Consider the following 230,686-nt stretch of genomic DNA (forward strand, 5'->3'; position numbering starts at 1 on the left):
TTGGAACATTTAGAAGAATTATGGAATAATGTCCTGGCTCAAGTTGAACAAAAAATTTCTAAACCAAGCTTCGAAACGTGGCTAAAGTCTACCAAATTACTGTCCTACAATGGCAGTGGTTCAACTGTGACAATTGCTGCGCCAAATTCGTTTGCTCGAGATTGGCTTGAGAATCATTATATTCATTTGATTACAGGTATATTAACGGAGCTTACAGGCGAAGACTTGCTTATTAAATTTGTTGTTCAAAAAAACCAGGATTCGGACGATTTTGATTTGCCGGCGCCGATTATCCAAGCAAAAAATAACGATCACCATGATATTTCACCGGGGATGCTAAACCCGAAGTATACTTTTGATACGTTTGTTATTGGCTCTGGTAACCGCTTTGCACATGCTGCCTCTCTAGCAGTTGCTGAAGCACCTGCAAAGGCTTATAACCCTTTCTTCATTTATGGGGGAGTTGGGCTTGGTAAGACGCACTTAATGCATGCCATTGGTCATTATGTTTTAGAGCATAATCCGAATGCAAAAGTAGTCTATTTATCATCTGAGAAATTTACAAATGAATTTATTAACTCTATTCGTGATAACAAAGCACTTGATTTTCGCAATAAGTACCGCAATGTGGATGTACTGCTAATTGATGATATTCAATTCCTTGCTGGAAAAGAATCAACTCAAGAAGAATTTTTCCACACGTTTAATACTTTACATGAAGAATCCAAGCAAATTGTTATATCAAGTGACCGACCTCCAAAGGAAATTCCAACATTAGAGGATCGGCTACGTTCACGTTTTGAATGGGGATTAATAACGGATATTGCACCTCCTGATTTGGAAACACGTATTGCTATTCTGCGTAAAAAAGCAAAAGCAGATGGTTTAGAGGTACCCAATGAGGTGATGCTCTATATTGCGAACCAGATTGACTCCAATATTAGGGAGCTTGAAGGTGCGCTTATTCGCGTCGTTGCCTATTCATCACTCGTAAACAAAGATATTAATGCCACACTTGCTGCAGAGGCACTAAAGGATATCATTCCTAATTCAAAGCCACGAACTGTGACAATATTAGACATTCAAAATGCTGTTGGTGAGCATTTTAGTATACGTTTAGAAGATTTTGTGGCGAAAAAGCGTACAAAGCTAATTGCTTTTCCTCGCCAAATTGCCATGTATTTATCACGCGAATTAACAGATTTTTCGCTGCCGAAAATTGGCGAAGAATTTGGAGGACGTGATCATACAACTGTGATTCATGCTCACGAAAAAATATCTTCTTTGTTGAAAAATGACGTCCAGCTTCAACAAGATGTTAAACAAATTCGTAGCATGCTAGGGAAGTAATTACTGTGGACAATCCTACTATTTAAACACAAACTTATACACAGTCTATCTACATGTGGATAGACTGATTTTATTCATAAAAAGGCACTTATCCACAAATCCACAGAGCCTATTACTATATCTTTTTTATTTTATATAAATAAATAATATAAATATGTGAGGGAAAACGAATGAAATTTGATATTTTACGTGACCGTTTATTAGAGGGTTTAAATGATGTCATGAAAGCAGTAAGTTCTAAAACAACTATCCCGATTTTAACAGGGATTAAAATTGATGTAACAGAAGAAGGTATTCGCTTAACAGGTAGTGATGCAGATATTACAATCCAAACATTTATCCCTGTTGAGGAAGATGGACAACAGATTATTCACATTGCAGAAACAGGATCAATAGTTGTACAAGCTCGTATGTTTAATGAAATTGTACGTAAATTACCAACAAATGATGTTGAAATCCATGTAACACCTGGTTTCCAAACTCATATTCGCTCTGGTAAATCTGAGTTCCATTTAATTGGCTCTGATGCAGCTGAATACCCATTATTACCAGAATTAACGGAAGATCAAAAATTTACTATTCCTGCTGATCTTCTAAAAACAATTATTCGTGAAACAGTGTTTGCAGTTGCCACTTCAGAAAGTAGACCGGTGTTGACAGGTGTAAACTGGCAGATTAAAAACGAAACATTAATCTGTGTTGCAACAGATAGTCACCGTTTAGCTAGACGTAAGGTACAACTGGAAAATTTACCAGCAGTTGAGCATAGTGTTGTTATCCCAGGAAAAAGTTTAAATGAGTTAAATAAAGTACTAGAGGATTCTACAAATCTTGTCCAAATTGTTATTACAAGTCAGCAAGTATTATTTAAAACAGGAGATGTTTTATTCTTCTCTCGTTTGTTAGAAGGAAATTACCCAGACACTACTCGCTTAATTCCGGAAGAATATCAAACTAATGTAACGATTAACGGCAAATCTTTATTGCAAGCTATTGACCGTGCCTCACTAGTAGCAAGAGGAGACCGTAATAATGTTGTCCGTTTTGAAATATTAGGCCACCAAGCAGTTGAAGTTTCTTCTAATTCACCTGAAATCGGTAAAGTACAAGAGGAAATTCCTGTTGAGTCATTAGAAGGGGAAGGTCTGAAAATTTCTTTTAGTGCCAAATATATGATGGAGGCATTGAAGGCAATCGACGGCCAAGATGTAGTTATTCAATTTACAGGCGCAATGAGACCGTTTATTTTACGCTCGGTTCATGACGATGCAATTTTACAATTAATTTTACCTGTACGTACTTACTAAAAATTTAAGATCTGTTAGGATAGTCGCAATTTGCGGCTATCTTTTTTACTTATGGGGAAATTTTAGGTATGATAGAGAGATAGTCAGTCTGTATTTGGAGGGGAACACACTATGCAGGACATTAAAATCGATGAGGAGTTCATCACGTTAGGGCAGCTATTAAAAATATCTGATGCCATTAGTTCAGGTGGAATGGCGAAGTGGTTTTTACAGGAAAATGCTGTATATGTCAATGGAGAAGTAGACGATCGTCGAGGTCGAAAATTACGTAACGGAGATGTTATAAATATACCAGGATGTGGTCGTTTTCAGATCGTAGGACCAACTGGGCAATAAACTATGCATATTGAACAAATAAAACTTACAAATTACCGTAATTATGATGCTTTAGCTTTAAACTTCTCTCCAAAAATTAATGTTTTCATTGGTGAAAATGCTCAAGGAAAAACAAATGTTATGGAGTCTATTTACGTATTAGCAATGGCTAAATCCCATCGAACAACGAACGATAAAGAATTGATACGTTGGGATTCAGACTATGGTAAAATAGAAGGGGCCGTTCAAAAAAGACATGGTATTTTACCGATTGAGCTTACGATTACAAAGAAGGGTAAAAAGGGCAAGATAAATCATATAGAGCAAAGTCGCCTTAGTCATTATATTGGCCAAATGAACGTCGTAATGTTTGCACCAGAGGATTTAAACGTTGTAAAGGGTAGTCCGCAAATACGCCGACGTTTTATTGATATGGAGATTGGGCAAATTTCGCCTGTCTATTTACATGATTTATTAACCTTTCAAAAAGTTTTAAAACAACGTAACCATTTCTTAAAGATGAACCAGGGCAAGTCCATGTCAAATGATGTGATGTATGAGGTTTATAATGAACAATATATTCATGCAGCTACCCAAATTATTCGTAAAAGATTTCAATTTATGGATTTATTGCAGGAGTGGGCTGAACCTATACATGCAGGTATATCACAAGGGAAGGAAACGCTCGTTATAAAATATCGTACGGTAGCTGGAATAGAAAAAGAACATTCTTCTAGCGAAATTGAAAATACTTTACATCAAAAATTGATGGAAGCAAGAGAACGCGAATTTGACAGAGGTGTGACGTTAGTAGGTCCACATCGTGATGATTTGCAGTTTTTAGTAAATGGCTATGATGTGCAAACATATGGCTCGCAAGGACAGCAGCGTACAACCGCATTGTCTTTAAAACTTGCTGAAATTGAATTAATTAAACAAGAAACAAATGAAACACCCATACTACTTTTAGATGATGTCTTGTCGGAACTTGATGATTATCGTCAATCGCATTTATTAAATACCATTCAAGGTGAAGTGCAAACCTTTGTCACAACTACAAGTGTTGAAGGAATTCATCATGAAACAATGGAGCAGGCTCAACTGTTCCACGTGAAACAAGGTGCGATTGAAAAAAGTTAGCCAGGGTAGTTTTTTAGATTACAAAAGAATGGTAATAGTCAGCTCGGTTGACTGTTCATTCATTTACACACAATGATGTTATGAAGGAGTAGATGAAAGCCGTGGCTATAGAGAACGAAGGTTTACAAAACCAAGCTTATGAGGCCGATCAGATACAGGTATTAGAAGGTTTAGAGGCAGTACGTAAAAGACCAGGGATGTATATCGGTTCAACAAGCTCAAAAGGGTTACACCACTTAGTATGGGAAATCGTTGATAATAGTATCGATGAAGCTCTGGCAGGATTTTGTACAGATATACAAGTAACAATAGAAAAAGAAAACTGGATTCGCGTAGAAGATAACGGTCGTGGTATTCCGGTCAGCATTCAAGAAAAGATGGGTAAGCCTGCTGTTGAAGTTATCATGACAGTTTTACATGCTGGTGGTAAATTTGGCGGTGGAGGCTACAAAGTTTCAGGTGGTCTACATGGAGTAGGGGCATCCGTTGTTAATGCTCTTTCTGTTGAAACAATTGTGCAAGTTCACCGTGAAGGTCATATTCATGAAATCAAATTCCAACGTGGAAAAACGATACAAGAACTAAAGATTATTGGTGATACAGACCGTAATGGAACAACAACACGTTTTAAAGCGGACCCAGAAATTTTTAAAGAAACTACTGTTTATGAGTATGATATTTTAGCTCATCGTATTCGTGAATTGGCTTATTTAAATCGTGGAATCAAGATTACCATTGCCGATGAACGTGAAGGTGAGGAGCGTTCAACTACATATCACTATGAAGGTGGTATTCGTTCATATGTTGAGCACCTAAATCAATCTAAAGAGCCTATTCATGATCCGATTGATGTACTTGGAGAAAAAGATGGTATCTCGGTTGAGATTGCTATGCAATATAATGCCGGATTCTCTTCTAATATATTTTCATTTGCTAATAACATTAATACGTATGAAGGTGGTACACATGAGTCTGGTTTTAAAACAGCTCTTACACGCGTCATTAATGATTACGCACGAAAAGGTGGATTATTGAAAGAAGCTGATGCCAATTTGACAGGTGAGGATGTGCGCGAAGGCTTAACAGCTATTGTTTCTATTAAACATCCAGATCCTCAATTTGAGGGGCAAACAAAAACAAAGCTAGGGAACTCGGAAGTAAGTCAAATTACTAACGCTTTATTCTCGGATGGCTTTGAACGTTTTATGTTGGAAAATCCAACTGTTGCTCGCAAAGTTGTGGAAAAAGGTTTAATGGCAGCTCGTGCTCGTGTCGCAGCCAAAAAGGCCCGTGAATTTACTCGTCGTAAAAATGCACTTGAAGTGTCAAGCTTGCCTGGTAAATTGGCTGACTGTTCTTCAACGAATCCAGCTGATTGTGAAATCTATATTGTTGAGGGTGATTCTGCGGGAGGATCAGCTAAATCAGGACGTGATCGTCACTTCCAAGCAATATTGCCTTTACGTGGGAAAATTCTCAATGTTGAAAAGGCACGCTTAGATAAGATTTTATCGAACGCAGAAATCCGTGCCATGATTACAGCATTCGGTACCGGTATTGGAGAAGAGTTCAATTTAGAAAAGGCCCGTTATCATAAAATTATTATTATGACAGATGCCGATGTTGATGGTGCACATATTCGTACATTGCTTTTAACATTCTTCTTCCGTTTCCTTCGTCCACTTATAGAGGCAGGCTATATTTACATTGCGCAGCCACCACTTTATCAAGTGAAACAAGGTAAGCATGTTGAATATTGCTATGATGATGAAACATTAAAAGAAATTTTAGAACGACTACCAAAAATGCCAAAACCGAATGTACAACGTTATAAAGGTCTTGGTGAAATGAATGCTGAACAACTTTGGGATACTACAATGGATCCAGAGCACCGTACATTATTACAAGTAGAATTAGATGATGCAATTAAGGCTAACCAAGCATTTGAGCGTTTAATGGGCGATGAAGTTGAACCTCGTCGTCAATTTATTGAGGAAAATGCCGTTTACGCTAATTTAGATATCTAATTTTTCTTGAGAGGAGGTCTACACTTTGTCAGAACAAGAACGCTCCGGTGTTAAAGGAATTAATATTACAGAAGAAATTGAAACATCCTTTCTTGATTATGCAATGAGTGTAATTGTTTCACGTGCATTACCTGATGTACGTGATGGATTAAAACCAGTACATCGTCGTATTTTATATGGGATGCAGGAGTTAGGAAATACAGCAGATAAACCTTACAAAAAATCAGCACGTATTGTTGGTGATGTTATGGGTAAGTACCATCCACATGGTGACTCTTCCATTTATGATGCTATGGTACGTATGGCACAAGATTTTAGCTATCGTTATATGCTTGTTGACGGTCATGGGAACTTTGGTTCTGTTGATGGTGATGGAGCGGCAGCTATGCGTTATACAGAATCACGTATGTCTAAAATTGCGATGGAAATGCTACGTGATATCAATAAAGACACAATTGATTATACAGATAACTATGATGGCTCTGAAAAAGAACCGATTGTTTTACCAAGTCGTTATCCAAACTTATTAGTAAACGGTGCTGCAGGGATTGCCGTTGGTATGGCCACAAATATTCCTCCTCACCATTTGGGAGAAACGATTGATGCGGTTATAGCACTTTCTGAAAACCCAGCCATTACTACAGAAGAATTGATGGAAATCATCCCTGGCCCAGATTTCCCTACTGGCGGATTAATTTTAGGCCGTAGTGGGATTCGTAGAGCTTATGAATCTGGCCGTGGTTCTATTATTATTCGTGCGAAGGTGGAAATTGAGCAAAAGGCAAATGGTAAGGAAACTATCCTTGTCCATGAATTACCATACCAAGTAAATAAGGCTAAGCTGATTGAAAAAATCGCAGAGCTTGTCCGTGATAAAAAAATCGATGGTATTACGAATTTACGTGATGAGTCAGACCGTCGTGGTATGCGGGTAGTTATCGAGGTACGAAAAGATGCAAATGCAAATGTAGTGTTAAATAATCTATACAAACAAACAGCTATGCAATCAAGCTTTGGTATCAATATGCTGTCATTAGTAAATGGTCAGCCAAAGGTATTAGGCTTAAAAGAAATGCTATACCATTATTTAGAGCACCAAAAAGTTATTATTCGTCGTCGTACTGAATTCGATCTTCGAAAAGCAGAAGACCGTGCACATATTTTAGAAGGCTTACGAATTGCATTAGACCATATTGATGAAATAATTGCGATTATTCGTGGTTCTCGTAGTGGTGAAGAAGCGAAGCCTCAATTAATGGAGCGTTTTAATTTATCAGAACGACAAGCTCAAGCAATTTTAGATATGCGTTTAGTTCGTTTAAGTGGCTTAGAGCGTGAAAAAATAGAAGCTGAATATCAAGAGCTTCAGGTTCTAATAGCTGAATTAAAGGCAATTTTAGCGGACGAAGCTAAAATTGTTGATATCATTCGTACTGAAATTTTAGAGCTGAAAGACCGCTATAGTGATATACGCCGTACTGAAATTACTTCTGGCGGTATTGAAATGATTGAAGATGAGGATCTAATTCCTGTTGAAAATTCAGTCGTTACTTTAACGCATAACGGCTATATTAAACGTTTAGCTGCGAATACATATCGTAGTCAGAAACGCGGTGGTCGTGGAGTTCAGGGAATGGGTACAAACGAAGATGACTTTGTAGAACATCTTATGAATACCTCTACGCATGATACAATTCTATTCTTTACTTCCAAAGGTAAAGTATTTAGAGCGAAAGGTTACGAAATTCCAGAGTATGGTCGTACAGCTAAAGGGCTACCGATTGTTAACTTGCTCAATATCGATAAAGGTGAGAAAGTAACAGCGATGATTCGTGTTGGATCATTTGATGAAGATGCGTACTTTATCTTTACAACAAAAACGGGTATTACGAAACGTACACCTGTATCACAATTTGCCAACATTCGTACGAATGGTTTAATAGCTATCAGTTTACGAGAAGATGATGATCTTATTTCTGTTCGTTTAACAGATGGGGATAAGCAAATTATCATTGGTACACGTGATGGTATGCTTGTTCGTTTCCAAGAAGATGATATTCGTTCTATGGGACGTACAGCTGGTGGTGTACGAGGTATTAAACTTCGTGATGGTGACGAAGTAGTAGGTATGGAGATTGTTGAACCAGGACAAGAAATTTTAGTAGTTACTGAAAAAGGTTATGGTAAACGTACTTCTGAAGATGATTATCGTTTACAAAGCCGTGGTGGCGTTGGATTAAAAACAATGCAAATTACTGATAAAAATGGTCCGATGGTGGCTGTGAAAACAGTTGATGGTTCAGAGGATCTTATGCTTATAACTATTAACGGTATGCTTATTCGTATGGATGTTAATGATATTTCATTAATTGGGCGCAGCACACAGGGTGTTCGTTTAATTCGCTTAGGTGATGAAGAATTGGTTGCAACTGTGGCTAAGGTTGAAAAAGCAGAAGAATTGCCTGAAGACGAAGAGGAAATAGAGGAATAATTTAAACCGATGACGACAGCGTTCATGTCGATCATCGGTTTTTTATTATAAATAATGAAAAATAAGTAATTATTTTGAATTACATGATAAAATAAAAGTACCCTTATTTGAAGCAAGTTAAAGTGGAGAGGTGTTCATTTCATGGAAACAATACATGTTCCAATTTCAGAGTTAGGCGTTGGTAGAGTAATTTCTGAAGATATTTTTGCTAATACACAGTATCCTATCATCTTTAAAGATACAATGATTTCCCATGTACATTTACAAGTTTTCCAGGCATTTAATATTTTTAACGTCCCTGTTTATAAAAATCAAAACGATATTCGGTCGGAAAAGAAAGAAATTGATGTAGAAGTAGTAGTAGAGGACATTCCGACTTTTAGGAAGTCTTATAATCATTCTATTGAACAATTTAAAAAGGAATTTAAAAATTGGGAAGCGGGTGCTAAAGTAGATATCGCCAAAGCAAGAACCATTATATTGCCTTTGGTAGAAATGGTCTTGGAAGATCGAACAATTATTTTTGATTTAAATGAGTTTTCTAACCCTAAAGACTATTTATATCACCATAGTGTAGCAACAGCTTTGATTTCCTCTGTCGTTGCTCAAAAGTTAGGCTATGATAGAGGGACAACAATTCAAATTGCCATAGGTGGCCTATTAGCTGATTGTGGAATGGCTAAAGTACACCCCCGTATTCGAGATAAAAAGACACCTCTTACTGAGCAGGAGTTTGATGAAATTTATAAACATCCAATTTATAGCTATAACATGGTGAAGGATTTAACCATTTTAAAAGAAACTATGAAAGAGGCAATATTTCAACACCATGAACGTTTAAATGGAAGCGGGTATCCGAAAGGCGAAAAGATCGCTAATATTTCTATCTTTGCGCAAATCATTGCCGTGGCAGATGTATTCCATGCCATGACTTGTGAACGTGTATATAGGTCAAAGCAATCGTCGTTTAAAGTAATAGAAATGATTAATGAATCTGAGTTCGGTAAGTTTGATATTAAAGTGGTACGTGCATTAATCGATATTGTTGCGGATCTCCCTATAGGTACGATTGTTGAACTTTCTAACCTAGAGCGTGGAGAAGTCATGTTTGTAAATAAGTTTGCACCCACACGTCCTCTCATTAAATTAGTTCATACAGGCGAAATTTTTGATTTAGGAAAAAACCGCAGTTTTTATATTTCTCGAATCATTACTAATTTGTAGAAAGGCAAGCCATAATTATGGCTGCCTTTTTTCATTTATAGTAAGGATCATAATGTGGAGAGGTATACGGTTATATAAAGTATAGTACCTTCAATTTCCAACTTTCTCTTCTACTAGGCAATATACTATTTTTGCTTAGTATCAAGTGTTTGAATTGATAAATTTAATCTATTGAAATATTTTTAGATAATATGTTGACATAGTTGTCGAATCTTGATATTATTAGTGAGTCGCCAAGAGGTGACGCTGAAATAAACAACATGAACCTTGAAAACTGAACAAGCAAAACGTAATCAATAAAGTTTTTAGTAGCTAGCCTAGCTAGTGAACAAAACAAAATTTTGGACATCAAAATTGATGCCAGCAAAACAATTTGAGCTAATCAAATTTCTTTTATGGAGAGTTTGATCCTGGCTCAGGACGAACGCTGGCGGCGTGCCTAATACATGCAAGTCGAGCGAACAGAGAAGGAGCTTGCTCCTTCGACGTTAGCGGCGGACGGGTGAGTAACACGTGGGCAACCTACCTTATAGTTTGGGATAACTCCGGGAAACCGGGGCTAATACCGAATAATCTGTTTCACCTCATGGTGAAACACTGAAAGACGGTTTCGGCTGTCGCTATAGGATGGGCCCGCGGCGCATTAGCTAGTTGGTGAGGTAACGGCTCACCAAGGCGACGATGCGTAGCCGACCTGAGAGGGTGATCGGCCACACTGGGACTGAGACACGGCCCAGACTCCTACGGGAGGCAGCAGTAGGGAATCTTCCACAATGGGCGAAAGCCTGATGGAGCAACGCCGCGTGAGTGAAGAAGGATTTCGGTTCGTAAAACTCTGTTGTAAGGGAAGAACAAGTACAGTAGTAACTGGCTGTACCTTGACGGTACCTTATTAGAAAGCCACGGCTAACTACGTGCCAGCAGCCGCGGTAATACGTAGGTGGCAAGCGTTGTCCGGAATTATTGGGCGTAAAGCGCGCGCAGGTGGTTTCTTAAGTCTGATGTGAAAGCCCACGGCTCAACCGTGGAGGGTCATTGGAAACTGGGAGACTTGAGTGCAGAAGAGGATAGTGGAATTCCAAGTGTAGCGGTGAAATGCGTAGAGATTTGGAGGAACACCAGTGGCGAAGGCGACTATCTGGTCTGTAACTGACACTGAGGCGCGAAAGCGTGGGGAGCAAACAGGATTAGATACCCTGGTAGTCCACGCCGTAAACGATGAGTGCTAAGTGTTAGGGGGTTTCCGCCCCTTAGTGCTGCAGCTAACGCATTAAGCACTCCGCCTGGGGAGTACGGTCGCAAGACTGAAACTCAAAGGAATTGACGGGGGCCCGCACAAGCGGTGGAGCATGTGGTTTAATTCGAAGCAACGCGAAGAACCTTACCAGGTCTTGACATCCCGTTGACCACTGTAGAGATATAGTTTCCCCTTCGGGGGCAACGGTGACAGGTGGTGCATGGTTGTCGTCAGCTCGTGTCGTGAGATGTTGGGTTAAGTCCCGCAACGAGCGCAACCCTTGATCTTAGTTGCCATCATTTAGTTGGGCACTCTAAGGTGACTGCCGGTGACAAACCGGAGGAAGGTGGGGATGACGTCAAATCATCATGCCCCTTATGACCTGGGCTACACACGTGCTACAATGGACGATACAAACGGTTGCCAACTCGCGAGAGGGAGCTAATCCGATAAAGTCGTTCTCAGTTCGGATTGTAGGCTGCAACTCGCCTACATGAAGCCGGAATCGCTAGTAATCGCGGATCAGCATGCCGCGGTGAATACGTTCCCGGGCCTTGTACACACCGCCCGTCACACCACGAGAGTTTGTAACACCCGAAGTCGGTGAGGTAACCTTTTGGAGCCAGCCGCCGAAGGTGGGATAGATGATTGGGGTGAAGTCGTAACAAGGTAGCCGTATCGGAAGGTGCGGCTGGATCACCTCCTTTCTAAGGATATTTTCGGAATACAAACCTTGGGTTTGTAAGATTACGTTTTGCGTTCAGTTTTGAAGGTTTATTAATAATATAAAACTTCCAAGAGGGCCTATAGCTCAGCTGGTTAGAGCGCACGCCTGATAAGCGTGAGGTCGATGGTTCGAGTCCATTTAGGCCCACCATATATACCTCTTGGGGCCTTAGCTCAGCTGGGAGAGCGCCTGCCTTGCACGCAGGAGGTCAGCGGTTCGATCCCGCTAGGCTCCACCAAACTTGTTCTTTGAAAACTGGATAAAACGACATTGAAATTGTAACAAACACATTTATTTTTTAAGTTTTTTTATAGGCTTAATAACTTGGTTAAGTTATTAAGGGCGCACGGCGAATGCCTTGGCACTAGGAGCCGAAGAAGGACGGCACTAACACCGATATGCTTCGGGGAGCTGTAAGTGAGCTTTGATCCGGAGATTTCCGAATGGGGGAACCCACTACGTTTAATCGCGTAGTATCTTGACGTGAATACATAGCGTCTTGAAGGCAGACCCAGGGAACTGAAACATCTAAGTACCTGGAGGAAGAGAAAGAAAAATCGATTCCCTGAGTAGCGGCGAGCGAAACGGGAAGAGCCCAAACCAAGAGGCTTGCCTCTTGGGGTTGTAGGACACTCAATACGGAGTTACAAAAGAGCGAGTTAGATGAAGCGACTTGGAAAGGTCCGCCAGAGCAGGTAAAAGCCCTGTAGTCGAAAGTTCGTTCCCTCCTGAGTGGATCCTGAGTACGGCGGAACACGTGAAATTCCGTCGGAATCCGGGAGGACCATCTCCCAAGGCTAAATACTACCTAGTGACCGATAGTGAACCAGTACCGTGAGGGAAAGGTGAAAAGCACCCCGGAAGGGGAGTGAAAGAGATCCTGAAACCGTGTGCCTACAAGTAGTTAGAGCCCGTTAATGGGTGATAGCGTGCCTTTTGTAGAATGAACCGGCGAGTTACGATTACGTGCGAGGTTAAGCTTTAGAAGGCGGAGCCGCAGCGAAAGCGAGTCTGAATAGGGCGAAATAGTACGTGGTCGTAGACCCGAAACCAGGTGATCTACCCATGTCCAGGGTGAAGGTAAGGTAACACTTACTGGAGGCCCGAACCCACGCACGTTGAAAAGTGCGGGGATGAGGTGTGGGTAGCGGAGAAATTCCAATCGAACTTGGAGATAGCTGGTTCTCTCCGAAATAGCTTTAGGGCTAGCCTCGTGATGAGAATACTGGAGGTAGAGCACTGTTTGGACTAGGGGGCCATCCCGGTTTACCGAATTCAGACAAACTCCGAATGCCAGATATTTATACACGGGAGTCAGACTGCGAGTGATAAGATCCGTAGTCAAAAGGGAAACAGCCCAGACCACCAGCTAAGGTCCCAAAGTAATCGTTAAGTGGAAAAGGATGTGGCGTTGCACAGACAACCAGGATGTTGGCTTAGAAGCAGCCATCATTTAAAGAGTGCGTAATAGCTCACTGGTCGAGTGACGCTGCGCCGAAAATGTATCGGGGCTAAACGATTCACCGAAGCTGTGGATTGACATCTACGATGTCAGTGGTAGGAGAGCGTTCTAAGTGCGTTGAAGTCAGACCGGAAGGACTGGTGGAGCGCTTAGAAGTGAGAATGCCGGTATGAGTAGCGAAAGACGGGTGAGAATCCCGTCCACCGTATGACTAAGGTTTCCTGAGGAAGGCTCGTCCGCTCAGGGTTAGTCGGGACCTAAGCCGAGGCCGATAGGCGTAGGCGATGGACAACAGGTTGATATTCCTGTACCACCTCCTCACCGTTTGAGAAATGGGGGGACGCAGTAGGATAGGGTAAGCGCGCTGTTGGTTATGCGCGTCCAAGCAGTAAGGCGTGTGTGTAGGCAAATCCGCACACTGTAACGTTGAGCTGTGATGGCGAGTCCGTATGGACGAAGTTCCTGATTTCACACTGCCAAGAAAAGCCTCTATCGAGGTGAGAGGTGCCCGTACCGCAAACCGACACAGGTAGTCGAGGAGAGAATCCTAAGGTGTGCGAGAGAACTCTCGTTAAGGAACTCGGCAAAATGACCCCGTAACTTCGGGAGAAGGGGTGCTCTTGAGCGTGCAAGCGCATGAGAGCCGCAGTGAATAGGCCCAGGCGACTGTTTAGCAAAAACACAGGTCTCTGCAAAACCGTAAGGTGACGTATAGGGGCTGACGCCTGCCCGGTGCTGGAAGGTTAAGAGGAGTGGTTAGCGCAAGCGAAGCTGCGAATTGAAGCCCCAGTAAACGGCGGCCGTAACTATAACGGTCCTAAGGTAGCGAAATTCCTTGTCGGGTAAGTTCCGACCCGCACGAAAGGCGTAACGATCTGGGCACTGTCTCAACGAGAGACTCGGTGAAATTATAGTACCTGTGAAGATGCAGGTTACCCGCGACAGGACGGAAAGACCCCGTGGAGCTTTACTGTAGCCTGATATTGAATTTTGGTACAACTTGTACAGGATAGGTAGGAGCCAGAGATCTCGGAGCGCCAGCTTCGAAGGAGGCGTCGGTGGGATACTACCCTGGTTGTATTGAAATTCTAACCCATGCCCCTTAGCGGGGCAGGAGACAGTGTCAGGCGGACAGTTTGACTGGGGCGGTCGCCTCCTAAAAGGTAACGGAGGCGCCCAAAGGTTCCCTCAGAATGGTTGGAAATCATTCGTAGAGTGTAAAGGCACAAGGGAGCTTGACTGCGAGACCTACAAGTCGAGCAGGGTCGAAAGACGGGCTTAGTGATCCGGTGGTTCCGCATGGAAGGGCCATCGCTCAACGGATAAAAGCTACCCCGGGGATAACAGGCTTATCTCCCCCAAGAGTCCACATCGACGGGGAGGTTTGGCACCTCGATGTCGGCTCATCGCATCCTGGGGCTGTAGTCGGTCCCAAGGGTTGGGCTGTTCGCCCATTAAAGCGGTACGCGAGCTGGGTTCAGAACGTCGTGAGACAGTTCGGTCCCTATCCGTCGTGGGCGTAGGAAATTTGAGAGGAGCTGTCCTTAGTACGAGAGGACCGGGATGGACACACCGCTGGTGTACCAGTTGTCTTGCCAAAGGCATCGCTGGGTAGCTATGTGTGGACGGGATAAGTGCTGAAAGCATCTAAGCATGAAGCCCCCCTCAAGATGAGATTTCCCATTACGCAAGTAAGTAAGATCCCTCAAAGACGATGAGGTAGATAGGTTCGAGGTGGAAGTGTGGTGACACATGGAGCTGACGAATACTAATCGATCGAGGACTTAACCAAAAAGTTTGAAACCTTCAATGAACCGTTTATCCAGTTTTGAAAGAATAATTTCTTTTATGAAGGGTTTCAAGATACGAGTAGTTCGAGGAAGCAATGGAGAGAGGGAAGGAGCGTACTCAAGTACGTGACTGAATGAACGACAGCAGCTGACGAAGAAATGCGATGTATATTGAAAGCCGAAAATAGTCTAGTGATGATGGCAAAGAGGTCACACCCGTTCCCATACCGAACACGGAAGTTAAGCTCTTTAGCGCCGATGGTAGTTGGGGGCTTCCCCCTGTGAGAGTAGGACGTCGCTAGGCAATAAAAACAGTCAGCTGTGTGCTGACTGTTTTTTTATTTCATATAAAATGTTTTTAAATTTTTAATTTGAAGTAAAGTTTTTTATATAGATCTCCATAAATTTTATAGAGTAAATCTATTATGGGTACGTAGAAACTTTATGAAACGAATGACTAAATTAATAAGTTGGAAGTGTTAATTGAAATGATATAAACAATTCATGTTATATAATATTTTCTCATTTGTAAAAGAGGACACCAATCTATGAAATTGTTCCAATATCCTAAATACTAAAGTAATTCCTTTTTCAGTAATAGTTTGATTTCGACACTAAAATACAAATTTTAGTTCTAATCGTCAATTTCGATTCTTATAATGTAAAGATTACGAAAAAAGGAGAGGGAATATGTGGATTGATGGTGTGTTTTCTGGGGGAGGTTTGAAGGGCTTTGCACTCGTGGGAGCTTATCAAGTACTAGAAGCTGAAAATTTCCGTTTTAAACGTGTGGCTGGTACAAGTGCTGGAGCAATCTTAGCTGCGTTCATTGCTGCAGGATATAGCGGTAGAGAAATTGAAACTATGCTAGAAGAGTTAGATGTACCTTCATTACTCGATTCTAGAAGAACAATATTACCTTTCCCTTTTATGAAATGGATAAATGTTTATAACCATTTAGGTCTGTATAAAGGAAAGGCATTAGAAAAGTGGTTCTTCAAAAAATTGGCCGAAAAAGGCGTTTATACTTTTGGAGATCTACCCAAAGATTCACTAAAGCTAGTCGCTTCAGATATAACTAATGGTAGAATAATTGTATTGCCAGACGATTTATACAAATACCAAATAGATGCCAATAATTTTTCAGTTGCTTGTGCTTTACGTATGAGCTGTGGTATACCATTTTTCTTTGAACCGGTTACGTTAAAGACAGGCAAAGGTGAGTCGGTAATTGTAGATGGAGGTGTTTTAAGTAATTTCCCTTTATGGATTTTTGACGATAGGGAGGGGAGAAAAGTACGACCCATTTTAGGACTTAAATTAAGTAGACGGAGAGAGGAACAGTGTCCTCATGAAATTAAAAATGGATTAAATTTATTTGAAGCATTATTTTCAACTATGAAAGATGCACATGATGAAAGATATATATCAAGAAGACATGAAAGAGATATTATTTTTATTCCTGTAGAAGATTACAGTGCTACGCAATTTGATTTAAATGAAGAAACAAAAGAAACACTCTTAGAAATAGGAAGGAATCGTACCATTCAATTTTTAAGAAACTGGCCACGACTAAGATTATAAAAAAAGATTTATAAAAACTATTGACCATTGAAAATAAGCATGTTATTATATAAAAGTTGCTGTTGAGATATGCAGCTACTAAAATATAAAAAATAAAATAACTGTTTGACAAACATTATAAAACATGTTATTATATAAAAGTTAGCTCTTAGCAAAGTAGCGAACATCAAATGAACCTTGAAAACTGAACATGCAAAACGTAATCAATAAAGTTTTTAGTAGCTAGCCTAGCTAGTGAAAGAAACAAAATTTTGGACATCAAAATTGATGCCAGCAAAACAATTTGAGCTAATCAAATTTCTTTTATGGAGAGTTTGATCCTGGCTCAGGACGAACGCTGGCGGCGTGCCTAATACATGCAAGTCGAGCGAACAGAGAAGGAGCTTGCTCCTTCGACGTTAGCGGCGGACGGGTGAGTAACACGTGGGCAACCTACCTTATAGTTTGGGATAACTCCGGGAAACCGGGGCTAATACCGAATAATCTGTTTCACCTCATGGTGAAACACTGAAAGACGGTTTCGGCTGTCGCTATAGGATGGGCCCGCGGCGCATTAGCTAGTTGGTGAGGTAACGGCTCACCAAGGCGACGATGCGTAGCCGACCTGAGAGGGTGATCGGCCACACTGGGACTGAGACACGGCCCAGACTCCTACGGGAGGCAGCAGTAGGGAATCTTCCACAATGGGCGAAAGCCTGATGGAGCAACGCCGCGTGAGTGAAGAAGGATTTCGGTTCGTAAAACTCTGTTGTAAGGGAAGAACAAGTACAGTAGTAACTGGCTGTACCTTGACGGTACCTTATTAGAAAGCCACGGCTAACTACGTGCCAGCAGCCGCGGTAATACGTAGGTGGCAAGCGTTGTCCGGAATTATTGGGCGTAAAGCGCGCGCAGGTGGTTTCTTAAGTCTGATGTGAAAGCCCACGGCTCAACCGTGGAGGGTCATTGGAAACTGGGAGACTTGAGTGCAGAAGAGGATAGTGGAATTCCAAGTGTAGCGGTGAAATGCGTAGAGATTTGGAGGAACACCAGTGGCGAAGGCGACTATCTGGTCTGTAACTGACACTGAGGCGCGAAAGCGTGGGGAGCAAACAGGATTAGATACCCTGGTAGTCCACGCCGTAAACGATGAGTGCTAAGTGTTAGGGGGTTTCCGCCCCTTAGTGCTGCAGCTAACGCATTAAGCACTCCGCCTGGGGAGTACGGTCGCAAGACTGAAACTCAAAGGAATTGACGGGGGCCCGCACAAGCGGTGGAGCATGTGGTTTAATTCGAAGCAACGCGAAGAACCTTACCAGGTCTTGACATCCCGTTGACCACTGTAGAGATATAGTTTCCCCTTCGGGGGCAACGGTGACAGGTGGTGCATGGTTGTCGTCAGCTCGTGTCGTGAGATGTTGGGTTAAGTCCCGCAACGAGCGCAACCCTTGATCTTAGTTGCCATCATTTAGTTGGGCACTCTAAGGTGACTGCCGGTGACAAACCGGAGGAAGGTGGGGATGACGTCAAATCATCATGCCCCTTATGACCTGGGCTACACACGTGCTACAATGGACGATACAAACGGTTGCCAACTCGCGAGAGGGAGCTAATCCGATAAAGTCGTTCTCAGTTCGGATTGTAGGCTGCAACTCGCCTACATGAAGCCGGAATCGCTAGTAATCGCGGATCAGCATGCCGCGGTGAATACGTTCCCGGGCCTTGTACACACCGCCCGTCACACCACGAGAGTTTGTAACACCCGAAGTCGGTGAGGTAACCTTTTGGAGCCAGCCGCCGAAGGTGGGATAGATGATTGGGGTGAAGTCGTAACAAGGTAGCCGTATCGGAAGGTGCGGCTGGATCACCTCCTTTCTAAGGATATTTTCGGAATACAAACCTTGGGTTTGTAAGATTACGTTTTGCGTTCAGTTTTGAAGGTTCATTCTTCTGAATGAAATACTTCAAAACTTGTTCTTTGAAAACTGGATAAAACGACATTGAAATAGTAACAAACACATTTATTTTTTAAGTTTTTTATAGGCTTAATAACATTAAAAGGTTTCAAGACACGAGCAGTTAAATGCGATGTGTATTGAAAGCTGATAGGTTAAGTTATTAAGGGCGCACGGCGAATGCCTTGGCACTAGGAGCCGAAGAAGGACGGCACTAACACCGATATGCTTCGGGGAGCTGTAAGTGAGCTTTGATCCGGAGATTTCCGAATGGGGGAACCCACTACGTTTAATCGCGTAGTATCTTGACGTGAATACATAGCGTCTTGAAGGCAGACCCAGGGAACTGAAACATCTAAGTACCTGGAGGAAGAGAAAGAAAAATCGATTCCCTGAGTAGCGGCGAGCGAAACGGGAAGAGCCCAAACCAAGAGGCTTGCCTCTTGGGGTTGTAGGACACTCAATACGGAGTTACAAAAGAGCGAGTTAGATGAAGCGACTTGGAAAGGTCCGCCAGAGCAGGTAAAAGCCCTGTAGTCGAAAGTTCGTTCCCTCCTGAGTGGATCCTGAGTACGGCGGAACACGTGAAATTCCGTCGGAATCCGGGAGGACCATCTCCCAAGGCTAAATACTACCTAGTGACCGATAGTGAACCAGTACCGTGAGGGAAAGGTGAAAAGCACCCCGGAAGGGGAGTGAAAGAGATCCTGAAACCGTGTGCCTACAAGTAGTTAGAGCCCGTTAATGGGTGATAGCGTGCCTTTTGTAGAATGAACCGGCGAGTTACGATTACGTGCGAGGTTAAGCTTTAGAAGGCGGAGCCGCAGCGAAAGCGAGTCTGAATAGGGCGAAATAGTACGTGGTCGTAGACCCGAAACCAGGTGATCTACCCATGTCCAGGGTGAAGGTAAGGTAACACTTACTGGAGGCCCGAACCCACGCACGTTGAAAAGTGCGGGGATGAGGTGTGGGTAGCGGAGAAATTCCAATCGAACTTGGAGATAGCTGGTTCTCTCCGAAATAGCTTTAGGGCTAGCCTCGTGATGAGAATACTGGAGGTAGAGCACTGTTTGGACTAGGGGGCCATCCCGGTTTACCGAATTCAGACAAACTCCGAATGCCAGATATTTATACACGGGAGTCAGACTGCGAGTGATAAGATCCGTAGTCAAAAGGGAAACAGCCCAGACCACCAGCTAAGGTCCCAAAGTAATCGTTAAGTGGAAAAGGATGTGGCGTTGCACAGACAACCAGGATGTTGGCTTAGAAGCAGCCATCATTTAAAGAGTGCGTAATAGCTCACTGGTCGAGTGACGCTGCGCCGAAAATGTATCGGGGCTAAACGATTCACCGAAGCTGTGGATTGACATCTACGATGTCAGTGGTAGGAGAGCGTTCTAAGTGCGTTGAAGTCAGACCGGAAGGACTGGTGGAGCGCTTAGAAGTGAGAATGCCGGTATGAGTAGCGAAAGACGGGTGAGAATCCCGTCCACCGTATGACTAAGGTTTCCTGAGGAAGGCTCGTCCGCTCAGGGTTAGTCGGGACCTAAGCCGAGGCCGATAGGCGTAGGCGATGGACAACAGGTTGATATTCCTGTACCACCTCCTCACCGTTTGAGAAATGGGGGGACGCAGTAGGATAGGGTAAGCGCGCTGTTGGTTATGCGCGTCCAAGCAGTAAGGCGTGTGTGTAGGCAAATCCGCACACTGTAACGTTGAGCTGTGATGGCGAGTCCGTATGGACGAAGTTCCTGATTTCACACTGCCAAGAAAAGCCTCTATCGAGGTGAGAGGTGCCCGTACCGCAAACCGACACAGGTAGTCGAGGAGAGAATCCTAAGGTGTGCGAGAGAACTCTCGTTAAGGAACTCGGCAAAATGACCCCGTAACTTCGGGAGAAGGGGTGCTCTTGAGCGTGCAAGCGCATGAGAGCCGCAGTGAATAGGCCCAGGCGACTGTTTAGCAAAAACACAGGTCTCTGCAAAACCGTAAGGTGACGTATAGGGGCTGACGCCTGCCCGGTGCTGGAAGGTTAAGAGGAGTGGTTAGCGCAAGCGAAGCTGCGAATTGAAGCCCCAGTAAACGGCGGCCGTAACTATAACGGTCCTAAGGTAGCGAAATTCCTTGTCGGGTAAGTTCCGACCCGCACGAAAGGCGTAACGATCTGGGCACTGTCTCAACGAGAGACTCGGTGAAATTATAGTACCTGTGAAGATGCAGGTTACCCGCGACAGGACGGAAAGACCCCGTGGAGCTTTACTGTAGCCTGATATTGAATTTTGGTACAACTTGTACAGGATAGGTAGGAGCCAGAGATCTCGGAGCGCCAGCTTCGAAGGAGGCGTCGGTGGGATACTACCCTGGTTGTATTGAAATTCTAACCCATGCCCCTTAGCGGGGCAGGAGACAGTGTCAGGCGGACAGTTTGACTGGGGCGGTCGCCTCCTAAAAGGTAACGGAGGCGCCCAAAGGTTCCCTCAGAATGGTTGGAAATCATTCGTAGAGTGTAAAGGCACAAGGGAGCTTGACTGCGAGACCTACAAGTCGAGCAGGGTCGAAAGACGGGCTTAGTGATCCGGTGGTTCCGCATGGAAGGGCCATCGCTCAACGGATAAAAGCTACCCCGGGGATAACAGGCTTATCTCCCCCAAGAGTCCACATCGACGGGGAGGTTTGGCACCTCGATGTCGGCTCATCGCATCCTGGGGCTGTAGTCGGTCCCAAGGGTTGGGCTGTTCGCCCATTAAAGCGGTACGCGAGCTGGGTTCAGAACGTCGTGAGACAGTTCGGTCCCTATCCGTCGTGGGCGTAGGAAATTTGAGAGGAGCTGTCCTTAGTACGAGAGGACCGGGATGGACACACCGCTGGTGTACCAGTTGTCTTGCCAAAGGCATCGCTGGGTAGCTATGTGTGGACGGGATAAGTGCTGAAAGCATCTAAGCATGAAGCCCCCCTCAAGATGAGATTTCCCATTACGCAAGTAAGTAAGATCCCTCAAAGACGATGAGGTAGATAGGTTCGAGGTGGAAGTGTGGTGACACATGGAGCTGACGAATACTAATCGATCGAGGACTTAACCAAAATGTTTGAACCATTCAATGAACCGTTTATCCAGTTTTGAAAGAATAATTTCTTTTATGAAGGGTTTCAAGATACGAGTAGTTCGAGGAAGCAATGGAGAGAGGGAAGGAGCGTACTCAAGTACGTGACTGACTGAACGACAGAAGCTGACGAAGAAATGCGATGTATATTGAAAGCCGAAAATAGTCTAGTGATGATGGCAAAGAGGTCACACCCGTTCCCATACCGAACACGGAAGTTAAGCTCTTTAGCGCCGATGGTAGTTGGGGGCTTCCCCCTGTGAGAGTAGGACGTCGCTAGGCAATAAAGGCAGTCAGCTGTGTGCTGGCTGTTTTTTTTATTTTATTATTTTAAGGAAATTCTTCATAAATTACAGGATTTTATACAAAAATCAATCATTATCAAAAGATTTAATTGTAAGATCTTATATAACTATATGATGGTCGCTAGTAGTTTTTTATATAGCTATTTATTTGGATTTTCAATTAAAATTTGCTATGATTAAAAGTCTGAATTGTCTTTCTTTTATAAGTTTCTTGACAGTAGCAGTCCACGTTGTTAATCTTACAATTAATATTCTTTTAACTATAGGAGGACGTTACGAAAATGTGGGAGACTAAATTTGCCAAAGAAGGTTTAACTTTTGATGATGTATTATTAGTACCAGCTCATTCCGAAGTATTACCGAAAGATGTTGATTTATCTGTTCAATTAACACCAAAGATTAAATTAAACATTCCAATGATCAGCGCAGGTATGGATACAGTTACAGAGTCTAAAATGGCTATTGCTATGGCACGACAAGGCGGAATCGGTATTATCCATAAAAACATGGGTATCGACGAACAGGCTGAACAAGTAGAAAAAGTAAAACGTTCTGAAAATGGTGTTATTACAAACCCATTCTTCTTAACTCCAACTCATCAAGTTTTCGATGCTGAGCATTTAATGGGTAAATACCGAATCTCTGGTGTACCTATTGTTGACAGTATGGAAAACCAAAAACTAGTAGGAATCATTACAAACCGTGATTTACGTTTTATCTCAGATTACTCTTTAAAAATTGAAGATGTTATGACGAAAGAAGATTTAATTACAGCTCCTGTTGGAACGACTCTAGAGGATGCAGAAAAAATTCTTCAACAATATAAAATCGAAAAACTTCCGATTGTTGATGAAGAAGGTCGTTTAACTGGTCTTATCACAATCAAAGATATCGAGAAAGTTATTGAATTCCCTAATGCTGCTAAAGATACACATGGTCGCTTACTTGTAGGTGCAGCAGTAGGTGTATCCAAGGATACAATGGTACGTATCGAGAAGCTTGTAGAAGCACAAGTTGATATTGTAGTAATCGATACAGCACACGGACATTCAGAAGGTGTATTACAGACAATACGTTCAATCCGTGAAACTTACCCAGAACTAGAAATCATTGCTGGTAACGTAGCTACTGCAGAAGGTTCACGTGCATTATTCGAGGCTGGAGCAGATGTTGTTAAAGTAGGAATTGGCCCAGGTTCAATTTGTACTACACGTGTTGTGGCTGGTGTAGGTGTACCGCAAATTACAGCAGTATATGATTGTGCTACAGTAGCTCGTGAACTTGGTAAAACAATTATTGCTGATGGTGGTATTAAATACTCTGGCGATATTGTGAAAGCTTTAGCAGCTGGTGGAAATGTTGTAATGCTAGGTTCACTTCTTGCAGGTACTTCTGAATCTCCAGGAGAGACAGAAATCTTCCAAGGTCGTCGCTTTAAAGTATACCGTGGTATGGGATCTATCGGAGCAATGGAAAAAGGCTCAAAAGATCGTTACTTCCAAGAGGATGCGAAAAAGTTAGTGCCTGAGGGTATTGAAGGTCGCCTTCCTTATAAAGGACCATTAGCTGATACAATCTATCAACTGATTGGTGGTATCCGAGCTGGTATGGGTTATTGTGGAGCACCACATCTTGAGTATTTACGAGAAAATGCACAATTTGTTAAAATGACTGGTGCAGGTCTTCGTGAATCACATCCACATGATGTGCAGATTACAAAAGAGTCACCAAACTATTCCATGTAATATATTACTTGCAACTTTTATGCTTTCGCATCGTCTACAAAGATGGCGCGAGAGCATTTTTTTATGGCAGAGAGTCAACACGTATGTTGATATCTATGATAAAATGTCGAGGACAAGATTATTTTTTGGAGGGCTTTCAAGGTGAAAAAGAAAATGAACACCGTATTACGCTTACTCCTAATTCCCGTTTTATTAATTGGTATTTTTGCAGGTATTCCTGCAAAGGCAAATGCAGAGACGGATTTAGGACTAACAGTGGATGCTGCAATTTTAATTGACGCAGATTCAGGAAAAATTTTATATGAACAAAATGCAGATACTTCACTAGGTATTGCAAGTATGACAAAAATGATGACTGAATACCTGTTATTGGACGCTATTGATGCAGGGACAGTTAAATGGGATCAAGAATACCACGTAACCGATTATACGTATCGTATGTCTCAAAATCGTGCATTAAGTAATGTACCTTTACGTCGTGATGGTTCTTACACGATTCGAGAATTGTACGAGGCAATGGCTATTTATTCAGCGAATGCTGCAACTGTTGCTATAGCTGAAACAATTGCTGGAACAGAGACTGAATTTTTGAAATTAATGAACAAAAAAGCAGAAGAACTTGGCCTTGAGGGTTATAAGTTTGTCAATTCCACAGGTCTAAATAACGCTGATCTTTTTGGGATGCAACCAGCTGGGACAGGACCAGAAGATGAGAACGTGATGCCTGCAAAATATGTGGCAAAACTAGCCTACCATCTATTAAAGGATCACCCAAAGGTATTAGAAACTTCTCAAATTACTAAAAAGACATTCCGTGAAGGTACAGAGGATGCCATTGAAATGTCTAACTGGAACTTTATGTTACCAGGGTTAGTTTTTGAATATCAAGGTGTAGATGGATTAAAAACAGGTACTACAAACTTTGCAGGCCATTGCTTCACTGGTACTGCAGAACGCAATGGTACTCGATTAATTGCAGTGGTCATGAAGGCTGTTGATGCAAGTGGACAAGGGTCATATAAAGCTCGTTTTGATGCAACAGCAAAATTATTTAACTATGGTTTTTCACAATTCTCAAAACAAGAAATTTTACCAGCAAACTATACGTTTAAAGATCAAAAAACAGTAAAAGTGACAAAAGGTAAAGAAGACAAAGTAGAGATTGCTGTAAAAGAACCTATTTCATTTATGATCAAGTCTTCTGATAAAGATCTCTATAAACCTAAATTGGTTTTAGATAAAAAGAGTCTTGAAGCAGGAGTTAAGAAAGATACTGTTGTAGGGAAGGTCGTTATTGAGCGCACAGAGGGCACAGATTACGGCTTTATCGATGGTAAGGATATTTCATCCGATATTGTTACTACAGGGGCTGTAGAGCGTGCTAGTGGTATCTCATTGTTCTTCCAAGGTGTTGGGAACTTCTTCGGCAATTTATGGAGTGGGATTTCTGACTTCGTTGGAGGTCTATTCTAATCATTAATTAAAAAGCACATGAATGATAACAAACATTCATGTGCTTTTTCACATTTTTGACCCGAATAGCATAGGCTAATAGGCGAAAGGATGTGGCTAAATGTGTGGCATTACTGGATGGGCTAGCTTTCAACAGGATTTAAAGGCAAGTGAAAAAGTTTTGCAAGCAATGACACGAACATTAAACAAGAGAGGGCCAGATGATGAAAATATTTGGTGTAGTGAGCATATTGCATTTGGCCATCGACGGTTAGCGGTTATCGATTTAATAGGTGGCAAGCAGCCGATGAAAAAAATACAAGATGGGGTAAACTATGTCATTACATATAATGGCGAACTTTATAATACGGAAGAGCTACGTAAAGAGCTGCAGAAAAGAGGCCATACTTTCACAACACATTCAGATACCGAAGTGCTATTGACTGCTTATATTGAATGGAAAGAGCAATGTGTAGACTTTCTAAATGGTATTTTTGCCTTTGGTATCTGGGATGAACAGGTGCAATCTCTTTTTTTATGCAGGGATCGATTAGGTGTGAAGCCCCTTTATTTTACAGAGCAACAGGGGGGAATTCTTTTTGCATCGGAAGTAAAGGCTTTACTGGCACATCCAATGGTTGAAGCTACTATTAATACGGAGGGATTAGCAAGTATGATGGCTGTTGGCCCCTCTAGAGCTCCAGGTAAGACTCTTTTTCAAAACATTGAGGAGTTACGACCAGGATATGCAATGCGCTTCTCTAGAGAAGGTTTAAGAAAGTGGCAATATTGGCAGCTACAAAGCCGCAAGCATGAAGAATCATTGCAAGAGACGATTGAGCATGTTCGTTTGCTGTTAACGGATGCTATTGAACGACAGCTTGTTTCGGATGTACCGATTTGTACATTTCTATCAGGAGGTCTTGATTCTAGTATTATTACAGGTATTGCTGCAGATAGATTCCAACAACAAAACAATAAATTGCATACGTATTCAATCGATTATGAGGATAATGAACGTTTTTTCAATCCTCATGCATTTCAAACTTCAACAGATACGTATTGGATTCAAAAAATGACCGATACTTTTAAGACGACACATCACGCAGAGGAAATAACCCAGCAACAGCTGATTGATTTACTAGTAGAATCGGTTATAGTTAGAGATTCACCAGGTATGGCAGATGTAGATTCTTCGTTACTATGGTTTTGTCGAGAAATTAAAAGAGACTTTACTGTAGCACTATCTGGCGAATGTGCAGATGAAATTTTTGGTGGATACCCATGGTTTAAAGAAAAAACTACTGGTTTTCCTTGGATTCGATCATTGGCTGAAAGAAATGCATTACTCCAAGAGAAGTGGGATAAAAAATTAAAAATTGAATCCTACGCACAGCAACTATATACACAAACGATTGCAGAAGTCCCGTTGCTAGATGGCGAAAGCCCGGCAGAAGTAAAACATCGTGAAATGTTTTATTTAAATATGCAATGGTTTATGCAGACGTTGCTAGAGCGGAAAGATCGTATGAGTATGGGAGCTAGCTTAGAGGTACGGGTACCTTTTGCGGATCATCGCCTTGTAGAATATGCATGGAATATTCCTTGGGAAATGAAGGATTTAGAAGGCATAGAAAAAGGGTTACTTCGAAAGTCCATGGCACATTTATTGCCTGATGAAGTATTGTATCGTAAAAAAAATCCATATCCTAAAACATATCATCCAGTTTATACAGCAGGTGTGCAAACATGGTTAAGAGAAATTCTTAAAGATAAGAACTCTATCTTACATGAATTATTTGAGCACAAAAAAATTATGGAACTAATAGAATCTGGAGGCAGCTCTTTTAAAATTCCATGGTATGGACAATTAATGGCGGGACCTCAACTTTTAGCATATCTAGGGCAAATTCATACTTGGTTTGAGCATTATCATATTCAACTCATTGAATCCTAATGGGGTCACCCATCTACTATTTGGTTGTAGTAGATGGGTGATTTTTTTGTATTCCCCAACAATCCATTAATTGTTCGATCGATTGTTCAATTACTTGAACAGGTATACCCCCAAAGCCAAGTAAAAATTGTGCTTGCGAGGATTCAACGTAATCTAGTCGATAATCAGATAACGGATAAATACCTATCCCTGCTTGGAAGGCAAGTTGTTGTAATTGTTTTTCTGGCAACTTGTGCTTAACGTCTAATAATATATGCATTCCTGCTTGCTCACCTGTAATTTTAATGGATGATGAATATTTTTCTAAAATAGAAGTAAGCTGTTCATGTTTTTTACGATAAACTTTACGCATCCGATTAAGATGTTTTGCAAAATGACCATCATGCATAAAATTTGCAACAATATGTTGATCAAACCGAGGAACGGTTGATGAATAGTAATTAAAGACATCTTTATATGTAGCAAGTAATTGAGGTGGAAGTACAAAATAGGCTACGCGCAAAGAAGGCATTAACGATTTTGTAAAAGTGCTCATATAAATGACCTTATCGTTTCTATCGAGAGCATGTAGAGCAGGAATTGGTTTTCCAGTATAACGAAATTCCGAATCATAATCATCTTCAATGATATAACGAGATGAGCTTTGTGTCGCCCAATTTAAAGCCTGTGCACGTCTAGTAGCGGATAATACTGCACCAGTAGGAAATTGATGTGATGGTGTAATATAAACAACATTAGCTTGTGTTTGCTCTAGCTGTTGAATGATGATTCCTTCCTCGTCGACGGCAATAGGATAAACTTTTCGTTTATGCTGAGAGAACATACGATGCACAGCCGGATACCCTGGGTTTTCCAATGCAAAGCATGTATCATCACTAAAAAGACGTAAAATCATAGGCAGAAGCTGTTCCGTACCAGAGCCAACGACAATTTGCTCGGGGTTACAGACAACTCCACGTGATTGATATAAATAATTTGCAATTTCAGTTCGCAAAGAAAGCTCCCCCTGAGGCTCACCTGTTAATAATAATTTCTTTGAGCCTTCATCAAACAGCTCCTTGGCATATTTTCTCCAGATCTGAAATGGGAAAGCATCGATATCAATAGAACCAGGATTAAAATCTATTTTGTATGATTTTTTTTTAGGCTGTTCATTGAATGGGATGACCGTGTCCTGCTGGATATAGGGTAGTTCATCTATTTCTTCTACAAAATAACCTACACGAGATTTGGACATAATATAGCCTTCTGCAAGAAGCTGTGCATAGGCAATTTCAATCGTTGTTTGAGAAATATTCAAAAAATCGGCTAATTTTCTTTTTGATGGTAATTTTTCGCCTACTGCAATTTTTTTGGAAATGATAGCTTCTTTAATGCCGTTGTAAAGCTGATCATATAGCGGTTTATCGCCATTCCGTTCAAGCTGAAATAAAAGCATATCCATATGCTAAAAACCCCCTGACCCTATGATTTTTTTGAAAACTGGATATTTTTATATGGTCAATTTCTATTATACTAAATTTCATCATAAAGGTGGAGGTTAGACAATGAAACAGACAGGTACAGATTTGGTGAAGCGCGGTATGGCTGAGATGCAAAAGGGCGGCGTCATTATGGACGTGATTAATGCTGAGCAAGCAAAAATTGCAGAGGCGGCAGGAGCAGTAGCAGTAATGGCATTAGAAAGAGTACCTTCAGATATCCGCAAAGCAGGAGGTGTTGCTCGTATGGCAGATCCTCGTATTGTAGAGGAAGTACTGGGAGCAGTTTCCATCCCTGTGATGGCAAAAGCTCGTATTGGTCATATTGTAGAAGCTCGTGTTTTAGAAGCAATGGGCGTTGATTATATTGATGAAAGTGAAGTGCTCACACCAGCAGATGAAGAGTATCACTTATTAAAAAGTGATTATACCGTACCATTTGTGTGTGGCTGTCGTGATCTAGGTGAAGCAGCCCGTCGTATTGGTGAAGGAGCAGCAATGCTACGAACAAAAGGTGAACCAGGAACAGGGAATATTGTGGAGGCAGTTCGACATATTCGTAAAGTAAATGCCCAAGTTCGTAAAGTAGTAGGCATGACAGAAGATGAATTAATGACAGAGGCAAAATTACTAGGAGCACCTTTTGAATTATTAAGAGAGATCAAACGTCTTGGTCGTTTACCAGTTGTTAACTTTGCTGCAGGTGGTGTAGCTACACCCGCTGATGCGGCATTAATGATGGAACTTGGGGCTGATGGTGTTTTTGTCGGTTCAGGTATCTTCAAATCTGATAATCCTGAAAAATTTGCACATGCGATTGTGGAAGCAACGACGCATTACAAGGATTATAAGCTTATTGCTGAAATATCAAAGGAACTAGGCGTACCGATGAAGGGTATTGATATTGCACAGCTTGGGCAACATGAGCGCATGCAAGAGCGAGGCTGGTAGGATGAAACGAATTGGCGTTTTAGCCTTACAAGGGGCGGTACGAGAGCATATTCACATGCTAGAAAACCTTGGCTGTGAAGCTGTTGAAGTAAAACAGAAGCCGGACTTAATAAAACTAGATGGGCTTGTATTACCTGGTGGTGAAAGCACGACTATGAGAAAGCTGTTGGATCGTTTTGAACTACTAGAGCCTATACGAGAACTAGCGCAACGAGGCTTGCCCATGTTTGGGACATGTGCAGGATTAATATTAATGGCCAATACTTTAGTTAATGATGAACCGCATTTAGCAGTTATGGATGTGACAGTTGCGAGAAATTCATATGGACGCCAGGTTGACAGCTTTGAAGTAAAGCTCGATATCCCTAAAATAGGTAAGGCAATTCCAGCAGTTTTTATTCGGGCACCTCATATGGAGACAGTCGGAAAAGATGTTGAAGTTCTCGCAGAGCATGAAGGTAAAATTATTTTAGCACGGGATGGACATTTACTAGGTTGTTCATTTCATCCCGAATTAACATCAGACACACGTATTCTTGAATATTTTGTAGCATCTATGGTATGACTTGCAAAATTTGTTTTCATATAGTACAGTATGGTTAAAATTTAATTAACTGAACACGATGATGGGAAGTAGTAGCAAGCACGTTTTTTTTAGAGAGTCAGCGGTTGGTGGAAGCTGATAAAGGCACTTGTGAATCCGTCCTGGAGTTGCACAGTCGAAGTCAATGAAGTAGGCTGCTGCCGGCTGGAATGCCGTTATAAAATAAGTGGATTAGACATTGTGTCTAGTCAATTAGGGTGGCAACGCGGGTAGCTCTCGTCCCTTTATGGGATGGGGGCTTTTTTGTGTTTATCTTGATTCAGCCAAATGCAGCCCCTCTACAGGGCTATCTATTTTGATGTTCAATTGACCACTGAATCAAGCTAAAGAAACAAGATGCAACAATTCCCCATCATTAAGAAACTACTGGAGGTATGATCGATGTTAGATATTAAACGCGTGCGCGATAATTTCGCCGAAATTAAAGAGATGCTATTAACACGTAATGAAGATTTAGGGAATTTAGATGACTTTGAAAATTTAGATGCAAAGCGTCGTGAGCTAATTGCTAAAACGGAAGAACTGAAGGCAGAACGAAATAAAGTATCTGAGCAAATTTCTGTTATGAAGCGCAACAAAGAAAACGCAGATGAAGTGATTGCTCGTATGCGTCAAGTGGGCGATGAAATTAAAGAACTTGATATTCAATTAAATGATGTGGAAGATCGCTTTAAAGATATGATGATGCGCCTGCCGAACGTTCCTCATGAATCTGTACCAGTGGGTACGACAGAAGATGACAATGTTGAGGAATATACATGGGGTGACATTCCGGCATTTGATTTTGATATTAAAGCACACTGGGATTTAGCTACAGATCTAAAAATTGTGGACTTCGAACGTGGTGCCAAAGTAACTGGTAGCCGATTCTTATTCTACCGTGGTCTTGGGGCCCGCTTAGAACGTGCGTTGATGACATTTATGATGGATTTACATGCAGAAGAGCATGGCTATGAGGAAATGCTGCCACCTGTGATTGTAAATCGCGATAGCTTAACAGGTACTGGACAGTTACCTAAGTTTGAGGAAGATGTATTTAAATTAGAGGAAACAGATTATTTCATGATTCCAACAGCGGAAGTACCAGTAACAAACTTCTACCGTGATGAAATTTTAACTGCTGAAGCTTTACCACAAGGTTTTGCTGCATACAGTGCATGTTTCCGTTCAGAAGCGGGCTCTGCAGGTCGTGATACACGTGGTTTAATCCGTCAGCACCAATTTAACAAAGTGGAATTAGTTCGTTTTGTAAAACCTGAGGAGTCATATGAGCAGTTAGAGCTATTAACGGGTCATGCTGAAAAGGTACTACAATTACTAGGCTTACCATATCGTAAATTAAAAATGTGTACAGCCGATTTAGGCTTTACTGCTGCGAAAAAATATGATTTAGAAGTTTGGATTCCAGCACAAAATATGTACCGTGAAATTTCTTCTTGTTCGAACTTTGAGGACTTCCAAGCACGACGCGCAAACATTCGCTTCCGTCGTGACCCAAATGCAAAACCAGAATATGTCCACACATTAAACGGTTCAGGACTTGCGATTGGTCGTACAGTTGCCGCTCTATTAGAAAACTATCAACAAGCTGATGGAAGCGTAGTAATTCCTGAGGTTTTAAGACCATATATGGGTGGCAAAGAAGTAATTGCTCCAAAATAAACAACTGATCCAGGCTATTTTAGACGAACCTTTACACGGGAATCTAAAATAGCCTTTTTTCAATTCCAAAATTGATAGCTCTCATAATTTTTGAAGATTCGTTATAATGGGTAATATTCATGGGGACAAGGGGGAGAAATTCATGGATTTACAGCAATTTGCTCAGGCTTTAAATGAATTTGACAATGTCTTAATTACTGACGATAAAGGCTGTGCAATATTTTATGATTTACCAGATTTAAATATATTAATGGAAATCGGCTTAACACCAGATGAATTTTTTCACAGTACTGTAACTGATAATTATCAAAATTTATCACCTGAAACAAGCTCCGTTTTTAAAGTATTGCAAACGGGACAACCAATTTTATATTACGAACAACAATTAACAACCTTGAATGGTTTTAGTTACTTATCATTAAGTTCAACCTATCCAATAATGGAACAGGGCAAATCCGTTGGTGCGATTGAATTTTTAAAGCATTTTTATGAAAGTAAGCAAATAAAATACTTAGATAATTTCCTGGGACATAAACTATATCGAGATAATTACACGGCGTATCGCCTAGAGGATTTTATTACGACAAACGCGGACATGAAGGAGCAGCTCGATAAGGCACGCCGCATGTAAAGCCATTCGCTACATATATCGAGGGCGAATGCGTTTTTGGACAATCAACGATTCAAGCTAAACATTAAGTATCTATATAGATGCTGTCGCTGCTATGACACATTTTATATATATCGCCATTCCCTTAAATATAATAAAGAAGGTGTCTCACTAGGAGGTACCTTCTTTTCTTTTAGTTAGAAACTACTGTTATAAAATGTTAGCGAGTGCGAACTTTATGTTTCACAGAGAAATTATGTTCACTAGAGAGTAAGTAAATAATACCTTCAATAAAAGATATAATGACAGGTATATAAGTCCAGCAGAAAACTAAATAAAGAATCCCTTGGAAAACCTTCCCTAAATAAAATTTATGAATACCGATACCGCCAAAAAATATAGCGAGGAAACCAGCTAAACCTTTACTTTTTATAGGCCATGAAGGATCAATACCATCATACATAGGAGCTTGTTGTGGCTGCGCTTGATAGGCAGGCTGTACCGCTTGTTGAAAAACAGGCTGTACTGGTTGTTGAAAAGCAGGTTGTTGCACTCTTGGTTGTTCGTTTTGGAAACTGAATTTTTCCCCGCAATATTTACATTGAGATAATGTGATATCAGCAGGTGCACCACATTGTGGACATTCGATATTGCTCATGTTAATACCTCCAATTATTTTCTAAGTACAGAGTCGAAAAATTAGTGTGATTAAAACTGTTAAACGGGATGAACCCGAGCACCACAGTTATTACAAAACTTAGAATTAACATCTATTTCTTGTCCACATGAACAAACAGGTTTCAGTAAACTAGTTCCACAAGTACTGCAGAATTTTGAAGATTCTTCGTTTTCATTGTGACAGGAATGACAAGTAATAACTTTTCGCACTAAATTTTCCCCACATAAATTGCAAAACTTACTGCTAGAAGAAATACTGCCATGACAAGAAGGACAAATCTTATGCGTAGGCTGATGACCAGGTTGCTGTACTTGTTGGTTCATCATGGATGCCATGCCTTGTCCTACACTCAAGCCAACTCCACCAGTTGCAAATATACCAGCTACTCCATTTTCATTTGATGCGGCTGACTCATAAACATCAAAGCTACGTTGGGTAACATAACGATTGTCCCCCATAATTTCAAACTTAGCTTTATCCTGTAAAATTTCATTAATTTCTTCAAAATCTTCTTCAGGGAAATTAATAGATTGAATATGGAAATGCGCTGTTATAAAGCCATACTTAATAAATTCTTCTGATACTTTTTCTTTTAAGCTATTTGAAATGTTTTGAAGCTCTGGAGTTATCTCCAATGCAGAAATTTTCTCATTAATAATCTTATTTGCAAGTTCGGTTTTTACAGATGTAATAAGAGAACCTTTAAAATAATCCTGTACTTTTTCGAAGCTAACAATATCATCTTTATTCATAGAGCCTATCACTTCTGAAAAGAATACTAAGTAATCATCAAGTCGTAGAGCTAATTGCCCAAATGCTCTTATACGCAATTTTACAAAGTATTTTGGATCAATTAACTGAATAGGATCAGTGGTTCCCCAATATAAATCCATTTTCACAGTTAGATTTATAAAGTAAATCTCTGCTGAGAAGGGAGTTTCCCCTCCATATGCTAAATTTACAATGTTATGAAGTATGGGTAGGTTATTCGTAGATAAAACGTGCGTTCCTGCATTAAAAACATCACACATTTGACCACCTTTTACAAAAATGGCTACTTGTCCTTCATGGACGATAAGTGTGGTACCAAGTACTAGCTTGTCAGTTGGATGCTTGTAAATTAACCAATCACGTGAGCGTAATCCGTCAAATTTCACTCTATCAAAAATAGGCATTAACATTAAACCCCCTATTTATTTACTAATAAATCAAAATTATAACTAGTTATATTCTCCCTTTTGAGTTTATGTATGTCAATGTTTTATCGTGCAGAAATTTGGTGCTGCCATATAAAAAAAGGTGTCTTCATAATGAAAGACACCTACTTTTTATAATCACATTTTTTATTCATTCGGCAATTCCTTTTCAGCGATTGCTGCTTGTCTTGCCTTTTTCTCTGCCTTCTTTCGTTCACGTAAAGCTCGGAAAAAATCGGTTAGGATTTGTCCACATTCAGCAGCTAAAATTCCTTCAGATACTTCGCATTCATGGTTAAAGCGAGCATCATTTAATAAACAATAGAGTGAATCTACACAGCCTGCTTTCATATCCCTTGCACCATAAACGACACGTGGTACACGGGATTGTAGGATTGCACCTGCGCACATGGGGCAAGGCTCAAGCGTAACGTAAAGTGTTGTTTTTTCGAGACGCCAACTGCCGATTTTTTGACAAGCCTCTTGAATAACCATTAATTCAGCATGTGTTGTTGCATTTTGTGTTGTTTCTCGTAGGTTATGAGCTCTTGCAATAATTTCCCCATCATAAACAAGGACAGCCCCTATAGGTACTTCCCCAAGTATAGCTGCTTTTTTTGCTTCCTCTAATGCTTGTTTCATAAATAGACGATCTGTTTCAAAAATATCCACTAAATATCTCTCCTTAAAAGTAGTTTATCCTGCTTAATTGGTAATTGCTACTTTTAACTTCATGCAGAATTCTAAAGTATGATGTATTGACATTCCTAAAATAACCATTTATATTTATATATGAACACATGCTCATATATAAATATAAATTATTGGGGGTAAACTAATATGGATGAACAAATAAAAATAACGTCTGTGGAAAATAGTCAGCATTTAGACGATGAGACATTATTTGTTGTGTCACAAACTTTTAAGGCATTAAGTGACCCGACACGAATTCGAATTTTAAATTTACTATGCGCAGATGAGCATTCCGTCAACGACATTGCTGAAATTTTAGATTTAGGACAATCGACTGTTTCTCATCAATTACGGTTTCTAAAAAATTTGCGATTAGTAAAATTTAGACGAGAAGGTACCACTTTATATTACTCCAAAGATGACGATCACATTATGAATTTATTGAAGCAGGCAATTGAGCATGCTGCACATAACTAAAGAACGGAGGGATTAGTGATGGGACATAATCATGATCATGGCCATGATCATACACATGGCGCTAATAAAAAGGTGTTAATCGTATCATTTATTATTATTACTAGTTATATGGTTGTTGAAGCAATTGGTGGTTTTTTAACGAATAGTTTGGCTCTTTTATCGGATGCCGGTCATATGTTAAGTGATTCCATCTCATTAGCTATCGCCTTACTTGCGTTTGTTTTTGGAGAAAAAGCAGCAAGCTATAGTAAAACATATGGATATAAACGATTTGAAATATTAGCGGCAGTATTAAATGGCGTTACATTAATTGGGATTGCATTATTTATTTTCTATGAAGCGATCGAACGTTTTGCAAATCCTCCTGAAGTGGCTACTACAGGTATGCTTATTATTAGTACAATTGGTCTTTTGGTTAACATCTTAGTTGCATGGATTATGATGCGTGGTAGTGATACAAAGGACAATTTAAATATGCGTGGGGCTTTTTTACATGTTCTGAGTGATATGCTAGGTTCCGTAGGGGCTATTGTGGCTGCCTTACTAATTATGTTTTTTGGTTGGGGATGGGCTGATCCTCTAGCGAGTGTTATTGTTGCCTTATTAGTAGTAAGAAGTGGCTACTATGTTACAAAATCCGCTATTCATGTCTTAATGGAAGGAACACCTTCAAATGTCGATGTTCAGGAGATAATTGGATTAATTGAACAAACCGATGGGATAGAAAGCATCCATGATTTACACATCTGGACAATTACTAGTGGAACCAATGCTTTGTCTTGTCATGCAGTTGTAAATGAGCACTTAAAAATTGCAGATGGTGAGCATATTCTACGAAAAATTGAACATAATCTTGAGCATAAGGGTATTAAACATGTAACCATTCAATTAGAAACGGCTTCCCATCCACATGAAAGCTCGATTTTATGTCAATTGAAAAATGTTCATGAACATCACCATGAATAAAAAAAATTTTACGACTTGCATACCCTTCGTGGGTATAGTATGATAAAACTGAAATAGGAGGTGTAGTGAATGGAGGACATAGTAAAAGAGGATGCTTGTCATACAGAGGGAGCTACGTCTTGTCGAAAAAGCCATCACCCTGAGCGTGTAAAAAAGGATTTAACAACTCGTTTAAACCGTATAGAAGGTCAAATCCGAGGCATTAAGGGAATGATCGAAAAAGACGTTTATTGTGATGATGTTATTACGCAACTGTCTGCGACACAGTCAGCTTTGAATAGTGTAGCGAAAATTTTATTAGAAGGTCATTTAAAGGGTTGTGTTGTGGATCGTCTATCGGAGGGCGATGATGCAGTTTTAGATGAATTAGTAGTAACGATTCAAAAGTTAATGAAAAAATAGATGTTTATAAAAAAATAAAAGGAGAGATTTATTATGCAAAATGTAACATTAAATGTACAAGGAATGTCATGTGGTCATTGTGTAAACGCGGTTGAAAAAAACGTTGGTGCTTTAGCTGGTGTTGAACAAGTAAAAGTAAATTTAGCAGAAGGTTTAGTTGTTGTTGTATTTGACGATGCACAAGTATCACTTAATCAAATTAAAGAGACAATTGATGATCAAGGCTATGAAGTAAAATAAAATTTTTAGAGTGCTTCTGTGGCACTCTCTTATTTTCGAAAATATATACCCCCTGTCGGTATAAGGAGAGGTGAAAGGTAAATGAGTTCTGATCATAAGGAAGCTAATTTGCAAATTACAGGGATGACATGTGCGGCCTGTGCCACTCGAATAGAAAAAGGGTTAAATAAAATGGATGGAGTAGAACAAGCAACCGTTAATTTAGCGCTTGAAAAATCATCTATTAAGTACGATCCAGAAAAGCTAAGTGAAGCAGATTTTGAAAAAAAGATAGAAGCGCTTGGCTATGGAATAGTTAAACAAAAAACTGAACTTGATATTACAGGAATGACATGTGCGGCCTGTGCTACTCGAATAGAAAAAGGATTAAATAAAATGAGCGGCGTATCATCTGCCAATGTCAACTTAGCTCTTGAAAAAGCAATGATTGAGTTTAACCCATCAGAGGTGAACATTGCAGATATTATTGCTAAGGTTGAGAAGTTAGGATATGGCGCCCATCAAAAAGCAGATGAGCAGGAAACAGAGGATCATCGAGAAAAGGCTATTAAGCAGCAACAACAAAAATTTATTTTATCAGCTATTTTATCCCTACCACTGCTCTGGACGATGGTTGGACATTTTTCATTTACATCGTTTTTATATGTGCCAGAATTCCTTATGAATCCTTGGGTTCAAATGGTGTTGGCTACACCTGTACAATTTATGATTGGTAAGCAGTTTTATGTAGGGGCATATAAAGCATTACGAAATGGCAGTGCAAATATGGATGTACTTGTTGTGATGGGGACATCAGCGGCTTATTTCTATAGTGTTTATCAAGCAATCGTGACGATAGGATCACATCATGGCCCGCATCTCTATTTTGAAACAAGCGCTGTATTAATTACATTAATTTTGTTAGGTAAATTATTTGAGGCAAAAGCAAAAGGGCGTTCATCTGAGGCGATAAAAAAACTGATGGGCCTTCAAGCCAAAACAGCCATTGTTGTACGTGACGGTCTAGAGATGGAAGTGCCTTTAGAAGAAGTGATGATTGGTGATATCATTCTAGTTAAACCAGGTGAAAAGATCCCCGTTGACGGAGAAGTTTTAGAGGGAACAACGGCTGTTGATGAATCCATGTTGACAGGAGAAAGTTTACCAGTCGATAAAAAGCAGGGCGATTCATTATTTGGATCGACTATTAATAAAAATGGTTTTATAAAAATGACAGCGACAAAGGTTGGCCGTGATACGGCACTAGCACAAATTATTAAGGTGGTAGAAGATGCTCAAGGATCAAAAGCACCGATTCAACGTTTAGCAGATCAGATCTCAGGGGTTTTTGTACCAATTGTTGTGGGCATTGCGATTGTGACATTTATCGTGTGGATTATTTGGGTACGTCCAGGAGAATTTACGCCTGCTTTAGAGGTCTTAATTGCAGTACTGGTGATTGCTTGTCCATGTGCACTTGGTTTAGCCACACCGACCTCTATAATGGCCGGTTCTGGTCGCGCCGCTGAATTTGGCATTTTATTCAAAGGTGGCGAACACTTAGAACAAACACAAAGTATTGATACGGTCGTTGTAGATAAAACAGGGACAGTGACACATGGTAAGCCAGTGCTAACGGATGTTCTTTTAGCGCCAGACCAAGAGGAAACACACTTTTTATCATTAATTGGTGCGGCTGAGAAACAGTCGGAGCATCCACTTGCTGAGGCGATTGTTCATGGTATAGAAGAACGTGGGATTGCTTTAGGGGAAGTTCAATTTTTTGAGGCTATTCCAGGTTACGGTGTGCAGGCAACAGTCTCAGGTCAAGGTGTTGTCATTGGTACACGAAAATTAATGCAACAGTACGGCATTCAGCTAGATGATATTTTACCAACAATGGAGCAATTAGAGCGAAACGGCAAAACAGCGATGTTGGCCGCAATAAATGGCCAATATGCGGGGGTAGTAGCTGTTGCTGATACTGTAAAAGATACGTCTAAGGAGGCCATTCATCGTTTACAGAATATGGGCATTACAGTCATCATGATGACGGGAGATAATGAACGTACAGCCCAGGCAATAGGCACAGAGGTAGGCGTGAACCAAGTTATTGCGGAAGTTTTACCTGAAGGAAAAGCAGATGAGGTGAAAAAACTTCAAGCTCAGGGTAAAAATGTAGCAATGGTTGGCGACGGTATTAATGATGCACCTGCGCTGGCAACGGCCAATATTGGTATGGCCATTGGTACAGGGACAGATGTGGCGATGGAAGCGGCAGATATTACGTTAATCCGTGGTGATTTAAATAGTATTGCGGATGCCATTCTTATGAGTAGAAAAACAATGCGTAATATTAAACAAAATCTGTTTTGGGCATTTGCTTACAATACATTAGGTATTCCGATTGCTGCAATTGGTCTGCTTGCTCCGTGGGTGGCAGGTGCGGCAATGGCTTTTAGTTCTGTATCGGTTGTATTAAATGCTCTACGTTTACAGCGAGTGAAATTGTAAAGATGAAAAGGCATTGGGATGCATATTCTCAATGTCTTTTTTCTATTTATACGGAGGGAAATTTCCTGCTTAATTTTCTAGAATAATAGGTTGATTCTGTTTTTCATTTTCTCACTATGATAAAATGAAAGGTACTGACTCATTTATGTAGAACACAATGATCGAATCCATAGAACAAAAGGAGGAGCTTCTGGTGACGGTTCCATTTGTTACGGTAGAAGGTCCGATTGGTGTTGGTAAAACCTCTTTATCGAAAGAGATAGCGGCGACATTTAATTACCATCTATTAAAAGAAATTGTAGACGAAAACCCTTTTTTAAATAAGTTTTATGAAAACATTGAGGAGTGGAGTTTCCAAACGGAAATGTTCTTCCTTTGTAATCGCTATAAGCAATTAACGGACATTAAAAAATTCCGATTTGCTCATGCCAAGCCAGTTGTAGCAGATTATCATATTTTTAAAAATTTAATATTTGCGAAGCGTACACTGGCATCTACCGAATACGAAAAGTATGAGGAAATATATCAAATATTAACAAAAGACATGCCTGTTCCTAATGTAGTTGTTTATTTACATGCAAGCGTTGAAACATTGATGAAACGCATTGCCATGCGTGGACGAGATTTTGAAAAAATGATATCACGCGATTATATGGAGCAGCTCGTAACCGATTATCATTCTTTTATCGAACATTTTGAGAAAATGCATCCTGAAATACCAGTTATTAGATTTAATGGAGATCAGCTCGATTTTGTTAAAAATCCAGACGATTTAAATTATGTTTTAAAAATTATTAAGGATACGTTACAAAAAAGGAGTTTGCAATAATGAATTTAAGAGAGAAATACGATATTCCTCCACAAACGGTCATCACGATTGCCGGTACTGTAGGCGTAGGAAAGTCTACGATGACAAAAGCGTTAGCAGAAGCATTAAATTTCCGTACATCATTCGAAAAAGTAGATACAAATCCGTATCTTGATAAATTTTATGAGGACTTTGAAAAATGGAGCTTCCATTTACAAGTCTACTTTTTGGCAGAGCGTTTTAAGGAACAGAAACGTATTTTTGAGTATGGTGGAGGATTTATACAAGACCGTTCTATTTATGAAGATACTGGGATATTCGCTAAAATGCATTACGATAAGGGAACAATGAGCCCAACAGATTATGAAACATACACAAATTTATTTGATGCTATGGTCATGACACCGTATTTCCCACATCCAGATTTACTTGTTTATCTAGAGGGACCGATTGATGCTGTTATTGGGCGTATACAAGAACGAGGGCGCGCAATGGAGCAACAAACGCCAAATGATTATTGGATAGAAATGCATGAACGTTATGAAAACTGGGTTAATAATTTTAATTCCTGTCCAGTTCTACGTTTAGATATTAATGATTATGATTTATTAAAAAATCCGGATGCAATTGAATCAATTGTGAGCCGTATCAGTCATATGCTAAAACAAACAAGCCATTTAAGAAAATAGAAGAGCAACAAACTACCAAAGAACGTGAAACAATACATAGCCGATTGTTTCACGTTTTTTGAATAGGAGGGATTACTATAAGAATTGCAGTGTATTGCGGATCTGGTATAGGTAAAAGTCCAGTGTATGGGGAGAAAGCTACAGAGCTAGGTACAGTATTAGCTAAGCACGGACATAGTGTTGTTTACGGCGGTTCCAAAATGGGGTTAATGGGAAAGGTAGCAGATGCTGTTTTAGCCGCAGGTGGAGAGGTTATTGGTGTTATGCCAACCCATTTACAAAAGCGGGAACTGGCTCATTCTTCATTAACAGAAATTCATTTTGTTGAGTCTATGCATATTCGGAAAGCTAAAATGGCGGAGCTGGCTGATGCATTTATTGCTCTTCCAGGAGGTGCAGGAACGTTAGATGAATATTTCGAAGTTTTTACTTGGGCACAAATTGGCCTTCATGAAAAACCTGTCATTTTATATAATGTGAATGGTTTTTATGATGCACTCTTACAGCATTTTAAAATAATGCTAGAGGAAGGATTTATACGACCTGAACAAAAGTCCTTTTTCCGTATAGCAACTACTCCAGAGGAAATAGTACGTTTACTAAAAAAACATGGGTGAACATTGCCCATGTTTTTTATAATATAAAATAAACGGTAAAAAATAGAAATAGATGAGGTGGATTATGCAAGGTGCAGATACTCAAGTAACCGATGATTTAGTAGTACAAGCCATTGAACGCAATATAGCAATTATACGTTTTGATATGAATCGAAGGGTAGCCTATGTGAATGAACCGTTTGCTAGAACATTAGGCTATACAGTACAAGAAATGTTAGGAAAGAATCATAAAGATTTTTGTTTACCACATTTCGTTCACAGTCCAGCATATGAACAATTTTGGCGCAATTTAGTAGCAGGAAATAGTTATCAGGGCAAAATTGAGAGAATTGATGGAAATGGCCAAAGGATTTGGCTTGAGGCTACGTATATGCCTGTTTTCGCCAACCATACAAATAAAGTAATCGGTGTTTCAAAAATTGCTACAAATATTACTGAACGCCAAAATGAAATAACAAATGTAGCCGATCAATTGAAGGAAATGTCTAATGAGCTTCATCAACGTTCAGAGGCTGGTATTCAAAATAGTCAAGAATTACTGAGCACCATTCAAGTGGTTTCTCAGGAGTCAAAAGAAAATGTTAGCAATCTGGCACAGCTAAAAAATCAAGCTGATTCCATTAAAGGGATTGTGAAAACCATTCAAGAGATTGCTTCCCAAACAAATTTATTAGCTTTAAATGCAGCTATTGAAGCTGCGCGAGCTGGGGAGTATGGCCGAGGCTTTGATGTAGTGGCAAAAGAGGTGCGGAAGCTTTCTGTCAGGGTAGAGCAATCCATTTCAGAGGTGAAGGATCATATAGAAGGGATAGAGCGGGAAATTAGTCAAGTGACAGACAGTATTACAAAGATAGCTGAAAAAGTAGAAAAAACAAATGAACAAATTACTATTACAACTAAAGATTTTAATGAAATTGCATCTGCGGCTGAAGCTTTAGACGAGCAGTCCAAGCAATTTATTGAAATTATTTAACGTTCCATATTGCCCCATCCACAGACTAGGTGGTGGACTAATTTACAATATTTTAGTAGATATATTGAAATAGTATAAGTATTTTCTTTACAATATTTGTGTAAGACGTTCATTAATCATAATAGGGGTGTTATGGATGACAAAAGTGGAAGTAAGTTTTCAGCATCTACCAACAACAGCTATTTCAGATGCGACAGGTGGACATACGAATTTGTGTAGTACGATTAAACCGCTAGCCAATCATTTTAAAATTGCTGGGCGTGCGGTAACTGTACGATTACCAGATGGTGAAAATGGTGCAGTGTTGGAGGCTATTCGAGCGGCCAATGAAGGTGATATTTTGGTTATTGATGCAAAAGGAAACACCAATCGAGCGGTAGCAGGAGATTTTGTGGTGTCCTTAGCAAAAGGTATTGGTGTACAAGGCTTTGTAGTTGACGGTGTAATTCGTGATATTGCCGCTATTCGTGAGTTAGATTTCCCTGTATTCGCTTTAGGTACTACAGTAGCTGCTGGTAATAAAAATGGTGGTGGTAAAGTAAATGTTCCCATTGCCCTTGGAGGAGTAACAGTTCACCCAGGCGACTATATAATTGGAGATGTGGATGGTGTCATTGTTGTACCACAGCAAGATGCTGAAAAAGTGATTGAAGCTGCAGAGGAAAAGATACTTAAAGATGAAAAGCGTGCGCAAGAAGCACATGTAAATGGCAAAGAATCTGTTGTTGCGTATTTAAATAAAGTGCTTGGAAAATAAAAAAACGCTCACGATGCCATCCAACATCGTGAGCGTTTTATATTTTATGCTAAATTCTCATTTTCATTAAAGTAATTCTTCATTTTTTCACGATCGAAACGGCCTTCCCATTTCGCCATTACTAATGACGCTAATGAGTTACCAATTACGTTAACAACTGTACGTCCCATATCAAGAATACGGTCAATACCAGCGATAAATGCTAGACCTTCTAACGGAATGCCGACAGTACCTAAAGTGGCTAGAAGCACTACGAAAGATACCCCTGGAACCCCTGCAATCCCTTTTGATGTAACCATCAATACAAGCATTAACGTAATTTGTTCACCAATGCTTAGGTGAATACCGTACATTTGCGCAATAAATAATGCTGCAATCGCTTGGTATAGCGTTGATCCGTCTAAGTTAAAGGAGTAACCGGTTGGGATAACAAAGGATACAATATCCTTCGGAGCCCCTAATTTCTCCATTTTTAACATAATACGCGGTAATACAGCTTCAGAACTTGCTGTTGAGAATGCTAAGATTAGCTCATCTTTCAACACTTTAATTAAATAGAAGATGCTGATTCCTGCGAATTTTGCCACAAGGCCAAGAACAACAAAGATAAAGAATAACATAGTTGCATAAACAAGAATGGCTAATTTGGCAAGTGGTACCAGTGAAGCAAACCCATATTTGGAAACGGTTACACCAATTAAACCAAATACCCCGATTGGAGCAAACTTCATTACGAGATTAGTTACCCAGAACATCGCATCTGCTACCCCTTGGAAGAAGTCTAAGACTGGCTTTCCTCGATCGCCAACTGCTGCAACTCCTAAACCAAAAATAACTGAGAAGAAAATAATCGCAAGCATATTACCCTCAGCCATAGACTGAATAATATTTGTTGGGACAATACCTACAATTATATCGAAGGGCCCCTCATGCTGTACTTCCTCAGTCGTTGTAACATACTTCGAAATATCCCCTTGAGATAATTCGTTCATGTTTATGCCTGCACCTGGTTGGAAAATGTTAGCGGAAAGTAATCCGACTAAAATAGCTACAGTCGTAATAATTTCAAAGTAAATAATAGATTTCCCGCCTAATCGCCCAAGCTGCTTCATGTCTCCAGTACCAGCAACACCTACGATTAATGTAGAAATAATAATAGGTACAACAATCATCTTAATAAGATGTAAAAAGATATCCCCTAATGGTTGTAAATATGTCTCAATCTTGGGGTTTCCATAAAAAATACCACCAACAATGATCCCTAAAATCAAGCCGATTAAAATTTGAGCGGCTAGACTGATTTTAAATTTCTTCTTCAAACCCTTTGTACCCCCTGATATTAAATTTTTAGGACACGCCTTACTTTAATAATACGGAGGACTTATGGAATCCGACAAAATCCGAGAAAATTAATTTAATTTTGTTAAAATGTCTGAATATAGCACTTGTATAAATTTCTTAATATTTACCTTTGCTTTACGATTGTCATGATCTTCAATCTGAGTCATGAGTTGACGAATTTCTTTAAAATCGAAGTAGCGAGGGGCATAGTATTCAAACTCAGAGTTGGTGTAATCGACAACACCTAAGTTTGCGAGATTAATCATGGCAGCTAATATCGTTCTGCGCACACGCTGTTCTATGGCTTTACTTTCCTTTAAAATGTCATCAGGTGTAGCCTTTGTTACAGCAGCGATTTCTTCATAAAGCTCCTTTAATGGAGGGAGGGGGGCAATCTTATGCTGATGAGCAAGTAAAGTTTCTATAATAGCTATAATATCCTCGCTTCCAATCTCACCGACAATACCCATATCATTTAATATAGACTGAATATGGTCTCGTGAAGTTGCTTTATTTGCCTTTTGCTCACTTAATTCAATATTTGTAAGTGATTGACGAATAACTAACAGTGAATTTTTTAGCCGAAATTGTTCTGTAGTTTTTTTCAAAACATTTTCAACCTCAATGCGGTTAATCGGTTTATGAATGAAGAAATCTATTCCTTGCTCATAAGCTTCACCAACCATTTCTTTATTTACAACCTGAGAAATCATTATAAATTGACCCTCAAAGCGATTTTGAATAAGATGTTCGACTGTGGCTATACCATCAAGCTTTGGCATCAGTAAATCGATTAGTACAATCTCTGGCTGGGTCATTAAAATTTGTGGTATGGCATCCTCTCCATTACGAGCTTCGCCAATCACTGTACCTAAGCCACTATCTTCAATAATTTGTTTTAACATGACACGACTTGCGCGATCGTCGTCTACAATAAAATACCTCATTTAAGTCTCTCCCGTTTGAATAGTTTGCGTAGGAATTATGATTTTAAACGTTGTGTATTGATTGTTTGATTCAACGGTTATGGAGCCTTTTAATTTTTCTATTAGTTCAGCAACATGTGAAAGGCCAATGCCAGTAGCTGCGACACCTTCTACATTATATTTTGTGGTAAACCCAGGTTCAAAAATAATAGAAAAATCATTCTGTGAAATTCCCTTTCCATTATCACATATTGTTACTACAGTATTATCCTCTTGTCGTTGAATAGCAATAGAAATGATACCTTGTTCTTCGATAGCCTCCACTGCATTGGCAGTTAAATTATTTAAAAGCGCAAGCAGTGCAATATGTTCCTTTGTTTGAAAATCGAAGTCTATACTTGTTTCAAACTGTATATTCTTCCCAAGTAATTCAGCGTACTTACTATTGCCGTCTTCGATATAATGTAATAATTCTGATAATATAAAAGGCCCGAAGCTTCTCTCACCAACAATCTTTGAAATGCCCGCATAGATGCGTTGTGAATCCTTTTTCACTTCATGAATTTCCTGGGCAATATGAAGAGCTTGCAAGCTTTCCGCTCGATATCCTTGAGCTTTTAATTGCCGATATAATTCAAAACCGCTAGCTGTTATGGTTTCAATATGGTTCATGGATTTTTTTAAATACAGAGTCTCAACATAGAGGTCAGATCCAATATTTAGCATCTCTTGTACACGTTTTTTTTGTTCGGCGATCAATATAGAGCTATAAATACCAACTACAAAAAAGCTTCGTAATAAGGCCACTGCTAATAGGATCAAAAGGTCGTGAAGAAATAAAAATGTATAAGTTTGTACAAAAAATCGGAAAATCTGTTCGGCTAAGTTACTAATGACCTCACTAAAAGCGACGAGTAAACCAAGCTTTAGTGGCTTTTCTCTATATGTTTGAACATCTAAAATTTGTAGGCATATAGCAAACAATACATAAAATAGACCTGCTGGTAAATGGTTAAATATGCTCTCTAATACGGATATATCGTGTAAATAGGAATTAAAAACACGAAAAATGATTGTCACTATACTTGTAGCAAACCCAGCTAAAATAATGGGAGTGGGTTTAATTAATGTGCATAAGAAAAAGATAATGGTGCCTAAACCAAAGCGAAATGTCGTATTGGCAAACGGCATAATTTTAATTTCACTACCAATTGCGGTCAAAACAGCAATCAAAATAACCCAAGTGAGGGAAGTGCGAGCTATATTTCTTTTCGATGGCAATATGACAACCTCCCATAAGCGATATAATAAAAAAATACCACAACCGAGACGGAAGTGGTATTTAACAAGTCATACATACAATTTTGGCAAAAAAAAACGGCTACATTCGTAGTCGGAAATTAAAAACTGGAGGAGGTAGAGGGATTCGAACCCCCGCGCGGTGTTACCCGCCTGTCGGTTTTCAAGACCGATCCCTTCAGCCAGACTTGGGTATACCTCCATGTTATATTACTTTGCTGTCTTTCGACAAAAATAAATTTATCATAACTTAAAACTCAAGTCAATATTTTTTTCGAAAAAATATCATGATGGGAAAAATACATGGGTAATAAATAATTTGTGCATTAAGTTGCAATTTATACAAACAATCAGTATACTAGTTATTGCCGTGCTAGGTGGGAAGGTAGCGGTGTCCTGTAACTCGCAATCCGCTCTAGCGAGACTGAATTCCTTTTTCGAGGCTGTCCGTATTGTTTGGTCTGCCTTCTGCACGTAGTGTTGACGATTGGGTCCTGCGCAATGGATACCCATGAACCATGTCAGGTCCGGAAGGAAGCAGCATTAAGTGGTCATATCCATGTGCCGCGGGGTTGCCTAATCTGAGCTAACGACAGGAGTAACGCTTATGTGCGGCTGTCAAGGAAAGGTGCACGGCATTAAATTGCCAACTCAAAGCATCCGCCTACTATAAGGCGGATGCTTTTTTTATTTTAATTAGTTACTTCATTTTATATATAAGGCAGCAAATGCTATAATAAGACTATTCTATTTAATGGAGAAGGAGAGAGAAAAATAGTGACGTATCAAGCATTTTACCGTGTGTATCGTCCGCAATCTTTTCGAGAGATGTCCGGTCAAGCGCATGTCAAAAGAACGCTACAAAATGCTCTCCTAGCGAATAAAACGACGCATGCTTACCTTTTTTCTGGGCCACGTGGTACAGGGAAGACAAGTACAGCTAAAATTTTTGCAAAAGCTTTAAATTGTGAACATGCGCCTGCAAAAGAGCCTTGTAACGAATGTGCTACATGTATAAGTATTACGGACGGTTCGCATCCTGATGTCATTGAATTTGACGCAGCTTCAAATTCACGTGTTGAAGAGATTAGAGATATTATAGAAAAAGTTCGTTTTGCTCCTGCAAGCAGCAGATACAAGGTGTACATTATTGATGAAGTGCATATGCTCTCTACAAGTGCTTTTAACGCTCTTTTGAAAACTTTAGAAGAGCCGCCTCCTCATGCAGTATTTATTTTAGCAACAACAGAGCCTCATAAATTGCCTGCAACAATTATTTCTCGTTGTCAGCGCTTTGATTTCAAACGACTTTCTACCAGTGATATTATTGAACGTATGAAAGTTGTCTTAGAAGATATTGAGCTGCCATATGAGGAGCAAGGCTTAAAGGTAATAGCGCAATCTGCTGCTGGGGGAATGCGTGATGCTTTAAGTTTATTGGACCAAGTAGTATCTTTCAGCGGAGAGAAACTAAAGCTTGAGGATACATTACTAGTTACAGGTTCAATAAGTCAGGATGTTTTTTATGATTTAGCCGAGGCACTCAAAGCGAAAGATGTTGCACAAATGCTTGCGCTATTAGAACAACTAATTGTTGATGGTAAAGATCCACTGCGTCTTTCAGAAGATTTAATTACATTTTTCCGTGATTTATTATTACTTCAAACAAGTGATGATTTAGCTGAATTATTAGAGCTCGTGTCTCCTGAAGAACGTGTATTATCCTTGGCGCATGAATTTGCACCGAATATGCTTTATGGCTATATCGATATACTTGCGAAAACTCAGCAAGAAATGCGCTTTTCTCACCATACGAAAATCTATTTAGAAACGGCATTACTTAAAATGGTACAGTTTTCGGGAGGGAGCACTAATCAAGCGGTAACTACAACGAGCGATACGGCTATTAACCCTGAATTCGCTCAAAAAATTGTAGCGCTTGAACAGATGGTTCAACAATTATCTGTACAATTACAATCAGGGGCTCCTGTGCAAGCATCGCAAACACCAAAAGAGCAAAGACCACGTGCTAAAAATCCAAACGGCTATAAGGCTCCGACCGGTCGTATCCAAGAGGTACTAAAAGACGCTACAAAGCAAGATGTTCAACGTATAAAATCGGTTTGGGCACAAGCACTAAATCAATTGCAAAAATCTCAATCTGCGCTTTTAGCTGAAGCTGAACCAGTTGCGGCATCTTCAAGTGCTTTTGTGTTAAAATTCAAGTATGATATTCATTGTCAGATGGTTGCAGATAATCAGTCTTTAAAGGGCCACTTTACACAGTTAATTGCCGGACAAACTGGTACAATGTACGAAATGCTTTGTATACCAGAGGAATCTTGGTTAAAAATGCGTGAAGAGTTTATCCGTGATCATAGTATGCAGCACAAAAAAACTTCAGCTGCATCAGAGAATGGTGAGGAATTATTAGAACCACCACCGGCAGAAATGTCGGATGAGCCATTTATCGATGATGCTCAGCCACTTGCTTCACAGGACCCACTTGTGACAGAGGCTGAAAATCTCTTTGGTAAAGATTTTGTTGAAATTATGGAAGATTAAATTTTAGGAGGAAAACATGTATGCGCGGAATGGGAAATATGCAAGGTATGATGAAAAAAATGCAAAAAATGCAAAAGGAAATGATGGAGGCTCAAGAGGCTCTAAATGCAGAGCAATTTGAAGGTGTTGCAGGTGGCGGCATGGTAAAAGTAACTGTGTCTGGTCAACGTGAAGTTGTGTCAGTAAATCTTGATGAATCTGTAGTAGATCCAGAGGATATTGAAATGCTACAAGACTTAATCGTTATTGCTACTAATGAGGCATTAAAAAAGGTAGAAGAAAAAACGAACTCAACGATGGGTAAATTTACTCAAGGCTTAAACCTTCCATTCTAGGAGGTATTCATATGTACTACCCAGAACCAATATCAAAATTGATCGATAGTTTTATGAAATTGCCAGGTATCGGGCCAAAAACTGCGGCTCGTCTGGCGTTTTTTGTGTTATCAATGAAGGAAGAAGATGTCTTATCTTTTTCTAAAGCATTAGTTGATGCTAAACGAAATTTAAGCTACTGTTCCGTTTGTGGCAATATTACGGATGTAGACCCATGTCACATATGTACAGACAAACAACGAGATCATTCGATTATTTGTGTTGTTCAAGATACAAAAGATGTGATTGCGATGGAAAAAATGCGTGACTATAATGGCATGTACCATGTGCTACAAGGTGCGATATCACCGATGGATGGTATTGGTCCAGAGGATATTAATGTCGCTTCCTTGTTGGTCCGGTTGCACGATGAAAGTGTCCAAGAGCTTATTCTAGCTACGAATTCAACTATTGAAGGCGAGGCAACAGCTATGTATATATCTCGCCTTGTCAAACCATCAGGTATTCGTGCGACCCGCATTGCGCACGGATTACCAGTAGGTGGGGATTTAGAATATGCTGATGAGGTAACGTTATCTAAGGCGATGGAAGGTCGACGTGAGCTGTGAGTGAGGGATTAATATGTTCTTCCGTAGTAAAGGAAAGCTAAAAAAAGAGTTCGATGATAGGCTTGTAAATCTTATAAAAGAAACAAAAGAGGATTTACAACAGGCTAAGATAATAGAAGAATTAATGGACGACTATGATCTAGGGGCGATCGCTCAACGAAAAGCGGCAGAAAGCATTCATTTTTATTTATTTAAAGAAGCTAGAATTCGCAGAGTGTTAATTAAATAGTTCTATTGGCCATTCATAGAAGCAATACAGGAAACATAAACTTTCATAATTATTTTTTTGAGGGGGTAACCATATGTCTTGGTTAGTAATTATGAGTATTTGTGTTCCTGTAGGGCTTCTTTTTCTTTATGTCATAATAAGACATGCTAAGCTTGGCAAAATCTTAGAAGGATTATCTGTTTTTTGGTTTCGATTTGCATTTGCCTTCCTATTATTATTTATGATTCATTTAGGTATCGGTTATATAGGATATAATGTGCCGATTAATCTTTTCTCTGTCTTAACAATTGCCGTTTTAGGTATTCCAGGGGTTCTAGGAATAACAGCTTTAATATTTATTTTATAAAATGCTTGCAATATAATAATATTATGGTATAGTTATAGAAGTCGCCAATACAACTGGTTGAAACGAAAATAAATTAAAAAATTTATGTTGACACAGTGTATGAGACATGATATTATATAAGAGTTGCTGTTGAAAAACAACATGAACCTTGAAAACTGAACAAGCAAAACGTAATCAATAAAGTTTTAAGTAACTAGCCTAGCTAGTGAACGAAACAAAATTTCGGACATCAAAATTGATGCCAGCAAAACAATTTGAGCTAATCAAATTTCTTTTATGGAGAGTTTGATCCTGGCTCAGGACGAACGCTGGCGGCGTGCCTAATACATGCAAGTCGAGCGAACAGAGAAGGAGCTTGCTCCTTCGACGTTAGCGGCGGACGGGTGAGTAACACGTGGGCAACCTACCTTATAGTTTGGGATAACTCCGGGAAACCGGGGCTAATACCGAATAATCTGTTTCACCTCATGGTGAAACACTGAAAGACGGTTTCGGCTGTCGCTATAGGATGGGCCCGCGGCGCATTAGCTAGTTGGTGAGGTAACGGCTCACCAAGGCGACGATGCGTAGCCGACCTGAGAGGGTGATCGGCCACACTGGGACTGAGACACGGCCCAGACTCCTACGGGAGGCAGCAGTAGGGAATCTTCCACAATGGGCGAAAGCCTGATGGAGCAACGCCGCGTGAGTGAAGAAGGATTTCGGTTCGTAAAACTCTGTTGTAAGGGAAGAACAAGTACAGTAGTAACTGGCTGTACCTTGACGGTACCTTATTAGAAAGCCACGGCTAACTACGTGCCAGCAGCCGCGGTAATACGTAGGTGGCAAGCGTTGTCCGGAATTATTGGGCGTAAAGCGCGCGCAGGTGGTTTCTTAAGTCTGATGTGAAAGCCCACGGCTCAACCGTGGAGGGTCATTGGAAACTGGGAGACTTGAGTGCAGAAGAGGATAGTGGAATTCCAAGTGTAGCGGTGAAATGCGTAGAGATTTGGAGGAACACCAGTGGCGAAGGCGACTATCTGGTCTGTAACTGACACTGAGGCGCGAAAGCGTGGGGAGCAAACAGGATTAGATACCCTGGTAGTCCACGCCGTAAACGATGAGTGCTAAGTGTTAGGGGGTTTCCGCCCCTTAGTGCTGCAGCTAACGCATTAAGCACTCCGCCTGGGGAGTACGGTCGCAAGACTGAAACTCAAAGGAATTGACGGGGGCCCGCACAAGCGGTGGAGCATGTGGTTTAATTCGAAGCAACGCGAAGAACCTTACCAGGTCTTGACATCCCGTTGACCACTGTAGAGATATAGTTTCCCCTTCGGGGGCAACGGTGACAGGTGGTGCATGGTTGTCGTCAGCTCGTGTCGTGAGATGTTGGGTTAAGTCCCGCAACGAGCGCAACCCTTGATCTTAGTTGCCATCATTTAGTTGGGCACTCTAAGGTGACTGCCGGTGACAAACCGGAGGAAGGTGGGGATGACGTCAAATCATCATGCCCCTTATGACCTGGGCTACACACGTGCTACAATGGACGATACAAACGGTTGCCAACTCGCGAGAGGGAGCTAATCCGATAAAGTCGTTCTCAGTTCGGATTGTAGGCTGCAACTCGCCTACATGAAGCCGGAATCGCTAGTAATCGCGGATCAGCATGCCGCGGTGAATACGTTCCCGGGCCTTGTACACACCGCCCGTCACACCACGAGAGTTTGTAACACCCGAAGTCGGTGAGGTAACCTTTTGGAGCCAGCCGCCGAAGGTGGGATAGATGATTGGGGTGAAGTCGTAACAAGGTAGCCGTATCGGAAGGTGCGGCTGGATCACCTCCTTTCTAAGGATATTTTCGGAATACAAACCTTGGGTTTGTAAGATTACGTTTTGCGTTCAGTTTTGAAGGTTCATTCTTCTGAATGAAATACTTCAAAACTTGTTCTTTGAAAACTGGATAAAACGACATTGAAATAGTAACAAACACATTTATTTTTTTAAGTTTTTTATAGGCTTAATAACATTAAAAGGTTTCAAGACACGAGCAGTTAAATGCGATGTGTATTGGAAGCTGATAGGTTAAGTTATTAAGGGCGCACGGCGAATGCCTTGGCACTAGGAGCCGAAGAAGGACGGCACTAACACCGATATGCTTCGGGGAGCTGTAAGTGAGCTTTGATCCGGAGATTTCCGAATGGGGGAACCCACTACGTTTAATCGCGTAGTATCTTGACGTGAATACATAGCGTCTTGAAGGCAGACCCAGGGAACTGAAACATCTAAGTACCTGGAGGAAGAGAAAGAAAAATCGATTCCCTGAGTAGCGGCGAGCGAAACGGGAAGAGCCCAAACCAAGAGGCTTGCCTCTTGGGGTTGTAGGACACTCAATACGGAGTTACAAAAGAGCGAGTTAGATGAAGCGACTTGGAAAGGTCCGCCAGAGCAGGTAAAAGCCCTGTAGTCGAAAGTTCGTTCCCTCCTGAGTGGATCCTGAGTACGGCGGAACACGTGAAATTCCGTCGGAATCCGGGAGGACCATCTCCCAAGGCTAAATACTACCTAGTGACCGATAGTGAACCAGTACCGTGAGGGAAAGGTGAAAAGCACCCCGGAAGGGGAGTGAAAGAGATCCTGAAACCGTGTGCCTACAAGTAGTTAGAGCCCGTTAATGGGTGATAGCGTGCCTTTTGTAGAATGAACCGGCGAGTTACGATTACGTGCGAGGTTAAGCTTTAGAAGGCGGAGCCGCAGCGAAAGCGAGTCTGAATAGGGCGAAATAGTACGTGGTCGTAGACCCGAAACCAGGTGATCTACCCATGTCCAGGGTGAAGGTAAGGTAACACTTACTGGAGGCCCGAACCCACGCACGTTGAAAAGTGCGGGGATGAGGTGTGGGTAGCGGAGAAATTCCAATCGAACTTGGAGATAGCTGGTTCTCTCCGAAATAGCTTTAGGGCTAGCCTCGTGATGAGAATACTGGAGGTAGAGCACTGTTTGGACTAGGGGGCCATCCCGGTTTACCGAATTCAGACAAACTCCGAATGCCAGATATTTATACACGGGAGTCAGACTGCGAGTGATAAGATCCGTAGTCAAAAGGGAAACAGCCCAGACCACCAGCTAAGGTCCCAAAGTAATCGTTAAGTGGAAAAGGATGTGGCGTTGCACAGACAACCAGGATGTTGGCTTAGAAGCAGCCATCATTTAAAGAGTGCGTAATAGCTCACTGGTCGAGTGACGCTGCGCCGAAAATGTATCGGGGCTAAACGATTCACCGAAGCTGTGGATTGACATCTACGATGTCAGTGGTAGGAGAGCGTTCTAAGTGCGTTGAAGTCAGACCGGAAGGACTGGTGGAGCGCTTAGAAGTGAGAATGCCGGTATGAGTAGCGAAAGACGGGTGAGAATCCCGTCCACCGTATGACTAAGGTTTCCTGAGGAAGGCTCGTCCGCTCAGGGTTAGTCGGGACCTAAGCCGAGGCCGATAGGCGTAGGCGATGGACAACAGGTTGATATTCCTGTACCACCTCCTCACCGTTTGAGAAATGGGGGGACGCAGTAGGATAGGGTAAGCGCGCTGTTGGTTATGCGCGTCCAAGCAGTAAGGCGTGTGTGTAGGCAAATCCGCACACTGTAACGTTGAGCTGTGATGGCGAGTCCGTATGGACGAAGTTCCTGATTTCACACTGCCAAGAAAAGCCTCTATCGAGGTGAGAGGTGCCCGTACCGCAAACCGACACAGGTAGTCGAGGAGAGAATCCTAAGGTGTGCGAGAGAACTCTCGTTAAGGAACTCGGCAAAATGACCCCGTAACTTCGGGAGAAGGGGTGCTCTTGAGCGTGCAAGCGCATGAGAGCCGCAGTGAATAGGCCCAGGCGACTGTTTAGCAAAAACACAGGTCTCTGCAAAACCGTAAGGTGACGTATAGGGGCTGACGCCTGCCCGGTGCTGGAAGGTTAAGAGGAGTGGTTAGCGCAAGCGAAGCTGCGAATTGAAGCCCCAGTAAACGGCGGCCGTAACTATAACGGTCCTAAGGTAGCGAAATTCCTTGTCGGGTAAGTTCCGACCCGCACGAAAGGCGTAACGATCTGGGCACTGTCTCAACGAGAGACTCGGTGAAATTATAGTACCTGTGAAGATGCAGGTTACCCGCGACAGGACGGAAAGACCCCGTGGAGCTTTACTGTAGCCTGATATTGAATTTTGGTACAACTTGTACAGGATAGGTAGGAGCCAGAGATCTCGGAGCGCCAGCTTCGAAGGAGGCGTCGGTGGGATACTACCCTGGTTGTATTGAAATTCTAACCCATGCCCCTTAGCGGGGCAGGAGACAGTGTCAGGCGGACAGTTTGACTGGGGCGGTCGCCTCCTAAAAGGTAACGGAGGCGCCCAAAGGTTCCCTCAGAATGGTTGGAAATCATTCGTAGAGTGTAAAGGCACAAGGGAGCTTGACTGCGAGACCTACAAGTCGAGCAGGGTCGAAAGACGGGCTTAGTGATCCGGTGGTTCCGCATGGAAGGGCCATCGCTCAACGGATAAAAGCTACCCCGGGGATAACAGGCTTATCTCCCCCAAGAGTCCACATCGACGGGGAGGTTTGGCACCTCGATGTCGGCTCATCGCATCCTGGGGCTGTAGTCGGTCCCAAGGGTTGGGCTGTTCGCCCATTAAAGCGGTACGCGAGCTGGGTTCAGAACGTCGTGAGACAGTTCGGTCCCTATCCGTCGTGGGCGTAGGAAATTTGAGAGGAGCTGTCCTTAGTACGAGAGGACCGGGATGGACACACCGCTGGTGTACCAGTTGTCTTGCCAAAGGCATCGCTGGGTAGCTATGTGTGGACGGGATAAGTGCTGAAAGCATCTAAGCATGAAGCCCCCCTCAAGATGAGATTTCCCATTACGCAAGTAAGTAAGATCCCTCAAAGACGATGAGGTAGATAGGTTCGAGGTGGAAGTGTGGTGACACATGGAGCTGACGAATACTAATCGATCGAGGACTTAACCAAAAAAGTTTGAAACCTTCAATGAACCGTTTATCCAGTTTTGAAAGAATAATTTCTTTTATGAAGGGTTTCAAGATACGAGTAGTTCGAGGAAGCAATAGAGAGAGGGAAGGAGCGTACTCAAGTACGTGACTGACTGAACGACAGCAGCTGACGAAGAAATGCGATGTATATTGAAAGCCGAAAATAGTCTAGTGATGATGGCAAAGAGGTCACACCCGTTCCCATACCGAACACGGAAGTTAAGCTCTTTAGCGCCGATGGTAGTTGGGGGCTTCCCCCTGTGAGAGTAGGACGTCGCTAGGCAATTGTAACCGCTGAGATATATCTCGGCGGTTTTTATTTTTGTCTGTCTTTGTAAGCATCAAAAATGGTAAAATCTAATGGTAAAGATTGGACAAAGGGGATGAAATACAGTGGCTACAGGACTATATACGAGTGACGCAATTTATATACAGAGAGAAAAGGTAGAGAGCTTTATTCAAAATAGAGAAAAGTGGGCTGTTTTAATACCAGGTTATTTGCATCATGAGTTGCTAAATGCAAATAATATGATTTGGGTTTTTCAAGGTGACTTCGGCATCATTCAAAAGGCTGTGAAGGTGGAGCTTCAATTGAAATCTTCAGAACCACATCAAGTCTTATTTGATTTAGTTGGCCTATCGGATCCGATAAATGGTGATGGGTCATTTGAAATTAAGCATCAAGATGAATCACTCCTACTTACTGGTAGCTTAACTATGAAGGCTAGTGGCTTTTTAGCAGGAATGATGAATCCCGTATTAGAAAAATTTGTTCCACAATTGGTGGAGCAACTTGTTAGTCAAATGGCTTTGACGGTAGCAAAAGATTAATAGTTTCATTTATAAAGGGTGGAGAACCGACTATTGCAGAAGGAGGCAATGGTCGGTTTTTATAATAGTAAGGCATTTTATTGAAAAATTATAACTTTTCCTATAAATATAGAGCAGCTTGCTGAGGGATGACTTTTTTATCGCGTTATAATCTCGTATAATTAGGTGAGAATATAACGAAAATAGGTGTTTGTTTTGCAAAAGAAAAAGCCGATTATCGAGGGATTAGAACGTTTTCGACAACAACAAAATATTTCTTTTCATGTCCCTGGCCATAAGCATGGCGAACTGTCTCACCTTCCGCAAGCATTTAAGGATGTTATGCGTTATGATGTAACTGAATTATCAGGACTGGATGATTTGCATTATCCTGAGGAAATGATCTTAGAAGCAGAACATTTATTAGCGGATACATATGGAGCGATGAAAAGTTTCTTTTTGGTAGGTGGCTCTACCGTTGGAAATTTAGCAATGATTTACGCTACTTGTCAAAAAGGCGATACCATTATTGTTCAAAGGAATGCGCATAAGTCTATATTTCATGCCATTGAACTTGTTGGAGCCAAGCCTATTTTCGTGTCACCGATATGGGATGAACGAACATTAACGGCAACACATGTTACGTTTCAGGATTTAAAGGAAGCTGTAGAAAATTATTCAGAGGCGAAAGCGGTTGTTTTAACATATCCTACTTATTATGGGGTAACCTCTAGTGAAATACAGCAACAAATTGCTTATTGCCATGAAAAGGGGATCCCTGTATTGGTGGATGAAGCACATGGCGCTCACTTTCATGCATGTTCATTATTTCAACCATCAGCTTTGTCTCTTGGGGCAGATGTTGTCGTACAATCAGCGCATAAAACTCTACCTGCGATGACGATGGCATCCTTTATGCATGTGAGATCGGAGTTAATAGAAGCTGACAAAATCCATCACTATTTACGTATGCTACAATCTAGTAGCCCATCTTATGTGCTATTAGCTTCATTAGATGATGCTCGTTATTATGTACAGACATATATGGAGAGTGATGGGGCATATATAATAGAAAAAAGGAATCAATGGGTTGAAGCATTACGAACAATTGGCTCTTTGGAAGTTATTGAAGTAGATGACCCTCTCAAATTACTTTTACGTGTCAAAGGTTATAGTGGCTTTCAATTACAGAAGGCGCTAGAGGCAGAGCATATCTATGGGGAGTTAGCTGATAGGAATCAAGTTTTATTCATATTACCATTACTCAAGCAAGGACATACCTATCCGTTTGCTGAAATAAGAGTCCGAATAAAGGAAGCTGTGACATTGCTATTAGAAACAGCAAAAACTGATAGCAGCCAGGCTTCTCAAGCAGCTTATAAGTTTGTTCAGATAACTGAGCCTATTTATACTTTCAATGAGATTGCATCTTTAAATAAAGAATGGTTACCATATATGCGAACAATGGGACGAATATCAGCAAGTATGATTATTCCTTATCCACCCGGCATTCCATTACTAGTGCCAGGAGAAAGAATAACAGTAGCAAAACTAAGTCAATTAGAAGAATTACTAGCAGCAGGTGCAACATTTCAAGGAAATCATCGTTTAACAGAAAAATTGATTCAGGTCATTAAATAGTTGGAGGCAATTAACAGCATGAAGAGCAATTTATTTATAACATTTGAAGGTCCAGAAGGAGCAGGGAAAACAACAGTCATTCAAAAGATTGCAGAGCGGTTAGCAGAAATAAATATTGATGTTCTAGCAACAAGAGAACCTGGTGGAATTGAAATTGCAGAAAAAATAAGAACGATTATTTTAAATCCTGCACATACAGCAATGGATGAACGAACTGAAGCATTGTTATATGCCGCAGCAAGAAGCCAGCATTATTTTGAAAAGGTTCAACCTGCTTTAGATGCTGGGAAGTTGGTAATATGTGATCGTTTTATCGATTCATCTTTAGCCTATCAAGGTTATGCAAGAGGTATAGGTATTGATGAGGTGCTTTCCATTAATGAATTCGCTATCGGAAAGAAATTACCTGATATGACGATATTATTTGATATTGCACCAGAAGTAGGGTTAGCACGTATTTATGCAACGGGAAATCGCGAAGTAAATCGTTTAGATGTTGAAAGTTTACCGTTTCATCAAAAGGTGCATGAAGGGTATTTACTACTAGTTGAGCGTTATCCAGAACGTATACGTATTGTGAATGCTGACCAAGATATTGATAGCGTTGTTGAAGATGTATGGTCATTATTATTGGACGCAATACAGTAAATACATGAAGTTGTCTATAACAATGTGATATAATGATACTATCCATTATTTTATCTTCAATTAGATTATTAATAGTGGGAGTATTAAAAGTTTAGGAATAATATTGAAACCTATTTAGGTTAATTTTATAAAAGGGGTGAGTGCGAATGAAGTTAGTCGTAGCTGTAGTGCAGGATCAGGATAGCAGCCGCTTATCAAATGCTTTAACGAAAAATCAGTTTCGCGCAACTAAATTAGCGAGCACAGGAGGATTTTTACGTTCAGGAAATACGACGTTTCTTATAGGAACTGAAGACTCTCTCATACCCAAACTTTTAGATATTATTCGGGATAATTGTCGTGCTCGGGAGCAGATGGTTGCGCCAGTTTCTCCACTAGGGGGAAATGCTGATTCCTATATTCCTTATCCTGTAGAGGTTGAGGTAGGAGGAGCCACTGTCTTTGTTTTACCAATTGAACAATTCCATCATTTTTAAAAAAGAGCCTCCTCATAAACATTAGGGTTCACTGTTTGAAAGGCAGAATCATGACTAGGATTTAGCCTATTGTTATCCTAAAGCAATCATGCTGAGGAGAAATAGATAAAGATCGTGGGGGCGAAACAAGCTTGAAAATTAATCAAGATATACGCGTCGGGTTAAATACAAATCGTAAAGAGCCACTACAAAATAATAATCAAAATAACCGATTTGGGGATATGGTCGTCAAGCAAGGAACAAAGTTGCAAACTGAGCAATTGACAAGGTTGTTAGGGGATATATCTACTGCAGGTGACCGAGTTGCGAGATCGCGTAATTTACGAGAACTTGCTAGGTTTAAAATGCTAGTTAAACGATTTCTACAAGAGACAGTAGAACATGGTATGGAATTAAAGCAATCTCATACTTGGAATCGTTTTGGTGAAGGAAGACGTTTAAAAATCATTGATACTATTGATACACGTCTGGTTGAACTTGCGCAAGATCTTTTAGACGAAGAGAAAGAAGCGATTGACCTCCTTGATAAAATCGGTGAGATTAAAGGCTTACTAATTAACTTATATATGTAAAACCCGTGTCTCATTCTCCTATAGGCGCGGGCTTTTTTCGAATATTTACCTTCATTCAATAGTAGACCCATGATCAATTGAAAACCAATAGCGTTTAAATACTTATCATTTCATTTTTGAATTCAAGAATATCTGTTAATAAAGAACGCTGTGATTATCTTCCCAAATGTGTGAGGTGACAGTGGCAATTTTACGCAAAACGCAATCGCCAATAAAGAACTACTGCAATGTTTCTATGGAAAGTTAAGAGTGGAACAGTCCCATCTTTACAATAGAAACAGGAAGGAATTTTAAATATATGGCCAAGAATGTTGAAGAGCTATTCGCGCTACAACCAGTTGTAATGAAGCAACTTCAAACGATTTTTGACAAAAATAGATTAGCACATGCGTACATTTTTGACGGTGAAAAAGGGACAGGCAAAGCAGATATTATGCATTTTTTTGTCAAACTAATGCTATGTGAGCACCCAAATGAAAATGTTCCATGTGAAACATGTCGAAATTGCAGACGTGTGGATTCGGGAAATCATCCAAATATTCATCAAATTTATCCAGAGGGTCAATTTATTAAGATTGATCAAATGCGTGAATTAATTGGTGAAATGAAAATGATGGGCGTAGAAGAGGGACGCAAAATCTATGTTCTTCATCATGCAGATCGTCTCAACACTGCTTCTGCCAATATGATACTTAAATTTTTAGAGGAGCCGGATGGTGAGGTTACTGCTATTTTATTAACAGAGCAAATGCAATCGATACTACCAACGATCCGCTCGCGTTGCCAACACATAAAATTCCAAAAAATGCCCCGTCATGTTTTATTACAGCATTTACAGGAAAATAATATTTCGCATTCGATGGCTTCAACCGTAAGTATGATGACGAACGAGCTCGAAATGGCGATATTTTTAGCAAGTGATGAGCAGTTTGCACTTGCTCGAAAAACAGTGTTAAAATTAGTAGAAGCTATTCGGCAAAATGTACATGAGGCCATGCTTATTGTGCACGAGGAGTGGCTACCACACTTTAAAGAAAAAAGCGAAATAGAGCAAGCAATGGATTTACTACTATTTGCTTACCGTGATATAGTGTCAATAAAAGCTAATCCCGAGGCAGCTTGTACTTATCCAGACATGTTACCACTATTCAAAGAAGTCGCGTTATATTCCACTTATGAGCAATTGTCTAAGCAAATGGAATCTATTTTACAGGCGCGTGCATCTTTACAGCGTAACATGAATAGGACGTTATTGATGGAGCAGTTAATGCTAAATCTGCAGGAGGGATATACATTTGTATAATGTAGTAGGAGTCCGCTTTAAAAAAGCGGGTAAAATATATTATTTTGATCCAGCATCATTTCTATTAGAAGATAGTCAATATGTTATTGTTGAGACAGCGCGCGGCGTCGAATATGGTAAAGTGGTTGTCCCTCAAAAAGTAGTAGGTGATAATGATGTTGTATTACCACTTAAACAAGTACTTCGACCGGCGGATGATCGTGATCGTATACAAGTAGAAGAAAACGCTGCTGAGTCAAAACGAGCATTTGAACTTGCGAGTACTAAAATTATAGAACATAATCTAGAAATGAAGCTTGTAGATGTTGAGTATACATTTGATCGTAATAAAATCATTTTTTATTTTACAGCTGAAGGACGAGTTGACTTCAGGGATCTTGTAAAAGATTTAGCTTCGGTATTTAGAACACGTATCGAACTTCGCCAAATCGGTGTTCGTGATGAAGCAAAATTATTAGGAGGCATTGGGCCTTGTGGTCGTATGCTATGTTGCTCTACATTTTTAGGAGATTTTGAGCCAGTTTCTATAAAAATGGCTAAAGATCAAAACTTATCTTTAAATCCTTCAAAAATATCAGGACTTTGCGGACGTTTAATGTGTTGCTTAAAGTATGAGAATGATGAGTATGAAGAGGCAAAAGAAGGTATGCCAGATTTAGGTGAAGTAGCTATGACACCAGATGGCCGCGGTAAAGTTGTAGGTTTAAATGTGCTGGAAAGACTTATTCAAGTATATTTACAAGAGCAGGAGCGCACAGTTGAGTATACACTAGAAGAACTGCTAGCATGCGAAAAAAATCTTATATAAGATAGAGAATTTAACGAGGTGGCTTGGGTGAAGGACCGTAATTTCTTAGATACCGTTATGGAGTTCGAACAACAGCTCGAAGCAATGCAGGAGCAATTTAGTGCATTGAAACAATTTGTAGCGTTAATGATGGAAGAGCATAAGGCACTCGAAACAGAAAATCATCATCTTCGCACACGTCTAGAAGAACTACTTTCAAATACACACTCCGTACAAGCTGCTGAAGTAAAGAAAGAGAGTCCGCTAGATATAGGTGAAGGCTATGATAACCTAGCTCGTCTATACCAGGAAGGTTTCCATGTTTGTCATGTTCATTTTGGAAGCTCTCGAAAAGGTGAAGATTGTCTGTTTTGTCTATCATTTTTAAATAAACAAAATGTATAATAGAAGGCTGATTCCCACCACGGTGGTATCAGTCTTTTCTTTTGTAGCATAGGAGGAATTAGCATGGAAAAATGGCTAAAAGGTGATGAACGTCTAGACTATTTATTGGCTGAGAATTTACGTATTATTCAAAGTCCATCTGTCTTTTCATTCTCATTGGATGCGGTATTGCTTTCAAAGTTTGTCAGTATTCCCTCTCATAAAGGAAGTATTGTAGATTTATGCTCGGGAAATGGTGTAATCCCTCTCTTTTTAAGTGCACGAACGAAGGGGCAAATAACAGGAGTTGAGCTTCAGCCACGCCTGCTAGATATGGCAGAGAGAAGTGTCCGCTATAACCAATTAGAAAATCAAATTCAAATGATTCTTGGAGATGTAAAAGAAATACCGAAACAACTGGGCATTGAAAAATACGATGTTGTTACGTGCAATCCCCCTTATTTTTTAGCGCATGAAGCTAGTGATAAAAATCTTAGTGAGCATCATGCTATTGCACGACATGAACTCTATTTAACATTAGAAGAGGCCATTCAATCAGCAAGCAAATTATTAAAGCAAGGTGGGAAAGCAGCATTTGTACATCGACCAGGTCGATTATTAGATATAGTTACGGCAATGCGTGCAAATCGTTTAGAGCCAAAACGAATGCAGCTTATTTATCCGAAAGAAGGAAAAGAGGCCAATACATTATTAATAGAAGGAATAAAGGATGGGAAGCCTGATTTAAAAATATTACCACCATTGTATGTCTATAATGAGAATAATGAATACACAGCAGAAGTGAGAGAGATTCTTTATGGAAAAGAGCAATAGTCACTATTTTTACGTGCTAGAGTGTGTGGATCAATCACTTTACGCAGGCTATACAAATAATTTAGAAAAGCGTGTAGCTGTACATAATGCTGGCAAAGGGGCAAAATATACAAGAGCTAGAGGGCCAGTAAAGTGTATTTATAAGGAAGAATTTGAAACAAAGGAAGAGGCAATGCGCGCAGAATATGCTTTTAAGCAACTAACAAGAACTCAAAAAATAATGTATATAAGGAGGGGTGAATCGTGAAATCACAAAAAAGTACAATACACGATCAGACAGGCTGTTTATATCTTGTAGGGACACCTATCGGAAATCTAGAGGATATTAGTGTACGGGCGCTCCGTATTTTAAAAGAAGCTGATATTATTGCAGCAGAGGATACTAGAAATACAAAGAAATTATGTAACTACTTTGAAATTGACACACCTTTAATGAGTTACCATGAACATAATCTAGCTGTAGGTGGAGAAAAATTATTAACTTTTCTACAGGAAGGGAAGACCATCGCATTAGTGAGTGATGCAGGTTTACCTTGTATTTCTGATCCTGGTGCAGATATAGTTGAAAAAGCAATTGCTCAAAACTTTCCGGTTGTGCCTATACCAGGTCCAAATGCAGCAATAACTGCATTAATCGCTTCAGGATTAACACCTCAGCCATTTTTCTTTTATGGTTTTTTAAATCGTGGAAAAAAAGATCGTCGCCAACAATTAGAACAATTAAAAAAACGACAAGAAACGATTTTATTATATGAAGCACCTCATCGCTTAAAGGAAACATTAAAAGATATGGAAGCTATTCTCGGAAATCGTCGTATTGTTTTAGCACGAGAGCTGACTAAAAAATTTGAGGAATTTTTGCGTGGCACCCTAGCAGAAGCTATAGAATGGTCACAAACAGAAGAAATACGTGGTGAATTTTGTATAGTCCTTGAGGGGAATCAGGAAGTTGAAGTGGAAGATTCTGAAAAGGCTTATTGGCATACACTGTCTATTATCGAGCACGTGGATTATATCCTTCAACAAAACGATGTAAGTTCTAAAGAAGCCATTAAAGAAGTAGCCAAGGAACGACAACTAGCGAAGAGAGATGTCTATAACGAATATCATAATCAATGACGATTAAGAGTTACCTTAGGGTAGCTCTTAATTTTTTGGATTGAATACAAATGTAAATAATAGTAACCTTACATATAAAGGTCTGACATGGACATTTTAAGGGGTTCACAATTTGGGTATAGTAGATAGTATACGTTTATATTAAAAACACCTAAATCACTGTCTTGATTTAGGTGTGTAAGCATTATTTTTTTAAGTTTGATTGAATTTCTTTTACTAACATTTCAGCGCCTTCTGGACTTAAAATTAATTTGCCTCCAACTAGACGGAAGTTATCATCTGAAACTTCGCCAGTAACAGCACATGTCATATTAGGCATATATTTTTTTAAGATGATTTTATCATCATCCACATAGATTTCTAAAGCATCCTTTTCAGCGATACCTAGTGTACGGCGTAATTCGATAGGTATTACTACACGACCTAACTCATCGACTTTACGAACAATTCCTGTTGATTTCATAATAGTTTTCCTCCTAATTTATAAAAGTTATATTGGCATTTCGTCAAATTTCGACATCATTTCTTTGTCTGATAGTTATCATACCAAGTAATGCCATAAACGTCAATTAATTAATGCACTAATATTATGGTTTTTTAAAAATTTTTTTGAGAAGAATGCTGTTTTTTCTGTTTTTTTAAAAGGTTTTTAATAAATATTTTTGATTATAGTATAAAAGGTTCTTATTTAAGTCAGTAAATGGATTAAATATATTATTCGACAATTTTCGCAAATAATAAACTTTCATTGAAACGAATTTCGGACTTCGTTAGAATAGAAAGTATATTGTAAAACAATGGAGGCAGTTCTTGTGAGTGAACAAAAGAAAACATTCTATATAACAACACCCATTTACTATCCAAGTGGGAAGTTTCATATTGGTACGGCATATACAACAGTTGCATCAGATGCGATAGCACGTTATAAACGTTTACGTGGTTATGATGTTCGTTTTTTGACAGGTATGGACGAGCATGGACAAAAAATTCAAGAGAAGGCAGCAGAAGCGGGCAAACATCCTCAGGATTATGTCAATGAAATTGCAGAGGCTGCGAAAAAGCTTTGGGCGTTAATGGATATTTCTTACGATGATTTTATTCAAACAACGCAAGAACGACATACAAAAGCTGTCGAAAAGATTTTCCAAAAGTTTTTAGATAATGGAGATATATATAAAGGTGAGTATGAAGGCTGGTATTGTACGCCTTGTGAATCATTCTTTACAGAGACTCAACTAGTTGATGGCAATTGTCCAGACTGTGGTCGCCCCGTCCATAAAGTAAAAGAGGAATCGTACTTCTTTAATATGAAGAAATACGCGGATCGTTTATTATCTTATTATGAGGAAAACCTTGGGTTTATTGAACCGGAGTCTCGAAAAAATGAAATGATTAATAACTTTATTAAACCGGGGTTAGAAGATTTATCAGTATCGAGAACTTCCTTTGACTGGGGTATTAAAGTACCTGGGGATCCCAAACATGTTATCTATGTATGGGTAGATGCATTAACGAATTATATTACATCATTAGGATATCTTTCAGATGATGAAACATTATTCAACAAATATTGGCCAGCAGATGTGCATGTAGTAGGGAAAGATATCGTTCGCTTCCATACAATATATTGGCCAATTTTCTTAATGGCTTTAGATTTACCATTACCGAAAAAGGTTTTTGCACACGGCTTTATTATGATGAAAGACGGGAAAATGTCTAAATCAAAAGGTAATGTCATTTATCCAGAAATGTTAATCGAACGTTATGGCCTTGATGCGACTCGTTATTTCCTTTTACGCGAATTACCTTTTGGTTCAGATGGAGTATTCTCTCCAGAATCATTTATTGAACGCACAAACTTTGATCTTGCAAATGATTTAGGTAATTTATTAAACCGTACTATTTCCATGATTAACAAATATTACGATGGCATAATTCCTTCAGAGAATCTTCAATCGACAGAATTTGATGCAGCATTAAAAGAGCAGGCTGAGTCGGTACGTATTAAATATGAAGAAAGTATGGAAAAAATGCAATTCAGTGTGGTATTGGCAGACTTATGGACATTAGTATCACGCACGAATAAGTATATAGATGAAACACAACCATGGGTATTAGCAAAAGAAGAAGCGGATAAACCAAAATTAGGTTCAGTAATGCGAAATTTGGCAGAAAGCTTACATCAAATTGCTGTCATGTTACAACCATTTATGACAACAATACCTAAACGTATGATGGAACAGCTTGGTTTGGATGACAAATTCTTAGCATGGGATACAATTGAAACATTCGGCAATACTATTCCAGCAAACATTAAAGTGGTAGAAAAAGGGATACCTATTTTCCCTCGTTTGGAAAATGAAGTTGAAATTGCTTATATCCGTGAAGAAATGCGTGGTTCAGTAAAAACTTCACAAGAAGAAGAAGTTAAAAGTGAGACAAAGAGTGATGGGAACCCAGAAATTCCTGAAATTACTATTGATGATTTCATGAAAATTGATTTGCGTGTTGCGACTGTAACCGCATGTGAAACGGTGCCTAAAGCTGATAAATTATTAAAGCTTCAAGTCGACCTAGGATACGAGCAACGCCAAGTAGTTTCAGGCATTGCAAAATTCTATTCTCCAGATGAATTAGTTGGTCAAAAAGTGATTGTCGTAGCAAACTTAAAACCAGTTAAATTACGTGGTGAATTATCACAAGGTATGATCCTAGCTGGGGAAAAAGATGGGATTTTAAAATTAGCATCTGTAGATTCAAAACTTGAAAATGGTGCAAAAGTAAAGTAACAAACGAAGAATGGCCTGCTGAATAGATATTATTCAGCAGGCTTTTCAAATCTGCTAGTAGAATTAGTCTTATTGTTATTTTGAAATAATTTATATACTGTAAAATTAATGGATTTTTAGGTATATAGGACCAACTCGAGCTTTGTCGATTAAGTGGATTGTCACAAACTCGAATCGTTTGTAACAAATTTGTAATGCTTACGAAAAATATGAAATAATAAATTTTAATAAAATCTATGTTAGGAGAATGAAGATGTTTATTGATACACATGTACATTTAAACGCAGATCAATACGAGGAAGACCTTCAAGATGTAATCAATAGAGCTTTAGAAGCTAAAGTAGAAAAAATGGTGGTTATAGGTTTTGATCGTAAAACCATTGAAAGAACTATGGAGCTAATAGAGCAATATGATTTTGTTTACGGTGTTATTGGATGGCATCCGGTCGACGCCATTGATTGCACGCAGGAAGATTTAGAGTGGATTGAGGAATTAGCAGCACATCCAAAAATAGTCGGTATTGGTGAAACTGGGTTGGACTACTATTGGGATAAATCACCAAAGGATGTTCAGCAGGCACTTTTCCGCAAACAAATACAGTTAGCGCAAAAGATTGATTTACCAATTATCATTCATAATAGGGATGCAACAGGGGATGTTGTAAATATTTTACGTGAAGAAAATGCAGCATCTGTAGGGGGTGTTATGCACTGCTTTAGTGGGAGTGTAGAGACAGCACGTGAATGTATTGCTATGAATTTTATGATTAGTCTTGGGGGACCTGTGACATTCAAAAATGCACGTTTGCCAAAAGAAGTGGCTACGGATATCCCTCTTGAGCACTTAATGATTGAAACTGATGCCCCTTATTTAGCGCCACATCCTTACCGTGGAAAGCGCAATGAACCCGCTTTTGTGCCATTAGTGGCGGAAGAAATTGCACGTTTGAAAGGGTTGACAATCGAGGAAATTGCACAAGCAACTACCGACAATGCGAAAAAATTTTTTGGGATTGACAGTTAACTAGCTAAGATGCCTCCAATACAGGGTTTACGGTTGGCAAAAACAAAGAAGTCAATTTTCAAAGAAATACTTTCGGGTTGACAGTGTCAAAACTAGTCCGTATAATCCAACCTTGTATTAAGGAGGCGTTTTTTCATGTCAAATAATTCCATGAAAAACTTGTTCTTAGGATCATTGAGGAGTAAGCAAACAGTGATAAGAATTATTTCACTTGTCCTGTTTGTATCTGTAATCTCTTTCGTGCTTTATCAAGGTACGAAAAAAGCCGTAAAGCTTGAAGCAAATGGAGAAACAATCGAAGTATCCACACATGCCAAAACTGTAGAACAATTATTACAAGATCAAAATATAGATGTAGCAGCGCATGATAAAATATCACCCTCTCTGAACACCAAAATTGTTAATGGCTTAGCAATTCAATGGGAACAGGCAAAAGAAGTAACAATTTCAGTTGATGGAAATCAGTCAAAAGTATGGACAACTGAAACACTAGTGAAAGACATTTTGAAGGAAGCGAATATTAAAGTATCTGAACATGACTCTTTAGCACAAGGTCTAGATACTGAGCTAGGCGCAGAAAACAAAATCGATATTCAAAGAGCGTTTCAATTAACGCTTGTCGATGGCGTAAACAAAAGACAAGTATGGTCCACTTCGACTACGGTCGCTAACTTTTTAAAACAACAAGGAATTCAGTTAAATGAATTCGATCGTGTCGAAAATAACCTGGAGGACGTTCTTACTCCGGCGAGTAAAATCACAGTAGTTCGCGTAGAAAAGGTTATCGATGTAGTGGAAGACTCTTTAGATTTCGCAGTTGAAAAGAAGCAAGATGCTTCATTGCAAAAGGGGAAAGAAAAGGTAGTAGCAACAGGACAGAAGGGTTCTGTTTCTCGTACGTATGAAGTTGTCAAAGAAAATGGGAAGGTTGTAGCAAAGAATCTACAATCTGAGGCAGTTTTAAAAGAGCCGAAAAAGCAAGTAGTTGCAGTCGGAACTAAAACTGTAGTTGCAAGTGCAGCGACTGTATCGCGTGGTTCAGCAGAGCCATCAAGCGGTAAAGAGTTCTATGTAACAGCAACAGCCTATACGCCATATTGCAACGGTTGCTCAGGTACATCGGCAACTGGTATAAACTTGCGTTCAAATTCCAACTTGAAGGTTGTAGCAGTAGACCCTTCTGTTATTAAGCTAGGCTCAAAAGTTTGGGTTGAAGGGTATGGTACAGCTATTGCTGGAGATACTGGTGGCGCAATTAAGGGTAATAAGATCGATATACTTGTACAAACAGATACCCAAGCACGCAACTGGGGACGTAAGAAAGTGCGTATTAAAGTATTAAATTAAAAAAATTGTAAAATAAATCAAAATGTTTTTCACTAAGGGCTTTCCTGTTTTGACTGGCAGGAAAGCTTCTTTTTTTATTTTTAGCGGCCAAGCAATAGTATATGTATAGGTACGTATAAGTCTTGTATTCCTGTACAAACAGTATCATGCAGTTGTAAAATGGTCAGAAGATAAGGTAGAAAAGAGGAGCCTTTTTGCAAATAAAAGAAATTATCGTGGTTGAAGGAAAAGATGATACGACAGCTATTAAGCGTGCCGTACAAGCAGATACTATAGAAACAAATGGATCTGCTATATCTGAAGAGACGTTGAAACGAATTCAGCATGCGCAGGAGAAGCGTGGAGTTATTGTATTTACCGATCCTGATTATCCAGGACGCCGCATACGTGCCATTATTGAGGAGCGCGTTCAAGGGGTCAAGCACGCTTTTTTACCGAAAGCAAAGACAATTGCGAAGAATGGCAAGGGATTAGGGATTGAGCATGCAGCAGACGACGATATTCGTGAAGCGCTACGACTTGTCTATACCCCCAATTTTGATGTACCAAAAGAAGATGATATAACACTAGAGGATTTAATGACAGCTCGTTTAATTGGTCATCCGCAGGCAAAGCATCGTCGTGATCGTCTTGGTGAATTATTAAATATAGGTGCTACAAATGGTAAGCAGCTCCATAAAAGATTGAAAATGTTTCAAATTACAGAAAAACAATTTGGTGCCGCAGTTGCACAGCTAGATCAGGAGGAAAATGATGCATAAGGATATTGCAACACCAATTCGAACGCAGGAAATTTTAAAAAAATACGGATTCTCATTTAAAAAAAGCTTAGGACAGAACTTTTTGATTGATCCAAATATATTAAGAAATATAGTTAGTCATGCCGACTTAACAGAAAATAGTGGGGCGATTGAAGTTGGCCCAGGCATTGGGGCATTAACCGAACATTTAGCGAGAAGTGCTAAAAAGGTCGTTTCCTTTGAAATTGACCAACGACTATTACCTGTATTAGAGGATACACTTAGCCCCTACAATAATGTGTCTATTGTCCACTCTGACATTCTAAAGGCTGATGTTGCTAAAGTGATTGCAGAGGAAATGCCAGGAATTGAAGATATAATGGTTGTGGCCAATTTACCGTATTACGTAACTACACCAATTTTAATGAAATTATTGAATGATCGATTACCAATTCGTGGCTTTGTTGTCATGATGCAAAAAGAAGTGGCAGATCGTATAACAGCTAAACCAGGGACAAAGGAATATGGTTCATTGTCGATTGCCATCCAGTATTACGTAAAGGCAGAAATTGCTATGACAGTCCCTAAGACGGTTTTCATGCCACAGCCTAACGTCGACTCAGCAGTCATTCGCCTTATTAAGTACGATGAGCCTCCAGTAAAGGTTATTAATGAGGATTTCCTTTTTGTCGTGACGCGTGCCTCTTTCGTACAGCGTAGAAAAACGATATATAATAACCTACAATCTGGTTTGCCGAATGGTAAAGCACAAAAGGACTTCATTCTAGAGGCTTTAACTGCTGCTAGTATCGAACCAACCCGTCGTGGTGAAACTTTAACGATTCAAGAGTTTGGAAAATTAGCCGATGCGCTATATCCTGTATTTGCAAAGTAAAAAATTTTGTTAACATTTTTTCTTAGATGTAAAAAAATATATGTTTTTTATAAAAAATAAGTTGACAAGATTTATGAGGTGCTGATAAAATATTATATTTTGTTGACATTTTTGGGCGATTCGCTTATACTAGTTATTAGTGAGGTGTAAGCGAAAATGCCAAAAACTTTAGCGGACATTAAAAAGTCGTTGGATTGTCATTTGGGTAAACGTTTGCAATTAAAAGCAAACGGTGGTCGCAAGAAAACGGTTGAGTGTGCAGGGATATTACGCGAGACATATCGCGCCATCTTTGTAGTTGAACTTGACCAAGAAGACAATACGTGTAAGCGCGTATCGTATAGTTACACAGATATTTTAACTGAAGCAGTAGAGATTACATTTTTAGACGAAGCAAAGGCTGCTGTCGCAAAATAGTTTCTAGTACTTATTTCTATATTTTTGAAACACTCATGTATGTTAAAAACTACATGAGTGTTTTGCGTTTTCCCGGGGCATACTAATGTGGTCAGTTGTTAAAGGAGGAGTTTATATGCCTAGAAAGGGTATCATGTCACCTCGATTAAAAGAAGAGATCGCAAAAGAACTTGGATTTTATGATGTTGTGCAAAAGGAAGGCTGGGGCGGCATAAAAGCTCGAGATGCTGGTAATATGGTCAAACGTGCCATTGAAATGGCTGAACGAGCAAGTAATGAGCAAGAGCGTAAGTAGACTATTTCTAATAAAATAGACGACTTATTAAGTTTCATTCAGTAAGGATGAAAATCCTTACTGACACAACAAATACAGCTGACGAGAGAGAACCGTTACTCCGAACAGGGTATACGGTTCTTTTTTTCCATTTTCGTAATCTCAGTATGGTAAAATAAAATGAATAATCTTGTGCGAAAAAGGAATTGTTTATATGTGTTGCTATAAGGGAGGAAGAAAAATGCTTTATGTAAAGGCGCCTGCAAAAATTAATTTAACTTTAGATGTACTTTATAAAAGACCTGATAATTTTCACGAAGTAGAGATGGTTATGACAACCGTCGATTTAGCTGATCGTATCAGTCTTGAATCTCGAGAAGATGGTGTGATCCAAATAATTTCAACGGATAATTTTGTACCGAACGATCATCGTAATTTTGCTTATCAGGCAGCGCGTCTCATTAAAGATACATATGGCATTAAACAAGGTGTATCCATTACTATTGAAAAAGAAATCCCTATTGCTGCCGGCCTTGCTGGAGGTAGTAGTGATGCAGCTGCTACACTTAAGGGCCTTAATGAACTTTGGAATTTAGGGTTATCGATAGATGAATTGGCTGAACTAGGTGCTAAAATAGGTTCAGATGTATCATTTTGTGTCTATGGTGGCACAGCACTTGCCACAGGACGCGGAGAAATAATAAAGGAAATCCCTGCCCCGCCTAACTGCTGGGTAGTATTAGCAAAACCTAAAATCGGCGTATCCACTGCTGAAGTATATGGTGGTCTCAAAGTTAAAGGACTGGAGCATCCCAATACGAAGCAGATGATAAAGGCTATTGAAACGAAGGATTATGAGCTATTATGTTCTTCATTAGGAAATGTTTTGGAAACTGTAACATTTAAGCTACATCCAGAGGTCGTCATGTTAAAGGAACAAATGAAACGCTTTGGAGCAGATGCTACGTTAATGAGCGGAAGCGGTCCGACTGTTTTTGGGCTAGTGGATAGTGAAGCTCGTGTCAGTCGTATTTATAATGGTTTACGTGGGTTTTGTGAGGAAGTTTATGCAGTAAGAATATTAGGTGAGCGAAATACGCTTGCTTAGAAACGCAAATTTGTGTTAATTTTACCTATAAATATTCGTGTATAGGAGAGGGTCGCATGAAATGGAAACGTAGTGAACGACTAGTTGATATGACGTACTATTTACTAGAACATCCACATCAGCTGATCCCGCTAACTTATTTTTCAGAACTATATCAATCTGCGAAGTCATCCATTAGTGAGGATTTAACGATTGTAAAAGAAACTTTCGAAGAAAAAGGAATCGGGTTATTGATGACAGTGCCGGGTGCTGCAGGAGGAGTGAAATATATTCCTAAAATGTCCGAGCCAGAGGTGCGTTCAGTTATTCAGGATTTAAAGGCAGAGCTGGAGCATTCAGATCGCTTATTGCCTGGTGGTTACTTGTTTATGACAGATTTACTAGGGAACCCAGATTTAATTAACCGCGTAGGGAAGGTTTTTGCTTCTGCTTTTGCAGATCAACAGATCGATGTCATAATGACAGTAGCAACGAAGGGTATATCTATAGCACATGCTATTGCTAGACATTTAAATGTGCCAGTAGTTGTTGTGCGAAGAGATAGTAAGGTAACAGAAGGTTCTACAGTAAGTATTAATTATGTGTCTGGTTCTTCCAGAAGAATTCAGACAATGGTATTATCAAAAAGAAGCATGAAGAGCGGACAACGTGTCTTGATTACCGATGATTTTATGAAAGTTGGCGGTACTATGAATGGCATGAAAAATTTATTAGAAGAATTTGATTGTAAATTAGCTGGCATTGCAGTTCTTGTTGAGGCTGAACATGCGGACGAAACGTTAGTAGACGATTACTATTCACTTGTAAAGCTTCATGAAGTGAATGAAAAAGATCGAACAATTGCATTAAGTGAAGGTAACTATTTTTCTAAAAGGGGACATGACAAATGAAAGTAGTAGCAACATCAAATGCACCAGCAGCAATTGGACCATATTCACAAGGGATTATTGTGAATGGTATATTTTATAGCTCAGGACAAATTCCATTAACAGCTACAGGTGAATTAGTGGAAGGCGATATTACTGTGCAAACAAATCAGGTATTCGCCAATGTAAAAGCAGTATTAGAGGCAGCGGGATCATCTTTAGAAAATGTTGTAAAGACTACAGTGTTTATGAAGGATATGAACGACTTTGTCGCAATGAATGAAGTCTATGCAAGCCACTTTGGGGAGCATAAGCCTGCACGTTCTGCTGTAGAGGTAGCTCGACTTCCTAAAGACGTAAAAGTAGAAATCGAAGTTATTGCTATTGTTAAATAAAGAATCGATTAATGAAGCCCACTATTAAGAGCATTCGTTCTGTTTAGGGGGCTTTTTTTATTGTTGACAAACAATTGTCAAAAATTCCGTAAATAAGAAAAAATATTATTCTCGAAAGTATTCAAATTTTTTAGAAAATTTGATAGACTATAAAAAGGAAAATATTCGGTAATTAAGAATATGATAATTTTATTTAGGCATCTAAGAGAGAGGTGGTGAGAAAATGGAAGTTACTGATGTGAGATTACGTCGGGTACAGACGGATGGTCGCATGCGTGCGATTGCTTCCATTACACTTGACAATGAGTTTGTTGTTCACGATATTCGTGTAATTGATGGAAATACTGGATTGTTCGTAGCAATGCCAAGTAAACGAACACCAGATGGCGAATTTAGGGATATCGCTCATCCAATCAATTCGGACACTCGTAATAAAATTCAAGAGATTATTTTAAACGCCTATCACAACTCTAGTGAATTAGAAGAAACGGGCGAAGAAGTAGAATTAGAGGGCATTGGTGTATAGTTAAAAGGTAATAACTAACTATTCAAGAAGTAGTTACAATTTAAAGTTGATTTTATTAGTCAAAAATTTTAAGAACTCTTCAAATTTGAAGAGTTCTTTTTATTTTGATAAAAAGAGAAAACCAGCAGTTTTAGGATATACTTTATGACATTCGAGCAGAAGGTGCAGTGGTTTTTGGAATTCATCTTTTTGTCAACTCTACATGCCTTGAAAATAGATGAATTATGCTATATAGTCATAAGAGAAAATGAGCGTATTGGAGGACTTACAGATGAGCAATATTTTTGCTGTCATTTTGGCTGCAGGTCAAGGTACACGTATGAAGTCCAAATTATATAAAGTGCTCCATCCAGTTTGTGGGAAACCGATGGTACAACATGTGGTGGATCATATTCAAACGTTAGATGTGAATCGCATTGTAACGGTTGTTGGACACGGTGCAGAAAAAGTGCAACATCAGCTGGGAGATAAAAGTGAGTATGTTCTTCAAGCCGAACAGTTAGGGACAGCACATGCTGTTCAACAAGCTGAGGGAATTCTAGGGAATGAAGAAGGAACAACTTTAGTTGTTTGTGGTGACACACCGCTAATTCGTCCCGAAACTATGCAGGCTCTATTTGAGCATCATCAGGCAAAGAATGCTAAAGCAACAATTTTAACTGCCATTGCGGAAAATCCAACTGGCTATGGTCGTATTTTACGTAGCGAGAACGGGCAAGTAGAGCAAATTGTTGAACAAAAGGATGCTTCAGCAGCACAGCAATTAGTAAAAGAAATAAACACGGGCACATATTGCTTTGATAACAAGTTGTTATTTGAAACATTAAAATTAGTGAAAAATGACAACGCTCAAGGTGAATACTATTTACCAGATGTTATTGAAATTCTACAAAAGCAAGGTGATATTGTAGAAGCATATGTGACAGATGATTTTGAAGAAACGCTTGGTGTCAATGACCGTGTTGCTTTATCACAGGCAGAGACATTAATGCGTGCGAGAATTAATGAAAAGCATATGCGTAACGGTGTGACAATTATTCACCCTGAAACGACATATATTAGCGCGGAATCTGTTATTGGAAGTGATACTGTCATTCAACCTGGTTGTATGATAGAAGGAGCCACTGTAATCGGAGAAGATTGCAATATTGGCCCAAATACTCAAATTGCAGATAGCCGAATTGGAGATCGTACAACGGTGCATTCTTCAGTTGTGCGTGAAAGCGCTATTGCGGAAGATGTAGCCGTTGGACCATTTGCTCATATTCGACCACTTTCAGACATCGGTAGCCATGTGAAAATTGGTAACTTTGTAGAAGTGAAGAAAAGCAAGCTAGGTAATGACACAAAAGTATCGCATTTAAGCTATATTGGTGACGCTGAAATTGGCAGTAACGTCAATGTTGGCTGCGGTTCCATTACAGTTAACTATGATGGAAAAAATAAGTACAAAACAATTATTGAAGATGATGTATTTGTAGGATGTAATACTAACTTAGTAGCGCCAGTGAAAGTTGGAAAAGGTTCATTTATTGCAGCAGGTTCTACAATTACAAAAGAAGTACCTGAAGATGCACTTGCAATTGCTCGTGCAAGACAAGAAAACAAACCTAATTATGTAAGCAAATTAAATTTAAAATAATTATCAACTAAACAGGAGGCCATCATGCCGTATCATTATGCAAACTCACAATTAAAAATATTTTCTCTAAATTCAAATAACCCGTTAGCTCAAGAAATTGCGCAAGAAATGGGTGTAGAATTAGGGAAATCTTCTGTTAAGCACTTCAGCGATGGAGAAGTTCAAATTAGCATTGAAGAAAGTATTCGTGGTTGTGATGTGTTTATCGTGCAGTCAACTTCTGCACCAGTAAACGAACATTTAATGGAGCTTTTAATTATGGTAGATGCAGTTAAACGTGCATCTGCTCGTACAGTAAACGTCGTAATGCCTTATTATGGTTATGCACGCCAAGATCGTAAAGCAAAAGCGCGCGAACCAATTACAGCTAAATTAGTGGCAAACCTACTTGAAACAGCTGGTGCAACACGAGTGATCGTATTAGATTTACATGCACCTCAAATTCAAGGTTTCTTCGATATCTTAATCGACCACTTAATGGCAGTACCGTTATTATCAGATTACTTTAAATCTAAAGGTATTCCAGAAGATCAAATCGTTGTTGTTTCACCAGACCATGGTGGGGTAACACGTGCTCGTAAAATGGCGGAACGTTTAAAAGCACCAATTGCAATTATTGACAAGCGACGTCCAAAACCAAATGTTGCGGAAGTTATGAACATTGTGGGTAATGTTGATGGTAAAGTGGCAATCTTGATTGATGATATTATTGACACTGCAGGTACAATTACGATCGGTGCAGATGCATTACGTGCAGCCGGTGCAAAAGAAGTTTATGCTTGCTGTTCTCACCCTGTACTATCTGGGCCAGCAATTGAGCGTATCGAAAACTCTTCTATTAAAGAATTAGTGGTGACAAATACAATTCAGCTTGCGGATGATAAAAAATCTCCAAAAATTACAGAGCTTTCTGTAGCTAAATTAATGGCTGATGCAATTTCTCGCGTGTACGAAAACAAATCTGTAAGTACTCTATTCGATTAATTATAAAGATGTTGTATAAAGGGCAAATCTATCTTTTTAGATGGATTTGTCCTTTTTCTTTTTATTTAATCAAGGGAAAGAGTATATTATGTGTGAATCTCCTAATAAAGGGGTATAATAGTAAATGTGTCTTCATAATATTTACACTACTTTAAAAAATAGAGGTAAATATTATTATAGCCTTAAACAAGATAGTCACTAAAATGCTGAGTGGCTGATTGTTGATAAGGCGTAAATAATTTTCTTGGAAGGGGAATAAAGAGATATGAGTACAGTATTAAGTGTTACAAAGCGCGAAACTGGGCATCGTTCGACATTAACCCAACTTAGAAAAGGGGGAGCCATTCCTGCAGTTATTTACGGCTATAAGTTAGATTCAACCCCAATTTCTATTTCTGCAAAAGAATTTAAGAAATCCATTCAAAAAAATGGGCAAAACAGTGTGTTTTCACTAGATTTAGAGGGGAAAAAAGTGAATGTAGTTGTATCAGAAGTACAGCAATGTTCATTAAAAGATGAAGTTAATCATGTAGACTTTTTAGCGATTAATATGGCGGAGGAATTAGAGGTCGATGTGCCAATTAAATTAGTTGGTCAGTCAGTTGGAGTGAGTGAGGGCGGCATTTTAATGCAGCCTAACTTAGAATTAAAAGTGAAGGTGAAACCAGCTGAACTACCTGATTCCATTGAAGTTGATATTTCATCACTGAAAGTAGGGGAATCCCTGACTGTGGCAGAGATTCGAAATCAAACGCCTGTAGAAGTTATTAGTGAAGATGATTATCTATTAGTAACGATTGTTGCTCCTGTTTCGGCAGAGCAAGAAGAAGTTACTGCTAGCGTAGAAGAAGAGCAAATGTAAAATAAATTATTTATCTGGCTAGTAAGAAAGCTAAAAACTTTCTTGCTAGCTTTTTTTGTAGCGTTAAAATGGCATTTAGCAATTGTTCAAAATGCTTTCTAGTCCTGTGGTATGGTAAAATAATGACTATTAGATTTGAAAGAAGAGAGGTACTTATGAAAATTATCGTTGGTTTAGGAAACCCGGGTAAACCGTATGAGCACACTAGACATAATATTGGTTTTGATGTAATTGATGCGTTAGCAGAAAAATGGGGGGCACCTTTAACAAATTCAAAATTTAATGGTATGTACACAACTGTTCATCGACCTGAGGGGAAGGTTCTACTTGTTAAGCCTTTAACATATATGAATTTATCAGGGGAATGTGTAGGTCCCTTAATGGATTATTTTGATATTGATGTGGAAGATCTAATTGTTATATACGATGATCTAGATTTGGAAACTGGAAAATTACGCTTGCGCCAAAAAGGAAGTGCGGGTGGCCATAATGGCATTAAATCCTTAATTCAACATTTAGGTACGCAGGAATTTAATCGAATCCGAGTAGGCATTAGTCGTCCACCAGCTGGCATGAAGGTTGCAGACTATGTATTAGCAAAGTTTTCAAAGGAAGATCAGGTTTATATGAAAGAAGCCATTGAAAAGTCTGTAAATGCTGTAGAAGTATCTCTTTCAAAGCCATTTCTTGATGTGATGAATCATTTTAACAAGTAAAGTCGTGAATTTAGTTGAAATTTTTGGATACAGAAGTCTAAGTTAAACTCATGCTTATATGGATAAGTCTTGCCTATAAGCAAGAATTAATTCTCCCATTTTTACGTTCATACATTACTGAAGACACGAAGATAGTGCATAATCTAATTTATAAATGTCTATACTTTAAGTAGAAAGTTGCTTAAAGGAGGATGATTTGGAGATGTCAGTTCGCTATCGATGTCGGCATTGTGAAGTAGAAATAGGGACACTACCATTTGATGCAGATGATACAATTCGAAAACTACATATTTTCGAATTGGGAGAAGCCGATGATTATGTTGAGAAAGATCAGCATGGTCATACGACTGTACACTGTATTTGTGAGCAATGTGAGGATTCGCTGAGACAATATCCAGATTATCATGCACTCAATAAATGGATTCAATAATTGGAAGGATGCTTTGACACACTTCATGTGTGTTCAAGGCTTTTTCCATTTTGTAAAATGGCTAATAAATATATACAAACTAGCACTAGAATGCTAGTAATGACAAATAGAATTTTTTGCTGAAAGGAGCTTTTGACTGTGGAAGTTTTACGACAGCTTGTGTCGAGGGATAAACATATTACATCATTTTTACAGGAGATTCAGAGCGGTCAAACTGCATCACAGCTTATTACAGGTTTAACTGGAAGCGCACGTCCCGTTATGGTCGATGCGTTATTTGAATATGTAAAGAAGCCGATATACATTGTGTCTCCTAATCTACTGCAGGCACAAAGAATGGTGGATGAGCTTGCTGGGCTATTAGGTGAAGAAAATGTGCACTATTACCCAGCGGACGAATTTATTGCTGCAGACCTTTCTGTGGCCTCTCCAGAATTACGAGCGGAGAGAATCGCCACGCTTGATTGCTTAGCCAGGGGGGAGAAGGCTGTTTACGTGATCCCTGTTGCAGGTTTAAGGAAGATCATGCAGCCGAAGGAACATTGGCTACACTATTTTTTACAAACAACTGTGGGCGATGAAATTGAAGTAGATGCATGGCTACAAACATTAGTTGAAATGGGCTATGTCCGAAATTCCATGGTGACTACACCTGGCGAATTTGCCTTACGTGGAGGCATACTTGATATTTATCCACCGTATTTAGAATCACCTATTCGGATTGAATTATTTGATACAGAAGTAGATTCTATAAGAACATTTTCGGCAGATGACCAACGTTCTATTGATAAATTACAAAAAATTCGTATACTTCCTGCTTCTGAGGTTATTCTGACAAAATCAGAAAGACAGAACTTGGCAGATCGTTTAGAAAAAGCCTTAGCCGCAAGTTTAAAGAAAGTTAAAAAGCAGGAAACAAAAGAACTCCTTTATCAGCATATTCAGTATGATATTGAATTGCTACAACAAGGAAATCTTCCTGACTATGTCAATAAATATGGGTCATTACTATATGATAAAACGGCTTTTTTAGGCGACTATTTTGCGCAAGATGGAATTGTTCTATTTGATGAGCTTGGACGTATTCAAGAAGTTATGGATGCTTGGGAACGTGAAGAAGAGGAATGGTTTTTATCTTTAATTGAAGAAGGGAAAATGGTTCATGATGTTAAACCCGCCTTCACATTAAAGGAAATAGTGGCAATGTTGTCGCAACAAAAGCTGTCCTTTTCATTATTTTCACGTACATTTTCGGGAATAATGTTTAATAAGACGACTAACTTTTCTTGCAAGCCAATGCAACAATTTCACGGACAAATGGCATTGCTACAAAGTGAGATTGAACGCTGGCTACTTGGCAAATTTACAGTACTCATCGTAGCTAGAGATAAAGAGCGTGTGAAACGTGTTCAGCAAATGCTAGAAGAGTATGATATCCATGCAGCTATAGGTGAGCCTACAGATGCTGGAATTTATATTGTCGATGGAGTATTGTCGAGTGGTTTCGAATTACCGCTCCAACGTTTGGCCATTGTAACAGAGGATGAACTATTTAAGCAGCAGGCTAAGAAAAAAGCACGTACGCAAAAAATGACGAATGCTGAACGCATTAAAAGCTATACGGAAATTAAACCTGGTGATTATGTTGTTCATGTTCACCACGGAATAGGGAAATATATTGGTGTAGAAACATTAGAGGTAAATGGAACACATAAGGATTACTTGCATATTCGATATCGTGCAGACGATAAATTATATGTACCTGTCGAGCAAATAGACTTAATCCAAAAGTATGTGGCATCAGAGGACCGAGAACCGAAGCTACATAAATTAGGTGGCGCAGAGTGGAAAAAAGCTAAAGCTAAGGTATCATCAGCTGTACAGGATATTGCAGATGATTTAATTAAGCTTTATGCGAAGCGAGAAGCTGAAAAGGGGCATGCTTTTACACCTGATAATGATGATCAGCGTAACTTCGAGGCAATGTTCGCCTATGAAGAAACCGAGGATCAGCTACGTTCTATTGTTGAAGTAAAAAGAGATATGGAACGTGAACGTCCTATGGATCGCCTAGTTTGCGGTGACGTAGGCTATGGTAAAACAGAAGTGGCTATTCGTGCCGCATTTAAAGCTATTCAAGATGGCAAACAGGTTGCCTTCCTTGTTCCTACAACCATTTTAGCTCAGCAACATTATGAGACCATTCGTGAACGCTTTCAGGACTTTGCTATTAATGTAGGGTTGCTATCACGCTTCAGGTCAAAGAAAGAGCAAACAGCTACATTAAAAGGGTTAAAAGAAGGGCAAGTCGATATTGTTATCGGAACACACAGAATCTTATCGAAGGATTTATTATTCCAAGACCTTGGCTTATTAATTGTTGATGAAGAACAACGTTTCGGGGTAACGCATAAAGAAAAAATTAAGCAGTTAAAAACAAATGTCGATGTGTTAACGTTAACAGCCACCCCTATTCCGAGAACACTCCATATGTCAATGGTAGGGGTCCGAGATTTGTCTGTTATTGAAACACCACCAGCCAATCGATTCCCGGTTCAAACATATGTGATGGAACATAGTGGGGCACTAGTTCGAGAGGCAATCGAAAGAGAGATGGCACGTGGCGGACAAGTGTTTTACTTATATAACCGAGTAGAAGATATGGCTAGAAAAGTTGAGGAAATTCAAGTGCTCGTTCCAGAGGCACGAATAGGTCATGCACATGGGAAAATGTCAGAGTCTGAATTAGAATCAGTCATATTATCCTTTTTAGAAGGAGACTATGATGTACTTGTGACAACGACTATTATTGAGACCGGTGTAGATATTCCCAATGTTAATACTTTAATTGTCCACGATGCTGATCGAATGGGCTTAGCTCAGCTTTATCAATTGCGTGGACGCGTTGGGCGCTCTAACCGGGTAGCCTATGCCTATTTTATGTACCAGCGTGATAAAGTATTGACAGATGTTGCTGAGCAAAGATTGCAGGCTATTAAAGAATTTACGGAGCTGGGTTCAGGCTTTAAAATTGCTATGAGAGATTTATCTATTCGAGGCGCCGGAAATTTACTTGGAGCGCAACAGCATGGCTTTATTGATTCAGTTGGTTTTGATTTATATTCACAGATGCTCCAAGAGGCAATTGAAGAGCGTCAAACAGGTGTGAAAAAAGAAGAAAAACCTGAGATTGAAATTTTATTAAGTGTCGATGCGTATATCCCTGATGCGTATATCCCTGATGGATACCAAAAAATTCAAATGTATAAACGCATTAAAGCGATGGATCAGGTGGAGGAGTATGGTGAAATCATGGAGGAATTAGAAGATCGATTTGGTGATCTTCCAATTGAAACAGAGCGTCTACTTCGTGTAGCACGAATGAAAGTATGGGGATTAGGTGCGGGAGTAGTCTCTGTAAAGGATAAGCAGAAACTTATTACAATTATGCTATCCGAACAGGGAACAGCAAATGTTGATGGTAGTAAAATTATTGAAGAGTCTATGAAATTTGAACGTGCTGTTGGTTTTGGTATGGATGGCATGCAATTAAAACTAACTATTGATGAGCGGAAGTGCGGAAAACATCAACCCTTTGACATTTTGGAAGAGCTGATGCAAATTATTGATCAAGCAAAGAAGCTATAATAAAGAGGCAGTCCTATCTTTTGAAGAAAAGATAAGACTGCCTTTTTTCATGATAATTTTAATCAATTTATTATAGAAACGTATTCCTTGGGTACTCTAATAATGAGTTGATTGATGTAATGCAATTTTTTTGAAAAAAATTGATGGTTGTGAAATCCTTTTTCTTCAGTTTTTGCATAGATTGCTTAAATAAAAACCATACTATAGTTGAATAAAAAATTTTATTGTAGCGAAAGCGAGGCATTAGAATGAAGGCAACAGGAATTGTTCGTCGTATTGATGATTTAGGGCGTGTAGTTATTCCAAAAGAAATTCGTAGGACGCTACGTATTCGTGAAGGCGACCCGCTTGAAATTTATACGGACCGTGAAGGTGAAGTCATATTAAAAAAATATTCTCCAATTAATGATTTAGGAGAATTTGCAAGAGAATATGTTGAAACATTATATGAAACATTAGGAACACCAGCATTTGTTACAGACCGTGATGAAGTAATTGCCGTAGCAGGGATTGGTAAAAAAGAGTATATCAATCGTCGTATTACGTCCTTTGCAGAAGGCTTCATGGAAGAGCGCTCTACTAAGATTGAGAAAATGGAGACATCCATTGAAATTGTTCCTGGACAATATGAGCAAGTAAAATCATATTGTGCATCACCTATTATGGTGAACGGTGACCCAATTGGCTGCATTATAGTATTGTCTAAAGTGCATTTTGTTGGTGAGGTAGAAGTGAAAGTAGTGGAAACGGCTGCAAACTTCTTAGCGAAACAAATGAATAGCTGATGCATGTAAAAGTTATTGCGATGACCTTTTAGGCCGTGTAATAACTTTTTTTGCGTACATAAATATGGGCCAAATTAGGAACAGTATTGTCGCCTGGCGCGTCAAACTTTTTAGATATGCTATACTATTGGCATTGTTAAGAAGGAAAGAGGGCAATTTATGTCGCAACGTTTTGGTATGAAAAGCTACATGAAGGGAGCGGCCTTATTAACAATCGCTGCCCTTATCGTAAAAGTACTTAGTGCCTTTTACCGTGTACCTTTTCAAAATCTAGTTGGTGATGAAGGTTTTTATATTTATCAACAGGTATATCCAGTCATTTCAATTTTCGTTGTTTGGACATCTAGTGGCTTTGCTGTAGCCATTTCAAAAATGCTTGCAGATAATGATTGCATAGTTGATACAATAGAACGTAATGAAAAAAGAAGCATGATCATGCGTGTCGTTTTCCGTTATTTGACGATACTCTCATTATTGTTTTTTTCTGTCCTATTTGGAGGTGCTGAAAAAATAGCCCAGTTGATGGGTGATATTCAACTGGCACCGTTGATACGCACGGGCTCCCTCGTAGTATTGGTAATGCCAGCGCTTGCTATTTTGAAGGGCGGTTTTCAATCTAGAGGGATTATGGAGCCTATTGCTTATGCTCAAGTCGTTGAACAAGCGATTAGGGTAACCGTTATTTTAACAGGAACCTTTGTCATTATGACTACCACAAAATCACTATATGCTGCGGGGAAAATGGCCGTTATTGGTACAGTCATAGGGGAAATAACTGCATTATTATTACTTGCCTATATTTTTTCTAAACGCTTTGGGTTATTCCGTGTGCACTTACGTCTACACAAGGCTAAAAGCTTACCGATTATTAAAGAGGTTACATGGCTTAGCTTAAGTGTAAGTATGAGTGGCCTTTTGTTACTAGGCTATCAATTAGTTGATTCCTTTACGATCTATTCGTTATTAATCGATCACGGTATGGACTCTACAGTTGCTAAAGAAACCAAGGGGATTTATGATCGTGGACAGCCGCTCGTACAACTAGGCGTTGTTATCGCATCCTCGCTATCCCTTGCAATTGTTCCACTTGTTGCTCATTTATCGAAAAAACAAGAAGGGCGAAGTGCCATTCCATTTATCCAATTAACATACAAAGCGTCTATTTTGTTTGGCTGGGCTGCTTCACTCGGATTAATGCTTGTGATGCCCTATTTAAATGAAATGCTTTTTAAAACCAATACATTATCCGAAGTATTAATTGTGTATGTATTCCAAATCGTGCCTTTGTCGATTATTCTTACATTTACAGCCATTTTACAAGGCTATGGAAAATTAAAGAAGCCAGCATTATTCTTAATGATAGGGTTTGTGTTAAAAATAATATTAAATGTTCGTTTGATAGGCTGGCTTGGTGTATTAGGAGCAGCTATTGCAAATGATATAGGCTTACTATTAACAGCATTCTTGCTTATTGTTTATTTAAAAACAATGACAGGTATTCAATTAGCACCCACCGAATTTTATAAAAAAGTGGGGCTCGCATCAATAAGTATGGCAGTGGTCGTATTGGTATGGCTACAGATGGTATCTGCCTTTTTAGGCCATTTATTGTCATCACGTTCAGTAGCGGTGATCGCAGGATTCACTGCAGTAGGCTTGGGAGCGTTTGTTATGCTTACAATGATTGCGAAGAAACGAGTGTTAGTAGAAAAAGAGTGGTATTTATTACCGTTTGGACGTAGAATGGCCGTTTACCAACTATGGCTAAATTCAAAGAAGTAGGTGGAAATTATGAATACTTTAACTATTATTGGTCTAGGCGCAGGGGATTTTAATCAGCTGCAAATGGGCGTTTATAAAAAATTGAAAGCTGCTAAAAAATTATTTGTTCGTACAATCGATCATCCAGTACTAGAGGAATTAGCGGCAGAAGGTATAACGTTCGAAAGCTTTGACAAAATTTATGAAAAACACGACGCATTTCAGCCAGTATATGCAGAAATTGCAGAATCACTTATAGCAGCTACCGCTATAGAGGATAGTATGTACGCGGTACCAGGTCATCCATTGGTTGCAGAACAAACAGTGCAATTGCTTATAAAAGCAGCGGATGTGGGAACTTTCAATCTTGTCATAGAAGGTGGACAAAGTTTCTTGGATCCGATATTTGGTGCATTGAAAATTGATCCGATTGAAGGTTTTCAATTGCTGGATGGTACTAACTTTTCCATGCATGACATCAACATGCGTCAGCATATCTTAATCGCCCAAGTGTACGATACATTTAGTGCTTCAGAAGTGAAGCTAACATTGATGGAAAAATATGAGGACGAGTACCCAGTGACCGTAGTTACGGCTGCGGGATCTTCACAAGAAAAAATTGTTACTGTGCCACTCTATGAACTCGATCAAAGTGTGGAGGTTAATAATTTAACAACCGTCTATGTGCCACCTGTAAATTCACAGGAAGAGGCCTTAAGAGATTGGACAACATTCCGTACAATAATTGCAACATTAAGAGGTCCAAATGGCTGTCCATGGGATCAAAAGCAAACTCATGAGTCCTTGAAAAAGTATTTACTCGAAGAAGCTCATGAATATTTAGCTGCTGTAGATGCTGAAGATGATTTTGCAATGATTGAAGAACTTGGAGATGTGCTTTTACAAGTGTTCTTACATGCACAAATAGGAGAAGATCAAGGATACTTTACGCTTGAAGATGTTTTAGCTTCTGTTAGTGAGAAAATGATTCGTCGCCATCCACATGTCTTTGGAGATGTCGCAGTGGAAGATGCTGATGGTGTTGTAGCCAATTGGGAGGCTATAAAGGCTGAAGAAAAGGGCAATTCTGATAAACCACTATTAGACGGGGAATATAGGGCATCCTCGGCGCTACAGACAGCCTTTAACTATCAAAATAGAGCTGCCAAAGTAGGTTTTGACTGGCCGGATGTAGAAGGTGCATGGGATAAGTTTGCGGAGGAGTGGCAGGAATTTCGCCATGAGGTGACGAATGGCTCTAGTATATCCAGACTTGATGAATTGGGAGACGTATTATTTACATTAGTGAACTTAGCACGTTTCTATAAATTATCTCCAGAAGAGGCAATCCTGCATGCCAATGAAAAGTTTGCTAGACGATTTGGCTATGTGGAAGCTCAAGTAAAGGCAAGTGGAAAATTATTTGCTGACTTTACTTTAGATCAATTAGATAGGTTCTGGAATGAAGCGAAGCAACTAGAAAGGGAGAAAGAACTATGAGATTAGATAAATTTTTAAAAGTTTCACGTTTAATCAAACGTCGTACTTTAGCTAAAGAGGTGGCAGATCAGGGTCGTATTACTATCAATGAGAAGGTAGCGAAAGCTAGTAGCTCAGTAAAAGCTGGGGATGAACTGGCCATCCGATTTGGTCAAAAAATAGTAACAGCACGTGTAGAAGAAATACGTGAGACAGTGAAAAAAGAAGATGCAGCCAAAATGTTTACCATTTTGAAAGAAGAGAGACTAGAAAAAATTGAGCCTGAATTTATAGATGATGAAGAATAAATTTCTTTTTTAGCCACCTAATGTTGTTCCTGCTTCCATTTATGGATGAAAGTAATAGACAACTTAAATAAAGTTGTCATGCTTTGATGGTTGTCCGCATAAAGTGAACAGAAGCTAGGACGACTAAAGGAGGAAAAAAATGACGCTACATCAAGAAAGTAATCGTTACACAATTCCATCTGGAGAGCATATTTTAACGATTCGTAATCGTAAAAGAATGGACATGACTTCTGTAAAATCAATTGAACGCTTTGATCAGGAAGAGTTTTTCATTAAGACGTCCCAAGGGCATTTGTTAATCCGTGGAGAGGAACTGCATATCGTTCATTTAGATGTTGACAAAGGATTATTGACACTTGAAGGAACTGTGAAAACTTTACAGTACGACGAGGAGGAAAGTGGCTTCTCGAAGGGTTTCCTTCATAAGTTATTTGGATGATTGTTAGTGAACAATTCTTTCAATTAATTGTCATGGTTTTGAGCGGTATAGCAGTTGGTTTCATTATTGATAGTGTAAGGCTTATTGTTTTCTCAACTCCAAAAAGGTCAAGCCTTCGAAAGTGGATGATGGTTTTTGAATTACTAACATGGATTCTACTTGGAGGGCTGACATATTATTTATTATTTTGGCTAAAAGACGGCGCATGGCGGGCATACGACCCGCTTGCGCAAATAGCCGGAATTTTTTTGTATCAATCATTTTTTCAAACTATTTTACGTTTCATAGCTAGAGTTTTGGTGAATATTACATGGAGGCCCTTCTGGTTCATTGTGCGCTTCATCGTCTCGGTTATTCGACATATTTTGCAGTTTTTATTAAATATAGTAATGTTTGTTATAAGACCTTTTGTCAAAATTTATTCGTATTTGTCCTACACTTTTTTAAAAAAGTTACGATATTTGAAGTATAATAAAAAGCAACAATAATTTTCGGAGGTGCGGGCATGACTAGACGTCATTCATCAAATGATGAACAACAGAACTTTACAAAGCTTGATAATGACTATGTCCGTAACACGGATAAAGCTATAAATCGCAAGCAGCAGGCACGGAAACGTAAATTGCGCCGTATCGTCTTTTTTGCGATTGTACCAGTCATTATTATCGCCCTTCTCTTAAATGTGCTATCTAACCAACAGGAAACATTAGCGATTAAAGAGAAATCCAAGGAAGAAGCGAAACAGCATCTCTCTGAATTGAAAGAGGAACAGGATTCTCTAAATCTGAAAATCAAACAATTACAGGATGATGAATATATCGCAAAACTATTAAGAAAAGAGTATTACTTGTCTGAAAAAGGTGAGGTTATTTTTATAATTCCAGATAAGGAAGATAAAAAAGACGACTGAAAAGCTATGTATTGTTGACACTCTTTTTTAGTTATATATAATGAAAAGAGAAGCTTATTGCAGTAAAAAGTTTAATTAAATGATTACATGGCTCAAAAGAGTCGCTTAATTTTTAAGGAGGAGCATTTTTTTTATGTCAATTGAAGTAGGCAGCAAGGTACAAGGTAAAGTAACAGGAATCACAAATTTTGGAGCATTCGTTGAGCTGCCAGATGGCAAAACAGGCTTAGTTCACATTAGTGAAGTTGCTGACAATTATGTAAAAGATATCAATGAGCATCTAAAAGTTGGAGATGAAGTTGAAGTAAAAGTGATGAATGTTGAAGCGGACGGAAAGATCGGTCTTTCAATCCGTAAAGCAAAGCCTCAAGCTGAGAGACCAGAGCGTCCAGAGCGTCCAGCGCGTCCACGTCGCGATAATCGCTCTAACGATCGTAACGACCGCCACCAGCCAAAAGAAAATTTTGAGCAAAAAATGGCACGCTTCTTAAAAGATAGTGATGAACGTCTAGCAACACTTAAACGTGCTACAGAGTCAAAACGCGGAGGTCGCGGAGCTAGAAGAGGGTAGTTTGCTGACTGTTTTAATCGTAGAAAAAGTGTATGATATAGTGCTGGGATTAGCTTTGAAAAAAGCTAATCCCTTTTTTGTGGACTGACCTATAAAGTTGAGGAAGGTCCCTTTTTCTTTTTGATAGGTGTGGCTACTTTTTCATCAGCAGGAGTAATGGGTGCTTTTTCTGCTGGACGAATAACCATTTTAACAAGTAAAAAGACGCCATATATGCTTACAGCAAGCCCGCAAAGTAGTAACATTATTTGAACAACAAATGGTAAATTAATAAGTATTGAAACAAGAATAATCATTGAGCCACTTCCACAAATTAAAGCAGCTTTAGTTAATGCGCTCAAGGAAAATAAACCTCCTAAAAATACAATCTTATATGTAGTATGCCATATTTTATATGTAGTCACATAGTCGAACCTTATACATATCATATTGTAGAATAAAAAATAGGCGTCTCAGAATATCATTCTGAGACGCCTATTTGAGATGACCCCTACGGGATTCGAACCCGTGTTACCGCCGTGAAAGGGCGGTGTCTTAACCACTTGACCAAGGGGCCTATTATGGTGGCGGCCGAGGGGATCGAACCCCCGACCTTACGGGTATGAACCGTACGCTCTAGCCAGCTGAGCTAGGCCGCCAATTTTTTATGGAGCGGAAGACGAGGTTCGAACTCGCGACCCCCACCTTGGCAAGGTGGTGTTCTACCACTGAACTACTTCCGCATGTCGCTTAAGCAACAAGTTAAATAATACAAGCCATTGGTCTTAGTGTCAAGAAGATTAATAAAAAAATATCAAAAAATATATTTTACAATAAAATTCTTTAAACAAGATGAGACAGAGTCAGCTATATAAAGATATTTTAGCGGATTTTTTGTTCTTAAGTAGAATTGTCTTGCTGTAATCATTGAAAAGAGAGGGGAATAGTTGATAGCACGCCAATTTAGAAGATTCCATGTTAAAGGGGAGGCGATATCTGATATATTGTCTGGAACAGAAAACTTCATATAGGATCACAATGACCAACAATTACAAAAGAAATTATTGCCAATTTGCGTATTTATGTATACGTATTCGTCGAAATGTTTATATTTTTTAATGCCAACGTCAGACAATCTTTCCATGCATAATTCTTTATAATAGCCAAAAGTGCGGGAAAGGGGATAATTAAATGACAAGTATTGAATGGTATAATACAGCAAATGTAGAAGACCGAAAATTAGGGATAAAAAAGAAGCAAGTCTTCATAGGCACCCTATTTTTTTTAACATCCTTTTTTTTGGCTCAATCCGTTGTATTTGAAGCAGCAGTACCGTTCTCAGTTCCTTTTTGGGCAATTATTCGAACAAAGTATAGGGAGTACGCCAAATTCGTTTTATTTGGAAGCTTGGTCGGCTGTTTTTTCCTAGGCTTTGGACAAGTTGTGATTTTAGCATTACAAATCATTATGTATGAATGTATTATGCGTTTCCGTTACTGGCGACTTCCTCAAAGTATTGCCGTCTCTTTAGCTGTTTTATTGGTGCAAATTATGTGGCAAGGGGCGATGTATCAAGGCTTACCACCAGTGCTTGTACAATTTTATGTAGGCTGTGAAGCGGCACTAGCTCTAATTATGACCCTATTTATGCAAGTGCTTTTCGTCAATTCATATGAATGGTTTACGAGTCATTGGACTTACGAGAAGCTTGGGTCAGGGTTAGTAGTGTTTGCTGCTATGCTTACAGGGATGCAAGCAGTTGTGTTTAGCTATTTTTCGCTCCCTATATTTTTATTGCAGCTTTTTATTTGTTTTGGTGCATTAGTCGGAAGTGTACCGTTAGCAACGGTAATCGGAGCGGTATTAGGAACGCTCATTGGTGTTGCTAAGCTCTCCTTTACCGGTATGCTATCTGTTGCCACTTTAACAGGACTATGTGCAGGTATGGGGGCTAAAGGCGGTAGATTCGGGGTTGCAATCGGAAGTATCTTGCCTAGTGTGTTTTTTTTATTTTATGATGCAACATTGCCATTAGATAGTGTGTATTTCACTTCCATTGCCATTGGAAGTGTTCTTTTCCTAACGATCCCTAGAAAATATTCAGATAAGGTGAGGGACAAGCTCTTCCCACAACGGGAGGAAATTTTACTCGCAAGACAAAATTGGTTAACTGAACATGTCACATACAAATTAGAACATTTTCAGCATTTCGTGCAATTTATGAAGGAGCTGGTATTTGATCGTTTTATGACCGCGCCAGTTGAAGAGGCGAAGGAAGTATCCCCGATGAATACATGTTTAAGCTGTTTCCGTCATGATCATTGCTGGGGAGCTCAAAATAATGGGATGGACAAGCTGATGACAGATTGGTTTCATATGAAGGGAGTAGGTAAAGAATCGGCTATTCATCGTGTAGAAGAACAAATCCGCTATAAATGCGTAAAATCGACAAAGATTTTTGAAGAGTTGGATACGGAATTATACAGGGAACGTATTAACGGGCAGTACTTTCATGGTAAAAAAATGATTGCACTACAGCTCCGCGATATGAGTAATCATTTAAACCAATTAATTGCTGAGATGAAGGAGGATACGATTTCTTTTGTAAGTGTTGAAAAGGATATCATTGAACGTTTAAAGGATGCTCATATTGAATGCTTTCAGCTAGATGTACTTAACAATAAACCGGGGGCTAGAAAGATAGTTTGTGCTTTGGCGCCAGCCCGTGTCGACTGGGAGAAAGATACAACATTAGCTGAACGGATGATTTTGCCTATTCTTTACGAAATTTTTAATGAGCCATTTGAAATTGAAAAAGTAGTGGCCTGTGAAATGCCGTTTCGTCATATACAAATATGCTTTAGATCAGCTATTAGCTTTGAAGTAGAGTATGATATATATAGCATGTCTAAAGATGCGACATTGTATTCTGGGGATTCACACGCACTTTTCCAATTACATCCAGGTCTATTTGCCATTTTATTATCGGATGGTATGGGGCAAAGTAAAGAAGCGCAACATGAAAGTAGAAAATTAATACATTTAATGCGAGAGTGCCTTAATTATAATATGAATCCTGAAACTGCAATGCATACATTGCATTATGTCATGTCATTAAAACAACAGGATGATATGTATGCAACCCTTGATTTCGCACTAGTGGATTTACAGCATGGTGATTTATGGTCATGGAAGGCTGGGGGAATGTCGACCTATATTTTGCGTGGAAAGGAAGTCATAAAGGTTGAGAGTAATGCAGCACCTGTAGGTTTCCTATCGATTTCTGCGGTAGAGGCTGAAAAAAGAAAGCTGAAAGCAGGGGATGTCATTTTAATGCATTCAGATGGACTGTTTTCTAGTGTTGCCGATTGGGATGAGCAAGAGGAGACGTTTTTAGCTTATGCACAGCAGGTAGCCAGTACAAATAATACTATCCAAGAAAAGCTAACAACGATAATGCAGTCATTCCAAGATTACTTTGAAATAGAAGATGATTGTACTGTACTCATGTTAGAAGTGACACATGTTGTTCCGACATGGGCTGTATTTAGACCAGCACAATATTCTATGAGCTAATCATTTTTTGTATTATCGAAAGGGGAGGAGAAGCGTTTGTCATTTGAATTAAAGGTTAAGACATTTATTGAAAAAGAGCAATTATTACAGCAAGACGACCATCTTCTCATCGCCGTTTCGGGTGGAGTAGATTCTATGGCTTTACTCCATTATTTTGTTCAAACACAAGAGCACTGGAACATTCGGGTGGAAGCAGTACATGTCGACCATATGCTTAGGGGAGAAGCTTCTGCTGAAGATAGGGCATTTGTACAAAAGTATTGTGATGAAAATGACGTTTATTTACATGCCACAGCGATCTCCATACCAACAATACTGGCACTGGAGAATGGAAATACTCAGCTAATATGTCGTAGAGAAAGGTATCGATATTTTAAAGAGGTTTTGTACAAAACGAATGCGAATAAGCTTGTAACTGCACATCATGCGGATGACCAACTGGAGTCAGTATTAATGGCCCTGACAAAAAATGCGACGATGAATAGCATGCAAGGCATACGCCCTCAGCGATATTTTGAAGGAAAATCATTAATTCGTCCGTTTTTAACGGTTACAAAGACTGAAATAGGGGAATATTTACTTAGAAAAGGTTTAAATTATCGGGAGGATGTCAGTAACTCCAAAGACACTTATGTACGAAATCGTTTCAGACATCATGTCGTGCCTTTACTGGAGGCTGAAAATCCGAGAGTGACCGAACAAGTGACCCATTTTACATCGCAATTGCAAGAAGACAATACCTTTTTAATGACATTAGCCGAAGATGTATTTTCCAAAACCATTAAAAGAAGTAATGAAAATACATATAGCATGGAAATTGAGGCTTTTCAATTGGTACCACTTGCTTTACAAAGGAGGCTCATTTTAATACTATTAAACTATCTTTACAAAGATTCAAATACGATACAAAGTTATGCTTTATTGACTTCAATTTTAAAGCTTTGTGATACGACAGCAGGGTATGCTGAAATTCACTTGCCTGAAGATTTCCTTGCAGTTCGCCGTTACGGAAAATTAATGATTCAGAAGAATAGTTCAACAGAGGACTACCCTTCTTCTGAAAAAATAATTATTTCGGCTGCTAATGGGTGGACAACACTGACGAATGGTAAACGCTTATGCGTAGTCAAGTTGCACGATTTATCGTCCGAATTGATGACGGATACTGCACAACTTTTTTATTTTAACGCTAGCAAACTCCACCTTCCGCTCTCTATTCGAGCACGCAAGGATGGAGACAGAATGCTGTTAAAAGGAATGGATCAGCCAAAACGCTTATCTCGCCTTTTTATAGATGAAAAGATTCCTTTAAATGAGCGGAATAGCTGGCCGTTACTGATTTCTCAGTCTGATGAGGTGGTAGCGGTAATTGGTGTGCGTATGGGAATGTTTTTTTCAACCACTCCGCAACCAAACGATGATACAGTGCTCATCGTAGACTAAGGTCTTTGTAAAATATTTCACCGTAATTGGTTGAAGATTTGTTGATACATCACGAGGAGGAATCGATATGTTACAAAATGACATCGAAAAAGTAATGATTACAGAAGAACAATTGCAAGAAAGAATTGCAGATCTAGGTGCACAATTAACAGAGGAATACAAAGATGCATTCCCATTAGCTGTTGGTGTTCTTAAAGGAGCAATGCCATTTATGACAGATCTCATGAAACGTTTCGATTCTTTCATTGAGCTAGATTTTATGGATGTTTCTAGCTATGGCAATGCTACCGTGTCATCTGGAGAAGTAAAGATTTTAAAGGATTTAAATACGAGCGTTGAAGGACGTGACGTATTAATTATCGAGGACATCATCGATAGTGGTTTAACGTTAAGCTATTTAGTAGACTTATTTAAATATCGTAAAGCCAAATCCATTAAAATTGTTACATTACTTGATAAACCATCAGGTCGAAAAGTGAACCTATCGGCTGATTATGTTGGTTTTAAAGTTCCAGACGGCTTTGTGGTTGGATATGGTTTAGATTACGCTGAAAAATATCGTAACCTACCTTATATTGGTATCTTGAAACCTGAAGTTTATTCATTTTAAGATATAAAACGACCAGCTTTAAAAGTTATGGCCTCCAGCGCAGTCAAGTGTTTTTCATTATGGTTAACATAATTCGAAATCTTGACACAATGTTCAGCTATTTCGAGCCCATGGAACAGGTACAATTACGCTGGGATGTATTAAGATGGCCTAAAAACTGTTTTGATAATAGCAAAAAATGAACGAAACATTTTTTAAGTAGGGCTTTTCGTTGTATGATGAAATCATGATATGTTAAGATTTTACTTATAATTTTTCTGTTTGTAATGAGGAGGCTGGAGATGAATCGAATATTTCGATATACCATATTCTATCTACTGATTTTCCTAGTGATTATCGGTATTTTTGGTACTTTCAACGGTGGCAATTCACCAACGAAAGAGTTAACTTATCATGAGTTCCAACAAGCTCTAGATAAGAAAGAAATAACAAGTGCTACAATTCAACCTGATAAATCAGTTTATGTCGTAGAAGGTACATTAAAAGGTTATGAAAAGGGTCAAAGCTTTACAGTGAACATCCCTCGAGATAACCAATCATTAATGGATCGCATCGATGAGGCTGCTAAGGAAAAAAATAGTAATATTAAATATTTAGCAGCGCCAGAAACGAGTGGATGGATTCAATTCTTTACAGGAATCATCCCTTTCATTATCATCATTTTCTTGTTCTTCTTCCTAATGAGCCAATCTCAAGGTGGCGGTAATAAAGTGATGAGCTTTGGTAAGAGTAAAGCTAAACTTTATGATGACCAAAAGAAAAAGGTTCGTTTTACAGATGTAGCGGGTGCTGATGAAGAGAAAGCAGAGCTTGTAGAAGTTGTAGACTTCTTAAAAGACCATCGTAAATTCACAGAGATTGGTGCTCGTATTCCAAAAGGTATCTTACTTGTAGGTCCTCCAGGTACAGGTAAAACATTACTTGCACGTGCTGTGGCAGGCGAAGCAGGCGTTCCATTCTTCTCAATTTCAGGTTCTGACTTTGTAGAAATGTTTGTCGGTGTCGGTGCATCACGTGTCCGAGATCTATTCGAAAATGCAAAGAAAAACGCACCATGTATTATCTTTATAGATGAGATTGATGCAGTTGGTCGTCAACGTGGCGCTGGTCTAGGCGGGGGTCATGACGAGCGTGAACAAACACTGAACCAGTTGCTAGTTGAAATGGATGGTTTCGGGGCAAACGAGGGTATTATTATCATCGCTGCAACAAACAGACCAGATATTTTAGATAAAGCATTATTACGTCCAGGTCGTTTTGACCGTCAAATTACAGTAGGACATCCTGATGTAAAAGGACGTGAGGCGATTCTTAAGGTACATGCACGTAACAAGCCTTTAGCAGATACAGTTGATTTAGCAGCAGTTGCACAACGTACGCCAGGTTTCTCAGGTGCCGATTTAGAAAATTTACTAAATGAAGCTGCTCTTGTAGCCGCTCGTAAAAGTAAACGTACCATCAATATGGCAGATATCGATGAAGCTTCTGACCGTGTAATCGCTGGTCCAGCTAAAGCGAGCCGAGTATATTCAGCCAAAGAGAAAAAACTTGTATCCTTCCACGAAGCTGGTCACGTAGTTGTTGGTCTAGAACTTGATGAAGCGGATACAGTTCACAAAGTAACAATTGTTCCACGTGGTCAAGCGGGTGGATATGCTATTATGTTACCGAAGGAAGAACGTTTCTTTACAACAAGACAAGAGCTTTTAGACCGTATTGCTGGACTGCTTGGTGGTCGCGTAGCTGAAGAAATCGTTCTTGGTGAAGTCTCTACGGGGGCACATAACGACTTCCAAAAGGTTACAAGTATCGCACGAGCTATGGTTACTGAATATGGAATGAGTGAAAATCTTGGTGCAATGCAATTCGGTTCAAGTCAGGGTGGAAATGTATTCCTTGGCCGCGACTTTAATTCGGACCAAAATTACTCTGATTCTATAGCTTATGAAATTGATAAAGAAATGCAAAAAATTATTGATACGCAATATGAGCGTACGAAACGTATCCTAACAGAGAATCGTGAGTTACTTGATTTAATTGCTAACACGTTAATGGAGAAAGAAACATTAAATGCGCAGGAAATCGAGCATTTACGTGATCATGGTGTTTTACCAGCACCAGAGGCTGTCGAAAAAATTGAGGGGAATAACACTCCGAAAGTGGAAACGAAGCCAACATTAGATACGATTGGTGAGCCAGTTGTTGAAAAAGAGCTATTAAGTAAAGAGCCAAACCCAACAACTTTAGACCTTGCAAAAGAAGGCAAGGAATCAAATGAACCACCTAAGGGTATCGACGAAAAACGTGAATAAATTGGAAAGACTGTTTACTGCAAAATGAGTAAACAGTCTTTTTCTTTGCCTTTTATTATGAAAAAGCATTAGGATATTAGTGGAAGACAGCTACATATGACTTCGCACAAATGGTGGAGACAAGATGTATTTGTAAAGACAAATGGATAGGAGTGTTTTCGCATGGGAACTGTAACGTTGAATAATGGACTTAAAATGCCTTTGGTTGGTTACGGTGTATTTCGTGTTCCAGAAGGAGAAGACCTAGCTGAAGCCGTAAAAATGGCTATTGCGAAAGGTTATCGAAGCATCGATACGGCACAAGTATATCGTAATGAAGAAAGTGTTGGACGAGGGATACGAGCAGCCATAGAAGAAGGTTTGGTTACGCGTGAAGAACTATTTATAACATCTAAAGTTTGGAACGATGGACTTTCCTATGAAGAAACACTTGCCGCTTATGATAGTAGTTTAGAGAAAATAGGATTAGACTATTTGGATCTATATTTAGTACATTGGCCAGGCATTGATACAAATTATGTAGATGTCTATAAGGCACTGGAAAAGATTTATCAAGATGGTCGTGTGCGTTCAATTGGTGTTAGTAACTTCCATGTACAACATTTAGAAAAACTTTTGAATGAAACTACGGTTATTCCTGTTATTAATCAAATCGAATTCCATCCACATTTAACGCAAGTGGAAGTACGTGCTTATTGTACAGACAAGGACATCCAAGTAGAGGCTTGGTCTCCTTTAATGAACGGCGCCTTATTGGAGGAAGCATTGATTCAAGAGTTAGCATCTAAATATGGCAAAACGCCTGCTCAAATCGTATTACGCTACGATGTACAGCACAACGTTGTAACTATCCCAAAAACGATGACAGCCACTCGTATGGTGGAGAATCTTGATGTTTTTGACTTTACATTAACAGATGGTGAAATGGCTCAACTGGATGCTTTAAATGATGGTCTACGCTGTGGTCCAGATCCGGAAAAATTTAATTTCAAATAATTTTTTTAAGGAGCGTCCTAGCTGAGGATGCTCTTTTTTTAGAAGGTTGGAATACTATTTCCTAGCATAAAAAGTATGGTATCATTTTCTAAAGTGTTTTAACTTTAAGTTAGATGGATAATGTAAGTTGTAACAGTAGGTTGGCGAAAGTTACAATGATGATATGGGGGTGTCAACCATGATTTTAGTTTTAGATGCAGGGAATTCTAATATTGTGTTAGGGGTTTATGATGACAACGAACAATTAGCCTTCCATTGGCGTATGGTGACAGACCTTTATAAAACAGAAGATGAATATGCTATGCAAGTTCTTTCGTTTTTTAATCATGCAGGTATTTCATTTGAACAAATTACGGGCATTATTATATCCTCAGTTGTGCCACCAATTATGTATTCATTAGAGGCAATGTGTCAGAAGTATTTTCGAAAAAAACCTCTAGTAGTGGGTCCTGGTGTTAAAACGGGTTTGAATATTAAATACGAAAATCCTCGAGAGGTTGGTTCAGACCGTATTGTTAACGCTATAGCAGCTTTAGACTTATATAAAGCACCTTGTATTATAGTTGATTTTGGTACAGCAACAACTTATTGTTATTTAAATGAAAAAGGCGACTATATGGGTGGTGCGATTGCGCCAGGTATAACCATTTCGACAGAGGCTCTTTATACTCAGGCTGCTAGATTGCCGCGTATTGAAATATTAAGACCTACACATATTGTAGGAAAAACAACCGTTTCCGCCATGCAGGCCGGAATTTTTTATGGCTTCGTAGGACAAGTTGAGGGCATTGTTAATCGGATGAAGGGACAAAGTAAAGAGGAGCCATTAGTAATTGCTACAGGTGGATTAGCAAATCTAATTGCAGGGGAAACGCAAATTATTGATGTTGTGGATCCGTTTTTAACGTTAAAGGGTTTATATAAACTGTATAAACGTAACCAATAAGAAATGAGGGACATTTCATTTATGAATGATTATTTAGTTAGAGGTTTAGGATTTAATGGACAGGTACGTGTATTTGCAGCCCGTACAACAGCAACAGTTGGAGAAGCACAACGTCGTCACGATACATGGCCAGTTGTATCAGCTGCTCTAGGGCGCTCTATGACAGCGGCTGTAATGATGGGTGCTATGTTAAAAGGTGAAGAGAAGATTACAATCAAGATTGAGGGTAATGGTCCGATTGGTCCAATGGTAATCGATAGTAATGCACGTGGAGAAGTACGTGGATTTGTCACGAATCCTCATGTTCATTTCGATTTAAACGAGCAAGGTAAGCTAGATGTGCGAGCAGGCGTTGGGACTGAAGGAGCTCTAACAATTGTTAAGGATCTTGGTTTGCGAGATATGTTTTCAGGCCAAACACCAATTGTTTCAGGTGAAATTGCTGAAGATTTTACTTATTATTTCGCTACGTCTGAGCAAGTACCTTCATCAGTTGGTTTAGGCGTATTAGTTAATCCGGACAACACAATTCTTGCTGCAGGAGGATTTATTCTGCAATTAATGCCAGGCTGTGAAGAGGAAACAATCAATGAAATCGAACAGCATCTTGCTACAATAGAGCCAGTTTCGAAAATGATTGAAAAAGGCTTTACACCTGAGCAAATTTTAGAAGCTGTATTAGGAAATGGCCATCTACAAATTTTAGATTCCATGCCTGTTGAATTTAAATGTCAATGTTCAAAAGAGCGGTTTGGTGCAGCAATTTTAGGTCTAGGAATAGCTGAAATTAAAGAAATGATTGAAGAGGATGACAGTGCAGATGCACAATGTCATTTCTGCTTAGAGACCTATCATTTTTCAAAAGAAGAGTTAGAAGGGTTTATTGATGAGCTCAAATCGTAATAGACGACCTTCTGCCACTACAACACCAAACCAAACCCCTTTACTACAGCGCCGTTTAAAAACAAAACCAGCTCTGTCTGTCATTGCGGTATTGTTATTAGGTAATATTTTATGGTTCATTGCATGGGCTATCCCAAATAAAAGTCAGGAAATTGGTAGCGATGAACAAGTCGCTGCCATTGACGGGGATGTTATCACGCGCCAAGAGTGGATGATTGCTATGGAAGAGCGATATGGCAAAGAAACACTACAAAATTTAGTCAATGAATCTGTAATGGAAAAGGCAGCAAAGACATATAAAATTAAAGTTACTGATCAAGAAATTGATCTCGAATTAGCCTTAATGCGTTCTGCTCAAGATAAATTTGATACAGCAATGCAAAATCTCTCAGCGGAGCAACTACGCCAAAAAATTCGTTCACAACTTATTTTAGATAAGGTACTCACAAAAGATGTAGTGATAAGTGAAGAGAGTATTGAAAAGTACTATGAGGAAAATCAAGGACTATACAATACAAAAACAAGCTATCGTACCAATTTTATTGAGGTTGACGCCAAGAAAGCGGCTGATGAGGCGCTGGGTGAGTTAAAAAATGGCTCTGATTTTTCAGTGCTAGCCCGTGAGATTTCCTTAGATAGTGCTTCGGCGAGTTTAGGGGGAGACGTTGGCTTCCTGACGGAAAATCAGGAAAACGTGGATCCTGCCATTATTAATGCTGTGAAATCTACAAAGGCAAATGAGGTAAGTAAAGCCTTTAAGTTAGATAATGGTCATTATGGCATTGTACAGGTGCAAGAGGTTTTAGAGGGACAATCCTTTACATATGACGATGTGAAAGAACATATCGAGCGTGAATTAGCTTTAGAGCAGTTGCCACAATCTGTTACACCTGAAGCGTTTTGGTCTGAATTTAATGCTACATGGTATTATGGAGAATCTAAAAAAGAAAAATAATAAATGAAAGAATCTGCAAGTTCTTTGCGGGTAGCATAAGTCTAAAAAACTTGCAGACAGTGGATGTCATCAGAATGGACTTACCCGACAAATGGTGCAGATTCTTTTTGTCTTTATGCGATGTTTGATGGACTAGCAAAGGCGCCATCCATTGACAGTAGATAAATATTCTGAAAATACAAGTTTTATTTATTGACAATCGAATGGAAAAATTGATAAAATACAAAATAAGTAAAACCTATAAAAATAGTAGGGATTGGGAGTGGATTATTAAATGAGTAGATTAGCGAACTCGATAGCTGAATTAGTTGGTAAAACACCAATCGTTAAATTAAATCATGCAACAAGTGAAAATGAAGGTACTGTTTATGTAAAATTAGAATATTTTAATCCGGGAAGCTCAGTGAAAGACCGTTTAGCGTTAGCCATGATTGAAGCGGCAGAAAAAGATGGAACATTACAACCAGGTGGTACGATTATCGAGCCGACATCTGGTAATACAGGTATTGGTCTTGCTATGATTGCTGCTGCTAAAGGCTATAAAGCAATTTTAGTGATGCCAGAAACAATGAGCTTAGAGCGACGAAACTTACTTCGTGCTTATGGTGCGGATCTTGTATTGACTCCTGGACCAGCGGGTATGAAAGGCGCTATTGCTAAAGCAGAAGAATTATCTGCAGAGCATGGCTATTTCCTACCACAACAATTCACGAACCCAGCGAATGCTGTTATTCACCGCCTAACTACAGGCCCTGAAATTGTTGAAGCATTCGATGGCTTAACACTAGATGCATTTGTAGCTGGAGTTGGTACTGGTGGTACTATTACAGGTGCAGGTGCCGTATTAAAAGAAAAGTATCCCAATGTTGAAATTATCGCTGTAGAGCCAAAAGATTCGCCTGTTCTTTCTGGTGGTCAGCCTGGCCCTCATAAAATTCAAGGGATTGGAGCAGGGTTTGTGCCAACAGTTTTAGATACAGAGATTTATTCGTCTGTATTCCCTGTTGAAAACGAGGTAGCTTTTGAAGTAGCTCGTAAAGTAGCTCGTGAAGAAGGTATTTTATGTGGTATATCGTCAGGCGCTGCGATCTATGCTGCAATTGAAGCCGCAAAACGTTTAGGTAAGGGTTCAAATGTCCTTGCTATTGTTCCTTCGAATGGTGAACGTTATCTATCAACACCTCTCTATCAATTTGAAGACTAATTTAAGTTAATAGAAAAAAGACTCCTTCCTGATAAGGAGTCTTTTTTAGTGCGCTTAGAATTTCATAGAGCCTTATAAAAATATTCGCATCTATGTAATATTCACGTTAAGATGGAATCACATCAAAAGATTTAAAAGGGGAAAGCTAACTTGAAGACAATTTTGACGAAAACAGTAGAGATGGATGCAGATTCATTTTTTTATAGTTATAAAAAGCAAACTGAGACACAAGATTCGCATGTCTTTTTAGAAAGTGGACGTGGTGGTCATTTTACAATAGCTGCTTGGAATCCATTAGCAACCGCACAATCGGTAGAGGACGGACTTTTAGTAAATTGGAGAAATGGCAGAAGCGAAGTTTTACCAGGTGAATCTCTTGCATTGTTGGAAGAACTCGTGGCGGAATACCAGGTTCCCCATAATGCGGAACTTCCAGTTTTTCAGGGGGGAGCTATTGGATTTGTAACATATGATTATGCGCGCAATATTGAAGTGCTTCCTAATACAGCTAATGACGATCTACAAATACCAGATATTTATTTTTATTTGTTTGATAGCTGGGCAGTACATGATGTGAAACACAATACGGTCACGTTAATGAAGCTAGAAGATTGTGTTGTTGACTTAGAAGAATGGGCTACTAATTGGCAAGTTGCAGCCCGTGATGGACTTGCTACGCGTAAATTTGAAAAGACCAATGCTATAGAAGTAGTCAATGACGAGAGTGAATTGCTTGTGTCATTCGCAGGGACTGACTTTGAGGCGGCGGTGCAGAAAATTCAAACCTATATCGCACAAGGTGATGTGTTTCAGGTGAATTTATCAGTTCGTCAATCTAAAAACTTAAATACGACAGCGATGGATGTATATGAGGCATTAAGAGCCTTTAATCCGTCACCTTACATGGCTTATATGGAAGCCCCTGATTTTGCGGTTGTTTCTGGATCACCTGAGCTTTTAGTTAAACGCCAGGGTCAAGAATTATCAACAAGACCCATTGCGGGAACGCGTCCAAGAGGGAAATCTGAAGAGGAAGATTTAGCATTAGCTCAAGAATTAATTGACAATGATAAAGAACGCGCAGAGCATGTGATGTTAGTAGATTTAGAGCGTAATGATTTAGGGCGAGTATCAACCTATGGAACAGTAGAAGTAGATGAGTTCATGGTCATTGAACGCTATTCGCATGTTATGCACATTGTATCTAATGTTCGGGGAGAAATAGCGGAAGGCAAAACAAACGCTGATGTTATCCGTGCAATGTTCCCAGGCGGTACTATTACTGGTGCACCAAAGATACGAACAATGGAGATTATCGAAGAATTAGAGCCTGTAAGACGTGGCTTATACACGGGTTCTATTGGCTGGCTCGGCTATACTGGGGACATGGAGTTTAATATTGTGATTCGTACAGCATTTATAAAAGATGGGATCGCGCATATTCAGGCAGGAGCAGGTATTGTCATTGATTCTGTTCCAGAAAGAGAATATCAGGAATCTTTAAATAAGGCGAAGGCCATGTGGCAGGCAAAGGCCATGGCGGAGGGGCGAGCAAAATGATTTTAATGATCGATAACTATGATTCATTTATTTATAACATCGTACAATATTTGGGTGAGTTTGGTCATGAAGTAATAGTAAAACGAAATGATGTATTAACAATAGAGGACATAGAGCAACTTGCACCAGATATGATAGTTATTTCACCGGGGCCGTGTAGTCCAAATGAAGCGGGTGAAAGTCTGAATATTATCCGATATTTCGCGGGAAATATTCCAATTTTAGGTGTTTGTCTTGGACATCAGGCTATTGCGCAAGTGTTCGGTGGTCAGGTAATACGGGCTGAGCGCCTTATGCATGGGAAGATATCCCCTGTATTACATGCTGAAGTTGGTTTACATAGAGCTATGCCAAACCCATTTCAAGCTACTCGCTATCATTCTCTCATTGTAGAAAAAGAGACACTACCGACTTGTCTAGAAGTAACCGCTTGGACAGAAGAGGGAGAAATTATGGGGCTTCGTCACAAGGAGTATCCAATAGAGGGTGTACAATATCACCCAGAATCTATTATGACTGAGCAAGGTAAACAACTCCTTCGTCAATTTATAGAAATGTACGTAGAAGGAGTTAAATAGATGCAGTGCTGGATGAATGGAAGCTATATGGCAGCCGAGGATTTGCGAATTTCCCCTTTTGACCATGGTTTTTTATATGGTTTGGGCTTCTTTGAAACGTTCCGAACATATGAAGGGCAGATATTTGAATGGGATGCACATATGAAAAGATTACAGCAGGCTTTATCACAATATCGCATTCATTTAACCTATCCTGAAAGTGTTTTATTTGAAGTTGTGCAACAATTAAATCAGCAAGCTGGTGGTCAGGATGGCTATTTCCGTCTTAATGTTTCAGCAGGTGAACATAATATTGGTTTGCAGCCAACAGAATACATGCAACCCAATGTCATTATCTTTCGTAAAGAATTACTGGATACACCTCGTGGAACTGAAAAGACAGCTCAGTGGCTTACTACACCACGTAATTCGCCTGAACAAGGGGTGCGCGTCAAATCACATCATTATGGCAACAATGTGCTTGGCCGTTTCGAGCTGCCGTCTTTGGCACAGCAAGAAGGTTTCTTTTTAACGGAAGCCGGCTACGTTGCAGAAGGTGTAACCTCAAATGTTTTTTGGGTAAAAAATGATATACTATATACGCCTTCTTTGGAAACAGGCATACTACCTGGCATTGTTCGAGCTTGGGTTATAAAAAAAGCCGATGCTCTTGGTATTGAAGTAAGAGAAGGCTTTTATATGAAGGAAGACTTACAACAAAGTACGGAATGCTTTATTACCAATTCCGTGCAGGAGCTTGTACCGATCATTCATATAGAGAACCAGCAATTATTAGGTAATAAAGGACCTGTTTATTCGTGTTTACATGATGCATTTGCTCAAGAAGTGGAGCAACGATAGAGGGAGCGTTTGTATGCTAGATAAATATATAAAACCATTAACCATTAATGGTATTACATTAGACTTTACAAAAGAAACGTTTGTAATGGGTATTTTAAATGTTACACCAGACTCCTTCTCTGATGGAGGAAAGTTCAACAGTGTCGAAGCTGCGGTAGCTCAAGCGAAAAAAATGGTAGCGGATGGTGCTAAAATTATTGATGTAGGCGGAGAGTCTACACGTCCTGGTTATGAGCGTATTTCAGATGAAGATGAAATTACACGTATTGTACCTGTTATACAAGCATTATTGAAAGAAGTAGATGCCATTATTTCGGTTGATACGTATAAAGCAAACGTAGCGCGAGCTGCCATTGAGGCGGGGGCGCATGTGATAAATGATATTTGGGGAGCAAAAGCTGAACCGGAAATTGCACAGGTTGCAGCTGATTTACATGTTCCAATAATTTTAATGCACAATCGTGAAAATATGGATTATGGTGTTGATTTTTGGTCAACGGCGAAAGCGGATTTAGATGAAAGTATTGCTATCGTACATCAAGCGGGGGTTCCTGATCATCATATTATCCTAGATCCTGGTATCGGCTTTGCTAAAAACACTGAGCAGAATATAGCCATGATGCAACACTTAAAGGATTTAGTGGAGATGGGCTATCCTGTGCTTTTAGCAACATCACGTAAATCCATGATCGGCAATGTCTTGAAGCTACCAGTTAATGAACGTCTTGAAGGTACGGGAGCAACGGTAGTTTATGGAATTGAAAAGGGCTGTCATATGATACGCGTTCATGATGTAAAGGAAATGGCACGTGCAGCGCATATGGCTGATGTACTAGTAGGGAAACGACTGTATAAGGAGGAGGCATAATGGATTATATTCATTTAAAAGATATGCAGTTTTATGGTTACCACGGTGTATTAGCGGCAGAAACAACTCTTGGTCAACGTTTTCGAGCAAATGTTTCGCTGGCTGTAGATATGACAAAGGCTGGAGAAACGGATGACCTCGCTTATACGGTAAATTATGCAGAGGTCTATGCTTTGTGTCGTGATATTGTAGAAGGAGAACCTTTTAAGCTTATTGAGGCACTTGTTGTGAAAATGGCAAACGTGATTTTAACAACATACCCTGAAAAAATAAAGGGCGTTCGTGTAGAGCTGATCAAGCCAGACCCACCAATCCACGGCTATTACAAAGAAGTGTCTGTTGAGGTAACGAGAGGTGATTTTTAATGAAGGATGTCTATTTATCAATAGGAACAAATATGGGTGAGAGATATGAAAACCTTCAACAAGCTGTTGCTCTTTTAAGAGAGAAGGAGAACATTGAGGTTGTTCGTGTTTCATCTGTTTATGAAACGGCAGCTGTAGGCTATACAGATCAGGCAGACTTTTTGAATATTGCTGTTCATCTCAAAACCGATGCATCATCTACTGAAATGCTGAAGATTTGCCAATCGATTGAGCAAGAGTTAGGGCGTGTGCGAGAATTTCGTTGGGGTCCACGAATCATCGACCTTGACATTTTACTTTACAATCAAGAAAATATTGAAACAGAGAACCTACTTGTTCCTCATCCAAGAATGTATGAGCGAGCTTTCGTCTTAGTGCCACTGGTAGAGATTACTCCAGCACCTTTCGGAGATCAGCTACAACAAGCACATCATTTATTGCAACAGATGGACTGTGAGCGTGAAGGTATAAACTTGTGGCAGCCAACTAACGAACCTCTTATAGTGAGTTAGGTAGGCGCTTTATATAATTTTAAATTAAGGATAAATAGGTACATGCCTATATAGGAGGAAGACAACGTTGAGTCAAACAACAGAGAAGCCCTTTCAAATTGGCGATATTGTCATGGACAACCGTGTTGTATTAGCTCCAATGGCAGGGATTTGTAATTCTGCTTTCCGATTAACCGTTAAGGAGTTCGGAGCAGGGCTTGTATATGCTGAAATGATTAGTGATAAGGGCATTGTTCAAAAAAACGAAAAAACATTAGGTATGCTTTATATCGATGAACGTGAAAATCCTCTGTCACTACAAATTTTTGGTGGAGATAAAGAAACATTAGTAGAGGCCGCTAAGTATGTAGATCAAAATACATCCGCTGATATTATAGATATCAATATGGGGTGCCCTGTTAATAAAATCATTAAATGTGAAGCGGGAGCTCGCTTGCTTTTAGATCCTAATAAAGTGTATGAAATGGTAGCCGCTGTGGTGGATGCAGTGAAAAAGCCTATTAGCGTAAAAATGCGAATTGGTTGGGATGATGAGCATATCTTCGCTATTGAAAATGCCCAGGCTGTTGAACGTGCTGGTGCGTCAGCGGTAGCGGTTCATGGTCGTACACGTGTACAAATGTACGAAGGGAAGGCGAATTGGGATATCATTCGTCAGGTAAAGGAAAATGTGAAAATCCCTGTTCTTGGTAATGGTGATGTAGAAACGCCGCAGGACGCTAAACGAATGCTAGAAACTACAGGTGTAGATGCAGTGATGATTGGTCGTGCCGCTTTGGGTAACCCATGGATGATTTATCGTACAGTTCAATACCTAGAAACTGGTGAATTAAAGGAAGAACCGAGTGTACGTGAAAAAATGGACGTCTGTCTACTTCACTTTGAACGTCTGCTCCAATTAAAAGGAGAAGGTATAGCAGTTCGTGAAATGCGTAAGCATGCATCTTGGTATTTGAAGGGAATTAGAGGTAATGGTAAAGCACGTAACGCTATTAACCAAACAGAAACGGCAGCAGAGCTTCGCGCGTTATTAAATGGCCTTGTTCAAGAGTATGCAAAATCCGAGTCCAATCTCATGATCCCTGAAGCAAAAGAATTAATTATTTAAGATAAAGATACCGTGAGCGTCTCAAGTTTTGACAGAGACGCTTTTTTTGCGCGCTTTAATTTTTAGAATTATTAATTATATTATCTTGTATTGAAAATAAACTGAAACAGATGATTACAGCATTAAAATTGTGTACAATAGAAATATTATGGACGTAAACGCTATTTATTTAAGGAGTGAAACAAGTGTCAAACATAGAAGAATTAAATGACCAGCTTTTGGTGAGACGCCAAAAAATGACGACTATATTAGAGAACGGACAAGATCCATTTGGTAGCCGTTTTGAACGTACGCATTTGTCAACAGAAGTAAAGGAACAATTTGCAGATCAAACAAAAGAGCAACTAGAAGAAAATCTGCAAGAGGTTATTATTGCGGGTCGTATAATGACGAAGCGCGGTAAAGGAAAAGCTGGCTTTGCACATATTCAAGATTTGGGTGGCCAAATTCAAATCTACGTTCGTCAAGACCATGTAGGTGAAGAAGCGTATGAATTATTTAAACAAGCTGATTTGGGAGATATCGTAGGTATCCGAGGGAATGTATTCCGCACACAGGTTGGCGAGCTCTCAGTAAAGGCAGAGGAATTCACATTCCTTACAAAGGCGCTACGTCCTATGCCAGAGAAGTTCCATGGTTTACAGGATGTTGAGCAACGTTATCGTCAACGCTACTTAGATCTTATGACGAATGAAGAAAGCAAATTAACATTTATAGCACGTTCTAAAATTATCCGTGCTATCCGCAACTATCTTGATAACTCTGGATATTTAGAAGTAGAAACACCAATGCTTCATACAATTGCTGGTGGTGCGGCTGCTCGTCCATTTATTACTCATCATAATGCACTTGATATGGAATTATATATGCGAATCGCAATCGAACTGCATTTAAAACGCTTAATTGTGGGTGGTTTAGAAAAGGTTTATGAGATTGGACGTGTATTCCGAAACGAAGGGATCTCGACACGACATAACCCTGAATTTACAATGATTGAGCTCTATGAAGCATACGCTGACTATCAAGATATCATGTCTCTTACTGAAAACCTTATAGCACACGTTGCTCAAGAAGTTCTTGGAACGACTACAGTTCAATATGGAGAAGATGAAATTAACCTTGCAGTGGGCTGGAGACGAGTTCACATGGTTGATGCCGTAAAAGAAGCAACTGGTGTAGACTTCTGGCAGCCGATGACAAAAGAGCAAGCTCAGGCTCTTGCTAAAGAACATGGAGTAGAAGTGAAAGATGTTCATGAAGTAGGTCATATTATTAATGAATTCTTTGAGCAAAAAATAGAAGAAACACTTGTACAACCTACATTTGTATATGGGCACCCAGTGGAAATCTCGCCTCTTGCAAAGAAAAATCCAGAGGACGAGCGTTTCACAGATCGCTTTGAGCTATTTATTGTTCGTCGTGAGCATGCAAATGCCTTCACAGAATTAAATGACCCAATCGATCAACGTCAGCGCTTTGAAGCACAATTAGCAGAGAAAGCAGCTGGTAATGATGAGGCACATGAAATGGACAATGATTTCATTGAAGCTTTGGAATATGGTATGCCTCCAACAGGTGGACTAGGCATTGGTATTGACCGATTAATCATGCTATTAACAAACTCACCTTCCATTCGTGATGTATTATTATTCCCGACAATGCGTCATATTACTAAATAGTCGTAGCATCTTTTCTAACAGTAAGATAAGAATAGAATGAAGAGGAGAATTTGCTGGATAAGGCAATTCTCCTCTTTTTTGTATTAAAAAAATTAAGTTGTTTAAACGTGGATTATATTTAGGTTATACTTTTATAGTTCTATGTTTTTATAAACGACAGTAGATAAAAAAGAAGTATTTTTATTGGGGGCATATAATGAATTACAAAATTATTAACAAACAAGTATTTGAACAGGCTCAATTACGTTCTGTATCGGATGTTCCATTTACAGAAGAAGAACTTGAGCATGGAATGAAATTAGTAGTTGCCAAAAAAGACGAGAATCTTACTTTATATTTAGTAGAGATAGACGGACATAAGAAGTTTGATGTTCGCTGGGATGATTCTTCTGAAATTTTTAGTGGCTGGTATTCCGCGTGGGATAATTTCCTGTGGTGTTTAAATATAGTTGATCCACAAGATGATGGCTTAAAGTAGTAGCGCGAAGCTTGAATAACAAACGATGAGGTTTTTTAGTTGAGTAAGCAGGAGAAAATGAAGCAGATGCTTTTAACTCCTGCTTCTATGTTTTAGTCTTTAATTTGTTGAGTTTTAAAAGAAAGCAATGTATAGTAAAACAAATCATTTAAGTTAGAACAGAGAATGATATAAAATCTACATTCTCATAAGTGTAGAAAATAGCTTACTAATGCATGTTTTTTCAATAATATCATTTTCTATGAAAAAAATACTTGCGAAGTAATTACGAACATGATAAATTATTACTTGTCGTTAAAACGACGTAAGAACAACACCATCATAAAAATTCAACAAACGAAAAAGTTGTTGACGCTGAAATGTGGTTGTGGTAAGATTTAAAAGTTGTCTCTTGTAAACGAAAAACTTTTTGAAAAAAGTTGTTGACAATGATAACTGAGTATATTATAATTTAAGAGTTGCTATCAAAAACGTAGCAACTAAATGAACCTTGAAAACTGAACAAGCAAAACGTAATCAATAAAGTTTTCAGTAGCTAGCTTAGCTAGTGAACGAAGCAAAATTTTGGACATCAAAATTGATGCCAGCAAAACAATTTGAGCTAATCAAATTTCTTTTATGGAGAGTTTGATCCTGGCTCAGGACGAACGCTGGCGGCGTGCCTAATACATGCAAGTCGAGCGAACAGAGAAGGAGCTTGCTCCTTCGACGTTAGCGGCGGACGGGTGAGTAACACGTGGGCAACCTACCTTATAGTTTGGGATAACTCCGGGAAACCGGGGCTAATACCGAATAATCTGTTTCACCTCATGGTGAAACACTGAAAGACGGTTTCGGCTGTCGCTATAGGATGGGCCCGCGGCGCATTAGCTAGTTGGTGAGGTAACGGCTCACCAAGGCGACGATGCGTAGCCGACCTGAGAGGGTGATCGGCCACACTGGGACTGAGACACGGCCCAGACTCCTACGGGAGGCAGCAGTAGGGAATCTTCCACAATGGGCGAAAGCCTGATGGAGCAACGCCGCGTGAGTGAAGAAGGATTTCGGTTCGTAAAACTCTGTTGTAAGGGAAGAACAAGTACAGTAGTAACTGGCTGTACCTTGACGGTACCTTATTAGAAAGCCACGGCTAACTACGTGCCAGCAGCCGCGGTAATACGTAGGTGGCAAGCGTTGTCCGGAATTATTGGGCGTAAAGCGCGCGCAGGTGGTTTCTTAAGTCTGATGTGAAAGCCCACGGCTCAACCGTGGAGGGTCATTGGAAACTGGGAGACTTGAGTGCAGAAGAGGATAGTGGAATTCCAAGTGTAGCGGTGAAATGCGTAGAGATTTGGAGGAACACCAGTGGCGAAGGCGACTATCTGGTCTGTAACTGACACTGAGGCGCGAAAGCGTGGGGAGCAAACAGGATTAGATACCCTGGTAGTCCACGCCGTAAACGATGAGTGCTAAGTGTTAGGGGGTTTCCGCCCCTTAGTGCTGCAGCTAACGCATTAAGCACTCCGCCTGGGGAGTACGGTCGCAAGACTGAAACTCAAAGGAATTGACGGGGGCCCGCACAAGCGGTGGAGCATGTGGTTTAATTCGAAGCAACGCGAAGAACCTTACCAGGTCTTGACATCCCGTTGACCACTGTAGAGATATAGTTTCCCCTTCGGGGGCAACGGTGACAGGTGGTGCATGGTTGTCGTCAGCTCGTGTCGTGAGATGTTGGGTTAAGTCCCGCAACGAGCGCAACCCTTGATCTTAGTTGCCATCATTTAGTTGGGCACTCTAAGGTGACTGCCGGTGACAAACCGGAGGAAGGTGGGGATGACGTCAAATCATCATGCCCCTTATGACCTGGGCTACACACGTGCTACAATGGACGATACAAACGGTTGCCAACTCGCGAGAGGGAGCTAATCCGATAAAGTCGTTCTCAGTTCGGATTGTAGGCTGCAACTCGCCTACATGAAGCCGGAATCGCTAGTAATCGCGGATCAGCATGCCGCGGTGAATACGTTCCCGGGCCTTGTACACACCGCCCGTCACACCACGAGAGTTTGTAACACCCGAAGTCGGTGAGGTAACCTTTTGGAGCCAGCCGCCGAAGGTGGGATAGATGATTGGGGTGAAGTCGTAACAAGGTAGCCGTATCGGAAGGTGCGGCTGGATCACCTCCTTTCTAAGGATATTTTCGGAATACAAACCTTGGGTTTGTAAGATTACGTTTTGCGTTCAGTTTTGAAGGTTCATTCTTCTGAATGAAATACTTCAAAACTTGTTCTTTGAAAACTGGATAAAACGACATTGAAATAGTAACAAACACATTTATTTTTTAAGTTTTTTTATAGGCTTAATAACATTAAAAGGTTTCAAGACACGAGCAGTTCTAGGAAGCAATCGAGTGAATGAAGGAGCGTACTTCAGTACGTGACTGATTGAACGAGTGAAGCTGACAACGAAATGCGATGTGTATTGAAAACTGATAGGTTAAGTTATTAAGGGCGCACGGCGAATGCCTTGGCACTAGGAGCCGAAGAAGGACGGCACTAACACCGATATGCTTCGGGGAGCTGTAAGTGAGCTTTGATCCGGAGATTTCCGAATGGGGGAACCCACTACGTTTAATCGCGTAGTATCTTGACGTGAATACATAGCGTCTTGAAGGCAGACCCAGGGAACTGAAACATCTAAGTACCTGGAGGAAGAGAAAGAAAAATCGATTCCCTGAGTAGCGGCGAGCGAAACGGGAAGAGCCCAAACCAAGAGGCTTGCCTCTTGGGGTTGTAGGACACTCAATACGGAGTTACAAAAGAGCGAGTTAGATGAAGCGACTTGGAAAGGTCCGCCAGAGCAGGTAAAAGCCCTGTAGTCGAAAGTTCGTTCCCTCCTGAGTGGATCCTGAGTACGGCGGAACACGTGAAATTCCGTCGGAATCCGGGAGGACCATCTCCCAAGGCTAAATACTACCTAGTGACCGATAGTGAACCAGTACCGTGAGGGAAAGGTGAAAAGCACCCCGGAAGGGGAGTGAAAGAGATCCTGAAACCGTGTGCCTACAAGTAGTTAGAGCCCGTTAATGGGTGATAGCGTGCCTTTTGTAGAATGAACCGGCGAGTTACGATTACGTGCGAGGTTAAGCTTTAGAAGGCGGAGCCGCAGCGAAAGCGAGTCTGAATAGGGCGAAATAGTACGTGGTCGTAGACCCGAAACCAGGTGATCTACCCATGTCCAGGGTGAAGGTAAGGTAACACTTACTGGAGGCCCGAACCCACGCACGTTGAAAAGTGCGGGGATGAGGTGTGGGTAGCGGAGAAATTCCAATCGAACTTGGAGATAGCTGGTTCTCTCCGAAATAGCTTTAGGGCTAGCCTCGTGATGAGAATACTGGAGGTAGAGCACTGTTTGGACTAGGGGGCCATCCCGGTTTACCGAATTCAGACAAACTCCGAATGCCAGATATTTATACACGGGAGTCAGACTGCGAGTGATAAGATCCGTAGTCAAAAGGGAAACAGCCCAGACCACCAGCTAAGGTCCCAAAGTAATCGTTAAGTGGAAAAGGATGTGGCGTTGCACAGACAACCAGGATGTTGGCTTAGAAGCAGCCATCATTTAAAGAGTGCGTAATAGCTCACTGGTCGAGTGACGCTGCGCCGAAAATGTATCGGGGCTAAACGATTCACCGAAGCTGTGGATTGACATCTACGATGTCAGTGGTAGGAGAGCGTTCTAAGTGCGTTGAAGTCAGACCGGAAGGACTGGTGGAGCGCTTAGAAGTGAGAATGCCGGTATGAGTAGCGAAAGACGGGTGAGAATCCCGTCCACCGTATGACTAAGGTTTCCTGAGGAAGGCTCGTCCGCTCAGGGTTAGTCGGGACCTAAGCCGAGGCCGATAGGCGTAGGCGATGGACAACAGGTTGATATTCCTGTACCACCTCCTCACCGTTTGAGAAATGGGGGGACGCAGTAGGATAGGGTAAGCGCGCTGTTGGTTATGCGCGTCCAAGCAGTAAGGCGTGTGTGTAGGCAAATCCGCACACTGTAACGTTGAGCTGTGATGGCGAGTCCGTATGGACGAAGTTCCTGATTTCACACTGCCAAGAAAAGCCTCTATCGAGGTGAGAGGTGCCCGTACCGCAAACCGACACAGGTAGTCGAGGAGAGAATCCTAAGGTGTGCGAGAGAACTCTCGTTAAGGAACTCGGCAAAATGACCCCGTAACTTCGGGAGAAGGGGTGCTCTTGAGCGTGCAAGCGCATGAGAGCCGCAGTGAATAGGCCCAGGCGACTGTTTAGCAAAAACACAGGTCTCTGCAAAACCGTAAGGTGACGTATAGGGGCTGACGCCTGCCCGGTGCTGGAAGGTTAAGAGGAGTGGTTAGCGCAAGCGAAGCTGCGAATTGAAGCCCCAGTAAACGGCGGCCGTAACTATAACGGTCCTAAGGTAGCGAAATTCCTTGTCGGGTAAGTTCCGACCCGCACGAAAGGCGTAACGATCTGGGCACTGTCTCAACGAGAGACTCGGTGAAATTATAGTACCTGTGAAGATGCAGGTTACCCGCGACAGGACGGAAAGACCCCGTGGAGCTTTACTGTAGCCTGATATTGAATTTTGGTACAACTTGTACAGGATAGGTAGGAGCCAGAGATCTCGGAGCGCCAGCTTCGAAGGAGGCGTCGGTGGGATACTACCCTGGTTGTATTGAAATTCTAACCCATGCCCCTTAGCGGGGCAGGAGACAGTGTCAGGCGGACAGTTTGACTGGGGCGGTCGCCTCCTAAAAGGTAACGGAGGCGCCCAAAGGTTCCCTCAGAATGGTTGGAAATCATTCGTAGAGTGTAAAGGCACAAGGGAGCTTGACTGCGAGACCTACAAGTCGAGCAGGGTCGAAAGACGGGCTTAGTGATCCGGTGGTTCCGCATGGAAGGGCCATCGCTCAACGGATAAAAGCTACCCCGGGGATAACAGGCTTATCTCCCCCAAGAGTCCACATCGACGGGGAGGTTTGGCACCTCGATGTCGGCTCATCGCATCCTGGGGCTGTAGTCGGTCCCAAGGGTTGGGCTGTTCGCCCATTAAAGCGGTACGCGAGCTGGGTTCAGAACGTCGTGAGACAGTTCGGTCCCTATCCGTCGTGGGCGTAGGAAATTTGAGAGGAGCTGTCCTTAGTACGAGAGGACCGGGATGGACACACCGCTGGTGTACCAGTTGTCTTGCCAAAGGCATCGCTGGGTAGCTATGTGTGGACGGGATAAGTGCTGAAAGCATCTAAGCATGAAGCCCCCCTCAAGATGAGATTTCCCATTACGCAAGTAAGTAAGATCCCTCAAAGACGATGAGGTAGATAGGTTCGAGGTGGAAGTGTGGTGACACATGGAGCTGACGAATACTAATCGATCGAGGACTTAACCAAAAAGTTTGAAACCTTCAATGAACCGTTTATCCAGTTTTGAAAGAATAAAAAAGTTTTTAAAAAACTTGCATTTTATAACTACATATGTTATAATAAATCTTGTCTTTTGAATAAGTCTAGTGATGATGGCAAAGAGGTCACACCCGTTCCCATACCGAACACGGAAGTTAAGCTCTTTAGCGCCGATGGTAGTTGGGGGATTCCCCCTGTGAGAGTAGGACGTCGCTAGGCATAATACCCAGGAGGATTAGCTCAGCTGGGAGAGCATCTGCCTTACAAGCAGAGGGTCGGCGGTTCGAGCCCGTCATCCTCCACCATTTGCCGGTTTAGCTCAGCAGGTAGAGCAACTGACTTGTAATCAGTAGGTCGTGGGTTCGATTCCTATAGCCGGCACCATTTTAGACGAGCCATTAGCTCAGTTGGTAGAGCATCTGACTTTTAATCAGAGGGTCGAAGGTTCGAGTCCTTCATGGCTCACCATTTATAAGTACCAACCATATTAAGCGGGTGTGGCGGAATTGGCAGACGCACTAGACTTAGGATCTAGCGCCGCAAGGCGTGGGGGTTCGACTCCCTTCACCCGCACCATTTTTTAAATATGCCAGATAAAAAAACTTATGCACATGCGGAAGTAGTTCAGTGGTAGAACACCACCTTGCCAAGGTGGGGGTCGCGAGTTCGAACCTCGTCTTCCGCTCCAAATGTGCCGGGGTGGCGGAACTGGCAGACGCACAGGACTTAAAATCCTGCGGTAGGTGACTACCGTACCGGTTCGATTCCGGTCCTCGGCACCATTTTATATGCGCCCGTAGCTCAATTGGATAGAGCGTCTGACTACGGATCAGAAGGTTATGGGTTCGACTCCTGTCGGGCGCGCCATAAAACGAACGGGAAGTAGCTCAGCTTGGTAGAGCACTTGGTTTGGGACCAAGGGGTCGCAGGTTCGAATCCTGTCTTCCCGACCATTTCCAAAAAACATGGGGCCTTAGCTCAGCTGGGAGAGCGCCTGCCTTGCACGCAGGAGGTCAGCGGTTCGATCCCGCTAGGCTCCACCATTCAACTTATTTAACTAAATGAACCTTGAAAACTGAACAAGCAAAACGTAATCAATAAAGTTTTCAGTAGCTAGCTTAGCTAGTGAACAAAACAAAATTTTGGACATCAATATTGATGCCAGCAAAACAATTTGAGCTAATCAAATTTCTTTTTATGGAGAGTTTGATCCTGGCTCAGGACGAACGCTGGCGGCGTGCCTAATACATGCAAGTCGAGCGAACAGAGAAGGAGCTTGCTCCTTCGACGTTAGCGGCGGACGGGTGAGTAACACGTGGGCAACCTACCTTATAGTTTGGGATAACTCCGGGAAACCGGGGCTAATACCGAATAATCTGTTTCACCTCATGGTGAAACACTGAAAGACGGTTTCGGCTGTCGCTATAGGATGGGCCCGCGGCGCATTAGCTAGTTGGTGAGGTAACGGCTCACCAAGGCGACGATGCGTAGCCGACCTGAGAGGGTGATCGGCCACACTGGGACTGAGACACGGCCCAGACTCCTACGGGAGGCAGCAGTAGGGAATCTTCCACAATGGGCGAAAGCCTGATGGAGCAACGCCGCGTGAGTGAAGAAGGATTTCGGTTCGTAAAACTCTGTTGTAAGGGAAGAACAAGTACAGTAGTAACTGGCTGTACCTTGACGGTACCTTATTAGAAAGCCACGGCTAACTACGTGCCAGCAGCCGCGGTAATACGTAGGTGGCAAGCGTTGTCCGGAATTATTGGGCGTAAAGCGCGCGCAGGTGGTTTCTTAAGTCTGATGTGAAAGCCCACGGCTCAACCGTGGAGGGTCATTGGAAACTGGGAGACTTGAGTGCAGAAGAGGATAGTGGAATTCCAAGTGTAGCGGTGAAATGCGTAGAGATTTGGAGGAACACCAGTGGCGAAGGCGACTATCTGGTCTGTAACTGACACTGAGGCGCGAAAGCGTGGGGAGCAAACAGGATTAGATACCCTGGTAGTCCACGCCGTAAACGATGAGTGCTAAGTGTTAGGGGGTTTCCGCCCCTTAGTGCTGCAGCTAACGCATTAAGCACTCCGCCTGGGGAGTACGGTCGCAAGACTGAAACTCAAAGGAATTGACGGGGGCCCGCACAAGCGGTGGAGCATGTGGTTTAATTCGAAGCAACGCGAAGAACCTTACCAGGTCTTGACATCCCGTTGACCACTGTAGAGATATAGTTTCCCCTTCGGGGGCAACGGTGACAGGTGGTGCATGGTTGTCGTCAGCTCGTGTCGTGAGATGTTGGGTTAAGTCCCGCAACGAGCGCAACCCTTGATCTTAGTTGCCATCATTTAGTTGGGCACTCTAAGGTGACTGCCGGTGACAAACCGGAGGAAGGTGGGGATGACGTCAAATCATCATGCCCCTTATGACCTGGGCTACACACGTGCTACAATGGACGATACAAACGGTTGCCAACTCGCGAGAGGGAGCTAATCCGATAAAGTCGTTCTCAGTTCGGATTGTAGGCTGCAACTCGCCTACATGAAGCCGGAATCGCTAGTAATCGCGGATCAGCATGCCGCGGTGAATACGTTCCCGGGCCTTGTACACACCGCCCGTCACACCACGAGAGTTTGTAACACCCGAAGTCGGTGAGGTAACCTTTTGGAGCCAGCCGCCGAAGGTGGGATAGATGATTGGGGTGAAGTCGTAACAAGGTAGCCGTATCGGAAGGTGCGGCTGGATCACCTCCTTTCTAAGGATATTTTCGGAATACAAACCTTGGGTTTGTAAGATTACGTTTTGCGTTCAGTTTTGAAGGTTTATTAATAATATAAAACTTCCAAGAGGGCCTATAGCTCAGCTGGTTAGAGCGCACGCCTGATAAGCGTGAGGTCGATGGTTCGAGTCCATTTAGGCCCACCATATATACCTCTTGGGGCCTTAGCTCAGCTGGGAGAGCGCCTGCCTTGCACGCAGGAGGTCAGCGGTTCGATCCCGCTAGGCTCCACCAAACTTGTTCTTTGAAAACTGGATAAAACGACATTGAAATAGTAACAAACACATTTATTTTTTAAGTTTTTTTATAGGCTTAATAACATTAAAAGGTTTCAAGACACGAGCAGTTCTAGGAAGCAATCGAGTGAATGAAGGAGCGTACTTCAGTACGTGACTGATTGAACGAGTGAAGCTGACAACGAAATGCGATGTGTATTGAAAACTGATAGGTTAAGTTATTAAGGGCGCACGGCGAATGCCTTGGCACTAGGAGCCGAAGAAGGACGGCACTAACACCGATATGCTTCGGGGAGCTGTAAGTGAGCTTTGATCCGGAGATTTCCGAATGGGGGAACCCACTACGTTTAATCGCGTAGTATCTTGACGTGAATACATAGCGTCTTGAAGGCAGACCCAGGGAACTGAAACATCTAAGTACCTGGAGGAAGAGAAAGAAAAATCGATTCCCTGAGTAGCGGCGAGCGAAACGGGAAGAGCCCAAACCAAGAGGCTTGCCTCTTGGGGTTGTAGGACACTCAATACGGAGTTACAAAAGAGCGAGTTAGATGAAGCGACTTGGAAAGGTCCGCCAGAGCAGGTAAAAGCCCTGTAGTCGAAAGTTCGTTCCCTCCTGAGTGGATCCTGAGTACGGCGGAACACGTGAAATTCCGTCGGAATCCGGGAGGACCATCTCCCAAGGCTAAATACTACCTAGTGACCGATAGTGAACCAGTACCGTGAGGGAAAGGTGAAAAGCACCCCGGAAGGGGAGTGAAAGAGATCCTGAAACCGTGTGCCTACAAGTAGTTAGAGCCCGTTAATGGGTGATAGCGTGCCTTTTGTAGAATGAACCGGCGAGTTACGATTACGTGCGAGGTTAAGCTTTAGAAGGCGGAGCCGCAGCGAAAGCGAGTCTGAATAGGGCGAAATAGTACGTGGTCGTAGACCCGAAACCAGGTGATCTACCCATGTCCAGGGTGAAGGTAAGGTAACACTTACTGGAGGCCCGAACCCACGCACGTTGAAAAGTGCGGGGATGAGGTGTGGGTAGCGGAGAAATTCCAATCGAACTTGGAGATAGCTGGTTCTCTCCGAAATAGCTTTAGGGCTAGCCTCGTGATGAGAATACTGGAGGTAGAGCACTGTTTGGACTAGGGGGCCATCCCGGTTTACCGAATTCAGACAAACTCCGAATGCCAGATATTTATACACGGGAGTCAGACTGCGAGTGATAAGATCCGTAGTCAAAAGGGAAACAGCCCAGACCACCAGCTAAGGTCCCAAAGTAATCGTTAAGTGGAAAAGGATGTGGCGTTGCACAGACAACCAGGATGTTGGCTTAGAAGCAGCCATCATTTAAAGAGTGCGTAATAGCTCACTGGTCGAGTGACGCTGCGCCGAAAATGTATCGGGGCTAAACGATTCACCGAAGCTGTGGATTGACATCTACGATGTCAGTGGTAGGAGAGCGTTCTAAGTGCGTTGAAGTCAGACCGGAAGGACTGGTGGAGCGCTTAGAAGTGAGAATGCCGGTATGAGTAGCGAAAGACGGGTGAGAATCCCGTCCACCGTATGACTAAGGTTTCCTGAGGAAGGCTCGTCCGCTCAGGGTTAGTCGGGACCTAAGCCGAGGCCGATAGGCGTAGGCGATGGACAACAGGTTGATATTCCTGTACCACCTCCTCACCGTTTGAGAAATGGGGGGACGCAGTAGGATAGGGTAAGCGCGCTGTTGGTTATGCGCGTCCAAGCAGTAAGGCGTGTGTGTAGGCAAATCCGCACACTGTAACGTTGAGCTGTGATGGCGAGTCCGTATGGACGAAGTTCCTGATTTCACACTGCCAAGAAAAGCCTCTATCGAGGTGAGAGGTGCCCGTACCGCAAACCGACACAGGTAGTCGAGGAGAGAATCCTAAGGTGTGCGAGAGAACTCTCGTTAAGGAACTCGGCAAAATGACCCCGTAACTTCGGGAGAAGGGGTGCTCTTGAGCGTGCAAGCGCATGAGAGCCGCAGTGAATAGGCCCAGGCGACTGTTTAGCAAAAACACAGGTCTCTGCAAAACCGTAAGGTGACGTATAGGGGCTGACGCCTGCCCGGTGCTGGAAGGTTAAGAGGAGTGGTTAGCGCAAGCGAAGCTGCGAATTGAAGCCCCAGTAAACGGCGGCCGTAACTATAACGGTCCTAAGGTAGCGAAATTCCTTGTCGGGTAAGTTCCGACCCGCACGAAAGGCGTAACGATCTGGGCACTGTCTCAACGAGAGACTCGGTGAAATTATAGTACCTGTGAAGATGCAGGTTACCCGCGACAGGACGGAAAGACCCCGTGGAGCTTTACTGTAGCCTGATATTGAATTTTGGTACAACTTGTACAGGATAGGTAGGAGCCAGAGATCTCGGAGCGCCAGCTTCGAAGGAGGCGTCGGTGGGATACTACCCTGGTTGTATTGAAATTCTAACCCATGCCCCTTAGCGGGGCAGGAGACAGTGTCAGGCGGACAGTTTGACTGGGGCGGTCGCCTCCTAAAAGGTAACGGAGGCGCCCAAAGGTTCCCTCAGAATGGTTGGAAATCATTCGTAGAGTGTAAAGGCACAAGGGAGCTTGACTGCGAGACCTACAAGTCGAGCAGGGTCGAAAGACGGGCTTAGTGATCCGGTGGTTCCGCATGGAAGGGCCATCGCTCAACGGATAAAAGCTACCCCGGGGATAACAGGCTTATCTCCCCCAAGAGTCCACATCGACGGGGAGGTTTGGCACCTCGATGTCGGCTCATCGCATCCTGGGGCTGTAGTCGGTCCCAAGGGTTGGGCTGTTCGCCCATTAAAGCGGTACGCGAGCTGGGTTCAGAACGTCGTGAGACAGTTCGGTCCCTATCCGTCGTGGGCGTAGGAAATTTGAGAGGAGCTGTCCTTAGTACGAGAGGACCGGGATGGACACACCGCTGGTGTACCAGTTGTCTTGCCAAAGGCATCGCTGGGTAGCTATGTGTGGACGGGATAAGTGCTGAAAGCATCTAAGCATGAAGCCCCCCTCAAGATGAGATTTCCCATTACGCAAGTAAGTAAGATCCCTCAAAGACGATGAGGTAGATAGGTTCGAGGTGGAAGTGTGGTGACACATGGAGCTGACGAATACTAATCGATCGAGGACTTAACCAAAAAGTTTGAAACCTTCAATGAACCGTTTATCCAGTTTTGAAAGAATAATTTCTTTTATGAAGGGTTTCAAGATACGAGTAGTTCGAGGAAGCAATGGAGAGAGGGAAGGAGCGTACTCAAGTACGTGACTGACTGAACGACAGCAGCTGACGAAGAAATGCGATGTATATTGAAAGCCGACTATAGTCTAGTGATGATGGCAAAGAGGTCACACCCGTTCCCATACCGAACACGGAAGTTAAGCTCTTTAGCGCCGATGGTAGTTGGGGGCTTCCCCCTGTGAGAGTAGGACGTCGCTAGGCACTAGAAAGACCAGAGAATCTTTTCTCTGGTCTTTTTTCGTTTTCAACAGAAAAAATTAAAGCTGTCTCTGGAATAAGACAGCTAATATATTTAAAACTTAAGCGCACTTCTCAAGTTATTGATATATGATTGACTCACTGGTAATTCACTACCATCCATTAATGTAATAATAAAGTTTGATGTCAAATCACGCGCCATTTTTTTTATAAAATAAATATTTACGATATAGGATCTATGAATACGAATAAAGTATGATGGTAATCTTATTTCAAGTTCTTTAAGGGTGATGCTCGTTTTAAATTGTTCGCGCTCTACATAAAACCATGTCTTTTTTTGAAGACTTTCAATATGCGATACTTTATTAATGGCTACAGGATTCCATTCTTCATCTTGTTTTCCTGTTATAAACTCAAATGGTTCTGTCTTTTTAGTAGTGAAAGTAGATGGCAGTATGACTACTAGAGCTGCTGGTTCATCCTGAATGAGTATCGGATAGCCGATACCGTAAAAGGGTGTATCGCATGACAAATTATCTAAAATTGTTTCTGTTTTTTTCTGTGTGCGCAATACTTGATCGGCAATACTTCCAGGTAACACTTGTTGACCCATTTCTAAATGGATACTCGGATGCCCTGGTTGAATAAAGATATAAGAATTATTAACGGCAATTGCAATGGATGAATCAGTAGGAATCCAATCGCTCAACATTGAAATATATTGTTCTGAAATATCTTTTGCACATGATTTTAACTCATTGTTCATTGTGAATATCCCCCTTGTTTGTAAATAACCATCCAAATTTCGTCGCAAAAAAGAATAGCTTTGTCATGAAAATCTGGTCTTTTATCAAAAAATAGTGAAAATTCAAATACTCTGTTATATATTAATTTACAACAAATAAACCTGTTATGGAACAGTGATTTAAAAGTTTTTTAACAGAGTATATTGTACACAAAGGGGAAGGTGGAATTTCAATATGTCAACTCGTCAAGAAAGAATCGGAGCTTTAGAGAAACAATGGGCTGAAAACCCTCGCTGGGCTGGTATTGAACGCACATATTCGGCTGAGGAGGTTATTAAACTACAAGGTACTGTAGTAATTGAACAAACTTTGGCAAAAAAAGGTGCTACTCGACTATGGAATTCATTACATGAGGAGCCGTTTATTAATGCATTGGGGGCATTAACGGGGAATCAGGCGGTACAGCAAGTTAAAGCTGGACTCAAAGCTATCTATCTATCAGGCTGGCAAGTAGCTGCGGATGCAAACCTTTCGGGTCAAATGTATCCAGATCAATCACTATACCCAGCCAATTCTGTACCAGCAGTAGTTAAACGAATTAATCAAGCACTTCAACGTGCAGATCAAATTGATCATGCTGAAGGACGTGTCGATCAATTTGACTGGTTTGCTCCAATTGTAGCAGATGCAGAGGCAGGTTTCGGAGGACCTCTTAATGTATTTGAGCTTGTTAAAGGCATGGTGGAAGCAGGGGCAGCTGGTGTTCACCTTGAAGATCAGTTAGCTTCAGAGAAGAAATGTGGACATCTAGGCGGTAAAGTTTTACTTCCAACACAAAACGCTGTTCGTAATTTAGTAGCTGCGAGATTAGCAGCTGACGTTATGGGTGTTGATACAATTCTTATCGCTCGTACAGATGCTGATGCTGCAGATATGGTTACTTCAGATATCGACCCACGTGATGCAGAGTTTATTACTGGTGAACGTACTCCTGAAGGTTTCTTCCGTACAAAGGCAGGCATCAAACAAGCAATTGCTCGTGGCTTAGCTTACGCACCATACGCTGATTTAATTTGGTGTGAAACTTCTAAACCATCTCTTGAGGAAGCTCGTGAATTTGCAGAAGCTATTCATGCGGAATTCCCAGGTAAAATGCTTGCATACAACTGCTCACCTTCATTTAACTGGAAAGCAAATCTTTCAGAAGAGGAAATTGCAGAGTATCAGCGTGAGCTTGGTAAGCTAGGTTATAAATTCCAGTTTGTTACTTTAGCAGGATTCCATGCATTAAACCACTCTATGTTTGAGTTGGCACATGATTATAAAGATAATGGTATGGCTGCATATTCTAAGCTACAGCAAGCTGAGTTTGCTTCCGAATCTAAAGGCTATACAGCGACACGCCATCAACGCGAGGTAGGTACTGGATACTTTGATGAAATTTCTCAAGTTATTTCAGGTGGTACTTCTTCAACAACGGCAATGGCTGGATCGACAGAAACTGAACAGTTCGTATAAAAAATGCGTGTTTTCCTAAATTCATAATCATAGAGTAGTCTCCTCCGCTCCTCCTAAAGCGGAGGAAGACAAAACTAAAATCGCAAAGGAGGGTAAACAACTAATGAAACAAGCAACGACAGGTAAGCTTAAAATTGTTGGAGAACAAAATGAGCATACAAATGAAATTTTAACGCCTGAAGCTCTTGAGTTTGTTCTTGCCCTGCACGAGAAATTTGATGCTCGCCGTAAAGAGTTATTGAATGCTCGTCAGAAACGCCAAAAGCGTCTAGATGCGGGAGAGAAGCTAGATTTCTTACCTGGAACAAAGCATATTCGTGAAGGTGATTGGTCAATTGCACCTCTTCCACAAGATTTGCAGGATCGGCGTGTTGAAATTACAGGGCCGGTTGACCGTAAAATGGTTATTAATGCTTTAAACTCTGGAGCAAAGATGTTTATGGCTTGCTTTGAGGATGCTTCTTCTCCAACATGGGAAAATATGATTGGTGGTCAAATTAATATGCGTGATGCTATTAATAAGACGATTGAGTTTACACAAGCATCTAATGGAAAAACGTATAAACTAAATGCTGAAACAGCCGTGTTACTAGTTCGTCCTAGAGGCTTACACCTGCTTGAAAAGCATGTACTTGTTCATGATGAACCGATTTCTGGAAGTTTCTTCGACTTTGGTTTGTATCTATTCCATAATGCAAAAAATGCACTGGCAAAAGGAACGGGGCCGTACTTTTATCTACCGAAGCTTGAAAGCCATTTAGAGGCTCGTCTATGGAATGATATCTTTGTATTTGCCCAAGATTATATTGGCATTCCACAGGGCACTATAAAAGCTACTGTATTGATCGAAACCATTTTGGCGGCATTTGAAATGGATGAAATTTTATATGAGCTACGTGAACATTCAGCTGGTCTGAATTGTGGACGTTGGGACTATATTTTTAGTTATATTAAACGCCTTCGTAATCAAGCGGATGTTATTTTACCAGACCGAGGTCAAGTTACAATGACCGTCCCATTCATGAAGGCTTATACATCTTTATGTATTCAAACTTGTCATAAGCGGAACGCACCTGCAATGGGTGGGATGGCTGCACAAATTCCTGTTAAAAATGATGATGAAGCGAATGCGGTGGCATTTGCAAAGGTTGCTGAAGATAAGCGACGTGAAGCAACAGAGGGGCATGATGGTACTTGGGTAGCGCACCCAGGTATGGTGGCAACAGCATTGGAGCAATTTGATGCCATTATGACGACCCCCAACCAAATTCATAAAAAGCGTGAGGATGTACAAGTTACTGCAGATGATTTAGTAGCTGTACCTGAGGGCACAATTACCCTTGAGGGACTTCGTGTTAACTGTAGTGTTGGTGTACAATATATTGCTTCATGGCTTCGTGGTAATGGTGCTGCACCAATTAATAATTTAATGGAGGATGCTGCGACAGCAGAAATCTCTCGTACACAAGTGTGGCAGTGGGTTCGACATCCAAAAGGTATTTTAGATGATGGGCGCGGCATTACTTTAGCGTTTGTCCTTGAAATTCTGGAAGAAGAGCTTGTCAAAATTAAAGAGGTTGTTGGGGAACAAGCCTATAACAGTGGTCGCTTTGAAGAAGCCGCTGAACTGTTTAAATCCTTAATTGAGCAAGATGAATTCGCGGAATTCTTGACACTTCCAGGCTATGAAAAATTAGCGTAAATGAAAATCCACTAAAAACATATTCAGCTTTCCTACAAAGTAAAATATGACGGGGTCTGTTCCTCCGTTACTAGTGAGATGAGCACAATTGTATTAAAGGGGTCTACTTATAAAAGTAATTTAGAGGAAAAAGATGTCCTACGAGCTTAGATGGGGAGCTTATAAGACATCTTTTTTAATTAATCCGCGTAACTGTTTTTCCAGGCTACGCGGATTTTTTCTATATTAATTGACTATGGCCAGGACAAAGCCATCATAGCCTTTGACGCCAACCGTTTGTATTGCTGTTGCTTCAATACGGGGCTCCTCTTTTAGCAGATCTATAAATTGCTGTACGCCGCTAACACGTTCGTCCATACTATTTATATCTGTGATAGCACCATTCCGCACTACATTATCCGCAATAATAACAGCACCTGAATTCGCTAGCTTTACTGCCCACTTTAAATATTCAGGATTATTGGGCTTATCTGCATCAATAAAAATGACATCAAAAAAATGTCCCCTTTTTTTCAAGTCTGGCAATGTATCCAACGCTGGACCGACGATAATTTCAATCTTTTCCTCTAAGCCTGCATGTCGTATATTTTTACGAGCGACAGAGGCATAGTCTTCATTAATTTCTAAAGTCACCACTTTCCCTTCTTTTGAAAGAGCTTGAGCTAAGCATATACTGCTATACCCACCAAGTGTGCCAATCTCTAATACATTAACGGCTCCTTTCAATTTAGTTAGTAAATACAAAAATCTCCCTTGAGTTGGGGATACATCAATTTCAGGTATACCTGCAGCTTTATTTGCCAGTAGTGCAGCGGTAAGACAGCTGTTATCTGGTAGAAGTTTATCCGTAAAATAATTGTCTACATTATGCCAAACATTTAACTCTGTCATCGTACAGCCCTCATTTCTATGTCATTTAAAAAGTGCAAGCTTGCATTTAGAGTGTATGATAAAATGAATCATAAAAAAAATATATTATAATTATTCATATATAACTAAATGTTATGGATAGGAGAAAATGATGAATATTCATGGCTTAAAATTGTTTTATCACGTTGCTACTACTGGTAGTTTCACAAAAGCGGCAGAATTATTATGTATAAGCCAGCCTGCTGTTTCGAGCCAAATTAAACGATTTGAGCATGAATTAGGCGTACAACTTTTTAAGCAGCAGGGGCGAGGGGTCGTACTTACCGAGTTTGGCATAGCTCTAACGGAGAAGGCTCAACATTTGATGGCCCTTGAACAGCATATAGAAACATTTGTAGAAGAGTATCGCCTTGCCAAAGCAGGGGATTTACATATAGTATCTACTTATCTACCAGCCAATTTTTTAATTCCTAAATGGGCAGCTACTTTTAAGGCAGCCAATGAACATGTAAATTTAATGATTACAACTACCAATACAAAGGATGCCTTTGAGCAACTAATACACTATAAAGCCGACATTGCCATTTATGGCGGAGGAATTTCTGAGAGACCTAAAGAAATATGGTGGGAGGAATTATATGAGGATGAACTATGGTTTGTGGTGTCACCCCATCATAGGTATGCTCATCAAACTATTACATTAATTGAAATGTTTCAGGAGCCATTTATTATGAGAGAGAAAGGGAGCTCGATGAGAGAGCATCTATTTTCCTTATGTCAAACGTACCAAGTAGAGCCACCAAAAATTGCGTTACAATTTAATGGGATCAATGAAACCATACGTTCTGTTATAGCGGGATATGGAGCCAATTTTATTTCATCCCTGGCAGTTAGGGAATATGTCGAGAGTGGGCAATTGGCAAGGGTCTATATAAAAGATATACATCCCGTTAAACATAAAATTTCCATTTGTACGAGAAAAAAAGAAAAGCAAAATTTGCTGGTGCAAAATTTTATCGAGACGATTAAGCGCTCACTATAAATAGTTTGTCCTTCATGTACATTTGAAAAATATTTGTTATACTAAACATATAACAAATATGGAGCTGATAAACATGTTTATTCAAATAGAGCCGCAATCTGACGTTCCCATCTATGAGCAGGTGACACGTCAAATCATTGAAGGGATAGCAAGAGGAGATATGAAGCAAGGAGAGACCTTGCCATCTGTTCGGAGTTTAGCTGCTGATTTAGGCGTTAATATGCATACTGTAAATAAAAGCTATCATGAATTAGAGGCTAAAGGCATAATAGCTATACGCGCGAAATCGGGAGCCATTATATGTTCAACAGAGGAGAAGGCTTTGACGCCAGAACAATTACGACAAATTGAAAAGAATTTAAAGCCTGTTGTGGCAGAAGGTATGGTGCTCGGCGCAACAGTAGAACAAATTGAGCACATGATGAAAAAGGTGTTCGCAGACTTGCATATTCCAGCAGAGGGAGTGTAGCAATATGCTACTTGGTGTTTTTATATCTATTTACATCATGACATTAGTTTTACAAATAATCGTTCCTTTTATCGTACGTGAGACCATTGTTTTTGGGGTCACTGTGCCAGATCAAAATATTAAGCATCCTGCCCTAGCTAATGTGAAAAAACGTTACGCCCAAATAGTCGGAGGCACTGGCGTGGTGTTTTTAATTGTTATGATTATTAGTTACAACTTGCTTACTTCTGAATCCATTCAAGGAATGTTTTTACTCGGTTGTTTATGGAGCATGCTTACAGTGAGTATGGGGCTATACTGGGTATATCACCAAAAGATATCAGCCTTAAAAAGGCAGGAGCAGTGGGGCGTAAATCTTAAACAGGTACGTGCAGTCGATCTCACAGCACGAAGCCGTGATGAGATGCTTCCTTGGTCATTCTTTGCTGTGCCCTTAGTGATATCAGGATTTTTAATTATTTATACAATCCTTCATTACGATCAAATGCCAGCTAATATAGCTGTACATTGGGGACCAAGTGGAGAGGCAGATGCTTGGAAAAGCAAGACGTATTTAACGGCCATTTCATTGCCTCTTGTTATGCTTATGATGCAATTCATGATGTGGGGCATTACTGATTCGATAAAGCGTTCTGCCATCAAAATAGCGGTAAATCGCAAGGAGGAATCACTAGAGGATCAGCTAAAAACTCGAAAATTTATGAGCTGGCAAATTTTATTAGTAAGCTATGCTATAACAGTGTTATTAACGGTGCTACAACTTAGTAATATTTATCCTTCCATGACTGTAGGCTATAAGCTATTACCGCTATTTGTTTTATTTTTAGCTGTTGTAGTCGGTTCTCTTTTAATTTATGTTGTGAAAAAGCGCAAATATAGAGTTCGCTATGAAAAAAATATTGATTCACAGGTCATGGATGTGGATGAAGATCGTTATTGGAAGGGCGGTTTAATTTATATGAATCGTCAGGATCCTTCTGTTTTTGTAGAGAAACGTTTTGGGGTAGGGTGGACGATGAACCTTGCCAATCCAAGAGGATATATTGTCATTGGGTTACCTTTTCTCTTATTGCTGTTGATTTCTATATTTTCGTTATAAAATAATAAGGATCTATGATGAAAAATTCGTTCCAAGTGAGCGAATTTTTTTCATATTGACTGGAGGTAAGCAGATGAAAATTCTTGTTGTCGATGACGATGTGCATATTTTACAGCTAGTAAATATTTATTTAACAAAAGAGGGCTATCAAGTGTTACGTGCGGAAAATGCTCAGCAGGCACTAGCATTACTTAACGGAAATCTACCCGATTTAGCAGTCGTAGATGTGATGATGCCAGGGATGGATGGATTCACACTGACCGAGACTTTAACACAAGATTACGATATTCCTGTTTTATTATTAACAGCAAAGGGTGAGCTTGAAGATAAAGAGCGAGGCTTTTTAGCCGGCTCAGATGATTATGTTGTGAAGCCCTTTGAGCCAAAGGAATTATTATTTCGTATAGCCGCTATCTTGCGTAGATTGGATAAGAAAAATCAAATAACCATCCAAGTGGGCCATCTAGTAATCGATCGTCGTAGCTTCGAGGTTATTATTGGAGAAGAGACACTTATCTTACCTTTAAAGGAATTTGAATTGCTGGCGTTATTGGCATCACGCCCTAACCAGGTATTTACAAGGAGCTATATAATGGAGCAAGTATGGGGCTATGACTATGATGGGGACGAGCAAACATTGAATACGCATGTGAAGCGGGTTCGAGAAAGATTAAATCGTTTTGATACGGCTGTTGAAATCATCACGGTACGAGGCGTTGGCTATAAGCTAGAGGCAACGTCATGAAGACTTTATATAGTAAATTTGTAATGACCACATTGCTAGTGATGATAGGGAGCTTGTGTATTGGTTTTTTAGCGACGAATACATATTATCATCAAGTCGTAAAAGAAAAAAACGATACAAAAAACGTTGTCATCGCACAGGGGATTGCGCAATATATTGAGACTGCTAAGCCCGAGGATTTAAATAATTATTTCATGACACTTGGCGAAATTGGCTATCAAATATATGTAACCACTGGCGAGGAAGGGCACTTTTTTGGTGGCGATTATCGGGATAAGACTTTGTCTGAATCCGTTGTAAAGCATGTTTTAAATGGTGAGGTCTATCATGGTATGCGAGATTTTCCAAAAGAAACGTTTGTAACAGGCTTTTTTGCTAATGAGTTAATTAATACAATTGGTGTGCCATTTACGTATGAAAATAAGTCCTATGCATTGTTCGTAAGACCGGATATTCGCTTATTGTTTTCGGAGGTACATACATTGCTTGGTGGATTAATGCTCGTCATGATAGTGCTCAGTTTACTGGCCATGCTACTATTTGCTAAGGCACTAATTCGTCCCATTACAAAGCTAACAGCGGCAACTCAACAGCTTGCACATGAAAAGTTTGATACCGTTTTGGACATTGACCGTAATGATGAATTAGGCCAATTAGCTACTAGTTTTAATATAATGACAGAAAAATTACAGGAGAATGATCGCGTGCGAAAGGAATTTATAAGTAATGTATCGCATGATTTTCAATCCCCTTTATTAAATATTCAAGGATATGTTGACTTACTAAAAAATCCTTTGCTGAAGGAAAAGGAAAGACGGGAGTACGCAGCCATTATCGAATTGGAAACAAAACGCTTATCAACTTTAACGAAGCAGTTATTGTTATTAACATCGCTTGATCAATCGACACGAATAATCAAACGTGAGCGTTACCGATTAGATGAACAGCTAAAGGAAAGCGTACGAAAATATCGCTGGCAAATGGAAGAGGCTCAGCTCCAAATCACTTACAAAATGGAGCAAGTTATTTTTAATGGAGATGCAGGGCTTCTACAAAATGTGTGGGACAACTTGCTGACAAATGCGATTAAGTACAATGTGGAGGGAGGTCAAATACATCTAGATTTACAGCAAAAACCTGCTTCGCTTGCAATCCTTGTTGAGGATAATGGAATAGGTATGACTGCAGATCAATTAGCAAAAGTTTATGACCGTTTTTATCGAGCAGACACTTCTAGAACGAAGCAAGGGACTGGATTGGGGCTAGCAATCGTCAAGCAAATCGTAGAGCTACATGGAGGCACTGTCCATATAGAAAGCGCAGTTAATGCGGGGACAAAGGTATATATAAATCTCCCCATTTTGTCATGAGGAGTTCATGTAAAGTTCATGTTCTCCCGATAGACTGCTACTTAGTTGAAACAAACTAAGGGGGAGTTTTCGTATGGAACAGAAGTGGAGCATACGCCTTATTCGTTTGGCTGCCATTTTTGCTTTAATCGGAACCTATCTAGGTTCACATATGTCCGGTTCAGGTAGCTACGAATATAGACCGATACATGCACATATTTTACTTGTTGGTTGGCTGAGTATGTTTGCATGGGGTATTTTTTATAGAGCTTTTAAAGTCAAATCACAAAAAATAGTGAATATACATGGTTGGACAGCTATTCTTGGTGTTTTTGGCTTAACATTAGGGATGTGGTTTTACAATATCAATCCATTTAATTTTGGCAGCACATTTACTTTAGTGTTCTTTATTGTAGGTGGAACTACGTTATTAATTAGCTTTGCTTTATTCATTGTAGTAACATTTATGATTAAACAACAAGAAGATATGAAAAATTAGCAAAACCTACCGTGTTACATAAGCTCGTGACGCGGTAGGTTTTTCATGTTTATTGGATATCTTGAAGTGATTTTTTCAGCCATTTTGTGGCTTCTTGATAATCTTGGGCAACACCCTGCCCTTTTTTATAGATTAGACCGAGTTGGAATTGTGCCTTCTGATGGCCCTGATTCGCAGCCAATCTATAGAGCTGGGCTGCTTTAGCAAAATCCTTTGGAACGCCTTGCCCATGACTGTGCATTTGTGCTAATTGGAATTGTGCTTTTATATGCCCTTGTGCGGCAGCTTGCTCAATCCATTTGGCAGCTTCAGTGTAATCCTGGGTAACACCCTTACCTTTATCAAATAAATTTCCGAGCTGGTATTGAGCACCCGCATGCCCTTGAATGGCAGCTAAACGATAGCAGCGGCGTGCCTCTTCCAGATCTATAGAAACCCCTAATCCTTGTTCATATAATAGGCCTAATTGATACTCAGCCTGAATATGAGACTGATCAGTTGCAGCTCTCCACCATTGCACGGCTTCTGGATAATTAACAGGAACACCAGCTCCTACAGTTAATAAAAGTCCGAGCTCGTATTGAGCATCCACATAACCCTTTTCAGCTGCAGCCTTTAGATAAGGCAGAGCTTTATCTGGTTGTTGAAGTTGATAAACATATAGACGCCCAAGCTCGAAGCCAGCACTAATATGTCCTTCTTTAGCAGCTAGGAGTAGCCATTTCTCAGCTAATACGATATCCTGTTCTTTTTCATAGAGAAGACCAAGGTAATATTGTGCATGTAAATGTCCTTTATGTGCTGCTAGCTTAAACCACTTCAAAGCCTCAATATGGTCCTTGTCTATTCCTAGGCCAGTATTGTAGAGCATGGCAATTTGAAATTCTGCATTCATATGGTCTTGTAAAGCGGCCATGTGGAACCATTTGGCTGCCTCTGCAAAATTTTGTGGAATGCCACGACCTTTCAAATGCATATAGCCTAGATTATATTGCGCACTTGCATCTCCGGCTAAGGCAGCCATTTCAAAATAAGTGCTGGCCTTCACATAACTCTGATCTACACCTGTCCCATTATGATAAAGAAATCCTAAATTGTTTTGTGCACTGGTATTCCCTTGATCCGCGGCTAAGGTGTACCATTTGGCTGCCTCATTGAAATCTTGCGATAGGCCCAGCCCTTGATTATAAAGCACACCCAGATTGTACTGAGCATCTGCATTTCCTAAATCAGCCGCTATTTGGTAGTGATGAGCGGCCTCCCCATAATTTTGTGCCGTACCTTGTCCTAGATGAAAGAGGACACCGAGACTATAGTGTGCATTGGGATCGTTTTGAGCTGCGGCTCGTTCATACCACATTTTCGCAAGTGTATAATCCTTTTTAACCCCCTGCCCATGGTTGTAAAGCGCTCCTAAATTATATTGAGCACTTGCGTCACCATTTTGTGCCGCAATTTCGAACCAATCAGCTGCATGTTTATAAGCATCTGTTGAATGTTCCAGCTGATATAGGTTGTTATCCGACATCAAAATTTTCTCATCAGCGATATTCGATTTAAAGCTACGATCATAGCGCTTCATAAACCATTCAACAATATCAGTTATATAATCAAGAACAATTTTGGCCGCCTTTGCCTCCACAAGTTCATTACTAGTATGGCTCGTCATTTTATAGACGAGATTCATTAATAGGAAAATTCGACGAGGATGAATTTGGGCTGTAAAACTACGATTATTTAACAGCATGCGGACATTTTTTAATTTGGGTGTAGTATGCATTTCCAATTGATAAACCTCAAATAAAATCTCCTCTAATACTAGCAGTGATTTTTGTAAAGAAACTAGAGGGTTCGAAATGGCGAAAAAACTAGCTTCCTGTAAATTTTTAGCTAATGTTGCGAAGGAAAATTGCCTTAACTTATGACATTGTTCTTCAAGAATTTCATAATGTATGACGATCGTACTCACCCTCTTTCGTGGTATTCTCTTTTTTCATATATCGGAGAAATATCGATATTATTGATATGTTTTCATGGGATTCATCAGTTGAATTGTTGCTGTTACATGATACTATTTGATATAAGGGGAATTCATCAATATGAAGAGCCTGACAGCCTATAGGTGGAGGATAGACATGAAAAATATTGCAGCTATTATTCCAGCATATAATCCGCAACAATCACTCATTACCTATGTACATCAATTACTAGCAACGACCATTACACAAATTATTATTGTCAATGATGGAAGTGATCAGAAATATAAAGGGATTTTTGACGACCTAAAAAAAATAGAAGGCTGCCAAGTCCTTCAGCATCGAGACAATATTGGAAAAGGTGGTGCCCTAAAGACAGCCTTTACATATATACGAGAGCAAAAAAGAATATTTCATGGGGTACTCACAGTAGGGGCACATGGTCAGCATACATTACAAGATGTAAAGCTTGTTTTAACGATGACGAAGGTCTTTTCAGAAGGTATTGTGCTAGGCGTGCGAAACTTCCATTCGGTCGATAGTACCTTTCTTTCCTATTGGGGAAATCGTGCAACAAGTCTCTTTTTTGAACTGCTCTATCACCGGAAATTGATGGATACTCAAACGGGTTTACGCTATATTTCGATGAATGAATTACCATGGCTAATGAAGGTAAAAGGTGAACATTATGATTATGATACAAATATGCTAATCGCTGCACTTAAACGAAAGTGCTCTATTTTCGAGGTAGAGATTGGGCAATTACGAATAAAAAAAAACTCCATTATTCAGTATGATGAAATAACAAATGCAAGCTCCATTATAACGAGAATGCTTATGAATTATTTACGACCAAGAAAACAATGATAATTAAGGTTTAAAATTGAAATAAAGAGCTAGGATAAAGGATAACAATTACTCAATAGAACGTAGCGAGTATAGAAAAAAGGAGCATGTTTATGGAATATTCAGATCAAGTAAAAAATCGGGTGAAACGGATGGAAGGTCAGCTACGTGGTATTTTGAAGATGATGGAGGAGGAAAAAGACTGTAAGGCAGTGATTACGCAGCTATCAGCCGTCCGCTCGGCTGTAGACCGAACGGTTGGTGTGATTGTTAGTACAAATTTATTGGAATGTGTGCAAAATGCGGAAGGGGATGGCGAAAAGATGAATGAGGCCATTCAGGAAGCGGTTAACTTAGTAGTAAAAAGTCGTTAATTGTCAAAAAAACTCACTGGAATGTAGTGAGTTTTATTTTTTTACAATTTAATAGTTATAATCGACGCTTATATTCAATTTTTAGGTAATTTATATTATAAGGATCATTTTATTTTTTTAGTTGAAAGTCTTAGTTGGGGCACTTGTCTCATAGCCTAGTAGTCACTTTCTTTGTTATGCTAACTAATAATGATAGCGTAAAAGGGAAGGTGATTGTGTTATGAAGAAATGGCTATTATGTGGCGCTACTTTACTTATGTTAAGCCCGACTGCGGCTTATGCACAACAAGAGGAGACTAAATCCGTAATAAATCCTGTTGTAGCAAATTCAACAGTCACAACTTGGGAGCAGTTTACAAAAGAACTAATAAAGAAAATTAATAGTTTTGAAACGGATATTAACATTACATATACTGGGCCGATGGGTGATTTCAAAAAAGAGATTATGGCTGCTTTTGATCAAGCTAAAAAGCAGGCTGTATACGCAAGCGGACATATGGAAAGCACAACAATTTCCGCAGATTCTTTAGGGAACGTATCCTATACAATAAAGTACCTGACAAATCAAACACAAGAAGCAGCTGTACAAAAAAAGATTGGTCAAGTATTGAAAAATATTATAAAGCCCACTATGACTGAATTCGATAAAGTAAAAGCTATTAATGATTATATTGTATCGAATACTAGTTATGGTACTAAAACAAAAGCAAGTCCCCATAGTGCCTATGCTTTGCTATTTGAAGGACAAGCTGTTTGCCAAGGTTATGCCTTAGCTGCACAGGCAATGCTGTCACAGAGTGGAATTGAAACAAAATATGTGGTGGGGTTTGTGAATGAAAATGAGGCCCATGCTTGGAACTTGGTAAAGGTAGACGGCAAATGGTACCATTTGGATACAACATGGAATGATCCACTACCTAATCGCATTGGTGCTGCATCCTATGATTACTTTTTAGTGACGGATGAAGTGCTTAAGAAGGATCATTCTTGGATTCAGACAGATTATCCTGCGGCCTCAAGCACTAAATATAGCTTTATGCACAATGTTCATTTTGCGTATCCATTAAATAATGTCGTCTATTTTAGTAATACGGCTGATCACGATAAATTATATAAGCTAGAAATGGCAACTGGTAAAAAAACAAAAGTGTTGGATAAACGAGCGTTGTATATTACTGGAATGGGCCAAAATCTATATTATAGTGATTATAGCAACAGCGGTTATTTAACAAAACTAAATCTGAAAACATTAAAGGCTGAGGTGTTGGTCAAACAGCCAGTAACGAATCTAAAGATTAGTGACAATTATCTAATCTATAACATGAATGCCAAAGAGCATAAACTTCCATTAAGTCAATAAACAATTATTAACAGGCATAAAAGGACTCTGAACGGGTTCTTTGTGCTTGTTTTTGTATATAATGAATAGAAGAAGACGGTTGGAGGTGAGGAGTTTGTGGAAGAAATTAGCCATTATTATGATCATCATTGTTTTCATTGACCCCATTTATACGGCAGGTAAAGCAGTTGTCCGGCAGATAGCGGAATGGACAAATAATGATGAGATAGAAACAATGCTTCTTTCAACAAAGGAAAAAATCGTTGATGTAACCGCTAGACTTTCAGACAATGCCTCAATAGAAACGGCCATACCTATAGAAGACATGCATGATATGGAGGTAGCACCTACTGCTCAAGCAATTCAGAAGCCAGAGACAAAGTTAGTTGTGACAAACGTTAAGGAAATGACTGATGCAATGTATGCGTATTATAGTAGTTTCTCACCGAAATTTGAAATTCAGTATAAAGGGAATACACAACGAATTGAACAAATTGTAGAAGAGGCCTATAACAATGCCATCGAAAGAGACGATTATGTGTATGGCCATATTAGTAAACATTCAATTCGTTTTGAATATGGAAGAAACCAGGCAACAATATTTGGGGAGCAAAGCTATTTAATGACCCCAGAACAGGCTGCTTACGTGGAGATGAATGTCCAAGAAATCATTGCCAAAATTAGTAATACATCTATGTCAGACGTAGAAAAGGTACGAGCCGTTAATGATTATATTGTGGCGAATACGGCCTATACCGACCAAACAAATTCTAGTCCCCATAGCGCCTATACCGTTCTTGCAGAGCGCGGAGGGGTATGTCAGGGCTATGCTTTACTTGCTCACTCCATGTTACAAAAGCTAGGGATTGAAACGAAATATATTGTAGGATATGTAGGTCAAGAAGGACATGCGTGGAATTTAGTGAAGTTAGGTGGACAATGGTATCACCTTGACACAACGTGGAATGATCCAGTCCCAGATCGTAAGGGGGCCATTCGTTACCAATACTTTTTAGTTGACGACCGCACAATGGCAAAAGACCACTCATGGATTGCTGAAGATTATCCTAAAGCAACGAGTACACTCTATAGCTACTATCATGATATAGACTTCCCAGCACAGGTTGACAATCAATTATATTTTAGCAACATCTCTGATGACAATAAGCTGTATGTGCTTGATATGAAGACGGGTAAAACGAAACGAGTAACAAATTCCCGTGTACAATACGTCGTTTATGCAGATGGATGGCTCTATTATAGTAATTATTCCCGAGGCGCTTATTTAACAAAGATTCGTCCAGATGGTAGCGGGGAACAGTCCCTAAACCGAGAAGATACGAAGGATTTATTTGTGAAAGATGGCTATCTTTATTTCACAACGAATGAGTTGAAGAAAATGGCCCTATAAATGGGGACAACAAAAAGGGCATGACTTATCAACAGTCAAAGGCCCTTTTTGTTCGTTCAATTAAATAATCAATTGGTTGCTGCTCACAAAGAGAAATGGAGATCTGCGGATGCGTTACTGCTAATATATTTGTAAATGTTTTTAAAATAAGTGGATTATACTTGATGGCACCACCATTACAGTAAAGAGGAAACAGTCCATTCTGATAGCCTATCTTTGTTAACACGGCTTTTGCTAAAAGAGCCAATTCGTGAGCTGCCTGTTGTGATATTTGAATGGCACAAGCATCTTGTTGTTCAACTGCTTGAGCAACAAATGCCCCCATTTTGGCCAACTGTGCATTTGTATAGGATGGCTGAAATAACCATTCAGCGAGCTCGGTTACATTTTGTATAGCTAAGGAATGATAGACAGCCTCTTTTAAAATAGTGGTCTCACCTCGACCATCTTCCATTTTAAAGATGGCTCTTACCACTTCTTGCCCTAGCCAATAACCACTACCTTCATCTCCAGCTCGGTGTCCCCAGCCTCCAGCACGAACGATTTGCTGTCCATCATAGGCGTAAGCGATTGCTCCTGTTCCAGCAATGAGTAATGCACCTGCCTGTCCAGCAGTCACACCAAGTAGTGTGGCTTCAGCGTCATTTTCAATAATAAGAGTAGCAATAGAAAGCTGTGTGGCTGATAGGGCATTTTGAACAATAGCTGTAACTATTTCTTTGTCTTTTGGAGAATCAATCCCAGCTAAGGCAAAGGTAGCTACAGCAATTTGAGAGCAGGGATACTTTTGCAAAAAAATTTCTACCTTTGCTAAAAGCTCATGTAATATCACTGTAGCTGCTTCCATACCAATGGCTTGATAGTTGGAGCCCTTTGTTGAAGCTGAATATTCCATAACACCAGTTTCCGCGTGAACGACTGCGCATGCCGTTTTTGTCGCACCACCATCAATAACTAGAAGCCATTTCATCATTGGCTCCATTCCTCAAGAAAAATCGTTAATTCTTTCTCCGCTTCAATAATGGAACTTTCCTTTAATTGAATCCATTCATAAAGATTTTTCGTATTCATTTTGGCATGTTCAAGTGCTGCTTTCATTGTGGCGGGAGCTGGGCCACCTGGTAGTGTTCGAACACCAACAAAAGACTCTGGCTGTAAGGTTTTATAAAAATCCTCTTCTGAAATATTTAATTCTTTTCCCGTAATCAATTTAGATTGAGTATTCACGAGTCCCCATGTAAGGCTTGCTAGTGATTCCTCACTATGAGCAAGTAGTACTTTAATGCATTTACTAACAATGCTATGTGCTTGGCGGAAGGAAATATCCTCTGAACGTACTAATGTATCAGCCAGCTCAGTAACATTGGCAAAGCTGTTCTCTGCACGGTTTCTTAGTTTTTTCTTGTTCACATCCATTGTGACAACAAGTGAGCCAAATAATTTATAAATCCCAACTAAGCGGTCGATGGCACGCCATAAATAGGGTTGCATATCATCCTCAGTATCGACGATATCTCCAAATGGTGTATTATGTACCATCTGTAACACGGTGCTTGCATCTCCAACAACAGCCGATAGTAATGAACGCGTATGTTCAATTGAAACAGGGTTACGCTTTTGGGGCATAATAGAGCTTATTTGAACATATGGACTTGCGAGTGTGAAGGCATTGAACTCCTGTGTAGCCCATAATAAAAAATCTTGAGAGGTCCGGCCAAGATTGAGTGCAGCAAGCTGTACAATACTTGCTGCTTCAGCAATATAGTCAGCTCCAGCCACTGCATCCCACGCATTTTCGATAATATCATCGAATGCCAACAAATGACGCATCCGTTCTCGATTTATATTAAATCCTGTTGTAGTTAAGGCTGCAGCCCCCATACTGCTACGATTAACAGTTTTATAGACATGCTGCATGCGCTCAAAATCTCGTTCAAGCTGGTCAATGACAGCCTTTAAATAATGGGCAAAGGTTGTAGGCTGAGCCTGTTGCGTATGCGTGTAGCCAATCATAATAGTATCTACATGCTCCTCAGCAGCTGCGATTAAATCATCTCGCAATGTTAGTAGCTCTCGCATTAATAACAGTAATTTTTGCCTTAGTGTCATACGATAAATGGCGATGCCCATATCATTACGACTGCGTCCAATATGAAGATTTCCAGCAACGTCGCCAGCAAGCTCTATTAATTTATTTTCAATGCGGAAAAATAAATCTTCGTATTGGGGGCTATAATCTTCTAAACGATAATAATTTAAATCTATTTTCTTTAGTGCTGCCCCAATTTGTTTCGCTTCCTCTTTTTTTACAAGTCCTTGTTCTTCTAACATTTTTAAATGAGCTATATTAATTTGTAGCATAATAGTTAGAAAATTTTTCTTTGCCTCTTCATAGGCTGGCTGTAACACAATTTTCCGATAGATGTTAGAAGGGAAAATCATCCCATCTTCCTGCTGCGTTTTGTTGCGAAAATCTTCAAACATTATCATGGCCTCCTAATAGATTAGCAGTTAAATAGCTGTACCAGCACTGCCTTTTGATAGTTTTTCAGAAATAATAAGGACAACTAAAATTAAGCAAATTTGTAAGACACCGTAGGCACACGCAGTCCCAAATTTAAATGCATACAATTTTTGGAATATGGCAACAGACAATGGAATAGTAGATGTACTGTATATAAGTATGGATGCAACAAATTCACCAAAGCTTTGTACTAGGGCTAATAGTGTTCCCGCTAATATTCCGGTGAATGTTAAAGGTATGACGATGCGTCTAAATGTATACCACCAATTGGCGCCTAATCCACGTGATGCCTCTTCAATTGACGGATCTAGTTGTACGAGAGAGGCAGAGGTTGACCGGAAAACAAGTGGCAAATGTCGGATGAAATAGGCTAATGGTAAAATCCAAAATGTCCCGATTAATACTTGATTAAAGGCAAAGATGTTTTCCGTGCTAAAGGCGGCGATTAAATTGACTGCTACCACTGTCCCAGGTAGAGCCCAAGGTACCATTATTAAAATGTCGAGTAATGTTTTTCCTTTAAAATTTAAGCGGACCATCGCATATGCTGCGGCAACACCAAAGATAATATTGCCAAATGTTGCGACGATACCCATCTGTATAGAATTCCAAATAGGTCGCCATGTACGCTCATCAGTAAAGAGAGCCATATAATGATCCAGTGTATAGTCTGTAGGGAGTATTTGAGTCTTCCATGCCCCATCAACAGAAAAGGATATTAATATCAGCACTAATATCGGTAAGATCAAAATCAACGTGCCGATAAAGGAGGCAATAGTTGCCGCTATTTTTATTTTCTTGGAGGATACCTCCGAGCGATGGACACTTATCCCTTTACTGAGATTTTGATAATTTCGGCGATTTTGATACCAACGCATCATCATTAAAAATGTAATAGAGACAAAGGACAGTATCATCGACTGAGTTGCGGCCATCTCAAGATTGCCATTAGTACGCGATAAGTAGATTTGCATGGTCATAGTTCGTTCTACACCAAACATTAAGGGTGCCGTATAGGAGGCCATAGAGATCATAAACACTAATAAGGAGGAAGCAACAATGGAAGGGGTCAGCATGGGTAAAATAACCTTTGTCCACACGCGAATACGCCCTGCACCTAAACTAGTTGCCGCTTCTTCAAGAGCTGGATCTAGCCCCTTGATGGCAGCAGATGCGGTTAAATAAAAATAAGTATACATGGTGAAAGTATGAACAACGATGACTCCCCAAATCCCTTTCAATGAAAAGGGTACATGATCTAAACCGAATAAATGCTGAAAGACTCGAGGGAAAATACCACTATCTCCGTACAAAAAAGAAAAGGATAGCACACCGACTAGGGGGGGAAGTGCCATAGGGACCAATACTAAAATGGAAAGTATTCGTCTCCCAGGAAAGTTATAGCGTTCGAGTAAAAAAGCCATAGTTACTCCAACGATAGCGCAGCAAAGGACGCTAATACTAGAAATATAAATACTGGTCCACAAAGCTTCTAAATTTGCTGGGCTTGCTAGATTGAAAAATTTTTTATAGTGAAGGAATGGTTCATCACCAGCAAAGCTTTGAGTAAATGTTTGATAGAAGGGATAGACGACATAGGCGAACAACACTAAAAATAATGGCGATATTAATATATAGATGAACCAATTGGAATGAAAGATTCGTGTCCATATACTTTCTTGAGAAGCATTGACAGTTTGCTTTTCCATATTGGCTTCCTCCTATTCCCCTAAAAAATACAGCGAGTCATGCGTTATATGAATGGTAATATCCTCGCCAATCTTTTTTATTTGGTCATAAGAATTAATAAGCATTACTTTAAGTGAAAAGGCGTTACAATCTACAATGTAATTGACGCTAATGCCTGTGAATTCAACAAAGGTTATTTTTCCTGTTAATGTATTATCCCCAGTCCCCAAATGAATAGATTCTGGACGTATTGAAATAAATACTTTGTCTCCAATCATATGCGTCAATGCTGGAGAGCTCTGTTGCTTTCGCCCAGTAAAAATATGTCCATTTGCTGTTTTCACTTGTATTTCTTCGCCTTCAATTGCTTCTAATATGCCCTCAATTAAATTGGTTTCGCCAATAAAGTTAGCTACAAAGCGATCTACAGGTCGGTGATATATTTCCTGAGGAGTCCCAATTTGCTTGATATAGCCGTTTTCCATGACCATGATTCGGTCAGACATCGCCATAGCCTCCATTTGATCATGGGTAACATAAATCGTCGTGACACCAAGCTCAGATTGAATCCGTTTGATTTCAATACGTGTTTCCTCACGTAACTTTGCATCTAGATTGGATAATGGTTCGTCAAGTAATAAAATATCTGGCTCAATTACTAGAGCTCGAGCCAAAGCCACACGTTGCTGTTGCCCACCAGAAAGCTCATTTATTTTTCTATCCCCGTAATTTGACAGATGTACTTGTCTTCTAATTCGATCTACCTTGCGCTGAATCTCAGTTTTAGAAAATTTACGAACCTGTAAACCAAATGCGATGTTTTCATCTACTGTCATATGAGGGAAAAGGGCATAGTTTTGAAATACCATACCGATATTGCGTTTATTTGGCTGAAGCCGAGTGACATCTTGTTCATCAAATAGAATCTTACCTTTAGTTGGGTAATAAAAACCGGCAATCATTCTCAAAGTAGTTGTCTTGCCGCAGCCGCTTGGCCCAAGAAAAGTGAAGAATTCACCAGCCTTTATTTCGAGATCTACATCTTTCACACCATACAACTGACCAAACTGCTTCGAGACATTTTCGATTGTGACTCTTTTCAACAAAAAACTCCTCTCCAACAAAGGATTCATAGCTATATAGGGGATGAGATAGTAAGGTAAAAATCCACTAAAAAAGCTGGATTTTCACCCGGATACTAATTACCGCGGCCTTTAATATTGTTATCCCAGTATTCCATCCATTCAGCCTCTTTGTCAGACATTTGCTGCCAGTCTATATCGAATGTTTTTAAATCTAATTCTTGATACCACTCTGGCATGGATGCCTTATCGATATCAGATCGTGTAGGAATTTGATAATAATCTTTGGCTAACTGTGTCACCATCTCTTTTTCGAATAAAAATTCGACAAATAGTTTGGCATTCTCTAGATTTTTCGCATTGTTGACAACTGCAACACCATCTACCAAAATAGGTGCTCCACTTTTTGGATAAATATAATCAAAGGGATAATCAGTTGTATATTTCTTTAATAAAATATCTTGTAGATTCCATAAGGAGACACTGCCTTCTTGTCGTGTTAGCTTTAAGTACAAAGCATTAGGATCTTGCGTATATTCCTTCGTATTAGCGTCTAATTGTAATAGCCATTCATAGCCTTTATCAGGAGAGTTCGCATCTTGTCGTACAATCATAGAGGAATATATGGTGCGCATTGTTCCTGAAGCCAGCACACCCCGAATTAAAATTTGATTCTTCCATTTAGGGTCAAGAAGGTCATCCCAATCCTGTGGCCCATTTTCTTTTGTTAATAAATCACTATTGATCATAATGACTTCTGGTAGCAGCATCTCTCCAAACCAGCGGCCATCTACATCTTTATGTGTAGCATCAATAGAGTCAATAAAGCTAGGCTGCCAGGCATGTAATAAGTCTTCATTTGCCCCAACAATGAGCGCTGATTGTGTGCCGCCCCACCAAAAGTCTGCCTGAGGATTAGCCCTTTCGCCACGTAAACGTTCTAAAATTTGCTGAGCGCCCATTGTTAAAAATTCTACTTCAATGTCTGGATACTTTTTATTAAACTGATCGATTACATTTTGCACCATTTCTTCATCACGTCCTGTGTAAATAACAAGCTTACCAGATGGCGTTGTTGCCGCTACTTCCGTTTTGTCGCCATCTGTCGTTTTATCGTTATTGGCAGCATCATTTGTAGTTTTTCGGTCATTGTTTCCACTACATGCGGCTAAAACAAACAGTATGAACACAAGGAAAAAACTAAGAATACGTGTTTTTTTCATCAACTTCCCCTTTCTTAAAGTAAGGTACTTACATATTGCAGTATAATACGAAGGGGTAACATTCATGTTAGAATTATTAAAAAATTACATTTTCCTTCATCATAGCGAAGTGCTAATCCATTAGCAACGGCATTTCAATGAAGTTCAAAAAAACTCCTTAAAAAGGAATATTCCATTTTCAAGGAGTTTTCTATCTGTTTAAGTTTGTGCATCCAATAGGCTATCATTTTGTCGGCGTTGCGCAATAATTGTCGGCAATAACATACCGACTATCACTAAAACAATGCCCATAATTTGCAATGCAGTTAAAGGTTCATGTAGGACAATAACGGAAACGGTAACTGCAACAGGTAATTCAATAGCGCTTAAGATGGAAGCAAGTGCACCACCAATTTTGGGAATAGCAATGGAGAATAAGTATATAGGTAAAATGATACCGAATAGACCGAGGGCTAATCCATACTTCCATAAGCCTTCCATAAACAATTTTCCGTTCCAAATCACTTCTGGACTTAAGAAAATACTGATCATTATAAGGGCTACAAAGGAAACGATAAATACCCTTGAAGTGGTTGTAACCCCTTCCACTGGTCGAGAGTTAAATTGAATGAAGCAGGCAAAGGTAACGGCAGCAGCAAAGCCGAATAACCATCCTTGGAGAGGGATTCCACTTAAATCTACATTTAAAACACCTGCAGCTAAAATTGTTCCTACAAATAAGATAATAATCGAAATAACTTCAGGTCGACTTGGTAATCTTTTATGTAGAGCACAATCAATTAACAAACCTATCCATGTAAATTGGAACAGCATCACTACTGCAAGAGAGGCGGGTAAATACTTGAGAGATTCTCCATACACTATTCCAGTCGTTCCGGTAAAAATACCAGCACATAATAATATAAGGATGCCTTTTTTTGATGGCTTAGGTAATTTTCTATCTGTCAACATAAAAATAACTAAAACGAGTATAAAGCCAATAATATATTGGCTCGATACAGCCTCTGCAGATGTAAAGCCATGCTGCATCGCTACTTTGACAATAGTCGACAAAATTCCGTAGCTACTAGAGGCAATGACGATCAAAAGAGGGTAAATTAAATTTGTTTTCATGAATACAATCTTCACTTCCTAAAATTGTTTCACCATATGATGAAATGGTTCATCGATTATGGACCAAGGCTCAGTAATAACAAAGCCTAAACGTTCATAAAGACGACGAGCATCTTCTTTTTGAGTTTCTACATTTAAGGATAACTTTGTATAGCCATGCTGCTTTGTCAGTTCTTCGGCATATTGTAAAAGTAATGTACCAATTCCTTTACCGCGTGCTTCTGGTGTTACACAAACTGTATCGATATAAGCCTCATCTTCGTGGGCCTCATGATCGATGATGATTGATGGAGCATTTTTAGCCTCTAACCATTTTACAAGGTTAGCATCCATAGCAATGGCATGTGCGCCATAATAATAAACGAGAATTCCTACTATTTGCTCATCCTCCGTAGCGACATAGGTATTTAAATAAGAATGTCGATTGTCGTCACGCTGAAAAAGGGTTGTCAGTTCTTGACGAACAGCCTCGGACGATTGCTCGCCAGTTAAACGATTGGCAATCTCACCAATCGCATCAATAATTAAAGGCACAACGGCATGTGCATCTTGTGGTTGAGCTTGTCGAATTGTAATACTCATCTTGAAAATCCCTACCTTTCTATAGGCAAGTATAACAAAGTTAGTGGATGACACAAATTTTCAGGCATGCTCTCAAAAGTTAAACCTTTATAGAATGACAATTTTCGTGTTAATCTATAATGACTAGACTTTCAGGAGGACAATCATGACGAAGCAAGATAAGGATTTTATTTTAGTCTATGGAGATGCATTTATTGACTATATTGCTGATGATGTAACAAACACATCATTTACAAAATATATGGGTGGTGCAACAGTAAATGTTGCAGCAGGTATTAGCCGAATTGGCGCACCATCTGCCCTAATTACAATTACAGGGGATGATGAGGGTTCTCAGTTTGTGCGTGATGGGCTTGTAGAGGAAGGTGTCAAGCTTGACTATGCCATATTCGACCCAGCTAAACGAGTAAGTGGTGTTTATGTGCATCTGACAGAAGCCTGTGAACGAATTTTTAAAGATTATGTGGATGAAACACCTGATTTACAAGTGGAGCCACTACAGTTAAATGAAGCAGCATTTAAACATGCCTCTGCTTTAACGGTATGTTCAGGGACCATGTTCCATCCGACAGCTCTAGCTACAACTCAAGCTGCCGTAGAAATGGCGAAGGACAAAGGTGCGATCATTGCGATGGATGCAAATATTCGTCCATTACGCTGGAGTAGTGAAGAAATTTGTCGAGAAACGATTACGTCCTTTTTTGAGGATGTAGATATTTTAAAGGTAACAGATGATGAGTTATTCTTCCTGACGGAAACGACTAGTTTAGAAGAAGGAATTGAACAACTAAGTAGCTATTTAGTGCCTATTATTTTAGTAACAGTAGGAGAAAATGGCACTTATGCTGTGTTGAATGGAGAGGTCATCCATGTACCAACTGAAAAGGTAATACCTGTAGATACTACTGGTGCAGGGGATGCATTTATGGCAGGGGTATTACGCGATGTTCATTACAATGGCTTGCCTACAACAAAAGAAGAGCTTGTTCGCTGTACAAGCTTTGGCAATAAATTAGGAGCATTTGCAGCAACAAAAGCAGGAGCTTTAACGGCTTTACCATATTACGAGGATATTAAGCATTTACTGAAATAATCCTATGGAGTGTGACCAATATGGAAAAAAACTATGATGTTTTAGTTAAGGATCAAATATTCTTTGGCGGCGCAAAAGATGCGGAGGCGGCTTTTGAGCAAGAAGCTGTAGATGTTGTAATAGATGTTCGTGTGCAGGGACTTACTTCAGAAGAGCAAGAGGCTGTTTCTTATTCGTATAAGCATATGCCAATTGCAGATGAAGATATTGCGGTAGCATCATCTATTCAGCATGTAGCTAAGGAAATTGCTTCGTCCTATGAGGTAGGACAGAAGGTATATGTTCACTGTGGGAGTGGCGGTGGTCGTGCTGGTGTAGCAGCTACTGCGGTGTTAATAGAGCTAGGGCTGGCTCATTCTCTAGAGGAAGCGGAGGCAGCGGTAAAAAAGGCCCGTCCACAAGTAACGATTCGACCTAAAATGGAAGACGCTCTACAACAACTTTATAAATAAAGGAAAAGATGTGCTGATAAAGGTACATCTTTTTTTGTTTTTATAAATGAAGCAGGGCGTATAGAAGATGAAACAGGGGACTATCTAAAACATGACATCTTATCCTATGGAAATGGCACAGAATATTTGGAAGAAAAAACAAAATTTTGTTCTATACATGTTAGAACAAAATTGTTATAGTTAATGTATAACAACTAATGGGGTGATCTGTATGATGGAGGAATTAGCAAAAGTTCCATGGGCAGTGATAGCACCGCTCATCGTCGTTCAATTAATATTAATGATCGTAGCACTTATTGATTTGCGTAAAACACATGCAACGAATGGGCCAAAAATTTTATGGGTATTTATTATTTTATTTACAAATATAATAGGGTCAATTGCGTACTTTATAGTTGGGAGAAAGCAGTCATGACAACATTACTTCAAGTAACTGGTTTGACCAAACGATTTGCAGAGCACAATGTTGTAGATAATGTTCAATTTATTCTAGAGGAAAAGACTTCAACGGCGTTAATAGGGCCAAATGGCGCGGGTAAGACAACAACATTGTCCATGTTAACAGGGCTCTTAACGCCGACTGCCGGAAGTGTAGAAATGCTAAAAGGGGATTTACGTGAAAATATAGGGTTTTTACCCCAATATCCACAGTTCCATCCTTGGCTAAGCGCGTTAGAATTTACTGAGATGGCTGCGCGGCTAAATGGTGTATCAGCAAAAAATGCTAAATTAGAAGCGCAAAAAACATTAGAGTTTGTAGGGTTAGGAAATGTTCAACATAAAAAAATAGCTACTTTTTCTGGTGGGATGAGGCAACGCCTTGGTATTTCCCAGGCAATTGTGCATAAGCCAAAATTACTGTTATTAGACGAACCTGTTTCAGCACTAGACCCTGTTGGCCGTAGAGAGGTTCTTGATTTATTAAAAGGTTTACAACAAGAGACAACCATTTTATATTCAACTCATATTTTAAACGATGCGGAAGAAATGACGGATCAGCTATTATTCTTACAAAATGGAAAACTAGTAGAGCAAGGAACATTACGAGAGGTACGCCAACGTTTTGATGAGCAAAATTATATAGTTGAGTTTTCTAGTGAGGAAGAGGCAAAGCTTTTTGCAAGCTCGACAGATCATGTAGTAGGCTGTTATGTATATATCGAGATATTGAATGAGGAGCCAACGATGAAGGAGCTGCTTCATCGTTTAAGTAATTGTCCTTATACAATAAGAAAAGTAGAACGACAAACAGCATCGTTGGAGGAAATTTTCATGAAGGTGGCGAAAAAAGCATGAGAGGATTCAATGTACTTCTACAAAAGGAATTTAGAGAGGCGTGGCGAAGTTGGAAATCTTTGTGGATACCTCTTGTGTTTGCCCTGCTCGGAATGAATGATCCCCTGATAAATTATTATATAATGGATATTTTAAATGCTGTTGGAAATGTGCCAGAAGGCTTTGAAATGTTGATGCCTGAATTAATGCCCGTTGACCTATTACAGGCTTCTATAGGGCAGTTTCAAACGATAGGGTTATTGGTGATAATGGCTTCTTTTGTGGGTATTATAAGTAAAGAACGTGCGAGTGGTACGGCTACCTTATTATATGTAAGACCTATATCTTTTGGAGCCTACTTTATGAGTAAATTTATTGTAATGAGTGCAGTTTGTTTTGTGAGTATTTTAGCAGGCTTTGCAGCAAGCGTGTATTACACTAGTATTCTATACGGAACTTTAGAAATTGGACCACTGCTTGCCAGCTTTTGTACGTATTATGTTTGGCTAATATTTGTAATTGCTGTGACATTAATGATGAGTGCTAGTTTTAAAACAATTATAGCTACTACATGTGCCTTTACGGTTATCTTTATTGGGCAAATAGTCGATATGGTAGTAGGACTATTCTGGACTATATCCCCTTGGAAGCTAGCAAGCTATGGACCTTTACTAGTTCGTGGAACAATGGAGATGTCTGATTACTGGTGGAGTTTAATTATGACAATAGGACTTATAATTCTTTGTATTTGCATTGGAATTACAATGATGAAAAGAAATGCGGCTATGACGAAAATTTAAAAATATAGGACGGAAAATCTGATACGTTTAGACTTTTCCGTCCTTTTGTGTTAGAGTATTCCACCATTGATAAGCAGGATAAGCCCAACAAAGAGCATGATCCACGAAAGGGCTGGTTGTTTTTAAATAAAGTTTAATCAAATGATACTAATAACGTTGATAAAGATCATAGAAAAGAGCGTATTTTGAAAAATGATTGATCAAATTTACTTTAAAAAGACTATTAGTCATTGTGGTAAATTCAAGTGCTTACAAGGATTACTTAGCTAATTGTTCTCCCCAAGATGATAATTCAGTCTCAATAAATCCTGCTCTTTTATAGGCAAATTTTGCTGTAAGATTTTTAGGATCATATCCAATCATGATAAAAGGAATGTTTGCATGATTACTATTCCTTATCTCTTCTATAACCAGATATATAGCTTGTTTGCCTATACCTTTACCTTGAAATTCTTCGTCAATCATTAGTCTATAAATCCAATAATTATTGTCATCAGGGTCTATTCCAAACATAGTAAATCCTATCATTTTATTATTAAGATAAATACCTTTTGCAAAGAAATTATCTAGAAACTGAACTTCTGCGATAGAATAAAGGTTGGATGCAATAAATCCTTGTTGTTCCTCTTTAACAGATAATCTAATTGCTTCTTCCCAATTACTTTTGTCAATAGGCTTTAAACAAATTTCCTTCAATTTGGTACTCTCCCTTTGAAGGGGAAACACGTAGTTTATGGGCTATTGAAACGCTATCCCCTTGTTTTTATGCCCAATCAAGTATAAATAATTTCTCATCGACAACGCCTCCTTAAAAGTACAAAACTGCCAATTCATCCGATCGAAAAATCTCTCTTACTCATAATTCAGATACGCTATATGGGGGAAGCCTCACACCCCTTACCAGCCTCCACTCTAACTTAATAAATTTTTGATTATTACATTACTCCGATTATGAGCTGAAGATCTAAGCGTAAAATTGATGGAATGATTTACGATGCTAACAACTGTTATGTGAGCAAAAAGACGCTCTCTAAGCAGCTATAGGCATTATAAAAAATTCCCTTTATTGGAAAATTAAGTGCGTGAAAAGAACCAAGCACAACGACAGTAGGGACAACAGATTGTCCCTACTGTCTTTAGATCTTTGAACCTATTTTTTCTTCTTTTCTGTTGGTTTTATAATTGCGACTCGTCAGCAAGAAGAAGTAGTAACCGAAGAAAAGAAAGCCTATTTTGCACAAGAGTGTGAGCAAATCGTAGCCAAGTTACGCGAACTTTAATTCAAATGAGGAATGGTAAAAACCATACCTCTAGTTTGCTATACTTATTTTTTGCCTTTTAATTATTTTTTTCGGATTTCTTTTTCTCCAAATAAAATAAAAAGAAGAAACCTACAAAGCTAATTAGTAACAATATTAATGATGTAGTTGACTTATAATTAATTATTATTGCTATTAATATGACTAAACACATTACTAAATAATAATAAGGTAGTTTAAAAATTTTCATTTTAATATCAACCTCCTTTTACCTTACCATATCAATTTCATGTTCTTTACTACTAAAATTTAAAAATTTATTTAAAAAAACAGGTATCTAACAAAAAATCTCTCTGTACTGTTAATTTTTATGTAACTGATTGACACACGAAATATATGATTAGAAGAGCTAAAGACTAAGAGACTGTCTTTAAGGCAGTCTCTTAGTCTTTAAACGTTTTTGCAGTGATGCTTTATAATAGACTTTAATCGAAAAGATCATCTATTACAGGTTTACATGCACCAACTGTAGCAGTAACACCAAAAATTTCTTTTAATAAATCATTTACTTCTGAAGCAAGTTTCTCTTTGTCTACAACATCCTTAATAGCTTTAGATAACGAATTTTTAACAGAGTTTAGTAAAGCTCGGTGATATTTATAATTTGTATAAGTCATGTCTACAGTTCTAGTTATTCCACCTAATGCATTAAAAATAGTCTTTAGTTTTGTAACTTTCGAGAAAGGCAAGGCTGCCAATCCAGCCGTTCCAATGCAAGTTGCAACTTCACCCACCGAAGCTCTGGCAAGCACAAGTGATGTTTCTGACGAACTAGTATTGTCTATTAATAAAGACATTTCTTTTTGAATAGAAGGAAATATGAAATTATCATATTCATCAACTAAAATTTCAACACCAGATTCTGCAGATAACCATTCAGCAGATTTTTTAGCTCCTTATATTTCTATATCGTAAGGGAGCTTTTCAAGAGCCAAAAAGAAATTATAAACTTCATTATGTATACTCATTTCATTTGAAAATAGTGTGGTTTCATTTGTTAAATTACTATTACTAGTATCTTGTGCATTTGCAGTACTTGGATTTACAGCTAAAACAGACGTTCCTAATAAAAATGTAGAACAACAAGCTATCAACATAGGATTCTTAAAATACTTAATCACATTCAAAACAAATACCTCCTAATACTTGGGTTTGTTACCACATAAATGGATAACTCATATAAATAATAACAATAAAAAGTAAATTTTCTATATTCTTCAATCCCTTTGATAATAGTAATCGCTTTTTCTCGATTTTCTTCGTCATTCAAATTTACATACTTGAATACATCATCAAAGTCAAAGACAGTTTCTATGAGTGCACTTAATTCTTTTCCTTTGCTCCACTACAAGAAAAGTAACATGTTGATTTAAGCTTGCCTCCCACTCCCATGTATTATTAAGAAGCGCTTGAATTTCCTTATTTCCTTTAATTTGAATCCTAATGTTTAAATTTAATTCATTCTCACTGTAAATCCTATGTCCATCATTTGTCTTACTTGCTGGGAAAAATAGTCCAATTCCTCATAATAACGTAACTTTCAAGGGAGAATGTAAAAATAAATGACAGCAAAAATTACATTCTTGGAATATCCATTACTTAGGAATATAATGGTGGTGTAACTCGAAATTTGTCAAATAACTCGGAAAATACATAAAGTTACTAGAGAAAGAGGGTACGTAAAGGTGGAGACTGAAAATTCCGATCGTTTCCTGACAGCATTTAATCGAATAGACCATAGATTACGAGATATTGTAGGCATTAAGGATTTTACGCCCTTTTATCGGCTCGTTGATCAAGCGAAGAAAAAAGAGGTATTGGTGAAAAAATACGAAGATGATTTACGGTCATACGCCGATCTGCGAAATGCAATTGTCCATCATCGTACTTCTATTAACTATGTAATTGCTGAACCACATACCGATGTAGTCGAAAGAATTGAATACATAGATGCTACGCTCGCTAAGCCTATGCTTGTCGGTCAAATGTTCCGAAAGAGAGTACTTGTTTTTCAAGAGAATGATTCCCTCAAGCATGTGTTAAAGGTTATTCACCAGCGAAAATATACGCAGTTCCCCGTCTATTTTAATAAACAATTTAGAGGGCTAATTACAACTGTAGGAATCACCAATTGGCTTGCCTCTAAAATGGGTGGCGACCATTTACCTAAAGGAATTCCTACGTTGCATGATATTTTAATGCATGAGAAAAATAGGGTGAATTACAAGTTTGTGAGCAGATACATAACGATATATGAAGCAGAAGAAATTTTTAAACAGGGAGTGGAAAGAGGTAGGCGTTTTGAGGCATTACTAATAACAGAACATGGCAAACCACACCAAAAATTAATAGGAATCATTACACCGTTAGATATTGTAAAAATTGATTAAAAAAAAACGAGACAAGCATTTACGGGCTTGAATGTCTCGCTTTATCTTTTAGGCTAATGTATAAGGACCCATTTGTTTGAACCTGTGCAAAAAAGACATCTTCAACGGAATGCACATTTTGTTTTTTAAGCTTCTTCATTACCCAGTCCTCTGTTAATTCGAGCTCAACAATATTTTCTTTGATAAGTTGCCCATCTGACACAACCTCTGTAGGCAAATAAGTAGGTGGGGAAACATCAGCTTTAACATCCTGCTTTGTGGCAACTTGCTCGGAGGTTTTTTGCAGGACACTTAGTTTTCCGTTTGTTTCAAGTAACGCATATTGAATATCCTGTACAGAAAAGATGGCTTGCTCACGCAGCATCATTGTCAGCTCGTCCATATGCAAACGATTTTTTCTTAAGGCAGATTCTAAAATAAGACCATTTTGTACGACAATCGTAGGTTTGTCATCAATAAGTACGCGAGCTTTTTTTGATTTAATCGTAATAATCGTCATTAAGTAGGTTAAGGCACTCCACCAGACAAGGGATATTACGCCATCTAAAAAGGGTGTTTCCTCCTGTGAGGCGATTTCTGAAGCAATTGATCCAAATGTAATACCAGTAATATAATGGAAAAATGTTAGTTGGCCCAATTGTTTCTTTCCAAGAATACGTGCCAAAATAAGTAAGATGAAGAATGAAAGTGTTGTTCGAAGAATCATTTCCCAAAAGTTAGCATGAATAAAGCTTTCCATGCATACATCAACTCCTTTTACAGCTGTCGAAACATAGCTTGTGCAAAATGGTTAATAGTATGCGACAATCGTCAATAACAAAAACTAAATAGAGTGAGGTGGCAGCATGAATAATCAAATAAACGTCGCAAATCCAATCTACCCCATTATGATTTTAATAGGTGTTGCTCATCTTATCAATGATACGATGCAAGCTGTTATTCCAGCTATGTTTCCAATCTTCAAAAGTGAGCTAGGATTGACCTTCACACAAATTGGTCTCATATCATTTGTCTTAAATATAGTTGCGTCTGCATTACAGCCTATTGTTGGGTTTGTCAGTGATAAAAAGCCAATGCCCTATGCATTACCAATAGGTATGATAAGTTCTTTTATTGCTATAACAATTATTGCTTTTACTACTCAATATTGGATTATTCTTATTGCGGTATTATTTTTAGGCTTCGGTTCAGCAATATTTCACCCTGAGGGTTCTAGAGTATCCTTTATGGCAGCAGGCTCTAAAAGAGGGCTTGCTCAATCGATTTATCAAGTTGGGGGGAATTCAGGACAAGCGCTTGCCCCATTAATTAGTGCCTATATTTTTGATATTTTCGGCCAGCGTGGTGCAGCAATTGTTTTAGTAGCGGCAACTTTTGGTATTATTCTTTTAACTAAGATTGCAAAATGGTATAAAAAGCAATTAGAGCAGGAGCGCACAGCGAAGAAAAAACGTGTGTTGATTTCGACATTGCCACCATTAACAAAGAAGCAGGTAGGCGTAGCTTTAACCTTACTATTTACCATCATTTTTGCACGATCATTTTATACAACCAATATAACTAGCTTTTATGTATTTTATTTAATGGATCATTATGATGTGAATCTCCGTCTAGGACAAATCCTTATTTTCCTATTCATGGCGTTTGGGGTAGTGGGAACATTTTTCGGAGGCTCTCTGTCAGACCGAATTGGAAGAAAAAATGTTATTATTCTTTCCGTTGTAGTACCAATGCCATTTTGCCTAGCATTGCCTTATGTACCGCTATGGGCGGCTATGATATTTTTAGTGATCATTGGTACATTGATTATGATTAGCTTCTCTGTAACCGTGGTATACGCGCAAGAGCTAGTTCCTTCTAAAATTGGTACAATGGCCGGCTTAACAACTGGCTTTGCTTTTGGTATGGGGGCCATTGGAGCAATGGTTATTGGTGTTTTAATTGACCATAAAGGTATTGATTTTACAATGATGGTCGTTTCTTTATTGCCGTTATTATTGCTAATTGCCTTTTTCCTACCGAAGGATAAACCCTCAACTTCGGCGGCTTAGAAAAAACGCATCAGGACTGTAGGCAAACTCGGAATGGGTTTGCCTACATTTTTTTTACAATGAAATAAAGTTTTCAATTACGGTCGGAGTGCAGTTGCTATCAGTCCAGAGAGTTAAAATGAAGTGACAAAAGCCATCGAGAGGTACTTCCCGATGACTTTTATCTACAGCCTGAACGCTCCTTTAAAAAAGAGAGCGCGTTTTTTATTGTCTTAATGGGGATAAAAATTCTGCAGGAAGCTTTTCTTGATCGATCACATAGCCCTCTGAAATATGAACCTCATGCATCTTATCGTTGTAAGTAAATTTAAAGACACCGTTGTCAAAATCCGTGCCGATTTCCTTGAAGAAGATACCTTCGATGGATACATATTTCGGACATGTAAATGCTACTTTAAAGTTCTCCTGTTCTTTAATTAAGTAAGCACGAACACCTTTTTCGTATGTCTCGTTAGCATCATCATCAGTAGGACGTTGAACAGCTACAATATGAAAATCTACAAAAGGAACTTCTTTTAACAGTACGTTAAGGAACGAACCTTTAGTAATCTCCTCCCAGCGACTTTGTGCGCTTTGTCCTACAATAATTTGTGAAATGCCATAGTTTTTCGCCACTTCTGCAATGACTTTCTGAATGGGGCGTTTTTCATTATCTTGCAAAATGAATTTCTCGACCTCAAGTTCGTCTGATAACTTTTTCCATTGCTCAATATAACTAGATTTTTCAGCGTCAAATGCATCAAGGGGTTGCGAATCAACTGAAAGAATATAGAGTGGGCAATCTAGCATTGTTGCCATTTTGTGCCCTCTACGTATCAAACGTTCACCATTTAAGCCATAGTAAACACAAACTAATATACTTTCGTCTAAACGCCCTTTTACATGCCTCATAAAAATGTACACCTCTTATCTGTTGGTATTTTGTTAATTTCACTGTTGATTTCGAAAAATTATCCTAAAACAGCTAAAATCGATGCTGTTACAGTGCATTATGCTCATTTATATTGTATACTTAAAAATGTATAAAAGTTAACGAAATATATTGGAAAACCCTTGAAGCAATAAGCTTATATCAATGATTTAAAGTTATTTAATTTATGCATTGCGTGCATCTAAGCTTAATTGATTTCATATGCCACACTATTATGCAGTGTGTTAAATAGATAGTCAAGTGTCTTTATAATGCTGATATAATTGAGTTGTAACTGTATAAATTATCTGATTTTCCACAAGTTATTTAGGCTTGCATCGGGTTAGAGGTGACTAAATAACTAAACATACCATTTTCAATGAATGACAAGACACTTTAACACCCCATCACTTTCCATTTGCAAAATTTCAAGAATATATCTGATATGTTACTTAGCTTAAACAAATTGCTATAGTTTTAGCACTTACCATTCCAATCACCACAAAAATTTGCTTGATGATTTTGATAGTAGGAGGTTTTCATTTGGTTACAGTTCTTATCGCGATACTTTTGCCATTTGTCTGTGCTGCACTTATCCCATTGCTGTATAGGCGACTAAGGCGTGTAACACATCTTGGCTGGTTTGTTTTTTCTGTTCCATTCATCTTGTTTCTTTTACTTGCGCGCTATATTCCTCAAATTGCCGGAGGTAAAACATTTATCCATACATATGAGTGGATTCCCTCTTTTAATATAAATATTACAACTTACCTAGATGGGCTCAGTATGATTTTTGGCTTACTGATTACAGGTGTAGGTAGTTTAGTCATTTTATATTCTATTTTTTATTTGTCAACGAAAGAATCTCTTCACCATTTTTACTGCTATTTATTACTATTCATGGGCGCTATGCTTGGCGTTGTCTTTTCAGATAACCTAATGGTATTATACACATTTTGGGAATTAACGAGTGTGTCATCATTCCTATTAATTGCATTTTGGCATCATAGAAAGGCATCACGTGCAGGTGCTAAAAAAGCAATGATGATTACAGTCTTTGGCGGTCTCTCTATGTTAGCTGGTTTCCTGATGCTATATGTAGCTGCTGATACATTTAGTATTCGTGAAATTGTAGCTCATGTAGAGGTTATCCGTGATCATGCCCTATTTACTCCAGCATTAATCTTAATTTTACTAGGGGCTTTTACAAAATCTGCACAATTTCCATTTCATATTTGGCTACCGGACGCCATGGAAGCACCAACACCTGTTAGTGCATACTTACACTCAGCCACAATGGTAAAGGCAGGGATTTATTTAGTTGCCCGCTTTTCACCAGTTTTTGGCGGAGAAGCGATTTGGTTCTGGCTCGTAAGTGTTATTGGTCTTGTTACACTTTTCTGGGGATCATTTAATGCAGTTCGCCAAACGGATTTAAAGGCGCTTTTAGCCTTTTCAACGATAAGTCAGCTAGGCTTAATTATGAGTCTATTTGGTCTAGGGTCTGTGGGTCATTACTATGGCTACACTAAAGACTCTATTATATATACACAAGCAAGTTTTGCTGCTCTTTTTCATCTCATCAACCACTCCACATTTAAAGGAGCCTTATTCATGATGGTTGGGATTGTCGACCATGAAGTGGGAACTCGGGATATTCGCCGTTTAGGTGGCTTAATGTCCTTAATGCCTATTACATTTACAATCGCAGTCATTGGTAGCTTTTCTATGGCAGGATTACCACCATTTAATGGTTTCTTGAGTAAAGAAATGTTTTTTGCAGCGGTCTTGGCTATTCGGGATGTAGAGGCCTTTTCCATTGCTGATGTAGGGTTATTTTTCCCATTAGTAGCATGGGTAGCCAGTATCTTTACCTTTGTCTACAGTTTAATTTTAATTAGTCGAACATTTTTGGGTAAACTACAGCCTGAGAAAATAGATAGAAAACCACATGAAGCTCCATTGGGCATGCTAATATCACCCATTATTTTATGTCTGTTAGTAGTCGGTATCTTTTTCTTCCCGAACGTGTTAGGTCATTATATTTTAGAGCCAGCCATGGCAAGTATTTATCCTACATTCCCAACAGCCAATGAATTAACACCACATATTTCTGCTTGGCATGGAATTAATGCGGAATTGTTCATGACGTTAGGAGTCATTGTACTCGGGATCATCTTATTCAAAACATTGAAAAGCTGGAAGCCGATGTATCGCATTTTTTCACAAAAATATACGTTTAATAATTACTATAATCGAATGATAGAAATAAGTGAAAGTGGTTCAGAGAAGCTTACTCGCAAATATATGACAGGTAATTTAACCCATTATTTTGTCTATATATATGTATTTTTCGTGGCACTAATCGCTGGTTATTTTATTTATTCAGACGCAATGACCTTTAATTTTGATATGGACTCCACGATTGAGTCATACGAATTAATTCTTGTATTTGTTATGGTATTCGCTGCAGTTTGGATGATTTTTGCAAAGGGTCGCGTTACAGCCATGCTATTAAATGGCGTATTAGGCTATTCAATTGCCTTCTTCTTTGTCATTTTCCGCGCACCAGATTTAGCGTTAACACAATTAGTTGTAGAGTCAGTAACAACTGCATTATTCCTTTTATGCTTTAAGTATTTACCAGACTTAATGCCTGAGGCACCTCGCAAAAGGGTGCAATGGTCTAAAGCGATGATCTCTATTTTTGTCGGTGCAACAGTCACAATGGTTGGTCTAGCTGTAGTGCACTACGAGCAATTTGAGCCAGTATCCACTTATTTTAATGATGCCTATGAGCTAGCGGGTGGTTCCAACATAGTTAATACAATTCTAGGGGATTTTCGTGCCTTTGATACAATGCTTGAGGTTGTAGTGCTTCTGATTGCTGGCTTAGGGGTTTATACACTAACAAAGCTTAAGCCTCGGAAGGAGGAAGCAGATCATGAAAATTAATGATGTGATATTACGGACAGTCACTAAGGCAGTCGTCTTCATTATTTTAACACTTGGCGTGTATTTGTTCTTTGCGGGACACCACGCTCCAGGTGGTGGCTTTATTGGTGGCCTCGTGTTAGCTTCTGGCATTGTATTATTGTATCTTGCTTACGATATAGAGACTGTGCATAAGGGAATGCCGTTTGACTTTAAAAAGGTTGCGGCTCTTGGTGTATTGCTGGCAACAGGTACGGCAATTGGTTCTTTGTTTTTCGATGTACCATTTTTAACACAGGCTTATACGTATATAAATGTCCCGATTTTCGGGAAAATGGGTTTTTCAACCGTAACCATTTTTGAAGCAGGAGTAGCTTTGACGGTGGTGGGTGTTGTCGTGACAATTATTTTAAGCATAAGTGAGGATGAGTAGCCGATGGAATCTTTAATACTTGTTTTAGTAGGTATATTAGTAGCTGTTGCGACGTACTTAATCCTCTCTAAACAGTTATTACGTGTTATTTTAGGCACTGCTGTTTTATCACATGCTGCCCACTTACTAATTCTAACAATGGGAGGTCTTAAAAAAGGGGATGTACCATTATTAGGCGAATCAGAGGGTCCTTATACAGATGCATTGCCGCAAGCCCTAATTCTAACAGCTATTGTTATTAGTTTTGCTGTGACTGCGTTTGTTCTCGTTTTAGGCTATCGAGCGTACAAAACAAATGGTTCAGGGAATTTTGATGAATTGAGGGGTACGCCGGATGAGTAATATGATTGTTTTACCATTAATAGTACCGGTAATTACAGCTATTTTACTGGTGTTTTTAAAAGAGCATGTCTTTTTACAACGGATTATTAGTTTACTGACATTAAGCTTTATCGTTATTATTAGCGTGATTTTATTAGTAGAAATTCAAGAACAAGGGATATTGCGCATTGACTTTAGTGGTTGGGCACCTCCTTTTGGTATCTCATTTGTGGCAGATTCCTTCGCAACGCTACTCGTGTTAATAGCAAATATTGTAGCAGTTATTTGTATGCTCTATGCAATATTCACAATGGAGTTAAGGTATGAAAAAATGTATTTTTATCCATTTACCTTACTAATGGTAGCTGGTGTTAATGGTTCATTTTTGACAGGAGATATCTTTAACTTATTTGTATGTTTTGAGGTGATGTTGCTGGCTTCATATGCACTTATTAGTATAGGTGGGGAAAAGGTTCAACTCCGTGAAGCATTAAAATATGTGCTGATTAATATTGTAGCGTCTTGGATTTTCTTGGTGGCATTGGCTTTTCTTTATGGAACAGTCGGTACATTAAATATGGCCCATATTTCTATGCGTGTGATGGAAGCCGGTGCTAATCCACTTATTACAACAGTGGCACTCATTTTCTTAATTGTCTTTAGCTTAAAGGCGGGACTGCTATTATTCTTCTGGCTGCCTGGCTCTTATAGTGTACCTCCCACTGCCATTGCCGCTTTATTCGCAGCACTATTAACAAAGGTTGGGATTTATGCACTCGTAAGAACCTTTACATTGCTTTTCCCAAATAATACCGAAGTCACGCATATGGCACTTGGCATTATGGCGGGTATTACAATTATAGCTGGCTGTATCGGTGCTCTTTCAGGGCGTGATGTTAGAACAATCGCTTCTTATAATGTATTGATTGGTGTTGGGTTTATAGTAGCTGGTCTAGCGATTGGTACTGAGTCTGCCTTACAGGGCGTTGTCTATTATTTAATGCATGATATGGTGGCAAAGGCTATGTTATTTTTAGCTGTCGGCATGATGATTTATGTAACTGGAGAAACAGTCATAGATAAAATGAGTGGGCTTATTCGCAACTATCCGTTCTTTGGATGGCTATTCTTTGTAGCCATGTGTTCATTAGCGGGTATCCCGCCATTGAGTGGCTTTTTAGGGAAGGTTTTAATTGGACAAGGTGCGATAGAGGGCGGCAATTTTGTTCTATTAGGTCTAGGGTTTTTCTCTAGTTTAATTGTTTTGTATTCATTACTGCGGATATTTCTCTCCTCCTTTTTTGGAGAGACCATTATTAGTTTAGAGGATGAAAAGCCTTTACCCAAACGTGTAATACTGCCGTTAACTTTATTGGCTGCTTGTACAATTAGTTTAGGAATAGGAGCGGAGAAATTAGCTCCCTTTGTCACCGATGCAGCAGAAACGTTATATACACCATCTATCTATATAGACGCTGTTCTAGATGGTGAACAATGGCAAGGTGAGGTGAATAAATAATGGCGATGCAGTTTATTTTGAATTTATTTATCGCAGCACTTTGGTTACTTTTGCAAGATGAAGTGACTCCACAATTTTCAACGTTTTTAATGGGGTTTATCGTAGGAATGGGCATATTATATGCGATGCACCGGTTTTATGGGACCCAATTTTACTTGCGACGAGTCTTTTCGATTATCAAGCTATTATGGCTATTTAATTGGGAGCTATTTTTATCAAGCTATAGCGTATTAAAGCAAATTACTACACCAAAGCTAAACATTACGCCAGGTATTTTTACGTATAAAACCGCACTCAAGGGTGATTGGGAAATTACGGCGCTAGCATTATTGCTAACATTAACACCTGGCTCTGTCGTCATGGAAGTTTCTGAAGAGGGCGATGTCTTTTATATTCATGCGATGGACATTGAGCAGTCTAAGGATGCTGTTATTCGCTCTATTGGGAAGTTTGAACAAGCAATAATGGAGGTGACGCGTTAATGATAGAGAATATTTTACTTCTGGCTCTCGCCTTCTTTAGTATTTCCATCGCGCTGTCGTTGTATCGGGTTATCCGAGGCCCATCTATGCCTGACCGAGCCATTGCTCTCGATACAATTGGTGTAAATCTTTTATCCGCTATTGCGATTGTTTCGATTATATTAAAAACAAAGGCTTACTTAGAAGCCATTCTTATATTAGGTATTTTAGCGTTTATTGGGACCATTGCTTTTACAAAATATATTGAAAGAGGTGTGATTGTTGAACGTAAATCAAATGATTGAATGGGCGGCAGTCATCCTCATTCTAATCGGGTCGATTGTGAGTGTTATTAGCGCATTTGGCATGATTCGTTTACCAGATGTTTATACGCGATCACATGCTGCTACGAAAAGCTCCACGTTATCCGTGTTAACTTGCTTATTAGGTGCATTTATATACTTTTGGGTGCACGATGGTTATGTTAGTGTCCGATTAATTTTAGGTATTCTATTCGTCTTTGTTACAGCTCCAGTTGCTGGACATTTAATCTGTCGAGCGGCTTATCGTTCTCATGTTCCATTAGCGGAAGGCTCTGGCGAGGACCAATTAAAAGATAAATTATTTACAGAAGACAAATAAGCAAGAGACCTCCAAATGGGGGTCTTTTTTATTTCCGCGGAAATTTTGTTAAAGAATGAAGGGATAATTATTAAGCTTTCGGATAATAGTAAAGAAAGTGAACTTGAAAATAATAAATTGACTTATCTGAAAATTTAGCATATAATAATTCGTTAAAAATTTTCTAGTTTATCTTGATTATTATTTCAAAAGAGTATATCTTAATTAGCAGATAGTTTTTTTATTCTCAAACATGAATAAATATCCAATCAACTATTTTCGAGAAATGTATTCTCATACACAATACATTATAAATAAAAGGAGATGCTTAAAGATGAAGAATAAGTTTTTCATGATAATTCTTGTCCTAGCTATTGGCGTACTAGCAGCTTGTGGCGCTAAAGAGGATAATGCAAATAATAATGCTGATGGTAGTACAGACAAACAAGTATTAAAAGTTGGTACTTCAGCAGACTATGCGCCATTTGAATATGTTGACGCTGCAAAAGGTGAAGAAATTATTGGATTTGATATTGATTTAATTAAATTGGTTGGGGAAAAAATAGGTGTGGACATGCAAGTGCAAGATATGGACTTCAACAGTCTTGTACCAGCGTTACAAGCAGGAAAAATTGATGTAGTCATTTCTGGTATGACACCAAACCCTGAGCGTGAAAAGGTAGTAGATTTTTCTGATCAATACAATGAAACAGAGCAAGTAATCATTGTTAAAAAGGATAGCGGTATTAAAAAGGAAGCTGATTTAGCTGGTAAAAAAGTCGGTGTGCAAACAGCCTCTATTCAAGAAAACTTAGGTAATGAAATTGCTAAAAAAGTGGATGTTTCAGTTGAAGGACGTACACGAATTCCTGAAATTATTCAAGATATGATGTCTAAGCGCTTAGACGCAGGCATTTTAGAGGGTGGCGTTGCGAAGGGTTATTTAAAAACAAATGATCAATTAGCAGCCTTCCCTGTAGAAGAACAGCCCGAGGATTTCAAAGCGATTGCTGTGCCAAAAGGCAGTGCTTTAAAAGAAAGAATTAACAAGGCATTAAAAGAACTAGCTGAAGAAGGAAAAATCCAAGAGCTAGAAGAAAAATGGTTAGAAAAAGTTGAATAATACTTGCATGCGATAGCTCTTATTTGGGCTATCGCTTATGCTTTTCAGTTCAATCTAATATGCTTCGGCATGATTACGTCTAGATTTTGTTGAGTGTGCTAGAAAAGAACCACTCTCATATCTGTGACAACCGCCAGAAGCTTCTGTATTTGTTGTTTCGCTTTCAGTGCAAAAAAGAATTGCTGAATCAAGATGAAAAAGAAAGGAGGGAGCGCTGTGAATTTGGATTTTACAGCTATCGTTCCCTCTATTCCTTATATTTTAAAAGGGATAGGTGTTACACTTCAAATTGCAATTGGTGCATCCATCATTGGGTTTATCGTCGGTATATTACTAGCCTTATGTAAAATTGGAAAGGTAAAAGTTTTACGCTGGTTTGCTGACTTTTATACGTCAATTTTCCGTGGTACACCACTAGTATTACAATTATTAATTATTTATTATGCAGTACCACAATTATTAGATATTCAAATCGAGCCTATTCCAACGGCCATTATTGCATTTGGTTTAAATTCAGGTGCATATATTTCGGAAATTATTCGTGCAGGTATTAATGCAGTGGATAAAGGGCAAATGGAGGCGGCACAAGCTCTTGGCATTCCTTATGCAAAGATGATGAAGGATATAATTATCCCGCAGGCAGTAAAAAATATTTTGCCCTCTCTAGTTAATGAATTTATTACACTAAATAAAGAAACTGCAGTTGTCACAGTAATTAGTGCCCTTGATATAATGCGTCGTGCTTATATCGTAGGTGGTTCGACATATCGATATCTTGAGCCTTTACTATTTGCCGGTATTATCTATTACCTCATGACACTTGTTTTAACGTTCCTTGGTAAACGAATCGAGAAGGGAATGAGAAAAAGTGATTAAAATTGAAGATCTACACAAATCATATGGTCAGAATGAAGTACTAAAAGGTATTTCAACCGAAGTTAAAGAAAAAGAAGTAATTGCTATTATCGGACCTTCAGGATCTGGCAAATCAACATTCCTTCGTTGCCTAAACTTATTAGAACTCCCTACGAGTGGAAAGGTAACGATTGCTGGGGATGTTCTTACAGATAAAGGGACGAATATTATGAAAATACGGGAAGAAGTTGGGATGGTATTTCAGCATTTTCATCTTTTCCCACATAAAACAGTGTTAGAAAATTTAACGTACGCTCCAATTAATGTAAAGGGAATGGATAAAGCGGTTGCGATAAAAAATGCAGAAGAGTTACTTAAGAAAGTAGGGCTCTTTGAAAAGCGCCAAGAGTATCCAAACCGTCTCTCTGGTGGACAAAAACAACGTGTTGCCATTGCCCGAGCGCTTGCGATGGATCCAAAGGTTATATTATTTGATGAACCAACGTCAGCACTCGATCCAGAAATGGTTAAAGAAGTATTGGCTGTTATGAAAAACCTAGCGGACAGCGGCATGACAATGTTAATTGTGACACATGAAATGGGCTTTGCACGTGAAGTTGCTGATCGTATACTCTTCTTAGATGGTGGCAAGCTCATTGAGGATGCTCCTCCCGAGCAGTTTTTTACAGCGCCTTCAACACAGCGAGCAAAGGATTTCTTAGAAAAAGTTTTATAAATAATTAAACGCAGTAAGTTCTCTTTGAGAGGGGAACTTACTGCGTTTTTTATTAAGAACGCAAAATATAAGGTTATGCCCCTATTGTGATGTAATTAGTTGAGAGAAAGAAGATGCATCAAATTGGTTTTGTATTGCTTCGAATGTAAATAATTCTTCAATATGATAAGTCCCCGCTGGATATTTGTTATCTAGAAGTTCTCTAGCAATGGCAGCTGTAACCTTTGCTGTCACAAGTGATTCATCACGACCTTTAAAGTCTAGTGTCACATTCGCTTCTTTATGTTGTATCTTACCAATAGCTTCAATTTGTATGGAGCATACATCTGTACCCATTTTTATTTTTTGAACGAGGGAGGCAAGCATGGATTGTACTCCTTTAAATTTCAATAAATAGGCAATACGACTTTTTTGTAAGAAGGCGACAAACCAATTAAGTGATTCTACATCAAAGCCTAATCTCGTCACAATGGGAACACTAGGAAAATGATGAGCTAATGTGTGCTGATCTGAAAAGTTGAATTGGTACACACTACGTTTTCCAATATCCCTAAATTGCACAGATCTCTTACTAGTGAAATTAGTAATAATCTGATTTTCGTAATGGGAATACGGAATATTTAATTGTTGCAAAATCCAAAGAATAGCTGCAGTGCCATGCGTATCTCCGGCTCCTAGTAAAATAGAAATATGAAGCTTCTCCATAGTGGTTAATGGATTGGTCGCATGCATGGCCATTATATTAGTTAGCCCTGGAGCCATACCGACACTGAATATGGCAGTTGAACGATACTCTATAGCTGTCGAATGAAGATTTTTTAGTTGTTTGAGGAAGGTATGGCTAGCAGTAATATCAATATACTTAATTCCTTCTTTCAAGCAGAGCTCTGCAAATGTAGTATCTTGTTGCTCCAAACACATAATGACCAAGGCTACATTGGCTAATTGCTGTGGATGTACAGTTCTAGATACATCCATTTGTAAAGGTGCCCCGAGACCATCATGCTGTGCACAAAACTGTCTGGCTTTTTCTAAATTCCTTCCGGCGATACATACTCTATTTGGGTAACTAGAGAGTAGTATTTTTGCAATTTTACGACCAACTTCACCATATCCGCCAACGATTAATATATTATCTCTTGTCATTTGTTTACCTCTTCTTTAATGGCTAATAAGGCGTCGACCATATGTGATTTAAAATATGGAATTACCGTTGAAAATCCGACTTCATGTAATAGGTCCGTTAGCAATTCAAGTGTAATTGGATAGGTAGAGGAGCCAAAGGATTGCTCAAAGCGTAACCAGTGTTCCTCAGATAAATCATTTTGCAGCATAGAGCTTCGCCAATACTTGAGTTGGTGTTGGAATGATACAGCTGACATGTCTGCATTAATGGATGATATGAATAAAATTCCGCTATCCTGTAAGCTATCCGACAATTTTTGTAGTAGAGCTTTTTTTTGTTCATGTTCCTCAATAAAATGTGAAACTAAGTGACAGGAAGCCACTTCAAACTGATGGTCAAACACTAACGCAAGTAAATCTTCTTCATACCAGTCAATATGAAGAGGGGATTCCAATTTCTCAATATGTTTACGGGCAGCCTGTAGCATAATTTTAGAAGTATCAATGGCTGTAAAGTGAGAGAAGGGGAAAGCTTGCCCTAGTGAAAAGAGTTCCTGACCGCCACCAGCTCCAACTATTAGCATGTTATCAGTGGGATAACTTTGAAGAATATCGGTCATCATGTCATAGATAAGGTCATAACCACTAATTTTTTGTCGAATAGTATTTTGGTAGTTAGAGACATTAGGATTGTGCCAGTCATGTTGTGGATTTTTCATTTTTACCTCCTTGTTGTACAATTTAATTAAGAATTATTCTCAATTATAAATGCTTATGGAAAATGTGCTATCCCATAATTCTGGGGGGAGGAACTTTGTGCAAGATATTCATTATTGGAAAAGAAGGTCAGAAGTCCACTTAAAAGATAATCAGAATTCAGTTCAATACCGACAAAAGATGATAGAAGAATTGCGTGATTTTATTAGTTTTGACGCATATTGTTGTACGATGACAGATACTCAAACCCTTTTTTCTATAGGAGCTGTTACAGAGCAATCAATAGAGGATATCCATCAGCAAATAATGTCTTTGGAATACGACTCACAAGATATAAATAGCTATGTATATCTTGTGGAAAGTGGCAAATACATCGGTAAACTTAGCGATGTGAGTAGTCAGAGTAAACGTTATCGAGAGGTGTTAGAGCCCCATGGATTTAGTGATGAAATTCGAGCTGCATTGATGTTTCAGGGGCAATGCTATGGGTTTTTAACACTGTTTAAAAGGATAGACAATGGACAACCCCATTTCCAAGATGCTGATGTAAATCAAGTGAAAATCCTCATGCCTGTTATGGCTGAGGCATTAATGGGGTTCTACCATACGATTATAGATGAGCGACTCTTTATCGAAGAGGAACAGAGTGGAATCATTATTTTGGATGAAGAACATCATATTATTTCCACCAATACAAAGGCGGCTCAATTGTTAACACTTTTAAGAAACAATGAAGGCTTGCTTGATTGGCAAATACCCAAACCAATTCAGGCATTTTGTGCAAAGCTACAGGCTAACAAATTGAACAGCCAATATTCGTTATTAGTGCCAATTAATAATAAGGGTTATGTAACAGTCCAAGCATCAGTTCTCATGACTGCAGATTCACAGCAGCAAATAGCTATACTATTAAATGAAGCATCTCCTAAAGAAATGTTACCCTATTTACTGATAGCCTATCATCTTACACCTAGAGAAAAGGAAGTAGTAGTTGAAGTAATGAAGGGGATACCGACAAAAATTATTGCACAAAACCTCGGAATTTCTAGTTATACCGTTCAAGATCATTTAAAGCTAATTTTTCAAAAGGTAGATGTTGCCGATCGGAATGAATTAGTATGGAAGCTCTTTACTCGTTTTAATTGAATAAATAAGCCTTACGTAAATCTGTTTATGTTCATAAAAGGGAGCATGAGCAGATTTTTTTGCTTTCTTGACAAAATTATAGGTCCAAAGGTTAAGAAAAATTAACCTAAAAAATGGAATTATTTCGTAGAAGAAAATAGGGGAGTTGTACTATAATAAAAATCAGTAGGAGAGTCCTGAGAAAAATACAATACTCGACACCAGTTTTAGGTAGTAAGAAACAGAAAATAGAATACATTTGCTTTTATTATTCTGAAAATTCTGTTAAAGGAGGAAGCAATGATGACGTGGACTTTTTATTTAAACGTTACAAATGACACAGACCGAGATTTAGAGTTAGTAGAATCGCAGTTACACTGGGGTTATTGGAATACAGATGGTGAAGAGGATAAAAAACCTCAAACGATTAAGGCAGGTGAAACGGTTCAAGCTGTTGGAGCCAAATCAGCCTTTGGGCCAAATGGCTATGAATTTTCTTGCTCCTGGAAAGATAAAAATAATACAACACAATCACCATATGGGGTAATGAGCCTTTATGTAAATGTTCCCTATAATGACCCAAATGAAGCTAGATGTCTAGCAAATGGATATTTTGAAGTAACAGAGTGGAAAGACATTCCACACGATGGTCATAACTTTGTTCGAAATATACGAATCTCTAATAAAATGGATAAATTGAAACAAAAAGAAATAAGAAATAATTTATTTACGGACTGGTACAAAATCAAAACATTAAACGAAATTGAAGATGTTCGAGAAATTGATTTAAACCAATCCATTCCCAGTGGTGTTCATTTTGAAAAAATGCCATTATTTCGAACGCCTCTCTTCAACATTTCTAAAAAATTATGGGACGGGGTCAATGATTTAGAAATTGATAGCCTTTATTTAAAGCAGCGAGAGGCACAACAGTATTTTTCTGTAGAGGTAACTTGCTTAAGAGGAGATGCTTCTAAAATTGAAACTGTTACTAAAAAAGGAAAAATTACAGTCATAGATGAGTATGGATTGTCTACTGCTAGTAAGGTGGTGGAGGAAAAGGTTTGTACGATTGAAACTGCCCTTAAATTTACTGAGAAGGCATCTGTATCAGATGAAAAAGTCGTGAAAGCGAGCGTAGCACAGGAACTACAGGCAGAATTAAAGGCGAAATTCAATATTTTAAATGCTATGACAAAAGAGCAACATCAAACAGAGAAAAATTCAAAGACTAGGGTTTTTGAAGCTCCCTCTGATAAGGATATGGACGTTGTGCCATGGATTTTTAGTAAAATGATTCTTCTTTACCGAACAGACAATAATAATATCACAACACTCATTGGTGCATCTGAATGGGATTATGCAGTCTTACACCGTACGCATGTATACGATGTGATGAATAACGCGGAGAAAAAAGTACCGACAGGAGGAGCGTACTAAAATGGCGACTTGGACATTTTCATTAATGATTACAAATGCAACAGACCGTGAGCTTGAAGTGTTTCAGTCACAATTGGAATGGGGAATCTGGAACACCCAAGATGAGGAGGACAAGGAGCCGATTAGTATCCCACCAAATACAACATTACAAGCATTGGGCATAAAAGCATCCACTGGTCCAAATGGCTATGAATGCTCTTGTTCGTGGCGTGATAAGGTACAGCCAGGCGAAAAATCCTATGGCACCATCTCGCTTTTCCTGGACGTACCTCAAAAAAGTAAGAATCGATCTGAATGCTTAGCTGACCATCAATTGCACGTAGATAGTTGGGAAGACTTGTCTGAAAAAGGACATAACTTTGTAAGATCTATCATTGTGACTAATAAGAATGTTTAGAAGAAAGTGGAACAAACATCATGAAAATAGAGCTTAAATCTATAGCAAAGGAGGATGAAGCACTCCTCTATGAAATCTATGCCTCTACAAGAAATGAAGAAATAGATTCATGGGGATGGTCGGCTGAACAAAAGACACTTTTTTTAGATATGCAATGGCGTGCACAGCAAGCTTCCTACAATCAGCAATTTCCAAGAGCGAGTCATTGGAAAATTGTCGTAGATGCTGAGGGCGTTGGCAGGTTTCTCACGGAAGAGCAACCTGAATACCATCATCTTATAGATATAGCTTTATTGCCAAATTACCAAGGGAGAGGCATTGGGACACTTCTTATTGTTCAACTTCAGAAAAAGGCGAAGGAACAACGCAAAGCAGTTGTATTACAAGTTCTTAAAACTAATTCTGCAAGAGATCTTTATGAAAAACTAGGATTTCAAGTTATTCAAGAAGATGAGATTTATATGAAAATGCTATGGAAATAAAAGAAAAGGAGAGTGTTGGCATGTCGGAGGCGTATCTAGGTGAAATTCGTATGTTTAGTGGTAAGTTTGCTCCAATAGGTTGGGCTCTTTGTAATGGACAACTGTTATTGATTAATCAGTATCAGGCTCTTTATTCATTAATAGGAAATAAATATGGTGGGGATGGAATAACAAATTTTGCTTTACCAGACTTACGTGGAAGAATCCCCATTCATTTAAGCTCGCAATATCCTATCGCGAGTAATGGCGGAACGGAAAAAGTAACACTAACAGAAACGAATTTACCAGCCCATACTCATATAGTTTCAGCAAATAAAGAAAAAGCGGATACAACAGAAAGCTCGCCAGCTAATAATGTATGGGGAAAAGCTGATTTAAAGAATTATCAAACAAATATAGCTAGTGATATTGTGCGAATGAATACAGATTTAGTGGCGTCTGTGGGTGGAAATCAACCTCATGAGAATATGATGCCATCAATGGCCATTAATTTTATTATTGCCACGCAGGGTCTTTACCCTGATTTTTCTTAAAAGGGGGAGAGTATATTGGCAGAACCGTTCTTAGGAGAAGTACGGCTATTTAGTTTCGACAAAATACCTCAAAATTGGTTACCGTGTGATGGCCGACTATTACAAATAAGACAGCATACAGCACTTTATTCATTAATAGGAAACCTCTATGGGGGAGATGGTAAGACTACTTTTGCGCTACCTGATTTGCAAGGAAGAGTACCACTTCATAAAAGTGATCAAATTACCTATGGGTCCATAGGCGGTGAGGCAACACATACATTGACAATAAATGAAATGCCTAATCACACGCATGAAGTTTATGCTGATGAAGGCGTAACAAATAAACCATCCCCAATGAATAACGTATGGGGAAAATTTGAGGGAAATCCTATGTTTTCTAGTAATGTAAATACTCAAATGAGTTCAACGGCGATGACAGTTACAGGACAAAGTCAGGCGCATAATAATATGCAACCATATCTAGTAGTATCGTTTTGTATTGCAATAAATGGAATTTATCCATCTAGAAGCTAAGGAGGGACAAAAATATGGCAGATGCCTATTCAGGAGAGATTCGAATATTTGCTGGGAATTATGCACCAAGAGATTGGGCTTTTTGTGATGGCAGTACATTACTTATTCAGCAGCATGCCGTGTTATATTCGATTATTGGTAATAGATTCGGTGGGGATGGCAAAACAGATTTTAAGTTACCAGATTTAAGAGGTAAAGCGCCCATGCACTACGGAACTGGCACAGGACTTACAACAAGAGAATTTGCCAAAGAAGTAGGGGTAGAAAGTGTGACATTAAATAACGAGCAGATTCCTGCCCATAAGCATGTATTACAAGGAAGCTCGAAAACAACTGGTGGAGATAGTAGTCCAGAAGGTGCTATTTGGAGTGCTATAGGAGGATTAAATCCGAAGAAATTATATAAAGAGTTTACAGCAAATACAAAAGTAAATATTCATCAGCAAGCAATTGGTTCAACTGGAGGGAATTTGCCACATAATAACATGCAGCCTTATGTAGCACTAAACTTTATTATTTGTTTGTATGGTGAATACCCAGTGAATGGGGAGTGATGTAAATGAAAAAACGTCAACAAGTATATGTTGTCCTTATGTTGATTGCAATGTTGCTTATAATTGTACAACCGTTTTTAGAATTACAAGTAGCGAGGGCAGCAGTTACAACTATCTTTCCAAGTAAGATTGTAACGGGAACTGTCTTTCAAGGAATGCCGAATAGCGTTGGTATTTTAGAAGAAATAGCCGGCGTAGGTGGTTATGATTCAGGTGATCAGACAAACACTGCTTATGTAAAATTTTACTTGCCGTCAAACTATGATTATTCTAATGCGAAATTAAGTCTTACACCTATTCCTGGTTCGGATAGTGGTGGAGATATATCCAATTTGACAATTAATATTGGTAGCTCGGACGATTGGACATTTACTGATGGGAATACATATTCTCTAGCTGATTTACCAAGTAATGTAGGGATTGAGAAGGATTTTTCAAAACCAGCTTATAGTTTTAATAATTTCGATTACCCTATTTTATTACCTATCGGTGATTTACTTACCGAACAGAATATTAATGATATAAGTAATAGTAATATTATTACTCTAATTCTTTCCTCACCTAATATGAAAGATGACTATGCTGTTTTTAACAACATTTCATTAGTCGATTTTAACACCTCACCTCAAGTGAAACATACAGTCAGTTTTGAAACAGATGGAGGAAGTGCGGTACCAAGTCAAACGGTTGTTAATGGCAGTATGTCAACGATGCCGGAGATAGAGCCGACGAAAGCGGGCTATACATTTGGAGGCTGGTATAAAGACGTTGGTTATACACAGACCTATGATTTTACTAGTGTTATCACTGAGGCTACGACAATTTACGCCAAGTGGAATGCGCAGATGCATACCGTGAGTTTTGAAGTGGACGGAGGAAGTGCCATATCCCATCAATCCGTTGCGCACGGAGGAAAGGCAACGATGCCGCATGTAGAGCCAACGAAAGCAGGCTATACATTTGGCGGCTGGTATACAGATGCCGGCCATACACAAGTCTATGATTTTACTAGTGTTATCACTGAGGCTACGACAATTTACGCCAAGTGGAATGCACAGACGTATACCGTGAGTTTTGAAGTGGACGGAGGAAGTGCAGTATCGGATCAATCCGTAGCGCACGGTGGAAAGGCAACGATGCCACAGATAGAGCCAACGAAAGCAGGCTATACATTTGGAGGCTGGTATACAGATGCTAGTTATACACAGACTTATGATTTTAATAGTAACATCACAGGTAACATAAAAATTTATGCTAAATGGAATGCGCAGATGTATACCGTGAGTTTTAATACGGATGGGGGAAGTGCAGTATCCGACCAATCCGTAGCCTATGGTGAAAAAGTGAGTGCGCCAACCCCAGCACCGACAAAAGCGGGTTACACATTTGAAGGCTGGTATACAGATGCTGGTCATACACAAGTCTATGATTTTACTAATGTCATCACAGAAAACACGACAATTTACGCCAAGTGGAAAGCACAGACGTATACCGTGAGTTTTAACACGGATGGAGGAAGTGCAGTATCCGACCAATCCGTAGCCTATGGTGAAAAAGCGAGTGCGCCAACCCCAGCACCGACAAAAGCGGGTTACACATTTGAAGGCTGGTATACAGATGCTGGTCATACACAAGTCTATGATTTTACTAATGTCATCACAGAAAACACGACAATTTACGCCAAGTGGAACGCACAGACGTATACCGTAAGTTTTAATACGGATGGAGGAAGTACAGTATCCGACCAATCCGTAGCCTATGGTGAAAAAGCGAGTGCGCCAACCCCAGCACCGACAAAAGCAGGCTACACATTTGAAGGCTGGTATACAGATGCTGGTCATACACAAGTCTATGATTTTACTAATGTCATCACAGAAAACACGACAATTTACGCCAAGTGGAACGCACAGACGTATACCGTAAGTTTTAATACGGATGGAGGAAGTACAGTATCCGACCAATCCGTAGCCTATGGTGAAAAAGCGAGTGCGCCAACCCCAGCACCGACAAAAGCAGGCTACACATTTGAAGGCTGGTATACAGATGCTGGCCGCACACAAGTCTATGATTTTACTAATGTCATTACAGAAAACACGACAATTTACGCCAAGTGGAACGCACAGACGTATACCGTAAGTTTTAACACGGATGGAGGAAGTGCAGTATCCCAACAATCTGTAGCCCATGGAGGAAAAGCAAATAAACCAACGACAGTGCCAACGAAAGCAGGCTACACATTTGGAGGTTGGTACTCAAGCAATACACTGGAAAAACTATTTGACTTCGAAAGTGGTTCTATTACAAGAAACATGACTATTTATGCCATGTGGATCAGTAATGTATCACCACCTACCAGCAATAATAGTAGTAGTACCAGTGGAAGCTCTACTCCTACAACAAACACAGAACGTATTATTGTAGAGGTTGAAGGAGAAGATGGGATAAATTTATCTAAAACACCGATTATTCGTACAACGATGCCAGATGGCGTTATAAAGGATCATGTTTCCATGTCAGAGGATATTGCTAAGGAAACAATAGAAAAAGCGAAACAATTGCGGAATGATATTGCTCGGATTATTATTCCTGATACAAATGATAAAGTTAGTGAAATTGTCATTGAGATTCCCAAATCTTCAATAGCGCAATTAAGTTCTGGAAACATAAAGTTAGAAATGGCTACTGCGAATGTAGTGATTTCTATCCCAAATTTATTGAACTTTTACGATGATTTATACTTCCGCTTAGTTCCTATTAAGACATCGGAACAGCAACATCGAGTGGAAGAAAGAATAGTAGAAGAAGATATAATTAAGAATTCAATACAAAGTGAAAAAGTGCATTTAATTGGTCGTCCGATGACAATTGAAACGAATATGCAAAATCGTCCTGTTACTTTAACACTGCCATTACCAAAAAATGTCACTCAAGAACAACTTGATCATTTAGCTATTTTTATCGAGCATAGCGATGGCACAAAAGAGTTAGTGCGTGGGAAAGTCGTAGATTATCAAAAAGATATGCAAGGTTTGCAATTTGAAGTTCAGAAATTCTCTACCTTCTCTATGCTCTATTTGCCTGAAAATGTGGAGGAACCAACAACACATATAGCCTATATTCGCGGCAATGCAGATGGGACATTCAGACCGAATGCTTTTGTAACTCGCGCCCAAATGGCAAGTATGTTTGCTAGACAACTAACAGTTAATGCAATTCCTACGTCGAAGGCAACATTTACAGATACTGTTCAGCATGACGCCAAAGATGCAATTGAATTTGTGAAACATACGGGTTTATTTAACGGCGTTACGGAGGCAAGCTATCAACCAAATGGTTTCATTTCACGTGCCCAAATGGCTGTAGTAGCGGCTCGTTGGATAGAAAAGCATTGCGTAAACAATCCAAACGCAGATTTTTGTAAACCAACTTCACAAAGTAAAGTTTTCAAGGATGTTAGTAATAATCATTGGGCTGTTCAAGCCATTCATACTGTTAATGCGAGGGATATTATGACTGGTACAACGGCAGACACATTTGACCCCGAGGGTTATTTAACACGGGCGCAAGCAGTGAAGATACTTAATCACTTATTTGAGCGTCAAGTAACAACGGAACATAAAATTCCAATATTTAAAGATGTCCCAAGTGATCATTGGGCATTTAATGAGATTCAAGAAGCGGCAGTAAAACATATTCATAGTAAATAACGAAAATTAGCTAAAAGGCTATGTAATGTGTGTACTTTAGCCAATGAAAACCCGAACAATTTTACAAAACTCTCAGTTTGAGTTTGTAAGAGTTTGGGTTTTCTTTTTGTTACTTCATAAAAATCCGACCTGATAGTAAAGAATACAAAATCGTCTTTGGTATATCAAATAAAGGTTAAGAAAAATTAACTTTTGTCATTATAATATTCTGTAGTTAGGTTTTTAGTACTGGTATATAATAAAAAATGAGTTAAAAGTCATGATAAAGGAGAGAATTTGCAAACTTTTGTATTTACATAATTTCAAAAATAGGAGGGGTCACTTTGTATCCAAAAAGAAAATGTCTTGTGATAGCCATTTTACTAACTTTAATCTGTAGTTTTTGTTTTCAAGAAAAAGTAGCCTATGCAGCACCTGTTAATCGACCACCGATTGTTGTAGCTTCTGAAATAATTCCAAAGCAATCCATGACACTTGGTCAAGAGAAAATTGTCATTGATTTAAGTAAGTTATTTTATGATGCTGATAATGATCCTTTAATACTTAAAGCTATTACTGAAACCGTGGGCATTGTTACAACCGAGGTAAGTTCAAATTTATTAACACTTGAGGCGCTATCCCCTGGAAAGACAAAAATAAAGATTAGTGCTGATGATAGAAAGTTAGGGAGAGCAAGCAGTAGTTTTGAAATAGAAGTTTTACCTAAGTCGAATAATATACCGATAGTAACGCAATTAATAAATGATCAAACTGGGCATGTTGGTGATCCGCCAATTCTGATTGATGCAAGTAATGTATTTACGGATGAAGATAATGATCCTTTAACATTGTCAGTAAGCTCCAATGATGAATCTGTTGCTACAGCGCAACTGAATTCTCAAATGATAAGTATCGAGCTAGTAGGCATAGGTAAGAGTGTCATTTCAGTACAAGCGGATGATGGTAACGGAGGGAGCGAAACGACAACATTTGAGGTTACCGTAACGAGTCCACCAAACCAACCTCCTGTAGTTGCGCAACCTATAAGTAACCAACTAGGTATTGTGGGTGATGTAATCACTATAGATGGAAGTGGTATTTTTTCAGATGCTGACAATGATGTTCTCACAGTAAACGTTTCTTCCAGTGATGAATCCATTGCTACTGTTCAAATAAATGCGCAAACCATTACTGTTCTGCCGATTGCTGCTGGCGTAAGTACAATTACAGTCCAAGCGGATGATGGAAAAGGAGGGCAAGTATCTACAAGCTTTTTAGTTACTGTAACAACTCCTACTGTAAATCATTCCCCAAAAGTAGCTAAGACCATTAGTAATCAGAGAGCAACAATGGGTGGCGATAGTTGGAATGTCTTAGTGGATGATATATTTTCAGATGATGATAACGACCCATTAACCTTGACTGTAAGCTCAAGTAATAGTGGAGTGGTAACTGCTAGTCTGAATGGCACGTCACTTAAAATTACTCAACATTCATTGGGGACAAGCATTATAACTATTACAGCAGATGATGGAAAAGGAGGACAAGTATCTACAAGCTTTATAGCCAGTGTAGATGCCCCAGGATTTTTTATATCAGACTTTGTGCAAAACGGAGAATATAATGATGTCCTAGAAATATATAATGCAACAATGGTTCCACTATCAAATTATAAAGTAGAAATACAGCAGTATAACTTAATTTTTAAACAACATACGGTCCAAACACTAAATATACCTTTAATACATCCAAATACTAATTTTGTAGTCATCCATTCTTATTTTTATGATTTTTTTGATATGACCGTTTCGCCATATTTCAATGAGGAATTTGTTTTCAGAGATGCAACTAAAATAACAGTGTCAATTACGTTAAAAGACAGTAATGGCAATGTTATAGATATGTTAGGAGCTAGGGATTCGAGCGTCTCTATATTGCAAAGTAGCGGTGGCTATATAAGAGATAAAAGGCTACAATCGGGTACTTCAAATTTTAATCATTCAGAGTGGCTATTATTGCCTAAAGATGACTATTCTACAATCGGTCGCTATTAAAACTTGATTCTAAAAAAGAGAGGGTGATTGTTATTCGAAACTCTAAAAGAAAAGTAATGAATGTAATGCTGCTAACTATTTTAGTAATTTATATGATACCTATATCTCCTGTAGCAGCAAAAAGTAATTATTATTCATTTAATGCAGCAACTAATAACGAAGAAATGAAATTGGCCATGACTACGGATTGGCATGTATTACATTACTCTTATAAAGGAAATGAATTATTTCAAAATTTTAAATTAGCCGATCAGAATTATTTGGCAAATAAATTACTAGTCGAACGTCCACAGACAGGGTATCAATCTACAAGTACATTGCGACAAGTTTATTTAAATGCAGTTAATGATCGTTCATACCTTATAAATGTTAACAATGCGACAGATGAACTTACACTTTGGACCATTTTTATTGATGATGATCATTTAAATTATAGTCATTTTAATCTCCTTACGATTGAAGATCAAGATAGTGTCTGTCAGCAAATTATGATGGCACGTCCTAATCAAGGTTATGCTGCAATAGAAACTTTACAATCTGTGTTGGATAGTAAAGTTAATAGTATTTTAAAACAAAAAGTACAACTTGATAAAGATGCACTTACTATTGTCTATTCTCAAGATGACTCTTCAGAAAATGTAACTAAAAATCTTGTTCTACCGATTATTGGAGAAAATGGTGCGACAATTACTTGGGTATCTGACAAGCCCGAAGTAGTGAAAGATAATGGAACCGTTATACGTCCATCTGCAGACAAAGGAAATCAAATGGTTACATTGACTGCTAAAATTACTATAGGTGAATATGTGGAAACTAAAGTTTTCTCTATTCATGTTAAAGCATTTTCTCCTAATCAAAATGCATTTTTAAAGGAGTTAACAATTTCATATGGTACTTTAAATACACCATTTAACAAAAATACATTGTCTTATACAACCCATGTTCCAAGTACAGTAGATCGTATATATTTAAAACCAATAGCTGAGGATGAAAAAGCTATAGTAACAATAAATGGTAAGGCAAGTACCGAAGCAATAAAGCTTGTAACAGGTGTAAATACAATAAAGATTTTTGTAACTGCTGAAGATGGTAGTCAAAGGGAATATACAATTTTAGTTACGAGAGAAAATGCTCCAAGTAATAGTAAGGATACAACTTTCTCTGAATATGCAGAAACTCTTTCTCCAGAAATTATTACTATAAATATAGAATCAAGTAGTGGAGAAACGGTTTCTAAAACGACTATTAAACGATTAAAAGATACAGATGGATCAATGAGAGATGAAGTAATTTTAACCGAAAAGAATATGTCGGAAGCTATTACTAAACTAAAAGAGGAAGGTTCAGATCAAGCACGTATCGTAATTCCAGATTCACAGGATAGAGTAAAACAAATTGATATATCAATGCCTAATAATATTGTTACTCTGTTAAAAAACAATCAATTGAATGTAAATATTTCGGCCTACAATGTGAAAATCGATGTATCTAAATATTCATTGGCGACATTTAATGACAATTTATATTTCCGTCTAATCCCGTTAAGTGAGGAAAAAGATCGATTAAAAATCGAAGAGCGGGTGAAGCGTGAATTCATAGATCAAAAGATAACGGGTAGTTCATTTAGTAAGGTAGTAGGGCGGCCCATGAAAATTGAGACTAATATGCAAAATCGCCCAGTAACTTTAACCTTACCTTTACCTAAAGATTTATCCGAAGAACAGCTTAATAACCTAGCTATCTATATCGAGCATAGCGATGGTACCAAAGAATTTTTACGTGGGAAAGTTATAGATTATCAAAAAGATATGTTAGGTTTACAATTTGAGGTTCAAAAATTCTCTACCTTTTCCATTCTTTATTTACCAAAAGATGAAGATGTGGAGGAGCCTACGATTGACATTACACATACAGCGTATATTCAAGGCTATGTAGATGGTACCTTCCGTCCCAATGCCCCTGTTACACGAGCACAAATGGCCATGATGTTTGCTCGTCAATTAACAGATAATACAATTCCACAAGCGAAGGCAAACTATACAGATACAATACAACATGATGCTAAATATGCAATAGAATTTGTGAAGGAGAAGGGTCTGTTTGAAGGGGTTACAGTAACCAACTTTAATCCAAATGGCTTGATTACCCGTGCACAAATGGCAACAGTGGCTGCCCGCTGGATAGAAAAGCAATATGCAAATCGTCCAAATGGCGACTTTTGTAAACCGCCCTCACAAAGTGCAATATTTAAAGATGTGAGCGTCAATCATTGGGCTGTTAAATCGATTCATACTGTCAATGAATGTGGTATTATGACGGGTACGACGGCATTAACATTTAATCCAGATGGTTATTTAACACGTGCGCAAGCAGTAAAAGTACTAAATCGTTTGTTTGCTCGTCAAGTAACGACAGAACATCAAAAGCCAATATTTAAGGATGTCCCAAGCGTGCATTGGGCATTTTATGACATTCAAGAAGCGGCAAAAAAATAAAACGAGGCACGACGATTTCATTAACTAATCGTCGTGCCTTTTTGTCTTTATGTAAAGAGGAATTGATAACCAGAACCTCTTACCGTTACAATGTTAGCTTGATGGCCGGGGATGGACTCCAGCTTTTTTCGTAAATTGCTTATGTGAACTTTTAATGCCTGTGTTTGTCCTAAACTATCTTCTGCCCAAATGAGCTTATATAGGTCAGATGGATGAAAAATTTGCCCTGGTCGCTGTGCTAGAAAATATAGAATATGAAACTCTTTAGTGGATAAGGTTAAAGCCACTCCATCGATGTACATCTTTCCTGAATGTAGGTGGAAGTGGAAATTTTCGATGACTTGAACATCTTCATTTCGTATACTTCCATCTGATAGTTGCTGAACTTTCCCCCTTCGTATAGAAATCCTCTCTATTGTTTTCATTAAACGGGCTTTTTCAATAGGCTTTAAAATATAGTCAATAGCCTGAACAGAAAACGCCTCAATCGCATAATGCTCGTAGGCAGTCACAAACACGATGTCCAGAACATGCGTTAATTCTTCTATCTTACTAGCGAAATCAATACCACTCATCTCAGCCATTTCAATATCTAGAAAAAGAATATCGGGTTTGAGCGTAGGAATGTTTGCTATAGCTTCTAAAGGATTGAGAAATTTTCCAATCACATCAATCGCTCCATTGTCCTTTAACATAGCTTCTAATAAATTGATTGCTAAAATTTCATCGTCCACAATGATAGCTTTTAACATTCTTTCACCTCTTTTCATCCAAAAATAGTGGGAATCTTAATTTTACAGTCGTTCCTTTATTGACAATACTTTCGATATGGAAAGTGGTCTTTTCATATTTTCTTAGACGTTTGGTAATATTGCGGATTCCGACGCTCTGGTGAACGGAGGGCTCCTCTGATAAAACTTTTTCAACTAAATCTTGTGTCATTCCGTTACCGTTATCCTCAATTTGAATATCAATCATTTGTTGATCTTTCTGAATAGTCATTAATACTTTTCCATTTGCTCGCTTGTTTTTTAAACCGTGAAAAAGAGCGTTTTCTACTAACGGTTGAAGTAGCAGAGGGGGAATCAGTATAGGTAATGGCTCCTCCATCTGAATTTCCCATTCAAGTTGATCAGGATATCTCGTCTGGTGAATATTGACGTAAGCTTGAATTAGCAGAAGCTCCTGTTCTAGAGGAATAAGGCTATTTGTATTCTCAAAAGCAAGGCTGCTTCTTAAGAACGTAGCAAAGTCAGTTATCATAATACGGGCCTTATCCAAGTCTAAATAGCTTAGCGATAAAATTGAATTTAAAACGTTATAAATAAAATGTGGTTTTATTTGTGCCTGCAAAAACGCTGTTTCCATTTTAATGGCAGTTTCTGCTGATTCCTTTAATAAAATAAGATTTCGCACTCTTGTCTTCAATTCAGCAGTATCTAATGGTTTATGGAGAAAATCATTTGCTCCAGATTGGAATGCTGCAAGTAAATCCTCTGGTCTAATGGCTGCTGTAAGCATTAGAATTGGTAATTCCGCCGAAGAATAGTTTTTTCTGATTTGTTGGCAAACTTCATATCCAGAAAGGTTGGGCATCATAATATCTAAAATCAATAAGTCTATATCTGGATGCAATGTTAATTGTTCAAAAACTTGCCGACTATCATCAACAGCAATGATTGCGTAGTTCTCCTTTGCAAGAATATCGATTAGTACTTTGAGGTTAATATGATCATCATCTGCAATCAATATTTTCTTACCCGATGTTCTTTCCTTAAAATAGGGGAATGTTATTGGTAAATAGTCTTTTGTTAATATAATTTTATTTTGCTGTTGCTTTTCTTGTTGATCTTGCTTAATTGGCTCCACTGGTAGTTTGACGCAGAAAGTTGTTCCTTGATCAACCACTGAATGGACAGTGATTTCCCCGCCATGCAAATTGACAAGTTCTTTTGTTACATTTAGACCAAGTCCAGCCCCTTTACTTGCATCCTCTAGTTGTCGGAAGGGCTCAAAGATCGACTCTAAATGCTCTGGGGCAATACCTCGACCAGTGTCACTTACTTCAATAGTAAGGAACCCCTGCTCTTCATAGCAGGATATCTCCACTTTTCCATGCCTAGTATATTTAACAGCATTTTCAATAATGTTATAAAGAATTTGTCGCAGTCTATCCTCGTCTGCAACAATAAATTTTCCTCGTTCAATGTAGTTGTAAATCTTTACGTCCTTATTGCCGATGTACGACAATATTTCAACGATAACATGGGTGACAGAATAAAGGTCTACATTAGCCAGGCGTAACTTTAGCTCACCCTCTTTTAACTTTGAAAAATCTACTATGTCATTAACAAGATGTGATAACTTTTCTGTAATATTAAATATAAGTGATATTTTTTCCTTTTGTTCCATCGTTAGTGTTGAGCTCTCAGGGGGCTCTAGCATGGACTGAGAAATTGCAATTACACCGTGTAATGGCGTGCGAAACTCATGTGACGTTTTTGCGAGAAATTCATCTTTTAATTTATCCACCCGGAGTAAAGCATTTGTTAATCTTCCTTTTTCCAAGTAGGAATCTGTAAAACGATGTGAAATATAAAGAGAGAGCATCGTTAAACAAATAAAGGGAAGCAAAGGAGGTAAAGAGTAGATTTCTAAATTAATATTGAGATTTAATGTAGCTACAACCATATAGATAAGAATTGCCATAGTACTAAACCATAAATAAATAGCGCCTACTAAACGTTTAAAGATTGCGATCGTTTGAATATAAAGCAAGTAAAAGATATTGATTAAAATATATATAGAATAGACGGCTTGTAAGTATGAGCTAATGGATATGGGGAGCATCACCGTAGCTGATAAGACAATGCCAATCATACAAAGTACTTTCACGAACCTTTTATAGGCAATTTGCTGGAGGGCATGGTAAAAATACAGCAGCATGAAGATACCTGAGCCGATACTTGAAATGATTTGGACTCGTATCAGGGATTCATAGGTGATAGGGAGTAATTCCATTAATACTTTTTCTCCATGAGATATACTGTATAAACCAACCATAAAGCAGAATAAAGAAAAATAAAGCTGCTCAATTTCAAGCTTGGCATATAAGTAGGAACCAGCAAAATAAATAAACATTGTAAAAAAGGCAGCAATAGTAATTAAATCGTAGAAAAGTGAGCTTTCTCTTAATTTACCAATACTCTCTTGATCTCCGATAAAAACGGAACCAATAATTCCTCCGCCTGATGCATAATCAAAGTTAGCGACATGAATGATGATTTCCAGTTCATCCTTGTCAGGCGAAAAATAAGCAACATACGGTACATTTTGTTGTACATATGTCGAATCCTCGGCAGGTTCTCCACTTTGTCCAATACGTTTTTCATTTATGTAAATGGCATTTGACATTCGAATATTACCTGTTTTTATGCCCAATATAGCATCCGTATGATTAATAAGAACTTTTAAACGATAGGTACCGCTACCAAGTGAAGTGAAAGTTTGATCATCCAGCTTATACCTAGACCATAGTGAAGGGACATTTACTAAATAAGAATGATAGGTGTCAATTTCGGAATAATTCAATAATTTATTAGGAATGAAATCCCATTCTCCATCCAAACTTACAGTGTTTTCGTGCAAGTCATACTGCCTAAGATCGATTACACCTGCAACTGCTTTAGGCGCATTTGGGCTTTCATTATTAAGAAATTGAGTTGTTAACCCAATCGCTACAATACTAATAACAATAAAAATAAGTAATAGCTTTCTCATCTTTGTTCTCTCATTCTTGTCAAATTGGAAGGTACAGATAGTTAAAATTTTTGAATGTACATAATTATGAAATTATACCCATATTATATCATGTGAAAGCTGACTACGAATAGATAAAATGCGCATGATTTCCTATAAAGGGGGGAGGGGTATAGTTGAATTTTGTGCATTTTATGTAATTAAAGTGCATATACTTACAATCAATTTGTTTTTTGCTTATAATAGGGAAGTCAGAATTTTTTTCTGAAAAAAAGTAGCCGCAAAGTGAGCGATTGCGATTGAAAAAATTATTATATGGTGTTTTTTTCGTTGTTTTTATAGTCATTTTTTTGTACGTAAACAATCACTGGCTAGTCGTTAGTAAGCATGTATTCGAATCAGAAAAGGTACCTGCCAGCTTTGATGGGCTACGCATTGTACAAGTATCGGATTTACATGATGCCCTCTTTGGTAACAATCAGAAAAAACTGATTGCTAAAGTTAAGGAAACAAATCCTGACTATATTTTTATCACAGGTGATGTGATTGATAGCAATCGCTATGATTTAAAACAAAGTCTACAGGCAGTGAAGGGACTAGTTGAAATAACGGATGTTTATTATGTACTAGGAAACCATGAAGTGGCGACGAATAAGGTAAGTGAAATTTATGAGGCGCTATCATCGTTAGGAGTACATATAATGGCCAATGAATCGACCGTGTTAGAGCGCGACGGGGAGCGCTTGGCGATTGTTGGAATTGAAGATCCGTTAATGGGTAGATCAACAGAAGAAATGTTGGAGTTGGCTACAGCTTATTTACCAGATGATATGTTTAAGATGTTACTGGCACATCGACCTGAAGTGTTTAATACGTATGTAAATGATGGCATAGACTTAGTATTTTCTGGGCATGCACATGGTGGGCAAGTTCGTATTCCAGGTCTTGGAGGACTTGTTGCACCTGGACAGGGGCTATTTCCGAAATATACGGCTGGTGTCTATGATGAAGGAACGACTAAGATGGTGGTTAGTCGTGGTCTGGGCAATAGCTCGGTACCATACCGCATTTTTAATCTACCAGAAATTATTGTCATGGATTTAAAGAAAAAATAAGCACTGCGTAAAATTTACGCAGTGCTTTCAATTTGTTTTCGTTCTATGCGTTTGACAAGATAGATACTTATTTCATACAAAATAATCATAGGTATTAATACGAGGAGTTGACTAATAAAATCGGGCGGTGTTATGACAGCGGAGCCTACACCCATTCCGATATATGACCAGCCTCGTATTTTTTTCATGGATTCAGCGGTCAGTACTCCAATAGCTGATAAAAACAGGGCAACGATGGGTAATTCGAATAATAGTCCTAGCGGTACTGTAGTCATAATTAAAAAATGCATATATTCACTAGCGGATACCATGACATCAAAATTGGTAGCACCTATGCCGACTAAAAATGAATAGCTTAGAGGGTTTACAACAAAATAGCCAAAAGCGATTCCCAATAAGAACAGTGCCAGCATAACGGGTGCATAGAGTCCTAAAAATCGACTTTCCGCTTCCTTTAGCCCTGGTTTTACAAAACTCCACAAAAAATGAACAAGAAATGGCATAGCAAGACCAAATGATAAGGTAGTTGAAATAGTCATATAAAATTTAACGACCTCAAGCGGTCCTAAAATAATGAGAGAATGACCACGAGTTACAAAGGGGAACCATATATTAATAGTAGAAAAAACAACAATAAAAAATAAGATAAAGACCGTTAGCCCTTTTATTATTTGTTTACGTAGTTCTGAAAGATGTTCTAATAACGAGTTAACCGGTATAAGAGGTTCATCTGCTATATGCTGCTCTTCCATTTTTTTCGCTTGTATTTCAACTAAAGCCTCCATAGGTAACGGAGGCTCAGCTTGTGGTTTATCAAGAGGGCTTAAAAACTTTCTTTTTCCATCCTCATAAGGATCCATAGGAAACCCTCCTACGAAGCATCAGATTTTTTTTCGACCTTTTTCACCGAATCATCATCATCGTCTATAAGTCCCTTAGTGGACTTTTTAAATTCTGCAAACGTTTTACCAACTGCTCCACCGATTTCTGGTAATTTTTTTGGGCCAAATACAATTAATACAATAACTAAAATAATAATTAACCCAGGTACACCAATTGCTCCTAGACCTCCCATAAGTCTTGCCTCCTTTAGAATGATTTTTTTATACTAAAGAGCCACCTGATTGACTATACTTTATGACACCTTCTGCACAACGATAGGCTAGTGCTCCCAACGTTCCAGTTGGATTGTAGCCGCTATTATGTGCAAAGTTTCCAGCGCTTACAGCAAAGAGATTATCAACATCCCAGTGCTGCAAGTAGTTATTCACGACACCTTGCTCTGGCGTTAAACTCATAACAGTCCCACCTGTGTTATGGGTTGTTTGGTAGGGCACGATATTATAATCGGTAATTTCAGCATTTGGGACGATTGTTTTTGCGCCCATTTGCTTCATAAGGTCTGCTGCACGCGCTGAGATAAATTTATGAAGCGCACGATCCTGATCCGTAAAGTTGTACGTTAGTTGCATTAATGGAAGCCCATATGCATCCTTGTAGGTTGGATCTAATGTTAAATAATTCTGCTTATGTGGCATGGATGCACCTTGCGCACCAATCCCAAATGAACGTGTATAGTAATGAATAGATTGCTTTTTAAATTCTGGTCCCCATGTAGGTGTATCAGGAGGGGTTGGATTTGACCCAATTGGTCGGGTCCCTGTTTGTGTAAGAGCGATGTTTCCACCATGAATAAAATCTAATTCACTATGGTCAAAATTGTCGCCATTATAGTCGTCTACACACATGCCTAAAGAGCCTGCCCCCATAAATGTGTTATATTGTTCATCAAAGAAACCAGCAGCCCCAGGTAAGATTTGATAGCAATAATTTCGTCCAAGTGTCCCTTTACCAGTAGTAGGATCATATCTTTCACCTATGTCAGAGACCATTAATAGCTTGGCATTGTTAAAGACGTAACTCGTTAAAACGACAGCGTTGGCAGGCTGAATAAATTCTTCTCCTGATACGGTATCGATATATCTTACACCCGTAACCTTATTGCCTTGTTTTAAAATTTCAACAACATTGGAATTGTAGCGTAAATCAAAATTACCTGTTTTTAATGCAGTGGGGACAACTGTAATTTCTGCAGAGGATTTTGCGCCATATTCGCAACCAAAACGTTCGCAGAAGCCACAATATTGGCAAGCATTAATTGTTTCACCATCTGGGTTTTTATAAACCTCAGAGACGTTTGCTGATGGCACCATATAAGGTGTTAGCTTTAAGTCCTGTGCCGCCTTTTCAAATTGCATAAGCATCGGCGTTTTCTTCATAGGTCCGGTTGGATAAGGGTTTGAACGTTTTCCGCTAAATGTATTTTTATCATCTCCAGAAATACCAGCTGTTTTTTCAAACTTGTCCATATAAGGCTCAAGTTGATCGTATGTTAATCCCCAATCCTGAATGAGATAATCTGGCCCAAGTTTGTTTGGACCATAACGTTTATCGGTTAGCGTTTTTATTTGGAAATCATAGGGTAAAAAACGATACGTCATTCCGTTCCAATGTGTTCCTGATCCTCCTAGCCCCTCTCCGAGTAAGAAGGAACCTAACTGGCGCATCGGTAATGCCTTCATATTACGATCATTGCGAAAAGTAACCGTTTCTTTGGATAGATTTTGCATTAAATCATAACGAATGGCATAACGGTATTCATCATGAACGTTTAAATAATCTTCAGTACCACGCTTTTGCCCTCGCTCTAAACCAACTACCTTTAAACCGGCTTTTGCACATTCAGCAGCAACGATACCACCTGTCCACCCTACACCAACTGTTACAACGTCTACACTTGGTAATGTTTTGGCCATGTTTTAACCCCCTTAGTGGTTGCCCAAAGATTTAGGCTCAATTTTTTGGAATTTCTTATCTTCAATTTGTGATATATAAGCCATTTGGTGGCCAGGGAAGTTCTTCATGCGCCAGCCATCCATATTACGATTCCCTCCATACATTGGGTCAGAATAAGCACCCTCTAATGTAGCGGCTCGTAACAGTGTAAAGAAGAATGCTGATTGTACACCAACCATTTCAACTTCACCCTTTTGAAAGGCTGTTAAAATTTCATCGATCTGTTTACCATCCAAATCGTTAAAGCTCTTCTTAAAACGTTTTTGCGCCTCATCGTCCATTTTTTGAATGCCCTGTCTGAAAATTTCAGCTCGCGTTAGGCGGCTTTGATAGCCTTGAGTAGGGGAACCTACATCAAAAGGGCCTTGCATATATTCCTTAGAATTACTTCCGTAATTTCCTGCTAATTGATGATCGATAAAATAAGGGACATCCAATCCTATAGCACCTGGCCCTAAATCATCTTCAGGAAAAATGCGTTCTGTAGCCTTTGATAAAATACTGAAATCTCTTTCATTTCTAAAAAACATTTTTGCTTTTGGCGAACCAAGAGCCTCATTTGTAGTACCGTGTCCATCATGCTCCAGAGTAGAAGTACCTTTACCATTGATGTTGTAGCCTACTAGTCCTCCAATTAATCCACCGCCGACTAATGTACCAGCAGCAATACCAGTTGTCTTTAAAAAGTCACGACGTGAAACATTGTTCTTATCTGAACTCATCGTAATCCTCCCCTCAAAATGTTTTGAATCTATCCTATTTCTAATAATCAGCAAAAAATGTGAATTATAATCAATTTTTGTTGGGAAAAGTTTTAATTTCATCCATTAAAGCCAATGAATTTTGTCTACCTATAGCAAAAGATACCGATAAGTTAAAAAAATGTAGAAAATTGTTAGCACTATAGCGATAGGGTAAATGGTATTATTATACATTAATTAATCTTATTGGAAAAGTTTTATTGACTTCTCCTTTTGCTGACTTTACTCTGAAAGTAATGCATAAATAACTGAATTTTATAGCTAAAAATGGAAGAAGTGAGTAAAAGGAATGTGGATAAAAGGAATTGGCGGTAAATTAGTCGTTGCCATTATAGCTCTTGTATTTGTGACATGTGGGACACTGGGACTGTCTACTTGGATAAATAGTACCAAGGCAATGAATGAGCAAGTGGAATCAAACTTGGTATCTAGAGCTGAGGATGTTTCACAATACATAGAAGAACACTTTCAATTAACGTTAGTAGAGGTTGAGGCAATAGCAGAGCAAGAGGCAGTACGTAGTATGGATTTTGACAAGCAAAAACAATATTTATCGAAACGTCTTGCGGATAATAAAAATTATCTTGGGTTTGGCATTATTAAAGCTGACGGAATCGCTCATTATTTGGATGATACTACTGCGGATTTAGGTGATCGTGATTATGTAAAGGAGGGCTTTACGGGTAAATCCGTTATGTCCGAAATTACGATTAGCCGCGTAACCGGGGAGCCTGTTATTTTAATTGTCTCTCCAATCGACACAGTATCAGGTGAGAAAGCATTACTACTAGCTCGTATGGATGGCTATTATTTGTCCAATATTGTAGAGGATATTAAAGTTGGAAACAGTGGGTATGCATTTATGTTAGACGCTAAAGGAACCATCATTGGCCATAATAATCATTCCTATGTGAAAGAGCAAAATAACCCCATCAAGGAAGCAGAAGAAACAGGTGTAATGACAGAGAGAGCATTGGCTGCAAAAGAGATGATTGCACATAAAAGCGGTTATTTTTCATTTGAAACAGAGGATGCAGGTACAAACTTAATGGGCTACCATACACTTGATAATGGTTGGAAAATGGGCGTTATTGCTTTAGAAAATGAGATGTTTTCAGGACTTTCTAAGCTCAAGACTAATTTTATAGTCACAACTATTATTGTTTCGTTACTAGGGCTATTTATCTCATTTGCTATTTCACGATCTGTTAGTAGACCACTTCGTCATGTTCTCCGTATTAGCGAAGGCTTATCAGAGGGTGACTTTACACAAGAGATTCCTGAGAAGTATTTGAAACGTATTGATGAGATGGGGACAATGTCGCGTGCATTGGATCGCATGACTGTAAATATGCGAGAAATGATAGCAAAAGTGAGCCATGAAGCGACAACTGTGAATGAAGCTTCATGTGATTTAATGGGAGATGTAATGGCTGTAACAAAACATTCTAAACAAATAGCAGGCGCTATCAATGAAATAGATAGAGGAGCACAAAGCCAAACTGTGATGGCAGAGGAAAGTGCTTCTGCTATGGAGCAAATGGCATTAGGTATACAAAATGTAGCTGAAGTAGCTTCAACTATTGCCTCAAATACAGATTTTATTTCCCAGAAAATTAGTGAAAGTAATGACGCTGTCCATCAATCAATCCGTCGCATGAATGAGATTCAGGAAGGGACAAAGGCTGAGCTGATGATTATTCATAAATTAGAAAAAGAGTCGGAGGAAATTAACTTAATTTCTAATATGATTGCAGCTATTTCTGATCAAACAAATTTATTAGCACTCAATGCATCTATTGAAGCTGCACGAGCCGGAGATGCTGGTAAAGGCTTTGCCGTTGTGGCAGAAGAGGTTCGCAAGTTATCAGAGCAAACAGCCGAGTCTGCTACTAAAATTAATGTGTTAATTGAGCGAGTTCAATCGTACACATTAGAGGTGGTGAAGGCAGCAGAATTAGGTGAAGATAATGTGGAACGAGGATTAGCATCCATTGAGGCAGTGGGCGAACGCTTTGAGGAAATAGTTCAAGCTGTTGGAGAAATAGCTGGCCAAGTTGAAGAAATGAATGCCTCTGCTGAACAAATGTCTGCCAATACAGAGGAAGTTTCAGCGTCTATGGAAGAAATGGCTGCCACAGCACATGCTGCAAGTGATTATGTGCATGAGGTAACAGATGCTACAACAGAACAGTTAAATACAGTTACAACGATGAATGATCAAACTGAAAAACTATCAGCAATGGCCAAACGTTTATATGGGGCCATTCAAAAATTTAAATATTAAAGAAAGAGGAGCTGTCATAATTGGACAGCTCCTCTTTTGTTAGCCTTATTAAACGTTTTGCATAGCTTCTAGAAGTTCTTCTTTAGAAATAATACATTCGCCGCCACCTTGCACCATTTGATCACTTCCGCCACCCTTACCATTAATGAGCGGTAATGTCTTTTCGGCAATAGCCTTCATGCTTTTAGATACATTTTTCCCTCTAGCTGCAACGAACTGTAGCTTGCCTTCACTTTCAGAAACAAGCAAAGTGACCATATCTTCTTGTTCAGAAACAATCGTGCGAGCTAATTTTTGTAGTTCTTGCATAGTTCGTTGTTGAAAAGCAGCAGCAACAAGACCTGAGCTATTTGAAACGAGCGCTTTTGCTTCGTATGTTAGGAGCTCCTCTTTGGCTGCAACAAGTGTTTTTTCGGTATGTTTCTGAGCGCTTAGTATTTTAGCGAGGGCTGTAGCCGCTTCTACCTCAGGAACGCTTAGCTGGCGTGCCACATCACCTAATACTTTTTTACGCATAGCAAGTTCGTTTAAAACACGTTGACCACAAACGAATGAGACGCGCACATTGCCCTTCATTTTTTCAGTACCTAGAATTTTTATGGCATTGACCTGCCCAGTAGATGTTGGATGAGTGCCACCACAGCCGTTGTTATCATAGTCTGGAATGATGACAAGTCGAATATCTCCAGTTACAGCAACTTCTTTCCGAAGATTAAAATCGGACAGTTCTTTTTCTGTAATCCACGTAGTTTCTATCGGACGGTTTTCTAAAATAATTTCATTAGCTCGTATTTCGGCTGCTGTGAGCTGTTGTTCTGTCAAAGTATCGACAGCAATATCAATTGTGACATGCTCACTTCCTAGATGAAAACTAACCGTCTGAGCATCAAAAAGTTCTACAAATGCCGCTGTTAAAATATGCTGACCAGCATGTTGCTGCATATGGTCGAATCGCCTAGGCCAATTTAACGTACCGTGCACGAAGCCTTCCAATTCTGATACATTACCCTGCATATAATGGCGAATCTCTTCTCCGACTTTCTCTACATCTATCACTTCAATCCCATTCAATGTGCCAGTATCATGGGGTTGTCCTCCGCCAGTTGGATAAAATGCAGTATTAGATAACACAACATAATGACGACCAAATTCGTCGGTTTCTTTACTAAGAATATGAGCATCAAACTCACGTAACATAACGTCCTGATAATATAATAAATCTTTCAAGTAAAAGCCTCCTTTTTATGTAGGTACAGTTTACGCTAGGGTAGATTCTACTTTATTTTGGCATAATTACTTACAAGTGTATATGGCTTTTCTTGTTGACCCATGCTGAAATTGATTTAATATAGAAAGGAACAGCTAAAGATAAAGGAGCTAGCATTATGGAAATTACACAATTCTCAATGGAAGAAATTTTAGACCCAACCAATATTATAGAAGGGAAGCGTTACGAATTTATTTTAGATATTGAAATTGATGAAGAAGATGAGCTATTTCACGAAGCAGGTATTGAAATTCGTGTTCTTATTGGTGAAAAGGCAGATGAGCCATATATTTTAAATTACTTCATCATGGAAAAGGCAGAGGGTGAATACTTAGATTTTGCTTTAGAGGATGATGAACTAGAGGAAATTTTAGTATTTTGTAAAGAGGAAATAACAAAGTCATAAAACGAAACAGGTAGAGAGTATATTCTTTACCTGTTTTTTTATTTTGATGATGTAGAAGTCTGCTACCTACAGGAGCGCTTTATGAGCAAGGGATTTATGTCGGCTTGATCAGCATCGCATTGCTCAAAAATCTGGGGTGAATGGATGGACTTAAGGATCATGTAAGCTTAATGACATATTCGCGTAGAGTGTGTGGATTAAACTGAGTTTTAGGTTTCATTAATTCGGGCAGTTTAAATAGAGAGGTGCTTATATATGTCAACTTACACGCAATCCATTCTTATTGCATTTTTCATAACCATTATTTTATCATTTGTTCTTTTTATTCCATGGCTAATTTATACGTATCGAAAATATAGTTACTTGTCTATGTCGAAAACCATTATTATGTTCTCCTTTATTTTTTACTTTTTATCTGCACTCTGTTTAGTATTACTGCCATTCCCTTCTACAAGGGATACTTGCTCACTTCAATCGCCAGATACAGTCCATACAAATTTACGACTATTTCAATTTGTCGAGGATATTTTAAAGGACAGTGGCGTTGTCTTAAGCAATCCATCGACATGGCTTGCTATCACAAAACAGCAAGCATTTTATCAAGCATTTTTTAATTTCCTATTATTAATGCCATTCGGTGTATACTTGCGTTATTTTCTTCAAGAAAGAAGGTACTGGAAACGTGCATTTATAATAAGCTTTTTGCTAACATTGTTTTATGAGATCACACAAAGAACAGGTATTTATGGCATTTTTAATTGTGCCTACCGCATATTTGATGTGGATGATTTATTGCTAAACAGTGTAGGTGCATTATTAGGCTTCTTTTTAGCTCCTATCGTGTGGGCACTATTTCCTTCTCATGAAGAGGTCGAGGCTAAAGCTGCGGAAATGGAAAAAAAGGATATTGTAAAACCAATATCCATTTTACTAGCATTGGTTATTGATTTATTTATCGTACAAGTAATTTTGTTCATTATCGGCGCTCTAACGGGTTATAGTGGCACTTTTGAGTTCTTAGTTGTCATTGCACTATACATGACTATCTTTGGCTTCATACCAAGTATAATGAATGGCGCAACAGTAGGTATGAAAATTATGCGCTTTACCATGGTCAATAAGAAGGGCAAAAGTATAGTAAGGCAATCATGGAGACGCTGTGTAGCGATTGTTGCGACCGTATGTCTATTAGAGGCCATTTCAACAGTTGGTGATATTCAATTAGATATGGATTCACCATTTTATGTTCTGCAAATTGTCATTTCTTTACTAGCCTCATTAGGAGGTTTTGCACTTACAATGATAATAGCTATTCATGTTATACGTGTCATTGTTAGCGGAGGAAAGCGTCGTTTGTATATCGACCATTACGCAGATTTAATGGCAACAAGGAAAAAATAAGGGGGCAAGTGGAATGAAATACGTCATCATTGGGGGAGATGCTGCAGGGATGTCTGCAGCTATGGAAATCTATCGTAATGTACCAGGAGCGGAAATAACTACTTTAGAACGTGGCTTTATTTATTCATATGGACAATGTGGATTGCCATATGTTGTAGATGGTCGTATTTCATCAACCAAACGATTGATTGCAAGAGATGTTGAAACTTTTCGAGGTAAATATGGCATCGATGCACGAGTTGGCTATGAGGTAGAAAAGGTAGATGTAGAGAAGCAGGTTGTTTCGGGGATACAGGCAAATGGCGAAGTATTTGAAATTTCCTATGATAAGCTTCTTATTGCAACAGGGGCAGATCCAGTTGTACCTGTTAAAAAAGGTGTCGAACTAGAAGGTATCCACACCGTAAAAACAATTCCTCAATTAGAAGACTTAATGGCTGATTTAACGCCTGATATTGAACAGGTAACTATTATTGGTGGCGGCTATATCGGCTTAGAGATGGCAGAAACATTACATGCCTGTGGGAAAAAGGTAAGACTTGTCCAACGAGGAAGCCATGTGGCAAAAATTTTAGATGAAGAGCTTGCCCAACATGTTCATGAAGAAGCAAAAAAGAACAATGTAGAGCTATTATTAAATACAGATGTAGAAGCTTTTGAAGGGAATAAACGAGTGGAAAGGGTCATCACAAATAATGGTGTCTTGGAAACAGATTTAGTCATCGTTGCTTCAGGTATTAGACCCAATACAAAGTTTTTAGAAGGTACTGGTATAGCTTTTGCAAAAAATGGGGCTATTATCGTCAATCGACATTTAGAAACTTCGGTGGAGAATGTTTATGCGGCAGGAGATTGTGCCACTCATTTTAATATTGTGAAGGAGCGCATAGATTATATACCTTTGGGGACAACTGCCAATAAACAGGGCCGTCTTGCGGGTCTTAATATGTCAGGAAAGTTTGCACCGTTCAGAGGCATTGTGGGGACATCTATTTTAAAATTTTTCAACTTAACAATTGCTACCACTGGTATAAATGAAAGCCATGCGAAAGAGCTTGGCTTTGATTACGAGGCCTTTAAATTATCAGCTCGCCATATTGCAGGCTATTATCCAGGTGCACAACGTATGTACATTAAGGTAGTTGTACGTAAACGAGATCAGTTGCTATTAGGTGCACAAATTGTTGGGCCAGCGGGTGTTGATAAGCGTATTGATGTGTTTGCAACCGCATTGTATAGTAAAATGACATTACCAGATTTGCTAGATTTAGATTTAGCTTATGCACCGCCATTTAATGGCGTATGGGATCCTTTACAACAGGTGGCAAGAATGAATGGACGTTTATAAATAGGAGGTAGAGAGCAATGAGTATTTATGATATTAACGTGACGTTAGAAGATGGTACTGACTATAGCCTAGAGCGTTATAAAGGAAAGCCGATGTTAATTGTCAATACTGCCTCAAAATGTGGCTTTACACCTCAATTCGAGGAATTAGAAGGTCTCTTTGAAAAGTATCAGGAAGAAGGTCTTGTTGTACTAGGTTTCCCGTCCAATCAATTCAAGCAAGAGCTGGCAACTGCTGAAGAAGCCGCTTCACAATGCCGACTGGAATATGGGGTAACCTTCCCAATGCATAAAATCGTTAAGGTGAATGGTAAGGAAGCACATCCGATTTTTGATTATCTCACTTCACATTCTAAAGGTTTTTTAGGCAACAGCATTAAATGGAATTTTACTAAATTCTTAGTGAATCGAGATGGCGAGGTTGTTGGACGCTACGCATCGGCAGATAAACCAAGTAGTTTTGAAGATGATATTAAAAAAGTTTTAGCCTAATAGTTAGAGGGATTCATGCACAGACTGTGTATGAATCTTTTTTTTATCAATTAAGCAAAAAAGGCAATGTATTTGGATAACACATATTAATTTATTGAGAATAGATGATTTAAGGTTGCTGTAAGCTTGCGACAATTTTACTGTAAGTTTGGGGGCGTATACTAAAGTCAGAAAGAAGAGGAGGAGCGTATATGACGCCATTATTACAGGTACAAAACGTTGAGAAAACTTACGGCAAGGGCGCTAATACTTTTACAGCGTTATCTAATATATCATTTGAAGTAAATAAAGGTGAATTTGTGGGCGTAATGGGTCCTTCAGGGGCTGGGAAATCTACGCTTCTTAATGTATTAGCTACGATTGATACACCGACGACTGGTGAAATCATAATTGGTGATACGAACTTAGCGCGTATGAAAGATGCTGAATTGGCTGATTTTCGTCGTGATAACTTAGGATTTATATTCCAAGACTATAACTTACTTGATTCTTTAACGGTACGTGAAAATATAGTCTTGCCGTTGGCTATTGCAAAAATGCCAACAAAGGCTATTAGCGCTAGAGTTGATCGTATTGCCTCATTGTTCGGCATTAGTGATTTATTGGATAAATATCCTTATCAAATATCGGGCGGGCAAAAGCAGCGTACAGCATCGTCACGAGCTTTAGTGACAGAACCGAAATTAATCTTTGCGGATGAGCCTACAGGTGCACTTGATTCAAAATCAGCAACCGATTTGCTGGAAAGTTTAAGTGATTTAAATCAAACACAGGCGGCAACCATTATGATGGTTACTCATGACGCTTTTGCAGCGAGCTTCTGTCAGCGCATACTATTTATTCAGGACGGGCAGTTATCCAAGGAAATTCATCGTGGGACTCTAACAAGGAAACAATTTTTCCAAGAGATTCTACAGGTGCTGTCAAGCATCGGGGGTGGAGTAAATGACGTTATTTAGTTTAGCGCGTAAAAATATTCAACGTAATCTATCCAACTATTTTTTATATATTGCCTCAATGGTATTCAGTATCGTCATTTACTTTACATTTGTGACACTGAAATATAATGATGATCTTTCAGCCTTAAAACAATCCTCTCAGCAAATTAAAGGATTGATGAGTGCATCATCTGTTGTTTTATTGTTCTTCATTGTCATCTTTATGGCCTATTCTAATTCATTTTTTATGAAGAAACGGAAAAAGGAAGTAGCACTCTATTCACTATTAGGTGTGCGTAAGCAAAAGATTGGTCTCATGCTGTTTTTCGAGAATCTAGTCATAGGGTTAGTTTCTCTAGTATTGGGCATCGGTTTAGGATTCTTTATGTCTCAAGGATTATTAATGATATTAGTCCGCTTAATGGGGTATGAAATTGTTGGAAGCCTAACATTTTCGGTAGAGGCACTGTTGAATACAGCAGTCATTTTTACAATACTGTTTTTATTTACGTCGTTACAGGGCTATCGTGTTATTTACCAATTTAAATTGATTGACTTATTTCATGCAGAAAAACAGGGTGAGCAAATTCCACGTGCCTCTTTAGTAGCTGCTGTTTTAGGAACGGCGCTTATCGCATTTGGTTATTATACAGCTTCCTCTGATATGTTTACGAGTGAAATTTGGCGATTCTTTACGGTTCTAGGCACGCCACTAATGGTCATCGGCGTAACTATCGTAGGGACATATCTTTTATTCCATAGTGTAAGTGTCTTTGTGTTAACAGCTTTAAAAAGAGCGACATCTTGGTCATGGAAAGGGTTAAATTTAATCGGAGTTTCCCAGTTATTGTATCGTATCCGCGCAAATGCTAAGTCATTGTCGATTATTGCCATTTTAAGTGCAACGACAATTACAGCAGGCGGTGGCGTCTTTGGTATGTATTATAATGCAGAAGCATCTGTACGTCAGATGCTGCCCAATACATTTATGTGGAAAGGCGATCCCGTCGAGTTTTCACAGAAAGACGTTATCTATCATGAATCACTGTCTGTGAAGAATTTACGTGTCGATAATGAATTTTCATTTTTCGAATATACATTACTTAAGGAATCTGATTATAATCGTTTAGCAAAATTACAAGGTAAGGATCAAAACCTGCATATTGCTGATGGATCGGCCGTGCTGCTGGACGCAGCTTATGATGAACGATTTTCACATGACTTTACTGGGGAAGATTTCAAACTAAAAAATGGTGATTCCTTCCATGTGGAAAAAATGTACACAGAGAGCGTTCTTAACTTTATTCCGGCGGGGACTGTACTTGTCGTGAATGATCAAGAGTTTGCTGCGACTAATGCAGAAGAGGTAAAGATGCAGGCTATTGGTTTAGACAATGATTTGAAACAACAGGCCGTGTCAAAAGACATAGTCAAGCAATTGTCGACAGAACAACAAGAATCTTTCTCTAGTGTTCCACAAAGCTATGAGGATAGTATAGCCACAGTAGGTGCATTACTGTTTGTTGGTAGCTTCCTTGGACTAGTTTTCCTAGCGGCAACAGGAAGTATCATTTATTTCAAAATCTTAACGGAAGCCGAGGAAGATCAGGCGAAATATGCGATTTTAAATAAAATTGGTGTAAACAGTAAGCAAATCTTAAAGACTGTAGCCGGACAAGTGGCTGTCATCTTTAGTGCACCACTGATCGTAGGTATTGTGCATAGTGCATTTGCGTTACTAGCATTTTCACAGTTATTTGGTATGAATATTACGAAGCCAGTCATATTATGGATGATTGCGTATTCTGCTATTTATTTCATCTATTATATATTTACTGTACGTTCGTTCTACAAAATTGTAAGACAGGGGAATTAATATGAAAAAAGTATTTTTCGGAATAGGTGCATTGCTTATCTTATTCGTAGCAGGGTTAGTTGTATTGATGACTGTAGACTTTAACCGTTTAAATAAAGACACTTATTATGTCCATATTACGGCTGATGGTGAGGTAGAGGAGTATAAGGCAAGTAATGGTGAAATTTTTAAAATGTATTGGTATGAGCTGCCTGCCTACAATAAAAATGGGGAAGAAAAAACATTAAAATTCTCCGCTCACAAAAATTTACGCCATGATGCTTATTTAAAGCTTTATGTCAAAAAAGAAACAGAAGTCTCTTCCTATGATGAGGTGAAATTCCACGAGTTACCGAATAAAGCGCAAGATCAAATGAAATAGCAAAAAGGAGCATCCACTAGTCAAACTAGGGCTGCTCCTTTTTTAAATAAATGGTAACGGTGGTACCCTTACCTTCTTCTGAAGTAATAGTAACAGTACCTCCATGGGCTTCAATAATATCTCTAGCAATGGCGGTGCCTAAGCCGGTACCAACTGTATTATCCGTATTTGTACCGCGGTAATAGCGCTCAAAAATATGATCTAAATCCTCCGCAGAGATCCCTTTGCCATTATCCGCTATCGTAATGGAGTCTTTATCGATAGATACATGGACAGATACATCAGGCGTGTTGTGAAGTAGGGCGTTGTGTAAAAAGTTCATGATAGCTCTGCGCATAAAATGTTCGTCAATGAGATGGTGATAGTTTTCTGAGGTTGCTTCAAACTCTATATTGGCAAGTTCAAACTGTGGGGTATTTAATGTATCAATCACAATCTCACGAATAAACGGTACCATGTTGACGTCTTGTAGAGTGAGCGGTAGTTGCTGATGTCTTAAGCGCATCGTTAAATTTAAGTCATCGAGCAACTCTTGCATATGCAATGACTGTTTCTCGATAATCTGAGCATACTCGGCCTGTTCTTGAGAGGTGAGTGTCTCGTCGTCTAAAAGCTCTGCATAGCCACGAATAGAGGCAAGCGGTGTTTTCATATCATGAGAGACATTGCTAATCCATTCCTCACGCATCACTTCAAGACGTTTGCGTTCCTGCTCATGTAAAGCTAGTTCTCTAGATACTTCATTTAAATTTTCAAAAACAGTTTTATATACACCACCAGGTGTTTTAACTGACTGATGCTCATGGTTTTTTAAATGACGAATGCGTTCTATCAAGGCATAGAGAGGCGTCGTTAGCGTACGACCAAATAGCCAGCCAACCAATGCAGCGACTATTAAATCAGCAATAACAATGAATAATCCGAATTTACCAGCAAACTGCAACAAAGAAGGGCCAGAAATATGCATGACTAATCTTGCAACATTACTCCCTTTAATGCCAACAAGATAACTAACCTCATCTTTGACACCAACATAAACTGTCGTATCAGCATCAAATTCTTTATATTTGTACACTTGTATCAAATCAATGGGTTTGTAATGGGAAGGTGCTTCATCTGGAGCAAATTGAGAACCAATGACTTGACCATTCATATCAAGTAATTGAATCCAAGCATTTCGCTGATGCAACTGTTCGAGTCCTTCTGTACTTATAGAAGCTGCTCCATTTCCTATTTCAATGTACTGCTGAAAATTCCGTACGAAGTCTTCTTCTTTCGATTCAGTAGCTCCATGAGAATCATTAATAAGTCTATATGACAGGAGCCCCATGAGAATGGCTGTATTGACGAAAATAACGATGATCACAATGGATAGAACAGAAAAGAGGAAGCGTGCGGTCAATTTCCACTTCATCCTTGCGCCTCTTTTGGTATGACGAACTTATACCCAAGGCCTTTTACAGTTGTGATAAAAAAAGGTTTAGAGGCATCCTGCTCAATTTTTTCACGCAGACGTCGAATATGCACCATGACTGTATTATCAGAACCGAAAAAATCCTCTCCCCAGACACGCTCAAAAAGAGTCTCTTTACTTAAAATGCGATTAGGGTTGTTCATAAAACATGCCATTAAACCAATTTCCTTAGCCGTTAACTCCAATAAAACCCCATCCTTGTGTACTTCAGTTTCATCAGCGTTAAGCTGGAAGGGTCCAACTTGTATCGTTTTTTCTGAAATGCTCAAAATTGTATCGTGTGTTTGATAGCCAGCTCTACGTAACTGTGCCTTTACACGGTAGGCAACTTCCTTAGGGCTAAAGGGTTTTGTAATATAATCATCGCCTCCAATGGCAAGTCCTAAAATTTTATCAATTTCTTCATTTTTAGCAGACATGAAGAGCACGGGTACATGCGATACTTCGCGGATTCGTCTACATAAATCATAGCCTTCCCCATCAGGAAGCATGACATCTAGAAGCACAATATCGGGACTTGTTTGCTGAAAGCTTGTCCAAGCATCCTGAATGGAGCCAGCTGTATAAATTTGTTTATAGCCTTCTTTTTGCAGACTTACCTTTAGAAGATTAGCTAAATCTACCTCATCATCGACTACTAATATGGTTGGCTCTTGCATTTATTCACACAACCTTTCTTTTAATGAATACTTTCTTTTTGAAAGAATCTTTATATGTTATGAACATCATTATAAATGAAATGTACTGAAAAGAGTAAATGAAGTATTACTAAGAAAAGACTTTGTATACTTACGTTCACAATTATTAAAAATGAAGTTGGGGGAATGAAACCTTTACAGCTATTAAACGTAAAAAGAGTATAAACGAATGAGGAGGAATGGCAATGTTTAAAAAAATAGCTGCGGATGCATTAGGATTATCTGATATTGGAGTAGTCGTTCAACGAGAGGATTATGATAAAACAGATGCAGATGATTTTATACTACATGAAATTGATGAGAAAATTTACTTTTTAATTAAAACGAAGGCAGATGAATACTGCTTTACAAACCGTGCCATTCTCCATGTAGATGGCGAAAGCGCTATGAGTAAAAAACGATTACTACGTCGCTATGACTATTCTATGTACGCTATTACAGATGTTTTTCTCGAAACAGCAGGAACAATTGACCTTGATGTCGAAATTAAGTTTACAATCGGTAATTCTCCACTTTCCATCGACATTCATAAACGCTTTATTGATGACATTAAAGATTTATATAAAGCACTACATGCGATTAGCTACGAACAAAAGAACAATGCCTATAAGTTAGAAGTAGCAGAAAAAAGCTTACATATTGCTTCTTCATCACTTGGACGAATTGGCAATGATAATATTTCTCCATCAGCATCATTTGAGGCAATTACCCGCTTTGCGAATACTTGGATGATTGATCATAAAGATCAGTACAAAAAAGAAGATTTCTCACATATTTTTGATTTATATATGAATAATTAATTGTGCCAAGTAGTTTAGGCTGCTCATGATAGAAAAAAATAGCTCTCTGCGTATGTGGAGAGCGTTTTTTTACATATAATCTCATACATAAAAAGACAAACTAGGAGCGTGACGAAAAATGACAAACGAATTGCAAGTGCTTGACAAAGAGGGACTAGAAAGTGACTTTATACAGCAACCGCAAGCCGCTGAGACATTGTTCGTAAATGAGTTCATAGATGGTATTTTGGACCCTTCACAAGAAATGCTTGGGCCAGTTAAAGATGGAGGAACAATTATTGCCAATACCACACCTGGCTGCTGGGGGCCCATGCTAACACCAACTATACGGGGTGGACATGAAGTAACGAAGCCTGTTTTTGTGGAGGGGGCTGAGGTGGGGGACGCCATCGTCATTAAAATTAAGTCTATTCAGGTTACTTCACTGGCCACTTCCTCTGGTCATGATGAGGCGATTACAGATCGATTCATTGGTGATCCATTTGTTTCCGTAAAATGCCCAGGCTGTGGCAAGCTCCACCCAAGCACAGTTGTTAAAGGTATAGGTCCTCAAGCAATTCGCTGTTCGACATGTGACACAGAGACAGCACCATTCAAAATGACGAATGGCTACACAATGACGTTTGATCATAAAGGGCAAATAGGTGTAACGGTTGGACGAGAGGGTGCCCGTCGTATTGCCCTTGATGCCAAAAATTACATGAGAACACCTGAAAACTCTACTCAAAATCCCGTTGTTGCACTAGCACCAAGTGACATAATAGGTGTCATGGCCAGAATGCGCCCATTTTTAGGTCAGCTTGGTACAACCCCTTCAAAGGCAATGCCAGATTCTCATAATGCGGGTGATTTTGGTTCATTTTTAATTGGGGCACCACATGAATATGCCTTTACACAGGATGAATTGGATTTACATCGTACTGATGGACATATGGATATTAGCAGAGTTCGTGAAGGTGCAACGATTATTTGTCCTGTAAAGGTTCCTGGCGGTGGCGTATACATTGGAGATATGCATGCCATGCAGGGAGATGGTGAGATTGCAGGACATACAACTGATGTAGCAGGAATTGTACAGCTTCAAGTTAGTGTCTTGAAGAAAGTAGCATTGGAAGGTCCCATATTACTACCAAATGAGGAAGATTTACCGTATACAGCAAAGCCTTTTACAAAGGAAGAAAAGCGTCGTGCTCGTGAACTAGCAGAGGAATTTGGGGTAAAGCAGGTTGAAGAGGCATTCCCTGTATCGATCGTTGGTTCTGGCAAAACATTAAATGAGGCAACTGATAATGCTATTCGTCGTGCTTCCAAGCTATTCGAGTTACCTGAACCAGAGGTATTAAATAGAGCAACCATCACAGGCTCTATAGAAATTGGTCGTCATCCAGGGATGGTCACAGCTACTTTCCAAGTACCTAAAACGATACTGAAAAAGGTCCGAATTTATAAAACGGTGAAAAAACAATACGATTAACAAATCAATTTGTAGGAAAGCAAACTTTCAAAGGTTTGCTTTTTTTGTAGGAGTTGTGAGTGGAAAAAGTGATTATTTGTCGGAAATTTGAAGTTAGAATTGAAATGTTATGATGGATTGATATAATGATAAAAGTTTAATATCCATTAATATATAAGTATAAAAAATAGAGAAATAGCAAAGTCGGTGCTGAATGTCAGAATTAGTGCGAGTAGGAAATAAAATTGAAAAAAAGAATATCATAAAGCCCTTTATTTTAAAGATGAAGGGAGGCGGACATGCGCCCTCTCGGACAAATTTTGCTGATGCCTTTACTGGAGCGATAGGTGGTCTAATCTGTATTTTTGTGTTGCTTTTGTTAACAAATTATACAAATGCACCTTGGTTAATGGCATCTCTTGGCGGGAGCTGCGTTCTTGTATTTGTCGTTTGGAATGCGCCATTGTCTCAGCCTCGAAATATTATCGGTGGTCATTTGGTTTCTGCATGTATTGGTCTAGTATTGTATTCAACATTAGGTTCGAGTATGTTGTCCATCAGCCTTGGTGTTGGGTTAACTATATTTTTCATGGCCTTGTTAGGCATTATTCATCCACCTGCGGGCGCCAATCCTATCATTATTATTTTAGGAGGCTATAGCTGGAGTTACTTAATTATGCCTGTATTAATAGGGGCAGTCATTATTGTTTTCTTTGGTCTGTTAATAAATAATTTAAGAGAAACACGAAAATATCCACAATTTTGGTGATCAAGATGCCATCTGCGAAGTATTCACTTCATAGATGGATTTTTTTATTCGCATGCATTTTTGATAGGCATACCACTATTTTTTTAGCATATGTTAGGTAAGATTTGTTATATTGAAGAAAGAGTGTTAAAAACATGAATTTTAAAGATAGGGGTAGATCTTTGTTGGTCGAACTTGATGGGAGGCTCCAATTGTATGCTGTTGGACTGTGATGAGCAATTATTCATGACATATAAACAAGGTAATGTAGAGGGTGCTGAAAATTTACTTGCAACATGGCTAGAGGCAGAGGTAGATCTGCAAGAAGATCCAAAAATACTTGGTACTTCGCTCTTACCCAAACGATTTTTAGTAAACGAAGAAATGGCTATGAATATTGCCTTTTCCACAGCACGTAAATATTGGGGCCGTGCATCAACAGAAATGCAAATGTATTTTGACAAATATGGTTTAGATGCAAAATTTGTGAATGATCGGCTCAATGCCTTTTTTTATACGCAAAAAGGAAAAGAAACTTTCTTTGAGCAGCTCTTTGCCCAACATACAATAGACCTAGAACGATTAATTTGGCTGGTTTTTGGGAAAAGAATGCAGATGGAAATGCCAGTGAATGAGCTACAGACAATTATGTTATATAAATTTCAGGATGAGTATTTAGTGCATATGATGTATAAGGAACATACATCTTTTTGGCATTGGCTGTTCACAAAAAAAGTTTATTCACTTTTTATCCACAGACCATTAGAACAATTCACATTTCTTTATGAAATAATGGGACATTTCGAGCATTCTATGAAAATGAGCTGTGAACATGTGGATAACTTTGTGAATAACTATAAACTGATACTGGATAAGTGTATAACTCATGTGGATAAAAATAAATCTAGCTGTTTGGCAAAGAAACAGCTACGACTTTACCAAATTGTTACACATTATTGCTTATCGGAGGGTGACTATCATCGCGTCAAAGACTTTATAACTTCGTTTGAAGCGGAATGGCGATACTCCATGTACGCTCTAACAGAGAAGGAAAAAGTGTTAATTGCCTATATTTTATTTCATATAGCAAATAGAGAACTGCAAAGTGAAAAAGTTATACATTATGGTGAATATTTATTAGAGGATGAGCGCTTAAATAATTATGCTATCGAAATTTTATTGGAATATAAAGATCTTTTGCCAAATCGGAAACCTACACCACCTGCAATTATAAAAAATTATCAACTAAATTATTTAGAAAACTTATATGCTATTTTACTTGATCATTATGTAAAAGCGACACGTTATGAAGATGGCTTACTGCTTTTAAAGGAACATGTATTAGCGTCTAACAAAAAAATAAATACTTCTTTAGTACAAAAAAACTATAGCAGTGAACAGCTAATTGCTATTGAGGCATACGTTCAACAGGATATTGCTCTACAGGTGAACAACTCACTACAGCATATTGGTTTGTCAGTAGAAGAGTGGCGACAAAATTATCGTCAACCGGATGTCCCTTACTATATCGTGGCACAGAGTGCTTCCTTGCATATGTTAAATATTTTACGGGTGTTATTTGTAACGGAGCAATTCGAGCTTTTTGAGAAATTAATGGAAATCTATAAAAAATATTTATTAATTGATGATCATTTTGAAAATCTTCGAGTATTTATTAGTGCCTATGTATAAAAAAGTGTCTAATACGTCCTTCATCGACAGTATTAGACACTTTTTTTATTCCAAAACGCCTTTATCTTTTAAAGCCTTGATTTGTTCAGTATCGTAGCCTAATGAACTTAGTATTTCCTCATTATGCTCACCTAGCTTAGCACCAACATGCTTGTATTCTGGTGCAGAGCCATCAAATTTAAAAGGAGAAGCAATTTGTTGTTGTAATGTGCCATCCCCTTTAGGAATCGCAACAATCATTTCTCTTGCTTTTAGCTGTGGATGCTCACAGGCTTCTGGGAATGTGAGAACAGGCTCCACACAACCTTCAAAATCTTCATTAAATACTCTTAGCCATTCCTCATACGTTTTCGATAAAAAAGCATCGTGAACAGCTTCTTTAAAACGAATTTGTGTGTAGTAGGAATCATTGAACGTATTATCAATCAATTCAGGAATATCGAGTGCTTCACAAAGTAATTTTCGAAATTGAGGCTCTAAACTACCGACAGAGAAGAAGCGGCCATCCTTTGTTTTATAAAAATCATAGTAACTACCACCGTTTAAAATTTCCTGTTCTGGCTGTGGTACACGTCCACCTCCAATAAAGGCTGAGCCATACATAGCATTTAGTGAAAATACAGCATCCGTCATACTAATATCAATGAATTGACCATCACCTGTTTTCTCACGATGAAGGGCAGCGGCTAGTACCCCAATCGCAGCATGCATCGTTCCACCTGCAATATCAGCTAGCTGAATTCCCATGGAGACAGGCTTTTTATCTTTATGGCGAGAATAATCAAGGACACCGGCTAATGAAAGGTAGTTATTATCATGCCCAGGTCGATTGCTATATGGTCCCGTTTGTCCATAGCCTGTAATCGCACAATAAATTACCCGTGGATTTATTTCTTTAAGAGCTTCGTAGCCAATCCCGAGCCTTTGCATAACCCCAGGTCGGAAACCTTCAATTATTACGTCATATTCTTGTACAAGAGATTTTACAATTTCAATAGCTTCTGGTGATTTCAAATTTAACGTGATCGATTTTTTAGAACGATTTAAATGTTGATGGATATATGCTTCATGATCATCATCGTAAGGAGGCATAATTCTTGTTAAATCGACGCGTTTGGAAGATTCAACATGTATGACATCGGCTCCTAAATCAGCAAAAATCATTGTTGCCATTGGCCCTGGTAGTAATGCAGAAAAATCGAGAATTTTTAACCCCTCTAAAATACCCAAATCTTTCAACCCCTTTTTGTGTAGGCTACACGACCATCAAGGATGGTTGAGTAGCGCTTTTCTCATAATCCCCATTGTGCGAAAAGCGTTGTGCAAAACTGTAATAATACAGAATATTTAATTTTAATCAGTATTATAACAGAATGAATCTTTCCTTGCCTATGTTAATTTTATTATAGAATAAATAATGCTACTTTTATATGTCAGAATAACAATAAAAGTAAAAAAATTTAGAATTTAGATTCTGCATCAACTTTCTGACAACTGTTGTCAAATATTAGAAAATTCAGTGAGAAATAAAGAGCTTATTGGAAAGAGAAAGTTTACTGGATAGCCATATTATTCAACCCTCTTTATTGATACAATCCTAGAGATATGTTCTAGCGTTTAACGGAAGGAGTCTCTTCAGAAGATTCCTTTTCTATTGAAGTGCTGTTGCTTATAATAGGCACTAATTGTTAAAAATTATAAACATACTAACATATATAGGTGGGAAGTAATGAAATCACATCAGTTAAAATTAAAGCATTTAATTATGGGAGTAGCTATGGCTGCATTCTTCTTTACAAGCATAGGAAGTGTTTGGGGCGGATACAGAATGAATGTTGACTCCATAAAGGAAAATACACTTGAAACAAATCGAGTGTATGCACAGAAATTGGCTTCAACAGCAGACGCCTATCTTCATGAAGCCTTTCAAATTTTAAGTTATAGCGCCAATCAAGTGAGTGAAAATTTGGATGATGAGCAAATTTTAAATAGAGAAACAGACCGTCTAAGATTACAAAATGAAATGTTCAATTCAGTAATCATAACAAATGCAAAGGGGCTTGTTTTATCTGTATCACCACCCTCCATTGAAATTAAAGGTGAGGTTTTAACTTCTCTTGGCGCACAAGAGGCATTAGCCAAAAAAATACCACTAGTTTCTAAGCCTTACGAGGCGATGACAGGACGCCTCATTATTTTTATATCCCAACCTATCTTTTCGGCATCTAACGAGTACTTAGGGATGGTAGCGGGAACAATTTATCTAAAAGAACCAAACGCCTTTAAAACGTTATTAGGAGAACATTATAGTAAGGATGGCTCCTACGTATATGTTGTAGATTCAGATGGACGTGTGATCTATCATCAGGACCCAAGCCGTATCAATGATGTTGTCACAAAAAATAAAGTCGTTCAGGCTGTGATGTCCGGTAAGAGTGGGATTCAAATCGTTGACAACACAAAAGGAGTGAAAATGCTTGCCGGTTTTAGTACAGTGCCTTCCACAGGTTGGGGAGTTGTCGCCCAAAAGCCTTTAGAAGTAGCACTGGCACCTTCATTCGATAGAGTACAAGAAGTTATTATTAAATCTGTACCGCTTATGATTGTTTCAATTGTTATTGTGCTTTGGGCAGCGACTCGCATTGCTAATCCTTTACAACAATTAGCGACGTTAACAGAAGAAAGTCTAGATAAGAAAAATGTAGAAGGCTTAAAGTCAGTCAGTGACTGGTACTTTGAAGCCCATTCGTTGAAGAATGTCTTAATTCGAAGTCTATCGTTTTTACATGGACAGGTTACATTTTTCAAGGATCAATCAACCGTAGATCCATTGACGGGTGTTACCAATCGACGAACGATGGATGCTATGCTGGCGGAGTGGTTAGAAAATAAGGTGCCTCATGCCATTATTTTGCTAGATTTAGATCACTTTAAAAGCGTGAACGACACATTTGGTCATGCTGTTGGTGATAAAGTCCTGCAGTTTTTAGCCAAACATATGCAATCTGTAGGGCGAGAAGGGGATGTATGCTGTCGTTATGGTGGCGAGGAATTTGTGATGCTTCTGCCGAATACAACTGCCAAAGAGGCGGAGCAAGTGGCGGAACAATTGAGGGGAAAATTGGCTGAAACGGAAAGTCCATGTGGTAGACCCGTAACATTATCAGCAGGGATAGCCCTATATCCAGAAATGGCTGCTACAACAGAGGCGTTAATTGAAGCGGCTGATGGAGCCTTATATGAGGCGAAACAAGCTGGACGAAATCAAGTTAAGATTGCCGTACAAAAAATAAAGTAAAAATTAATTAAAATAAGCTTATATTTTTGATTTTTGGGGTAATTGATTAATGGAAACATCATTTGGGCAAGCTATTTGTAAGTCATTCGCTAAATGACCATTAACTATGTTCAAATGATATGTAATTCGGGTCACATCTCTCGATCGACTTGACAAGACGTAAGGTTATCCCCCTTTCCCTTATGACATCACAAGTACGACTAGATGTATGCCTATAAATCGTGAAAGTCAAGTGAGCACCGATGCTCCTTGGCTTTTTTTGTTGTTGTAAAATGCGATAGAAGTTTTTGGCTGTACGAGTAGTCTCGTAGTGCTATATTTATCAATAAATTTACTGGACTATTTTACATTTATCTATGAAGATTCGCCTGCTCTTGGTCGATATAAAGGGTATGATGAAAATGATATTTGTACGTATCAAAATACATAAGTGAAAGGAAGAGTGGAATGGATAAATCTAAAATCCAAAAAGTAAATAAAGCCTTGATAGCAACAGTATTTGCTTCAAGTGGGATTGCTGTTGTAGTACCTTCACCACAAAAGGCGGCAGCGGCTACTTCTCCCTTTACAGACATAGATCAATACTCGGTTCATTATAACGATATATTAAAATTGTATTCTCAGGGCGTAATTAACGGGTTTGCCGATAATACCTTCCGTCCAGATGTCAATGTAACTCGTGGACAAGTAGCAAAAATGCTGGCTACGGCATTAAAATTGGATACTAGAAATGTCCAAGACCCTTATTATAAAGATGTTCCGAAGGGGAGCGATTTTTATAAATCTGTAGCGGCACTGCAAAATGCAGGCATTATGTCTGGTTATTCAAATGGCACATTTATGCCCAATGAAGTAATGACTCGCGGCGAATTAGCTAAAATATTAGTGTTAGCATTCCATCTGGAGGTTTCTCCTAGTTACAACAACATTTTTAAAGATGTAGATAGCAAATCAAGCAATGCAATCTATATTCAAACACTAATCGATTTGAACATTACGGAAGGAACGACACCTGTAACATTTTCACCGTTTGATCCTGTAAATCGTGGACAATTTGCTTCTTTTGTTGTCCGTTCACAAGAAAAGAAAAATAATGAAACATCTTACAAAATTACAAGTGTCGATGATGATGCCGTTTATATAAATGGAAAGGCTTATAAAGCAGAAAACCTTTCACATATTTTTAACGACTATAATGCTCCAGTTTTAAAGGGTGCTTATATTGAAGGGACTCTTTCTAGTAAGAAGATTCTATCCATTTCTAAATTAACTATAAATGCTAGTGGTACAAGCAAGGATTTCCTTGATTTCGATGGGGATCATGGTTCATTAGGTGCTACTATCGAAGTTAATGGTAATTATATTGAATTTAATAATCTGAAGATGACTGGTACTATGTTTGTCAATGAAACAGTTCGTCCACCATTACATTTAGGGGCTACTACTTATAATCAGCCTTTATCAATTGGACGTGTGGCAAGTAACAATATATCATTTATCAACTGGTCAGATCCTGATAATACTAAGGGTGAGGATTCATCTATTAACAATTCAACAAACGATCTTCAGAATTGGACGAATCAAAAACCTGAAAAAGATAAGCCTTTTGTCAACTGGTCTAACGAAAAACAGGAAATGAAAAATGTTGAAAAGCATCTTGAATTTTATAACAGTACTGTTTCGAGACTAGTAGTATCTCAAACAGGTACAAAAATCGAATCCAATATGAAATTACCACGTGTAGACATTATAGGAAGTGTGCGCGAATTTGAAATTGAAGGCTATATTGGTACGTTAAATCTTACTACAGAAACACCGCTAACAATTTATGGTTCAGGAAATATTGATTGGATCAACTACAATAGCCGCACAGATCTTGAATTATATATCTACGGTCGAATTGGCACATTATTTGTGGATAATTTATACGGTAAAATCGATATTGGAGATTACACGTATATCGATAAGGTCATCTTACCTAAGGATGGTTCACCGAATAATATCTTCGACGATTTCCTTGATGATAAAGATAATATAGGCAGTATTACTGATCCAGATGGCAAACCAATTGATAAAGATGAAAACGAGAATCAAAACCCTGATGATAAAACAAAACCTATCGTTAGCATTACAAATGTCAAAGTGCTAAATGGCAGTGAGATTCAGGCGGACTTCACATCCGATGAAGTCGGTACGTACTATTATATTGTCCGTGAAAAAGGTGCCGAAGTACCAAATAAACGTGAAATGGTTAATCACCTTTCAAATGAAAACGTAGCTTATGGAAGTGGTGCCGCTGTAAAAGGTACAAACTCCGTTAAAGTATCCAATCTAGGTGAGAAAAAAGAATATGTCATCTACATCATGGTGGTAGACGGCTCGAAAAATGCATCTGATATTGTGTCACAATCATTCCAGATGAAAGATGCATCACCGCCAGTAGTGAAATCTTTACAAGTTACACCTTTACACGGAGGCACAAGAGCTGAATTCAAATTTGCAGCAAGTGAACCTGGAGATTATTACTACTATGTTCGTAAGAAAACAACAGCAGCTGACCCGACAACGGCAGACATCGTCGCTAACCCAACAGGTCAAGGGAAAGCAAAAGCTGGTGAACTTGGCATAACTGGAATCTTAACAGGACTTGATCCGGAGACAGATTATCAGCTCTATGTCGTAATGAAGGACGATTCAGGAAACTACTCTGTAGATCCTGCTGTTGTAAAGGATTTTAAAACTGGTGAGCTTGATAATATTAATCCATATGTTGAACAAGGTAAATTAGTTAGAAAGAGCAATAATCAGTTTGAATTGACTGTGAGTGAGGCATTAGATCCTGCAAGTGCTAACGATATTAATAATTACTTATTAACGGGTACAGTTATTGTAAATGTAACTGGAGAAAAAGGAATTAAACCTTCAGCTGTTGAGTATAAAGCAGGGGATAAAAAAGTATTATTAACAATTCCATCTGATACAGGTTTTGTTAATGGTGATACATTACGTGTAACGGTTTTACCAGGTGTCAAAGACTTAGCAGATAATGCATTTGAAAACACGAATACGGTGAAGCCAGGTGACCCTATTCGTAATTATGCTGAGTATAGACATGAAGATACTGTAATGCCAGTAGTAACAATTGTAAATACAATTAATAAAACAGATGAATCTGATGGTTTCCGACGAGCTGAAATCGAATTTAAACCGAATAAGGCCGGGACATATTATTATATGATACTACCAAGTACAGTAGTAGATAATGGTGAAACGAAGACTTTCCAACAATATTTAACAGATCATAAAATTACAGAACGTGACTTTATTAATGAATTTGGGAATGATTCTAGTAAATCTGGTTATTTCCAGATTGGTGGAAAGGATATTTATATCCAACGAGGTTCAGGTACTGCAGATTTGGAAACAGCTACACAAAAATTCCCTGTCTCTATTGAACAAAATAAACTTGATCCGTTTAATAGTTATACTATTTATATGGTGCTAAGAGATCGTGGTGGAGAACTTTCTAAAATCGCGGGTCCTAAGACAGTATTTGAAGATACTAAAGCTCCTTTACTACGTAATATAGAGATTAAAGCAAAAGAAAAAGATGATACAAAGGCTACTATTAGCTTCGAAACAAATGAAACAGCAAAAGTTCATTACTGGTTTGTTGAAAGAAGAATTAAAGATAAGGATGGCAATCTAATTGATAATCCGGATGCCAATCTAACTGCACCCGCAGATGAAAAATATTTAGAATCAAAACTTAAAGCTAGCCCATCGGTTGAAAAAATTGGGAAAGGTCTTTCAGGGACATTGGATGCGAGAGGTGTATCCCTTAAACCACATACAGAATATGTCGTTTATGTAGGTGTAGAGGACACTCCTGGCAATTTCACAATCTATAAGGCGAATGATTCATATAATGACCATGATCGAACATCTGATGGCTTGATGAAGCATAACTTCTATTCGGATGGTACACCACCAAGCATTGGAATGGTTTCTCCAATGGACAATAAACAATACCCAGGACTTATCTATCGTAATAGCGATGATACATTTACAATCACGTTTAATGAAACAATAATGCGTGATGAAAATGGTAAGTCCAAACTTGAAAATCCAGGTGTTGATTTAGCAGATATTTTGACAATTACCTCAAAGGATATCAATGGTAATGAGGTAGATGTGACAGCTAAATACGAGTCAGTTACTTATACTGTTGGGACAGATACCACTAAAGAGAGTAAGCTCATTATTAAACCAAAAACATTAAGTGATGCAAATCAAACGATAAAAGTTACAATGAAAGAGGAAACTCGAGACTTCATGATTCCAGGCTATGAAGGCCATAAGTTTGTCAATACTGGCCAATATTTATACAGAACATTGGATGCGAAGTTTATGGAAATAAAACTAACCTATTTGACTTCACCAGGCGACGATAGAAAAGTACAGGCAACATTTGATTTACTTGGCTCTGATTCGCAATTCTATGAAAATGGTGAATTACTGAAGTATTATTATTTATCTGATACTACTGGAACAGATGCTTCAGTTATTACAGGTAGAACTCCTGCACAAGTGATTCAAGCAGTCTTACATGGTTCAAACAGTTCTTTATCAAAGGGAACAGGAACAGTTGCGACAAATGTAGCTCGTGTTACAAAAGAACTTACACATCCAGCTAAATTCTTCAATGGTGACTGGGTGACAATTGTATTAGAAGATAAATATGGTAATTTCCACAAGTTCTATGCGAAGGTTGGTTATAAAGATCCTTCCATTCAATAATTATCAAAAAGCCAAGTAGATTTGTAAAAACTACTTGGCTTTTTTATTAGTTAAGTATCTAAAAATCGTGGAAGTCGACCAAGCATACAAGGTAGGACGCTCACATGGTCCTCCTCATCAAACTTCACATAATTAGTATAAATGTTTTGGTCACTTAAACTCTTCAGTCGTTCAGCCGCTAAATCAGCTCCCTCTAACATATCAGGCAACTCGTTAGCACCGATTGTGAGTAAGAGATTAATAGCATGCTGACCGTTCCAATCTTCAGAAAATTGGTCTATTACTTTTAGTACCGCATTGTCAGCCCACCAAACAGAGGGACTGCCAGCTACAATATGACTGAATAAATGAGGTCTTGCACATAAAGCATATAGTGTGAAAAGACCTCCTAAGGAATGACCAACAACCGCTTGTTTCTTTTTGTTGATGGGCCATTCTTTTTCGACAGCAGGCATTAGTTCATGTTCAATAAAGTCTAGAAACTCATTGGCTTTGCCGTTTGGTGGCCAAGGAGTTCCATCTGGACGTGCTGGCAGCTTTCCGTCACTAACAGGCAGGGTAAAATCATTGCAGCGTCGTTCCATATCAAAGGGTTCCTTAGAGGGATAGCCAATACCAATAACAAGAATGGGCTCATAGCCTTTTGGTTTGCGCGTTTGTAATTTTACCGCCTCTGCAAGCGTTGGGAAAAGAGCAACTCCATCTAGTACATAAATAACCGCATAACCATCTGCTGGTGGTGCATCTGTCGGGTTTGCAATTAATAGTCGATAGTCTAACTGGTTGTGGGATGTCATGGTATATTCAAAATAAGTTTCTGATACATATGGTTTTTTTGTCATTGTTGTCATGGCGCTAAAAACTCCAATACATCGTCTATCACTTTCCCTTGTGCATGGATACCACCATTTAGCCAATAATCCTCAGATGTTTCAAATACCTGATTACTTTTGAAGGCATCTGTACTTTGCCAGATAGTACTGTCCTTCAGTTCATTGATAAATGGATTTCCAAGATTGCCATCATTGATCAGGAAAATATAATCGGCATCTAGCTCAGGTAGAATTTCCAAAGATACTTCAAACGCACCATTTTTCACGTAGCTACTTTGCTCGAACCCTAATTCGTGTGTTAATACATACCCACTGAAATATTCATCTGTCATGAAAAACATCCCTTTGGCGTTAAAGCGAATTAACGCTACTTTTTTGCCTTCCGTTTTGGAAGCCAGCTTTGATTTTGCTACATCCACCTTTTCTTGATAATTCTGTATAGCTTGCTGTGCTTTAGCGGGCTCGTCTAGTAATTGCCCTAACACTTTAATTGAACCTTCTATATCAGTTGCTGCATTTTTGAACACATAGGTTGGTGCAATTTTTGCGTATTTTTCATATGTGCCATTTTCAATATAAAACGAATTATGCAAAACAATTAAGTCTGGCTTATCTGCCATAATCGTTTCAGGAGATGGGGGGCCGCTTGCAAAGCTAATTTCAGGTACACCTTGTAGCTGATCCTGTAAATAGAGCTGCGGTTTAACGCCATTCGACCATTGCATAGTAGGCTTAATACCAAGAGCTAGTAAGGAATCCTCCAAAACAGGTGCGAATATTTTAGTGGGCTTAGCTGGTAATGTTACTTCATTGCCAGCCTCATCCTTTATGGTTAATGGATAAGCTCTTTGCTCCTTAATATTGTTTGAGTTTACCTGTGTTTCTACCTTTTTTTCGTTATTGCTTGATTGGGCATTGCAGGCAGAAAGTAATCCAATAGCTAGCATTAAAGTGGCCAGAATATAGACAGCTTTTATAATCGCTTGATTACGACCATTGTGTTTCATTGTAGTTCAATGTCTCCTTCCGTTGATAATCATTCTCAAATGGAATTATAATTCACTATCGGATACGATACCATGGACGGGGACAGGAAAAGAGTTTGGATTTTTTCCGGTAAACATGAGCAACATTTCATCTAGCATTCGATTTATCGCAATAGCAGAGTATTCAAACCAAGGATTTGATGGCAAAACATAGACATGTCCATTTTTTACAGCCTGGAGCTCTTTCCAACGATCAAGGTATTGTAAAGTAAGCCAATAATTTCGAGTCTGAGAATCTGGACAAACGATAAATAGTAAACGATCTGGGTTTATGTCTACTAACTGATCAAGCGTAATTAGCTCGTTACATGTTTGTTGTTGCCCATCAATAGGGTAGAGCTGCAAATCTGTAAATAGGACATCCTGAATCCCTTTATTGCAATATAAAAATAATTGATCGCCACATAATCGTAGAACGGCAAAACTATCTTCCTTGGTCACTTGTTTAATTTCTTGCTTAGCCTCTAATACCTTTTGTTCGTAGGACTGTATGAAATACTCACACACGCTTTGCCTTTTGACAGCAACGGCTATTTCTCTTAGTTGTGTTCGCCAATCCTTAGCTTCTATATAAACACTTTTAATGCCAATTGTTTGAAGCCAATCAAGCATGGAAAGAGAGGGCTCTTCTTGAAAAATATGAATATCAGGCTTGGCTGAGGCTAATTTTCTAAAATTATCCTCTGATTCTGCATCAAATATATTCACATGCACTTGGATTTTGTCCTGATAATGATAATGATAATAATAATAAGGACTCCATTTAGCATTCAGTGGAGCCGCAACGGGAATGATGCCAAGAGCTAATAAATTTCCGATAGTAGACACAGAGAAGGTAGAAATACGCTGGCGCGCTAATTTACTGAAAGCAGAAGGTGAAACCCCCACCTCCTTTTTAAATTTACGGCTAAAATAAAATTCGTCACTGTAGCCAACTTCTCTAGCAATATCACGCAGTAATAGGTCGGTATCACGCAATAATTGTTTGGCATGTCCAATACGCAGCTCTGTTAAATAATCTGTGGCACTTAGCCCAAATGCCCTTTTAAAGGCCTCTCCAAAGTAGCTAGAGCTTAGACCAGAAATGATTGCGAGATGCTCAATCGTGAGAGGCTGATGATGGTTTTTAGCAATATAATCACGTATATCCTTTAATGATATTTGCGTCGTCATTCTATCTGTCATACTTTCTGTTTTCATGTAAAATGTCACCCCTTGAATTTATATTACTTTGTAGTAATTAATAATCTCGGTAATGCGCCAAGTAACTTTTCTCTCGTAAAGGCATCGCTATAATTCCACTTTGTTGCATCTACTAAATATACGTGGTTTTTCTGTACAGCCTTGAGATCCTTCCAAATATCGCTATTCATTAATTCCATCGTGGCCATTTGCGAGTCGGGTTTATCCGATAAGAGCAGGAAAATTCGATCACCAACATACTTTGGTAAGTGATCTATCGGTATTTCTTTATATCCATTGCCTGATTGAAGCAATTTTTTAACTTGCTGGTGAGGCTGAAATCCATCTGGATGAAAAAGAGCAGGGGATAGACCTGTACAGCCCATGACATAAAGGCGTTTACCATGATCAAAGGTCAAGACCGTTGCTGTTTCGCCCGGGTCTATGACTGATTGGAGCTTTTGCCACATTGATTTTTCTTGGACTTTATAGCGGGCTAGCCAATCTTCTGCTCGTTGTTGTTGGCTAAGCCATTGTCCTAATAGAAGGATGCGTTCCTCTAACGAATCCCAAGAATTTAAGGTAATAGTTGGAGCAATTGATGATAGTGCTTGATATTGCTGCTCATCATTATTTGTAAAGATAATTAAATCTGGATTTAGCTTCGAAGATTTTTCAAGATTAATGGGAAAGGCCACATCTTGAATAGAAGGAACATGGTTTTTATAAAAGGATTTACTAATAGACTTCTTGTCACCGCCTATTGGCTGAACATCAAAGATCAGCATATCCCCAAACGTTTCTCCGTGATAAATAATCCGGTGGGGGGCGGATGGGATCATGACTTCATGTCCAGTCCAATCTTTTACCACTGTTCGTCGCCTATATTGTCGTGCAAACTGTTTTGGCGGAATACCGATCACCTGTCGGAAGCGGCGATTAAAATAATATTCATCATCAAATCCAACTTGTTGTGCAATATCCTTTAATGGCTCATTAGTTTGTAGTAATAATTCCTTTGCGTTTGTAAGACGTAATTCTGTAATATAATCTAGCGGCTTCTTCCCTGTTAAAGTTTGAAAGATTGTACTATATTGCCATTGGGCGATATGAGCAAGTTCAGCTAGCATCTTAACTGTTAAAGGCTGTTGATAATATTTATGTATATAGTTGATCGTTTCCTCGACTGCCTTCGTCATAGTTAATTGGACATTTCTATGAAGCTGATGTTCAAATAATAAATGTAATAGTTCATATAAAACGCCTTGCTGTTTAAAATAATCCGATTTGGTCTTTAATTGATATAGATCTTCTGTAAGACGGATAAACCGTGTATTCGGATAAACGGTATGCTCCACTTCAGCAGAAAAAATAGGCCCTAGATAAGGAGAAGGTAGCTCCTGTTGTAGCTGGAAAGCTGTAAAGGTTATTTTATAGAAACAGAATTCATTTGTTAGAGCCGATAAATCGATCATGGAATGAGGTTGTATAAGAAAAATCTTTCCTTTGGTCACCAAATAGGGATTGTCATCTATCGTTAATGTCCCACAGCCATCAGTAAAAAGTATCATCGTATGGTGTGATGGGCAAATAAAAGGGTAGCTCTGTGAAATACAGTCAATATCTACTAAATGAAATAATAAATTATGACTAAAAGAATGATTGTCTTCCATTTATTCACGTCCTTGCTAAATGAAAATGATTATCAATTAACTTTATTGTATAAAAAGTAAAGAGACATTTCAACAAAGATGAAATGTCTCTTTAAATCTATTTTTTTAACATAGTAGGTAATTCTGTTAATAACCATTCTCTAGTTGAGGCATCGCTATCACTTTTCTGAATATCAATCGTGTATACATGCCCATTTTTAACTGCAGGTAAGCTTTTCCAAATAGGGCTGTCCATCATTTCTTTTGTCGATTGTTTCGCTTCATCAGTTACTGGCGTTAGGATGAAAATTCGATCGCCAGCATATTCAGGAAGAAGCTCTGTAGAGATTTCAGCAAAGCCTGTTCCATCATCAAGTATTTTTTGAATCTTATCACCAGGCTTAAGAACATTTGAATCGTATAAAACTTGAGAAAGCCCTGCACGTGCCATTACAAATAATCGATCTCCTGGGTAGTATGTTAATACAGATGCAGTTTCATCTGGTTTAACAGTCCCAACAGCCACAAGCGACTCCCACATTTTATCCGCCTTATCAGTATAATCCTCTATCCATTGAGCTGCTTCTTCTTTTTTATTAAGTATATCGCCCAGTTCCGTTAAACGTTGGTTCAATGGGGCGAACGTATCAAACACTATAGTTGGAGCGATTTTAGAAAGCTGGGAATATGTCTTTTCATCAGATGTACCAATAATAATAAGGTCTGGCTTTAATGATAATGTTTGCTCTACATTAATCGGAAAACCAACGTCCTCTACATCTTTTACACGATCTTCCCAAGCATAATCAGTAATCCATGAGAATCCTGCACCAACTGTTTTGATATTTAATGCAAGCACATCCCCGTATCCTTCGCCATGATAAACTACTCTCTCAGGATTCACAGGGATTTCTACCTCATGACCTAAATAATCCTTATAAATACGTGTTGTCGGTTCTGCCGTTGCTGTCTCTTTTCGATTAGTCTCTTCATTGTTAGAACCACAAGCAGCCAATAGGACTCCAACCAGTAGTAAGAGGCTACAAAAGAGCATATGTCGGTTTAATTTTTTCATATCTTTTCCTCCGTAATTGATAATCATTATCATAAGTTAGCATAAATTAAACCTTATCTTAGAACAATGGACAAACTAAATATAGGTCATTGAGGTTTATCCAAAAATCGCATTGATGATGTTTTACGACAGAAATTAAAATCCGTTTGACCGTATTATCATCCTTTAATCGGTAGAAAGTTAACCTTTTATTACACTATGATTCAACAATGAAAGGGGTTTAAGGATGAAAAAATTTTGGGTGTTCGTCATAACAGGTATGTTATTAATCGTCACGACTACAGGATTTGCTCGTATGTCATATGGTATTATTTTGCCTTTTATGCAGGAAGAAATGAGCTTCACAACCTCTCAATCTGGTTCTCTAGGTACGATATTATTTTTAGGTTATTTATTTACTGTAGGTATGTCAGGAATACTTACAATGCGTATTGGTGCAAAAAAAGTTCTATTAGTAGGAGGGGGCTGTGTCGTTTTAGGGTTAACGAGTCTAGTGTTCGTCACTAATTTTGGGTGGGCTGCTATTTCACTGTTTTTTGTCGGAGCAGGAAGTGCACTTGTGTATACACCATTATTATCGATAGCTGTTAGTTTATATCCCAAGAAACGAGGGATAGTGATGGGGCTGTTAATGAGCGGCGCTGGTATTGGGATGCTATTATCCGGTTTACTCGTACCATTTATGCTACAGCATTTTCCTGTATTAGGTTGGCGTGGAACTTGGCTAATATTCGCGTTTTTGACGGTGATTGTAATGTTGCTGGCTTTTTGGACCATAAAGCAACCGCATACTTCTAAAAAGGATATTACACAGGAACACATTGCGGTATGGCGCAGTAAAGGACTGTATATAATAGCAGGAATTTATTTTGCAGTAGGTCTTGTCTATCTCATACCAAATATATATCAAACAAGCTATATGATGAATCTTGGTATGTCCAGTGCAACGGCAGGTATTGTGTATGCCATTGCAGGGATTGTTTCGATTGGAGGTGCACCGTTCTGGGGAATGCTAGCAGATAAAATGGGTGTTAAAAAGGCATTAATAACAGCATTACTATTATCGGTCGTTGGAGATTTATTGCCTATTATGTTAGTTAACATTAGAGGGTTTATAGTATCCTCTATAATTTGGGGATCATCACTTGGTGGTGTGCTGGTGTTAATACAAATGAAAGCCAGTCAAGAAGTGTCTCCTCAGAATGTTGCATCGGCTATTGGTTTTATTTCTATTTTTTATGCAGTGGGTCAAATGATAGGACCAGGCTTAGCTGGCTGGTTGATTGAGTATTTTGGTGGATTTTCAGTTGCATATGGCTTTGGAGCGATTATTTTCTTTTTATGTATAGTACTCGTATGTACATTGGTTGAAAAACAGAATGAAGAGGTATAATGTCATAGCTTAAAGATTGGACTTAGGTTATACTTTAGATAATTAATGATAATAATTCTCAATTGAAGTGCTAAGGAGATGGTGAACTCTATGAATGTGGACTTTCATCAAAATTTCACTCAATTTTTTCAGGCATTAAATGTACTAAAGCCACAGGAAACGTCCATACATTATATGGAATTCCAATCAACAATGAAGGAAGGGGCAATTCATCGTTTCTTGCCCCGTACAGATTTAGAAGTAGTTATATCAGATTATTCATTTCATCAAGACTATCAAATGAATATTTTAACAACGAAGCCAATGGTAGAAATAAGCTACTGCTTGCAGGGAACACGAAGAGTTCACATTTCTAATTGTGAATATAGGGTAAAGGCAGGGACATGCACACTGCAATTGATGGAATCTATAGAGGCAAATTTTTTATTTAATAAAGATGAGTCTTATCAGATGGTCAGTATTGGTATACCTGTAACAACGTTTAACCATTACATGAAAAAAATCAATGATTATGATGGTGCTTCCAGCAGATTTTCAAGGATTCTTCGTGGGTCTCCTTATCGCTTGTTTCAAGAGAAAATAAACCCACCAGACTTGCTTATGGTGAAACAGCTTCTAGAAGCGATAGCAGCTAATCAGATAACTAATTTGCAATTAGAAAGCATAGCTTTACAGCTTTTAACAAGTACATTTCAGTCCTTTTTCCCTCAATCCATAAACCCGGTGGAATTCTCACGTGACGATAGAAACAAACTTTTTCAAGCACAAGCTATCATGGTTGAGAATATGATGAATCCACCTTCTTTAATGGAGCTGTCTCGTTTAATTGGTTTAAATGATTTTAAGCTGAAAAAAGGCTTTAAAGAGATGTATGGTACAACAGTGTTTGGCTATTTACGTGAGAAGCGTTTGGAGCAGGCAAGTTTATTATTACAAAACGGAACCATGAATGTTATGGAAGTAGCTAATGCAGTGGGCTATTCTAATCCAAGTCATTTTGCTGAGGTGTTTAAGGAGAAATATGGGGTGAGCCCTCGAGACTTTTTAAAATATCGAACACAATAAAACCCTTCAGCATGTAAGGTAGCTGAAGGGGTATTTTTACTTAGCGATACTATTTAACACATTTTCAATGATTTGGCGATTAGCAATGGCCCCAGAATATAACCAGCTTGAGCTTTGGTCAAACTCATAAACATGGCCATTTTTAATGGCAGGTATATTTGCTAGGAGAGGATCATTTAGTAATGTAGAGCTGCCTGCACGATCACTGTTAATAACAAAGAGATAGTCAGCATCTATTTGTACGAATTTTTCTAAAGATACTTGTGACCAATCACCAGCAGCAGAGGCGGATACTTCTTTCACTAGGCTAGGTGTTTTCAGCCCAAGATCCTCATAAAGAACAATACCACTCGAGGCTGTATCACTTACCATATAAATTGTATTGTTAATATTCCAGATGACAGTGGCTGAAGGATTCCCCACCTTGTTGTGAATATCCTCTTTTGCCTCTTTAGCAAATTGATCATAATCTGTAAGAACTTCCTTTGCTTTATCTGTTTGATCGAAAATTTCTCCCACTTTCAGAAGCTTGTTACGCCAATTGTTATCTTCTGTTCCCATTACATATGTAGGCGCAATTTTCCTATATTGCTCGTATTTTTCACCTTCTGCGATTTCAGATGAACCAATTACAATTAAATCTGGATTAAAGCTTGTAACAGCTTCAAAGGGAAGATCAAACTCAATTGTTGGAATGTCCTTTAATGATTCCTGAAGGTAGTCTTGAATAGATGTCCCACCTTTTACTGACCATTGTGCTACTGGCTTAATGCCTAAAGCCACGAGGTGATCTTCTAGATAGGGAGCAATGATACGTTGAGGACTTTCGGAGACCGTTACTTCATGACCTAAAGAATCTGTTAACACGCGATTTGAATGATTAACTTTAGCCTTATCTGCTGAGGGAGATGATTGATTTCCACATGCAGCTAAGAGCATCGAAAAAAGGAGAATACCTGTGAATAAGGAATTCTTTTTAAAAAAATTTGTCAAAGCTAAAAGCCTCCCAATTCAATTGATTTCTATTATTCTATTCCATTATAATGAAAATGATAATCAATATCAATTAAGAGCTTAGGAGATAGAACTAGAATGTATAATGATAATCAGTTACTGTCCCATGTTTTTTATCAACCTATTCAAATTATGAAATTAGAAGAACTATTTTGTGCCAAAAAAGATCAGTCGGCATACCCTTTTATCATTGTACTTTATGAGGGTAATGCCTTGTGTACGCTACAAGGTAGGAAGCTTCAGCTTAGCTCAAATTCTGTTATGTTTGTGGATGATGTGGACGATTTCCATCTACTTAAAGCAAGCGGAAGTATAGGGGTTGTCATTCAATATCGTGCCTATGGCCCCAAATTGGTTAGTTTATTACAAGACACCACTTTAATGGAACATTGCTCATATCGTCTCATGGATTTAGTCAAGGAGATAGAAAGAGAAGCGAAAATTACAGTTGAAAGTAATCCGTTTCGTTTACAAAAACTATTTGGTGAAATGTTAGAAGAACTGTACCACCATTTACGTACTCACAAACAACAAGAAGATTTGTGGATTGATAGGGTACTTAATTATATGAATCTACATTTCAATGAAGACTTAACAAGAGAGCAAATGGCTGAAAAAGCACAGGTAAGTCCCGAACATTTTTCTCGTACGTTTCATAAGCACACTGGATATACGTATAGCGAATATTTAACATTATTAAGAATAAGGGAATCTCAGAAAAAACTATTATTAGGGATGCCAAAATTAGATGATTTAGCCCAAGTAGTAGGCTACAGAGAGGGGACCTATTTAAGCCGGAAATTTAAAGAAATTGTCGGTGTATCGCCTACAGTTTATTATCAAAAATCGAAGCGTCTCATTGTACTCAATGCCAATCATACTGCCTGCTTACTGGCATTAGGTATTACGCCAGTGTTAGGGGTGTACTCCCCATTTTTAGAGAATATCAAGTCTGTTCCTTCCTCACAGAAATTGAAGGGCTATGAGTATGATATTACTTCAAATTATAAAGAGATAGCCGTAGCATGTCCAGATGTCATTATTAACTACAGTGGTGGCAAAGAAAAACAATCTTTACTGTCTTTAGCCCCTATATTCGAGCTGCCATGTAGACAGTTAAGTTGGCGAGAGCAATTTGAGCTTATTGCCAATTTAGTAGATAGACGAGAAGTGTATAATCATTGGCTTCAGCAATATGATGACCAGGTAGCTCAATGCAATCAACTTCTTGATCGACAGCTTGGGGCAAGGGGTACTGCTATTGTTTGGGAAATAGGTAGTCAAGCAGCTTATTGTCTAAATAGCAGTCATGGAAGGGGGAGTCATATATTATACGAAGATTTAGGGTTTAGTAGACCAGATGAGATTGTCACACATAATATAGAAAAAACAGGGTATTTAACAGTAGATATTGAAGAAATCGTTCATTTTCCAGCTGATTATATATTTGTAACGGCTCTTCCTACAAAAGATTTCGGAAAAGAGTGTCTATTAACTGTATTACATTCAGAAAAATGGCAGTCACTTGCTGCTGTGCAAAAGAAGCAGGTGTATTTTATTAATCAGTATGAATTATTTTATGGATATGACCCTTTATCTACAGCAGCTCAATTGCAAAAACTGATGGAAGTACTGACATCATAAAATTACAGGGCAATACATCACTTTCATGCATAGACAGATATTTGTCATTCTTCTACAATTATTGAGAATGATTATCAATTAATGTGTATGGAGGGAAAAAATGCTTAAACAAAATAGAAAATTCTTAACGCCACTGTTTCTTCTATTACTTCTACTGTTAACGGCTTGTGGAGAAAAGGAAAAGACCGCTAGTCCAGCTACAGAACAAGATACTAAAGAAGCAGAGACAAAAACGATTCAGACGACAAATGGTGAGATTGTTATTCCGACTAATCCACAACGTATTGTAGCAGAGGAATATATTGCGAGTTTACTTGTATTGGACGTCAAACCAGTGGGAGCCCCTGGGCTAGCTCTTAAAAACTATTATTTAAAGGAAGCATTGAAAGGTGTAGAAGATATCGGTGTATATGGGAAACCGTCGACTGAGAGGATTTTAGGACTCAAACCGGATTTGATTATTACTGGTAATGGAGAAAACTATGATGCTTTAAGTAAAATTGCTCCAACTGTAGTTATCCCATACGGGGAATTGAAAAATGCACATGAGGAGCTTACATATTTCGGTGAGTTACTTGGAAAAGAGCAAGAAGCAAAGGATTGGCTCTCCCAATATGATCAAAAAATTGCCGATGCAAAAGCACAGGTAGATGCGATTATTCCAGAGGAAGCGAGTTTTTCCATTATTGAAGATGCAGGCAAATCTATTTATGTTTATGGTGACAACTTTGGACGTGGAGGACAGCCAGTTTATCAGTCATTTGGTCGAAAGCCACCTGCAAATGTAGCAGAAGAAATTATGGAAAAGCAGTGGGCTGAGATTTCCGAAGAGATACTAGCAGATTATGCAGGAGACTACATTATTTTAACTTCAAATGATAGAACTGTTGAAGATTTTAAGAAAGATCCAATATGGGGCAGCCTGCCAGCTGTAAAAAATGATAATCTTTATGTTTGGCCTGAGGAACGTTCATGGTATTATGACCCAACAGCAGTCTTGGCGCAAGTTGAGGAATTAACAAATTGGCTAACGAATAAAAAATAGTAGAAAATGGTGATTGATTATTTAGTTTAACCGTCTCAATTAAGAAACTTATAGAAGCATCTTTCCTAGTGAAGATGCTTCTTTTTATTATTACATTTTTAGATATTATTGAGAATGTTTATCATTTATAATATTTACAAGGGGGCCATTCTATTATTTGACTTGAAAGGTGTGTATACAAACAGTGAATATAGATGATCATATCCTTCTGTGGAAGTCTGCTACTATCCAAGTGTTTGATATACGGTATATCAAGATACATGGTGATGAGCAGCCTAGCTCATTTCGTTTACCAGCTAGCGGTTTCCTGTACGCTATCAAAGGGAAAGCTAATGTAATATTAGACAATAAATCTTATATGATAGAAAGTTTTAATATAGCGCATGCTGGCAAAGGAAGCTGCCTACATATTAGTGCTGTAGAAGATAGTTTAGAGTACTACTTAATTCTCTACAAAGCGACGTTGCCTATTACATCTAGAAAAGGCATGCTAGCGCTATGGGAAAGGGAAAAACCTGTTCAGCTTCAATATGCTTTTCAAGTTACAAATGCACTCACATTACAGGAAAAAATAGAAACTATGCATCGAGAGTGGCTCAAACAGAACAATATAGGGCATTTCCATGTCAAATCACTTTTCTACCAAATTATTTATGAACTTTTGCAGCAATTACATCAACAGCATGTCAATGTTCAACAGCCAGATCCTGTGGAGCAAATTCAAAATTATATAGACGAATATTACAATCTACCGATTACTCGAGAATCACTTGCCCAAATGTTGAATTATAGTGTGCCCTATATAGCTAAGCAATTTAAACAAAAGACGGGTAGAAGTATTATTGATTATCTTATTCAAATAAGAATTCAAAAAGCGCGGCAGTTATTAATACATACAACTTTAAGCTTGCAAGAGGTTGCTTCGAGTGTTGGCTATGAAGATGTTTCTTATTTTATCCGTATTTTTAAAAAGCACAGTGGTCTAACCCCCATGAAATTTAAGCAGCAACCAAAACAACATAAATCGTATCGTCCTATGTATCGGCTTTCTTTGTCTAATGATAAAAAGTGGATACAACATTATATTGATAATGATAATTATTATCAATATAAACAAAAAGGAGATTTACTGATGAATAAAAAGACAAAGTCCTCTATGATGACGACTTTATTGCTATGCTTCACTTTATTGCTAAGTGCATGTTCTGGTAGTGCTATGAATACTACCAATAATGTGGAGACAAAGGCGGCAACCAATCAGGCTGCGGAAGTGCAGTCCACAACGAAAATCGTTTCTACTGTGAAAGGGGATGTAGAAATTCCAGTTGACCCGAAACGTGTCGTAACGGATACGTACCCTGGTTTTTTATTGACCTTGGGCATAAAACCAGTAGGTACACAGGAGCTTTATATGAAAAGCCCTTATTTAAAAGACCATAACGAAGGAATTACTTATTTTGAGGATTCCCTTGAAGCCGTAGTAGATTTGAAGCCAGACCTTATTATTACAGGTGATGAAAAGAAATATGAAGCCTTTTCTAAAATAGCCCCTACTGTTTTAATACCGTTTACTTTAGAAATGGATGAGACATTGGAGGAGTTTAGTAGAATATTAGATAAAGAGGAAGAAGTGAAGGCATGGTTAGATGACTATCATCAAAGAGTAGCAAAAGCCAAACAAACCGTTCAAAATATTATAAGCAAGAATCAAACTGTTACTATTTTAGCTGGCGGGGCAAAAAATGATATAACATTATACGGTAATGGTTATACAGGGCGGTCATTTTATGATGGGCTTGGACTAACGCCGCCATCAAAAGTAATAGATGATATTGATCCTGAAAAGCCTTGGTTGCAATTATCCCCTGAATTACTTACAGAATATGCAGGTGATTATATTTTTATGGCAGTTGATAAAGCAACAGAAACATATGATTATAAAAGTGAACCTGTTTGGAAAACACTTGATGCTGTACAAAATGATCAAATTTTCGAAATAGATGGATGGAGTTTCTGGTTTTCAGATCCAATTTCTATACTTGGGCAAATCGAAGAAGTAACGGAAATGATAGTCCAACAAGTTAAAAGAAAATAAAGATAAGTTCAAAATCACTCTAGCCTTGTATTGCCAGAGTGATTTTTCTATTAATATCTATTTATTAAAAAATATAATTGAGAACTATTATCAATTATAATAAACTTGGAGTAGCTGAATGGAAAGGAATGATAAAGAATGCTACCTGATGAGGAGTTTCTATTTCTTTGGAATCATGCCACGACAAAAATACTAGATATACGTTATGAGCTATTCAAACCTGAGGAAATTGGTAAATTGTATAAATTACCTGCTAATATGTTTCTTTATGCTACAGGAGGTAGTGCAGATATCTATATAGACTTAAACAAATATACACTAGAGGGCTTTCATCTTATCCACAGTGGGAAGGGCTCTACTCTGCAAATCATGGCTAAAGATAAAGGGTTTGAATACTATATGGTATTCTATCGAGCCTTTATTCCTTTAACTTCTAATAAAAGGGTAGTAGCGGCCATGTATAGAAATAATCCTTTCAAATATCAATACGGTTTTGTACCAAGCTCACCTGTTACTATGTTCGAAAAAACACATCAAATGTATAGTAAATGGAAAAATGCCAGTAATCTAGATAAATTTACAGTTAAATCACTATTTTATCAATTTTTAAATGAAATTTTTATACAGTTAGATCAAGAGAGTCTCGACATCCCAAAGTTGAATGTCTCTTATCAAATTCAAGCATACATAGAAGAAAACTTCGCAAAACCATTGACGTTAGACACAATTGCCAAGGCATTACGTTATAGTCCATCACATTTATCTATTCAATTCAAGCAACAGATAGGCTGTAGTCCTATTGAGTATTTAATTCAGCTAAGAATCGGAAAGGCGTCCACTTTGCTTGTGGAGACAGATGCTAGCTTACGTGATATAGCTATGAGCGTCGGCTATCATGATGTTTATTATTTTAGTAGACTATTCAAAAAAAGAGTAGGGATCTCACCCATAAAGTTTCGTCAAAAAGAACAAATAGATCGTCTAGTAAAAGATAGTCCTTCAATGTCTGAAAGATACTCCATTGTCGATTGGAACTTCCAAGATTATATTGAGAATGGTTATCAATATAAAGGGAGGAAGTATGAATCAATGAATAAAAGAGGAGTATCAACTATTGCAACACTTTTTCTATGCTTAACACTTTTATTAAGCGCTTGTAGCAACGGAACATCTACGAATACGGGGGGCGAGGGAAATAAGACCTCTGTTGCACAAACAGCAATTAAATCACAAACAAAGGTTGTATCCACTATTAAAGGGGACGTTGAAATACCCGTTAATCCTGAGCGAGTAGTTGTGATGTATTATACTGGTGACGTCCTAGCATTTGGTGTAACACCTGTGGGTTCTTCTAAGATACAGGAGGGCGCTGCATTTGAGGAGGAATTAAAAACAGTCGAAAGTTTAGGTGAATGGTTTGAGCCGAATGTTGAGGCAGTGATTCAATTAAAGCCGGATGTCATCATTATTCCAAAGAATGAAGAACTATATGGCCAGATGAAAAAAATAGCTCCAACTATTGTGATAGATGACGCCACAACATCTTTAGATCAACGTTTAGAAAAAATTGGTGAAGTGCTGGGGAAAGAGAAAGAAGCAAAAGATCTTTTGACTAATTTTTATACAAAAGTAGAAGACAGTAAAGAACAGCTAAAAGCGGTGGGTGTATTAGATAAAACAGTTAGTATTATGGAAGGCGGCAAAGGGAAAATGTCAGTTGTAACAAGTTATACCTTTGGACGTGGTTCTCAAGCATTGTATGAATATTTAGGAATGCGTGCGCCAGAAATTATTCAACAGAAAATAGATGATAAGAATAATACTCAGGAGGCGATAG

General features: G+C 39.1%; 186 protein-coding genes, 17 tRNA genes, 15 rRNA genes, 1 other RNA gene and 1 other annotated feature (1 of these 220 cut by a window edge). Of the genes, 173 read left to right on the forward strand and 46 right to left on the reverse strand.

What is annotated here, in order from left to right; all coding sequences use genetic code 11:
• The 19 genes from dnaA (at position 1) to asnB (ending at position 27,148) form a co-directional block, all read left to right on the forward strand.
• On the forward strand, positions 1-1,350 hold the full coding sequence (gene dnaA, locus MKX57_RS00005) for a chromosomal replication initiator protein DnaA (protein ID WP_008177987.1): 1,350 nt from the start codon (positions 1-3) through the stop codon (positions 1,348-1,350).
• Between the two features lie 170 nt (positions 1,351-1,520).
• The gene (gene dnaN, locus MKX57_RS00010) at positions 1,521-2,657 is read left to right on the forward strand and encodes a DNA polymerase III subunit beta (protein ID WP_090002677.1); all 1,137 of its coding nucleotides are present in this window, start codon (positions 1,521-1,523) and stop codon (positions 2,655-2,657) included.
• Positions 2,658-2,768: 111 nt separating this feature from the next.
• Positions 2,769-2,993: a S4 domain-containing protein YaaA gene (gene yaaA, locus MKX57_RS00015; protein WP_008177990.1), complete on the forward strand. Its 225-nt coding sequence runs from the start codon at positions 2,769-2,771 to the stop codon at positions 2,991-2,993.
• 3 nt (positions 2,994-2,996) lie between these two features.
• The gene (recF, locus tag MKX57_RS00020) at positions 2,997-4,112 is read left to right on the forward strand and encodes a DNA replication/repair protein RecF (protein ID WP_008177992.1); all 1,116 of its coding nucleotides are present in this window, start codon (positions 2,997-2,999) and stop codon (positions 4,110-4,112) included.
• A gap of 92 nt (positions 4,113-4,204) precedes the next feature.
• Complete coding sequence (gyrB, locus tag MKX57_RS00025) at positions 4,205-6,139, forward strand: DNA topoisomerase (ATP-hydrolyzing) subunit B (RefSeq protein ID WP_171366103.1); 1,935 nt, start codon at positions 4,205-4,207, stop codon at positions 6,137-6,139.
• A gap of 25 nt (positions 6,140-6,164) precedes the next feature.
• Positions 6,165-8,630 carry a DNA gyrase subunit A gene (gene gyrA, locus MKX57_RS00030; protein ID WP_008177996.1) on the forward strand — a complete coding sequence of 822 codons (2,466 nt, stop codon included), beginning with the start codon at positions 6,165-6,167 and terminating at the stop codon, positions 8,628-8,630.
• Between the two features lie 141 nt (positions 8,631-8,771).
• Positions 8,772-9,854 carry an HD-GYP domain-containing protein gene (locus MKX57_RS00035; RefSeq protein ID WP_008177998.1) on the forward strand — a complete coding sequence of 361 codons (1,083 nt, stop codon included), beginning with the start codon at positions 8,772-8,774 and terminating at the stop codon, positions 9,852-9,854.
• A gap of 392 nt (positions 9,855-10,246) precedes the next feature.
• Positions 10,247-11,798: ribosomal RNA gene (locus MKX57_RS00040) — 16S ribosomal RNA — on the forward strand.
• Between the two features lie 93 nt (positions 11,799-11,891).
• Positions 11,892-11,968, forward strand: a tRNA-Ile gene (locus tag MKX57_RS00045).
• A gap of 12 nt (positions 11,969-11,980) precedes the next feature.
• Positions 11,981-12,056: transfer RNA gene (locus MKX57_RS00050), tRNA-Ala, on the forward strand.
• An 88-nt stretch (positions 12,057-12,144) separates the two neighbouring features.
• Positions 12,145-15,072 (forward strand): 23S ribosomal RNA (locus MKX57_RS00055).
• A 186-nt stretch (positions 15,073-15,258) separates the two neighbouring features.
• Positions 15,259-15,374, forward strand: a 5S ribosomal RNA gene (gene rrf, locus MKX57_RS00060).
• A gap of 386 nt (positions 15,375-15,760) precedes the next feature.
• Complete coding sequence (locus MKX57_RS00065) at positions 15,761-16,654, forward strand: patatin-like phospholipase family protein (RefSeq protein ID WP_008181694.1); 894 nt, start codon at positions 15,761-15,763, stop codon at positions 16,652-16,654.
• Positions 16,655-16,956: 302 nt separating this feature from the next.
• Positions 16,957-18,508: ribosomal RNA gene (locus MKX57_RS00070) — 16S ribosomal RNA — on the forward strand.
• Positions 18,509-18,741: 233 nt separating this feature from the next.
• A 23S ribosomal RNA gene (locus tag MKX57_RS00075) occupies positions 18,742-21,669 on the forward strand.
• 186 nt (positions 21,670-21,855) lie between these two features.
• Positions 21,856-21,971 (forward strand): 5S ribosomal RNA (rrf, locus tag MKX57_RS00080).
• Together the 16S, 23S and 5S rRNA genes with 2 tRNA genes alongside form the textbook arrangement of a ribosomal RNA operon.
• Before the next feature lie 304 nt (positions 21,972-22,275).
• Entirely contained in the window at positions 22,276-23,739 is a 1,464-nt protein-coding gene (guaB, locus tag MKX57_RS00085) for an IMP dehydrogenase (RefSeq protein WP_008179648.1), read from the forward strand.
• A 141-nt stretch (positions 23,740-23,880) separates the two neighbouring features.
• Complete coding sequence (locus MKX57_RS00090) at positions 23,881-25,212, forward strand: D-alanyl-D-alanine carboxypeptidase family protein (RefSeq protein ID WP_083244759.1); 1,332 nt, start codon at positions 23,881-23,883, stop codon at positions 25,210-25,212.
• A gap of 100 nt (positions 25,213-25,312) precedes the next feature.
• The gene (gene asnB, locus MKX57_RS00095) at positions 25,313-27,148 is read left to right on the forward strand and encodes an asparagine synthase (glutamine-hydrolyzing) (RefSeq protein ID WP_008179653.1); all 1,836 of its coding nucleotides are present in this window, start codon (positions 25,313-25,315) and stop codon (positions 27,146-27,148) included.
• A gap of 16 nt (positions 27,149-27,164) precedes the next feature.
• On the opposite strand, the gene MKX57_RS00100 is transcribed toward asnB, so the two are convergent.
• A complete protein-coding gene (locus MKX57_RS00100) occupies positions 27,165-28,592 on the reverse strand; it encodes a PLP-dependent aminotransferase family protein (RefSeq protein ID WP_107922878.1) in 1,428 nt (475 codons plus the stop codon).
• 103 nt (positions 28,593-28,695) lie between these two features.
• Between MKX57_RS00100 and pdxS the strand changes: the two genes are divergently transcribed.
• The 4 genes from pdxS (at position 28,696) to MKX57_RS00120 (ending at position 32,477) form a co-directional block, all read left to right on the forward strand.
• Positions 28,696-29,580, forward strand: a complete 885-nt coding sequence (gene pdxS, locus MKX57_RS00105; protein WP_089987418.1) for a pyridoxal 5'-phosphate synthase lyase subunit PdxS — start codon at positions 28,696-28,698, stop codon at positions 29,578-29,580.
• A gap of 1 nt (position 29,581) precedes the next feature.
• A complete protein-coding gene (gene pdxT / locus MKX57_RS00110; protein WP_090003334.1) occupies positions 29,582-30,145 on the forward strand; it encodes a pyridoxal 5'-phosphate synthase glutaminase subunit PdxT in 564 nt (187 codons plus the stop codon).
• A 49-nt stretch (positions 30,146-30,194) separates the two neighbouring features.
• Positions 30,195-30,411: a binding site (T-box leader), on the forward strand.
• Positions 30,412-30,565: 154 nt separating this feature from the next.
• Positions 30,566-31,846: a serine--tRNA ligase gene (gene serS / locus MKX57_RS00115; protein WP_089987420.1), complete on the forward strand. Its 1,281-nt coding sequence runs from the start codon at positions 30,566-30,568 to the stop codon at positions 31,844-31,846.
• A gap of 142 nt (positions 31,847-31,988) precedes the next feature.
• Positions 31,989-32,477, forward strand: a complete 489-nt coding sequence (locus tag MKX57_RS00120) for a hypothetical protein (RefSeq protein ID WP_239355486.1) — start codon at positions 31,989-31,991, stop codon at positions 32,475-32,477.
• 199 nt (positions 32,478-32,676) lie between these two features.
• Here the strand turns inward: MKX57_RS00120 and MKX57_RS00125 are convergent, their stop codons facing one another.
• The 3 genes from MKX57_RS00125 to tadA all read right to left on the reverse strand — a co-directional run bounded on the left by MKX57_RS00125 (position 32,677) and on the right by tadA (position 35,003).
• A complete protein-coding gene (locus tag MKX57_RS00125; RefSeq protein WP_201798435.1) occupies positions 32,677-32,919 on the reverse strand; it encodes a TM2 domain-containing protein in 243 nt (80 codons plus the stop codon).
• A 254-nt stretch (positions 32,920-33,173) separates the two neighbouring features.
• The gene (locus MKX57_RS00130) at positions 33,174-34,310 is read right to left on the reverse strand and encodes an SPFH domain-containing protein (protein WP_342550669.1); all 1,137 of its coding nucleotides are present in this window, start codon (positions 34,308-34,310) and stop codon (positions 33,174-33,176) included.
• Positions 34,311-34,478: 168 nt separating this feature from the next.
• Positions 34,479-35,003 carry a tRNA adenosine(34) deaminase TadA gene (gene tadA, locus MKX57_RS00135; protein WP_171366143.1) on the reverse strand — a complete coding sequence of 175 codons (525 nt, stop codon included), beginning with the start codon at positions 35,001-35,003 and terminating at the stop codon, positions 34,479-34,481.
• Between the two features lie 168 nt (positions 35,004-35,171).
• On the opposite strand from tadA, the gene MKX57_RS00140 reads away from it, so the two are divergent.
• The 10 genes from MKX57_RS00140 (at position 35,172) to MKX57_RS00185 (ending at position 43,446) form a co-directional block, all read left to right on the forward strand.
• Entirely contained in the window at positions 35,172-35,501 is a 330-nt protein-coding gene (locus MKX57_RS00140) for a metalloregulator ArsR/SmtB family transcription factor (RefSeq protein ID WP_008179665.1), read from the forward strand.
• Between the two features lie 18 nt (positions 35,502-35,519).
• Entirely contained in the window at positions 35,520-36,467 is a 948-nt protein-coding gene (locus MKX57_RS00145; protein ID WP_239355485.1) for a cation diffusion facilitator family transporter, read from the forward strand.
• Positions 36,468-36,536: 69 nt separating this feature from the next.
• Positions 36,537-36,869, forward strand: coding sequence for a metal-sensitive transcriptional regulator (locus MKX57_RS00150; RefSeq protein WP_008179668.1), 333 nt, complete (start codon positions 36,537-36,539; stop codon positions 36,867-36,869).
• 33 nt (positions 36,870-36,902) lie between these two features.
• Positions 36,903-37,109, forward strand: coding sequence for a copper chaperone CopZ (copZ, locus tag MKX57_RS00155; protein ID WP_342550670.1), 207 nt, complete (start codon positions 36,903-36,905; stop codon positions 37,107-37,109).
• 81 nt (positions 37,110-37,190) lie between these two features.
• A complete protein-coding gene (locus MKX57_RS00160) occupies positions 37,191-39,602 on the forward strand; it encodes a heavy metal translocating P-type ATPase (RefSeq protein ID WP_089987396.1) in 2,412 nt (803 codons plus the stop codon).
• A 193-nt stretch (positions 39,603-39,795) separates the two neighbouring features.
• Entirely contained in the window at positions 39,796-40,431 is a 636-nt protein-coding gene (locus MKX57_RS00165) for a deoxynucleoside kinase (RefSeq protein WP_036121980.1), read from the forward strand.
• A complete protein-coding gene (locus tag MKX57_RS00170; protein WP_008179676.1) occupies positions 40,431-41,099 on the forward strand; it encodes a deoxynucleoside kinase in 669 nt (222 codons plus the stop codon). The genes MKX57_RS00165 and MKX57_RS00170 overlap by 1 nt, the downstream gene beginning before the upstream one ends.
• A gap of 89 nt (positions 41,100-41,188) precedes the next feature.
• Positions 41,189-41,716 (forward strand): TIGR00730 family Rossman fold protein, encoded by a 528-nt coding sequence (locus tag MKX57_RS00175; protein WP_043990637.1) that lies wholly within the window; start codon positions 41,189-41,191, stop codon positions 41,714-41,716.
• 64 nt (positions 41,717-41,780) lie between these two features.
• Positions 41,781-42,689, forward strand: a complete 909-nt coding sequence (locus MKX57_RS00180) for a methyl-accepting chemotaxis protein (protein WP_008179679.1) — start codon at positions 41,781-41,783, stop codon at positions 42,687-42,689.
• A 136-nt stretch (positions 42,690-42,825) separates the two neighbouring features.
• Positions 42,826-43,446, forward strand: a complete 621-nt coding sequence (locus tag MKX57_RS00185) for an RraA family protein (RefSeq protein ID WP_107922876.1) — start codon at positions 42,826-42,828, stop codon at positions 43,444-43,446.
• Positions 43,447-43,490: 44 nt separating this feature from the next.
• Here MKX57_RS00185 and MKX57_RS00190 read toward each other — a convergent pair whose 3' ends face one another.
• From MKX57_RS00190 to MKX57_RS00205, 4 genes are all read right to left on the reverse strand, one after another.
• Positions 43,491-44,765 carry a cation:dicarboxylase symporter family transporter gene (locus MKX57_RS00190; RefSeq protein ID WP_008179685.1) on the reverse strand — a complete coding sequence of 425 codons (1,275 nt, stop codon included), beginning with the start codon at positions 44,763-44,765 and terminating at the stop codon, positions 43,491-43,493.
• 90 nt (positions 44,766-44,855) lie between these two features.
• Entirely contained in the window at positions 44,856-45,734 is an 879-nt protein-coding gene (locus MKX57_RS00195) for a response regulator (protein WP_008179686.1), read from the reverse strand.
• Positions 45,735-46,994, reverse strand: coding sequence for an ATP-binding protein (locus MKX57_RS00200; RefSeq protein ID WP_089987394.1), 1,260 nt, complete (start codon positions 46,992-46,994; stop codon positions 45,735-45,737).
• 127 nt (positions 46,995-47,121) lie between these two features.
• Positions 47,122-47,214, reverse strand: a tRNA-Ser gene (locus tag MKX57_RS00205).
• Between the two features lie 166 nt (positions 47,215-47,380).
• Between MKX57_RS00205 and ffs the strand changes: the two genes are divergently transcribed.
• The 20 genes from ffs to rsmI all read left to right on the forward strand — a co-directional run bounded on the left by ffs (position 47,381) and on the right by rsmI (position 64,676).
• Positions 47,381-47,648, forward strand: an RNA gene (gene ffs / locus MKX57_RS00210) — signal recognition particle sRNA large type.
• 141 nt (positions 47,649-47,789) lie between these two features.
• Positions 47,790-49,577, forward strand: a complete 1,788-nt coding sequence (dnaX, locus tag MKX57_RS00215) for a DNA polymerase III subunit gamma/tau (RefSeq protein WP_342550671.1) — start codon at positions 47,790-47,792, stop codon at positions 49,575-49,577.
• A 20-nt stretch (positions 49,578-49,597) separates the two neighbouring features.
• Positions 49,598-49,912, forward strand: coding sequence for a YbaB/EbfC family nucleoid-associated protein (locus tag MKX57_RS00220; RefSeq protein ID WP_004233957.1), 315 nt, complete (start codon positions 49,598-49,600; stop codon positions 49,910-49,912).
• Positions 49,913-49,923: 11 nt separating this feature from the next.
• On the forward strand, positions 49,924-50,520 hold the full coding sequence (recR, locus tag MKX57_RS00225; RefSeq protein WP_008179695.1) for a recombination mediator RecR: 597 nt from the start codon (positions 49,924-49,926) through the stop codon (positions 50,518-50,520).
• Between the two features lie 13 nt (positions 50,521-50,533).
• Entirely contained in the window at positions 50,534-50,749 is a 216-nt protein-coding gene (locus tag MKX57_RS00230; RefSeq protein ID WP_008179697.1) for a YaaL family protein, read from the forward strand.
• 73 nt (positions 50,750-50,822) lie between these two features.
• The gene (locus MKX57_RS00235) at positions 50,823-51,095 is read left to right on the forward strand and encodes a pro-sigmaK processing inhibitor BofA family protein (RefSeq protein WP_008179699.1); all 273 of its coding nucleotides are present in this window, start codon (positions 50,823-50,825) and stop codon (positions 51,093-51,095) included.
• A 273-nt stretch (positions 51,096-51,368) separates the two neighbouring features.
• Positions 51,369-52,920: ribosomal RNA gene (locus tag MKX57_RS00240) — 16S ribosomal RNA — on the forward strand.
• Positions 52,921-53,154: 234 nt separating this feature from the next.
• Positions 53,155-56,082: ribosomal RNA gene (locus MKX57_RS00245) — 23S ribosomal RNA — on the forward strand.
• Between the two features lie 187 nt (positions 56,083-56,269).
• Positions 56,270-56,385 (forward strand): 5S ribosomal RNA (rrf, locus tag MKX57_RS00250).
• Positions 56,386-56,495: 110 nt separating this feature from the next.
• Positions 56,496-56,933 (forward strand): SRPBCC family protein, encoded by a 438-nt coding sequence (locus MKX57_RS00255; RefSeq protein WP_008179701.1) that lies wholly within the window; start codon positions 56,496-56,498, stop codon positions 56,931-56,933.
• Positions 56,934-57,119: 186 nt separating this feature from the next.
• Entirely contained in the window at positions 57,120-58,553 is a 1,434-nt protein-coding gene (locus MKX57_RS00260; RefSeq protein ID WP_239355389.1) for an aminotransferase class I/II-fold pyridoxal phosphate-dependent enzyme, read from the forward strand.
• Between the two features lie 18 nt (positions 58,554-58,571).
• Positions 58,572-59,201 carry a dTMP kinase gene (tmk, locus tag MKX57_RS00265; protein WP_043990640.1) on the forward strand — a complete coding sequence of 210 codons (630 nt, stop codon included), beginning with the start codon at positions 58,572-58,574 and terminating at the stop codon, positions 59,199-59,201.
• 146 nt (positions 59,202-59,347) lie between these two features.
• Positions 59,348-59,677: a cyclic-di-AMP receptor gene (locus MKX57_RS00270; protein ID WP_004229230.1), complete on the forward strand. Its 330-nt coding sequence runs from the start codon at positions 59,348-59,350 to the stop codon at positions 59,675-59,677.
• Positions 59,678-59,808: 131 nt separating this feature from the next.
• Entirely contained in the window at positions 59,809-60,249 is a 441-nt protein-coding gene (locus MKX57_RS00275; protein WP_008179711.1) for a YaaR family protein, read from the forward strand.
• Positions 60,250-60,547: 298 nt separating this feature from the next.
• Positions 60,548-61,552 carry a DNA polymerase III subunit delta' gene (gene holB / locus MKX57_RS00280; RefSeq protein ID WP_008179713.1) on the forward strand — a complete coding sequence of 335 codons (1,005 nt, stop codon included), beginning with the start codon at positions 60,548-60,550 and terminating at the stop codon, positions 61,550-61,552.
• Complete coding sequence (locus tag MKX57_RS00285; RefSeq protein ID WP_008179715.1) at positions 61,545-62,360, forward strand: stage 0 sporulation family protein; 816 nt, start codon at positions 61,545-61,547, stop codon at positions 62,358-62,360. The genes holB and MKX57_RS00285 overlap by 8 nt, the downstream gene beginning before the upstream one ends.
• Positions 62,361-62,387: 27 nt before the next feature.
• Positions 62,388-62,744 carry a DNA replication initiation control protein YabA gene (yabA, locus tag MKX57_RS00290; RefSeq protein ID WP_043990641.1) on the forward strand — a complete coding sequence of 119 codons (357 nt, stop codon included), beginning with the start codon at positions 62,388-62,390 and terminating at the stop codon, positions 62,742-62,744.
• A 63-nt stretch (positions 62,745-62,807) separates the two neighbouring features.
• Positions 62,808-63,557 (forward strand): tRNA1(Val) (adenine(37)-N6)-methyltransferase, encoded by a 750-nt coding sequence (locus MKX57_RS00295; RefSeq protein WP_089987311.1) that lies wholly within the window; start codon positions 62,808-62,810, stop codon positions 63,555-63,557.
• Positions 63,541-63,804, forward strand: coding sequence for a GIY-YIG nuclease family protein (locus tag MKX57_RS00300; protein WP_107922840.1), 264 nt, complete (start codon positions 63,541-63,543; stop codon positions 63,802-63,804). Before MKX57_RS00295 ends, MKX57_RS00300 begins: the two co-directional genes overlap by 17 nt.
• Positions 63,801-64,676: a 16S rRNA (cytidine(1402)-2'-O)-methyltransferase gene (rsmI, locus tag MKX57_RS00305; protein WP_089987310.1), complete on the forward strand. Its 876-nt coding sequence runs from the start codon at positions 63,801-63,803 to the stop codon at positions 64,674-64,676. The genes MKX57_RS00300 and rsmI overlap by 4 nt, the downstream gene beginning before the upstream one ends.
• A 184-nt stretch (positions 64,677-64,860) precedes the next feature.
• On the opposite strand, the gene MKX57_RS00310 is transcribed toward rsmI, so the two are convergent.
• Entirely contained in the window at positions 64,861-65,139 is a 279-nt protein-coding gene (locus MKX57_RS00310) for an AbrB/MazE/SpoVT family DNA-binding domain-containing protein (protein WP_004229214.1), read from the reverse strand.
• 349 nt (positions 65,140-65,488) lie between these two features.
• Here MKX57_RS00310 and metG point away from each other — a divergent pair, with 349 nt between their 5' ends.
• The 25 genes from metG to MKX57_RS00435 all read left to right on the forward strand — a co-directional run bounded on the left by metG (position 65,489) and on the right by MKX57_RS00435 (position 89,592).
• Complete coding sequence (gene metG / locus MKX57_RS00315; RefSeq protein WP_089987309.1) at positions 65,489-67,465, forward strand: methionine--tRNA ligase; 1,977 nt, start codon at positions 65,489-65,491, stop codon at positions 67,463-67,465.
• Positions 67,466-67,718: 253 nt separating this feature from the next.
• The gene (locus tag MKX57_RS00320) at positions 67,719-68,489 is read left to right on the forward strand and encodes a TatD family hydrolase (RefSeq protein WP_008181618.1); all 771 of its coding nucleotides are present in this window, start codon (positions 67,719-67,721) and stop codon (positions 68,487-68,489) included.
• A gap of 135 nt (positions 68,490-68,624) precedes the next feature.
• Positions 68,625-69,836 carry a G5 and 3D domain-containing protein gene (locus MKX57_RS00325; protein WP_008181616.1) on the forward strand — a complete coding sequence of 404 codons (1,212 nt, stop codon included), beginning with the start codon at positions 68,625-68,627 and terminating at the stop codon, positions 69,834-69,836.
• 194 nt (positions 69,837-70,030) lie between these two features.
• Positions 70,031-70,597 carry a ribonuclease M5 gene (gene rnmV / locus MKX57_RS00330; RefSeq protein ID WP_090003281.1) on the forward strand — a complete coding sequence of 189 codons (567 nt, stop codon included), beginning with the start codon at positions 70,031-70,033 and terminating at the stop codon, positions 70,595-70,597.
• Positions 70,590-71,471 carry a 16S rRNA (adenine(1518)-N(6)/adenine(1519)-N(6))-dimethyltransferase RsmA gene (rsmA, locus tag MKX57_RS00335; RefSeq protein ID WP_107922839.1) on the forward strand — a complete coding sequence of 294 codons (882 nt, stop codon included), beginning with the start codon at positions 70,590-70,592 and terminating at the stop codon, positions 71,469-71,471. Before rnmV ends, rsmA begins: the two co-directional genes overlap by 8 nt.
• A gap of 156 nt (positions 71,472-71,627) precedes the next feature.
• Positions 71,628-71,888 (forward strand): Veg family protein, encoded by a 261-nt coding sequence (locus MKX57_RS00340; protein WP_004229199.1) that lies wholly within the window; start codon positions 71,628-71,630, stop codon positions 71,886-71,888.
• 115 nt (positions 71,889-72,003) lie between these two features.
• Positions 72,004-72,183, forward strand: coding sequence for a small, acid-soluble spore protein, alpha/beta type (locus tag MKX57_RS00345; RefSeq protein WP_025116349.1), 180 nt, complete (start codon positions 72,004-72,006; stop codon positions 72,181-72,183).
• 220 nt (positions 72,184-72,403) lie between these two features.
• Positions 72,404-73,270 (forward strand): 4-(cytidine 5'-diphospho)-2-C-methyl-D-erythritol kinase, encoded by an 867-nt coding sequence (ispE, locus tag MKX57_RS00350; protein WP_089987305.1) that lies wholly within the window; start codon positions 72,404-72,406, stop codon positions 73,268-73,270.
• Positions 73,271-73,326: 56 nt separating this feature from the next.
• Positions 73,327-74,160 (forward strand): pur operon repressor, encoded by an 834-nt coding sequence (purR, locus tag MKX57_RS00355; RefSeq protein WP_008181605.1) that lies wholly within the window; start codon positions 73,327-73,329, stop codon positions 74,158-74,160.
• On the forward strand, positions 74,157-74,531 hold the full coding sequence (locus tag MKX57_RS00360) for a RidA family protein (protein WP_008181603.1): 375 nt from the start codon (positions 74,157-74,159) through the stop codon (positions 74,529-74,531). The genes purR and MKX57_RS00360 overlap by 4 nt, the downstream gene beginning before the upstream one ends.
• A gap of 223 nt (positions 74,532-74,754) precedes the next feature.
• Positions 74,755-75,057, forward strand: coding sequence for a septation regulator SpoVG (spoVG, locus tag MKX57_RS00365; RefSeq protein WP_025116955.1), 303 nt, complete (start codon positions 74,755-74,757; stop codon positions 75,055-75,057).
• Positions 75,058-75,328: 271 nt separating this feature from the next.
• A complete protein-coding gene (gene glmU / locus MKX57_RS00370) occupies positions 75,329-76,699 on the forward strand; it encodes a bifunctional UDP-N-acetylglucosamine diphosphorylase/glucosamine-1-phosphate N-acetyltransferase GlmU (RefSeq protein ID WP_043990714.1) in 1,371 nt (456 codons plus the stop codon).
• 24 nt (positions 76,700-76,723) lie between these two features.
• Positions 76,724-77,683: a ribose-phosphate diphosphokinase gene (locus tag MKX57_RS00375; RefSeq protein ID WP_008180258.1), complete on the forward strand. Its 960-nt coding sequence runs from the start codon at positions 76,724-76,726 to the stop codon at positions 77,681-77,683.
• Positions 77,684-77,948: 265 nt separating this feature from the next.
• A complete protein-coding gene (locus tag MKX57_RS00380) occupies positions 77,949-78,545 on the forward strand; it encodes a 50S ribosomal protein L25/general stress protein Ctc (protein WP_090003279.1) in 597 nt (198 codons plus the stop codon).
• A 155-nt stretch (positions 78,546-78,700) separates the two neighbouring features.
• Positions 78,701-79,261, forward strand: a complete 561-nt coding sequence (pth, locus tag MKX57_RS00385; protein WP_008180262.1) for an aminoacyl-tRNA hydrolase — start codon at positions 78,701-78,703, stop codon at positions 79,259-79,261.
• Positions 79,262-79,463: 202 nt separating this feature from the next.
• Positions 79,464-79,691 carry an anti-sigma-F factor Fin gene (locus tag MKX57_RS00390; protein ID WP_008180264.1) on the forward strand — a complete coding sequence of 76 codons (228 nt, stop codon included), beginning with the start codon at positions 79,464-79,466 and terminating at the stop codon, positions 79,689-79,691.
• A gap of 138 nt (positions 79,692-79,829) precedes the next feature.
• Positions 79,830-83,339 (forward strand): transcription-repair coupling factor, encoded by a 3,510-nt coding sequence (mfd, locus tag MKX57_RS00395; protein WP_342531444.1) that lies wholly within the window; start codon positions 79,830-79,832, stop codon positions 83,337-83,339.
• A 248-nt stretch (positions 83,340-83,587) separates the two neighbouring features.
• Complete coding sequence (gene spoVT, locus MKX57_RS00400) at positions 83,588-84,124, forward strand: stage V sporulation protein T (RefSeq protein WP_008180268.1); 537 nt, start codon at positions 83,588-83,590, stop codon at positions 84,122-84,124.
• 159 nt (positions 84,125-84,283) lie between these two features.
• Positions 84,284-85,906, forward strand: a complete 1,623-nt coding sequence (locus MKX57_RS00405) for a polysaccharide biosynthesis protein (RefSeq protein WP_008180269.1) — start codon at positions 84,284-84,286, stop codon at positions 85,904-85,906.
• A gap of 9 nt (positions 85,907-85,915) precedes the next feature.
• Entirely contained in the window at positions 85,916-87,385 is a 1,470-nt protein-coding gene (mazG, locus tag MKX57_RS00410; protein WP_342531447.1) for a nucleoside triphosphate pyrophosphohydrolase, read from the forward strand.
• Positions 87,382-87,672: an RNA-binding S4 domain-containing protein gene (locus MKX57_RS00415; RefSeq protein WP_008180273.1), complete on the forward strand. Its 291-nt coding sequence runs from the start codon at positions 87,382-87,384 to the stop codon at positions 87,670-87,672. Before mazG ends, MKX57_RS00415 begins: the two co-directional genes overlap by 4 nt.
• Before the next feature lie 139 nt (positions 87,673-87,811).
• Entirely contained in the window at positions 87,812-88,111 is a 300-nt protein-coding gene (gene yabP, locus MKX57_RS00420) for a sporulation protein YabP (RefSeq protein WP_004229167.1), read from the forward strand.
• Positions 88,108-88,599, forward strand: a complete 492-nt coding sequence (yabQ, locus tag MKX57_RS00425) for a spore cortex biosynthesis protein YabQ (protein ID WP_008180277.1) — start codon at positions 88,108-88,110, stop codon at positions 88,597-88,599. The genes yabP and yabQ overlap by 4 nt, the downstream gene beginning before the upstream one ends.
• 17 nt (positions 88,600-88,616) lie before the next feature.
• Positions 88,617-89,021: a septum formation initiator family protein gene (locus tag MKX57_RS00430; RefSeq protein ID WP_008180279.1), complete on the forward strand. Its 405-nt coding sequence runs from the start codon at positions 88,617-88,619 to the stop codon at positions 89,019-89,021.
• A gap of 133 nt (positions 89,022-89,154) precedes the next feature.
• Positions 89,155-89,592 carry a S1 domain-containing RNA-binding protein gene (locus MKX57_RS00435; RefSeq protein ID WP_008180281.1) on the forward strand — a complete coding sequence of 146 codons (438 nt, stop codon included), beginning with the start codon at positions 89,155-89,157 and terminating at the stop codon, positions 89,590-89,592.
• A gap of 89 nt (positions 89,593-89,681) precedes the next feature.
• Here the strand turns inward: MKX57_RS00435 and MKX57_RS00440 are convergent, their stop codons facing one another.
• The 4 genes from MKX57_RS00440 to MKX57_RS00455 form a co-directional block, all read right to left on the reverse strand.
• A complete protein-coding gene (locus MKX57_RS00440) occupies positions 89,682-89,933 on the reverse strand; it encodes a hypothetical protein (RefSeq protein WP_043990716.1) in 252 nt (83 codons plus the stop codon).
• Positions 89,934-90,076: 143 nt separating this feature from the next.
• Positions 90,077-90,148: transfer RNA gene (locus MKX57_RS00445), tRNA-Glu, on the reverse strand.
• A gap of 5 nt (positions 90,149-90,153) precedes the next feature.
• Positions 90,154-90,230, reverse strand: a tRNA-Met gene (locus MKX57_RS00450).
• Between the two features lie 9 nt (positions 90,231-90,239).
• Positions 90,240-90,314 (reverse strand) — tRNA-Gly (locus MKX57_RS00455).
• A 448-nt stretch (positions 90,315-90,762) separates the two neighbouring features.
• On the opposite strand from MKX57_RS00455, the gene MKX57_RS00460 reads away from it, so the two are divergent.
• The 35 genes from MKX57_RS00460 to rrf (MKX57_RS00630) all read left to right on the forward strand — a co-directional run bounded on the left by MKX57_RS00460 (position 90,763) and on the right by rrf (MKX57_RS00630) (position 122,364).
• Positions 90,763-93,147, forward strand: a complete 2,385-nt coding sequence (locus tag MKX57_RS00460; RefSeq protein WP_089987302.1) for a SpoIIE family protein phosphatase — start codon at positions 90,763-90,765, stop codon at positions 93,145-93,147.
• A 36-nt stretch (positions 93,148-93,183) separates the two neighbouring features.
• Positions 93,184-94,590, forward strand: a complete 1,407-nt coding sequence (tilS, locus tag MKX57_RS00465) for a tRNA lysidine(34) synthetase TilS (RefSeq protein WP_008180286.1) — start codon at positions 93,184-93,186, stop codon at positions 94,588-94,590.
• A 67-nt stretch (positions 94,591-94,657) separates the two neighbouring features.
• Complete coding sequence (hpt, locus tag MKX57_RS00470; RefSeq protein ID WP_008180288.1) at positions 94,658-95,200, forward strand: hypoxanthine phosphoribosyltransferase; 543 nt, start codon at positions 94,658-94,660, stop codon at positions 95,198-95,200.
• Between the two features lie 281 nt (positions 95,201-95,481).
• On the forward strand, positions 95,482-97,512 hold the full coding sequence (gene ftsH, locus MKX57_RS00475; protein WP_043990717.1) for an ATP-dependent zinc metalloprotease FtsH: 2,031 nt from the start codon (positions 95,482-95,484) through the stop codon (positions 97,510-97,512).
• A 162-nt stretch (positions 97,513-97,674) separates the two neighbouring features.
• A complete protein-coding gene (locus MKX57_RS00480; protein WP_008180292.1) occupies positions 97,675-98,508 on the forward strand; it encodes an aldo/keto reductase in 834 nt (277 codons plus the stop codon).
• Positions 98,509-98,686: 178 nt separating this feature from the next.
• Positions 98,687-99,454 carry a type III pantothenate kinase gene (locus MKX57_RS00485; RefSeq protein WP_025116969.1) on the forward strand — a complete coding sequence of 256 codons (768 nt, stop codon included), beginning with the start codon at positions 98,687-98,689 and terminating at the stop codon, positions 99,452-99,454.
• 21 nt (positions 99,455-99,475) lie between these two features.
• Entirely contained in the window at positions 99,476-100,357 is an 882-nt protein-coding gene (gene hslO / locus MKX57_RS00490; protein ID WP_008180295.1) for an Hsp33 family molecular chaperone HslO, read from the forward strand.
• Complete coding sequence (locus MKX57_RS00495) at positions 100,341-101,312, forward strand: peptidyl-prolyl cis-trans isomerase (RefSeq protein WP_008180297.1); 972 nt, start codon at positions 100,341-100,343, stop codon at positions 101,310-101,312. The genes hslO and MKX57_RS00495 overlap by 17 nt, the downstream gene beginning before the upstream one ends.
• Before the next feature lie 274 nt (positions 101,313-101,586).
• Entirely contained in the window at positions 101,587-102,516 is a 930-nt protein-coding gene (gene cysK / locus MKX57_RS00500) for a cysteine synthase A (protein WP_107922832.1), read from the forward strand.
• A gap of 180 nt (positions 102,517-102,696) precedes the next feature.
• Positions 102,697-104,076 carry an anthranilate synthase component I family protein gene (locus MKX57_RS00505; protein WP_089987424.1) on the forward strand — a complete coding sequence of 460 codons (1,380 nt, stop codon included), beginning with the start codon at positions 102,697-102,699 and terminating at the stop codon, positions 104,074-104,076.
• Positions 104,073-104,654, forward strand: a complete 582-nt coding sequence (gene pabA / locus MKX57_RS00510; protein WP_008180302.1) for an aminodeoxychorismate/anthranilate synthase component II — start codon at positions 104,073-104,075, stop codon at positions 104,652-104,654. The genes MKX57_RS00505 and pabA overlap by 4 nt, the downstream gene beginning before the upstream one ends.
• Complete coding sequence (pabC, locus tag MKX57_RS00515) at positions 104,655-105,494, forward strand: aminodeoxychorismate lyase (RefSeq protein ID WP_008180304.1); 840 nt, start codon at positions 104,655-104,657, stop codon at positions 105,492-105,494.
• A gap of 13 nt (positions 105,495-105,507) precedes the next feature.
• On the forward strand, positions 105,508-106,362 hold the full coding sequence (gene folP, locus MKX57_RS00520; RefSeq protein ID WP_008180306.1) for a dihydropteroate synthase: 855 nt from the start codon (positions 105,508-105,510) through the stop codon (positions 106,360-106,362).
• The gene (gene folB, locus MKX57_RS00525; protein WP_008180308.1) at positions 106,362-106,727 is read left to right on the forward strand and encodes a dihydroneopterin aldolase; all 366 of its coding nucleotides are present in this window, start codon (positions 106,362-106,364) and stop codon (positions 106,725-106,727) included. The genes folP and folB overlap by 1 nt, the downstream gene beginning before the upstream one ends.
• Positions 106,727-107,239, forward strand: a complete 513-nt coding sequence (gene folK, locus MKX57_RS00530; protein ID WP_008180310.1) for a 2-amino-4-hydroxy-6-hydroxymethyldihydropteridine diphosphokinase — start codon at positions 106,727-106,729, stop codon at positions 107,237-107,239. The genes folB and folK overlap by 1 nt, the downstream gene beginning before the upstream one ends.
• 67 nt (positions 107,240-107,306) lie before the next feature.
• Positions 107,307-108,347: a tRNA dihydrouridine synthase DusB gene (gene dusB / locus MKX57_RS00535; RefSeq protein ID WP_342550672.1), complete on the forward strand. Its 1,041-nt coding sequence runs from the start codon at positions 107,307-107,309 to the stop codon at positions 108,345-108,347.
• Between the two features lie 176 nt (positions 108,348-108,523).
• The gene (gene lysS / locus MKX57_RS00540) at positions 108,524-110,026 is read left to right on the forward strand and encodes a lysine--tRNA ligase (RefSeq protein ID WP_008180313.1); all 1,503 of its coding nucleotides are present in this window, start codon (positions 108,524-108,526) and stop codon (positions 110,024-110,026) included.
• 196 nt (positions 110,027-110,222) lie between these two features.
• Positions 110,223-110,504 (forward strand): hypothetical protein, encoded by a 282-nt coding sequence (locus MKX57_RS00545; protein WP_008180315.1) that lies wholly within the window; start codon positions 110,223-110,225, stop codon positions 110,502-110,504.
• Between the two features lie 615 nt (positions 110,505-111,119).
• Positions 111,120-112,671, forward strand: a 16S ribosomal RNA gene (locus MKX57_RS00550).
• Between the two features lie 306 nt (positions 112,672-112,977).
• Positions 112,978-115,905: ribosomal RNA gene (locus tag MKX57_RS00555) — 23S ribosomal RNA — on the forward strand.
• 115 nt (positions 115,906-116,020) lie between these two features.
• Positions 116,021-116,136, forward strand: a 5S ribosomal RNA gene (gene rrf / locus MKX57_RS00560).
• Positions 116,137-116,146: 10 nt separating this feature from the next.
• Positions 116,147-116,222 (forward strand) — tRNA-Val (locus MKX57_RS00565).
• Between the two features lie 3 nt (positions 116,223-116,225).
• Positions 116,226-116,301: transfer RNA gene (locus MKX57_RS00570), tRNA-Thr, on the forward strand.
• Positions 116,302-116,309: 8 nt separating this feature from the next.
• Positions 116,310-116,385, forward strand: a tRNA-Lys gene (locus MKX57_RS00575).
• A 23-nt stretch (positions 116,386-116,408) separates the two neighbouring features.
• A tRNA-Leu gene (locus MKX57_RS00580) sits at positions 116,409-116,493 on the forward strand.
• Positions 116,494-116,530: 37 nt separating this feature from the next.
• Positions 116,531-116,605, forward strand: a tRNA-Gly gene (locus tag MKX57_RS00585).
• Positions 116,606-116,610: 5 nt separating this feature from the next.
• Positions 116,611-116,699: transfer RNA gene (locus tag MKX57_RS00590), tRNA-Leu, on the forward strand.
• Between the two features lie 8 nt (positions 116,700-116,707).
• Positions 116,708-116,784, forward strand: a tRNA-Arg gene (locus MKX57_RS00595).
• 9 nt (positions 116,785-116,793) lie between these two features.
• Positions 116,794-116,870, forward strand: a tRNA-Pro gene (locus tag MKX57_RS00600).
• Between the two features lie 14 nt (positions 116,871-116,884).
• Positions 116,885-116,960 (forward strand) — tRNA-Ala (locus tag MKX57_RS00605).
• Positions 116,961-117,111: 151 nt separating this feature from the next.
• A 16S ribosomal RNA gene (locus MKX57_RS00610) occupies positions 117,112-118,663 on the forward strand.
• Between the two features lie 93 nt (positions 118,664-118,756).
• Positions 118,757-118,833 (forward strand) — tRNA-Ile (locus tag MKX57_RS00615).
• A 12-nt stretch (positions 118,834-118,845) separates the two neighbouring features.
• Positions 118,846-118,921, forward strand: a tRNA-Ala gene (locus tag MKX57_RS00620).
• Between the two features lie 213 nt (positions 118,922-119,134).
• A 23S ribosomal RNA gene (locus MKX57_RS00625) occupies positions 119,135-122,062 on the forward strand.
• 186 nt (positions 122,063-122,248) lie between these two features.
• A 5S ribosomal RNA gene (rrf, locus tag MKX57_RS00630) occupies positions 122,249-122,364 on the forward strand.
• A 91-nt stretch (positions 122,365-122,455) separates the two neighbouring features.
• Here rrf (MKX57_RS00630) and MKX57_RS00635 read toward each other — a convergent pair.
• The gene (locus tag MKX57_RS00635; protein WP_089986845.1) at positions 122,456-123,127 is read right to left on the reverse strand and encodes a LytTR family DNA-binding domain-containing protein; all 672 of its coding nucleotides are present in this window, start codon (positions 123,125-123,127) and stop codon (positions 122,456-122,458) included.
• 214 nt (positions 123,128-123,341) lie between these two features.
• On the opposite strand from MKX57_RS00635, the gene aceA reads away from it, so the two are divergent.
• The gene (gene aceA, locus MKX57_RS00640) at positions 123,342-124,625 is read left to right on the forward strand and encodes an isocitrate lyase (protein WP_089986846.1); all 1,284 of its coding nucleotides are present in this window, start codon (positions 123,342-123,344) and stop codon (positions 124,623-124,625) included.
• A 103-nt stretch (positions 124,626-124,728) separates the two neighbouring features.
• Positions 124,729-126,327, forward strand: coding sequence for a malate synthase A (gene aceB, locus MKX57_RS00645; protein WP_239355407.1), 1,599 nt, complete (start codon positions 124,729-124,731; stop codon positions 126,325-126,327).
• 225 nt (positions 126,328-126,552) lie between these two features.
• Here the strand turns inward: aceB and MKX57_RS00650 are convergent, their stop codons facing one another.
• Positions 126,553-127,218, reverse strand: a complete 666-nt coding sequence (locus MKX57_RS00650; RefSeq protein WP_089986848.1) for an O-methyltransferase — start codon at positions 127,216-127,218, stop codon at positions 126,553-126,555.
• 130 nt (positions 127,219-127,348) lie between these two features.
• On the opposite strand from MKX57_RS00650, the gene MKX57_RS00655 reads away from it, so the two are divergent.
• The 6 genes from MKX57_RS00655 (at position 127,349) to MKX57_RS00680 (ending at position 132,400) form a co-directional block, all read left to right on the forward strand.
• The gene (locus MKX57_RS00655) at positions 127,349-128,239 is read left to right on the forward strand and encodes a LysR family transcriptional regulator (RefSeq protein WP_089986849.1); all 891 of its coding nucleotides are present in this window, start codon (positions 127,349-127,351) and stop codon (positions 128,237-128,239) included.
• A 73-nt stretch (positions 128,240-128,312) separates the two neighbouring features.
• Entirely contained in the window at positions 128,313-128,708 is a 396-nt protein-coding gene (locus MKX57_RS00660; protein ID WP_089986850.1) for a GntR family transcriptional regulator, read from the forward strand.
• A 4-nt stretch (positions 128,709-128,712) separates the two neighbouring features.
• A complete protein-coding gene (locus MKX57_RS00665; RefSeq protein WP_089986851.1) occupies positions 128,713-129,807 on the forward strand; it encodes a DUF5808 domain-containing protein in 1,095 nt (364 codons plus the stop codon).
• Between the two features lie 73 nt (positions 129,808-129,880).
• On the forward strand, positions 129,881-130,552 hold the full coding sequence (locus MKX57_RS00670) for a response regulator transcription factor (RefSeq protein ID WP_036148215.1): 672 nt from the start codon (positions 129,881-129,883) through the stop codon (positions 130,550-130,552).
• The gene (locus MKX57_RS00675; RefSeq protein ID WP_096363366.1) at positions 130,549-131,922 is read left to right on the forward strand and encodes a HAMP domain-containing sensor histidine kinase; all 1,374 of its coding nucleotides are present in this window, start codon (positions 130,549-130,551) and stop codon (positions 131,920-131,922) included. Before MKX57_RS00670 ends, MKX57_RS00675 begins: the two co-directional genes overlap by 4 nt.
• Positions 131,923-131,995: 73 nt before the next feature.
• Positions 131,996-132,400 (forward strand): hypothetical protein, encoded by a 405-nt coding sequence (locus MKX57_RS00680; RefSeq protein WP_089986853.1) that lies wholly within the window; start codon positions 131,996-131,998, stop codon positions 132,398-132,400.
• 49 nt (positions 132,401-132,449) lie between these two features.
• On the opposite strand, the gene MKX57_RS00685 is transcribed toward MKX57_RS00680, so the two are convergent.
• Complete coding sequence (locus MKX57_RS00685; protein ID WP_342550673.1) at positions 132,450-134,369, reverse strand: tetratricopeptide repeat protein; 1,920 nt, start codon at positions 134,367-134,369, stop codon at positions 132,450-132,452.
• Positions 134,370-134,535: 166 nt separating this feature from the next.
• Between MKX57_RS00685 and MKX57_RS00690 the strand changes: the two genes are divergently transcribed.
• From MKX57_RS00690 to MKX57_RS00705, 4 genes are all read left to right on the forward strand, one after another.
• Positions 134,536-135,243, forward strand: coding sequence for a glycosyltransferase (locus tag MKX57_RS00690; RefSeq protein WP_089986854.1), 708 nt, complete (start codon positions 134,536-134,538; stop codon positions 135,241-135,243).
• Positions 135,244-135,335: 92 nt separating this feature from the next.
• Positions 135,336-135,596, forward strand: a complete 261-nt coding sequence (locus MKX57_RS00695; RefSeq protein ID WP_004233098.1) for a metal-sensitive transcriptional regulator — start codon at positions 135,336-135,338, stop codon at positions 135,594-135,596.
• Positions 135,597-135,816: 220 nt separating this feature from the next.
• Positions 135,817-136,956 carry a transglutaminase domain-containing protein gene (locus tag MKX57_RS00700; RefSeq protein WP_089986855.1) on the forward strand — a complete coding sequence of 380 codons (1,140 nt, stop codon included), beginning with the start codon at positions 135,817-135,819 and terminating at the stop codon, positions 136,954-136,956.
• Positions 136,957-137,041: 85 nt separating this feature from the next.
• Positions 137,042-138,346 carry a transglutaminase domain-containing protein gene (locus MKX57_RS00705; RefSeq protein WP_328038605.1) on the forward strand — a complete coding sequence of 435 codons (1,305 nt, stop codon included), beginning with the start codon at positions 137,042-137,044 and terminating at the stop codon, positions 138,344-138,346.
• A gap of 28 nt (positions 138,347-138,374) precedes the next feature.
• On the opposite strand, the gene MKX57_RS00710 is transcribed toward MKX57_RS00705, so the two are convergent.
• From MKX57_RS00710 to MKX57_RS00740, 7 genes are all read right to left on the reverse strand, one after another.
• Positions 138,375-139,319, reverse strand: coding sequence for a BadF/BadG/BcrA/BcrD ATPase family protein (locus MKX57_RS00710; protein ID WP_089986857.1), 945 nt, complete (start codon positions 139,317-139,319; stop codon positions 138,375-138,377).
• Positions 139,316-140,830, reverse strand: a complete 1,515-nt coding sequence (gene argH, locus MKX57_RS00715; RefSeq protein WP_089986858.1) for an argininosuccinate lyase — start codon at positions 140,828-140,830, stop codon at positions 139,316-139,318. Before argH ends, MKX57_RS00710 begins: the two co-directional genes overlap by 4 nt.
• Positions 140,831-140,857: 27 nt before the next feature.
• On the reverse strand, positions 140,858-142,579 hold the full coding sequence (locus MKX57_RS00720) for an iron ABC transporter permease (protein WP_090003005.1): 1,722 nt from the start codon (positions 142,577-142,579) through the stop codon (positions 140,858-140,860).
• Positions 142,580-142,591: 12 nt separating this feature from the next.
• Complete coding sequence (locus MKX57_RS00725) at positions 142,592-143,662, reverse strand: ABC transporter ATP-binding protein (protein WP_089986860.1); 1,071 nt, start codon at positions 143,660-143,662, stop codon at positions 142,592-142,594.
• Between the two features lie 95 nt (positions 143,663-143,757).
• Positions 143,758-144,864, reverse strand: a complete 1,107-nt coding sequence (locus tag MKX57_RS00730) for an extracellular solute-binding protein (protein WP_089986861.1) — start codon at positions 144,862-144,864, stop codon at positions 143,758-143,760.
• Positions 144,865-145,062: 198 nt separating this feature from the next.
• Positions 145,063-145,977 carry a DMT family transporter gene (locus tag MKX57_RS00735; RefSeq protein ID WP_089986862.1) on the reverse strand — a complete coding sequence of 305 codons (915 nt, stop codon included), beginning with the start codon at positions 145,975-145,977 and terminating at the stop codon, positions 145,063-145,065.
• 18 nt (positions 145,978-145,995) lie between these two features.
• On the reverse strand, positions 145,996-146,559 hold the full coding sequence (locus MKX57_RS00740) for a GNAT family N-acetyltransferase (protein WP_089986863.1): 564 nt from the start codon (positions 146,557-146,559) through the stop codon (positions 145,996-145,998).
• Positions 146,560-146,704: 145 nt separating this feature from the next.
• Between MKX57_RS00740 and MKX57_RS00745 the strand changes: the two genes are divergently transcribed.
• From MKX57_RS00745 to MKX57_RS00765, 5 genes are all read left to right on the forward strand, one after another.
• A complete protein-coding gene (locus tag MKX57_RS00745) occupies positions 146,705-147,652 on the forward strand; it encodes a carbohydrate kinase (protein ID WP_089986864.1) in 948 nt (315 codons plus the stop codon).
• 20 nt (positions 147,653-147,672) lie between these two features.
• On the forward strand, positions 147,673-148,104 hold the full coding sequence (locus MKX57_RS00750; RefSeq protein WP_089986865.1) for a dual specificity protein phosphatase family protein: 432 nt from the start codon (positions 147,673-147,675) through the stop codon (positions 148,102-148,104).
• Between the two features lie 211 nt (positions 148,105-148,315).
• Positions 148,316-148,519, forward strand: a complete 204-nt coding sequence (locus MKX57_RS00755; protein ID WP_081937092.1) for a PLD nuclease N-terminal domain-containing protein — start codon at positions 148,316-148,318, stop codon at positions 148,517-148,519.
• Positions 148,516-149,400 carry an ABC transporter ATP-binding protein gene (locus MKX57_RS00760; protein ID WP_089986866.1) on the forward strand — a complete coding sequence of 295 codons (885 nt, stop codon included), beginning with the start codon at positions 148,516-148,518 and terminating at the stop codon, positions 149,398-149,400. The genes MKX57_RS00755 and MKX57_RS00760 overlap by 4 nt, the downstream gene beginning before the upstream one ends.
• Positions 149,397-150,179, forward strand: coding sequence for an ABC transporter permease subunit (locus tag MKX57_RS00765; protein ID WP_342531488.1), 783 nt, complete (start codon positions 149,397-149,399; stop codon positions 150,177-150,179). Before MKX57_RS00760 ends, MKX57_RS00765 begins: the two co-directional genes overlap by 4 nt.
• 258 nt (positions 150,180-150,437) lie before the next feature.
• On the opposite strand, the gene MKX57_RS00770 is transcribed toward MKX57_RS00765, so the two are convergent.
• The 3 genes from MKX57_RS00770 to MKX57_RS00780 form a co-directional block, all read right to left on the reverse strand.
• A complete protein-coding gene (locus MKX57_RS00770; RefSeq protein WP_342531490.1) occupies positions 150,438-150,875 on the reverse strand; it encodes a GNAT family N-acetyltransferase in 438 nt (145 codons plus the stop codon).
• 1,048 nt (positions 150,876-151,923) lie between these two features.
• The gene (locus tag MKX57_RS00775; protein WP_139150618.1) at positions 151,924-152,295 is read right to left on the reverse strand and encodes a hypothetical protein; all 372 of its coding nucleotides are present in this window, start codon (positions 152,293-152,295) and stop codon (positions 151,924-151,926) included.
• A gap of 99 nt (positions 152,296-152,394) precedes the next feature.
• A complete protein-coding gene (locus MKX57_RS00780) occupies positions 152,395-152,625 on the reverse strand; it encodes a hypothetical protein (protein ID WP_089986871.1) in 231 nt (76 codons plus the stop codon).
• Positions 152,626-153,183: 558 nt separating this feature from the next.
• On the opposite strand from MKX57_RS00780, the gene MKX57_RS00785 reads away from it, so the two are divergent.
• Positions 153,184-153,888, forward strand: a complete 705-nt coding sequence (locus MKX57_RS00785) for a CBS domain-containing protein (RefSeq protein WP_089986872.1) — start codon at positions 153,184-153,186, stop codon at positions 153,886-153,888.
• A gap of 19 nt (positions 153,889-153,907) precedes the next feature.
• Here the strand turns inward: MKX57_RS00785 and MKX57_RS00790 are convergent, their stop codons facing one another.
• Complete coding sequence (locus tag MKX57_RS00790) at positions 153,908-154,627, reverse strand: DUF421 domain-containing protein (RefSeq protein ID WP_089986873.1); 720 nt, start codon at positions 154,625-154,627, stop codon at positions 153,908-153,910.
• A gap of 106 nt (positions 154,628-154,733) precedes the next feature.
• Here MKX57_RS00790 and MKX57_RS00795 point away from each other — a divergent pair, with 106 nt between their 5' ends.
• The gene (locus MKX57_RS00795; protein WP_342531494.1) at positions 154,734-155,939 is read left to right on the forward strand and encodes an MFS transporter; all 1,206 of its coding nucleotides are present in this window, start codon (positions 154,734-154,736) and stop codon (positions 155,937-155,939) included.
• Between the two features lie 204 nt (positions 155,940-156,143).
• Here MKX57_RS00795 and MKX57_RS00800 read toward each other — a convergent pair whose 3' ends face one another.
• Positions 156,144-156,830 carry a histidine kinase gene (locus MKX57_RS00800; RefSeq protein ID WP_089986875.1) on the reverse strand — a complete coding sequence of 229 codons (687 nt, stop codon included), beginning with the start codon at positions 156,828-156,830 and terminating at the stop codon, positions 156,144-156,146.
• Positions 156,831-157,392: 562 nt separating this feature from the next.
• Between MKX57_RS00800 and MKX57_RS00805 the strand changes: the two genes are divergently transcribed.
• The 10 genes from MKX57_RS00805 (at position 157,393) to MKX57_RS00850 (ending at position 165,852) form a co-directional block, all read left to right on the forward strand.
• Entirely contained in the window at positions 157,393-159,804 is a 2,412-nt protein-coding gene (locus MKX57_RS00805) for a Na+/H+ antiporter subunit A (protein ID WP_170844169.1), read from the forward strand.
• A complete protein-coding gene (locus tag MKX57_RS00810) occupies positions 159,794-160,216 on the forward strand; it encodes a Na(+)/H(+) antiporter subunit B (protein ID WP_036122157.1) in 423 nt (140 codons plus the stop codon). The genes MKX57_RS00805 and MKX57_RS00810 overlap by 11 nt, the downstream gene beginning before the upstream one ends.
• Positions 160,217-160,219: 3 nt before the next feature.
• Positions 160,220-160,558: a Na(+)/H(+) antiporter subunit C gene (locus tag MKX57_RS00815; protein WP_004233143.1), complete on the forward strand. Its 339-nt coding sequence runs from the start codon at positions 160,220-160,222 to the stop codon at positions 160,556-160,558.
• Entirely contained in the window at positions 160,551-162,056 is a 1,506-nt protein-coding gene (locus MKX57_RS00820; RefSeq protein WP_089986877.1) for a Na+/H+ antiporter subunit D, read from the forward strand. Before MKX57_RS00815 ends, MKX57_RS00820 begins: the two co-directional genes overlap by 8 nt.
• The gene (locus MKX57_RS00825) at positions 162,056-162,538 is read left to right on the forward strand and encodes a Na+/H+ antiporter subunit E (RefSeq protein WP_012292439.1); all 483 of its coding nucleotides are present in this window, start codon (positions 162,056-162,058) and stop codon (positions 162,536-162,538) included. The genes MKX57_RS00820 and MKX57_RS00825 overlap by 1 nt, the downstream gene beginning before the upstream one ends.
• Positions 162,538-162,822, forward strand: coding sequence for a Na(+)/H(+) antiporter subunit F1 (locus MKX57_RS00830; RefSeq protein ID WP_025116881.1), 285 nt, complete (start codon positions 162,538-162,540; stop codon positions 162,820-162,822). The genes MKX57_RS00825 and MKX57_RS00830 overlap by 1 nt, the downstream gene beginning before the upstream one ends.
• Positions 162,800-163,159: a Na+/H+ antiporter subunit G gene (locus MKX57_RS00835; protein WP_089986878.1), complete on the forward strand. Its 360-nt coding sequence runs from the start codon at positions 162,800-162,802 to the stop codon at positions 163,157-163,159. Before MKX57_RS00830 ends, MKX57_RS00835 begins: the two co-directional genes overlap by 23 nt.
• A gap of 313 nt (positions 163,160-163,472) precedes the next feature.
• Positions 163,473-164,261, forward strand: a complete 789-nt coding sequence (locus tag MKX57_RS00840) for a transporter substrate-binding domain-containing protein (RefSeq protein ID WP_342531506.1) — start codon at positions 163,473-163,475, stop codon at positions 164,259-164,261.
• Positions 164,262-164,477: 216 nt separating this feature from the next.
• Positions 164,478-165,137 carry an amino acid ABC transporter permease gene (locus MKX57_RS00845; protein ID WP_031418079.1) on the forward strand — a complete coding sequence of 220 codons (660 nt, stop codon included), beginning with the start codon at positions 164,478-164,480 and terminating at the stop codon, positions 165,135-165,137.
• Positions 165,130-165,852 (forward strand): amino acid ABC transporter ATP-binding protein, encoded by a 723-nt coding sequence (locus MKX57_RS00850; RefSeq protein WP_089986880.1) that lies wholly within the window; start codon positions 165,130-165,132, stop codon positions 165,850-165,852. Before MKX57_RS00845 ends, MKX57_RS00850 begins: the two co-directional genes overlap by 8 nt.
• Before the next feature lie 81 nt (positions 165,853-165,933).
• Here the strand turns inward: MKX57_RS00850 and MKX57_RS00855 are convergent, their stop codons facing one another.
• Complete coding sequence (locus MKX57_RS00855) at positions 165,934-166,998, reverse strand: saccharopine dehydrogenase NADP-binding domain-containing protein (protein ID WP_342531511.1); 1,065 nt, start codon at positions 166,996-166,998, stop codon at positions 165,934-165,936.
• The gene (locus tag MKX57_RS00860) at positions 166,995-167,696 is read right to left on the reverse strand and encodes a class I SAM-dependent methyltransferase (RefSeq protein ID WP_089986882.1); all 702 of its coding nucleotides are present in this window, start codon (positions 167,694-167,696) and stop codon (positions 166,995-166,997) included. The genes MKX57_RS00855 and MKX57_RS00860 overlap by 4 nt, the downstream gene beginning before the upstream one ends.
• 97 nt (positions 167,697-167,793) lie before the next feature.
• Between MKX57_RS00860 and MKX57_RS00865 the strand changes: the two genes are divergently transcribed.
• From MKX57_RS00865 to MKX57_RS00910, 10 genes are all read left to right on the forward strand, one after another.
• Entirely contained in the window at positions 167,794-168,840 is a 1,047-nt protein-coding gene (locus MKX57_RS00865) for a helix-turn-helix transcriptional regulator (RefSeq protein ID WP_342531514.1), read from the forward strand.
• A 279-nt stretch (positions 168,841-169,119) separates the two neighbouring features.
• Positions 169,120-170,259, forward strand: a complete 1,140-nt coding sequence (locus MKX57_RS00870) for a hypothetical protein (RefSeq protein WP_128472309.1) — start codon at positions 169,120-169,122, stop codon at positions 170,257-170,259.
• A 1-nt stretch (position 170,260) separates the two neighbouring features.
• Positions 170,261-170,656 carry a hypothetical protein gene (locus tag MKX57_RS00875; protein WP_107922598.1) on the forward strand — a complete coding sequence of 132 codons (396 nt, stop codon included), beginning with the start codon at positions 170,261-170,263 and terminating at the stop codon, positions 170,654-170,656.
• Positions 170,657-170,676: 20 nt separating this feature from the next.
• Complete coding sequence (locus MKX57_RS00880; protein ID WP_090003012.1) at positions 170,677-171,138, forward strand: GNAT family N-acetyltransferase; 462 nt, start codon at positions 170,677-170,679, stop codon at positions 171,136-171,138.
• Positions 171,139-171,158: 20 nt separating this feature from the next.
• Complete coding sequence (locus tag MKX57_RS00885; protein ID WP_089986887.1) at positions 171,159-171,671, forward strand: tail fiber protein; 513 nt, start codon at positions 171,159-171,161, stop codon at positions 171,669-171,671.
• A 15-nt stretch (positions 171,672-171,686) separates the two neighbouring features.
• On the forward strand, positions 171,687-172,187 hold the full coding sequence (locus tag MKX57_RS00890) for a tail fiber protein (protein WP_090003013.1): 501 nt from the start codon (positions 171,687-171,689) through the stop codon (positions 172,185-172,187).
• Between the two features lie 14 nt (positions 172,188-172,201).
• Positions 172,202-172,741, forward strand: a complete 540-nt coding sequence (locus MKX57_RS00895) for a tail fiber protein (RefSeq protein WP_090003014.1) — start codon at positions 172,202-172,204, stop codon at positions 172,739-172,741.
• A gap of 5 nt (positions 172,742-172,746) precedes the next feature.
• Positions 172,747-176,448: an InlB B-repeat-containing protein gene (locus tag MKX57_RS00900; RefSeq protein WP_342550674.1), complete on the forward strand. Its 3,702-nt coding sequence runs from the start codon at positions 172,747-172,749 to the stop codon at positions 176,446-176,448.
• Between the two features lie 323 nt (positions 176,449-176,771).
• Positions 176,772-178,481, forward strand: coding sequence for an RTX toxin (locus MKX57_RS00905; protein ID WP_342531522.1), 1,710 nt, complete (start codon positions 176,772-176,774; stop codon positions 178,479-178,481).
• Between the two features lie 23 nt (positions 178,482-178,504).
• Complete coding sequence (locus MKX57_RS00910; RefSeq protein ID WP_342550675.1) at positions 178,505-180,976, forward strand: S-layer homology domain-containing protein; 2,472 nt, start codon at positions 178,505-178,507, stop codon at positions 180,974-180,976.
• Between the two features lie 47 nt (positions 180,977-181,023).
• Here the strand turns inward: MKX57_RS00910 and MKX57_RS00915 are convergent, their stop codons facing one another.
• Both MKX57_RS00915 and MKX57_RS00920 read right to left on the reverse strand, forming a co-directional pair.
• Positions 181,024-181,728: a DNA-binding response regulator gene (locus MKX57_RS00915; RefSeq protein WP_089986892.1), complete on the reverse strand. Its 705-nt coding sequence runs from the start codon at positions 181,726-181,728 to the stop codon at positions 181,024-181,026.
• Positions 181,729-181,732: 4 nt separating this feature from the next.
• The gene (locus MKX57_RS00920; protein ID WP_342531528.1) at positions 181,733-184,756 is read right to left on the reverse strand and encodes an ATP-binding protein; all 3,024 of its coding nucleotides are present in this window, start codon (positions 184,754-184,756) and stop codon (positions 181,733-181,735) included.
• Between the two features lie 278 nt (positions 184,757-185,034).
• On the opposite strand from MKX57_RS00920, the gene MKX57_RS00925 reads away from it, so the two are divergent.
• On the forward strand, positions 185,035-185,850 hold the full coding sequence (locus MKX57_RS00925) for a metallophosphoesterase (RefSeq protein ID WP_089986894.1): 816 nt from the start codon (positions 185,035-185,037) through the stop codon (positions 185,848-185,850).
• A gap of 14 nt (positions 185,851-185,864) precedes the next feature.
• Here the strand turns inward: MKX57_RS00925 and tatC are convergent, their stop codons facing one another.
• From tatC to MKX57_RS00945, 4 genes are read right to left on the reverse strand one after another with little or no spacing between them, the layout of a single operon-like run.
• Entirely contained in the window at positions 185,865-186,710 is an 846-nt protein-coding gene (gene tatC / locus MKX57_RS00930) for a twin-arginine translocase subunit TatC (RefSeq protein WP_089986895.1), read from the reverse strand.
• 11 nt (positions 186,711-186,721) lie between these two features.
• On the reverse strand, positions 186,722-186,925 hold the full coding sequence (gene tatA / locus MKX57_RS00935) for a twin-arginine translocase TatA/TatE family subunit (RefSeq protein WP_036122204.1): 204 nt from the start codon (positions 186,923-186,925) through the stop codon (positions 186,722-186,724).
• Positions 186,926-186,953: 28 nt separating this feature from the next.
• On the reverse strand, positions 186,954-188,666 hold the full coding sequence (locus tag MKX57_RS00940; protein WP_036220295.1) for a GMC family oxidoreductase: 1,713 nt from the start codon (positions 188,664-188,666) through the stop codon (positions 186,954-186,956).
• Positions 188,667-188,678: 12 nt separating this feature from the next.
• Positions 188,679-189,428, reverse strand: a complete 750-nt coding sequence (locus MKX57_RS00945; RefSeq protein ID WP_036148186.1) for a gluconate 2-dehydrogenase subunit 3 family protein — start codon at positions 189,426-189,428, stop codon at positions 188,679-188,681.
• 328 nt (positions 189,429-189,756) lie between these two features.
• On the opposite strand from MKX57_RS00945, the gene MKX57_RS00950 reads away from it, so the two are divergent.
• Entirely contained in the window at positions 189,757-191,754 is a 1,998-nt protein-coding gene (locus MKX57_RS00950; protein WP_342531536.1) for a methyl-accepting chemotaxis protein, read from the forward strand.
• Between the two features lie 48 nt (positions 191,755-191,802).
• On the opposite strand, the gene MKX57_RS00955 is transcribed toward MKX57_RS00950, so the two are convergent.
• A complete protein-coding gene (locus MKX57_RS00955) occupies positions 191,803-192,981 on the reverse strand; it encodes a DHHA1 domain-containing protein (RefSeq protein WP_342531538.1) in 1,179 nt (392 codons plus the stop codon).
• Positions 192,982-193,139: 158 nt separating this feature from the next.
• Between MKX57_RS00955 and MKX57_RS00960 the strand changes: the two genes are divergently transcribed.
• The 7 genes from MKX57_RS00960 to MKX57_RS00990 all read left to right on the forward strand — a co-directional run bounded on the left by MKX57_RS00960 (position 193,140) and on the right by MKX57_RS00990 (position 199,842).
• The gene (locus MKX57_RS00960) at positions 193,140-193,427 is read left to right on the forward strand and encodes a DUF6509 family protein (protein ID WP_342531540.1); all 288 of its coding nucleotides are present in this window, start codon (positions 193,140-193,142) and stop codon (positions 193,425-193,427) included.
• A gap of 255 nt (positions 193,428-193,682) precedes the next feature.
• Positions 193,683-194,828, forward strand: coding sequence for a VanZ family protein (locus tag MKX57_RS00965; protein ID WP_089986899.1), 1,146 nt, complete (start codon positions 193,683-193,685; stop codon positions 194,826-194,828).
• A gap of 13 nt (positions 194,829-194,841) precedes the next feature.
• Entirely contained in the window at positions 194,842-196,176 is a 1,335-nt protein-coding gene (locus tag MKX57_RS00970) for an FAD-dependent oxidoreductase (RefSeq protein ID WP_089986900.1), read from the forward strand.
• 17 nt (positions 196,177-196,193) lie between these two features.
• Entirely contained in the window at positions 196,194-196,667 is a 474-nt protein-coding gene (locus tag MKX57_RS00975; protein WP_069479737.1) for a glutathione peroxidase, read from the forward strand.
• 191 nt (positions 196,668-196,858) lie between these two features.
• On the forward strand, positions 196,859-197,626 hold the full coding sequence (locus MKX57_RS00980) for an ABC transporter ATP-binding protein (RefSeq protein ID WP_036122233.1): 768 nt from the start codon (positions 196,859-196,861) through the stop codon (positions 197,624-197,626).
• Positions 197,613-199,481, forward strand: coding sequence for an FtsX-like permease family protein (locus MKX57_RS00985; RefSeq protein ID WP_342531548.1), 1,869 nt, complete (start codon positions 197,613-197,615; stop codon positions 199,479-199,481). The genes MKX57_RS00980 and MKX57_RS00985 overlap by 14 nt, the downstream gene beginning before the upstream one ends.
• Before the next feature lies 1 nt (position 199,482).
• Positions 199,483-199,842: a YxeA family protein gene (locus MKX57_RS00990; protein WP_089986903.1), complete on the forward strand. Its 360-nt coding sequence runs from the start codon at positions 199,483-199,485 to the stop codon at positions 199,840-199,842.
• A gap of 25 nt (positions 199,843-199,867) precedes the next feature.
• Here the strand turns inward: MKX57_RS00990 and MKX57_RS00995 are convergent, their stop codons facing one another.
• Together MKX57_RS00995 and MKX57_RS01000 are read right to left on the reverse strand one after the other, a co-directional pair.
• On the reverse strand, positions 199,868-201,256 hold the full coding sequence (locus MKX57_RS00995) for a HAMP domain-containing sensor histidine kinase (protein WP_342531550.1): 1,389 nt from the start codon (positions 201,254-201,256) through the stop codon (positions 199,868-199,870).
• Positions 201,253-201,975 carry a response regulator transcription factor gene (locus MKX57_RS01000; RefSeq protein ID WP_089986905.1) on the reverse strand — a complete coding sequence of 241 codons (723 nt, stop codon included), beginning with the start codon at positions 201,973-201,975 and terminating at the stop codon, positions 201,253-201,255. Before MKX57_RS01000 ends, MKX57_RS00995 begins: the two co-directional genes overlap by 4 nt.
• A 224-nt stretch (positions 201,976-202,199) precedes the next feature.
• Here MKX57_RS01000 and MKX57_RS01005 point away from each other — a divergent pair, with 224 nt between their 5' ends.
• From MKX57_RS01005 to MKX57_RS01020, 4 genes are all read left to right on the forward strand, one after another.
• On the forward strand, positions 202,200-202,814 hold the full coding sequence (locus MKX57_RS01005) for a PH domain-containing protein (protein ID WP_036122248.1): 615 nt from the start codon (positions 202,200-202,202) through the stop codon (positions 202,812-202,814).
• A 118-nt stretch (positions 202,815-202,932) separates the two neighbouring features.
• Positions 202,933-204,288: an acetamidase/formamidase family protein gene (locus MKX57_RS01010; protein ID WP_090003021.1), complete on the forward strand. Its 1,356-nt coding sequence runs from the start codon at positions 202,933-202,935 to the stop codon at positions 204,286-204,288.
• 193 nt (positions 204,289-204,481) lie between these two features.
• Positions 204,482-205,036 (forward strand): HPP family protein, encoded by a 555-nt coding sequence (locus MKX57_RS01015; protein WP_089986907.1) that lies wholly within the window; start codon positions 204,482-204,484, stop codon positions 205,034-205,036.
• Positions 205,037-205,231: 195 nt separating this feature from the next.
• Positions 205,232-206,707 carry a hypothetical protein gene (locus MKX57_RS01020; protein ID WP_090003023.1) on the forward strand — a complete coding sequence of 492 codons (1,476 nt, stop codon included), beginning with the start codon at positions 205,232-205,234 and terminating at the stop codon, positions 206,705-206,707.
• A 45-nt stretch (positions 206,708-206,752) separates the two neighbouring features.
• Here the strand turns inward: MKX57_RS01020 and MKX57_RS01025 are convergent, their stop codons facing one another.
• Positions 206,753-207,937: a CaiB/BaiF CoA-transferase family protein gene (locus tag MKX57_RS01025; protein ID WP_089986909.1), complete on the reverse strand. Its 1,185-nt coding sequence runs from the start codon at positions 207,935-207,937 to the stop codon at positions 206,753-206,755.
• Between the two features lie 499 nt (positions 207,938-208,436).
• On the opposite strand from MKX57_RS01025, the gene MKX57_RS01030 reads away from it, so the two are divergent.
• Positions 208,437-210,005, forward strand: coding sequence for a sensor domain-containing diguanylate cyclase (locus tag MKX57_RS01030; RefSeq protein ID WP_089986910.1), 1,569 nt, complete (start codon positions 208,437-208,439; stop codon positions 210,003-210,005).
• Positions 210,006-210,452: 447 nt separating this feature from the next.
• Positions 210,453-214,805, forward strand: a complete 4,353-nt coding sequence (locus MKX57_RS01035) for an S-layer homology domain-containing protein (RefSeq protein ID WP_171365889.1) — start codon at positions 210,453-210,455, stop codon at positions 214,803-214,805.
• A gap of 50 nt (positions 214,806-214,855) precedes the next feature.
• Here MKX57_RS01035 and MKX57_RS01040 read toward each other — a convergent pair whose 3' ends face one another.
• The 5 genes from MKX57_RS01040 to MKX57_RS01060 form a co-directional block, all read right to left on the reverse strand.
• Positions 214,856-215,656, reverse strand: a complete 801-nt coding sequence (locus MKX57_RS01040) for an alpha/beta hydrolase-fold protein (RefSeq protein WP_342550676.1) — start codon at positions 215,654-215,656, stop codon at positions 214,856-214,858.
• Positions 215,653-216,645, reverse strand: a complete 993-nt coding sequence (locus MKX57_RS01045; RefSeq protein ID WP_096363400.1) for an ABC transporter substrate-binding protein — start codon at positions 216,643-216,645, stop codon at positions 215,653-215,655. The genes MKX57_RS01040 and MKX57_RS01045 overlap by 4 nt, the downstream gene beginning before the upstream one ends.
• A 45-nt stretch (positions 216,646-216,690) precedes the next feature.
• Positions 216,691-217,884: an AraC family transcriptional regulator gene (locus MKX57_RS01050; RefSeq protein WP_342550677.1), complete on the reverse strand. Its 1,194-nt coding sequence runs from the start codon at positions 217,882-217,884 to the stop codon at positions 216,691-216,693.
• Positions 217,885-217,910: 26 nt separating this feature from the next.
• On the reverse strand, positions 217,911-219,539 hold the full coding sequence (locus MKX57_RS01055) for an ABC transporter substrate-binding protein (protein WP_089986915.1): 1,629 nt from the start codon (positions 219,537-219,539) through the stop codon (positions 217,911-217,913).
• Between the two features lie 97 nt (positions 219,540-219,636).
• Positions 219,637-220,593, reverse strand: coding sequence for an ABC transporter substrate-binding protein (locus MKX57_RS01060; RefSeq protein WP_170844171.1), 957 nt, complete (start codon positions 220,591-220,593; stop codon positions 219,637-219,639).
• A gap of 226 nt (positions 220,594-220,819) precedes the next feature.
• On the opposite strand from MKX57_RS01060, the gene MKX57_RS01065 reads away from it, so the two are divergent.
• On the forward strand, positions 220,820-221,986 hold the full coding sequence (locus MKX57_RS01065; RefSeq protein WP_328038441.1) for an MFS transporter: 1,167 nt from the start codon (positions 220,820-220,822) through the stop codon (positions 221,984-221,986).
• 90 nt (positions 221,987-222,076) lie between these two features.
• Entirely contained in the window at positions 222,077-223,051 is a 975-nt protein-coding gene (locus MKX57_RS01070; protein ID WP_342550678.1) for an AraC family transcriptional regulator, read from the forward strand.
• Positions 223,052-223,087: 36 nt separating this feature from the next.
• On the opposite strand, the gene MKX57_RS01075 is transcribed toward MKX57_RS01070, so the two are convergent.
• Positions 223,088-224,044: an ABC transporter substrate-binding protein gene (locus tag MKX57_RS01075; RefSeq protein ID WP_089986918.1), complete on the reverse strand. Its 957-nt coding sequence runs from the start codon at positions 224,042-224,044 to the stop codon at positions 223,088-223,090.
• 99 nt (positions 224,045-224,143) lie between these two features.
• Between MKX57_RS01075 and MKX57_RS01080 the strand changes: the two genes are divergently transcribed.
• The 4 genes from MKX57_RS01080 to MKX57_RS01095 all read left to right on the forward strand — a co-directional run.
• Positions 224,144-225,709, forward strand: coding sequence for an AraC family transcriptional regulator (locus MKX57_RS01080; RefSeq protein ID WP_089986919.1), 1,566 nt, complete (start codon positions 224,144-224,146; stop codon positions 225,707-225,709).
• Between the two features lie 100 nt (positions 225,710-225,809).
• Positions 225,810-226,754, forward strand: coding sequence for an ABC transporter substrate-binding protein (locus MKX57_RS01085; RefSeq protein ID WP_089986920.1), 945 nt, complete (start codon positions 225,810-225,812; stop codon positions 226,752-226,754).
• Positions 226,755-226,938: 184 nt separating this feature from the next.
• On the forward strand, positions 226,939-228,849 hold the full coding sequence (locus tag MKX57_RS01090; protein ID WP_342550679.1) for an AraC family transcriptional regulator: 1,911 nt from the start codon (positions 226,939-226,941) through the stop codon (positions 228,847-228,849).
• A 138-nt stretch (positions 228,850-228,987) separates the two neighbouring features.
• Positions 228,988-230,686: the 5' portion of an AraC family transcriptional regulator gene (locus MKX57_RS01095; RefSeq protein ID WP_342550680.1), read on the forward strand. Its footprint extends 227 nt past the window's final position; only the first 1,699 of its 1,926 coding nucleotides appear in the window; it begins with the start codon at positions 228,988-228,990; the stop codon falls past the right edge of the window.

Source organism: Lysinibacillus sp. FSL M8-0216 (assembly GCF_038595555.1).
Lineage (GTDB): Bacteria > Bacillota > Bacilli > Bacillales_A > Planococcaceae > Lysinibacillus > Lysinibacillus fusiformis.

Coding starts and splice junctions, on each gene's coding strand:
- dnaN (WP_090002677.1), top strand. CDS start 1,521: ATGAAATTTGATATTTTACGTGACCGTTTATTAGAGGGTTTAAATGAT.
- yaaA (WP_008177990.1), top strand. CDS start 2,769: ATGCAGGACATTAAAATCGATGAGGAGTTCATCACGTTAGGGCAGCTA.
- recF (WP_008177992.1), top strand. CDS start 2,997: ATGCATATTGAACAAATAAAACTTACAAATTACCGTAATTATGATGCT.
- gyrB (WP_171366103.1), top strand. CDS start 4,205: ATGAAAGCCGTGGCTATAGAGAACGAAGGTTTACAAAACCAAGCTTAT.
- MKX57_RS00035 (WP_008177998.1), top strand. CDS start 8,772: ATGGAAACAATACATGTTCCAATTTCAGAGTTAGGCGTTGGTAGAGTA.
- MKX57_RS00065 (WP_008181694.1), top strand. CDS start 15,761: ATGTGGATTGATGGTGTGTTTTCTGGGGGAGGTTTGAAGGGCTTTGCA.
- guaB (WP_008179648.1), top strand. CDS start 22,276: ATGTGGGAGACTAAATTTGCCAAAGAAGGTTTAACTTTTGATGATGTA.
- asnB (WP_008179653.1), top strand. CDS start 25,313: ATGTGTGGCATTACTGGATGGGCTAGCTTTCAACAGGATTTAAAGGCA.
- MKX57_RS00100 (WP_107922878.1), bottom strand. CDS start 28,592: ATGGATATGCTTTTATTTCAGCTTGAACGGAATGGCGATAAACCGCTA.
- pdxS (WP_089987418.1), top strand. CDS start 28,696: ATGAAACAGACAGGTACAGATTTGGTGAAGCGCGGTATGGCTGAGATG.
- pdxT (WP_090003334.1), top strand. CDS start 29,582: ATGAAACGAATTGGCGTTTTAGCCTTACAAGGGGCGGTACGAGAGCAT.
- serS (WP_089987420.1), top strand. CDS start 30,566: ATGTTAGATATTAAACGCGTGCGCGATAATTTCGCCGAAATTAAAGAG.
- MKX57_RS00120 (WP_239355486.1), top strand. CDS start 31,989: ATGGATTTACAGCAATTTGCTCAGGCTTTAAATGAATTTGACAATGTC.
- MKX57_RS00125 (WP_201798435.1), bottom strand. CDS start 32,919: ATGTATGATGGTATTGATCCTTCATGGCCTATAAAAAGTAAAGGTTTA.
- MKX57_RS00130 (WP_342550669.1), bottom strand. CDS start 34,310: ATGCCTATTTTTGATAGAGTGAAATTTGACGGATTACGCTCACGTGAT.
- MKX57_RS00140 (WP_008179665.1), top strand. CDS start 35,172: ATGGATGAACAAATAAAAATAACGTCTGTGGAAAATAGTCAGCATTTA.
- MKX57_RS00145 (WP_239355485.1), top strand. CDS start 35,520: ATGGGACATAATCATGATCATGGCCATGATCATACACATGGCGCTAAT.
- MKX57_RS00150 (WP_008179668.1), top strand. CDS start 36,537: ATGGAGGACATAGTAAAAGAGGATGCTTGTCATACAGAGGGAGCTACG.
- copZ (WP_342550670.1), top strand. CDS start 36,903: ATGCAAAATGTAACATTAAATGTACAAGGAATGTCATGTGGTCATTGT.
- MKX57_RS00160 (WP_089987396.1), top strand. CDS start 37,191: ATGAGTTCTGATCATAAGGAAGCTAATTTGCAAATTACAGGGATGACA.
- MKX57_RS00170 (WP_008179676.1), top strand. CDS start 40,431: ATGAATTTAAGAGAGAAATACGATATTCCTCCACAAACGGTCATCACG.
- MKX57_RS00180 (WP_008179679.1), top strand. CDS start 41,781: ATGCAAGGTGCAGATACTCAAGTAACCGATGATTTAGTAGTACAAGCC.
- MKX57_RS00185 (WP_107922876.1), top strand. CDS start 42,826: ATGACAAAAGTGGAAGTAAGTTTTCAGCATCTACCAACAACAGCTATT.
- MKX57_RS00195 (WP_008179686.1), bottom strand. CDS start 45,734: ATGAGGTATTTTATTGTAGACGACGATCGCGCAAGTCGTGTCATGTTA.
- MKX57_RS00220 (WP_004233957.1), top strand. CDS start 49,598: ATGCGCGGAATGGGAAATATGCAAGGTATGATGAAAAAAATGCAAAAA.
- recR (WP_008179695.1), top strand. CDS start 49,924: ATGTACTACCCAGAACCAATATCAAAATTGATCGATAGTTTTATGAAA.
- MKX57_RS00230 (WP_008179697.1), top strand. CDS start 50,534: ATGTTCTTCCGTAGTAAAGGAAAGCTAAAAAAAGAGTTCGATGATAGG.
- MKX57_RS00235 (WP_008179699.1), top strand. CDS start 50,823: ATGTCTTGGTTAGTAATTATGAGTATTTGTGTTCCTGTAGGGCTTCTT.
- tmk (WP_043990640.1), top strand. CDS start 58,572: ATGAAGAGCAATTTATTTATAACATTTGAAGGTCCAGAAGGAGCAGGG.
- MKX57_RS00270 (WP_004229230.1), top strand. CDS start 59,348: ATGAAGTTAGTCGTAGCTGTAGTGCAGGATCAGGATAGCAGCCGCTTA.
- holB (WP_008179713.1), top strand. CDS start 60,548: ATGGCCAAGAATGTTGAAGAGCTATTCGCGCTACAACCAGTTGTAATG.
- MKX57_RS00295 (WP_089987311.1), top strand. CDS start 62,808: ATGGAAAAATGGCTAAAAGGTGATGAACGTCTAGACTATTTATTGGCT.
- MKX57_RS00300 (WP_107922840.1), top strand. CDS start 63,541: ATGGAAAAGAGCAATAGTCACTATTTTTACGTGCTAGAGTGTGTGGAT.
- MKX57_RS00310 (WP_004229214.1), bottom strand. CDS start 65,139: ATGAAATCAACAGGAATTGTTCGTAAAGTCGATGAGTTAGGTCGTGTA.
- MKX57_RS00320 (WP_008181618.1), top strand. CDS start 67,719: ATGTTTATTGATACACATGTACATTTAAACGCAGATCAATACGAGGAA.
- MKX57_RS00325 (WP_008181616.1), top strand. CDS start 68,625: ATGTCAAATAATTCCATGAAAAACTTGTTCTTAGGATCATTGAGGAGT.
- rsmA (WP_107922839.1), top strand. CDS start 70,590: ATGCATAAGGATATTGCAACACCAATTCGAACGCAGGAAATTTTAAAA.
- MKX57_RS00340 (WP_004229199.1), top strand. CDS start 71,628: ATGCCAAAAACTTTAGCGGACATTAAAAAGTCGTTGGATTGTCATTTG.
- MKX57_RS00345 (WP_025116349.1), top strand. CDS start 72,004: ATGCCTAGAAAGGGTATCATGTCACCTCGATTAAAAGAAGAGATCGCA.
- ispE (WP_089987305.1), top strand. CDS start 72,404: ATGCTTTATGTAAAGGCGCCTGCAAAAATTAATTTAACTTTAGATGTA.
- purR (WP_008181605.1), top strand. CDS start 73,327: ATGAAATGGAAACGTAGTGAACGACTAGTTGATATGACGTACTATTTA.
- MKX57_RS00360 (WP_008181603.1), top strand. CDS start 74,157: ATGAAAGTAGTAGCAACATCAAATGCACCAGCAGCAATTGGACCATAT.
- spoVG (WP_025116955.1), top strand. CDS start 74,755: ATGGAAGTTACTGATGTGAGATTACGTCGGGTACAGACGGATGGTCGC.
- glmU (WP_043990714.1), top strand. CDS start 75,329: ATGAGCAATATTTTTGCTGTCATTTTGGCTGCAGGTCAAGGTACACGT.
- MKX57_RS00375 (WP_008180258.1), top strand. CDS start 76,724: ATGCCGTATCATTATGCAAACTCACAATTAAAAATATTTTCTCTAAAT.
- MKX57_RS00380 (WP_090003279.1), top strand. CDS start 77,949: ATGAGTACAGTATTAAGTGTTACAAAGCGCGAAACTGGGCATCGTTCG.
- pth (WP_008180262.1), top strand. CDS start 78,701: ATGAAAATTATCGTTGGTTTAGGAAACCCGGGTAAACCGTATGAGCAC.
- MKX57_RS00390 (WP_008180264.1), top strand. CDS start 79,464: ATGTCAGTTCGCTATCGATGTCGGCATTGTGAAGTAGAAATAGGGACA.
- spoVT (WP_008180268.1), top strand. CDS start 83,588: ATGAAGGCAACAGGAATTGTTCGTCGTATTGATGATTTAGGGCGTGTA.
- MKX57_RS00405 (WP_008180269.1), top strand. CDS start 84,284: ATGTCGCAACGTTTTGGTATGAAAAGCTACATGAAGGGAGCGGCCTTA.
- mazG (WP_342531447.1), top strand. CDS start 85,916: ATGAATACTTTAACTATTATTGGTCTAGGCGCAGGGGATTTTAATCAG.
- MKX57_RS00415 (WP_008180273.1), top strand. CDS start 87,382: ATGAGATTAGATAAATTTTTAAAAGTTTCACGTTTAATCAAACGTCGT.
- yabP (WP_004229167.1), top strand. CDS start 87,812: ATGACGCTACATCAAGAAAGTAATCGTTACACAATTCCATCTGGAGAG.
- yabQ (WP_008180277.1), top strand. CDS start 88,108: ATGATTGTTAGTGAACAATTCTTTCAATTAATTGTCATGGTTTTGAGC.
- MKX57_RS00430 (WP_008180279.1), top strand. CDS start 88,617: ATGACTAGACGTCATTCATCAAATGATGAACAACAGAACTTTACAAAG.
- MKX57_RS00435 (WP_008180281.1), top strand. CDS start 89,155: ATGTCAATTGAAGTAGGCAGCAAGGTACAAGGTAAAGTAACAGGAATC.
- MKX57_RS00460 (WP_089987302.1), top strand. CDS start 90,763: ATGACAAGTATTGAATGGTATAATACAGCAAATGTAGAAGACCGAAAA.
- hpt (WP_008180288.1), top strand. CDS start 94,658: ATGTTACAAAATGACATCGAAAAAGTAATGATTACAGAAGAACAATTG.
- ftsH (WP_043990717.1), top strand. CDS start 95,482: ATGAATCGAATATTTCGATATACCATATTCTATCTACTGATTTTCCTA.
- MKX57_RS00480 (WP_008180292.1), top strand. CDS start 97,675: ATGGGAACTGTAACGTTGAATAATGGACTTAAAATGCCTTTGGTTGGT.
- MKX57_RS00485 (WP_025116969.1), top strand. CDS start 98,687: ATGATTTTAGTTTTAGATGCAGGGAATTCTAATATTGTGTTAGGGGTT.
- hslO (WP_008180295.1), top strand. CDS start 99,476: ATGAATGATTATTTAGTTAGAGGTTTAGGATTTAATGGACAGGTACGT.
- MKX57_RS00495 (WP_008180297.1), top strand. CDS start 100,341: ATGAGCTCAAATCGTAATAGACGACCTTCTGCCACTACAACACCAAAC.
- cysK (WP_107922832.1), top strand. CDS start 101,587: ATGAGTAGATTAGCGAACTCGATAGCTGAATTAGTTGGTAAAACACCA.
- MKX57_RS00505 (WP_089987424.1), top strand. CDS start 102,697: ATGGATGCAGATTCATTTTTTTATAGTTATAAAAAGCAAACTGAGACA.
- pabA (WP_008180302.1), top strand. CDS start 104,073: ATGATTTTAATGATCGATAACTATGATTCATTTATTTATAACATCGTA.
- pabC (WP_008180304.1), top strand. CDS start 104,655: ATGCAGTGCTGGATGAATGGAAGCTATATGGCAGCCGAGGATTTGCGA.
- folP (WP_008180306.1), top strand. CDS start 105,508: ATGCTAGATAAATATATAAAACCATTAACCATTAATGGTATTACATTA.
- folB (WP_008180308.1), top strand. CDS start 106,362: ATGGATTATATTCATTTAAAAGATATGCAGTTTTATGGTTACCACGGT.
- folK (WP_008180310.1), top strand. CDS start 106,727: ATGAAGGATGTCTATTTATCAATAGGAACAAATATGGGTGAGAGATAT.
- MKX57_RS00545 (WP_008180315.1), top strand. CDS start 110,223: ATGAATTACAAAATTATTAACAAACAAGTATTTGAACAGGCTCAATTA.
- MKX57_RS00635 (WP_089986845.1), bottom strand. CDS start 123,127: ATGAACAATGAGTTAAAATCATGTGCAAAAGATATTTCAGAACAATAT.
- aceA (WP_089986846.1), top strand. CDS start 123,342: ATGTCAACTCGTCAAGAAAGAATCGGAGCTTTAGAGAAACAATGGGCT.
- aceB (WP_239355407.1), top strand. CDS start 124,729: ATGAAACAAGCAACGACAGGTAAGCTTAAAATTGTTGGAGAACAAAAT.
- MKX57_RS00650 (WP_089986848.1), bottom strand. CDS start 127,218: ATGACAGAGTTAAATGTTTGGCATAATGTAGACAATTATTTTACGGAT.
- MKX57_RS00655 (WP_089986849.1), top strand. CDS start 127,349: ATGAATATTCATGGCTTAAAATTGTTTTATCACGTTGCTACTACTGGT.
- MKX57_RS00660 (WP_089986850.1), top strand. CDS start 128,313: ATGTTTATTCAAATAGAGCCGCAATCTGACGTTCCCATCTATGAGCAG.
- MKX57_RS00665 (WP_089986851.1), top strand. CDS start 128,713: ATGCTACTTGGTGTTTTTATATCTATTTACATCATGACATTAGTTTTA.
- MKX57_RS00670 (WP_036148215.1), top strand. CDS start 129,881: ATGAAAATTCTTGTTGTCGATGACGATGTGCATATTTTACAGCTAGTA.
- MKX57_RS00675 (WP_096363366.1), top strand. CDS start 130,549: ATGAAGACTTTATATAGTAAATTTGTAATGACCACATTGCTAGTGATG.
- MKX57_RS00680 (WP_089986853.1), top strand. CDS start 131,996: ATGGAACAGAAGTGGAGCATACGCCTTATTCGTTTGGCTGCCATTTTT.
- MKX57_RS00690 (WP_089986854.1), top strand. CDS start 134,536: ATGAAAAATATTGCAGCTATTATTCCAGCATATAATCCGCAACAATCA.
- MKX57_RS00695 (WP_004233098.1), top strand. CDS start 135,336: ATGGAATATTCAGATCAAGTAAAAAATCGGGTGAAACGGATGGAAGGT.
- MKX57_RS00700 (WP_089986855.1), top strand. CDS start 135,817: ATGAAGAAATGGCTATTATGTGGCGCTACTTTACTTATGTTAAGCCCG.
- MKX57_RS00710 (WP_089986857.1), bottom strand. CDS start 139,319: ATGATGAAATGGCTTCTAGTTATTGATGGTGGTGCGACAAAAACGGCA.
- argH (WP_089986858.1), bottom strand. CDS start 140,830: ATGTTTGAAGATTTTCGCAACAAAACGCAGCAGGAAGATGGGATGATT.
- MKX57_RS00720 (WP_090003005.1), bottom strand. CDS start 142,579: ATGGAAAAGCAAACTGTCAATGCTTCTCAAGAAAGTATATGGACACGA.
- MKX57_RS00730 (WP_089986861.1), bottom strand. CDS start 144,864: ATGAAAAAAACACGTATTCTTAGTTTTTTCCTTGTGTTCATACTGTTT.
- MKX57_RS00735 (WP_089986862.1), bottom strand. CDS start 145,977: ATGAAAACAAATTTAATTTACCCTCTTTTGATCGTCATTGCCTCTAGT.
- MKX57_RS00740 (WP_089986863.1), bottom strand. CDS start 146,559: ATGAGTATTACAATTCGACAAGCTCAACCACAAGATGCACATGCCGTT.
- MKX57_RS00745 (WP_089986864.1), top strand. CDS start 146,705: ATGACGAAGCAAGATAAGGATTTTATTTTAGTCTATGGAGATGCATTT.
- MKX57_RS00750 (WP_089986865.1), top strand. CDS start 147,673: ATGGAAAAAAACTATGATGTTTTAGTTAAGGATCAAATATTCTTTGGC.
- MKX57_RS00755 (WP_081937092.1), top strand. CDS start 148,316: ATGATGGAGGAATTAGCAAAAGTTCCATGGGCAGTGATAGCACCGCTC.
- MKX57_RS00760 (WP_089986866.1), top strand. CDS start 148,516: ATGACAACATTACTTCAAGTAACTGGTTTGACCAAACGATTTGCAGAG.
- MKX57_RS00765 (WP_342531488.1), top strand. CDS start 149,397: ATGAGAGGATTCAATGTACTTCTACAAAAGGAATTTAGAGAGGCGTGG.
- MKX57_RS00775 (WP_139150618.1), bottom strand. CDS start 152,295: ATGTCTTTATTAATAGACAATACTAGTTCGTCAGAAACATCACTTGTG.
- MKX57_RS00790 (WP_089986873.1), bottom strand. CDS start 154,627: ATGGAAAGCTTTATTCATGCTAACTTTTGGGAAATGATTCTTCGAACA.
- MKX57_RS00795 (WP_342531494.1), top strand. CDS start 154,734: ATGAATAATCAAATAAACGTCGCAAATCCAATCTACCCCATTATGATT.
- MKX57_RS00800 (WP_089986875.1), bottom strand. CDS start 156,830: ATGAGGCATGTAAAAGGGCGTTTAGACGAAAGTATATTAGTTTGTGTT.
- MKX57_RS00810 (WP_036122157.1), top strand. CDS start 159,794: ATGAAAATTAATGATGTGATATTACGGACAGTCACTAAGGCAGTCGTC.
- MKX57_RS00815 (WP_004233143.1), top strand. CDS start 160,220: ATGGAATCTTTAATACTTGTTTTAGTAGGTATATTAGTAGCTGTTGCG.
- MKX57_RS00820 (WP_089986877.1), top strand. CDS start 160,551: ATGAGTAATATGATTGTTTTACCATTAATAGTACCGGTAATTACAGCT.
- MKX57_RS00825 (WP_012292439.1), top strand. CDS start 162,056: ATGGCGATGCAGTTTATTTTGAATTTATTTATCGCAGCACTTTGGTTA.
- MKX57_RS00830 (WP_025116881.1), top strand. CDS start 162,538: ATGATAGAGAATATTTTACTTCTGGCTCTCGCCTTCTTTAGTATTTCC.
- MKX57_RS00840 (WP_342531506.1), top strand. CDS start 163,473: ATGAAGAATAAGTTTTTCATGATAATTCTTGTCCTAGCTATTGGCGTA.
- MKX57_RS00855 (WP_342531511.1), bottom strand. CDS start 166,998: ATGACAAGAGATAATATATTAATCGTTGGCGGATATGGTGAAGTTGGT.
- MKX57_RS00860 (WP_089986882.1), bottom strand. CDS start 167,696: ATGAAAAATCCACAACATGACTGGCACAATCCTAATGTCTCTAACTAC.
- MKX57_RS00870 (WP_128472309.1), top strand. CDS start 169,120: ATGATGACGTGGACTTTTTATTTAAACGTTACAAATGACACAGACCGA.
- MKX57_RS00875 (WP_107922598.1), top strand. CDS start 170,261: ATGGCGACTTGGACATTTTCATTAATGATTACAAATGCAACAGACCGT.
- MKX57_RS00880 (WP_090003012.1), top strand. CDS start 170,677: ATGAAAATAGAGCTTAAATCTATAGCAAAGGAGGATGAAGCACTCCTC.
- MKX57_RS00885 (WP_089986887.1), top strand. CDS start 171,159: ATGTCGGAGGCGTATCTAGGTGAAATTCGTATGTTTAGTGGTAAGTTT.
- MKX57_RS00895 (WP_090003014.1), top strand. CDS start 172,202: ATGGCAGATGCCTATTCAGGAGAGATTCGAATATTTGCTGGGAATTAT.
- MKX57_RS00900 (WP_342550674.1), top strand. CDS start 172,747: ATGAAAAAACGTCAACAAGTATATGTTGTCCTTATGTTGATTGCAATG.
- MKX57_RS00915 (WP_089986892.1), bottom strand. CDS start 181,728: ATGTTAAAAGCTATCATTGTGGACGATGAAATTTTAGCAATCAATTTA.
- MKX57_RS00920 (WP_342531528.1), bottom strand. CDS start 184,756: ATGAGAAAGCTATTACTTATTTTTATTGTTATTAGTATTGTAGCGATT.
- tatC (WP_089986895.1), bottom strand. CDS start 186,710: ATGGATCCTTATGAGGATGGAAAAAGAAAGTTTTTAAGCCCTCTTGAT.
- tatA (WP_036122204.1), bottom strand. CDS start 186,925: ATGGGAGGTCTAGGAGCAATTGGTGTACCTGGGTTAATTATTATTTTA.
- MKX57_RS00940 (WP_036220295.1), bottom strand. CDS start 188,666: ATGGCCAAAACATTACCAAGTGTAGACGTTGTAACAGTTGGTGTAGGG.
- MKX57_RS00945 (WP_036148186.1), bottom strand. CDS start 189,428: ATGAGTTCAGATAAGAACAATGTTTCACGTCGTGACTTTTTAAAGACA.
- MKX57_RS00950 (WP_342531536.1), top strand. CDS start 189,757: ATGTGGATAAAAGGAATTGGCGGTAAATTAGTCGTTGCCATTATAGCT.
- MKX57_RS00960 (WP_342531540.1), top strand. CDS start 193,140: ATGGAAATTACACAATTCTCAATGGAAGAAATTTTAGACCCAACCAAT.
- MKX57_RS00965 (WP_089986899.1), top strand. CDS start 193,683: ATGTCAACTTACACGCAATCCATTCTTATTGCATTTTTCATAACCATT.
- MKX57_RS00970 (WP_089986900.1), top strand. CDS start 194,842: ATGAAATACGTCATCATTGGGGGAGATGCTGCAGGGATGTCTGCAGCT.
- MKX57_RS00975 (WP_069479737.1), top strand. CDS start 196,194: ATGAGTATTTATGATATTAACGTGACGTTAGAAGATGGTACTGACTAT.
- MKX57_RS00980 (WP_036122233.1), top strand. CDS start 196,859: ATGACGCCATTATTACAGGTACAAAACGTTGAGAAAACTTACGGCAAG.
- MKX57_RS00985 (WP_342531548.1), top strand. CDS start 197,613: ATGACGTTATTTAGTTTAGCGCGTAAAAATATTCAACGTAATCTATCC.
- MKX57_RS00990 (WP_089986903.1), top strand. CDS start 199,483: ATGAAAAAAGTATTTTTCGGAATAGGTGCATTGCTTATCTTATTCGTA.
- MKX57_RS00995 (WP_342531550.1), bottom strand. CDS start 201,256: ATGAAGTGGAAATTGACCGCACGCTTCCTCTTTTCTGTTCTATCCATT.
- MKX57_RS01000 (WP_089986905.1), bottom strand. CDS start 201,975: ATGCAAGAGCCAACCATATTAGTAGTCGATGATGAGGTAGATTTAGCT.
- MKX57_RS01005 (WP_036122248.1), top strand. CDS start 202,200: ATGTTTAAAAAAATAGCTGCGGATGCATTAGGATTATCTGATATTGGA.
- MKX57_RS01010 (WP_090003021.1), top strand. CDS start 202,933: ATGACAAACGAATTGCAAGTGCTTGACAAAGAGGGACTAGAAAGTGAC.
- MKX57_RS01015 (WP_089986907.1), top strand. CDS start 204,482: ATGTCAGAATTAGTGCGAGTAGGAAATAAAATTGAAAAAAAGAATATC.
- MKX57_RS01020 (WP_090003023.1), top strand. CDS start 205,232: ATGCTGTTGGACTGTGATGAGCAATTATTCATGACATATAAACAAGGT.
- MKX57_RS01030 (WP_089986910.1), top strand. CDS start 208,437: ATGAAATCACATCAGTTAAAATTAAAGCATTTAATTATGGGAGTAGCT.
- MKX57_RS01035 (WP_171365889.1), top strand. CDS start 210,453: ATGGATAAATCTAAAATCCAAAAAGTAAATAAAGCCTTGATAGCAACA.
- MKX57_RS01040 (WP_342550676.1), bottom strand. CDS start 215,656: ATGACAACAATGACAAAAAAACCATATGTATCAGAAACTTATTTTGAA.
- MKX57_RS01045 (WP_096363400.1), bottom strand. CDS start 216,645: ATGAAACACAATGGTCGTAATCAAGCGATTATAAAAGCTGTCTATATT.
- MKX57_RS01050 (WP_342550677.1), bottom strand. CDS start 217,884: ATGAAAACAGAAAGTATGACAGATAGAATGACGACGCAAATATCATTA.
- MKX57_RS01055 (WP_089986915.1), bottom strand. CDS start 219,539: ATGGAAGACAATCATTCTTTTAGTCATAATTTATTATTTCATTTAGTA.
- MKX57_RS01060 (WP_170844171.1), bottom strand. CDS start 220,593: ATGAAAAAATTAAACCGACATATGCTCTTTTGTAGCCTCTTACTACTG.
- MKX57_RS01065 (WP_328038441.1), top strand. CDS start 220,820: ATGAAAAAATTTTGGGTGTTCGTCATAACAGGTATGTTATTAATCGTC.
- MKX57_RS01070 (WP_342550678.1), top strand. CDS start 222,077: ATGAATGTGGACTTTCATCAAAATTTCACTCAATTTTTTCAGGCATTA.
- MKX57_RS01080 (WP_089986919.1), top strand. CDS start 224,144: ATGTATAATGATAATCAGTTACTGTCCCATGTTTTTTATCAACCTATT.
- MKX57_RS01085 (WP_089986920.1), top strand. CDS start 225,810: ATGCTTAAACAAAATAGAAAATTCTTAACGCCACTGTTTCTTCTATTA.